Genomic DNA, 230,686 nt, shown 5'->3' on the forward strand with positions numbered 1-230,686 from the left:
ATATGACAGCACAATCCTGGCGATCACTTGCGCACCAAGAAATATCAATTTTCACTCCGCCTGTTTCTGTTTCTTAACGCTGCATCGGCACTGTTTGCATTAGCATTTCCTCTTTTTGAGGTCAGCACACTTCCCGCCCCTGCGATTTTTATCGTTGCCGCAAGCACGCTGTTATTGGTCTGGCATGGAAAATACGCCGATAAAAAAATCAGTCTTCCAGTCGTATCCCTGATATTTGGCATACTGTGGGGCGAGCCATATTGCAATGAAATACAGTATGTTAGGTCATAGTGATGACTCTTTTTTAATGATTTCCCTGCTAAGCGTGTTATTTATTGGCTCCATTGCTTTTGCTAACAACATCATCGCGTTTACGCTTCACTCGTTACCTTCGGTATTTGTCTGCTTATGGCTTAATGGCCATGAGCACGGAATACGGATCCTCTATTTAATGGCCTTGCCGATGGCAGGTATTGCCATCCAGAATGTGATCCAAAAGCGCTATGACCGCTTTGCCCAACAGCTGATGTACAAATTGCTGGAAGAGAGGGAGACACTGAACGGTCTGAGCATGCTGGGAGTCCGTTGACCGGTTTGTACAATCGTCGCGGTCTGCAAAATAAGCTGGAATACCCTGCTAGCCCTGGACACCCACGGGCACTACGTCTTACTTCTCGATATCGACCACTTCAAAGCCTACAACGATCATTACGGGCATATGATGGGCGATCAGGCGCTGATTCGCGTCTCTGCGGCTATTCGTGACGCCGTCCGTTCACGGGATATTGTCACCCGTTTTGGCGGCGAAGAATTCATGGTTCTGCTGACTGCAGCGGATCAACAACAGGCGCGAGTCACCGCCGAACAGATTCGCCAAAAAGTCTACGATCTCGAGATCCCGCATATGTTTAATGAGAGTACCGCGACAAATGTCACCATCAGCATCGGCATTGCGCCATTGGTCGATCAGGACATTGATGGCGCGATCTCCAGAGCCGATAAAGCGCTGTATGAGGCGAAAAACCAGGGGCGAAATAACACGCTGGTCTTCGATGAGCTCCCCCTCCCCTGATGGTTTAATCGTGCTACGCCGCAGAGGATAGCGACAAAGCACTTGCCATCGTTTCGCTCTATCGCTAGGATTGGTAATCATTATCATTTAGATTACTATCCAGATATAGCGCTATGGCCTATCGTTCTGCTCCCATTATTGAAGATGTCATCTGGCAAGCTCATCTCCCGTCAGGGGAGCCAACGCTTGCCGATGCTGTGCGTGAAACCATCGCGCAGACCCGCGAGCATCTACTGGATTTTATTCGTCTTGATGAACCCGCCCCGCAAGGCGTCATGACGCTGGCCCAGTGGTCCAGTCCCAGCGCTCTGAGCTCGTTGCTGGCGATTTATTCGGATCATATCTATCGCAATCAACCCGACACAGCCACGCGAAAATAAACCGCTGATATCTCTGTGGGCGCAATGGTATATCGGACTGATGGTTCCCCCGCTGATGCTGGCCCTGCTCACTCAGGAAAAAGCCATTGATGTTTCTCCTGAATATGTCAGCGTTGAGTTTCATGAAACGGGACGGGCAGCCTGTTTCTGGATTGACGTGCACCAGGATCACCGGGCGACGTTACACTCTCCCCAGCAACGGATGGAAACGCTGATTCTCCGGGCATTAATGCCCATCGTTCAGGCACTGGAAGCCACGGGAGAGATTAATAGCAAACTCATCTGGGGCAACACCGGGTATTTGATCCACTGGTATCTGACAGAAATGAAACCGTTACTGGGAGAAGAGTTGTGGGCGACGCTGCGCCAGACCTGCTTTTTCGAGAAAACTCTGTCTGGCGGCGAAGATAATCCTCTGTGGCGAACTGTCGTTCCCCGCGAAGGGCTTTTGGTACGCAGAACCTGCTGTCAGCGCTATCGCCTTCCTGATGTTCAACAGTGTGGCGACTGTACGTTAAAATAAGCAAGGAGCTATCGCCCCTTGCTTTTTCTCTTTATGCAACCTGCTGGCTTTCCTCTTCCGTACGCTGAGCTTCTTCAGCTTCCTGCGCCAGCAACTGTTTCTCGTACACCTTGAAGAACGGGAAATAAATAATGGCGGACACCAACGCCAGCACCACCACCAACACAGCAGCACGATAATCCCAGCCTAACGCCCATGCGGCCCCTACCGGCGCTGGCGCGGTCCAGGGAACAACGGAAATCACGCGCCCAATCAAGTCGAGTTTCATTGCCGCCCAGGCCAATATCGCGTTAACCATCGGCGCGAGCAGGAACGGAATAAAAAAGACCGGGTTCATGACAATCGGCGTACCGAAAATAACAGGCTCGTTAATATTGAAAATACTGGGAACCACACTCAAACGACCAATGGATCGCAGGTGGACAGAACGGCTACGCAGATAGCAAATCACCAGCCCCATTGTCGCACCGGACCCGCCCACAACAATAAAGAACGTCCAGAACGCTTCCATGAAGATGTGCGGCAGCGGTGCGCCCTGCGCCAACGCGGTCTGGTTCATCCCAAGATTGGTCAGCCAGAACATTTGTAGCATCCCGGAGACAATCGCGGCGCCGTGTATCCCCGCAAACCACAACAGATGGCCAATTAATACCGCGAGCAAAATCGCTGGCAGAGAATCAGCCGCAGAAACCAATGGCTTAAAGATCGCCATGATGGCTTGTGGGATCAGCATATCGAACTGCCCCTGGATCAGCAGACTCAGAGGGTACAGCGTGAGGACAACAACCAATACCGGAATCAGCAGATCAAAAGAGTTTTTGATCATCGGAGGAACCTGATCCGGCAGGCGAATACCAATATTGTGCGCTTTCAGGAAACGCATCATTTCGACGCAGTAAATCGCCACCAGAATCGCGGTAAAAATACCAGTGCCTCCGAGGCTGTCAGTCGGCAGGGGGCCTTTCGTTTTCGGGGCAGCAATCAGTAAAAACGCCATGATCGAAAGCATTGCGCACATAAATGGATCTAACTGATGCGACTTAACGTAGTGTTTCCCCAAGTTATATGCGATGGCCGCGCAAATATAGATGGACATGATCCCCATCGTCATATCAAACGGCGTGAGTATCTGACCTTCAAACTGTTTTGCCATATCCAGCCACGCACGGGCAAAACCCCAGGTGGTATCCGAAGAAAGGGGAGGATAGGCAAACACCAGCAGGAACGATTCCGACAATCATAAACGGCATCGCCGAGATAAACCCATCGCGGATCGCCATCACGTGGCGCTGTGAGGATATACGCCCGGCAACGGGGCTAACGTAGTTTTCAACAAACCGAAAAATCACATTAAACACAGGCATGGTTGGTAGACATATCCGTTCTCCAGTCTGTCAAAACAACGTAGACATGCAGGCAGCAGCAACACCGCCACGTAAGAATCCATTACCACTTTTCGCAACCGGTGCCGGAATAAGGACCCGCGATACAGCGTAGAGAATCAAGTTTCATAGATGGCTCTTATTATGTGATACAGAGGAAGTGACAATTTTAGTATTAATCTCTCCCTCCCGTACCGCAACCGGTTACTGTAACCGGTTTCTGTGATTGTGAAGACGATCTAATATTTGAGCATGTTACTGGTTTGTTACATTAAAATATTTACAGCGATACTTTCCTTATGACAAATTACGCCACGCAGTTTTCCGAAGAACAGGGGCTGCTTACACCGCGTCAGGAGGAATGAATGAGTCTGCAATCTGTACGGCAATTTCTGGCCGAATATGCCCCGGATATTGAAATTATCGAATTAGATCAGAGTACAGCAACGGTTGAACTGGCTGCGAAAGCCCATAATGTGGAACTGGGACAAATTGCAAAAACACTTTCACTCAAAGTGAAAGACAACATTATTTTGGTTGTCGCCAAAGGTGATGTCCGCCTGGACAATAAGAAGCTCAAAGAAACATTTGGGGCGAAAGCGCGTATGCTCAGTTTTGATGAAGTGGTGAGTGCAACAGGTCATCCGCCAGGCGGCGTCTGCCCTTTTGGTCTGGAAACGCCTCTGCCAGTCTATTGTGATGTCTCCCTCAGGCATTACACGGAGGTATTGCCTGCTGCTGGCGCAACGAATAGTGCAATAAGAATCGCACCTGAAAGAATGGCCGAACTGACTTCAGCGACCTGGATTGATGTCTGCCAGTGATCTGCCGTTAGGTCTGAAGAGTGCGCCTTGTTCGCTCTTTCGGGTACGCCGCATTATGCCGTGTGCAGCGTAGAACGGGGGTCCACGGCGCGCAGAGACAGCAAAATATCTGCCGCATCCAGCAACCCGGCATCAGAACTCACGCCCAGCTTGGACATCACATTAAATTTATGCGCCCGGATCGTTTTGATATTACGTTCAAGCTGCACGGCTATCTGAATCATCGAATAGCCGTGCGACATAAACCGTAATATTTCACGCTCAGTAGGGCTTATCATACGACTCTGACTGGTGTACCAAAGATTGCTGCTGTTTTCTGTCACCCGACGTACGCCGTTGAGCGCTAAAAACAGCTGTTCTTGTAAACCACTCAGCGACGATGACTTACTTAATACACCATCCAGTTGCGATGGTGATAGAGAGCCAATAAGGCGGGCTTCATTATCGTCATCGGCAATGACCAGCTGACGCATACGCGGGAAATCGATCGCCAGTTCCGTCAGGCACGCCAACCCTACCCGACGATCTTCTCGTATTGCAGAAAGGGAGAAGATAACCGCAGAAAAGGGAATATTTACCATCGCCGTTTTAAATTCAGACTGATTAGAAAAGAGATGAAGCTGATAGAGACATTCAGGGTCTGAATTAAATAAACTCTTAATACCAATACTGCTCATTACGCACTTTTCTACCAGTGCGACATTTCTCTTGATGATTCTTTTTTCCATTCCGTGGTATCTCCATAAACTGAAGGTAAGTTCAGTTCTCTTGCTCCTTGAGAACTGTTAATCCATGCGTACATTTCGGCATTACTGTGTATGGATAAACGACGCATGGCACTGTTTTTCTGGGCACTGATGGTTTTATTACTCTTCTTCAACAACGTCGCTATTTGATTAATTCCCCACCCTTTTCCGAGAAGCCGTAATACTTTTCGTTCCGATAGCGTAAGAACCATCGACTGTCCGCCATAATCAATCATGTCTTGCAGTGCCGGAGTCATCAGCGCTTTACTGATTCGCTCCGCGCTATAATTACCTGAACGAATAGCATTAACCACGCTTTCGACCGGATCCTCGTCCGAAAGCAACGTCGTGGCAGGCCCCATCAATAGCTCAACGGCCGAAGGGTAGTAAGTGTGTGAAACGAGAAAAATCCAATGAATATCATGATATTGCGTTAATAACGTATAAAACTGCTCACAAACAGCACGAGGTTGATTGCACTCCCCCGTTAAATCGACCAACACCAGTTCAGAACGGCGCAGCTGTAACAACGTGAGCTCTTCGACTGAACGGCAGAATGTTAACTCATGATCGGGAAAGTGACCCAGGATGACGCCTCTTAGGCCAGCCTGGATAACGGGTATTTTACTGATAACAATTCCATTTTTGTAGCGTCCTGGCAACATATGCCCTCCATATTCACATCCTTTCTCATTTTCACCGTTATTAATAAATTACACATATATATAGTGAGGTGAAAAATAAAATTAATTAACAATGTGAATTATTCCATTATTTTATTTTTATACATAGTGACTGCGACCATACCAGAACTCACATAGTATAAGATCCTCTTAACATTATCACATAGTGTTTTATAAAAACAATTACCTCACAATTAAATAAACCAAATTGAATTATCAGGTATTTTAAGATGAATTAATTTCATTTAATAAATTCACAATATGTTTTTGGCAACATCTACTTATCTTCCCTGATGAATGGAGAGGAAGTATAGTCGCATCAAGTAATCCCCGCATAATCATAATGCTACCGATAGACGGTTGCGGAATATCGGCAGTGCGCTTCACTTCACTCGTCCTCGTTGACACAACCTGATTAATGCACTGCAATGATGAGTCTCACTGCAAAACGGAGGGCAACATTGTTCAAATGCTCAAGCCCATCGTGCTGACGTTTTTTTCAACACAAAGATTGATCCTGGCCAGAGCCAATGGACTCATACTTCGTGTTACAAAGAAGACTTTGTCATTTTTACCCGTCTTTTCAATCAGGGCGAGTCATGCAAACAGAGCAGTTGTTACAACGAACGGTTACACGGTTATGCATTCAATGCGGGCTTTTTTTATTGCAGCACGAGCAGAAGCGCACTGGTTGATGATAACTCTCCACGCGTCTTGGTCTGGCGCTAGGGATGGACAGCGTAGAAAGCGCCATCTCTTCTAACGCCATCGTTCTCACCACCATTAAAGACGGTCACTGTCTGACGTCGACGCGGAAGAATCAGGATCGTGGCATTAATATGCACGTTGTCACGGAAGTTCAACACATTGTGATTCTGGCCGAGCACAAACTCCTGGACTGCCGGGGGGTCGAGAAGCGTTTTAGCCAAATCAGACCGTTACGTTATCCGCGATGGCTGGTGGCTTTCATGGTCGGACTTTCCTGCGCCTGTTTCTGCAAACTGAATAAGGGCGGATGGGACGGCGCGGTGATCACCTTTTTCGCCAGCATGGTGGCCATGTATATCCGTCAGTTTCTGGCGCACCGACATCTCCATCCGCAAATCAACTTTTGTATTACCGCCTTTGTTGCCACGACCATCTCCGGTCTGTTACTGCGTCTGGACACGTTCAGCCAAACCCCGACCATCGCGATGGCGGCCAGCGTACTGCTGCTGGTACCGGGATTTCCACTGATTAACTCTGTCGCCGATATGTTTAAGGGCCACATTAATACCGGGCTGGCGCGCTGGGCGATCGCCAGCCTGCTGACGCTGGCGACCTGTGTGGGCGTCGTGATGTCTTTAACGCTGTGGGGGCTTCGCGGATGGGTGTGATCGATTTCGTTCTTGCTCTCGTGCAGGACATGATTTTGTCGGCAATCCCTGCCGTCGGGTTCGCCATGGTCTTTAACGTCCCACACCGGGCGCTGCCCTGGTGCGCCCTGCTGGGTGCACTGGGGACACGGGTCGCGGATGGCGATGATGACCGCCGGGTTTAACATTGAATGGTCGACCTTTATGGCCTCGCTGTTGGTCGGCAGTATCGGAATCCAGTGGTCGCGCTGGTATCTGGCGCACCCGAAGGTCTTCACCGTGGCGGCCGTTATCCCTATGTTTCCCGGGGATCTCCGCCTACACGGCGATGATTTCCGCCGTTAAGATCGGTCATTTTGGCTACAGCGATCCTCTGATGATCACCTTGCTGACCAATTTTCTGAAAGCCTCATCCATTGTCGGCGCGCTCTCCATCGGGCTTTCCGTGCCGGGGCTTTGGCTGTACCGCAAACGCCCACGCGTTTGATTCCCCCTCTTCTGGTATCACCTGGCGAATAAGAGGCGGTCATCCCGCCTCCCTGCCGCTTCTGGTCATCGGTGTGTTACTATAAAAACAGTCTCCCTTCTCGGTTGTTGTTCCGTATTGAGAAACATTATGTCTTGCAGAATTTTAACCCCGGACGTCATCGGTATTGGACGCATTAGTCCACGATCACAACGCTCGTGCTGGCAAAAATCGGCTGACGGCGCGGTCGCGTATTTGCCAATAATGTGCCCGCATTTTATGCCGTCACGCCTGCCCGCCTGGCAGAGTTGCTGGCGCTTGAAGAAAAACTGTCGCGCCCGGGAAGCGACATTACGCTGGACGCGCAGTTTTACGAAGAGCCGCAGGCCACGCCCGTTGCGGTACCGATGGGGAAATTTGCGATGTATCCTGCCTGGCAGCCGGACGCCGACTTCCAGCGTCAGGCGGCATTATGGGGCGTCGCGTTAAGCGAGCCGGCGACAGCGGAAGAGCTGGCGTCATTTGTGGCTTACTGGCAGGCGGAAGGCAAAGTCTTTCAACCATGTTCAGTGGCAGCACAAAAGCTGGCGCGCAGTCTCCAGATTGGCCGCTCCAGTAATGGCGGAATGCCCAAACGTGATGTGAATAGCATTAGCGAACCTGACAACCACATTCCACCGGGATTTAGAGGGTAACGATGAAAAACGTTGGCGATCTGATGAAACGTCTGCAAAAAATGATGCCGGCGAACGTAGTACCTGCGTTTAAAACAGGCGAAGAACTGCTGGCATGGACAAAAGAACAAGGTGAAATTCGCGCTGCCGCGCTGGCCCGTGAAAACCGGGCGATGAAGATGCAGCGCACATTCAACCGTTCCGGGATCCGCCCATTGCATCAAAACTGCTCTTTCGAGAACTATCGGGTTCGAGTGCGACGGTCAAATGAATGCGCTCAGCAAAGCCCGACAGTATGTAGAAGAGTTCGATGGCAACATCGCCAGTTTTATCTTCTCGGGTAAGCCCGGCACCGGGAAAAACCACCTTGCGGCGGCGATCTGCAACGAGTTGCTCCTGCGGGGAAAATCAGTCCCTGATCATTACCGTCGCCGATATTATGTCAGCGATGAAAGAGACCTTCACGAATCGTGAAACCAGTGAAGAACAGTTACTCAACGACCTGAGCAACGTCGATCTGCTGGTGATCGACGAGATTGGCGTGCAAACCGAGTCCCGTTACGAAAAAGTGATCATCAATCAGATCGTCGATCGTCGCTCATTCCTCAAAACGCCCTACCGGCATGCTGACCAACAGCAACATGGAAGAGATGAGCAAATTGCTCGGCGAGCGTGTGATGGATCGTATGCGTTTGGGCAACAGTTTTGTGGGTAAATTTCAACTGGGATAGCTATCGTAGCCGTGTGACCGGAAAAGAGTATTAAGACCATTCTTAATACTAGCAGCGCTATACTTTCGCTGAAAAGGCACATACGAGTTACCATTATGAAAACAACAAAACGCATTCTGCGCTGCGCGATTGCCGCCAGCGCACTCATCTCCACCAGCATTTTCGCATCCTCCTGGCAGGATTCACTCTCCAGCGCGGCCAACGAACTCAGCAAAAGCACCAGTTCAGAGCAGAGCAGCACGTCGCTCTCCTCCCTCACCAGTCTGTTAAATGGCAGCACTGACGCGTTGAGCGCCAGCAACATGAACAACGCGGCGGGGATTTTGCAGTATTGCGCCAAACAAAAACTCGCCGTCGCGACCGATGCGGAAAACGTCAAAAATCAGGTTCTGGATAAACTGGGCTTGAGCGCAAACGAGCAAAAACAGGATACCAACTATATGGACGGTATTCAGGGTTTGCTGAACACCAAAGATGGCCAGCAGTTGAATCTGAGCAACATCGGCAGCACGCCGCTGGCGGAGCAAGTCAAAACCAAAGCCTGCGATTTGGTACTTAAGCAAGGCATGAGTTTCATTTCCTGATCGCTCCACACGCCGCGTTTTAGCGCTTGTGCAAGAAACGCGGCCTTAATCCCTCTCTTTTCTCCCCTCACCCCTTGATATTCGCCGGAATCACGCGAAGTGATGGCGATCAAAAAATACGCTTTCTAAACCAATTCTGAATAACAACGTAATTTAATGTCACTAGAATTGCAGCAGTGTAACATCGCAATTACATTGTATAACCCCGAAAAAGATTAGCCCTCCTGATATTTAGCCGGGAGGAGCAGGCTATAACTGAGGATCGTTAGTTGTCTGAATTACTGTCCATCGCCCTGTTTCTCGCCTCTGTGCTGATTTATGCCTGGAAAGCGGGTCGTAACACCTGGTGGTTTGCAGCCACTCTGACGGTGCTTGGCTTATGTGTTGTCCTGAACATTACACTTTATGCCAGCGACTACTTTACCGGTGACGGCATTAACGATGCGTGTGCTCTACACGTTGACCAACAGCCTGACGGGCGCAGGCGTCAGTAAATACCTTCTTCCGGGCGCGGGGATCGTTCTTGCGCTGACGCTGGTTTTTGGTGCGCTGGGCTGGATTCTTCGCCGCCGTCGGCACCATCCTCACCACGTAGGTTATAGCCTGCTGGCACTGCTGCTGGCGCTGGGTTCGGTAGACGCCAGCCCGGCGTTTCGTCAGATTACCGAACTGGTGAAATCGCAGTCCCGCGATGGCGATCCTGATTTCACGGCTTATTACAAAGAGCCGTCGAAAACGATCCCCAACCCCAAACTGAATCTGGTCTATATCTACGGCGAAAGCCTCGAACGCACCTATTTTGACAATGATGCCTTCCCGGATCTCACCCCAGAACTGGGCGCGCTGAAAAACGAAGGGCTGGATTTCAGTCAAACCATGCAATTGCCGGGCACGGATTACACCATTGCCGGGATGGTGGCCTCTCAGTGCGGAATTCCCCTGTTTGCGCCCTTTGAAGGCAACGCCTCGGCATCGGTTTCGAGCTTCTTCCCACAAAATATCTGCCTTGGCGATATCCTGAAGAACTCCGGCTACCAGAACTACTTTGTTCAGGGCGCGAACCTGCGTTTTGCAGGTAAAGATGTGTTCCTGAAATCCCACGGCTTCGATCATCTCTACGGTGCCGAAGAGTTAAAAACCGTGGTCGCGGACCCAACGTATCGTAATGACTGGGGTTTCTACGACGATACGGTACTCGACGAGGCATGGAAAAAGTTTGAAGAACTCTCTCGCTCCGGCCAGCGTTTCTCGCTGTTTACAGCTGACCGTCGCACACCCATCACCCGGATGGATTTATCTCAGCGCACCTGCAACGTAAACGCTACGACTTCGACGCAAGCCCAAACCCAGGTCATTTAGCGCCGTCAGCTGCAGCCAGGAAAACATCGCCCAGTTTATCAATAGAATCAAAGCATCGCCGTGGTTTAAAGACACCGTCATCGTCGTCTCTTCCGATCATCTGGCGATGAACAACACCGCATGGAAGTACCTGAATAAGCAGGATCGCAGCAACCTGTTTTTCGTTCTGCGCGGCGACCAGCCTCAGCAAGAGACGCTGGCGGTCAAACGCAACACGATGGATAAACGGCGCGACCGTGCTCGATATTCTCGGCGGGGATAACTTTATTGGACTCGGGCGCAGCAGCTTGTCCGGCGAATCCATGTCGCTGGTATTCCTGAAACATTAAAGAGAAAAGTTCTGGCGTGGAAACCCGACATCATCCGCTTGTGGAATTTCCCCAAAGAGATGAAAACGTTCACCATCGATCAGGATAAAAGCATGATCGCCTTCTCGGGCAGCCATTTCCGTTTGCCGCTGCTGCTGCGCGTCTCAAACAATCAGCGTTGAACCGCTGCCAGAAAGCGAATACTCCGCGCCGCTACGCTTTCAGCTGGCGGATTTCGCCCCACGCGACAACTTTGTTTGGGTCGACCGCTGCTACAAAATGGCGCAACTGTGGTCGCCGGAACTGGCGCTCTCCACCGACTGGTGTGTCTCGCAGGGCCAGTTGGGCGGAGAACAAGTCGTACAGCACGTGAACAAAGCACAGTGGAAGGCAAGACGGCGTTTAAGAACACCATCATCGATATGGAACGCTATAAAGGCAACGTAGATACGCTGAAAATCGTCGATAACGATATTCGCTACAAAGCGGACAGTTTCGTCTTTAACGTCGCCGGCGCGCCGGAAGAAGTGAAGCAGTTTAGCGGCATCTCTCGCCCGGAATCCTGGGGGCGCTGGTCCAACGCGCAACTGGGAGAAGAGGTCAAAATCGAGTACAAGACGCCGTTGCCCAAAAAATTCGATCTGGTGATCACCGCCAAAGCCTACGGCGCGAACGCCGATCGCCCCATTCCGGTACGTGTGGGCAAAGAAGAACAGATACTGCGGTTAGGTAACGATGTCACCACGACCACACTGCATTTTGACAATCCGGAAGCGGCCAGCACGCTGGTGATCGCGCCACCCGACCCGCAATCCACCAACGAGGGCAACATTCTGGGGCACTCGCCGCGTAAACTGGGGATAGGTATGGTGGAAATCAAAGTGATCAATGCCGAAGGATAACCCCGTGTGGAGAGCATCGGCCCGATAAGCGTCACGCCACTGGGCCTCTCTTTATCGGTGAAAAAAACAGCGCCCAACACGGCTCCGGGCGCTGCATGGCAACCTTAATCCAGCGCTTTCACCGCCTGACGCATCCCCTGAACAGTATATTTTCCAGGGCGAGACCGTCACCTGGGCGGTAAGCCCTGGCAACAACGTTAAAGTCCTCGCCCCAATGCGCTTTATCGTGCTGAGTACGGGCATCGACCAGTTCCTGGTAACGTCAGATCTGCACCCACTACGCGGCCACAGCTGTTGATAGCGTGTGAGCCACTGGTTCATCGGTCCAGGAGCGGGATACGTCTCTCCCGCCGTTCGCCCCGGTAAAATGCAATCAGCGCCGCAAGCGCAAACGTCAGCCGCACGGGATAGGTATTGCTCTGCTGGCCTGCAGCAACTGAGGGCAAAATACGTGCGTGCGGAATTTCGTCATAGCCGTTGGAGCGCGATAGAGAGTAGCTGATGGCGGATATACGGGATTCTGGGAAACGTCCTTGTCACCGCATCGGCAAATTCACGCAGGTGTCAGCGGCGGGCAGAGTCCAGGGACCGGAATAATCTCCTGGTGAATCGCCTTTTCCACAAAGCGACGCACATCCTCGTCCTGCATCGCCTCGCCGACAGTATCCAACCCGCACAGCCACGCCACCAGAACCAGTGCGGTATGCGCGCCGTTGAGAATGGCGACTTACGCTCTTTATAACGGTTTGATGTCGGCAACAATGCCGAATATTCAGCGAACTTTTCGTTAATTTCAGCGCCTCTGCCAGCCAGGCCGGTCCCTGGATCACAAACAGATAAAATGCTCGGCGGTGTCGAGAAACGCATCGTGATACCCCAGCTGTGCTTCCAGCGCTGGCGCCTCCTCGTGCGGATAGCCGGTCACGATCCTGTCCACCAACGTGGAGCAAAATGTGTTTGCGGTTTCCAGGCCAGTCGAGAAACGCCGGAGACAACTGACCCACTCCTGCGCATTAACGCTGAATTACGCCTTGAGTGGCATCGCGTTATAGTCCGATCAGTTCGCAGGGGGAATCATCACCCAGCTTTGTCTGGCGCGCCGTTGAAGTGATTAAAACGCTCCAGCAACAGACGTGTCAGTTTCGCCGGGAAACTCACCGGCGGGGCATCATCGATACTGTCGCCTGGGTGATAGCCGATCCCCGCCTCAGTGGTGTTAGAAAACACAAAGCGGATGTCAGGGTTATGCGCCAGCGCCAGGTACCCGGCAAAATCCTGATACGGGTTGATCTCGTTATTCACCGAGCGGATCAGACGCGCGTCGCTGACGGCCTCGCCCTGCTCATATCAGGCCACGGATCACCGTGGTGTACAGTCCATCCTGGGTATTGAGCGACGGTGGAAAATCAGTGGTTTATAGGACGGACAAGGGTGATGCCCGCCTGCAGATCCGTTGTCTCATTGAGAACATCCGGCTGCCAGTCTACAAACGCCCGCAGAAAATTGCCTTCGCCAAACTGGATCACTTTCGTCGGGTAGTTGTGGCCAGGAAAATCCTGTCGATTCAATGTTTTCATTGCTATATCCCTATCAGAAAGTAATCACGCCTTTGATAAGCTCGAGGTTGTTAACCACATCATGTTCGTAGATCTCCGCCATGCGTGGTGAAGGGATAGCGGTGCGTCAACATCATGTCTGCGGTCAGCTTACCTTCCTCCATCAGCTGCCCTACTTTGGCGAAATCCTCCGGCGTGGCGTTACGACTGCCCATCATGGTGGTCTCTTTTTTGTGAAACTCAGGGTCGGAAAACTGCAAGTCCCCCTTAAACAGCCCAACGAAAACAATGCTACCGCCATGGCGAATCAGGTTAACGCTGTTATTCATCGCATGCTGATTCCCCGTCGCATCAATAACCTTTTGCGCCAGGGAGCCGCCAAATTGCGCGCGTAGCTGTGCGTCAAAATCATCGGCAGACGGATCAATCACCGGAAGTTCCAGCCGAGAGGTCACATGCTCCCGACGGGCCAGGCTGGTATCAGCGACCACCACCTGCGCGCCGTCGGCTTTAGCGATGGCCGCCGCCCCCAGCCCTAACGGACCTGCGCCCACCACCAGTACCTGCTCGCCAGCCGCAATCGCCGCCCGACGTACCGCATGCGCGCTAATGGCATAGGGCTCAATCAGTGCTGCCGCCTGCGGATCAATACCGTCCGCCGCCAGCAGGTTAGTCGCAGGTACAGACAAATACTCGCTAAAGCCGCCATCCTGATGCACGCCAATTACCGAAATTTTCTCGCAGCAGTTGGTACGCCCGCTGTTACACGCCGGACATTGCTGACACGCCACGTAGGGAATCACTGCGACCTGTTGACCCATTTTCAGATGCGAAATATTTTTACCTAACCCGGCAATTTCGCCACATATTTCATGCCCAACACGCGGGGATAACTGAAAAAGGGTTGATTGCCTCCCCAGGCATGAATATCGGTACCACAAATCCCTACGGATTTAATTTTTATTAATGCTTCCCCTTCACCAGGAATAGGAATTTCACGTTCTTCCCAATTTAATTTCTTAGGTTCCTGGCAAATCAGCACATTCATCGTTGACATGATTCAACTCTCCTGTTTTTCGTTGCATCAGATATCGATGAAAATAAAAATATCGAAGAGACAGGAAACGTAATTTGTGAATGCCGACGCATAAAAATGTTTTAAATCGGGTTTTAATACGCGCAAAAAGGAGAGACCAATGAGCCGCTCGCAAAATTTACGTCACAACGTCATTAACCAGATGATCGATGATATGGCTCGCGGCCATATCCCCTCCCCGCTCCCCTCACAAAGCGCACTGGCGGAGATGTACAACATCAGCCGTACTACGGTGCGCCATATGCTGAGCCATTTAAGCGAATGCGGCGTACTGACACCGGTTGGCAGCGACTATGTGATCGCCCGTAAACCCAATAATGACGACGGTTTCGCCTGCACCACCGCCTCGCTGGCTGAGCAAAACCGCATTTTCGAGCACGCCTTTTTCACCATGATTAACCAACGCCAGCTACGCGCAGGCGAGACATTTTCCGAACTGCAGCTGGCGCGCGCAGCCGGCGTCAGCCCGGTCGTTGTGCGGGAATATCTTTTAGAAATTCGGGCGTTACAATCTGATTATCAGCGAACGACGTGGTCCTGTGCGTTATGCAACAGTTCGAGTCAACGCTATGCCGGAACAGCTTTTCCGAAATACGGGAAATGCTGGAGACCCCCACGCCCCTGCAACACTTTCTCAATCTGCCGGTTACGGGATATCCGCTGGCAGAAAGCGCGGAGATTTACTCGATCGTCCACCGGCGCATTACGCGACAACCATCAGCGACAACTATCGCATGTTTTCCGTGCTGGACGGGACTTTCATAATCTGATTCTCAGCGCCGCCGAAAATGTCTTTTCGATCAATCACTGGAGATTATCTCTGTTATTTTTCACTTTCACTATCAATGGGATGAGAGCGATCTCAAACAAAGGAATATCGTCGCCGTCAATGAACATATGACCATTCTCAGCGCCCTCATCTGTCGCAACGACCTCAGCGCCACAGCCGCATTACGTCAGCATCTGCAACACCGCCCGGCAGACCATGATCCACTCCATCAATACGACGAGCAGCCACTCTGTGAGATTTTAAAAACCGATTAAAAACAGCAAATCATTACCGTAGCCACAATTCCTTAATAAAAATAACTATCCATTAATAAGACACTTTAGGCTCTGATAAACATTTTAAGACAATCAATACGCATAATAATAAATAGTTTAGAAACTCTGTAATACATCCCGGAAAACCCGGGCAAAATAATAACATCCTCAGTACCTACTAAAAAAACGGAGAGTAATAATGAGTCTGATGTCTAAAAAAAGAAATACGTTACTAGCATTCGCTGTTGGCTCTATACTCGCCACTGTCTCATTAGCAATTCTGCGATAGCCGCTGCCGAATATACGTTGAAAGTTGCCTACGAAAATAATCCAGGAGAACCTTTTGATAAGGCGATCCGTGAATGGGCACGCTTATTTAATGAACAAACCGGCGGTAAAGGCGAGCTCATTGCTTATCCCAGTTCACAATTAGGCTCGAAAAAGGATGTCATTGAGCAAATGAACAAACTGGGTAGTCCACTGATGACCCTCGCCGATGGCGCATTCTTCTCTGACTATGTGCCTGATTTCGGCATTATGTTTGGTCCTTACGTCGGCAATAGCTATAAAGATATTTTTAAACTCAACCAGTCAGACTGGTACAAGGATCTGGAAAACAAACTGGATGCTAAAGGTCTGCACATCGTTTCTAAAGACTGGCTCTACGGTACACGCCATATGCTGACCACCAAAATGGTCACCAAACCGGAAGATTTGAAAGGCCTCAAAATTCGCGTACCGAACAATCGCATTCAAATCGAAGGCATGAAAGCGATGGGCGCAACCCCAACGCCACTCCCTCTCGCCGAAGTCTACACCTCGCTGAATCTGAAAGTTATTGATGGCGCGGAAAACCCGATTCCGGTGTTGTACGGACAAAAACATCATGAAGCGGCTAAATACCTGATCCTCACCGGCCATGTCGAAAACGTGACTAACCTGGTGATGGGAAGCAATACCTACAAAAAACTGCCGCCGGAAATTCAGGCCGCACTGGTGAACTCCCGGCGATCAAGCAGGGAAATACTTGACTGAGCTCGTTCAGAAGGAAGAACAAGAACTGATTGAGAAGATGAAGACAGAAGGCGTCACTGTGGTGGAAGTTGACCGTAATCTGTTCCGCGAAGCGTCAAAACCGTTCTACACAAAATTCCCGGAATGGACGCCAGGATTGTATGAAAAAACACAGGAAATCATTGCACAGTAACGGAGAACACGCGCAGCGCACTGCCTGCGCGTTTCCCTTTCCCTGAAAAAAGTATCGCCCGTATAGGAATGACTATGTTTCGGTTTCTCAATAAATTCAGCGATATTCTGGCCTGCCTGCTGGCAGGTGGGATTGTGCTCATTACGGTCGGTGGCCGTCCTGATGCGCCTGGCTGCTTAACGCCCCACTGATCTGGGTGAGGAAGCGCTGATCATCTGTTACATCTGGTTGATTATGATCGGTGCGGCCTCAGCAATGGGCCATCGTATGCACGTCAGTATTGATGCCTTCACCTCCATGCTGCCGGAAAACTGGCGTTTATCCTGCGCCATCATCACCCACATGATTGCCATTGTCTCACTGTCTACATTTGGCTATCTCGGCTATGAGCTGTCACTTATCGCCGTCGATAAAATCACCCCTATTCTTGGGGTCTCCTATCTGTACATCGATTTTGCTGTGCCGACAGGCGCTGGGATCATGGTGATGTTTTGCCTACAACACCTCTGGCAAGACATTCAAAAACTGAAACGCAGGGAGGTCGTATGTCAGTAGCGATCGCGTGTATTGTCTTATTGTTTCTGTTTATTCTGAATACGCCGATATTCATCAGCGTACTGGTCGCAATACTGACTTACTTTTATATGGCAGGCGACATTTCACCGCTGATCGCTGTTCAACGTATTATCGGCGCTGGAGAAAACGTCACTTTACTGGCAATCCCGTTCTTTATTCTGCTTGGTAACCTACTGAATTACACCGGTATTACGCACCGTATGTTGCGATTCACCGGTGTGCTCTCCGGCCACTATCCGGGTGGGCTCGCCCAGTCCAACGTCCTGCTCAGTACTATGATGGGAGGTCTGTCGGCATCTAACCTGGCTGACTGCGCGATGTTGTCAAAAATGCTGGTGCCGGAAATGACTAAACTCGGTTACAGCAGAAGTTTTTCTACCGCCGTCACCGCTGCCGGGTCGCTTATCACGCCGATCATCCCCCCGGGAATCGCCCTGATCATTTACGGTTTTGTTGCCGATGTCTCCATCGGAAAAATGTTTATGGCCGCGATCGTTCCGGGACTCTTGTGCTGCGTCGCACTGATGTTCACGATCTATTTAATCTCGAAAAAACGCGGCTATCTCCCCGCCAGAGCCCATGGCCCGACATGCCGCGAGCTGTGGGAGGCGGGTAAAGGGCGCCACCTCAGCATTAATTTTTGATTCTGGTGATTATCGGTGGGATCCGTTTTGGGATCTTTACCCCAACAGAAGCAGGCGCAATTGCCGTTGTGTTTGTGATTATTATCGGAGCCGTTTTCTATCGTGAAATGACGATGAAAGATATCGCGGCATCGTTACTGGAAACGGCGCGCTCAACCGCAAGTGTAATGCTCATCATCATGACCTGCTCAGCGCTGGCATGGGTGTTAACGAACGAACAGATTGCGCAGGATCTGGCCGTGGTGATGACTGGATTCTCTGATAATCCTTACATCTTCTTGCTGATTGTGAACCTGGTTCTGTTGTTTCTGGGGATGTTTATTGAAGGGAATGCCGCCATCATCGTACTGGTTCCGCTATTAATGCCAACCGTACGCTTGCTGGGCATCGATCCGATTCACTTCGGCGTGATGATGATCCTCAACCTGGCCATCGGTTGCCTGACGCCACCCATGGGAACGGTAATGTTCGTTGCAACCTCCATCACGGGAACAAAAATTGCTGATTTTCTGCGTGAAGTGCTACCGCTGTTAGCGGCACTGATTGTCGTGTTGCTGATGGTGACGTTTATTCCGGCTCTGACAACCTTCCTGCCCGCGCTGTAAAAACGTGTCGCGCCCTGCTCAACAGGGCGCGACAACTCACGATTAAAACGTTTCCCAGTTCTCACCGGCATCGGTAACAGCGGCTTTGCGCGGCGGTACCGGCGCAGAAACGCTTTTCGCGGCGGCAACGTCACGAGAACGCTGTTGTTCCTGCTGAATACGGAATACGGCGACTGCCTGGGTCAGACGACTGGCTTGTTCCTCCAGCGCGGCTGCGGCAGCGGCGGACTCTTCCACCAGCGAGGCGTTCTGCTGCGTCACGCGATCCATCTCTGCGACAGCCAGACCGACCTGGTCGATACCGCGACTCTGCTCATCAGACGCAGAAGCGATTTCGCCCATGATATCGGTGACACGGGTGACCGCGTTGACAATCTCATCCATGGTTTCGCCCGCGCTCTCAACCAGCGTCGAACCGACATCCACACGACTGACCGAGTCTTCAATCAGGCTCTTAATCTCACGCGCGGCCTGAGCACTGCGTTGCGCCAGATTGCGCACTTCCCCGGCAACCACCGCAAAGCCACGGCCCTGTTCGCCCGCACGCGCCGCTTCTACCGCCGCGTTCAACGCCAGAATGTTAGTCTGGAAAGCAATACCGTCGATCACGCTGATAATATCGGCAATTTTCTGCGAACTGGAGGCGATATCACGCATGGTTTGCACCACGTTATCCACCACTTTACCGCCCTTCTGCGCGGTTTCTGAGGCGCTCAGCGCCAGATGGCTGGCCTGACGGCGTTCTCGGCGTTCTGTTTCACGGTGGCCGTCAGTTCTTCCATGCTGGCCGCAGTCTCTTCCAGGGAGGCAGCCTGCTGTTCAGTACGGGAAGAAAGATCGTTGTTGCCCATCGCAATTTCGCTGGCACCGCTGTAAATCGCGTTAGCGCCGTTGCGCACATCGCCGACGGTATGCACCAGCTCGCTCTGCATGTGGCGCAGGCTTTCTGCCAGTTGCCCCATTTCGTTAGAGCCTTCTACATCAATACGCTTCACCAGATCGCCACTGGCGATATGACGAATGCTCTCGATCAGGCGGTTCATCGGTTCGATTAAAGAACTTAATGCCGAACCAGACGGCGACGATCACCAGCAGCACCGCGATTAACACGCTAACCAACACCCACATCGCCTGGCTGTAGGAGCCTATTATTGTCTTCAACCGCAATGTCATACAGGTGATCGTTCTGCTGCATATAGGCCGTATACGGTTTTTCAAAACCGTCCTGATAGCCCTGCGTCGGTTGATCAAAGAACTCGTTGATCTTACCCGAGCCCAACAACTGGATCAGTTCCGCCAACGCATTGTGATAGATATCGTAGCTACCGTTTGATCTCGACAGCCGCAGCCTCGCTCTGACGCGGATCGCGCGCAGTGCTTCGTAATCGGCCCAGTGTTTTTCCGCCTGCTTCAGGGACGTGCTCGCAATCTGCATCAGATCGACAACGGTGGCGCCGCTGCCGATATTGTCTGATCCATCATGTAGCGGATACCCGCCCGGTTGAGGGTATTACGTGTTTGTAGCAGCGCAACCCAGCTGGAGTTCAGCGTGGACTGCTGCTGGCGAATGGTCTGTAGAACGGTGAAGTTTTCTTTGTCATTTTTCAATGAGTTAAAGAACAAACCGCCCGAGGTCAGTTGTAAAAGGCCAAATATTGCCAACACCAGCAGTAAGCTGGTCACAATCTTAATTCGTTTTAACATGTTTTCTCATTCCGCTAGACAGATACTCTGGTTGTCGGCCTGGAATGAGAAAACTTTATGCAATAGCGACGTCTGTCACAGGTATTTTGTGCAAAATGCTGGCAAAAAACGCCATGACAGACTACCGCCTGATGACTCTACCTGAGTGCGCAGATGTCATCATACAACGTACGGGTAATGACCACGCCTTCCTGCTCGGCCTTTGCCCGCGCCACAAAACGTCGCTCGCCAGGCAAACGCGCCCCCTGACTCTGCATCGCATCAAACAGCGTTTCCGCCCGCGCCAGATGAACATGCGCCTCCTGACCCAGAAAACGTGTCGGATCGAACGCCAGGATCAGTTCGCCGCCATAAGGTAGTCCTCCGGCACCGTCATCCCAGGCCAGCGACTCCGCACTGGTCATGTCGCCAATCAACGGTCCAGCCAACAGTTCGACCATCGCCGCAAACGCCGAGCCTTTATGCCCGCCAAAGGTCAGCATCGCGCCATCCAGCACCGCCTGCGGATCGGTTGACGGGCCGCCCGTCGCTGTCTACCCCCCAGCCTTCGGGGATCGGTTTTCCGGCGCGTAAATGAAGCTGGATCTCTCCCCGCGCCGCCGCGCTGGTGGCCATATCAAAGATAAACGGCGGCCTTTCGCCACGCGGCCAGCCAAACGCAATAGGGTTAGTGCCAAACAGCGGGCGCGTGCCCCCGGCAGGTGCCACCCAGGCGTGACTTGGCGTGCAGGCGTACCCCACCAGTCCGGCGTCCGTGAGCGGTTCAATATCGGCAAACAGCGCCGAAAAATGAACGCAGCGATTGATAGCCAGCGCCGCGATACCGCAATGCCGTGTTTTCTCAATCAATAACGGTAACGCCTGTTCAAATGCCAGCAGCGAAAACGCGCCGCCGGCATCCGCCTTCACAATCGCCGGGGCGCTGTCGGTCACCACCGGCACAGCGTCTGGCGACACTTTACCTTTGCGTAAGGTGTCGACAATCCCCAACAACCGCCATAAACCGTGGGAAGCGCAGCCATCGCGCTCCCCGTTGGTCACATTGCGCGCCACAACAGCGGCATGTTCTTCACTGAATCCATTCCCGCGTAGCACCTGATGTGCCAGCGAGTAAGCCTCTGTTAACGAGAGGTTTACCATTGTCATTACCTTCTCCTTTACTCTTCTTCGTCTCCAGTAAAGTTAGCTTGTGGTAGACAAGTCCGCTCGCCCCAGTAGTAAATTCCCAGCGACATCACCGCGACAATCACTGTATCCCACGGATGGCCAATCACCCCTGTACCACCAAAACTGCCTAACCAGGAGAACAGCATAATCAGCGCATAAAACCCTACCAGCCACAGCGAAGACTTCACCTGCTGCGCCAGACTGACGGTATGCACCGGCACTTTGGATTTACACAGCACATAAACCACGAACATGACGATCTGCAGCCCCAACAACCACGACAGCGTTCCCAACCCGGACCAAAAGACAATCAGCGCGGAGATCACAAACGACAATGGACCGATAATATGAAATGCGCGAACACGGAACGGACGCGGTAAATCCGGCGAATTCCGGCGCAGCCCTGCCGCCGTCACCGGCGCAATGGCGTAACTGAGCACCAGCGCGGCGGAGACGACGCTGATCAATTGCTCCCATGACGGGAACGGCAGCGTCCAGAAAATCGATAAACCAAACGTCAGCCACAACGCCGGACGGGGAATGCCGGACTCTTTATCAATGTGGGTAAACGCTTTAAAGAAGGTGCCCGCTTTCGCCCAACCGTAAATCACGCGCGGCGTCGCGTTCATATAAATATTGCCGGTTCCGCTCGGGGAGACAATCGCGTCACTGACCACCATAAACGCCAGCCAGCCCATCCCCAGCGTAATAGCAATATCGCGATACGGCAAAGAGAACTGCTTACTGACTTCCGCCCAGCCGCCGTTCAGCATCTCAGTCGGGATACTGCCCAGAAACGCCACTTGCAGCAGCACATAGATAATGGTCGAAAGCACCACCGACAAAATCAGCGCCACCGGAATGGTTCGCTGCGGGTTTTGCACTTCACTGGCAACGGAGATAATCGGCGTTAGCCCCCAGATAGGCAGAAGATTATCCCGCCTTGCGCTTATCGCCGCCTCTACGCCCGACATGCCAAACGGCGCAATCCCCTGCGCGTGCAGGTTTTCGGGTTTAAAGAAGGCAAACAGGGTGATCACCACCACCAGCGGCACGAGGAATTTCAGTACGCTGATGATGTTGTTCGAGCGGGCGAACGTTTTAACGCTGTAGTAGTTCAGCGCAAAGAAAAAGCAGAGCAACAAAAATTGCACCACCCAACCGAGCAACGTCGGGTCGCTGGAACCAGGCTGCGTCAAGGCCGGGAACCGGGCCGCGGCATACTGACGCGCCGCGACGATTTCGATGGAGATCAGGCTGGAAAACGCGATAAGCGTAATAAAACCCAGCAGATACCCCATCAGCTCGCCGTGAGAAAACACCGGGTAACGAATAATGCCACCGGCACGCGGCAACGCCGCGCCTAACTCACAATAAACAATGCCCAGCAGCAACACGGCGATACCGCCGATCACCCACGATGCGATACCGGCAGGTCCGGCAATCGAGGCGACATGGCTGGCGGCAAACAGCCAGCCAGAGCCAAAAATCGCCCCCAGTCCAATAAACGTCAGATCCGTTAACGTCAGCTGCTTTTTAAATTTCCCCGACTCAACAACCCGGGTCTGAGATTGAGGTGTAGAGTGAATCGTCATGATTGTGCCCTTCAGTTAACAGAGGGGGAAATCGCTTCCCGGGTCCACTGCCCGTTCACCAGGCGCAGCAGGTTTAATGGATTGGCATCCTGCACGGCAGGCGGCAACAGCGCGCCAGGGACGTTTTGCAAACACACCGGGCGCAGGAAACGCTCGATGGCTTTGCTGCCAACCGACGTGCCGCGCGCATCGGTGGTCGCTGGCCACGGACCGCCATGGACCATCGCGTCACACACTTCCACACCGGTGGGATAGCCGTTAAACAGTACGCGCCCGGCTTTCTCACCCAGCATCGGCAACAGTCGCGCCGCCAGTTGTCGGTCATCCGCTTCGGCATGCACCGTGGCGGTGAGCTGTCCCTGGATCACCCGCAGAATGGCGCACAGCTCGGCCTCATCCGCCACGCTCACCAGCACCGCCAGCGGCCCGAAGACCTCCTCCTGCAACAACGGATCTTTCGCCAGCAGCAGCGAAGCAGGGGCTTTGTACAGGCGTGCCCTGCGCGCGTCCAACGACGTTCTCATTACGGCCCGCAATACGTTGAATATTCGGGTGGGCATCCAGCGCGCTAACGACCCTGCTGATAATGCGCAAGCGTCGTGGCATTGAGCATCACCTGCGCCGGAGCACGCTCCACCGCTTCCACTAACACGTCGGAGAAACGGCCTCTCCCCTTCCCCCTGCATCACCAGAATCAGCCGGGCTTGGTACAAAACTGACCGCTGCCCAGCGTGAACGAGGCCACCAGATCGTTGGCAAGCGTTTCGGCATTTTCTGCCAGCGCCTGAGGCAGAACAATCAGCGGATTAATGGCGGACATCTCCGCAAACACCGGAATCGGCTGCGGGCGCTGCTGCGCCAGTTGTTGCAACGCTTTCCCACCGCGCAGAGAACCGGTAAAACCGGACCGCCTGAATCGCCGGATGGCTCACCAGTTCTGCGCCGATATCGGTGCCAAAAATCATATTGAACACGCCTGCCGGCATGCCGCACGCGTTTGCCGCGCGCAACACCGCCAGTGCGGTGTATTCCGCCGTCGCCATATGACCAGGATGCGCTTTCACCACCACCGGACAGCCTGCCGCCAGCGCCGCAGCGGTGTCGCCTCCGGCGGTCGAAAAGGCGAGCGGAAAATTACTGGCGCCAAAGACGGCAACCGGCCCGAGCGCCATCTGATACTGGCGCAAATCCGGACGCGGCAACGGCTGGCGGTCAGGTAACGCCGTATCAATGCGCACGCCATGCGTATCGCCGCGACGCAGTACCCCCGGCGAACATCCGCAACTGGCCGCTGGGTACGCGCCCGCTCGCCCTGCAAACGCGCCAGCGGCAAGGCCGTTTCCTGATGCGCGATGGCAAAGAACGCCTCGCCCAGCGCGTCCAGTTCACCGGCGATAGCCTCCAGAAACCGCGCCCGTGCTTCAGGCGAGGTCTGTGAATACACCGCAAATGCCTGTTCTGCCGCCAGCGCCGCCTGTGCGGCCTCCTCGCGGGTGGCCGACAGGAAACGATAACCGGTGGCTTCGCCATCTTCAGCGCGCAGGCTGAGCAGGGTGGCATCGCCACCCCCAACCCGCTGACCGGCAATAAACTGCAAGCCCTGTTCAGGCTGTCGTAATGTCATGTTCACTCCTGCGTTCAGAGACCGACATCCGGCAGCTGAGGACGGGTTGCCAGCGCCTGTTCAACCACCGCCACCACCTGCGCGCGCGTTTCACCTTCCAGCGCCAGGCGCGGCGGACGCGTCACGGCGCTACCGCGACCCAGCAGCTCTTCGCACAGCTTGATGCACTGCACCAGATCCGGACGCGCATCGAGGTGCAGCACCGGCATAAACCAGCGGTACAGCGCCATCGCCTCTTCATAGCGTTGCTGTTTCGCCAGACGGAACAGCGTCTCGCCCTCACGCGGGAAGGCGTTCGACATCCCGGAGATCCAGCCTTCAGCGCCCACCGCAATGCTCTCCACCACCACATCGTCCAGCCCGGCGAACAGTACAAAGCGGTCGCCCACGGCATTACGCAGATCGATAAAGCGACGGGTATCGCCGGAGGAGTCTTTAAAACAGACGATGTTGTCGCAGTCGGCGAGGGTTGCCAGGATGTCTGGCGTGACATCGTTTTTTGTAAATCGGCGGGTTGTTGTAGACCATAATCGGCAGGTCGGTGGCGGTCGCGACGCTGCGGAAGTGGGCGGCAGTTTCATGCGGTTTTGAAGAGTAGACCAGCGCAGGCATCACCATAATGCCATCGACGCCCACTTTCTCAGCCTCTTTCGCCATCTTCTGGGCAAACGCGGTGGTGAATTCCGCCACCCCCGGCAATCACTGGATTTTGCCGCCAGCGGCGTCTTTCGCCACTTCGATAATTTGTAATTTTTCCTGGGTGGTCAGTGAGGTGTTCTCCCCGACGCTGCCGCAAACCACCAGGCCTGAAACACCATCCTTGACCAGGTTTTTCATCACCGTGTGGGTGGCGTCCAAATCCAGTGAGTAATCGCTGCGAAACTGTGTGCTGACTGCCGGAAATACGCCGCTCCAGTGAATAGCTTTTTTGCTCATGATCGATTCCTTGTCGTCAATTTGTTAAACATTGGTGAATGAATGGTGAATATTCACTGACAGATTGACGGCTAAGGCGTTCGGCGGCTTGTGGGTTTTCCTTTGCAAGGATGACGAAATTAGCACAGTGGCGATTCTCCCCTCTTCCCTGAGGGAGGTCGCAAACCGGGGATCAGCCTGCCAGCGTCAGGCGAAAATCCCGTGGCGTAGAGCCGGTCATCGCTTTGAACTGGCGGCTAAAAGCACTGTGATCGGTATAGCCGCATTGCAATGCGATATCGGTGATGGGCGTCTTGCCAGCCAGTAACTCGGTGGCTTTTTCGAGGCGGACTTTGTGGATCATCTGACGCGGCGTCAGGTGAAAAATGCGTTTGCAGTAGCGTTCGATCTGCGCCACCGACATCCCGCTCAACATGGTCAACTCTTCCATCGCGATCGGACGGTGGTAGTGTTTGCGGATATGATCATCCACGATCGCCAGCCGTTGCCATGCGGGATGCCGCGCCTGCGTCTCCAGCAGATCGTGGGAGATCCCGGCCATACCGATCACCCGCCCATGAACATCGCGCAACGCCAGCTTCTGGGTCAGACACCAGCCCCGCTCGCGACCGTTATACAGATGCATCTCCAGCTGATCGCGCAGCGTCACACCGTCGCGCAGAACCCGCAGATCCTGCTCGGTATAACCCTGTCCCAGCGCAGAAGGAAACACATCCGCCGAGGTTTTCCCCAGCAACGAAACCACATTCTTGAACCCGCAGCGACGGGCCAGCGTCATATTCACCAGCAGGTATCTTGCCTGCACATCTTTGATAAAAAAGACAACGTTAGGAATGGCGTTGAGTAATGGCGCAATCAGCGCCATCGCATTCAGCAAGGTCTGGATGTTTTCCGGGCGCTGGCGGGCCAGCCCTTCGCATATCTGGCTGAGTTCACCCACCTCCATCCCCACCTCTTGCGCCGGGGCTTTCCCCGACACCTCTTCATAAGCACAGGACATAACGCTTCCTCACAATAAGTGACGAGGGATATTTATTAACTTTTTGTTAACTCATCAAGCGCCAGTGATGCGTTTTGCGATCCTGCCTGTGGTTTACGATTTCCCCTGTTTCACGCACTGGCGCAGAGGCGTTCTTTGGTTTACCACAGACATAAGAAAATGATTAATAAGAAATAAATATGAAAATCATGCAAAAACACGCGGATGCACTGTGCTGATTTCGTCATCTCAGGTGGTGAAAGCAGTCAAGCCGGAACGTCAGGGTTGCGCCAGCATTTAGAAACAAACATTTAACGTTTCGGAGAGCTCATGACAACGACACAGCAGGAAAGCGAACTCAGGGTGATTGATTCACATACCGGCGGCGAACCGACGCGCCTGGTGGTTGCGGGTTTTCCGGATCTCGGTAACGGCACGATGGCGCAGCGTCGGGAGCGCTTTGCCAAAGACTACGATGCGTGGCGCAAAGCCATCATTCTGGAGCCTCGCGGAAATGATGTATTGGTTGGCGCGCTGCTGTGCGAACCCGTCGCCCCCGAGGCCACCGCCGGGGTTGTCTTTTTCAACAACGCCGGATTCCTGAATATGTGCGGTCACGGCACGATAGGGCTGATTGCTTCTCTGGCCTGGCTTGGGCGCATCAAACCCGGTCAGCACCGCATTGAAACCCCGGTGGGCGATGTCACCGCCACCCTCCACGACGACGGCAGCGTGTCGGTTGAAAACGTGCCGTCGTATCGCTGGCGTAAACAGGTCAGCGTGGTCACGCAACACGGCACCGTCACTGGCGATATCGCCTGGGGCGGCAACTGGTTTTTCCTCGTTAACGATCATCCCTTCGATATCACGCCAGAGCAGATCCCCGCCCTCACCGATTTTGCGTGGGCCATCCGTGAAGGACTGGAAGCGGCGGGGATCCGCGGCGAAAATGACGGCGTTATCGATCATATTGAGCTGTTTGCCAGTGACGATCTTGCCGACAGTCGCAGCTTTGTCCTCTGTCCAGGAAAAGCGTGGGACCGTTCGCCGTGCGGCACTGGCACCAGCGCCAAACTGGCCTGCCTCGCCGATGACGGCAAACTGCAGCCCGGAGAAATCTGGCGACAGGCGAGCATCATCGGCAGTCAGTTTACGGCAAGTTTTATCCGCAAAGGCGCTCAGGTCATTCCGACGATCCGCGGTGAAGCGTGGGTGTGCGGCGACAACCGTTTGATCCTCAATGCAGACGATCCTTTCCGCTGGGGGATCACCCTGTGACAGGAAAGCGACGTCATTGTCATCGGTGCCGGGATAGTTGGCGCAGCCTGTGCCTGGCAACTGGCGAAACGCGGGCAACGCGTCACCCTTATCGACGACGGGCACGCTGGAGCAACCGCCGCCGGAATGGGGCATCTGGTCTGTATGGATGACGATCCCGCCGAACTGGCGCTGTCGGCCTGGTCGCTGGCACGCTGGCGGGAACTCACGCCACGGATGCCGCACACCTGCGCCTGGCACGGCTGCGGAACCTTATGGCTGGCGGAAAACGAACAGGAACTGGCCCTCGCCGAGGAAAAACAACAGCGCATGGCAGCGCACCAGGTCGCCAGCGAAATGCAGACCCGCGCACAGGTTGCCGCGCGCGAACCGCTGCTGACGCCGGATCTGGCGGGAGGTTTGTGGGTGCCGGGCGACGGCATTGTTTACGCCCCCAACGTGGCGCGCTGGTTTATTGACGATGCGGCGCAGGCCATCACCAGTGTTAACGAAGGGGCCGTTTCAATCGACGCCCCCCAGGTGGTGCTGGAGAGCGGAAAACGTCTGCGGGCGCGCGCGATTGTGGTCGCCTGCGGCCTGGGCGCCAATACGCTATTGCAGGAAAACTGGCTGCGCCCCAAAAAAGGCCAACTGGCCATTACCGACCGTTACGGCACAACGCTGAACCATCAACTGGTGGAGCTGGGCTACGGCGCCAGCGCCCACGCCGGGGGAACCTCGGTGGCGTTTAATGTGCAGCCACGCCCCACCGGACAATGGCTGATTGGTTCCTCGCGCCAGTTTGACACCCTCGACCGTGAGCTGGATCTGCCGCTGCTGGCGATGATGCTCAAGCGCGCGCACCATTTTTTACCGGCCATCGCCAGTCTGAACATCATCCGTTGCTGGAGCGGTTTTCGCGCCGCTTCCGAAGACGGCAATCCGCTTATCGGTCCGCATCCTTCGCGCCCCGGCGTCTGGCTGGCGCTCGGTCATGAGGGGCTGGGCGTGACCACCGCACCGGCAACCGCCGAGCTGCTCTGTGCGCAGATCCTCGGCGAGCGACCCGCGTTCGCGCCGGACGCCTGGCTGCCCGCACGCCTGATACGCCAGGAGGCCAGCGCATGAAAATTATTACTCTGTTTATTGACGGTCTGCCCTGCCAGGTTCCGGTGGGCATCAGCGTCGCCGCCGCGCTGGCGATGAGCGGCAACCCCGTGACGCGCCGCTCGGTTCACGACCGCCCACGCGCCCCATTTTGCGGAATGGGCGTCTGTCAGGAGTGCCGCGTGACGGTGAATGGACGCCGGGTGCTGGCCTGCCAGACGGAATGCCAGCCGGAGATGAAAATAGAAAGGAGCTGCCATGCGCACACTGCATTGTGACATTCTGATCCTGGGCGCCGGGGCCTGCCGGGCTGGCGGCCGCGCTGGCGGCAGCGCAAAGCGGCAAGCAGGTGGTAATCCTGGATGATAACCCCCGACCCGGCGGGCAAATCTGGCGCGACGGGCCACAGGTCGCACTCCCGCCGCTCGCCAGACATTACCGTGACGCCGTGGCACGCGAATCGCGGATCACGCATTTGTCCGCCGCCCGTCTGATTGCCCGCCCTTCCTCACACAGCGTGCTGTTTGAAACCGCCGAAAACTGCGGGATTGTCCACTGGCAGCGATTAATTTTATGCTGCGGCGCGCGCGAGCTATCGCTGCCCTTTCCTGGCTGGACGCTGCCTGGCGTCACCGGCGCTGGCGGTTTACAGGCGCAAATCAAGCATGGGTTGCTGCTTAACGGCGAACGGGTGGTCATTGCCGGTAGCGGCCCGCTGCTGCTGGCGGTTGCCGATACGGTGCGTAAAGCGGGCGGTAATGTGGTCGCGATCGTGGAACAGGCGCCGCGTAGCGCGCTGGTTCGCTTTGCGATGGGGCTTTGGCGCTGGCCAGACAAACTGCGTCAACTTTTCACCGTCGCGCCAACAGGTTACGCCACCGCAAGCCAGGTCACGCAGGCGCTGGGGGATGACAGACTGCGGGCGGTCATCGTGCGTCAACACGGTAAAATTCGGGAAATCGCCTGCGACCGCCTGGCCATTGGCTATGGGCTGGTGCCCAACCTTGAACCGGCGCTGATTTTTGGTTGTGCGACAGCAAACAATGCCATCACCGTGGATGCGCAACAGCGCACCAGTCAGCCCGATATTTTCGCCGCCGGGGAGTGTACGGGATTTGGCGGCAGCGAACTGGCGCTGGCAGAAGGGGAAGTTGCCGGATATATCGCGGCACAGCGTCCGGACAGCGCGATCAACGCGCTCAAAAAACGCGATCGCTGGCAATGCTTTGCCGACGCGCTCAATGCCACGTTCTCCCTGCCCGACACGCTCAAAGAGGTCGTCACGCCGGAAACATTACTCTGCCGCTGTGAAGATGTGCGCTGCGGCGACGTTGCCGAGGCGAAAAACTGGCAAACCGCAAAGCTGGCCTCACGCTGCGGCATGGGTGCCTGTCAGGGAAAAACCTGCGCCACCAGCGCCCGCTGGCTCTATCAGTGGCCGCTTCCCCAGCCGCGTGAACCGCTTTCCCCCGCCAGAACCGAAACGCTGATTCATCTGGCGAACCCGGACCCGTAGTTACTCTTCTTCCCCGCGCTCGGCAATATGGCGATTGCCGAGCGCAATAAACTCACCCAGCAGCGCCGTCAGTTGTTGCATCTTCTCTGGCGTGTATTCCGCTTCAATTTGCCGGTACGCCTCTTCCACCTGTGACTGCGCATGTTCATACAGCGCATTTCCGGCTTTCGTCAGTGACACATACAGTTTTCTCTGGTCATTCACCGGTTTTAAACGCAACACCAGTCCATCGCGTTCCATTCGCGTCAGAATACCGGTCAGGCTCGGGCGCAAAATGCAGGTACGAAACGCCAGATCGTGGAAGTCGATAGACGGATGTTCCGCCAGTACGCGCACGATGCGCCACTGCTGTTCCGTCAGATTATGCTGCTTCACGATGGGCCGAAAGTAAGACATTGCCGCTTCTCGTGCCTGCAACAGTGCAATGGTTAAAGAGTCATGCATGGTCTTCCCCTGGAAAAATCATTAACAGATAAACAATTCAATAATGATGCTTTTATAAACAACCCGTTTTAGGCGAAAAAGTCTAACAGAAACCACGCCATTTTTTTAATTACATGATAATTATAAACATTAAATTGTATATGTAAATTTATTGTTATTATCATCACAATTATTTCACTTCTATTTGCCAAACGCGTAGCAAAAGCATACAACCGAATCATTAATATATTAATTGAAATCACAGTGTGGTATTTCACCCTGAGGAGTTTGTGTATGAAAGGTACTGTTTTTGCCGTCGCGTTAAACCATCGCAGCCAGCTTGATGCCTGGCGCGACGCGTTTACGCAAGCCCCGTATAACGCACCGCCGAAGACGGCTGTCTGGTTTATCAAACCGCACAACACCGTAATTCGTCACGGCGACGCCATCCCGCATCCACAGGGCGAGAAGGTGCAAAGCGGCGCGACGGTCGCGCTGGTGGTCGGCAAAAACAGCCCGCAACGTCCCGGTTGAAGCGGCGGCAAACTATATCGCCGGTTACGCACTGGCCAACGAGGTCAGCCTGCCGGAAGAGAGCTTCTACCGCCCGGCCATCAAAGCAAAATGCCGCGACGGTTTCCTGCCGATGGGCGAAACGGCGGCGCTGAAAAACGTCGATAACCTGACGATCATCACTGAAATCAACGGTCGCGAAGCCGATCGCTGGAACACCGCCGACCTGCAACGCAGCGCTGCCGAACTGCTCAGCGCGCTCAGTGAATTCGCTACCCTGAACCCGGGCGACGCCATCCTGATTGGCACTCCGCAGGCACGCGTGGAAATTCGCCCCGCGCGACCACGGTGCGTACGATTCTAGGCAGACGGTTTCCCCGCCGCTGGAAAACCCCGGTAGTGGACGCACGCGACCATCACGGAAACCAGAACGCGGCCTGCGCTTTCGCACCCAAATGGCACCCTGTTCGCGCTGGGTCTGAACTATGCCGACCACGCCAGCGAACTGGAATTTACGCCGCCGGAAGAGCCGCTGGTGTTTATCAAAGCGCCAAACTCGTTTTATAACGGCGACGGCAGACCTCCGTGCGCCCGAACAATGTCGAGTACATGCACTACGAGGCGGAACTGGTGGTGGTGATCGGCAAAACGGCGCGCAACGTCGTCGAAGCCGACGCGATGGACTATGTCGCGGGCTATACGATCTGTAATGACTACGCCATCCGCGACTATCTGGAAAACTACTACCGCCCCAACCTGCGGGTGAAAAGCCGCGACGGTCTGACCCCGATTGCGCCGTGGATCGTTGATAAAGCGGCCATCCCGGATCCGCACAACTTAACCCTGCGCACTTTCGTCAATGGCGAATTGCGCCAGCAGGGCACCACCGCCGATCTGATCTTCAACATCCCGTTTTTGATCGCTTACCTGAGCGAATTCATGACCCTGCAACCGGGCGACATGATCGCCACCGGCACGCCAAAAGGGCTGTCCGACGTGGTGCCGGGCGATGAAGTCGTCGTGGAAGTGGAAGGCGTGGGCCGCCTGGTCAACCGAATTGTGAGTGAGGAAACCGCAAAATGAAAAAAATAAACCCATTGATCAACGGCAAAAATGTGGCGGGCACCGACTATTTCCACACCACCAACCCGGCCAGCGGAGACGTGCTGGCGGAAGTGGCTTCCGGCGGTGAAGCGGAGATAAGCCAGGCCGTAGCGGCTGCGAAAGAGGGCGTTCCCGAAATGGGGCCAACCTGCCGATGAAAGAGCGCGCGCGCCTGATGCGTCGCCTCGGTGACCTGATCGACCAGAACGTGCCGGAGATCGCGGCGATGGAAACCGCCGACACCGGTCTGCCTATCCATTCAGACCCAAAAACGTGCTGATCCCACGCGCCTACCCACAACTTCGAATTTTTCGCCGAGTCTGCCAGCAGATGAACGGTAAAGACCTACCCGGTCGACGACAAGATGCTCAACTACACGCTGGTGCAGCCGGTAGGCGTTTGCGCGCTGGTGTCGCCGTGGAACGTGCCGTTTATGACTGCCACCTGGAAAGTCGCGCCGTGCCTGGCGCTGGGTAACACGGCGGTGCTGAAGATGTCTGAACTCTCGCCGCTGACTGCCGATCGCCTGGGCGAACTGGCGCTGGAAGCGGGCATTCCGGCGGGCGTGCTGAACGTGGTGCAGGGCTACGGCGCCACTGCGGGCGACGCGCTGGTACGTCATCACGATGTGCGTGCGGTTTCCTTTACCGGCGGCACCGCCACCGGGCGCAACATCATGAAAAACGCCGGGCTGAAGAAATACTCGATGGAGCTGGGCGGCAAATCGCCGGTGCTGATTTTTGAAGACGCCGACATCGAGCGCGCACTGGACGCCGCGCTGTTCACCATCTTCTCCGATCAACGGCGAGCGTTGCACCGCAGGCTCGCGCATCTTTATTCAGCAGAGCATCTACCCGGAATTCGTCAAACGCTTTGCCGAACGCGCTAACCGCCTGCGCGTGGGCGATCCGAACGATCCCAACACCCAGGTCGGCGCGCTGATTAGCCAGCAGCACTGGGAAAAAGTGTCCGGCTATATCCGTCTCGGCATTGAAGAAGGGGCAACTCTGCTGGCGGGCGGTCCGGACAAACCGACCGATCTGCCTGCTCATCTGAGAAACGGCAACTTCCTGCGCCCGACGGTGCTGGCGGACGTCGACAACCGGATGCGCGTGGCCCAGGAAGAGATCTTCGGGCCGGTCGCCTGCCTGATGCCGTTCAAAGACGAGGCGGAAGGTCTGCGTCTGGCCAACGACGTGGAGTACGGCCTTGCGTCTTACATCTGGACCCAGGATGTCAGCAAAGTGCTGCGTCTGGCGCGCAATATCGAAGCGGGCATGGTGTTTGTGAATACCCAGAACGTACGCGACCTGCGCCAGCCGTTTGGCGGCGTCAAAGCCTCTGGCACCGGGCGTGAAGGTGGGGAATACAGCTTTGAGGTGTTCGCCGAAATGAAGAACGTCTGCATTTCCATGGGCGACCATCCGATCCCGAAATGGGGAGTCTGATATGGGCACATTAGCGTTAGCCGCAAAAATCACCCACGTCCCGTCGATGTACCTGTCTGAGCTGCCGGGGAAAAACCACGGCTGCCGCCAGGCAGCGATTGACGGGCACAAAGAGATCAGCCATCGCTGCCGCGAGATGGGCGTCGACACCATTATCGTGTTCGACACCCACTGGCTGGTGAACAGCGCCTACCACATCAACTGTGCGGACCATTTTTCCGGCATTTATACCAGTAACGAACTGCCGCATTTTATCCGCGACATGACCTACGACTACGACGGCAACCCGGAGCTGGGTCAGTTGATTGCCGACGAAGCGGTAAAGCTGGGCGTACGCGCCAAAGCGCACAACATCCCGAGCCTCAAGCTCGAGTACGGGCACGCTGGTGCCGATGCGTTACATGAACAGCGACAAGCATTTCAAAGTGGTGTCGATCTCCGCCTTTTGTACCGTCCATGACTTTGCCGACAGCCGCAAGCTTGGCGAGGCGATCGTCAGCGCGATTGAGCAATACAACGGCACCGTGGCGGTGCTTGCCAGCGGCTCGTTGTCGCACCGTTTCATCGACGACCAGCGCGCGGAAGAAGGGATGAACAGCTACACCCGCGAGTTTGATCGTCAGATGGACGAACGGGTGGTCAAGCTGTGGCGCGAAGGGCAGTTCAAAGAATTTTGCAGCATGCTGCCGGAGTACGCCGACTACTGCTACGGCGAAGGCAACATGCACGACACGGTGATGCTGCTGGGGATGCTCGGCTGGGACAAATACGACGGCAAGGTGGAGTTCCTCACCGAGTTATTTGCCAGTTCCGGCACCGGCCAGGTAAACGCCGTTTTCCCGCTGCCCGCCTGAGGAGAGGACCATGCCGCACTTTATCGCTGAATGTACCGACAACATCCGTGAACAGGCTGATTTGCCGGGGCTGTTCGCTAAGGTCAACGCCGCGCTTGCCGCCACCGGAATCTTCCCGCTCGGCGGCATCCGCAGCCGCGCACACTGGCTGGATACCTGGCAGATGGCCGACGGTCAACACGACTATGCGTTTGTCCATATGACGCTGAAAATTGGCGCGGGGCGCAGTCTGGAGAGCCGTCAGGAGGTGGGCGAAATGCTGTTTGGGCTTATCAAAACCCATTTCGCCGGGCTGATGGCAAACCGCTATCTGGCGCTGTCGTTTGAAATCGACGAACTGCACCCGACGCTGAATTACAAACAAAACAATGTGCACGCGTTATTTAAGTAACGCGCTTTTTGCCCGGTGGCGCTGCGCTTACCGGGCCTACAACAGCACAAAACCGTAGGCTGGATAAGGCGCAGCCGCCATCCGGCAATGCCACAGGATATCGCCATGTTCGATAGTCACACCCATAACCTGATAGCCCAACGGCTGGACCAGGCAGAAAAACAGCGTGAGCAAATCCGTGCGATCTCACTGGATTACCCGGACATCACCATTGAAGACGCCTACGCCGTTCAACGCGAATGGGTACGCCTGAAAATCGCCGAAGGCCGCACGCTAAAAGGCCACAAAATCGGCCTGACCTCGAAAGCGATGCAGGCCAGCTCGCAGATAAGCGAACCGGACTACGGCGCATTACTCGACGATATGTTTTTCCACGACGGCAGCGATATCCCAACCGATCGCTTTATCGTCCCGCGCATTGAAGTCGAACTGGCTTTCCGTGCTGGCAAAACCGCTACGCGGGCCGAACTGCACCTTGTTCGACGTCTACAACGCGACAGATTACGTGATCCCGGCGCTGGAACTGATCGACGCTCGCTGCCACAACATCGACCCGGAAACGCAGCGTCCGCGCAAAGTATTCGACACCATATCGGATAACGCCGCCAATGCGGGGGTGATCCTCGGCGGGCGTCCGATTAAACCCGACGCACTGGATCTGCGCTGGATCTCCGCCCTGCTCTATCGTAACGGCGTGATCGAAGAGACTGGCGTGGCGGCGGGCGTACTGAATCATCCGGCCAACGGCGTGGCATGGCTGGCGAACAAGCTGGCGCCTTACGACGTACAACTGGAGCCAGGGCAGATCATTCTCGGCGGCTCGTTCACCCGCCCGGTCACGGCCAGCAAGGGCGATACCTTCCATGTGGACTACGGCAACATGGGCTCGATCAGCTGCCGCTTTGTGTAAGGAGACGACCATGCAAAATGTATTCAAAGAGGCGCTGAAAGCGGGCCGCCCGCAAATCGGTCTGTGGCTGGGACTGTGCAGCAACTACAGCGCGGAGCTGCTGGCGGGCGCGGGTTTCGACTGGCTGCTTATCGACGGTGAACATGCGCCGAATAACGTGCAAACGGTGCTGACGCAACTGCAGGCGATTGCCCCCTACGCCAGCCAGCCGATCGTTCGCCCGTCGTGGAACGATCCGGTGCAGATCAAACAGTTGCTGGACGTGGGCGCGCAAACGCTGCTCGTTCCGATGGTACAAAACGCCGATGAAGCCCGTCTGGCGGTGAGCGCGACACGCTATCCCCCGGCCGGTATTCGCGGTGTCGGCAGCGCCCTGGCCGCGGGCATCGCGCTGGAATCGCATCCCGGATTACCTGCAAAAGGCGAACGATGAAATGTGCGTGCTGGTGCAGATTGAAACCCGCGAGGCGCTGAAGAATTTGCCACAGATTCTGGACGTTGAAGGGGTCGATGGGGTGTTTATCGGCCCGGCGGATCTGAGCGCCGATATGGGCTTTGCCGGTAATCCACAGCACCCGGAAGTGCAGGCCGCCATTGAGCACGCCATTGCGCAGATTCGCCAGGCAGGTAAAGCGCCGGGCATTCTGATGGCCAATGAACAGCTGGCGAAACGCTATCTTGAACTCGGTGCGCTGTTTGTCGCCGTTGGCGTCGACACCACCCTGCTCGCCCGCGCCGCCGAAGCGCTGGCCGCACGGTTTGGCGCACACGTCGACGCCAAACCGGCAGCGCCCGGCGTGTATTAACGCCGGATGGCGCTGCGCTTATCCGGCCTACAACGCATCCCGCTGGCCGGATAGGGCAAACAGCAGTAGCGAACCGTAGGCCGGATAAGGCATCGCCGCCATCCGGCAAACAGCAGTACCGAACCGTAGGCCGGATAAGGCATCGCCGCCATCCGACAAACAGCAGTAGCGAACCGTAGGCCGGATAAGGCATCGCCGCCATCCGGCAAACAGCAGTACCGAACCGTAGGCCGGATAAGGCATCGCCGCCATCCGGCAAACAGCAGTACCGAACCGTAGGCCGGATAAGGCATCGCCGCCATCCGGCAAACAGCAGTACCGAACCGTAGGCCGGATAAGGCATCGCCGCCATCCGGCAAACAGCAGTACCGAACCGCTGGCCGGATAGGGCATAGCCGCCATCCGGCAAACAGCAGTACCAAAACACAGGCCGGATAAGGCATTAGCCCCCTCCGGCACAACCTATGTCGTACCCTACAAAATTCCCATTAGAGGAAAAACAATGAGCGACACCTCATCTGCAATCCCTGAGAAACAAAACCCTGCCAGTCAGCATAAACAACTGACGGCGCAGCAACAGTCGGTGATCAATAAGCTGTTCCGCCGTCTGATCGTGTTTCTGTTCGTGCTGTTTATTTTTTCATTCCTCGATCGCATCAACATCGGCTTTGCCGGACTCACGATGGGCCGCGATCTGGGGCTAAACGCCACCATGTTCGGTCTGGCGACCACCCTGTTTTACGCCGCGTACGTTATTTTCGGTATTCCCAGCAACATCATGCTCAGCATCGTCGGCGCTCGCCGCTGGATTGCGACCATTATGGTGCTGTGGGGAATTGCCTCCACCGCGACCCTGTTTGCCACCGGGCCGAACAGCCTGTACATACTACGTATTCTGGTCGGCATCACCGAGGCCGGTTTTTTACCGGGCATTCTGCTCTATTTAACCTACTGGTTTCCGGCGTTTTTCCGCGCCCGCGCCAACGCCCTGTTTATGATCGCCATGCCCGTCACGACGGCGCTCGGCTCGATTGTCTCCGGCTATATTCTGGCGATGGACGGCCTGTTTGACCTTCGCGGCTGGCAGTGGTTGTTCCTGCTGGAAGGGTTCCCGTCGGTCCTGCTGGGCGTCCTGGTCTGGTTCTGGCTGGACGACTCCCCGTCGAAGGCCAAATGGCTCACCGCAGAAGACAAAAAATGCCTGCAAGAGATGATGGACAACGACCGACTGACGCTGGTGCAGCCGGAAGGCGCCGTGAGTCATCACGCCATGCAACAGCGCAGCCTGTGGCGCGAAATCTTCACTCCGATTGTGATGATGTACACGCTGGCTTACTTCTGCCTGACCAATACCCTCAGCGCGATTGGCATCTGGACGCCGCAGATCCTGCAAAGTTTTAATCAGGGCAGCAGCAACATTACGATCGGGCTGCTGGCCGCCATTCCGCAGGTGTGTACTATTTTCGGGATGATCTTCTGGAGCCGCCATTCGGACAGCCGTCAGGAGCGCAAGCACCACACCGCCCTGCCGTATCTCTTCGCTGCGGCGGGCTGGCTACTGGCCTCCGCCACCGATAACAATCTGCTCCAGATGCTGGGGATCGTCATGGCCTCTACCGGATCGTTCTGCGCCATGGCCATTTTCTGGACCACGCCGGATCAGTCGATCAGTCTGCGTGCGAGAGCGATCGGGATTGCGGTGATCAACGCCACGGGTAATATTGGATCGGCGCTCAGCCCCTTTATGATCGGCTGGCTGAAAGATGTCACCGGCAGCTTTAACAGCGGATTGTGGTTTGTCGCCTCGCTGCTGGTTGTCGGCGCCGTCATTGTCTGGTTAATTCCCATGCAGTCATCGCGCCCGCGCGCCACCCCGTAAGGAGCGAGTATGTGCCAGAGTTCGATCGCCAATATCGACATCAGCAAAGAGTATGACGAAAGCCTCGGCAGCGACGATGTGCATTACCAGTCATTCGCCCGCATGGCGGCGTTTTTTGGCCGGGATATGCAGGCGCATCGCCACGACCAGTTCTTTCAGATGCACTTTCTTGATACCGGGCAGATCGAACTCCAGCTCGACGATCACCGCTATTCGGTACAAGCGCCGCTGTTTGTCCTGACGCCGCCCTCGGTACCGCATGCGTTTATTACCGAATCAGACAGTGACGGTCACGTGCTAACGGTGCGGGAAGCGCTGATCTGGCCGCTGTTAGAGGTGCTTTACCCCGGCACGCGGGAGACATTCGGCCTGCCGGGGATTTGCCTTTCGCTGGCGGACAAACCGGATGAACTCGCGGCGCTGGCCCATTACTGGCGGCTGATTGAGCGGGAATCGACTGAACAACTGCCCGGGTGCGAACACACGCTGGTACTTTTGGCGCAGGCGGTCTTCACCCTGCTGCTGCGTAACGCCAAACTCGATGACCATGCGGCAAGCGGGATGCGCGGCGAACTGAAGCTGTTCCAGCGTTTCACCCAGTTGATCGACACCCACTTCCACCAGCACTGGAGCGTGCCGGACTATGCCAGCGAGCTGCATCTGACGGAGTCCCGCCTGACCGATATCTGTCGCCGTTTCGCCAACCGCCCCCCTAAACGCCTGATCTTCGACCGGCAATTGCGCGAGGCCAAACGGCTGCTGCTCTTTTCTGACAGCGCGGTCAATGAGATCGCCTGGCAACTGGGGTTTAAAGATCCTGCCTATTTCGCCCGCTTCTTTAATCGGCTGGTGGGATGTTCGCCGAGTGCGTACCGGGCAAGTAAAGTACCCGTATCATGAATTTCCGGCGGGTAAGCGCAGCGCCGCCCGCCAAAAAGCCGCACAGATCACAAAACGCAATCCCGTCTGAAAAGTACCTGCCGTTGTCGCAATCGTCCCTTCACGCCATCGTCTTATCACGCTTCAATTAAACAACAAAAACAAAACATAAATTTAACATTAAAGCCTAAGACGCCCGCTGGCGCAGGCTTTCCATCCGATACGAAAAGAGAGTCTGACTATGAAACCTGAAGATTTCCGCGCTGACGCCAAACGCCCCTTAACCGGTGAAGAGTACTTAAAAAGTCTGCAGGACGGCCGCGAGATCTACATCTACGGTGAACGCGTGAAAGACGTCACCACGCATCCGGCGTTTCGCAACGCGGCGGCTTCCGTTGCCCAACTCTATGACGCACTGCACAAACCTGAGATGCAGGACGCCCTCTGCTGGGGCACCGACACCGGCAGCGGCGGCTACACCCACAAATTCTTTCGCGTGGCGAAAAGCGCCAACGATCTGCGCCAGCAGCGTGACGCCATCGCTGAGTGGTCCCGTCTGAGCTACGGCTGGATGGGACGTACGCCGGATTACAAAGCCGCTTTTGGCTGCGCGCTGGGGGCGAATCCGGCGTTTTACGGTCAGTTTGAGCAGAACGCCCGCAACTGGTACACCCGCATTCAGGAAACCGGACTCTACTTTAACCACGCCATCGTCAACCCGCCGATTGACCGCCACAAACCGGCCGACGAAGTGAAAGACGTCTACATCAAACTGGAAAAAGAGACCGACGCCGGGATCATCGTCAGCGGCGCGAAAGTGGTAGCGACCAACTCGGCGCTGACCCACTACAACATGATCGGCTTTGGCTCTGCGCAGGTGATGGGCGAAAACCCGGACTTCGCACTGATGTTCGTCGCCCCAATGGATGCCGACGGGGTGAAACTGATTTCCCGCGCCTCTTATGAATTGGTGGCAGGCGCGACCGGTTCTCCGTATGACTACCCGCTCTCCAGCCGTTTTGACGAGAACGATGCCATTCTGGTGATGGATAAGGTGCTGATCCCGTGGGAAAACGTGCTGATCTACCGCGATTTTGATCGCTGTCGTCGCTGGACGATGGAAGGCGGTTTCGCCCGCATGTATCCGTTGCAGGCGTGTGTGCGTCTGGCGGTCAAACTCGACTTTATCACCGCGTTACTGAAAAAATCGCTCGAATGTACCGGCACAGCGGAGTTCCGTGGCGTGCAGGCCGATCTGGGGGAAGTCGTGGCCTGGCGTAACATGTTCTGGGCGCTGAGCGACTCCATGTGTTCTGAAGCGACGCCGTGGGTCAACGGTGCCTGGCTGCCGGATCACGCGGCGCTGCAAACCTACCGCGTGATGGCGCCGATGGCCTATGCGAAGATCAAAAACATTATTGAGCGTAACGTCACCAGCGGTCTGATCTATCTGCCTTCCAGCGCGCGTGATCTGAATAATCCACAGATCGATCAGTATCTGGCAAAATACGTGCGCGGCTCCAACGGGATGGATCACGTTGAACGCATTAAGATTTTAAAACTGATGTGGGACGCCATCGGCAGCGAATTTGGTGGACGCCACGAGTTATATGAAATCAACTACTCCGGTAGCCAGGACGAGATCCGCCTGCAGTGTCTGCGTCAGGCGCAGACCTCCGGCAACATGGACAAAATGATGGCGATGGTTGACCGCTGCCTGTCTGAATACGACCAGAACGGCTGGACGGTGCCACACCTGCACAACAACAACGATATCAACCTGCTGGATACGCTGCTGAAATAACGCAGTCGGAGGTCAAAATGCAATTAGATGAACAACGTCTGCGTTTTCGTGATGCGATGGCTAGCCTGTCGGCGGCGGTCAATATTGTGACCACCGAAGGCGACGGCGGACGCTGCGGGATCACCGCGACCGCCGTGTGCTCGGTGACCGATACGCCACCGTCAGTGATGGTCTGCCTTAACGCCAACAGCGCTATGAATCCAGTGTTTCAGGACAACGGTAAGCTGTGCGTCAACGTGCTGAACCACGAGCAGGAACTGATGGCGCGCCACTTCGCCGGCATGACCGGAATGGCGATGGACGAACGTTTCAACCTCTCCTGCTGGCAAAAAGGGCCGCTGGCGCAACCGGTGCTGAAAGGCGCGCTGGCCAGCCTTGAAGGGGAGATCCGCGATGTGCAGGCGATTGGCACGCATCTGGTTTATCTGGTTGAGATCAAAAATATTATCCTGGGCGAGGACGGTCACGGTCTGATCTACTTCAAGCGTCGTTTCCATCCGGTGATGACGGAAATGGAAACCACCGTCTAATCCTGTGATACCCAGCGGGCGGCAGCGCTGTCGCTCGCTTTCATTGTGACCTCAATCACACAATTTCCACCGCTTACGCCCTCTCTTTACCGCTCGCTGACACTCCTGACCGCTTAAGCTGACATATAACCACTCGCCTATTTACCTTACTTTACGCGCGCGTTTCTCTGGCAAGATCGTCCCCAGCATAACAGTCATATACCTCCTCAAACACACACTTGAACCCAAACGGCTTCGGCCAATTATTAATCTAAAGAAACCAGGTTTTACTATGGATACCAAAAAGATATTCAAGCACATACCCTGGGTGATTCTCGGAATCATCGGGGCATTCTGCCTCTCGGTAGTGGCATTACGTCGGGGCGAGCACATCAGCGCCCTGTGGATTGTGGTCGCTTCCGTCTCTGTGTATCTGGTAGCTTACCGCTACTACAGTCTGTACATCGCTCAAAAGGTGATGAAACTCGACCCGACGCGTTCCACGCCGGCGGTCATCAATAACGACGGCCTGAACTATGTGCCGACCAACCGCTACGTGCTGTTCGGTCACCACTTCGCCGCTATCGCCGGTGCCGGTCCGCTGGTGGGTCCGGTTCTGGCCGCACAGATGGGCTACCTGCCGGGTACGCTGTGGCTGCTGGCGGGCGTAGTGCTGGCGGGTGCGGTACAGGACTTCATGGTGCTGTTCATCTCGACCCGCCGCAACGGTGCTTCTCTGGGTGAGATGATCAAAGAAGAGATGGGCCGCGTGCCGGGCACCATTGCCCTGTTCGGTTGCTTCTTAATCATGATCATCATCCTCGCGGTACTGGCGTTGATCGTGGTAAAAGCGCTGGCCGAAAGCCCGTGGGGTGTCTTCACCGTTTGCTCTACTGTACCTATCGCGCTGTTCATGGGGATCTACATGCGATTCCTGCGCCCGGGTCGTGTAGGCGAAGTGTCAGTGATTGGTATCGTGCTGCTGATTGCCTCGATTTACTTCGGTGGCGTGATTGCCCACGACCCGTACTGGGGCCCGGCGCTGACCTTTAAAGACACCACCATCACCTTCGCACTGATCGGCTACGCGTTTATCTCCGCGCTGCTGCCGGTATGGCTGATTCTGGCCCCGCGTGACTACCTGGCAACGTTCCTGAAAATCGGCGTTATCGTCGGTCTGGCGATCGGTATCGTGATCATCAACCCGGAACTGAAAATGCCAGCCGTGACCCAGTACATTGACGGTACCGGTCCACTGTGGAAAGGCGCGCTGTTCCCGTTCCTGTTTATCACCATCGCCTGTGGTGCCGTCTCTGGCTTCCACGCGCTGATTGCTTCCGGCACCACGCCGAAGCTGATGGCCAACGAAACCGACGCCCGCTTTATCGGTTACGGCGCGATGCTGATGGAATCCTTCGTTGCGATTATGGCGCTGGTTGCCGCGTCCATCATCGAACCGGGCCTCTACTTCGCGATGAACACGCCACCTGCGGGCCTTGGCATCACCATGCCGAACCTGCATGAAATGGGTGGTGACAACGCACCGCTGATTATGGCGCAGTTGAAAGACGTGACGGCACACGCCGCCGCAACCGTCAGCTCCTGGGGCTTCGTGATTTCGCCTGAGCAGATCCTGCAAACCGCGAAAGACATCGGCGAACCGTCCGTTCTGAACCGCGCAGGTGGCGCACCGACGCTGGCTGTGGGTATCGCACATGTATTCCACAAAGTGCTGCCGATGGCGGATATGGGCTTCTGGTACCACTTCGGGATCCTGTTCGAAGCGCTGTTCATCCTGACCGCGCTGGACGCCGGTACCCGTGCTGGCCGCTTTATGCTGCAAGATTTGCTCGGTAACTTCGTGCCGTTCCTGAAGAAAACCGACTCTCTGGTCGCCGGTGTGCTGGGTACTGCAGGCTGTGTCGGTCTGTGGGGCTACCTGCTGTATCAGGGCGTGGTTGATCCGCTGGGCGGCGTTAAGAGCCTGTGGCCGCTGTTCGGTATCTCTAACCAGATGCTGGCCGCTGTGGCGCTGGTTCTGGGCACCGTGGTGCTGATTAAAATGCAGCGCACCAAATACATCTGGGTTACCGTTGTTCCGGCATCATGGTTGCTTCTCTGCACCACCTGGGCGCTGGGTCTGAAACTGTTCAGCACCAACCCGCAGATGGAAGGCTTCTTCTTCATGGCTAACCAGTACAAAGAGAAGATTGCGAATGGCGGTGAACTGACTGCACAGCAGATTGCCAACATGAACCATATCGTGGTGAACAACTACACCAACGCGGGTTTGAGTATTCTGTTCCTGGTCGTGGTGTACAGCATCATCTTCTACGGTATCAAAACCTGGATGAACGTGCGTAACGTCGACGGTCGTACCGACAAAGAAACTCCGTACGTTCCGGTACCGGAAGGCGGCGTGAAGACTTCTTCACACCACTAAAAACGAATGCCGGATGAGCGAAGCGTCATCCGGCCTACAGAATGCAGTTAACGTAGGCCGGATAAGGCGAATGCCGCTATCCGGCTTTATTCATTAACGGGACGGTATAATGTTTGGTACTTTAGGTCAGGCAAAAAAATATCTCGGTCAGGCGGCGAAGATGTTGATTGGCATTCCGGACTACGACAACTACGTCGAGCACATGAAGACCAACCATCCAGACCAGCCCTACATGACTTACGAAGAATTCTTCCGCGAGCGCCAGGAAGCCCGCTACGGCAGCGGCGGAAGCAGTTGCTGTTAGAAGGAGAAATGAATGACCCCGATTGCAGTTACCCTACTCACCGGTTTTCTTGGCGCCGGTAAAACCACGCTGCTGCGCCATATTCTCAACGAACAGCACGGCTACAAAATTGCCGTTATCGAAAACGAATTCGGCGAAGTTTCCGTTGACGATCAGCTGATTGGCGATCGCGCCACCCAGATCAAAACCCTCACCAACGGCTGTATCTGCTGCACCCGCTCCAGCGAGCTGGAAGACGCGCTGTTAGACCTGCTCGACAACCTCGACAAGGGCAACATCCAGTTCGACCGTCTGGTGATTGAATGTACCGGCATGGCCGATCCCGGCCCGATTATTCAGACCTTTTTCTCACATGAAGTGCTGTGCGAACGCTACCTGCTGGACGGCGTGATTGCGCTGGTCGATGCAGTCCATGCCGACGAGCAGATGAACCAGTTCACCATCGCCCAGTCGCAGATTGGCTACGCTGACCGCATCCTGCTGACCAAAACCGATGTGGCGGGTGAAAGCGAAAAACTGCGTGAGCGCCTGGCGCGCATCAACGCCCGCGCCCCGGTTTACACCGTTACCCACGGCAATATCGACCTCTCCCTGCTGTTCAACACCAACGGCTTTATGCTGGAAGAGAACGTGGTCAGCGCCACACCGCGTTTCCACTTTATCGCCGACAAGCAGAACGATATTTCATCGATTGTGGTGGACCTGGATTACCCGGTCGACATCAGCGACGTTTCCCGCGTGATGGAAAACCTGCTGCTGGAATCTGCCGACAAGCTGCTGCGCTACAAAGGAATGCTGTGGATCGACGGCGAGCCAAACCGCCTGCTATTCCAGGGCGTGCAACGCCTCTACAGCGCCGACTGGGACCGCCCGTGGGGCGACGAACAGCCGCACAGCACGCTGGTATTTATCGGGATTCAACTCCCCGAAGAAGAGATAAGGGCGGCGTTTGCGGGGCTGAAGAAGTAAACCATCCTGATGCCCGATGGCGCTATGCTTATCGGGCCGGTGCCGATTTGTAAGCCGGATAAGGCGTAGCCGCCATCCGGCAGATACAGGTCAGCACAGACACGCTATTTCTTGTTTTGCTCCCGCAGCATGGCTTCGCGCAAAATCGCATTAAGCCGCGTCTGATACCCTTTCCCCGGACGTTTCAGCCACTCCATGACATCAGCATCAATACGCACAGAGGCTTGCATTTTCAATGGGCGAAAAAATCTCCCCCGCTCCGCGTCAGACCATGCGTCATCACCAGATGAAGGAATGTCGCTGTAATCAATTTCATCATCCGGTTTATTCGCCAGCACCTTAAGTTCAGCCGCATGCTGAGCACTGAGCGCGGATACGCTGCCGCGTTTATGTTTAACCATGCTCATAACGATTCCTCTCTTTACTGTCTGCCTTTCGGGCGCTAATGATCCGAATGACTTCGCTGCCACTTTCAAAACGAACGGTGTGGGCGACAAGAATGACAATAATCCCATGTACCAACCCGAGGGTTTGCCAGCGGCGGTAAAAAAGCCTCGCGTAAAAAAGCGTAATTCTTATTTTTAAGGCGCATCTGAACGGTGCGATTTTTATTATTCCCCGCCAAATATAACCCGCAAAAATATATCCAGTTTATTCCAGAAGGTGTCTATTTCATTCTATTTTCATCTGGACTTTTTGTTTTTTTGCTGATGTTATATCCAGGTTTTTTAGCGCGATGCGGGTGTGCTCGAACACACCCGCATCGCTGATCACAATCCCTATTAAAGGAGAATAGAGACTATGACTACCAACCATTCTATTGCAGAATGCACCGATCCAGAAGTGTCCCCGGCAAATAACCGTCGTCTGACGGTGAGTTATGCGAGTCGCCATCCTGATTATACCCGTATCCCCGCCCTCACCCTGAAAGGCCAGTGGCTGGAGGCGGCCGGTTTTACCACCGGTACGGAAGTGGATGTGAAAGTGATGGACGGCTGTATTGTGCTGACCGCGCTGCCCCCCGCCGCCGAAGAGAGCGAATTAATGCAGTCGCTGCGTAAAGTGAGCAAACTGTCGGCGCGCAAACAGCAGCAAATCCAGGAGTTTATCGCCCTGGTCGAGCGGAATAAAAAGACCTTCCGCTAAGGGGATCGCCCCCGGTAACATCCTGCTTACCGGGGTTTATAAATGCTATCGGTTCAACGCTTTACTAAACGCCATGCCTAATTGCGTATCTTCCGAGATATGGTGTGAAACGACCTCTTTCAACGTGGGTTTGGCATCAGGGATCAGCATCTTGTAATAACCCACGCACCGGTTGTCGACATAAAGTTGCGTCACGTTCTTTTTGTTATGTATCCGCTGCTTCAGGGAGAGTTCCGATTCAGCGGCAAAACGGTTAATCAAATAGTTGCGCTGAAAATCGCTGACAAATAATGGCATGTGCCATTTTTTTCTTTGTGAAGACAGGGATAACTGAACATGCGCATCCTCGCGCACATCAATATTTTCAACAACAAAATCTGTCGCTACAGGTAATTTTGCCTGGTCTGCATTTGTGCAGGAGAGTATGGCAACTTTACCGCGTGGGGTTTTCCGGTGCTGGCCTGAAGGGGCATCGATGGAAAAATGACACTCTGCTCCTCCGGCATGTTCCAGCCAGATAGCCATTTCACCGTTGAGTAAGGCGTCGATACTTTCATTCGCGCGAAGATATTTTCTGGGCACATAAAAGGTAATGTAACTGTCGTCAATTTTACCCAGAACCTTAAACTGCAACGTTTCAACGTCCTCCAGATAAATATCCTCCAGCTTAACCCGTTTATCCGGGTTAACTGACTCTGCGGTCACGTTCTTTTTATCTGTCCTCTTAACCACAAAGTTAATAAATTCTCTGCTACGCGGATTTATCGCATAAAAAATATAATGATTTCCTGACTTATCCTCCCGAAAATAAAGCTTCAGGCGCTCCAGTTTTTGTCGCAGACCATGCCACTGATTACCGCCAATAGGCTGATGATATTTTTCCCCATAGAACAAAAACTCGACAAGAAGCTTATCTTTTTTGATGCTTATCAGGCCGTTTTGCAGCGGCGTTAACGCTTTAAATTTCTTCTCACTAAGCACCGGTACCGCGACAGGCGCTGGCTGTTTCGCACTGCCAGAAGCCGATGAGGGAGACAGTGTTCCTTTTTGCTCCCAGCCAGATTTACCATCGTGGAGCTGGATCAGCACCTCCGTTCCCGTCTGTTGCTTCACCTGCGCCAGCAGATCTTTTATCTGGCTTACCGCAATCTTCCTCGCCCGTAGGGTTGAGGCCGCAATATGAAAATTTAGCACCGCTTTTTCGGTTCGGGCGCGAACGTCAACACGATCCTGTAGCAAATGCGCTTTTTCAATCACAACGGGGAGCCATCCCTTTTCTTTTTTACTCACAGCCTTAACAGAAGGTTTAGCGGATTTATTCTTTATACTCTGTCCGGCGGCAAAACAGGGATGAAGGGGCCACGGCGGGCCAAGCTCATCAAACAAAACACGTGAGCCTGATGGATGCTCATAATAGTAAACAGGCTGGCCACATGTTTTACACTTTACGTTCGGGACGGTAAACGACCGGAAATCATTATAATGATTCTTTTTTAGCTGATACTCGGATTTACCTGCCGTTTTCTTTTTTTTAACTTTTGCAGTCTGTCCACCGACCGCAATGGGTCTGACAATACCATTAATGGTCCTGAAGATAATATTGCTCATCGCGCCATCGCCTTTAGATGATTCTTATCGCAATACTACGCCAGTGGGGGAGATTAATAAATACTCTGTTTCGTCCACCTCGTCAGTGCAGGAAGTTCGCCTGAGAGGTTCATGAAGCGCAAGGCCGGGCACAGGCAAGAGCCTCAGCCGTAACATGCAGTCGCTTTTCAGATGGCTTTTTGTTTTTTTATGCTTATCTCTATGAATACGTGTTCGCGGGTAAGAACAATCTGGAAGAACATATTAAAAACAGGCAATTACACAATTTTAATTACAGCCCCTTAATATTAACTTTCCAGTCTTATGGGACCCGTACATTTTATCTATTTTATAAACAATGAGTTATCGCCCTGTCCATTTATGGACTGATTAGTGAAAGATGCATTCATTCATCAATGTTATTATTCCTGGCGTCGTTAAAACTATAAATTTAAACCATCAGGGTTGATGGGTTTCTTTTGCGCAAAATGTAAGGATGTGACCCTATAAATTAATTTATGAGTTATGCTTCGTTTAATTTTATTTATTGTTTTTGTACTTTCTTCTTCAACCACCTTTGCTTTCGAAAATATCATTCCTGAAGAATGGGGAAGCGATCCTGTTTTTACTTTTAAATCATCGCCTCCGCCAACACATATATTAAAAGAAGGGAATTTAAAGCAACGTATTATGGATGAATATGCCCAATGGAAAGGAACCCGTTATCTCTGGGGCGGAAATAGTCATAATGGTATTGACTGTTCGGCGTTCACCCGAAGAGTGATACACACCGTCGCTCATCTGAATTTACCGAGAACCGCCGCTGAGCAGAGTCATACTGGCTACCCCGTTCAACAGGAACAACTGAAACCTGGAGACCTGGTCTTTTTTATGACAAAGCCCAATGTTCGCCATGTCGGTGTCTTTGTCGGTAACGACCAATTTATCCATGCGTCGAGTTCCCGGGGCGTGATGCTCTCTCATTTGTCAGGCAGTTACTGGCAAGAGCATTATCTGACCGCCAGGAGAATGGCCCCGGTACGGGGATTTTCGTAGCTTACGGACTCCCCTCCTCGCATCCGATGTCGGCGCTGGGTATGTACGAAACGGGGGCAGACACGCTGTGGCTTTGTCATCAACCGTTACGCGTTTCAAAGTACAACGCTCAATAATGCGTTCACGATAATTTTCCGTTCATGATTCATGAACACATTAAAATCGTGAACGGCGTGTCTTACCTCGCTGCCTTTTGCACTTTTCCCCCGCCTCCCTCTATCCTTAACCTTATGAATAAAATCGCTGAACTCAAACGCGCCAAGTTGTTGGCGCTCTCTTTGCTGCTGATGGCTGCGGCAACGTTTGTCATTACACTCTTTTTGCCACCCAATTTTTGGGTGCTGGGCATTAAGGCGATTGCCGAAGCCGCGATGGTCGGCGCGCTGGCCGACTGGTTTGCAGTGGTGGCGCTGTTTCGTCGGGTGCCGATCCCGTTTATTTCTCGCCATACGGCGATTATCCCGCGTAATAAAGACCGGATCGGCGAAAATCTTGGTCAGTTCGTCCAGGAGAAGTTTCTCGATACCCAGTCACTGGTGGCGCTGATTCGCCGCCACGAACCGGCCAGCCTTCTCGGTAACTGGTTCAGCCAGCCGGAAAACGCCCAGCGGATAGGGCAGCATCTGTTGCAGATCATGAGCGGTTTTCTGGAGCTGACCGACGATGCCCGCATTCAACGACTGATCAAGCGCGCGGTGCATAAAGCCATTGATAAGGTGGATCTCTCCGGCGCCAGCGCATTAATGCTGGAGAGTATGACCAAAAACGATCGCCATCAGGAGTTGCTCGACACGCTGATTGCCCAGCTAATCGCCCTGCTGCAGCGTGACAGCTCGCGGGCGTTTATCGCCCACCAGATCGTGCGCTGGCTGGAGACGGAACACCCGCTTAAAGCGAAGATTTTGCCGACCGAATGGCTGGGAGAACACAGCGCCGAACTGGTTTCGGAGGCCGTCAACTCGCTACTTGATGATATCAGCCACGATCGCGCCCATCAGATCCGCCATGCATTCGATCGCGCAACGTTTGCGTTGATCGACAAACTCAAACACGATCCGGAGATGGCGTTGCGGGCAGAGAATATCAAAGCATATCTGAAAGAAGATGAGGCGTTTAACCGTTATCTCGGCGAGCTGTGGGGGGATGTCCGTCAGTGGCTGAAAGCGGATATTAATGCCGAGGATTCCCGGGTGAAGCAGCGGATCGCGCATGCCGGGCAGTGGTTTGGTGAAACGCTGGTCGCCGACGAAGCGCTGCGCGCATCGCTGAATGGTCATCTGGAACAGGCCGCACGTAAGGTTGCGCCAGAGTTCGCCGCGTTCCTGACGCGCCACATCAGCGATACGGTCAAAAGCTGGGATGCGCGGGATATGTCACAGCAAATTGAGCTGAATATCGGCAAAGATTTGCAGTTTATCCGCGTCAACGGCACGCTGGTCGGCGGCTCCATCGGACTGGTGCTGTATCTGCTCTCGCAAATTCCGTCTCTGCTGACGCTGCCGAACCTTTAATGCCGACGGTTTGCCGGATGGCGGCATACATGCCTTATCCGGCCTACAAAACCCTGCGACGAGTCTGTAGGCCGGATAAGGCGAAGCCGTCATCCGGCAAAAACGCTATCGCGTTACTTCAAGCCAGTTACCCTGGTCCATTTCCAGCAACAGCAGCATGGTGAGCGCCTGCGCATAAGGCACCGGCGCTATCGCGATGTCACAGTAATACTGGATATCCCAGCCGAGCATCGTCCCGCGTGAAGCTTCCAGCACCAGACCGCCGTCGTCGATCCGCGCCATCACGGCGTCGAACGCGCGCAGCGCGCTGGCGCTGACTGAATCATCCAGAATCCCCATCCGCACGCCGCGCAGCATACCGTAGGCAATGCCTGCCGTTGCTGATGATTCCTGCGGTGACAGCGGATCGTCGAGCACCGTATGCCACATGCCGTTGTCGGCCTGCAGTTCGCAGAGCGTGCGTACCTGGCGCGCCACCACCTGCGACAGAAAACGCCGCACGCTGGTGTCGAGATGCTCGCCCATCAGTTCGATAAACTCTGGGATCGCCACGGTGATCCACGCGTTGCCCCGCGCCCAGAACGCCCCGGCGTAATGGTGTTTATCGACAAACGTCCAGCCGTGATACCACAGCCCGCTCGCCGGATCGCTGAGATAACGCGTGTGCAGCAGGAACTGGTATCCCGCTTCATCAATCAGATCCTGGCGTTTCAGCGCAATACCCGCGACGCCCAGAAACAGACAGGTCATAAACAGCGTGTCATCCCACAGCTGGCCGGTATTGGCCTGCTCTTTCACCACATGCTGAAAACCGCCCTCTTCCGTTTTCGGCAAATCACGCAGGAGCGCATCCGCCCAGTCGTTGACGACGGCCAACAGATCCTGGCGTTGATGATGTTTCGCCACCAGCGCCAGTGCGATCATCGGCGCCGTGGTGTTGATCTGCATCTCCGGCAAGCCTTTGCCGATCTGTGTTTCATACCAGGTGAGGATCGACTGTTGCAGCGCCGTGTCCTGCTGGAAATCCGCAAAACGCCAGAAACCGTACAGCCCCACGCCGATCTCCCACTCCCACTCTTCGAAGTGGATCGAAAATCCGTCGCTGGTGCCTACTTCATCAAGGTTTTTCAGACGGCAAAATCCGCGAACCACCTGATCCAACGTTCCCATCAGTGCATCACGATTCATGCCTGGACTCCTTTAATCAGTTTACCCGCACGATCGCGCAGGCTCGCATCGTCTGCCATGAGGGCGAGAGCAGACAGCCCTCGATAATCAACGGGATAGCTTACGATTGCATTCAATTCAGCCAGCCCCTGCGCTTCAACCACGCTCAGCCAGTTTTCCAGCCGCGCTTTGGCGATCGCCTGCTGCTCGCGCCCTTTGCGGCACGAAGCGATAAACAACTCGTCAGGGAAGCACTGCCCCGCCAGATACTGCGCCGCATGAAAAGCCAGCGCGTGATTCTCGGTGTCGAAACGCATGGCGTCGCATCCGCGCTCATCCCGCCAGTAGCGGTAGCCCATCAGCGTGGATTTTATGCGGCGGAACAGCACCTCAGAAAAGTATTCGCCCTGGTGGCAACGCCAGATTTGCAGCAGTGGCAGCACGGAGAACACTGAAGCCTCTTCGCGCGCGCTGATGTGCTTGAGGGCGCTGTACAGCAGCGCTTCCGCCTGCGGTCCGTATTCGCGCTGTTGCATCAGCGTCAACAGGTGGCTGGCGCAGACGTTGGTATGGGAAACCACCGGATGCTGGGACGCGCATTGATGTTCAGCCAGCACCTGAGTGTGGGGAAACGCCGCGCTCAGCGCTTCCGCGCCCAGATAGATCATCTGCAGAGAGCAGATCAATTCGCGCTCCGCCAGCTCATCCAGATGGATCAGCAGACTGTTTTTGCCTGCGCGTAACGGGATTTCAACGTCGGTATGCTGCATAAGGTTGCGCGTAAACGGCGTGAAGCAAGCGACCTGAGTCTCCTCACACCAGACTCGCACCCCGCCGCAGGTGCCCAGACGAAACGCGAAGGTCCCGGTGGACGGCGCGTAAAGATCAATCGCCAGCCAGCGCTGAACGTGAAACGGCAGCGGGCGGAAGTTAGGGAAAGAGACCACGCCAAGTTCGTCGGCAATAACGGCTTCATTGCAGGTCAGGGCCACAGCGGGATCGACCGCGCGCTGGGCCAGGTTTTGGCGAAACACGTCGCGACAAAATGATTCACTGGTCGCCGGGTCTGCCCCTTCGCCCGTGTAAAACTCGGCAAAGCGTTCTGTTTTTGCCGCTGAAAACAGGAAACGCGTCAGTGCGTCTCCCTGTACCAATTTCCAGTCACCCTGTGACATATTTGCTCAACTCCAGCAGGATTCATGCGATGGGCGATATTTTCAGCGGGTTTGATTTTTGAGGCGAGCAACCATTTTTGGCAAATATCGGGATATGCCTGACAACTCACAATCCGGAGGATACCAGGGGATGCAGAGTGATTCAGATCACGCTTTATTGAGGATGATGGCAATACAGTGTGATGCAGATCACGCTAAATTTGAAACTCACCCTATTTGCGTGATCTGCATCACATAAAAATTACCCTTTCAGGATTTTAAGTTCTTCGCTCAGGCTGTCTGCCAGCGACCGCACCCGCGAAGCGTCAAACAATATGTGCAGACCCGGCGACGCATCAGCGTGTTTTGCACAGTAATCTTCCAGCTCAGCCGCGCTACGGTACAGCTCCTGAATGTTGATCTGGCAGATCTCGCGCATGCTCCAGCTATTCTCCGCTTCGTGGGCAAAACGCAGGGTGAAAAAGGCTTTCTGAGCATGTAAAAACAGGTGGCAGTAGAGTGCAAACCCTTGCCATTCCTCCAGCCAGCGGCGTTTTAGCGCGTAAGGGAAGGCCGCCGTTTGCGCAAAACTCAGCGCCTGCTCGCGCAGCGCTGTCGCGGCCTCCCGGGCTTCGTCTTTTTCGCTGGCAATACGGGAGAGGCAGGCGGCAGATGTTTCTACATCGCTGCGATCGAAGGTGATGTCCCGCTCCGAGCCAGGTAACCAGTGGTTACGGTTAAGCTGCCCGTACAAACTCCAGACCGCCTGACCGTAGCTTTCCGGCACCTGGCTGTGGCGGTGAAAAACATGGTCACGCACGTAGGTGGCCTTGTACAGCACCTGCCCCGCCTGTTCCATCAGCGAACAGAACGTTTCAAACGTTTTCTCGTCGGGGCGCCAGCCGTAGGTTTCATCCAGCCACCAGGTCATCAGTTGCGCTTCACTATAGTGCGTTCCGCTACTGGCCAGCATCCGGCTACACGCCACCAGATTACAGGCGCTCAGGGTGCCCATAATCCAGTGGTTATCGACGCCTTCCCAGCTGGCTTTACATACCGCGCCACGAATCGCCGGATTGCTGCGACACCACAACAATCTTCCCTGCAACTCATTGATACGCGGGAACGGGAAAACGCCCCAGCCGACTTCCTCGCCGACCAGATCGATGTCGGCCCACACTTCACGTTCGCGGACCTGCAACAGCGCCGGGTTGTTGGGAAAAGAGGGCCAGAACCGCTCTGGCGTGAGTTTGATGGAGACGCTGACGCTCTCCGGCAACGGGCGGATCGCCGCCAGCACATTGCCGAGATCGTGGTTTCCGGCAGGGAATACGCGCAGCACCAGATGCTTGTTTTCTGCCTGCATTACGCGAGATAACGTATTGAAACAGCGGCTATAAATGGCAAAGCTGCGCTCGTCACGCTGGGGCTGCGTCGTGTCGTCTTCCGACGGTAACTCCCAGTTAGGACGCGAAACCGGCAACAGGCCGTCGGTGTTGGAAATCGCAACCAGCAAGCCTGTGAGCGCCGGAATACGCTGGCAAATCAGCGAGACTTTGTCGGCGAGATACCCGCACCAGAAATCGACGTCAAACCGGACGCCGCGCCCAGGTTCAAACAGTTGCGGATGCGCCAGCAGCAGGTCGGTTGGAAAGTTAAATTCTTTGGCTTGCAGATAAAAGCGCAGCCCTTTTTGCTGACAGAGTTTTCCCAGCCGGTTGAGGTAGACGCAACGGGCGCGCTGCTGGCTGGAAAGGCGGTCGTTATACTGATGCGGCGTGTAGCCTTTCGGGGAAACCAGTTTGTCGAACAGATCGACCTGCCCAACAATAAGGGTATTAAAATCATGCGCTACGGCCCATTCGACCAGTTCGCAGGCTTTTTCCCAGTTCCAGTACGCCTGATTGTTAAGTTCCAGCGCTCGCGTTTGCCACATCTTTATTTACCTCTACCGCACGTTTTCGCCCGTATAGATAGCATAGAACAAAGCGTTTGTGCTCTGGCACCGCACGATATCACCCTTCTTTCAGCACCGGCGTTTATCATGGGCGATCCAATCGGTTGTATCGCTTTACGAAAATGCCGCCACGCTGATGTAGCAAGCGTTAATTATTTTACTTTTTATTATCATTTACCTATGTATGATAACAAAATAGTCATGAGAGAAGGAAAGAGAACACGGCATGATTCAGGGGAACACGGATTCGGATCGCTATTCCATCAGGACGTCGCTTTTTGGCATGCTGGTGTTGGCGCTGGGCATGGGGATTGGCCGCTTTCTGTATACCCCGATGTTGGCGCTGCTGCTGACGGAAGGTCATTTCTCTTTCAGCCAACTGTCGTGGATTGCCAGCGCTAACTATGCCGGCTATCTGGCGGGAAGCCTGCTGTTCTCCTTCGGCCTGTTCCATCTTCCCTCTCGTTTACGACCCATGCTATTGACCTCGGCCATTGCGACCGGAGGGCTGATCGTCGCCATGTCAGTGTTCACGCAACCCGCCCTGGTGATGCTGATACGTTTTCTGGCGGGGGTCGCCAGTGCCGGAATGATGATTTTCGGCACCATGACTGTGCTACTCCATACGCGCCATCCGTTTGTTATTGCGTCTCTTTTTTCCGGTGTTGGCGCAGGCATTATTCTGGGTAATGAGTATGTCATCGCCGGGATCCAGATGTCGTTGGCCTCTCACGCTCTCTGGCTTGGTGCAGGCGCGCTCTCCGGCCTGTTACTGCTGTTGCTGGCCTGGCTGATGCCCGGTCGCGCTCACGCGCTGCCCCCTGCGCCACTGGCGACCGCACGAAATCCCGTCATGCGCTGGTGGCAACTGGCGCTCCTGTACGGCCTTGCCGGATTCGGCTATATCATCGTCGCCACCTATTTACCGCTCATGGCGCGTGACGCAGGCTCACCGCAAATCGCCTTACATCTCTGGTCACTGGTGGGTCTGGCGATTATTCCGGGCTGTTTCGGTTGGTTATGGGCGGCAAAACGTTGGGGGGTGTTGCAATGCCTGACGGCGAATCTGATTATTCAGGGCGTCTGCGTTATGCTGACCCTCGCCAGCGACGCGCCGCTACTGCTTATCGTGAGCAGCATCGGCTTTGGTGCCACCTTTATGGGTACGACCTCTCTGGTGATGCCTCTGGCGCGCCAGTTGAGCGTTCCGGGCAACATCAATCTGTTAGGCGTCGTGACGCTGACCTACGGCATCGGCCAGATCGTCGGTCCGATGTTAACCAGCATGCTGGGCAGTGGTTCCGAGGCGCTGACTCACGCCACCCTGTGGGGCGCCGCGGCGTTGTTCCTCGCAGCAACAATCAGCGCAATGCAGCTGTATAAACGGTAGCGCCAGCCCCGACGTAAACGGATCAATACCTTCCCCCTCCCCACCAGCTATGCAAGAAACGCATAGCTCGAAACATACTTGCATTTTCCCCTTTTCCCCATGACTGATAAGGTCATTCAGTTTCGGGCCCGACGTGGCCTGTTGCTACAAACACACATCATCAAAAAAAATAACGGGGTTCACGATGGCGCAACAAGGGGAACAAGCGGCCATACCGCTTGCAACGGAAAGGGTTGGGATTAAAGGGTATCTGGCATTTTTTCTGACCATCATTTTCTTTTCGGGTGTTTTTTCCGGGAGTGATGGATGGTGGCGCGTTTTTGATTTTAGCGTGCTGAACGGCGCGTTTGGTCAACTTCCCGGCAGTGCAGGGCACGCCACCACGTCATTTCGCGGTGCGGGTGGCACAGGGGCAAAAGATGGCTTTCTGTTCGCGCTGGAACTCGCCCCGTCGGTCATTCTCTCTCTGGGCATCATTGCTATTACCGACGGTCTGGGCGGTCTGCGTGCGGCTCAACAACTGATGACCCCGATCCTCAAACCACTGCTCGGTATTCCCGGTATTTGCTCACTGGCGTTGATCGCTAACCTGCAAAACACCGATGCCGCAGCCGGTATGACCAAAGAGCTTGCGCAGGAAGGTGAAATCACCGAACGAGATAAAGTCATTTTTGCGGCATACCAGACCAGCGGCAGCGCCATTATCACTAACTATTTTTCCTCTGGTGCCGCCGTGTTCGCGTTTCTCGGCACCTCCGTTATCGTCCCGCTGGCGGTGATCCTGGTCTTTAAATTTGTCGGCGCTAACCTGCTGCGAATCTGGATTAACGTTGAAGAACGTCGTCACCCTCTGCAAGGAGCGCAATCATGACCACTCAAGTACGCAAAAACGTCATGGACATGTTTATCGATGGCGCCCGTCGCGGTTTTACCATCGCCACCACCAACCTGCTGCCTAACGTTGTCATGGCGTTCGTGATAATTCAGGCCTTAAAAATTACGGGCTTACTCGACCTGGTGGGGCAAATCTGCCAGCCGGTTATGGCGCTGTGGGGACTGCCCGGCGAAGCGGCAACCGTTCTGTTGGCCTCGCTGATGAGCATGGGCGGTGCCGTCGGCGTCTCTGCAAGCCTGCTCACGGCCGGAGCCTTAAGCGGCCACGACGTCACCGTTCTGCTCCCGGCCATCTATCTGATGGGTAACCCGGTACAGAACGTCGGTCGCTGCCTCGGCACTGCCGAAGTGAATGCCAAATACTATCCCCATATCATCGCGGTGTGCGCTATCAACGCATTGCTTTCGATCTGGGTTATGCAGCTTATTGTTTAGTAAGGAGTCATCATGTCTGATTTATCCGCTGCAGATTTTACTCTGCTGCAGGGGGCGCATCTGTTTGCGCCAGAAGACCGGGGAATTTGCGACGTGCTGCTGGCCAACGGCAAGATCATTGCCGTTGATACCGCTATCCCGACAGACATTGTCCCGGACTGTACGGTCATTGATTTACGCGGGCGCATTCTGTGCCCGGGTTTTATCGATCAGCACGTTCATTTGATTGGCGGCGGCGGTGAAGCCGGCCCCACCACCCGGACGCCGGAAGTCACGCTGAGCCGTCTCACCGAAGCGGGGATCACCACGGTGGTAGGCTTGCTGGGCACCGACTCCGTCACCCGTCATCCGGAATCCCTGCTGGCAAAAACCCGGGCGCTGAATGAAGAAGGGATCACCGCCTGGATGCTGACCGGCGCTTATCATGTTCCTTCGCCGACCATCACCGGTTCCGTGGAGAAAGATGTGGCGCTGATCGATCGCGTTATCGGCGTGAAATGCGCGGTCTCCGATCATCGCTCTGCCGCGCCAGGCGATTATCAACTGGCCAATATGGCAGCGGAATCACGCGTTGGCGGACTGCTCGGCGGGAAGCCCGGCGTCAGCGTGTTCCATATGGGCAGCAGCAAAAAAGGGCTGCAACCGCTGTATGACATTCTGGAAAACAGCGATGTGCCGATGGGCAAACTGCTCCCTACCCACGTGAACCGCAGCGAATATCTGTTCGATCAGGCGCTGACCTTCGCGCTCAACGGCGGCACTATCGATATCACCAGCGGCATTCCCGGCCCGGTGACGCCACCAGAGGGGATCGCGCGCGCGGTGAAAGCGGGCGTACCGCTTGCACAGGTCACGCTCAGTTCTGATGGCAACGGCAGCCAACCGCTGTTTGACGCGGCGGGCAATCTGACGGGCATTGGCGTTGCCGGTTTCGACAGTTTGCTGCAAACCTTGCACGCGCTGGTCAACGACTACGGTTTTACGCTGACGGACGCGCTGCGCCCTCTCACCACCAGCGTGGCAACGTTCCTGAGCCTTTCCGGTAAAGGTGAAATCCTCCCCGGTCACGATGCCGACCTGCTGGTGATGACGCCGGAACTGCGCATTGAGCAGGTTTACGCGCATGGGAAACGGATGGTCGTAGACGGTAAAGCCTGCGTAAAAGGGACGTTTGAGTAAGTCGAAAGGTTGTCAGCCGTTCGAATGAACGTAGAATGCGCAAACGAGCGGCTGACAGGTAAACAGGAATGGACGAGAGTGGTGCAGGTTTGCATAACATTGAAACAAAATGGCTTTATGATTTTCTGACTCTGGAAAAGTGCCGAAACTTCTCTCAGGCAGCGATCATCCGTAATGTCTCACAGCCAGCGTTTAGTCGTCGGATTCGCGCGCTGGAAAGTGCCGTGGGCGTCGAACTGTTTAATCGCCAGATCTCTCCGCTACAGCTCTCTGAGCAGGGAAAAATCTTTCATTCTCAAATTCGTCATCTGCTGCAACAACTGGAAAGTAACCTGACGGAGCTGCGGGGCGGCAGCGATTTTACGCTGCGTAAAATCAAAGTTGCCGCGGCGCACTCGCTTTCCCTCGGCCTGTTGCCGGGCGTTGTCAGAGCGATGCCAACGCAGTTTACCTGGTCGGTTGAGGCGATCGATGTCGATCAGGCGGTTGATATGCTGCGGGAAGGACAAAGCGATTTTATCTTTTCTTATCACGACGAAAATCTGCTGCAGGCGCCGTTTGCCAACATTCGTTTGTTCGAGTCGCAACTCTTTCCCGTCTGTGCCTGCAACGAACAGGGGCAACCACGCTATACCCTTGACCAGCCTCACTTCCCCTTGCTGAACTATAGCCGTAACTCCTATATGGGCAGGCTGATAAACCGCACGCTGACCCGCCACGCCGAGCTCAGTTTCAGCACGTTTTTTGTCTCTTCAATGAGTGAGTTGTTAAAGCAGGTCGCGCTAGACGGCTGCGGCATCGCCTGGCTGCCGGAGTATGCCATTCGCCAGGAGCTCAGCAGCGGACAGTTGATCGTGCTGGACAACGACGCGCTGGTGATTCCTATCCAGGCTTACGCGTACCGCATGGACACGCGCATGAACCCCTTAGCGGAACGTTTCTGGCGGGAACTGCACAACCTTCACGCCGTCCCCTGAACGTCATTCAGGCATGAGCAAACTGTTCCGGCACCAGCGCTGTCTGCGTATCCGACCTGGACTCATACCAACGAATGGCGGCACGTACCAGTGACGCAGTCGAGTCGATAAAGCGGCAACCCGCGACGTCCTCATGCCCGGACACGATCAGTGGAATTTCAGTACACCCCATGATTATCCTCTGCGCACCACGGGAAATCAGCCGCTCGATTTGCGGAAGCAGCAGCTTTTCTGCCGCCGGTTTATCGCCGCTTTTCAGGGCATAAATGGCCTGCATCACCTGTTCCTGCCCCGAATCTTCCGGCGGGATCAGAGTGAGTCCCTGCGCCGTCGCTTTCTTCTGATACAGCCCTGTCGCCAGTGTGGCGTTCGTCGCCAACAGACCCACGCGTTTGACCGACGGAGGAATTTCGCCAAGAGTCGCATCCAGAATGCTGATCATCTCAGCCTTTGCCACGGCCCGCAGATCCTCAAACCAGTAATGCGCGGTATTGCAGGGGATCACGATACATTCCGCCCCCGCCTCTTCCAGCATATGCAGATAACGCTCAAGATAGTGATAGGGTGAAGGACCGCCGGATAATAAACAGGCCGTGCGATCGGGAATATCCGGAATGGAGCTCACAATCAGCGGGATATGCTGCTGATCGCAGCTGGCATCGCGTAAGTAAACAAACTTTTCCAGCATATCCGCCGTCGCTGCTGGCCCCATTCCACCTAAGATCCCAATCGTATGTTTCATCGCTTTCTCATTGCTTAGCTTGAGTTCAGAAACACACTATCAGCATGATGTTTAGGTAAAAAATGCCGTTTTATTAGCGGCTATGCGTAAAAATCATAGCCCCCTCATCCCGGCGGCGATCTGTTGCCACTGTGAACAAAAAGCTTTACACCCTCACAAAAGAGAGAACGCCAAGGCTATCTTTTAAGCGTCTCCAGAGCAGCATAAAATAGCGCCGATGTTTCAAATAGAGGATTGTTGTTATGTTGTTCTGGAAAAAGATGGTGAGAAGAATCGACGCGTTCGCAATGCTGCTCCCACCAGGCTACTTCCGGGTGTAAAACCAGGCAGGCCTGTCACCGACAGGCCTGATTCCCTTTCCCTTCTTTGCGTTTACGCAATCCGGATGTTCTTAACACCACCACCCACATCCGTAGCCAGGCATAACGATATACCAGCGGATGCTGCCACCTGAGCAATGTCAGAAACATAGCGACTCCTTTCTTGCCTGAAGACCTAACGGAATGTCGGCAGCAAGCCAAAAACATCCAGAACGACCGTCAGATAGACAATACCTCCACCCACAATCACCAGATTCAGCACCGTATTGTTACAAGGAGAGGTGTATTGCGCCGTAGCAAAACGCTTACGCGCGGCTTTAACCAGAATAGGAGGCAAGATCACGCTCCAGATGGTAAACGCCAGTCCCGCATAACCAATCGCATGCACGAAGCCATTCGGGAAGAAGAAGCACACGGCGGCGGGCGGGAAATAGGTCACCAGCGCGGTTTTCAAACGCCCGATATTGTCATCCGGGAAGTGAAACAGATCGGCAATATAATCAAACAGACCCAACGTGGCCGCCAACAGTGAACTGGCAACGGCGAAATTACCGAAGAAGGTCAGGATCACGTCCATATACCGGCTGGTAAATAACCCGCTAATGGCTTCCACAAACACATCGATATTCCCCCCTTTGGCAATGATGGGAGGAAAGTCTGCGCGACTGATATTCCCCATCGTGACCGCCAGCCAAAAGATATACAGCAGCACGGCAAAGAGCGTACCGATGATAATGGAGCGCGTAATGTGGGGTATACCTTGCGTTCCGTAAAACTTGACCAGACTCGGAACGTTGCCATGAAAACCAAAAGAGATAATACAAAACGGCAGCGTCATCAGAATGTACGGAAGGTATTGCGCATTCGGTAGCGCGATCCCGACGCTATCGACCAGTTTTGCCGTGTCAATATGACCAACCAACCCGGAGAAGGTGGCAAAAAACGCCAAAAACTTACCGATGATCAGAACGGTTGTAATTCTCCCGACCAACAACGAGCTGTACCACGCGATCACGCCGACCAGCATGCTGACAAGGACCACCGAAATATTCGCAGGGAAACGAACACCACTATATTTGAATACGGTTTGCGCCATCACCGCCGAGGAACCGGAGATATAGGCGTAGGTTAAAATATACAACACAAAACCGAAGGCAATCCCAACGACAACATTCCACTTTTGTCCCAGTAAATCCTGGGTAAACGTATTAAAACTGGCTCCAGCGCCATAGTGAAGGTTAACCTCAACCAACATCAGACCGGTTAACAACATCATGATGGCAATAACAATCAGAATGACAGAAGCGCCGGGAAACCATACACCTGCCATCGCAATAGGAAGAGAAAACATCCCCCCTCCCACCACGGTCGCAATGACAAGCATTGTGCCGCTAATTAATCCGGGGGTACTCTGTCGTTCAATGGCATTAATATCCATAGTAAATGTTCCTGTTGACTATTATTTATAATTACGGCTGTCATTTGTACATCTTCGGATAATGAACGTGTTGAAGTCAGGTTTGCATTTTTATTAGTCAGCAAAGTATCGCCGATACGGTAAAGGCTTCCTGTTCTGTGAAAATAAAAACAAAAAGGCCCCAGTTTCCTGGGGCCATGAACAATTAAATATAGTCAAAACGCGCAGTGAAGAAGCGTAACTGCTTAGGCTCATAAATGAACTTAAGCCCACGAATATCTTCTTTATGCTGGTACAGTTTGATAATACCGTCGGCCACCACATCCATATGTGCGTAGGTGTAAACACGGCGTGGGATCGTCAGACGCACCGTTTCCAGTTTTGGACGGTGGTTCTCACCGGTCTCTTTGCTGCGACCGGCAGAGATAATACCGCGCTCCATACTGCGAACGCCGGTTTCCACGAAAATGCTGGCTGCCAGACTTTGCGCCGGGAACTCATCTTGCGTCAGATGCTCACAGAAACGACGCGCGTCCAGGAACACCGCATGACCGCCGATCGGCTCAACAATTGGCACACCCGCCGCCTTCAGCTTATCGCCCAGGTAGCGAACCTGCTTAACACGGTGCTCGATGTATTCGAACTGCATGGATTCACGCAGACCAATAGCCATGGCTTCCATATCACGACCCGCAAGGCCGCCGTAAGATGGCATCCCTTCGTAAACTACCACCAGTTCTTTGGCCTCGGAGAACATTTCATCGTCGTTCATGCACAGGAAACCGCCGATATTCACCAGACAGTCTTTTTTGCCGCTCATGGTGCAACCATCAGCATAACTGAACATTTCATGCACGATATCTTTGATGCTGGTATTCTCGAACCCTTGCTCCTGCTCTTTAATGAAATAGGCGTTCTCTACGCAACGGGTCGCATCGTAGAACACTTTAATACCATGAGCCTGAGTTAATTCTCTGACGGCGCGCATATTCGCCATAGAAACAGGTTGACCGCCCGCGAGGTTAACCGTGACTGCCAGGCAAATATAGGCAATATTTTCTGCGCCTTTTTCATCAATCAATTTTTGCAGTTTATTAAGATCAATATCACCTTTAAATGCGATATTCAGACCTGCATCGTGCGCTTCGTCACGTACGATATCGACAAAGATCGCACCATTTTTTTCCTGGTGATAACGCGTCGTAGTGAAATACATGTTCCCGGCGACATACTGTCCCGGTTTAATTGCCAGTATTGACAGTAGGTTTTCTGCGCCACGCCCCTGGTGAGTAGGCACAATATGTTTAAAACCAAACAGTTCCCGAACTGTTCTTTCCAGATGATAGAAGTTTTCGCTACCCGCATAAGCTTCATCACCGATCATCATACCGGCCCACTGCTTATCGCTCATCGCGTTGGTGCCACTGTCTGTCAGCAGGTCGATATAGATATCTTTCGAGTTTAACAGGAAAGTATTGTAACCCGCTTCCTGCATTTTCTGAATGCGCTCATCACGCGAGATCATAGATACAGTTTCAACGCTTTTAATACGGAAGGGTTCTGCCGGATAATTCATTTTGTTTCTCCAGTAAACAGTGATCATGTTCGTATTAATGTGAAGTAAAGCATCCTTATCTCATCAACAGACGCTGAAGAGATATAACTATTCGCCGCCTTAACCAAGGGGAAAAATAATGTGATGGCACTATGCAAGATTTAATTACTGAAGAAAATAGCCTCAACAGTATTAATCATTTCAAATGATAAAGAGAAGTGTAAATACGTGTGATATAAATCACACGTTCTTTTCTTAGTTTTTCATATTCAACAAGTTATTTACCACACAATGAATTGCAACTTCCCTCCAGACGCTGTAAAAGTGAGAAAGAACTGAAAACATAACTTTCCAGCCCCTTTTCAGCTCACATTCTCTATTTTTGAGAGTGGAGATTGTGGGATTACGATCACCCTCCGCCGCTAATTCTGTGATTAATATCACCAAAAGCGTAAAGTAATTTGTACAAAACAGCGTACTTTCAGAAATCACAATTTACTTCAGAGACCTGAATCACATTTTTCTGCAATGATTTTGCAATACCAAATTTGGCGCGTGAGGTAATTAGCGGGAATGGTTCTTAATGGAGTGCAATGTCTATTTTCCGACACTCTTATTTTCTTAAAATATATTTAAAGGCGTCGATTATAGTTTATATCCTTCCTGAGTTCATTGCTTATTCCTGATGATGCATACAGCTATTTATCATTGTACAAGGGTGTTGTTACTCTTCCACTCCGCAAATCTCTGTACGCTAAATAATCCCACTCTCCGAACAGTTTACTATTTCATAACGATCCCTCTTTATCCGTTCACCTGACTTTAGAAAAACAAAATAATTAACAAAATAACAACAACAAAATCAGCATGCGCGAAACCAAAGATCGTCGTTTTATTTTACATGCCAACGAAATCACCAATAAGACGTATTTCAAATGAGTGCACATCAAATTATTTGCGATAAAGAACACAAAATTTAACCCGCATTGGCGAAAAAACTTGCTGTTTAGCCCAAATACCTTAACGTAGCGAAAAATTGGTTTATACCAGATTGGTGAACATGAAAGACAAAAGCTATGTAGATATCATCCGGGAGCGCCTGGAAAGGTGGTTGTCTGAGACAAATCTGGCGGCGGGTTCACGACTTCCTTCAGAGCGGGAGCTCTGTGAATTGCTGGATACCCGCAGGATGACGCTGAGACAAGTGTTACTGGAGCTGGAGGTGGCATCCATCATCTTCAGGAAAAATCGTAGCGGCTGGTTTATTGCGCCCAAGCGTTTCATCTATAACCCAAAAGCGCAGTCCAGCTTTAATGCCGAAGCCCGCGCCCAAGGGCGACTTCCGTTTTGGGGGTATCTGGAAGAAGAATTATGCGAAGCGCCTCCTCCCAGTGTGGTGAAGGCGTTCTCAGAAAATACCAGCAGCTATCTCATCACCGGCTGGTGTGGTCTTGACGGACATAAGGTTTTTTATCACGAGTCCTACATTGACGCTGACTTTGCCCCTGGTTTCGTTAATAAAATCAACAACCAGTCATTTGCCGAAGTCTGGGAAAGAGAATTCAGTCAGTTCCTGAGTATAAAAAGCATGGTATTTAAACCCGTAAAAATACCGGACCAGGCATGCAAAGAGTTGGGCGTAGCTCCGAACTCTTTCGTCATTCTGGTCGAAAAACACCGGGCAACACGAGAAAAAAGAGTGGTTCAGGTTGACTTTGAGTACTGGAGACTGGAGTCCGTTGAACTCTATATCAAAGATGAATGAGGGTAAAAATGAAAACAACAGAAAGGGTATGTCTCGCTGAGCGAGCCAGCAATATTCCCCTATATTTACATGCCTATGCATTTCATTTAAATATGCGGTACGAACGGATTCTGCCAGGTGATCTACTGGATATTGCGCATCAGCATCAATTACAGGGTGTGAAGATTCATGTAGAGGATGGTGAAACTCAGGCCTTACAAATGTTGAGTGACCATCAGTTATTTGATTTCAGGAAAAAAGCAGAAGACTACGGGCTGGATGTTAACATTGAAACCAGCGCATCAGATAAAAAAACGCTGGACGATGCCATCAGGATTGCCCGGGCAACAGGCGCTTCATCCGTTCGTTTTTACCCTCGCTATGAGGGGCATCTGCAAGACGTCATGGAAAAGATAGCGTTAGATATACAATATTTATCTCAGTTTGATGATTGCGGCTTAACATTCACGATAGAGCAGCATGAAGATCTGAAGGGAGAGGAACTGGTCAGCTTAGTAAAACAGAGCGGGATGAAGAACCTTTCAATACTTTTCGACTTCGGCAATATGATTAATGCCAATGAAAAGCCGCTCGACGCCCTGAACGTCATGGCGCCGTATATAACGCAAGTGCATGTAAAAGATGCCAAAATCATCCAGGATGGTTCCGGCTGGGCACATGAAGCGTGCCGCTCCGGGCATGGGGATTTGCCCATGGAAGAGATGATCAGAGCATTATTACTGCTGGGAGAAGACAAGCCGCAGGTAATATCTTTCGGTCTTGAGGAAGAAGTCGATTACTTTGCTCCCGCCTTCCGCTTCGACGATGAGGGAGATAACCCATGGATCCCCTGGAGAACCGCGAGTTATACACCATTACCTGATGCTGATAAGGTTGATGCGCGCCTTGCTCAGGAATCAGAACACGCAATAGAACAAATTCACTATGTCAGAAACATATGCAATAAGTTTATTAACGAAAATTAATTTAAATATTATAAATTAATCTCACACAACGATAATTACATCAACTTTCTTATCGCTTTGATATTTATCAATAGCGGATATGGAAGGTTATTCCCTCTATGCTTTTAAGTAAGTGAAGGTATAACTATGTTCATGAACAAGTGGGCACGACTGTGCTTTTTAGTCCTCGGTGGTGGAACGATATTTAAACTTTCCAGCATGAAGGATGTATTTTACGTCCCGATGCAAAGTGACTGGGGTTTAACCAACACACAAATTGGTCTTGGCTTTACTGTATATACCATTATCCAGACAACAGGGCTGTTTCTTTCCCTTTATATTGCTGACCGTTATTCCAAGAAAATACTCTTACCCTTTGGGTTGATTGGCGTTGGACTCTGTGGATTGTATTTATCCACACTGCCTTCATTCACCGGTTATCTGCTCTGTTTTGCGGCAATGGCCTTCTTTGGTGATGTCATTTTCTGGCCCGTATTGTTGAAAGCCGTACGCCTGCTGGGGAAACAGGAAGAACAGGGACGAATGTTTGGTTTCCTGGAAGCCGGCCGTGGGGTTGTGGATGTGATTGTCGCCTCCGGTGCCTTGTTTATTTTTGTGCAGTTCGGCGAAGGTAAAGCAGGTATGCAGGCGGGTCTGCTTTTCTACACGGTAATCACGCTCACCGTCGGTGTTATTACCTATTTCATTGTGGGGGATGATGACAAAGTCACCGCTCGCGATAACAGCAGTGCAAATCTGGAAGTTCTCAAGGGCATCAAACATGTTCTGACCTGCGCTAACGTGTGGCTGGCCGCATTTGGCATCTTCTTTGTGTACGCCGCCTACTGTGGATTAACCTACTTCATCCCTTTCTTAAAGGATATCTACATGCTGCCGGTAGCCCTTGTTGGGGCGTACGGTATCATTAACCAGTATGCGTTAAAAATGGTCGGTGGCCCGATTGGCGGATTCCTTGCCGATAAAGTCACGAAATCTCCAACGGTCTATCTGAAATGGACGTTCCTGATCGCGGCGATTGCCATGCTCCTCTTCATTCAGTTGCCTCACGAGTCTATGAATGTGTATGTCGGGATGGCGGTGACGTTAGGCTTTGGCGCCATTATCTTCTCCCAGCGTGCTATTTTCTTTGCGCCAATGGATGAGATCGGCATCTCACGCCAGTACAGTGGTTCTGCGATGGCATTTGGTTGCATCATCGGCTACATGCCAGCGATGTTTGCCTACACCCTGTATGGCTCGCTTCTGGATAACTTCAAAGGCATTACCGGCTATAACTATGTCTTCAGCGTGATGGTGGTATTCAGCCTGCTGGGCTTCGTGTGCTCCACTCTTCTGGCCAGAAGGATTAAGCAACAAAAAATGGCGTTAGAAGCAACGTCAGCATAATTGAGTTATCGATGACTTTTCTTCCCTGAACGTAAAAAAGAAAGTAAGGGTCGTTAGTTTTATGCTTAAAAATGGCAGCCGGGTCATCCTGCTGCCATTTCTCCCCTCAAAAATACGGCATCGTTTTAGGATTTCAGAGCCGTATTGCTTTTCTGATTACGCCAGACGGGTGTCGCTTTTGTCAGCCAATAGTCCACGCTGACATATTTTCCGCCACCGTAGATCAGCAGAACTAACAGCATGATGAAATAAGTGGCAGAGAATTCAATACCGTTGTTCAGGATAATCGGATCGCCCAGTTGCGTAATATAGTTATACCGACCGGGGAAGTTTTCCATCAACCACTGGAGAAACGCTGTCATTCGCTGACTGGATTCCATGCTATTACTGGCGATAGCCAGCCAACCGTGCGACCAGTGAACCATCAGGCTGGCGACGCTCATCACGACGATCATTGGGATGGCGATAATTCGTGTGAAAAGCCCCAGCGTAATGCAAATCAACCCCAGCACTTCAGTAGACGTAGCCAGAAACGCCAGCAGCCAGGGAAATGGTAGTCCCAGCCCGCCTTCTGCTGTCGGTTGCGCAAACCACGCCACCGTTCCGCTAAATCCCATGACCTTTGAGTGTGCGCCAGCAAAAATCACCGGAATTAAAAAAAGGCGGATAAGCAGCAGCGCAATAAAATCTGCTTTCTTTATTTTTGATATAACGAGCTTGTACCACGAAATTACGTTTATCAACATAGCATCACCCTTTGTATTTTAAAGACAAAAGTTCGTCGTTATTGTTGGTTTCCAGCCACGAGCGCAAAGAAAAATCGTCTAAAAAAAGTGAGGCACTATTTAGCAATCGTTCGGCTGAAATGATCTGCTGGTTAATCGCGGATAACAGCTGCACGTCAACCTGGCTGAGCCTCTTCTGGTACAGCGCATTATTATGTTTCCGATAGAGCGCATAATAATTCAGGCACTCTTCATTCTCGTAACAAGGCTCTCCCTCGTGGATCCGAAACGGTAAGGCCACTATTTTCAGCGTGGGATTTCGCGCCACCTCCACGTCGCCAGTCTGTGCCAACGGCCGCGACATTTTCAGAGGAGGTGGAACATTACTGTCATCGATTTCCACGGCGTACATCAGCCATTCATACTCGATCAGCGCCAAATCGTGAGGCGACAGCTGACGTTGCTGACGCATAAAAAGCAGTAACTCTGTCGCCACCTGATGAAATTCCGGTTGGCTGGCCTGATGCTGATGGAGAAAAGCATCCGTCAGATCCTGAATATCCACGTCTTTGATACGCTGGCAAAATAAAGGAAAAACGTGTTGCAACACGCCGCCAATATTTTCTCTGACAATTTTCCGGTACAGCGACATACCGCGTGAACAGGTTTCACTCGCGGTTGCTCTGGCGCGAAGCTGGGCAGAAAACGTTGCCTCCATCTCGACCAACGATGCAGGTGCTAGATAATGTGTTGTCACAGGCACTCGCTTTTATAAAAGGTATTCCCTGATTTGCGTTAATTCCGCACATAACGCCGCCAGTGGTGGAACGTTGTTATCGCGTTCCAGCAGCAAAGGTCTCGCGCCATGAAACCGCACGGTCTGTTTTGCCAGTATTAATACATCCTCCAGTACTGGCATTCCGTGGGTATCGAGGCGGAACTCCTCATACTCCAGATGGCCTGCGATGTGGTAATAGATAATCGACGACGATGGAATGCTGCGAATATACTCAAAGGCATCAAACCCATGATTACAGGCATTCACAAAGACGTTATTAATATCCAGCAGCATCCCACAACCGCTCAGGTTGAGCAGCTCGCCCCAAAATTCCGCCTCCGGCATTTCACCGGCGTAGCGGTGATAAGTGGAGATATTCTCAAGAACCAGTTGCCGCCCCGTCATATTTTGCACCTGGTCAATGCGCGCGACTAAATAAGGCAACACCTCGGTAAAACCGGGTACGGGCAACAAATCGTAGAGATAACCCTGGCGATCGCGGGAAAAACATAAATGATCGCTGTAAATATCAATATGGTATTCGTCAAGAAAACGGCGAACATCATTAATGTACTCTTCATTTAATGGGCAACTATCGCCAATGGATAAACTCAGTCCGTGCGCAATTAACGGATATTTTTTGCTGATGTCTGCTAACTGTTCTTTCTTCGCACCGCCGATATTCATCCAGTTATCTGGGGCCAGTTCGAGAAAGTCGATATCCTGACGGCGGGGTTGTTGCAGCAGTGCCGCAATATGCTCGCCGCGCAGCCCGATCCCGGCTCCCTTTGAAGTTATTTCCCACATACGCCACTGACACATTTTTCAGCGTTCGCCAGTTGGGAAGATTCCGGCTTATTCATCCCTTCACCCGTCAGACCACATTTACCGTCTCTGGCGCGCACCAGTTGATCCTGAGGGTCATGCTTAAGCGTCGCCTGACTATAGATCTTCTCAGTACCGCATTTACCACTGGCACATTTACCGCTGCTGGTTGGCGCTTTATTCTGCACCTGACTGGCGTTGCCGCTCGCCTCTGTCGCACTGGCGGGGTTAACCATTCCTGCGGCCACCATGGAACCCACGACGATTGACAGCACAATATCTTTTTTCATCGGTTATTCCTTCGCCTTGGCTAATGAAATCGGGAAACAGGAGAGATCGCGACTGCTATAGACCGGACCGTGGTAATACTGTTTCACAATGTCGATGGATTGATCTTTGAGACGCAACCCCTTGCCCATAAAGTGATTCAGCACCAGCACTTTGGGATTAATTTCAGCCGCCACCTTGCCCACCACATCCGGGGCAGCATGAATAAATTTCGAGGTTTCGTCAGTATCTTCATCAATGGCTAACGGCATCACCAGCATGTCCGCGCCTTTGGCAAAGCGGGCAAACGCTTTATTACTGCCATTCTGATCGGCTGACACGACAATAGTGCCTTTCGCCGTTTCAATACGGAACGCCAGACAAGGCACATCGCCGTGAGGAATCCCCAGAGCGGTCACTTTCATTTCATCGTCCTGATACACCAATTGCGGGTCAGTGGCGGTGTAATTAATATCCTTAACATGACTCGCAAGTTGTAAGCCATCTGTCGCGTTATACAACCCATTCAGATAGGAATAAGCACCATTTTCTTTTTTAAAGAGCGCGTTAAAATATTGCGTCATTGACGGGAATACGCCGCCGCTTTCTGGCCCTGCAAGGTTTATGGTCTCCTTTTCCTTCAGGAAATAACCGCCTTTTAAAATCGGCGCCAGATCCGAGACATGGTCAGTGTGGAAATGGCTGATGGCAATGAGTTTCAAATCTTCCAGGCGGGCGCCCGATTGACCAAAACGTAAAAAAATACCGCCACCAGCATCAATAAGAATGGCCGACTTCCCATTTAGCCAAATAACCTCTCCCGACGAAGCACGCTGATCGTCTGTAATCGGTCCGCCAGTGCCCAGCGTTTGCAGAGTGAAATCCTTATTTTCGCACTGCAACCCTCCAGCCAACACATTGACAGAAAAAAACAGAGAAAGTGTCAGTAATGTCGCTTTTTTTAAAGACAATGATTTTTTATTTTCTTCCATATGGAGTTAACCCTGTTTATTAGGTGCTGAAGTTTCTATTCCTGCCCGGTGTAAAAAATGTAAAGAAAATGTAATTTAATTTTTAAATATGATGAAACTCATAATTTAACTTATCGATATCTGTTTTCTTGATAAGCAATATCGCACGCAAAAACATTGGTAATAAACTGTGTTAATTCACATTGTTACCACAAATAACATTTATAAAAGTAAGGGCTAATTTCGTAAGCCTTCAGCGAGATAACAGGAAAAATAAGCAAGAATAGCTAAAAAACAATTTAACTATAAAAGTGCTTTACTTAATCTGGTTATCTGGTAAGCAATAATATTCTCACCGATAAAAACACATTTTTATTCTGGGTTATATGCTTAACGAAGCGACACTATTGTACTTCCGGAGAGAAAATGAACGTCATACCCAGATTAGGATTATCCATGAAGAGATTGCTATTACCCATCGCCGCAATAACCACTGCCAGCATGCTCTCTCCCCCCGTGAGTGCGGAGTCACTACAGGAACAACAGCGGCGTTACCAGCAGGCATGGCAGCACGCTAACGGTCCCCTGGTACAAACACCACCCGCCCCGCTGGCAGCATTTCTGGAAAAACAGGCCAGTAATCCTCCCGTGGTTTACGCTACGTTAAGCGCGAGAGAGGGGTTGGCGGTGCTAACCAAAGCGAACGTCACCACGTCCGACCCGATGGCGACCGTGCTCAATGATGAAGTGGATACCGGCGAACGGCGCATCCCTGTTCGTATTTACCGCCCCACTTTGCAGGGAAAACAGGATGTTTTGCTGTTTATTCATGGTGGTGGGCATCTGAGTGGTTCAGTGGAGGTGTACGATCCTGTTGCCCGCCATCTGGCGACAGCAACCGGAAACACGGTCATCTCTGTTGACTACCGCCGGGCACCGGAAAGTCCCTACCCGCAAGGGCTTTCTGATGCGCGGGCAGTAACAGAACAGGTCTGGACGCTACTGGATCGTCTGGATATCCCGTATCAGCGTCAGCTAACGGTGGCCGGAGACAGCGGTGGCGGTGCCTTCAGCGCCACGCTTGCCGAAGCATTCTCACGCACTCATCCGGGGTTGATAAAACGACTGGTGCTTATCTATCCAAGCCTGGATTACACCCTGACCTGGCCGTCAGTAAAAGAAAATGGCACGGGAAAGCTGTTAGATGAAAGTAAGATCCGCTGGTATTTTCACCAATACTTCCAGCATGACGAAGATCGTCAATCGGCATCGCCGCTCTACCTGCCTGTGAGCAAAGATTTCCCGGAAACACTGGTATTCAGCGCGGGCCTTGACCCTCTACGTGATGAAGGGTTTGCTTTTGTCGCCCGGCTGAAAGCCGCGGGAGTACCGGTAAAGCACCGCCATTTCCCCGGCATGGTCCACGCCTGGCTGATGCTGGAAGACAAAGTACCGGAAGAAGCGAGGGCAACCTATCAGGCTATTGGGGAGTTCGTTCGCCATTCGCGTTGAACCTACGAAGTGAAATAGATAGCGCCTGGCAGACGCTGGGCGCGATGACGCAGTACCGTTGGGTCATGGAGTTTCAGTTGCCCGGCACATATCGGATCCGCCACGCTTGATCAGGTGTTACTTTGCGAGCATCATCGCAATTATTTACCTGATAATGAAATCAATGGCTTCCAGTAAAACACTGCAACAGGCAATTGCCAACATCACGATCTGGCGTAAAGGCGAGCAACGCGCCCCCCATAAGCCGCTGTTACTGCTGTATGTGCTGTCAGGCTATCAGCGCGGTCACAGTCGCCTGTTTGATTATGGTTCGGAAGTCCGCGATCAGTTACACAGCTTACTGGCAAGATTTGGGCCGCAGCGCACGCAATATCGGCCGGATATGCCCTTCTGGCGTTTGCAGGGCGATGGATTCTGGGAACTGCAAAATGCTGAGCATTGTTCAACATCCGGAAGCAGCAGGCAGCCACCTGCCGGGGAACTGCTAAAACACAGCGTTGCTGGCGGCTTTGATGAGCAACATTACATCCTGCTGACGAAGAGTAAGACCCTCATCAATTCTCTGGCGCAACAAATCCTCGAAGCGCATTTTCCCGAAAGTATTCAGGAAGAACTCGCCGACGAGATGGGATTTAATATCCAGCAAATTCGCAGACAGCGCGATCCTTTGTTTCGCCAGCAAGTGTTGCGCGCCTACAACTACCAGTGCGCAATCTGCGGCTTCAATATGCGACACGATAACACCTCCGTTGCACTGGAGGCCGCGCATATCAAATGGAAGCAGCATGGCGGTCCGTGCGAGATCCCAAATGGTCTGGCGCTGTGCGCGATTCACCACAAAGCCTTTGATAAGGGTTCGATCGGACTGGATGAGAATATGCGCGTGCAGGTTTCTGCTGCAGTGAATGGAAGCGGGATTGTCGGCAGGTTGTTCTGGGATTTTGACCAGAAGCCAATTGCATTACCGCAGATACGAGAGAATTACCCGCAGGAAGGGTTTGTGGAATGGCACAGGAGAGAGGTGTTTAGAGGATAAGTGCGAAGGCCGGACTCGAATTTCACACCTAATAGACTGATATCAATGTTGTTTAGAAACAGGAATAAATAGTTATACCCGCACTTGTACCCACAAGTTAAAATCCGTATAAAAAATAGACATTGCTAGTGGGTATAAAGCCATACCAGTAGAACACCAATATGGCTATCAAAGCAAGATTCAGAGAGCCAGGGGTTTATCCTCGAAAATCACTGAAGCTTGCTCAATTAAATGAACTGCAAAAAGGTCCTCATCAAACAGGGAGCTTTTGAGCGCCTGTTATGAATTAAACGAGGACAAGTATGTAAATTTCTTTATTACACCATAGAGCCTTACTCGCATTGTGTCATAACCTCATGTTTTCTTTGTCATATACTGTTCATTTTGAGACGTCAAAAGAGTTATAGTGTCAATCGATATACATTCCGACAGAGAGGAAACATGCAACCCATCCATCCCCTTGTCAAAGCGGCAAGAGATAAGAAATTGCCACATCCCACACAGCTGAATGAATTTAATCAAGAGCACTGGATTAAATTCATGAACCAAGTAGGTCCACTAACTGCAGAGGCTTCAGCATACATTTCAGGGGCTACGTGGCTGAATTATAACTTCCAAAGTGTTGAAAATACTCGAAGACAAATTTGTTTTTTAAAAGGTTGCAGACCCGAATATCACGAAATGATTAGGGCACATATCGCCAGCGCTAATTATGCATTTTGGCAGGTATGCGACGAACAGAAAGAGATTTTTGAAGATATAAGCAATACGACTATAGAGCAGTTTATTACCTCAAAAACGTCGAAGGTAGGGAAAAGCGATCCGGTAAGTGTTAACAGTGTAAATATGCATAGGCTTGACAGTCTCAGAGGTCCATTATTCGAGCTATTTAAATATAAAGACCGCATGCATATACTCTTTCCTGATGATCGCCCGATCAAGTTATCAAAACTTGATTTCTATCTCGCAGAAATGAGGATGTCTCAGCACTTCCATAGTTTTTCTTCACTGTGGCAAGACTTGCTCTATGGTCGCGCAGTATTCGCTTTCCAGCAGAAACGGGTCTTTTTCATGCAATGTCATTCTGACTATCACCGCATGAAAACAATTGCAGAATTTCGTCGCGATCATTTTTTAGCCACTTCGATGACTGAAGCTCACACCGTAATGGACAAATTTCAGGATATCAATCTTTGGTCAAATTATCTACATTATGAGCCTGGTAAAGCGTTGAACCCAGCGCCATGGCAATCATTATCTCAACGGTCGCAAATGATCGCCAGATATCAGCCTTTATCAGCTTTCATTCAGCTTGATGACCATCTCAAATCGTTATTAACGCGAAAATCACTCCCTTGTATTGAACGTAAATTACAAAGTGTTTTAGATGTATGGGTTCATCTATCTGTGCTAGCTGTTCAGATTGATGAACATCTGCATACAAACGAGGAAATAAACGACTGGTCAAAGTTAGTTCATCTAGCACCTCGTTTTGAACGTTCTAATCTTATTGCTGCACTGATCGAGTGTTGTGAATATAGTGAAACTGAGATCATCGATGCCCTAGATTTATTGACATGGAGAGGGAAATCGCCACAGGAAGATTTATGGGTGCAGCCTCTGGTGTCTATTGAAGATAATTATATTTTCCCAATCAGTGCATTTCTGACTGCTAGTTTCACCCGCAATATAGATTGTTGGATGGCCAAAATCGATCCCAAAGATACTCGCCGTGGAAAGCTATTTGAGAAAGATTTGATTAGAGTATTAGAAGAGTGCAGAAATGGAAATCCGGTAATGAAGGAGCATTTGCGCTATACTACCGCAATTGAACCGAACTATCATGGGTATAGGGAAGAAATAGACCTGACCTTCGCTTTCGGAAATTTACTAATTGTAGTAGAAGCTCGTAGCCGTAAAACATCCATCACGCCACTCGATTATGACAATGAACTTTTTGACTCTAACGGACTGATGCATAAAACCAAGCAGGCCATTAGAAAAGCAGCCTTTGTTAAGGATCATCTTGAGCGTTTCTGTCGGGACTATTACCCCTATTTATCAGGTACAGAAGAAATAGAGGTAGTCCCACTAGTAATCATCAATGGTCAATTTCATGCTGGTTTTCCACTGAATGATGTGCCCATTATCGATCCGGCGCTTCTGTTGCATTATCTTCGAGATCGTGAGGTACGTTTTATGGCAGCAGCACCTTACGACAAACATCAATACGGTATTCCGCTCTGGCAAAGCCTCGAAGAGGCACAGACACGCTTCAGGGATTATCTTTCATGTCCTACCTTGATAAAGGTTTACGATTCAATGTGCAGAGAGTCAGTAAAACGATCCAACAACCTCGGGCAGGAGTTTGATGAGGTTGTCTCACTTACATTCGAAATTGATTTCAGGGGATGTCATGAGCAATTGGCTCATGTCGAGCGAACTTTTCCAAATCAATTTGTAAAATATTACTGACATGAATAATATTATCGCAGATCCATATCCTCAGAATATAGTTAATACTGATAATAAAATCAGCTCATCACTGCTGGTAAAATCCTCAACTCTTACATTTATGATTATTGACCGTGAAAAATCAAATACACCCGCCGATATCGGCGGGTATATTATGCAATGAATAAACAAGGAAGAAATACTGGAGATTTAAATCAGGAAGGCTGTTTAACATACAACGTTTTTACGGCTTCGCCGCAACAAACCAGTTGCCTGTCGCGCTCGCAGAATGTCGACAGCCCGAAGGTGAGATGATTGTTTCTGCCAACTAAACTCTTTGCGATCAATGCGAACCAGTTCGTACTTTTCCACCAAAAAGTTAACGGCATCAGCCAGTGTGATCCCGGCATCGATATGTTCCTGAATAACGATTTCATCGCTAAACGGGGTGTCGTTCAGAGTCAGACCATAGTGCTGATCCAGCAGTTGGGCCAGCAACGTCTGCCAGACCACCACAGGCGGAGGGCATGGCTTCGCCGCCCGCTGAGTTATTGCAGGTAAGGTTTTCATTTTTTCTCTCACGTGAATTAAAGGGTTAGTGTTGTGTAGGATAAATGACGATATAGACGTAACCGTGTGAACCAAGGGTATCGGCTTCGCAGGTGAAACCGTTGTGATACAGGGTGACTCAGTGTGTATGGCGAGGATTCAGTTCGCCAGTGGTCAGCATCAATTCCATCTGACGGACAAAGTGCGGGAATGCTTCATCCAGCCTTAGACATTCAACGTCACTGAACTTACCGGTGATACTGGCCCGGTCAGATAGATAGTGCAGTCGGTTGCTCTCCTGCACCAGTCGGGCACCGAAGCGTGGTGTGACGTCACGCTGCAGGCCCCAGGTCATTTCATTCACTAATGTTCTCCTTTAAGGTAAATGCATCTCACAACAGGCCGTGTTCAGCGAACGACAGTATCTGGTTACCACCGACAATAAGGTGGTCCGGAACACGTATGTCCACCAGCGCAAGTGCCTGTACCAGACGCTGCGTAATGGCTTTGTCAGCCTGGCTGGGTGTGGTATCGCCGGAAGGATGGTTGTGGGCAAGTATCACTGCTGCTGCATTGAAATACAGGGCGCGTTTGACCACCTCCCGGGGATGTACCTCGGTGCTGCTAATTGAACCGGTGAACAGAGTTTCGTGGGCAATCAACTGGTTCTGCTGGTTCAGGTACATCACCATGAACTCTTCACGCTCCAGCCCCGCCATTTTCAATTTCAGCCAGTCACGGGCAGCCTGGGCGGACGTGAATGCCACGCCAGTTTCACGCAGGTGGTGATCAAGCAGCGTTAAAGCGCGTTTTATCGTGCGTTGTGCAGTCAGCGGAAATGTCGGAGTCTGTGTGGAAAGTAGTTTTTCCATAATGAGTTTCCTTAATCAATAATGCGCAGAATGGCAATGGATTCAGTGTGCTGCAGGGCGTAGTAGCGCAGACGGTAATAGTGTTCTGTCATGGCATCGCATTCGGTGCGACAGGCGTGATGGCTGTACCCAATCAGGCAGACCGCAATGCCTGCAGCTTCTGCACTCATTTCCGCGCTATTACCATTCATATTGTTGAACAGACTCCATGTCTCATTGCTGTCACTATCAGGTGCCATAAAGGCCCCGCCGTTGCTCAGCGTGTAAAACTGCCAGATGCCACCGCGGTACTCGTCACAGAAGCGGTTCATCCAGGCGAAAATACGCGGCTCCAGCGCTATCCACTGCGGAATGGTGCCGAAGTGCTGCGGCCAGAAGCCGATGCGCTGTTCATAGGTAACCGCCGTGGCGGCAATAATTAACTGCGGCTCGTTAGCCGGTGTAAGGATGTGCTGTGTCATGGTGTTCTCCGGGAATGAAAACGCCAGCAACTCAGGCTGGCGTAACAGGAAATAAATGAGGTGGTGTGAAGCGTGCTGCCGGGTTAAGTGCGTTTGAAATTAGTGTGCTGATGGCTCCGTCAGAATGCCGTATTGCCGGATATACGGGGTAAGCCCGGCGCCGGCATCAGGTTCAAAATTCCATGCCCGCCAGACCATCCGGCCTTCGGGGTCACGAACAACCAGGCAAAAATGGCTTCTCTGGTCATCTTCAATAGTGATATTCCGGTACGCTGCCGTGACGACTTCCGCTTGCGTCCGGGTGAAAGTCCCCGGAGGCAGTAATACTGGCAGAGACATTTCAGACTCCTGATAAAAGAAAACCCCGGCAGCCTGGAGGTTGTCGGGGTTAGTTTGCGGAAGAAAATACAGCTATCAGTCGTTACCACACTCTCCGGGAGCGGGCAGGACCTTCGCGGCGTTCGTCGGGTCAGCACTGAAGGTACCCGCTTTGCGGTCATTGACGTAGACTTCGAACTGCCGGGCCTTACGGATATCGCTGATGAAGTCATACCAGGCGTTATCCCCGTTACGCCAGCCCAGGCTGGACGGAATAACGTACTGCTGATGATTCATCACCACGGTGACGGTGGTGCCGTCATCGTGCGAACTGGCCATTCTGTTATCCGCCAGGGTAAGAAAAGCAGAATGCTGGTAGAAACCATTCTGGTCCGGATTTCCTGTACAGTTGATAGTGAATCTCTTCCCGCTGGCATCGGTTACGCTGTATTCCGTATTGCCCTGGCCGTAACCCTGCTGCCATAGCCCGGGAACCGCAGAGACATTAAAGCTCGCGAGCAGTACGCCTGCCAACCCAAACCGGGTAAGTGAACGTGTTTTCATTTCTGTCTCCTTTAACATTTTCTTTATTCCCGATTATCAGGGTTTGATGGTATTAGCAGCCGTCCCATCAGCTTTCCGTCATGGGAATACTCAAGGAATCGCTCCTGGGTGTGTGGATCGGTCTCTTCGTGATATTGCAGCGTGATGTTGTCGGCTATGCACAACGCATTCATCAGTGGCTGAACGGTTTTTTCCTCCATATCCACCAGATAGTAGTAATTACCACCCTCGCAACCATCGGGTGACTGGCGGGTACGTAAGACCTGCAGAGCGGGGCCTGATAGAGCAATCTGCGACCACTCCTCCCTGACATCATCCTTGCGATTAACCACATCGCTGAAGCGCGGCGGGGTGAGGTCCTTAAATTTACTGATAGCCTTCAGGTCATCACTCCTGTCATCGCAGGCGGCCAGAAACAGGCTGGCGGTAAGCACCGTCAGCAAAGCCAGTGTTTTACGTTTCATTTTTTCTTTCCTGAAATCAGACGAACCACTTTGGCGAAAACATAAATCCCCACAAAAATACCCATCGGCACACCGACGAACGGAGTCAGTGCAACACTGGCAGCACCGGCTGCACCGCCGCCCGTCAGCAGGGCGGCAACGGTGGCAAGCGTCAGGGCGATGAGACTGTCGGACACCCCGGTTTTGTTCAGAATGATGACGATGACAACAATGGCGATAATGGCAATAACGGGCATCGGGTTCCTCCCTGCTGCCGGGTTGATAACAACGCCTGTGCTATTCCGGTGGGCTGTCAGCCGGAACAAACGCAAGCAGTGACTGCTGGATAAAACGAAAATGGGGTAAGGCATGAATGAAGACCGGGTCCTCGACCAGGCGGCACAGACTGTCATTGCGCCGGAAACTCTCCTGCAGGGGCTGAACCAGATGGATTTCATCCAGCGTGAATACGACGATATGTCCGTCGTGTTCAGCAACCAGATACCAGGCCTGCAGGTGGATGAGCAGGCGGCAGGGTGCCAGTCGCTCACAGCGCCGACCTTCTGCAATCAGCGTCACCCGCCTGCGCCCGGTAATAGCCTGAATCAGCCGCCAGAAAGATAATGCCCCTGACGGTGAAGGGACCGGATTTGCTGGTGCTATCACGCAGGGAGACTCGTCACACATCAGCAATGCGTTCACTAGGCGTCGGTCAAGGTCAGGAAAAAGACCTGCCAGCCCGCTCCTGTGGGCAAAGATAAGCACGTCGGGCACCATCTGTGTCTCACTGCCAGCAGTGCGTAAGCGGCAGTAACCGGACTGATATTCCAGGTCCAGATACATCAGCCGCTCACGAAAATCCCGCCGCAGTGTGCGCACCGACACGCCAAACTCAATGGCCAGTTTGCGCACGCTCAGTGTTTCCCCCGCCACCAGGCGACTGATGATCAGTGACAGCCTGACAGCCAGCCGGTCATGCCGGCGTTCTGCCTGGGTCATGAGTGGTTCTCCGTCTAAGTTAACTGACTGAAAATAATGTGATTACTTTAAAGAGGTGGGCGGACAGGGTATGGACACTGCAGAAACTATTTTTCATTTCTGCGAAAGTCAGATATAGCAGGGGTTGCAGGCCATACCAGGGAGAGTGAGGCCTACTGGCATGTCGTAACGCGGACAGGTGGTGTCCGATATTAACAACATGGCAACAAAGGTAATGACTACTGCAGTTGTGTAAGCAGTGTTTCCGCCATCACCCACAGCGCCCGGTTGAGCTTCACATCCCCGTCAATGCCGCGCACGGCACGGGTATGCGTCCGTCCGCCTTTAGCATTACGCCCACTGAGTCCACCCTTAATCAGGTTTTCCTGCACACGCTGGTAAGTGGTCCACAGGTCGTTACTCTCATCCTGCCAGCGGCGCGGGGAGAGTATCTGCGATTCACTGACAGGCTGGTGGTCCTCACCAAAGCGATACGTGAGCGCGGCTTTTGCCAGTGCCTGCTGTGCGGGAGGTGGTAATAGCAGCGATTGCATGGCATCCCGCTTCTCCTCCACCCGGCCAAAAATCCCCAGTACCTCATACGCCCCTTCTATTACCTGACTCACCACATCCCCTTTGTGCGGCACCCGCACCTCGCCAAACGATTCACCGCAGACAAGGCCGTTCTGACAAACCGCACGAAATAATCCCGGAAGCATCTGATACGAACTTGTGCCGTCATGTGAGTTGAGCAGAATGATTTCCGGGACCTGTTTACCGGTGATCTGCCCCTCACGCCGCAGACGCAACATGTGCTTTGTGTGTTCCCGACGACCCGGGTCACGGACACGGGTCTGACAGGCAAAGAACGGCTGGAAGCCCTCCCGCTGCAGACTGTCGAGCAGGGAAATGGTCGGAATATAGGTATAACGTTCACTGCGGGATTCGTGTTTTTCCTCGCTGAATACGCTGGGTACCACACGAAACAGCTCTTCACGGGTTAACGGACGATCACGACGAATAAGGTTTGCTGCGCCAAAGCGCGAAGCCAGACGGGTCATAAGCAGACTCCTCATAACGGGAAAAATAATAAATGAAAGCCTCGTCGCACAGGCGACAGGGCTCAGGGAGTAACAGGTAAGAATTAAACGCTCAGAAGAAGAAATCCCAGACGGCGCGGGCCACTGAGACTACTGTACTGCGCACGGCCTGAATGACGGCCCGCACCGGGCCGGGTATCAGGGGAAAAGCACTGACTGTATCAAGTACGGCACCTACGGTTTCACCGAAATCGTCACGGGCCTGCTCCCGGACTACCGTTGTGCGAAAGGGATGCTGCAGTTGCGACACCACCGGACTGCTGGCCTCACGCGGCAGACACTTAATCATCCGCTCTGCCATCACCCGTAATCCCCATTGAAGCCGGACCGACACGGCACACACCGGATGTACGGGCTGGAACAGCTCATGCAGCAGGCAGATTTTGCGGCTGATGTTTTGCTTCTGCTCTGTGGATAATCGCTCTCCACCGCTGGTGGGTTCAGCTTTGTCTGACTGGCTGATAACAAACAGCACCTTATGCCGGTATGCTTCACCAATCACCTGGCGGTAAAAATGCTCATCAGTCGCCAGTGCCCGGTCATCAGCTTTAATCAGCCACAGCACCAGGTCGAGCCGGGGAAGTTGTTTGCGGTACAGCGCAGCATACTCGGTATCACGAACGCCACTTTCGCCCACGCCGGGCAGGTCCACCAGCGTCATATAACGCTCTCCAATCTGCAGACGAAATCGTAAAGGTTCACGGGTGCAGGCCGCGACATCGCTGACCGGCGATACTTCGCCAACAAACAGAGCATTGCAAAGGCTACTCTTTCCCGTCCCGGTTTTACCCATAATGCCGATCACCGGCTCGTAGTGGGTTAACTGATTTATCTGCTGCAATATACGTTCAGACACCCACTGCGGCAGGCCGGAAAGCGAATGGTTTAATGGCTGCAAACCTTGCTGATTATTCATGACAACTCCTGCAATAAATAAAACTAAAAACGGCAGGACCGTGAAGTTCTGCCGTTATGCTGGTATGTTCATGAAAATGATATATATCTGAATATAGTTTGAACGATGATTTTCTATTGAATCACCCTAAATACTTCCAGTACTCGTAAGGGTAGTTTATGGTGACCTTAGGAGGGTATAGCTGATTAGGTAAGGCTTTATCGATGTGCAAAGCTGCAACAAAAATAAACCCATTCCGAAAGGCCGCAACAGGAACCCATGAAAGATACGCTGTATGCAGATACTTCTTATTTCTCTGCATGTATTCACTAATTCCAATATTGCAAAAATCGATAGCGCGAACATAGCAGATTGATTGGATATCAAACAAATACTTGTCAACAATGAAAAATGGAATTGTTATCTGGATTAAGTCGAACTCGAACTTTTCAACAGGATGCTTTTTTATACATAAGTAAACATATTTAGATATACCGTCATCTTCTGGCATATGAACTTCAATATTTTCTTCTATCTTTGCCTTAAATTCTTTTTTGTAAGAATCCCATTCATCAAACATTGGAAGAGAAAAGGACATTATTGGTTCAGAACGAATACGAAAAACAAGTTTCTCAGACAGCAAATGAAGATACTTCAGCGTGGAATCATCTTTATGCTGCTGCGTTTCGAAGTGACGGACCTCATGATAAAACATGCTAAAAAGCCTGCTTTCAACCTCCTGAGTAATTCTATTTTGATATGTCACAAAATCAAGAATAGGTGCAGTGGATCGTAATAACTCACATATTACTTTCGAACGTGACGTGCCATTGGATTCGGCATACCTGTCGATTGAATCAATCGTTAAATTATCATCGGTGTTAAATGTTATTCTCTTTATCATGACTGTTATGCATTTTGTTGATTATGCATAACAACCTATCACGGAGGCCAGTAAAGCTCCAGATTGCACTGCAATACTTCAGATTTCGCGCACACATTTCTTCCTGTGTAAGGCCACCATGTGAACCTACGATAGAATCCTTGAAACCATCAGTTCTTACTGAATTAAGGTTAATTAGTATTATCACCCGGAGTTAACTATCCCCCTCCTGTAATCAATACTCATCCCTGTATTAAAAAATACATCAACCATCTATCTATTGAACCCATTTAGTTTGAGGATAGATCATGAAAGAACCCTACAATGCCAACCCTAATTACCCTATGCATCGTTTTCTTCTTGAAGATATAAACCACCACCTGGATGAAATGTTTGAGCGTTATTCCCGCTTACTGGCTTTTCGTATGGATTTTGGCTGGAAGCAAGGAAGTGAACGCTCGCAGCGTAATCTCATGGATGAGATGGATGGCGAGATACAGCATCTGATGGATGTGGTATTTGGCCGAAAAATGGTTATTGGGTACTGCTGGGTAATTGAATACAGACAACGTAAGGGGTTGCATGCGCATGCCATGCTTTATCTTGATGGACAGAAGCATCGGAAATTTTATCCGACCTCGCGGGCGATAGGTGAAGAATGGCGCAGATTGACTGACGATGAAGGTCTCTTTCATCTGTGTTCCAAGAAAAAGCATTTCGTTGCGAGTTCCGGAACGATAGTGGATCACCGCAATAAGCAGGCAGTTGATGAACTACGTTACGTAATTAGTTACTTAGCCAAATCTGAGCAGAAATCGCGGGGTGTTATTGCAGGTATGAATGCTATACCACCACGAAACCGTAGAGGCAGGCCCAGGAAGGAGTAGCGACAGGTAAACATTGAGCCGAAGTTTTTTTACAACAGAAGCCATTGATGTGGAGGAGCTGGCAGTAACCATCAGTTTACTAACGGCTCCGGTTATTCATCCTTAACCGGAACACATCATCATGTATACAAAACCTGCACTACTTGAAGATCAATTCATTGATATGAAATTCATTACCCAGCTTACTGGCCTGAGCGATAAATGGTTCTATAAGCTGATACAGGATGGGGCATTCCCTAAACCGATTAAATTGGGCAGAGCTTCCCGTTGGTTAAAAAGCGATCTGGAAGAATGGTTATATTACCGTATTTACGAATCCAGAAATTAATCTGTTCTTATTCCAGTCTGCTTTAAAATCGCAATATTAAATGTCAACGCATCAGGTACCGACCCTTCAGATACGGGTTACGCCTGTCTGCAGGAGTCTGATTATGTTTCCCAAATCCTTTATCGCTCTCAATGGTAATGGTCATCTGATCGGTGCTAAAATGGTGCAGACAACCCACTACGACGACCGCCATACCTACCATCTCTACAACAGCGCACTGCAATACCATCCTGAATACGACACTAAACGCCCATGGTTTGGACATACCGAACTGTAGCTACAAGCAGCAACCCCTATGTGAAACCAGACGCCTGCGGCGTTTCCTCTCCAATACCACTCCCAAAGTCAGTAAAGTCGACTGGCACTGTAGACAATGTGCCACTGACTCCTTTGGTGAACGTTATTGCCTCGCAATGATAAACCGGAGACTTAAATCAGCCAACAGGAGGAGTATCATGGGGCCAATGCCAAAAACAACCTGATTTGGATACGACCGAAATAATTTTGCCAATCCAATAGAGTGTTAATAGCTAACTCAGAAAAGCTAGGAAATCGTGCTTCTTATTGTTACTGTATAACAAAAAAATGAGGTCACCATGAAAACTACGCTATACAAAGATTTCACCTTTGAAGCCGCACATCGACTGCCCAACGTGCCTGATGGCCATAAGTGCGGACGCTTACACGGACACTCTTTTGTGGTTCGCCTTGAAATCACAGGCGAAGTAGATAATCACACCGGGTGGATTATCGATTTCGCCGAACTGAAAGCAATTTTTAAACCCACGCTAGATAAGTTGGACCACTATTATCTCAACGACATCTCCGGCTTAGAAAACCCAACCAGTGAAGTACTAGCAGAATGGATTTGGAATCAGGTTAAGCCGCAACTGCCTATCCTTAGCGCAGTGGTAGTGAAAGAAACTTGTACGGCTGGTTGTATTTATCGCGGCGAATAAGCACACGTTTAGATGGCTGGTTGCAACTCCGCCAGCCCTGCTATCTCGTATTGATGTATAAAAGCTGAAAATGAAAAAAGTTTAATTTTTAACAAAATCAACAATATATTCACACCAACTTTGGTAGTTGAAAATACGAATTTAATCCCCCCTGAAGATCCATAATCATTTGACTCACATACATTTTTCACTTGAATGTGGTGCTATCTCATTTTTACCTTTTTTCACTTGAGTATGAATTTTATCTTAGTATCCTATTCATATTCATGTATTTATAGCAACCGCACATAACATCATTCAGATTTGGGTGAATTTCAACCAAAAAAATTAACATACTGTTTTTTTTAGATAAAGAATGCAATCTTCTATTAAGGACTAAGAGGATGAACATACTACCAATCGGGTCACTGGTGGTCTCTGAGCATTTTGAGGGTACTGGCAAAATCGTCAGCGTCAATATCGATTCAAATTTCGCAACAGTTGCTTTTTTTGAGTCTCCTGCGCAACCTTATGCACGTCAAATTGAAGTAAACCGGGATAAATTATCACTAACAATACCGCCCGAAGAGGCTGTAATTTATTGCCTTGAACCTCAAAGTCAGCGCTGGGCACGCGCACGCTTTGGAGGATCTAGACCTAATGGTGATTTCCTGGTCATTTTTCGTGAAGAAGAATATGCAACGCTCCCGATTGATAAAATCTTTGTTCTCAACAAAGCCTATGATACTCCAGTAAACCCTGCTGACTTTCTTGCCTTACAAGCAAATGACGCGCCGTTTTTTTTTCCTCTTCGACAGTCCTTTATTGAAACCTACATCCAGCAACGCGCTGCATGCCGCGCGATGGCGTCCATTTCCAGTAGTGCCGTTGAACTCGAACCCCACCAATTGGCTGTGGTACGCCGTGTGCTTCAGGATAAAAACCCCAAGTATATTCTGGCCGATGAGGTTGGTCTGGGGAAAACCATCGAAGCCGGAATGGTCGTCCGTGAACACGCGTTAGAAGCAACTGGCCACGTCAGCATGCTTATTGCGGTTCCGGCACCGCTCGTTAACCAGTGGCGGGAAGAACTGGGTGAACGCTTTCAACTGAAACAACTTATTATTGATGCCTCGACGGCCCTCGCAGGTTTGCGACAAAATGAGGTCACAGAAGGCATCGTGATTTGCACCCATTGCGATGCCTGTACCCTGATTGAACGGGGATTCACCCCTTCGCTTATCGCGGTCGATGAGGTCCACCAGATTGCATCCTGGCCGTGGTCAGGAGATAAAGATGAACGTTATGACTTCAACCTGATCGCTGAGGGTTGCCGGAAAGCCCACTACGTTCTGTTACTCACGGGGACCCCTCTGCATGGGCATGAAAGGAACTTCTTGTCGATGCTGCACTGTATTAATCCCGAAGCCTACCAAGTGGATGAGACCCATCTGCAAGACTTTACCGAACTGGTCAAAAATCGTGAAAACCTCGGCGGGATCTTCTCGGGGTTAGTACCTTCCGTCTCAAACGTCAGCTTACGCCGTAATCTGGAAACACTGCAGCAGCAGTTCCCAGAAGATACTGTTCTGATGACACTCTGCCAGCAACTCATCCCGCTTATTGGGACGTTCTCCCCCAATACCCCGGAGCGTGAAGAAAGGATCCGGGATATTCGCCGGCACCTAGGGGAAAACTATCGCATTCATCATCGACTGTTGCGTAACCGCCGTCAGGTTTCACTCAGCTTCGATGAAACGAAAAACCTCAACCTAAACCTTCTGTTTCCAGGGCTAAATGGAGCAGCGGAGTGCCGCTGGTATTGCGATGGGTTAGCGTTAGACGAACTGATTGATGAGTATCGTTCATTATCTTTACTGCCGCAGAATACGCAGTGGGCAATGAGTGAAGACACGTACCTCTTCTGGATTGACGATCTCCTATCCAGCCCACTCTGTGTCATGCAACGCGCTAAAGTACATTTGGGTGAAGCGGAACGCACTCAGGAAGAACGAGATCTGTTAGAACACATTGTTTCAACTGCAAAAAATGAACTTCAGGCCATTGATAACAAGCTTGCCATCACCCTGAATGAGTGGCTGCAAAAGAATTCAACAGGAAAAGCCATCGTCTTCTGCGATCGTCCGGATCTTGCCCAGCACTTGGCAATAAAGCTCGAACTGCTGCTGGAGTACCCCCTGGAGCGCTATCAGCCGGGTCAACCCCTGATGTACCTGAAACCCGGCAGCCCCATTCGGATCCTGATCTGCGATAAAAGCGGCGAAGATGGTCTGAATCTCCATGGGGGTCTGCGACTGGCCGTTCACTACGGTTTACCGCGCTCTTGTAGCCGTATTGAACAGCGCCTTGGTCGTCTGAACAGGTACAGTGCAAACCTGAAAGGCGTAAAACCCGTCCAGAGTCTGATCCTGAAAAATCACGCCGACCGCGGATTACGCAACGTGTGGGCCAGCATTCTGAAAGACAGCATTGGCGTATTTAATAACACCATCGCCAGCCTCCAGTTCGTCCTCGACGATTATCTGGAAAATGCGTGGCAAAATGTCTACCAAGAAGGTCCGGTGGCCCTTGAACGTATTGCCAGCGAATTCCCTGGCGAACAGGGCATTCTGGCCAATGAAACGCATAAAATTAACATGCAGGAAAAGCTGCTGGCGATGGATGACGAGATTGCAGAGGCGGCGATTTTTGCGCAACAGATAAGCGCTGACGATCATCTTGCAGTAGCGCAGTGTAATACGCTGACAAGTTGGATCACGCGTGCGCTGCGTTTTCGCGCCACCGGCACCGCAGAAAAAGGTATCAAGTTTCAGTTCGAACTCTCTGACCGCAGCACAGGGACGCTGGTCGATTTTAAAACCTTTCTCACCACCTGCATGCTCAGCTTCGATAAAGAAGGGGGTAACCCACCGTCAACGCATCTGATGAGCGCTGAACGCATTCCGGCGATCGACGGAACAACCGTTTATCCGCTGCGTTATGGGCAGCCATTTGTCGATACGATCTGGCAACTGTTAAACCAGGATGCCCGGGGCAGTTCCATGGCGGTACTGCGGGTGCTCCCAAAGCCATTGAATGAGCCCAATTACTTCTTCCAGTCTACCTGGCTTGTCACCCATCGCCAGACGCAGGACACCTACGCCCAACGCCGTATCGCAGACGAGTTGTACCCGCCGCGTATTGTGCAACACTGGCTGTCCTCTAAGGGTACACCGGTGACGAATCCGCAGTTGCTGGAACTGCTCAATAGCGAGTACGCCAAACATGAAACATCGCAGAAATTCTATGCAGATATGAATCTGCGCCCTAATCTCTGGCAAGAAATTGAAGAGCTTGTCTCACCGGACACCTGGAAAGAGATGGTGGAACGAGTCTATGCCAGTGACCGGGAACAACAACAGGCAACCTTCGGCGAACAAGCCAGACTCCAGTTAATGGCCGTCAAAGCCGTGGTGGTGTGCAGCAGAAATCTACTGGAGGAAATCGTCTGATGGAAGAGGAATGGTCACGCCTGCAGCAGGCGCTAACCACCTGTTTTAGTCAAGGGGTCACCTTTAAGGACGGCATCGAAAATCAGTTTCTGAACAGACTGATTCAGATCATCACCGATGCCTCGGCAGGTCATGGTGACATTTTTGCCGGCTACGCCGATGCGTTACGTGCCGCTCACGCAAGTGGTATTAGCGCGCCGTGGCTACCCCTGCCGCCGGAACTGACCGACGCTCCGGCGCCTGAGTGGGGCATGACAAAGTCGCCTGCCGCGCAACAAATTCAACTGGCTGAAGAGGCGGACCTGGCGCTGACCAGAGCCACCTATCAGCGTAAGATCCGCAGGAACTTGCTGCGCCCCGAGACCGATCCGGCACTGAAGCGCCTGTTACCCGAGGAGCCCTGGCTGACTCACTATCAGGGATTCGGTCAACAGGCCGCCATCCGGACGCTGCTAACGTCTGATAATAACTGTACATTGCTGGTGAATCTGCCCACCAGTTGCGGTAAAAGTCTGCTCACCCAACTCCAGGCGCTCAGCGCACCGACAAACACCCTCACGCTGGTGATCGTCCCCACCGTCGCCCTCGCAATTGAGCAGGCTGACGACATGCAAAAACTGCTTCGCGGCACCGACCAAGATCATGGTGGAAGTTATGCTTGGATCGGAGGACAAGATCAGCCCTCGCGTCAGGCAATTAAGGAAAGAATCAAAGCGGGGACACAGCGTGTGCTCTTCTGTTCCCCGGAATCCGTTCGCTCTTCTTTGGTTCCGGTGCTGTTTGAGCTTTCCAGACTGAATATGATTGGCGCGATCGTCATCGACGAAGCGCATTTGATCGATCAATGGGGCGCAGAGTTCCGCCCTGACTTTCAGCTGATTGCCCCTATGATTCGCTCACTGAAAGCCCTAGGAAAATGCCGTTTTCGTACGCTGCTACTTTCGGCGACTTACAGCAAAAGCACCCGGGACATTCTGGTCGAGCAGTTCCATGATGAAAACAGCGAACTGATTGAAGTGTCAGCTAATTTCCTACGCCCGGAGCCGGAATATTTTGTGCATCATGAGGCAAATGAAAACGCGCATCGTCAGCGGGTCGAACAGCTTCTGATGACCTTACCCCGCCCGCTGATTTTGTATTGCACTACCCGCACAGATGCGGAAATGTGGTCTGCCCGTCTGAACGAACTGGGCTACTGGCGAACCGGCATGTTCCACGGTCAAATTGACACAAACAATCGCAAGAAATTGATTTCAAAATGGAAAAATGACCAGCTCGATATCATGGTCGCTACCTCTGCCTTTGGGGTAGGGATGAATAAAAAGGAAATCCGCAGCATCATTCATGCTGCCATTCCGGAAAATATCGACCGCTATTACCAGGACTGCGGGCGTGCTGGGCGTGACGGCAGATCCTGCCAGGTGCATCTGGTATGGCATAAGGCGCAAATGAAAACGGCAAAATCGCTGGCCGTTGAGACGCTGATTGGCGTAGAAAAAGGTTTTGCCCGCTGGAAAGCAATGTTTGACGATCGTAAGAAAAGCCCGATCGCTGACTACATGATTTCACTGAACACCAAGCCCGTTCATATTGATCACCAAGGCGATAAAAACGAAGCCTGGAACCGTCGGACATTGCTGTTAATGCAAAGAGCCGGACTCATCAAACTGGTCTTTGCTGATCCGAAAATTCCTGACGACCTGCGAGATAATCTGGATGACAACAACACGCAACTGATTGAATGGTTCGAAAGCTACTATAACCACGTTCATATCCGTCACTGTGACGATGCGCATTGTTCAGAAGCGCACTGGAACACCCATGTGGAGAAGATCCGCCAGTCCGAGTTGAATAACCGCCGGGCAGCCTTTACGGTAATGGAAACGTGGTTGGAGGATCCTGGCAAACCACTGTGTAAAATTCTGCAGAAATTCTATGAATATCAGAGCCATCCTCCCGAGTTAACCTGTGGAGGTTGTCCGGGATGTCGCCAGAAAGGGAAAGGAGCGTTTTCGCCCACCGTGGGCACAGATGTACAAATTTTACGTTCCGAGCCGAAGAAAAAAGCACTCTTCGTAGGTGCGGAAAAGAAAGTTTATTACAACGAAAATATGAAGTTACATTCGTTGTTGATGGAACTTCGTGTGACGTTGCGGTCGCTGATCACCTCTGGCGAATACGTGTTTATTCGTGCAGACAGGCCAGTGTTCCTGCAACTAGAGAACAACCTGGATTCGCTTTCGCATTTCTGGAGCGCACAGAAAATGACAGCACCTGCATCGGATGGACCAGAGATCGTGATCATCCCTAACACGGCCAATGCGTTCCCAGACCTACCCATGACGCGCTTTGAGCGAATTATTATTGCACCTGAGCATCTCGCCGATCCTCAGTTCCCACATCGAACATGGTGCGCAAGCGCCGCTAATGCGCTGTCGCTGGACACTTTTATCAGGCAACTACAACATGTCAATAATTAACAACGCAAACCCAGGAAGCGGCCTGATACTGCTTCCTTTGATTGAACGCGTTCTGCAAAGCGCACAGGAACCGTTGTCTCAGGACACGCTGCTCGCCCGCTATCGTCCTGATAACCTGCCCACTAACGATAACGCATGGGGAAAATTAAAAGAGAACCTGAGCTTCTGGTGCAATCTGGGACTCTGGCCGATGCTCGACGGAAAGATGTTACCGCTTGAAGCAGGTGTGCGTCCGTTGGCGCATCGGTTGCTTGCCTGTACGATTGATGCTTGTCGTGAAAACGGCGTTGCCAGTGGGAATGAATGCGAACCGCTGTGGCGGGTACTGAGTTGCCTGTTGAGCCTTCAGCAACACTCGCTCGGGGGCCTGGAACCTCTCTCCCCTACGATCATCACCAACAAAGTGCATAAATGGTTACCCGGCGAAACCATCAATACCAACACCGAAAAACTAGTGAGAGAATTTGGTCGTTTTCTCGGTTTTCTCGAGTTAATGCCGGACGGAAATTATGTCACCGACCCTACCCGGGCCATTCAATATTTTCTCCCGGAGATCTTTGACGATACGCGTACCCTTCCCGCCAAAATCTTTATGGCAAACATGGCGGAGGTCATGCCAATGATGGACGGGGGCCAGTTCAGAAACTCCGTTCATGACGTGATGCAGCAGGAAAAAGACTGGGTCGCGCCGGAAGGTGACAATATCTGCACCAGCACATCCGTTGCGCTGCAACGACTTGAAATCAGTAAGCGCATTATCCTCGCCATCGGCAGTGATGATAAAGACGCCTTATCACTCCACTTACCTGGCGGTAAAATTCGCCGGGTTAGCCAAATCACGCTAAGGGAGGATGCAGAATGAGCATGATGGAGTACTGGCCATCCAGGAAAAATATCGTCCAATGCATTCGCAATGAAGCAGAAGAATTAGAGGATCATGTGCTTCTGGCCGTGCATGAACCGATGCTACTGACCCGACGCGACGTCAATGAAAATCATAAAATATTGCGTGACGAAGACCTGTTCCAGCAGTTACTTCATACGGAGCGCGCCATCCCACTGATTGGCCGCTCGGGGATGGGGAAATCACATCTGGTGCGCTGGTTAGACTGCCGGTTCAACATGTACCTGGCGGAAAACGACCAGAGCGAGCAATGGGAAATTGTCCGGATACCCAAAAACTCCAGTCTACGACAGGTGCTTTTACGCATCCTGAAAAACTTGACGGGGGAATTTTTCGACAACGCACGCATGCGCGTTAATGAAGTAACAGAACAGTATCCGGCGAAAGATCTGGCAGATCTACTGTTGACCATGATGGCCCATCAGTTGCAGGACATGCAAAAAGCGGTCATGGAAGAAGGTCAAACGCTGCTGGCACAAGGTAAAGACATTCCAGCAGACCGACTCGCCTATATGGAAGCCATCATTGAAGAGGTGGAAAACGGTATCTGTGATCTGATCACCGACCCCAACTTCAAACAGAATCTTCTGAAGCCGGGCCACTGTATTTTCAAACTTGCCAGCCGGATGAGTAGTGGTCTGGAAGAAGGAGAAGAAGATCATGATAAATATGAACTTCTTCCGGAAGATCTCTATTTTGTCTTTGAGCCTGACGATCTGTCCGCGCGTGCACGCCGCTATCTTAACCATTCTCAACTGCATGAGTCAGACCAAGTGGAGGCGCGTACCCGTGCAGCGCGCGTGCTCAATGAAGCCATGCATACCTCGCTGAAATCACTCTTCAAGCGCCTGTTCACCTTCAATGGAGGATCTTTTCAGGAGCTTTTTCAGGAAATCCGCAAGGAGTTTCTGCGACTTAATCGCCGTCTGGTGATTCTGGTAGAAGATATGGCGGCGATCTCCGCCATTGAAGATGTCCTGATCGACAGCCTGATCGAAGAAGCGGCACCTGGCGGCGTGCAAATTCTCTGTCCTGTCCACTCAGTGATTGCAGTCACCGACAATTATCCCGGCTATAAACGCCGCCAGGAAACGTTAATCACGCGTGCTGGCTACGAGTGGGTCATCGAGAACGTCGATAAAGACAATAACGAAGATCGTATTGTCTCGCTCTGTGGTCGCTATCTGAACGCCGCACGCTTTGGATCAGAGGAGTTAAAAAACAGTCCTGAGCAAGGTAAGCCCCAGTGGCCACCTGTCTGGCACAGTGATGAGATCCCCAATCCAATAGAAGATTTTGGTTATTCTGCCAATAAGAAATTCCCGCTCTTCCCGTATAACCGCAATGCCATTTTGGCATTGGCGGATAAGCATTGCCGCGACAGCAGCGGCGAGTTGATTTTTAACCCGCGTACAATCATTAACCGCATCCTGTTAGATATTCTGCGCGATTGCAGAATAGAAGCGGAAAAAACACAGTTCCCGCCAGCAAATTTCGCTGGAATTCATGCCGTTCCCGAGATCGAAGACAAGATTTCACAGATAGTTGTCAACCGGGTTGGCAGTTCGGTGACGCTTGCCGCCATCTGGGGATATGGCATTGATTCATTTGATGAACTACGCGAAAAACTGCCGGGCAGCGTTGCGAGTGCCTTTGGCCTCGATGAACTAGCAGCGCAACTGAATGGCAAAGGTCCCACCATGGAGTCGGCGGAACCAGCAACAAAGAACGCACACGAAACGGCGGGCAAAACAGGCAGTACGCCGGCGGGTAAAAAGATTGACAATCCGGAGTTCAAACCGAAAGAAGAGGCAAAATACACTGCCAAATCCGAACTACCCTTTATCAGGGCGGTCCGTGCATGGGTGAATGACAATGTCATTCTGCCGCAGGATGTTGCCCGTGATTTGCGTGCGGCACTGAACGCCTGTTATGAAATTCATGCACAGCCAGAGTTGTTCGGTATGTCTTCTCGGCCACCGCTGAAAGAAGGTCGTTTTACGTTGATTTCACTGCCAAAAGCGGCGTCTGACCCCTCAAGCATTATTACGAACTTTTACTCTGAGCAGGACCTGACCGATCCTTCCCGACGGGTAGATGTGTATAACGCCGCGGTAGCCCTGTTACGTATCCAGTATTACGCCGGTTTAAAGCAAGGCTTTAATTATCCAGAGGCGCAGGAAGACTACACTCGCTATCAAAACTTCATCCAGTGGTGGGTGCCGCAGGCTACGGAAAGCGCCATTAATCACTTCCGGGCGCGTAACCTACAGGATGCGCTTAAAAAGCATCTGCAAAAAGCTCTGCTGCTTGGCCTGGTGACGGGTAAAGAAGAACCGGCGGAGATCGTCAATACCCTATGCCTCACCCAGAAAGGTGTCGGGAGAACCGAAGGGAAAAGTACCGGTCGAACGCTGACGACCTCTCCTTCCGAGATCTGTTTCAGAGGGATTGAGGCGACCCTGCATCCGCACGCCAGCGCCAGAGTCGCCGAAGCCAGGGCGCAGGCGCTCGTCGGATGGGATGATGCCAGAAAAGCGTGGCTTGAACAGGTTGCCATCACTGAGCAAGGCTCAGGCTTGGGCAGCAGTCGTGCGCTGGATGCCGATGTAATATATTCCGCGCTGAAAACAGTGTTAAAACAGCCGCTTGGTGCGGAAATTGAACGTGCGGCGCTCTCCGTCAAACAGGAACTTGCCAGCACGCTAAAAAATGTTCATCTCTTTGCCAACATTAAAGATAGCGACGATTTCCTCAGCCAACTGAACGACTGGCAGACGTTTATTGAGACTGTGCGGACCGAGCACTATCCCACAGGCAGCGCTCAGTACAAACCATCTTCGTGGCTGCTGGGTGAAATTGAAGCCCTCAGAACCGACGCCGAGGAGAGTCTGGCGACTTTAATTGCGTTACTTTCCATTGAAAAACAGAAAGATAGTGCGAAATTGTGGCTGGAGATCTGTCGGCTTGACGGTGACTACGTTTCAAGAATCAGCAGCGTACTTGCGCAATGGCAACTGGTACAACCCAAGATCGCGTTCACACTCCAGCAGATGAACGCCAAAGGGGATATCCAGCAACTGACTCTTGCTCTGAATAAAGTGAATGACCGTCTGAAAACACTTGTGAGCGATATCATCGCCTCTGGAGCCGATCAATGACCACCTTGCGCCAACAACTGGCTGAAATGCAAAAAGAACTCGATCTTAGCGTTCAGGCTGGTAAGGCCTCACAAATCATCGATAAATGTAATCTGGTGTGCAGCAAAACTAACACCATTGCCGATAAGTTTGCATTGCTTAAACAGCAATATCCAGCCCAGCAACAACTCCCGCGGGGCATTGCGGTTACCTGGAATGACGAGCAGCGTAGCGAACTGATCGCTGCCGCGAACAGCGTCAAAAGTCTCAAGTTACAGTGGGGACGCTGGCTGAAAAACCAGTCGGTAAACAATCCCGGCGAGGAAGAAAACCTTGTAGATCAGGAAGAGTCGCCACAGAACTCTCTAGATGAGACGCTGGCCGCTTCAGAGGAACCTACCGCTTACGACATCATCCAGAATGATTCCTTGACCCATTGTGTCAGCCAACTCGGCACCCTACACAAGGACCTGAGCAAAGAACTGAAAGATGCCTGGGATGCATGGTTGGAAGAGTTACATCAGCAGGTTCATGTCGATGACAAGACACTGAATTTCCAAAAAAATGCGAACAAATTTGACGATATCGCCTCCGACTATGAGCGTCGACGTCAGGATTTCGAAAACTTAACGCAGTGCCAACCAGTAAGCGGTGAAAAGATTCACCAAATCAAAGCGCTCGCCGAAAAACTATATTCCCTGCGCGGCATGATGAAAACAGACTGGCCTGACGTGGTGCAAGCATTTTTCAATAGCATTAATGGCCCGCAGAGTCTCCGCCCGACGTTAAGTGCCCTGACGCCCGAGGTGCTTGAGTGGTTAAGGGATGAAGAGATGCTGGATGAGTTCGTGATCACAAGGAAATAGTTTATGTCTACGGCTGATTTGTCCCACTTGCACCAGGCGCTGGACCTGCTCGAAGAGCGGGAAGCGGAACTGCTGGTCTGGGGGGATACGGATGGCGCATTTACCCATGCCGATATCATCTCACTCTTTACCCGGCACCTGCCCTACGAAGATGCCGAGTCGTTACTGGCAGAACTGCAGAATGCTGCCATGCTCTTCAGCGTCCCGACCAGCAAAGGGGGGACGCGCTACCGCACGCGTATGGCGGAATCGGTCTACCTGTTCCGCCACCAGCGTCAATGGTTCCGCGATCAGCCGCTTCAGCGAGCCCGGACGCTTGTCGCCGACTACCGTTTCGTCCGTCGCCCGCGCAACTATCCGAAGCGGGAACTTCCGGCGCAAACGGTGCTGAGCAAATGGGTCGACGTACCGTGGATGAACGAGATTAAACGCCAGGCGCTTTCCCGACTGATCGGCGACTTTTCCATTGCCGGCTTTCAGGAACGCTCAACCGAACGTATTTTGCGCGCCTGGCACTTTCATAGTCATCATGCTCACGCGAAAGAAGCCACCGGGACCATTGTCTGTGCCGGTACGGGGAGTGGTAAAACGCTGGCGTTCTATCTCCCGGCACTCACCTCGCTCCTCAATGATATTCAGCGCGACAACGCACAGCGGGTCAGGACGCTGGCACTGTATCCGCGTAAAGAACTGCTTAAAGATCAGTTCATGGAAACCTGGGGCAAATGTCGTGAACTCGACAGTCAGGCCCTAGCACTGGCAGGACGCAAGATCCGTATTGGTTCTTTTTTCGGTGACACCCCGTTCAACCATCAATACGCAACGAAAGATAAAGACAAGGATATGCCCTTTGATTTACTCCGTTGCACCACGCCGAAATGTCCGGGGCAAATGCACTGGAAAGCAGAAGATATCAAAGCGAAAAGAGAGATTCTTCGTTGTAGCCACTGCGATCACAGCGTAGACAGTGACGAAGTGATCCTGACCCGCGTCTCGCTGATGAAAAACCCGCCTGACATCCTGTTTACTACCACCGAAATGCTCAATCAGCACCTCGGGAATAACCAAACGAATCACCTATTTGGCGTTGGCATCGGCGTAACACCGCCGCCGGTAGTCCTGCTGGATGAAGTACACACCTATGTGGGGAATACCGGTGCGCAGACAGCCTATCTGCTGCGACGCTGGATGCAACTTGCACGCAGCCGCCCCCATTTTGTCGGGCTGTCGGCAACGCTAAGTGACGCCGAACGTTTCTTCGCCGATCTGGTAGGCGCGCATAAAAAACATGTGGCTCTTATCGAACCGAAGCTCCACGAAATGGAAGATGAAGGGGCTGAATATCTGCTGGCATTACGCGGTGATCCGGTCTCGCAAACCGCCCTGCTGTCTACTACTATCCAGACCAGCATGCTCGCCCGGCGTATTCTGGATACGAAAAGGAAAAAATCACGCGGGACATGGGGGCAAAAAACCTTCGTCTTCACCGACGATCTGGATATCAATAACCGACTTTATCATCAACTATGTGACGCCGAAGGCTGGCGGTCGCGTGGTCAAAACTTATACGTTGCGAAACCGCCGCTGGCCGCTCAGCGTCTGGAAACACCGCAAAACAGCCATACGCTGACTCTGGCAGGACAGAACTGGCGTATCGTGCAGGATATTGGTCACCCACTTGACGAAAATGACCGAGCCATCGTTGCCCGAACGTCCAGTCAGGACGTCGGGGTCGATCCTAGAGCGGAAGTGGTAATTGCAACCGCGTCGCTGGAGGTGGGCTTTAACGACCCCTCCGTTGGCATGGTTATTCAGCATAAAGCGCCACGTAACGTTGCCTCCTATTTGCAGCGTAAAGGGCGTGCCGGTCGTTCAAGAACTATGCGTCCGTGGATGGTCGCAGTCCTGTCCGAATTTGGCCGCGACCGCGTCGTTTATCAACGCTATGAAGAGCTCATTAATCCAGAGATAAAAGGACAGTCGTTGCCGATGGGCAACATTCATATCCAGAAAATGCAGGCGGCAATGGCGACACTTGACTGGCTGAGCATAAAGATCCCCGGAAGTAATATCTGGTCATTGCTGAATAAACCGCAGACAAAGCGAGAGTCTCTTGACCATCTTGATCGTATGTTCCACCTGATTACCGCCGTGATCGAACAACATGCGTGGCAGCAGGAGTTAGAGAAGTATCTGTTCTACGCGCTGCGCATCACTGACGAGCAACTTCAGCGTGTCCTGTGGTCGCCGCCCCGTTCGATCATGATGGAGTTGCTGCCGACATTAAAACGACAACTCACCACCCAATGGTCGCGGATGGGCCAACCGGAGGCAGACCGTTCGACGGGACGTTCCCCGCTGCCGGCCTTTATTCCTTCAGCGCTATTCAGTGAACTCAATCTGCCGGAACTGGAGATCCATCTCGAGCGGAAGTTCAAGAAGCGTGAACATTTGCCCTTTATTCAGGGTCTGAAAGAGTTTGCGCCGGGGCGCATTTCCAAGCGCTATGCCGTTTACTCCGACAATGAAGCAGACTGGCTTATCCCGAACAACTTTGTTCCGGCGATGAATTGCGTTTCGGATGTTGATTTTGAAATTGAGCAGGCTTTCGGCGATACCTGGCAGCCCGAGTGTGTCATCGAGTGTGAAGGTCAGCCCCCTATTAGGGTCATTCGCCCGATGCAGGTGCTTACGCGCGCGCTGCGATTCGAGCAAAATCTCACCGAGAAAAGCAACTCGCAACTGTACTGGCATACCCGGTTTAACCCAGACGATCAGGCCGATCCGCTCCCCATTCCTGCCGGCCCGTGGACGGACACCCTCCGCTCCATTACGTTCTTTACCCACCAGAACATGACACCTCTCGACGTCACGCGTTACGCCACCCACGCAACAGCCTCATTACGCAATAAAACCAAGCAACAGGCGCATGTGAACTTCAGGTGGGTCGACAATGGCGAGCCTGTCGGGGTTGGCGTGCGGCAGTGGGTGGATGGCGCCCGGCTCAGATTTACGCTGCCGCCCACTCTGCTGCAACGCCTCCGGCATGACCCGGCCATTCAGCGCGCACTGCGAACGCTCTATTTCCAGCATCGGATCAAACATGAACCACGCTTCGAATATGACACGTTCACCGCTGACTGGATCTACGAGTGCTACCTAGCGGCGGTTACGCGGGAATTGGTCACGCAGTCGTCTCTGGCAGACTCTATCGCGGAATTAAAAACCCCGGACGGCCGACGTCGACTGACTGATATTGCGGACACACTCTTCCAGGCAGAGAATATCTTTGAAAATAGCGAGGATGGTGAAGACGACGCCGAAAGCCAGGAACTGCAGCAACATTTGCGCAGCCTGTTTAAAGAGACCGACATTCTGGACATGGTGGACAGGCACAGCGCGATCCTGACTCAGGATCTCAGTGATGATGTCGATTTTCAGGACTGGCTACAGCATCTGCTGACAACGACCCTTGCCGGAGCGGTCAAACAAACCAGCCACCTGTTGCTGCCGGATGTCGATGAACGCGGTCTGGTGGTGGATACCGAACTCAACGACGAAGTACTGGACGTCTGGCTGACCGAATCAGAACCCGGTGGCTGTGGCATCATTACCCGTCTGGAAGACGTTTTTCATCAGGATCCGGTCTCCGTACTGAATCTGTTTATGCGTAGTTTTGCCGCCAGCGATTACGAGCAGATCGACTACGACCTGTTCGAGATGCTTTCGCGGCTCCCCTCTTCCAGCGAACTCCAGGAGGCCTTGAATGCGATACGTAAGGCCAGTAGCCATCCGCAGCGCCGTGAGGCTAACGCCCACCTCAGAGCGCTGCTGAAGGCGCAGGGATTTGCACTCAGTCACAGTTTTATGTCGGTGCTGCACACGCGGGTACTACGTCCGGGCAGCCAGGCGTCACATGATGCGCAGATGCTTACATATCTCAACGCATGGCGGGAACTGGAAGACAAAGCCGGATACGAAATCGCTCTGAATATTTTTGCCCACACCCAAGCGACGCAAGAACTGCCTGACGCCAGTGTGATTAAAGTTTTTGAGCGCTTTTGCAAAATTCAGGGAATGCTCTGGCAGCGCGGCAATGCCATCCGTCAGTCGGTTCTCAGCTATTACAATCCGTTTAAGTCCGGTAACAACCTGACTGAACGACTGCTGTTAAGCTCACTGTTTCAACAGACGGCGTGCAGCATCAGCATCAGCGAGAGCGACTGGTTAGCGCAGTTACATCACGCCATTACCCAACACGGCTTTGCAGAACTGCATATCCCGCGCGAGGCCCGCCATCGTATTGTGGAAGTGATCTCTCTGGTGCAGGTGACCCCGATTGAGTACTTTGGTTTGCATCTTTATCCCCGCGAATCCGCCGTGGATTATCAGGATGGCAATCTGGTGTTACGTATTGAACTGGCCGAAGCGCTGCTGTAAGGAACGCAGAAATGGAAGAACAACGACAAATTTTCCTGCATGGCCCACTGGGCCAGCGACATTTGCGGGAAATTCTAAGCGCGCAGTTTAGTGGCTTGATCCTCTATCCAGAACCGATCTGGCTGATCTCACCGTGGATGAGCGACTTTGACGTGATTGATAACCGGGGCGGTCAGTGGAGTTTTCTTGATCCTTCATGGGGGGCCCGGATGGTCAGCTTCAAGGAATTGCTCGCCACCGCCGTCAACAATGGTTGTCCGCTCCGCATCGTGACACGTGAAGACACGCGCAGCGTGGTCTTTATCGAGCGGCTGTTGACGCGCTTATCGCCCGATCACGACATGCAATACCTATATCACGAGAACCTGCACGCCAAGGGGTTGCTGACCAAACATTTCTTTCTGAAAGGATCCATGAATTACACCTGGAGCGGCGCAAACCTGAACGATGAGCATCTGTTGTTTTCAACCAATAATACGGTGATTTCAGATGCGTTGATTGAATTTAGCGGCCAGTACACCTTTGGAGACACCCATGACTGATACTCCTCAATGGCTGCGTGACTTCTTTGGCAACGGAAATTTACTGAAGCTGGACAGGTTGCTGGAAAACGTTGAAAACGCCTACCCTGCGGACTTAAAAGCCGTCTTACTGCCGCTCTACGAGAGCGCGACTGACGCTCAGTGGCCGATCATTCTGCCCTGGTGCGATGCTCATCGCTGGGTATTTTTTGCCGCGGCAGAAACGGATCGCACCACGCTGGAGCTCAGCAATGTGTTGAATGCCAGGCTGGGGTCTGCCGATGTTATTGCCGACAGAAAGGTGACTTTCGCCCCGGTGCAGGGAGCGACATTGCTGTCTGAAACGGCTCTGCTGACGCACTGTCCGGCCGGATTTATCCGGATCGAATTACTGCCCACAAAGCAGAAAGATAAACCAGCAAAAGAGCGGGTCTTCGCCGCGCTCAAAGACGTTATCGCCCTGTTTCGTGACAGGCCATCAATCGTACGCACGGTCAAACGCCCCTTTGGGCGGATCTTGAGTGATTTCATTCTGGCGAATAGCCAAAAAGACGAAGCCACAAGCGACGCTTTACTACAGGAACTGAAGAACAACGGCGCGCTTTCGCGACGCAACCTTATGCTGCTCGAACTCCAGCAGGCGGGTAAGTTAGAGAAGTGGGACACGCTGCTGAATCACGATTCGCTTGCTGATTTGGTTCGGGGACGCATTCCCACAACTCTGATGCGGATGCTGCTGAAAGCATACCAGCAGCGCTATTTTACACCCGACAGCCACGGGTATCCGCAGGCCTCCCCGGCGGATCTTCGCCCGCAATGTCTGGCGCTACATCCTCTGTTTACGCAGATGCCTTTTTTATCCCAGGATGAAGCTGACTTTGCGGCGTGGAAAACCTGGGCCACCGGCGTGATGCTTATTGGCGAAGTCGACCTGCTCAACGCGTTGCCAGAACGCCTAAAAACCGACTGGTTGAATGGATTGCACACCTGGGCCAGTCGGCCGTTCAACGTTGTGAGTCCGTCAGCGACGACAGCGACGGCGTCGGTCCCGGATACGCTGCAACAGCTTGCCGCATATCTGCAAACCTCCCTGACCGCAACGCAAGAGGAGATTACCGGCTACGCACAAACGCTCCACACGCTTGATCAGCAGTTGATAGAGCAGGCGATGGCGGTACCGCTGCTGAAAACACTCATCGAGGAGATCCGCCATCTGACCAATCCGCAAATCGTGGGCTGGGATATCTGTTTCTCCCGACTATGTCAGTCAGGAGTCGACAGCAACAGCCTGGTGCAACTGGTCGCGCTGGAAAGTGAAAACTGGCCCGCCGACTCGTTCCATGAAGCGACGATGCTCCAGTTACTATCAAGTCAGGTTCCACCAGACGCGTTCCCGATCCTGCGTAACGTGATGCCTGCCTTTATTGAATGGCTTGAACGTCATCAGTTCAGTCTGAGTAGCACGACGTGGCTAAAGTGGCTGGATGTTCTTGCGATGGAACAAAGCGTCAGTCAGGCGGATATTAAGCTGGCCACGATGGCGACGGACCGCTTCCTACAAGGCTCTGTTAGCCAGGAAGCGTATCAACAGTCCGGTGCCATGCTGGAACTGATCGTCGAACGCGCCAGTTCATTCCGCAACCTGCCAGCGCTGGGCGAGTTGATCGAACTCTTCCTTGATGCTCCGGTGCAGGATCGGGCGACGCTCACCTCGCTGTGGCTCAGTGTTCAGTCTTTTGTGAGCGGAATATGGGCGCGACTGGATCCGACTACTCGTACCGTGATGCGCAACTTGGCGACTGACGTGCTAGGGGAAGGTGCAGAGCGCGTATTTCCGGCTGAGCAGGATAGCTGTACGGCAGATGCAGAAGATGAATTGCCGGACTTATCCGGAGCCAGAGTGGCGATTTATAGCCTGACAGAAGGTGCGGCAAGACGCGCGAAACGGATGCTGGAAACGCTGTTCCCCGGGATCAGAGTGGAGATCAGCCATGCGCACACTGCAACCGACAAGTTGATTAATCAAGCAAAACAGGCTGATTACTTCATCTTTTCGGCAGGCAGCGCCACTCATCAGGCCTTTTACGCGGTCTCAGCGCAGCGCAGAGATTTAATCTACCCGACAGGTAAAGGTGCCGGGTCAATGCTGAACGCGTTTATTGCGCACGTTCAGCAGGTCTCAGCAGTAGTGGCATAAAAAAAGGGGCAAATGCCCCTTTTTTTATATATTGGCGTTCGCTGCTTTGATATAACTTGTGACCAGATAATCCGTCACTAATGAGATATCTTTCGACAGGTTCTGCAGTTCATTCCATTTACGGACGATAGGCTGACCATCAATATCCGTACCGAAGTTCCACGCGCCACTACTCCATGCACAAAGCGACTTGATGCGGTTTAACTCTTCGACAAAACGAGTATAGGAAGGGATCTCAGTCCAGCCAGGTTCACCTTTATAGCCCTGATGTACCTGATCGATTTCATCCATCAGGCTACCCAGTGCAAGAATACCGACGCCGTGTAATAGGCGGGAATAGCGCGGCTTTTTGTCCCAGTCATCGGTAAACACGGTTTCCACCGCCGACCAGAAGTTATTCAGCAGTTTCACCATCTTCCCTTCATCCCCCAACCCTGTCGCAGGGTCACGGAAGCGATACAATGCTCCCTCACGAAGACTAGCATCGATCATTTTGATCATCGAGTTGTCAGCAATAACCCCATCAGGATTGGTTGCCGTTTTGATGCGCCCCGCAAGTGGACCTTCCCCGAAGTTCAGTCGTTGAGTCAGCAGCGAAGGAAACTTACGCATTTGCAGATCGGATGGCAAACGACCGTGGGTATGCGGTGCCAGTTCGTATAACAACGTTTTGGGCAGCGGTTTTGTGGAGTTAACCAGCATAAACTGCTCGCGTTGTTCTTCTGCATCATTAGCGATAAATGCAGAGACCGGCATCATAAACGAGTCAATTTCCGCATCCCGCAAAGCAGCGGTACGTTGTTGGCCATCCACAATAAACCCTGGCTTCTCAAAATCCTTATCTTCGGAGAAAGGTATCACCAGATGCCCCATGTCGCCATTATCTGTAAGTGGTTCAAAACGCACACGCTTATCAAAAGCGATAATCACCGGGTTTGGTATCATCGGATTTGCGCTCTCAATGTAGCGCTGAATTTCGCGAATATGGTTACGTACTTCTGGACGCTGATAACCAACCAAACTCTCTACGCCGCGACGAATACGCGAAATCGCTGCAATTTTGCTGATCTGTTTACCTTCTATCGCAAGGCTATAGAGTTGCCTCTCCTCACCCTGTCGGATTCGCAGGGCGGGAACACGATATTCACTCATGACAGTTCCTCTGAGCGTAATGACAATGTGTGTTGTAAACGGTTGTACAACACCTGAATATTATGGAAACCGCGGCGACGGTTACGTTCTGCTCCGCGGAAAATGATGACGTTGATACCGATGGCTTGGCAAATATTGCACTGGCATTGTTTCCAGGGACGTTCTCCCAACGTACGTTCATAATCCGCACGGATTTTGTCGGCCTCTTTTTCACCCGAATGCAGGCGTTCATAAGCCAGGACTGCATCAAGAGTCTTCTCAAGGGACAAAGCCCCTTTATCGTATTCGAACAGGGCATTCATGGCATCCTTTTCCAGATGCCGTGCAATATCCTGATCAATCACGCCAGATTTAATTTTGCGACTCAAACTTGGATTCGCATCAAACTGAGGGACACGCACAGCGGTATAGGCCGGGCCATCAGGCATATGGTAGTTATTTTTCCGATCTTTGAAAGCCTGCTGCAGCGGTGTAGTTGAGTCAATGCTGGTCACACCAAACTTGATAAAGTCGGCGAAACTCTCTGGACGGGCAATGCCAAGCAAGTGGACACGCGTATCACTTTTCAGCAACGGTTTAATCTCTTCGAGAGTCTCAAGGATCTGCGCCGTTTTCAACGGCACCATCCCCCCCATGGTGATATTTTTATATCCCATGGCCAGCAGAGCCTCTACAGACTGACGATAGGAGATTTTGCTCCATCCATGTGCAACGCCAAAGGCGGTGAAACAAGACCTTTGGGACTTGTTCAAAAACTCTTGAGCCAAGGTCAGCGTGATATCCTGGCGTCGGCGGCATTCAGCCAACACGTCACCACTGAATACTTCACCTGGCTTCTCATAGCCAAAGACGATGTGATCGAGAGAAACGCCATAGTTAAAGCGGGAAGTTTCGTAGAACTCAATTACCTCTTCCACACGGTATGGGGGGACGTCCTGGTTAACATAGGTGAAGGCTCCGCAATCACCCATAGTTTCCATATTTTCCGGCAGGCGGAAAAAGTGCTTCATTCCATTACGGAAGTAACGCAAACGCTGGGCACGAGTATATTTGCTCTCGCCACCGCCAAGACCATCTACTACAGCTTTAGAAACCAGCATACCATCGTAAGGATGAGGAAAAACCTCATGCGGATAATGATCGTCACGTTGACGCACGCGATGTTCGTTACGCGTCTCGCGGAAGAAGTCGAAACTGGGATCGATAAAATCCTGACTATCAGGGAAAAAATACTTTAGCTTCGACAACTTACTCTCCTGTGACGCCACTGCAAAGCCTCAAAAAACGGGGGATTCTACCATGAAACCCAGGCAAGTAGAATTAAGGTTTAGCCTCCATCAGGGCCTTAAACTCAGCCCGGAAACGTTTTTCCTCAAATGAATTTCCCGCGTCGCGAAACTCTCGCAACGCATGTGTTGCACTGATACCAGGTTTTTGTTGCATAAGCTTTAAAATGAAAGACTTAACTTCCTCTGGGCTGCGGCGAATTCCTTTTTTAACCTCACGCTCAGGTAATTCCTTGAGTTCTTCTAATAGATTCAGAGATAACTCATTTAAATCATTGAGTTGTTTTGACGTAAACTCCTTCACAATATATTTTGCCACACTGATATTAAGCATGAGCATATTGCATTTCAACCACTGAGCCATGTTCTGGTTGGTTTTGAAAAAATATGCAGCCAACCTGTCATTTATTTTTTTGGAAGTTATAATAAGCAATTGTTTTTTTGCATCAACCAGATATTCAAGGCCATTAATGATGTCCAACTCAATTGCATTAATATAATCTGGAGAACCGCAGATAATATAATAGTCTTTTTTGTTTTTTTTCATTAACTCTACAATAGATGTAGGATGCTTAGATTTAAAAATAGATCTATTGGTTATTTCTTTCCACCATGTTCTATGAAAACTTTTCCCTACATATTCTTGAGAATACAATGGTATTGATTCGTCATATCCAACAGCAAAGGTCGCTTTATACGGTACTACATTGTCTTTATGGTGAAGGAGGCCCAAGCCAGCAGAAAGCACCCATAAATCAATGGGATAATCATTTAAGATGGCTTTGGCCGTCGCCCAGTGCCCACCTTTATAAAGATCCTCTGAACATACAGTTGCAGATGTAGATATAGCTTCATTCAGAGCATTGCACCAAGAATTCACGAGCACATTTGAAGGGGTTCGGCCTGATGAAAATTGACTCAGACTCAATATATTCCCACTACCGTAGTGTTTACCGTTTGTACATGTTGTTATTAAGTTGATGTTGCTCACAATCGCCCCCCAGAATCGTGTTACACAAGCTACAGGAGAAAAAAGGGGATGACAAGAACGGAGTTATCAGTCCCTGAAAATTTTTTCAGGGACTGATGTTAGTGAGGAATATACTCGAAATACTCATCTTGAGAATGAGAACATTTTTGGCATCGCCTCAGAATACCTTTTTCCTCAAGAGAGAGACAAAAATTTCGACATGACTCAAGAAGGACGTCAGAATTTTCATTTTTATTTTTAGAAATCAAAGCCCTAGCGAGTGTGTCGTAACTAAAACCTCCCGTTGAGTGCGATACAATGCTCATCGCAAGTTGGGTATCGAAAGTTTTCATAGTGCACCTCTGAGTCGCCAGAATAATACAGTTATAAAAAAGAATAGGTTATAGTTCAAGCTGGCTTTTCAAATTTACGCATAGCAAGCGCCAGGAATTATACTATTTACCAAAGTCATAAGGACTAACTTCCTTTTCCCGATTAGCATCCAAAAAATCAGCCCACCACTGCAGCATCAGTCGCCGCTCATCAAGATGCTCAGCCTTATGAATGTAAGCAGCACGTACTGAGTTACGTTCCATATGGCTCATTTGCCGTTCCACTGCATCCCTCGACCACAATCCAGACTCAATCAATGAACTACAGGCCATTGTCCTGAAACCATGCCCACAAACCTCTACCTTCGTGTCATAACCCATAACGCGCAGGGCCTTGTTCACCGTGTTTTCACTCATAGGTTTGCGATGGTCGTGATCGCCAATGAAAACAAAGTCGCGATCGCCACTAAGTTTATGAACGTATTTAAGGATTGCTAACGCTTGTTGAGATAGCGGCACCAGATGAGGCGTACGCATTTTTGAGCCACGCTGGGAGTGTTTTACCCCTTCAATAGCTTCTCGCTCAGCTGGAATCGTCCACATTGATGTTTCAAAATCGATCTCAGACCACCGAGCAAAGCGCAATTCGCTGGAACGAATGAAAACAAGCAGGGTTAGCTCAACGGCAAGACGAGTTAAAGGCCTACCGGTATAGCTATCAATGCGTTGCAGAAGCTCGGGAATACGTTTCAGTTCAAGAGCTGCTCGATGCTGTCTGTTACTTGAAGCAACGGCACCGACCATCTCCTGCGCGGGATTATAGTCAAGCAAACCGCTCTGTACTGCATAACGCATTATTGCCGTAGTACGCTGTAGTAACCGAGAAGCCACTTCAAGTCGCCCAGATAGCTCAACAGCTTTGATGGGTGCTAAAAGATCCCGCGTTTTTAGTTCGGCAATATTACGCTTACCTATGGCTGGAAAGAGGTTGTCCTCCAGGCTTTTGAGCACTCGTCGACTATGTTCTTCCGACCACTTTTTATTTGTGGCATGCCACTCAACTGCCAGTTGCTCGAAAGTTCGGGCTTCTTGCTGCTCAATCTTATCGTTTTTCTTTTTATCTCCCGGATCGATACCGTTTGCCAACAACTTACGAGCCTCATCACGACGAGCTCTGGCATCTGCAAGAGACACATCAGGATAAACGCCTATAGCCAGCATCTTTTGTTTCCCACCAAAGCGGTATTGCAGACGCCAGTATCTTGAACCATTCGGGTGGACGAGCAGGTGCATACCGTTGCCATCAGTGAGCTTGTATTGCTTATCCGTTGGCTTGGCTGTTCTGACTTTGATATCTGTTAGAGCCATGCTTATCCCCTCCCTGTTGGTACAAGCATTATCGAACCGGAAATACCATCATCTGTACCAACATGTGTTGGTAGATGTACGTTGAAGTCGGTTGACCTTGAGAGAGTTAATATAGCGAGAAAGGTAGGTAAATGCTGGATTTTAGACATAAAAAAAGACCTCAGTTGAGGTCCATTTACATACTGTTGGTGCCGAAGGCCGGACTCGAACCGGCACGTATTTCTACGGTTGATTTTGAATCAACTGCGTCTACCGATTTCGCCACTTCGGCACTGAAGAGGTATGCGGAAAACGTTGTGGATTATACCTGTCGCACGCCACCATGCAAGCGGCAGCGTGTGCCTCAGTCGCTAAGTGTTGAAATTTTCAGCATTACGCACTTTAAAAGCAGTATTCATCACATTTCTCCCCCTCCTCTCGCGCCTTAACCCCCCCTTCTTTGAAGCGTCCCATTCCCCCATGCTCTACACTTCCAGTTCAACACCCACCGAGGGAAACACGATGTCCATTATAAAAAGCTATGCCGCAAAAGAAGCGGGCAGCGAACTCGAACTTTATGAATACGATGCTGGTGAACTCAGGCCGGAAGATGTCGAGGTGCAGGTCGACTACTGCGGTATCTGCCATTCCGATCTTTCCATGATCGACAACGAATGGGGATTCTCTCAGTATCCGCTGGTTGCCGGGCATGAAGTGATTGGTCGCGTGGCGGCGCTCGGCAGCGCAGCGCAGGAAAAAGGGTTGAAGGTCGGGCAGCGAGTTGGCGTTGGCTGGACGGCGCGCAGCTGTGGGCATTGCGATGCCTGTATCAGCGGTAATCAGATTAACTGCCTGGAAGGAGCCGTGCCCACCATTCTTAACCGTGGCGGTTTTGCCGAGAAACTGCGGGCAGACTGGCAGTGGGTGATCCCGCTTCCGGAGAGCATCGATATTGAATCCGCAGGTCCTCTGTTATGCGGCGGTATTACTGTTTTTAAACCTCTGCTGATGCACCACATCACCGCGACCAGTCGCGTGGGGGTGATCGGAATCGGCGGTCTTGGGCACATCGCCATTAAGCTACTGCACGCGATGGGCTGTGAAGTGACCGCATTCAGCTCGAATCCGTCGAAAGAGCAGGAAGTTCTGGCAATGGGGGCGGATAAGGTGGTGAACAGTCGCGATCCAGAAGCGTTAAATGCGCTGGCAGGCCAGTTTGATCTCATTATCAACACCGTTAATGTCGACCTCGACTGGCAGCCCTACTTTGAAGCGCTGGCCTATGGCGGCCATTTCCACACCGTCGGCGCAGTGATGAAGCCGCTGCCGGTTCCGGCGTTTACATTGATTGCTGGCGATCGCAGCATCTCCGGTTCGGCGACCGGTACGCCCTATGAGCTGCGCAAGCTGATGAAATTTGCCGGACGCAGCAAGGTCTCGCCGACGACAGAGTTGTTCCCAATGTCGCAAATCAATGAAGCCATCCAGCACGTTCGCGACGGCAAAGCGCGCTACCGCGTGGTGCTGAAAGCCGACTTCTGATGATGTGGCTCAGTCCGGACAGGGGCTGAGCCTATTGTCCATTACGAAACGCAAGCACCGCCTGGCGGCACTGTTCTGTCACATGCTCAATATCATGGTTCACATCGATGCGGGCAATATCGTGTTCATCTTCCTGCGGGCACTCCAGTGCGTCGAACTGGCTTTTCAGCAACCCCATCGGCATAAAATGCCCAGCCCGACGCTGCATGCGCGCCAGAATAGTCTCGTAATCACCGTCCAGCCACAGGAAATGCACATTAGGACTGCCCTGACGCAATATATCGCGATACTGTTTTTTTAATGAAGAACAGACGATAAATCCGGTCTCATTCTTTTTATACAGGCTGTAGCTGGCGTCATTTAATCGTGCTAACCAGGGGAGTCGGTCCTCATCGGTTAACGGAATACCTTCAGACATTTTATCAATGTTTTTGGCCGGATGGAGATCGTCACCATCAATGAATTTAGCCGATAATACCGCGGAAACTTTACTGCCAATTAATGATTTACCGCTACCCGAAACACCCATCAAAATATAACTTTCCCCGGCCATCGAAAAAACTCCAGATTCATATTCCATGGCGCGATACTACGCCCTCTACTTTGGAGAGTTCACGCTTTTTTAGCACCGCTGATGAGAATTACAAGGCGCATCACGTTATGCGTAACATTGTAGCGTAACAATTTTCCAGCGTGACTTTCGTCACAAATGATAACAAACAAAACCGTTTAAATGCTGCCGAGGTTACTACCTGACCAGTGAGGCATTTATGCAAGTCAAAACACAATCCTGCGTTGTCGCGGGCAAGAAAACCGTTGCCATTACAGACCAAAATATTGAATGGGATAATAATAAAGGAACGTTGGTTAAAATTACCCGAGGGGGAATTTGCGGTTCCGATTTACATTATTATCAGGAAGGAAAAGTCGGTAATTTCACCGTCAAAGCACCAATGATTTTAGGCCATGAAGTTATTGGCAAAGTAGTTCATAGCGATTCAAAAGAATTACACGAGGGTCAGTCGGTTGCTATTAATCCGTCTAAGCCTTGCGGTCACTGTAAATACTGTTTACAGCATGAAGAAAACCAGTGTACGGAAATGCGTTTTTTTGGCAGCGCCATGTATTTTCCCCACGTCGACGGCGGCTTTACTCAGTTTAAAATCGTCGATACCGCGCAGTGCATTCCCTACCCGCAGCAGGCCGATGAGAAAGTAATGGCCTTTGCCGAACCGCTGGCCGTGGCGATCCATGCCGCACATGAAGCGGGCGATCTGCAGGGCAAGCGCGTGTTTATCTCCGGCGTAGGCCCAATCGGTTGCCTGATTGTCAGCGCGGTGAAAACGCTCGGCGCGGCAGAAATCGTCTGCGCAGACATCAGCCCACGCTCGCTCACACTGGCTCAGCAGATGGGCGCCGATACACTCATTAACCCGCAACAGGACTCGCTCGACGAGTGGAAAAAAGAGAAAGGCTATTTCGACGTCAGCTTCGAAGTCTCGGGGCACCCTTCTTCGATTGCCTCCTGTCTGGAAGTGACCCGCGCGAAAGGCGTGATGGTGCAGGTCGGCATGGGCGGCGCAGTGCCGGACTTCCCGATGATGATGCTGATCGGCAAAGAAATCTCGCTCAAAGGCTCATTCCGCTTTACCACCGAGTTCAACACTGCGGTGTCGTGGCTGGCAAATAACGTTATCGACCCGCTGCCGTTACTGAGCGCCGAATATCCGTTTACCGACCTCGAACAGGCACTGATCTTCGCCGGAGATAAAACCCAGGCGGCGAAAGTCCAGCTCGTTTTTGAAGAAACAAAATAAGGAATAACACGATGAACGATCTTTTTTCACTGGACGGAAAAAACATTCTTATCACCGGTTCTGCTCAGGGTATTGGTTATTTACTGGCGACCGGGCTGGGTAAATATGGCGCGCAGATTATCGTCAATGATATTACGCCAGAACGCGCGGAAGCCGCTGTCGCCAGGCTGCAGCAGGAAGGTGTTCGCGCCGTTGCCGCGCCTTTCAATGTTACGCATAAACAAGATATTGATGCCGCCATCGAACATATCGAAAAGGATATTGGTCCGATTGATGTGCTGGTAAATAACGCGGGTATTCAACGCCGCCATCCTTTTACCGAGTTCCCGGAACAGGACTGGAACGACGTGATCGCGGTAAACCAAACCGCAGTGTTCCTGGTATCGCAGGCAGTGACCCGCCGGATGGTAGAGCGTCAGACCGGAAAAGTCATCAACATCTGCTCCATGCAGAGCGAGCTGGGACGAGACACCATTACGCCGTATGCCGCTTCGAAAGGCGCGGTGAAAATGCTCACCCGCGGAATGTGCGTTGAGCTGGCACGTCACAATATCCAGGTGAACGGTATCGCACCAGGCTACTTCAAAACCGAAATGACCAAAGCGCTGGTTGAAGATGAAGCCTTCACCTCCTGGCTGTGCAAACGTACGCCAGCCGCACGCTGGGGCGATCCGCAGGAGCTGATTGGCGCCGCGGTATTCCTCTCTTCTAAAGCTTCTGATTTTGTTAACGGGCACCTGTTGTTTGTCGATGGCGGCATGCTGGTCGCCGTCTGACGCAACGCAACACCACGCAGCGCCCTGGCGCTGCTTTTTTGGCAACGATAAGAGATACGATTATGCCATTAATCATAATTGCGGCAGGCGTCGCGCTGCTTCTGGTCCTGATGATTGGCTTTAAAGTTAACGGCTTTATTGCCCTGGTACTGGTTGCAGCCGTCGTCGGTTTTGCCGAAGGGATGGATGCACAGGCCGTTCTGCACTCTATACAAAATGGGATCGGCGGTACGCTCGGCGGGCTGGCGATGATCCTCGGGTTCGGCGCAATGCTCGGTAAGCTGATTTCTGATACCGGCGCCGCCCAGCGCATCGCTACCACGCTGATTGGTACATTCGGTAAGAAACGTGTGCAGTGGGCGCTGGTCATCACCGGTCTGGTTGTCGGTCTGGCAATGTTCTTCGAGGTCGGTTTTGTTCTGCTGTTGCCACTGGTGTTTACGGTAGTGGCCTCCTCCGGTCTGCCGCTGCTGTATGTCGGCGTGCCGATGGTTGCGGCACTATCCGTTACCCACTGTTTTTTGCCGCCGCATCCGGGGCCAACCGCGATTGCCACCATCTTCGAGGCTAATCTCGGCACCACCCTGCTGTACGGCTTTATCATTACTATCCCGACGGTGATTGTCGCCGGGCCGCTGTTTTCCAAGCTATTGACCCGCTTTGAAAAAGCGCCGCCTGAAGGTTTATTCAACCCGCATTTATTCACCGAAGAAGAGATGCCGTCGTTCTGGAACAGTATCTTTGCGGCCGTTATCCCGGTAATACTGATGGCGGTAGCGGCGGTGTGCGAAATTACGCTGCCAAAGACCAACAGCGTGCGGGTGTTCTTTGAGTTTATTGGTAACCCTGCGGTCGCGTTGTTTATCGCCATCGTGCTCGCCATTTTTACTCTCGGTCGACGTAACGGACGTACGATAGAGCAAATTATGGATATCATTGGCAACTCTATCGGCGCGATTGCGATGATTGTGTTTATCATCGCCGGCGGCGGTGCGTTTAAGCAGGTTCTGGTGGACAGCGGCGTGGGTCAATATATCTCGCACTTGATGACCGGCACTTCGCTCTCTCCACTGCTGATGTGCTGGACAGTAGCGGCGTTGCTGCGCATCGCGCTCGGTTCAGCGACCGTCGCAGCCATTACCACCGCAGGCGTGGTATTGCCGATAATTAACGTCACTCATGCCGACCCGGCACTAATGGTGCTAGCTACCGGCGCGGGCAGCGTGATTGCTTCACACGTTAACGATCCTGGCTTCTGGCTGTTTAAAGGTTACTTTAATCTCAGCGTTGGAGAAACGTTGCGTACCTGGACGGTAATGGAAACGCTGATTTCCATTATGGGACTCCTCGGGGTTCTGACGCTGAACGCCGTTCTGCATTAATTCGGCATCACCGGGGAACGAAAGTCTGCGTTCCCCGGCTCAGGAGAAAAGATGAGGAACCACAGAATTTCTTTGCAAGATATCGCCACCCTGGCGGGCGTGACCAAAATGACGGTGAGCCGCTACATCCGCTCGCCGAAAAAGGTCGCAAAGGAAACCGGTGAACGTATCGCGCAGATTATGGAGGAGATCAATTACATCCCCAACCGGGCGCCCGCGATGCTGCTGAATGCGCAAAGCTATACGCTCGGCGTGCTGATCCCCTCTTTTCAAAACCAGTTGTTCGCCGATATTCTCGCCGGTATAGAGTCGGTGACCTCGGACCATAACTATCAGACGCTGATCGCCAACTACAATTACGATCGGGAATCCGAGGAAGAGTCGGTGATCAACCTGCTCTCGTACAATATCGACGGCATTATTCTTTCCGAGAAATACCACACCCTGCGCACTGTTAAATTTATGCGTTCTGCCAACATTCCGGTGGTGGAGCTGATGGATATTCAGGGCGATCGTCTGGACATGGAGGTGGGATTCGATAACCGCCAGGCGGCGTTTGATATGGTCAGCACCATGTTAGATAAACGCCAGCGGCACAAAATTCTCTACCTGGGTTCGAAAGATGATGTCCGTGATGAGCAGCGCTATCGCGGCTACTGCGACGCCATGACGCGCCGTGGTCTGGAGCCACTGCGTGTTAACCCTCGCGCTATCTCATCCATTCATCTGGGCACACAAATGATGCGTGACGCGCTCGCTGCACACCCGGATTTAGACGGCGTGTTCTGCACCAACGACGATATTGCGATGGGCGCACTGCTGCTGTGCCGCGAACGTGAACTTGCCGTCCCGGAACAGATCTCCATTGCCGGGTTCCACGGGCTGGAAATGGGCAGGCAGATGATCCCAAGCCTCGCCAGCGTGATCACCCCACGATTTGACATTGGCCGTATGGCGGCGCAAATGTTGCTGAGTAAAATCAAGAACAACGACCATAACCACAATACCGTGGATTTGGGGTATCAGATTTACCAGGGCAATACGTTATAAGTTTTTTCTCCGCACCGCGCATACTTTCTCTCATCGACATTGCCTATACTCCAGGCAGGATAAATGGAGGAAATCTCATGAGCGCACCCTTGTTAATTGCCCGCACGCCAGAAACCGAGCTGTTCTTACTGCCAGGCATGGCAAACCGTCACGGGCTGATTACTGGCGCGACGGGGACGGGTAAAACTGTCACGTTGCAAAAGCTGGCCGAATCGCTGTCGGAAATCGGCGTTCCGGTGTTTATGGCGGATGTGAAAGGCGATCTGACGGGCGTGGCTGAAGAGGGCGTAGCCTCGGAAAAACTGCTTACCCGGCTAAAAAACATCGGTATCGCCGACTGGCAGCCCCACGCCAATCCAGTGGTGGTGTGGGATATTTTCGGCGAAAAAGGCCATCCGGTGCGGGCGACCATCTCCGATCTCGGACCACTGCTGCTCGCGCGTCTGCTGAACCTGAACGAGGTCCAGTCCGGCGTACTTGATATTATCTTTCGTATTGCCGATGACCAGGGGCTATTGCTGCTGGATTTCAAAGACCTGCGGGCCATTACGCAATACATTGGCGATAACGCCAAATCCTTCCAGAATCAGTACGGCAATATCAGCAGCGCCTCGGTTGGGGCGATACAGCGTGGCCTGCTGACCCTCGAGCAACAGGGCGCGACACACTTCTTTGGCGAGCCCATGCTGGAAATCAAAGACTGGATGCGCGTCGACGCAAACGGCAAAGGGATTATCAATATCCTCAGCGCAGAAAAACTTTACCAGATGCCAAAACTGTATGCCGCCAGCCTGCTGTGGATGCTCTCCGAACTCTACGAGCAACTGCCGGAAGCGGGCGATCTGGAGAAGCCGAAGCTGGTGTTCTTCTTCGACGAGGCGCATCTGTTGTTCAACGACGCGCCACAGGTGCTGTTGGATAAAATCGAACAGGTTATCCGCCTGATCCGCTCAAAAGGCGTCGGCGTCTGGTTCGTCTCGCAGAATCCGTCCGACATACCCGACAACGTGCTCGGACAGTTGGGTAATCGCGTGCAGCATGCCCTGCGCGCCTTCACGCCGAAAGATCAGAAAGCGGTGAAAACCGCAGCGCAGACGATGCGGGCGAATCCAGCATTTGATACCGAAAAAGCCATTCAGGAGCTGGGTACCGGTGAAGCGCTAATCTCGTTTCTTGATGCTAAAGGCAGTCCGTCAGTGGTGGAACGCGCAATGGTCATTGCACCCTGCTCGCGTATGGGGCCACTCACCGACGACGAACGTAACGGGTTACTTAATCACTCTGCACTGTACGGCAAGTATGAGGAAGAGGTGGATAGCGAATCCGCTTACGAGAGGCTGCAAAAGGGTGTGCAGGCCAATACTGAACAGCAGAACAACCCGACAGTGAAAGGCAAAGAGGTCGCGGTTGACGATGGTATTCTCGGCGGGTTGAAAGACATTCTGTTTGGCAGCACCGGACCGCGCGGCGGTAAACGTGATGGCGTCGTACAGAGTGTTGCCAAAAGCGCAGCGCGTCAGGTCACCAATCAAATTATACGCGGGATGTTAGGCAGCTTACTGGGCGGGAGAAAACGCTAAGGTGAGACATGCACCCTCCCGTGTCACGGGAGGGTAACAGGATTACGATCTCCGCAGCATTAACCAGAGGCTGATCAGGAAGAACGATGCGCTTGGCAACAGCGCGCCAATAATCGGCGGAATGCCGTACACCAGCGTCAGTGGACCAAAGATCTGGTCAAGCACGTAGAAGACAAAACCAAAGCTGATACCGGTTACAACACGCGCCCCCATCGGAACGCTACGCAGCGGACCGAAAATGAACGACAGCGCCATCAGCATCATGACGGCCACAGAGAGCGGCTGGAACACTTTACTCCACATATTGAGCTGGTAGCGTCCGGCGTCCTGACCACTCGACTTCAGATACTTCACGTAGCTGTGCAGACCGCTAATGGAAAGCGCATCTGGATCTAACGCCACCACACCGAGTTTGTCCGGCGTCAGGTTGGTTTTCCAGGTACCGCTCACCGTCTGTGAACCGGTGATTTGCTTGGGATTGGTCAGGTTGGACTCATCGACCTGCGACAGACGCCATACTTTGTGCTCAGCATCGAATTTCGCAGAAGCGGCATAACGTACCGACTGCAAACGGCGCTGGTCGTTGAAGCCGTAGATACTGATCCCGCCCAGCTCCGTGTCGCCTTTAACCCGTTCGATATACACAAAGTTGTGGCCGTCTTTCGCCCACAGCCCTTGCTGAGTAGAAAGCAGCGAGCCGCCATACATCTGCTGAGCACGATAGTTACGCGCCATCTGCTCGCCCTGCGGAGCAACCCACTCGCCAATTGCCATCGTCAACAGCACCAGTGGAATGGCCGTTTTCATGACCGACAGCGCCACCTGCATGCGGGTGAAGCCAGAAGCCTGCATCACCACCAGTTCGCTGCGCTGCGCCAGCATCCCCAGCCCCAGTAACGCGCCCAACAGCGCCGCCATCGGAAAGAAGATCTGCACATCTTTTGGCGCGCTGAGCAGGGTATACATCCCTGCGCCCAGCGCATCGTAGCTCCCCTGCCCGGCTTTTTTCAGCTGGTCGACGAACTTGATAATGCCGGAGAGCGACACCAGCATGAACAGCGTCATCATGATGGTGGTGAAAATGGTTTTACCGATATAGCGGTCAAGTACACCAAATGGCTGCATTACACCGCTCCTCTACGCAGAAAACGGGCACGCAGACGGCGTACCGGCACTGTATCCCACAAGTTCAGGCCAATCGCCAACGCCAGATACGCAAGGTTCACCACCCACATCCAGAGAGCCGGGTCCAGTTTGCCTTTACCGCCATTGGATTTCAGGGAGGTCTGCACAAGGAAGAACAACAGATACAGCAACATCGCTGGAAGCATCGACAGGACGCGTCCCTGACGCGGGTTCACCACGCTCAGCGGCACGACCATCAGCGCCATCATAAAGACGGTAAATACCAGCGTCAGGCGCCAGTGCAGTTCCGCCCGGGCACGATCGGTATTGGCCGACAACAGAGCGCTCATATCCATCTGCTCGGAATCATTGGGATCCAGCGCAACCGCCTGATGCCCGATGATCGCCTGATAGTTCTGGAAATCGGTAATGCGGAAATCACGTAACAGTGCGGTCCCTTCGAAGCGTGTCCCCTGATTCAGGGTGACCACCTGAGAGCCGTCGCCAAGCTGCGTCAAATGTCCGGAATCCGCCACTACCACGGAAGGACGGGCGTTGCCTTTCGGGCGGATTTGCGCGAGAAATACATCTTTGAAGTCGCTGCCATCGACACTTTCGATAAACAGGACCGAGCTGCCATTGGTTGCCTGCTGGAATTGCCCCTGCGCAAGCGCAGCCATACCGGGGTTGGCTTTCGCCTCCGCCAGCACTTCATCCTGATGTTTAGATGATAAAGGTCCCGCCCACATGACGTTGACCGCAGCGACAATACCAGTAAACAACGCCAGTACCATGGCGGCTTTTACCAGGACGGCTTTGCTCAACCCGCAGGCGTGCATGACCGTAATTTCACTTTCAGTATAGAGTTTGCCCAGCGTCATCAGCAGCCCGAGGAACAGGCTGAGAGGCAGAATGAGCTGCGCCATTTCAGGCACGCCCAGCCCCAGTAGCGAGAGCACCAGATTTGCCGGAATATCACCGTCAACCGCCGCACCGAGGATCCTCACTAACTTTTGACAAAAGAAAATCAAAAGCAAGATGAAAAGGATCGCAAGTTGGCTTTTGAGCGTCTCCCGTACCAGATATCTTATGATTATCACTTTAAATACGCCCGTAAAAACTCGTCTTTTGCAGGATTTTAGCTTGTTTCATGGCTTAAACGTCATTTATTCTCTTGAGTCGTCGAAATCGTCGCTAAGACTATTATACTCAACGGATTCACCTCTCAGAAAATTGTTCTGACGTGCCAATACCGTAATAACGTTAAGATTAACACGAAGTCACCGCAACAGCGGACATGAGTTACGAAAGCTTGCAATTCTATCCGTAGCCACCGCCGTTGTCTTTAAGAATCAGGAGTGTAGTGCATGGAGTTCAGTGTAAAAAGCGGTAGCCCGGAGAAACAGCGGAGTGCCTGCATCGTCGTGGGCGTCTTTGAACCGCGTCGCCTCTCTCCGATTGCAGAACAGCTCGATAAGATCAGCGACGGGTACATTAGCGCACTGCTGCGCCGTGGCGAACTGGAAGGAAAACCGGGGCAGACGCTATTGTTGCACCATGTGCCGAACGTTTTGTCCGAGCGAATTCTCCTTATTGGTTGTGGCAAAGAGCGCGAACTTGATGAGCGCCAGTACAAGCAGGTCATTCAGAAAACCATCAATACTTTGAATGATACTGGCTCAATGGAAGCCGTCTGCTTCCTGACCGAGCTGCACGTCAAAGGTCGTAATAACTACTGGAAAGTGCGTCAGGCGGTCGAGACAGCCAAAGAGACGCTGTACAGTTTTGATCAACTGAAAACCAACAAAAGCGAACCGCGCCGTCCGCTGCGTAAAATGGTTTTCAACGTGCCGACCCGCCGTGAACTGACCAGCGGCGAACGCGCGATCCAGCACGGTCTGGCGATTGCCGCCGGTATCAAGGCAGCAAAAGATCTTGGCAATATGCCGCCGAACATCTGCAACGCCGGTTATCTGGCTTCGCAGGCGCGTCAGCTGGCCGATTCCTACAGCAAAAACGTCATTACCCGCGTCATCGGCGAACAGCAGATGAAAGAGCTGGGCATGCACTCCTACCTCGCGGTGGGCAACGGTTCGCAAAACGAATCGCTGATGTCGGTGATCGAATACAAAGGTAATCCGTCCGAAGACGTGCGTCCGATCGTGCTGGTCGGTAAAGGGCTGACCTTTGACTCCGGCGGTATCTCCATCAAGCCTGCCGAAGGCATGGACGAGATGAAGTACGACATGTGCGGCGCGGCTGCAGTGTACGGCGTGATGCGCATGGTGGCGGAACTGCAGTTGCCGATTAACGTCATCGGTGTGCTGGCGGGCTGTGAAAACATGCCGGGCGGGCGAGCTTATCGTCCGGGCGACGTGTTGACCACCATGTCCGGTCAGACCGTTGAGGTGCTGAACACCGATGCTGAAGGCCGTCTGGTGCTGTGCGACGTATTAACCTACGTTGAGCGTTTTGAGCCAGAAGCGGTGATTGACGTGGCGACCCTGACCGGCGCCTGCGTGATTGCGCTGGGCCATCACATCACCGGTTTGATGTCGAACCATAATCCGCTGGCGCACGAGCTCATTAGCGCGTCCGAGCAGGCGGGTGACCGCGCATGGCGTCTGCCGCTGGGCGATGAGTTCCAGGAGCAACTGGAGTCCAACTTTGCGGATATGGCTAACATCGGCGGGCGTCCTGGCGGGGCAATCACCGCAGGCTGCTTCCTGTCGCGCTTTACCCGTAAGTATAACTGGGCGCACCTGGACATCGCCGGTACCGCATGGCGTTCCGGCAAAGCGAAAGGCGCAACCGGTCGTCCGGTCGCGTTGCTGTCGCAGTTCCTGCTCAACCGCGCCGGGTTTAACGGCGAAGAGTGATGTTAAATGCCGGGTGGCGGCTTCGCCTTACCCGGCCTACAACGTCACGATACCGTAGACCCGGTAAGCGCAGCGCCACCGGACAATACGTTTAAATCCACAACAAGAAGCCCCATATATGAAGAATGCAACGTTCTACCTTCTGGACAACGACACCCATGTCGATGGCTTAAGCGCTGTCGAACAACTGGTGTGCGACGTTGCCGCAGAACGTTGGCGCAGTGGCAAGCGCGTGCTGATTGCCTGTGAAGATGAGCAGCAGGCCATTCGTCTGGATGAAGCACTGTGGGCAAGACCGGCTGACAGTTTTGTCCCACATAATCTGGCGGGTGAAGGCCCGAGAGGTGGCGCGCCGGTTGAAATTGCCTGGCCGCAAAAACGCAACAGCAGCCCGCGGGATATTTTGATCAGCCTGCGAACAAACTTTGCAGATTTTGCCACCGCTTTCACAGAAGTGATAGACTTCGTTCCTTACGAAGATTCTCTGAAACAACTGGCGCGTGAACGCTACAAAGCCTACCGCGTGGCTGGTTTTAACCTGAATACGGCAACCTGGAAATAATGGAAAAGACATACAACCCACAAGATATCGAACAGCCGCTTTACGAGCACTGGGAACAGCAGGGCTACTTCAAGCCAAACGGTGATGAAAGTAAAGAATCCTTCTGCATCATGATCCCGCCGCCGAACGTCACCGGCAGTTTGCATATGGGTCACGCCTTCCAGCAAACCATCATGGATACCATGATCCGCTACCAGCGCATGCAGGGTAAAAACACCCTCTGGCAGGCGGGGACCGACCATGCCGGTATCGCCACCCAGATGGTCGTTGAGCGCAAGATTGCCGCTGAAGAAGGTAAAACCCGTCACGATTACGGACGCGATGCGTTCATCGACAAAATCTGGCAGTGGAAAGCGGAATCTGGCGGCACCATTACCCGTCAGATGCGCCGTCTCGGTAACTCCGTGGACTGGGAGCGTGAGCGCTTCACCATGGACGAAGGTCTTTCCAATGCCGTGAAAGAAGTCTTCGTACGCCTCTACAAAGAAGACCTGATTTACCGTGGCAAACGCCTGGTCAACTGGGACCCGAAACTGCGCACCGCCATCTCTGACCTGGAAGTGGAAAACCGCGAGTCCAAAGGCTCGATGTGGCACATCCGCTATCCGCTGGCCGACGGCGCGAAAACCGCAGACGGTAAAGATTATCTGGTCGTCGCTACCACGCGTCCGGAAACCCTGCTGGGCGATACCGGCGTGGCCGTAAACCCGGAGGATCCGCGTTATAAAGATCTGATTGGCAAATTCGTGGTACTGCCGCTGGTGAACCGCCGCATTCCGATTGTGGGCGATGAACACGCCGACATGGAAAAGGGCACCGGCTGCGTGAAAATCACCCCGGCGCACGACTTTAACGACTATGAAGTCGGTAAACGTCACGCTCTGCCAATGATCAACATTCTGACCTTTGACGGCGATATCCGTGAAAGCGCTCAGGTATTTGATACGAAAGGCGAAGAATCTGACGTCTACGCCAGCGATATCCCGGCGGAGTTCCAGAAGCTGGAACGCTTTGCCGCCCGTAAAGCGGTGGTTGCTGCCGTTGACGCTCTCGGCCTGCTGGAAGAGATTAAACCCCACGATCTGACCGTGCCGTACGGCGACCGTGGCGGTGTAGTTATCGAACCGATGCTGACCGACCAGTGGTACGTGCGTGCCGATGTGCTGGCAAAACCAGCGGTTGAAGCGGTTGAGAACGGCGACATTCAGTTCGTGCCGAAGCAGTACGAAAACATGTATTTCTCCTGGATGCGTGATATTCAAGACTGGTGTATCTCCCGTCAGCTGTGGTGGGGTCACCGTATCCCGGCATGGTACGACAACGAAGGCAACGTCTACGTGGGTCGCACCGAAGACGAAGTGCGGAAGGAAAACAACCTGAGCGCCGACATTGCGCTTCGTCAGGACGAAGACGTTCTCGATACCTGGTTCTCCTCCGCGCTGTGGACCTTCTCCACTCTCGGCTGGCCGGAAAACACCGACGCCTTGCGTCAGTTCCACCCATCCAGCGTAATGGTCTCCGGCTTCGACATCATCTTCTTCTGGATTGCCCGCATGATCATGATGACCATGCACTTCATCAAAGATGAAAACGGCAAGCCGCAGGTTCCGTTCCATACCGTCTACATGACCGGTCTTATTCGTGACGACGAAGGCCAGAAGATGTCCAAATCCAAGGGCAACGTTATTGATCCGCTGGATATGGTCGACGGTATCTCACTGGCAGACCTGCTGGAGAAACGTACCGGTAACATGATGCAGCCACAGCTGGCGGAGAAAATCCGTAAGCGTACCGAAAAGCAATTCCCGGATGGCATCGAGCCGCACGGCACCGACGCCCTGCGCTTCACCCTGGCGGCACTCGCCTCTACCGGTCGCGATATCAACTGGGATATGAAGCGTCTGGAAGGTTACCGTAACTTCTGTAACAAACTGTGGAACGCCAGCCGCTTTGTGCTGATGAACACCGAAGAGCAGGATTGCGGCTTCAACGGCGGCGAAATGACCCTGTCGCTGGCGGACCGCTGGATTCTGGCGGAGTTTAACCAGACCATCAAAGCGTACCGCGAAGCGCTGGATAACTACCGCTTCGATATCGCTGCAGGCATCCTGTACGAGTTCACCTGGAACCAGTTCTGCGACTGGTATCTGGAGTTGACCAAGCCGGTGATGAACGGGGGTTCTGAGTCTGAACTGCGCGGCACTCGCCATACTCTGGTGACCGTGCTGGAAGGTCTGCTGCGCCTCGCGCACCCGATCATTCCGTTCATCACTGAAACCATCTGGCAGCGCGTGAAAGTGATTTGCGGCATCACCGCCGACACCATCATGCTGCAGCCGTTCCCGCAGTACGATGCGTCTCAGGTTGATGAAGCAGCAGCTTCTGACACCGAGTGGCTGAAACAGGCCATCATTGCGGTACGTAACGTCCGTGCGGAAATGAACATCGCTCCGGGCAAACCGCTGGAGCTGCTGCTGCGCGGTTGCAGCAAGGACGCGGAGCGTCGTGTGAACGACAACCGTGGCTTCCTGCTGAATCTGGCGCGTCTGGAGAGCATCACCGTGCTGCCAGCCGATGACAAAGGTCCGGTGTCGGTAACCAAAATCATCGACGGTGCTGAGCTGCTGATCCCGATGGCTGGCCTCATCAACAAAGAAGATGAGCTGGCGCGTCTGGCGAAAGAAGTGGCGAAAATCGAAGGTGAAATCAGCCGCATCGAAAACAAACTGTCTAACGAAGGCTTTGTGGCGCGCGCACCGGAAGCGGTGATCGCCAAAGAGCGTGAGAAGCTGGACGGTTACGCGGAAGCGAAAGCGAAACTGGTTGAGCAGCAGGCGGTTATCGCCGCGCTGTAATCAAATGCCAGGTGGCGCTACGCTTACCCGGCCTACAGTCCGTTGCAATATCAATGTATTGTGCGCTTTATCAGGCGCACAATACCTTCGTTCCTGAATTATCCTCTCTTGCACTCCCCTGCCCTGCGGTGTTATTAACTGCGTATATCCGTCACTAATTATTTCGAGTTTCGCTATGAGTGTTATATCTCCGGTCGCGGCGACCCTGCGTCTTATCACCGCTGACGATAATCCCGCGGTGGCCAGCGTCATCCGCCAGGTCTCCGCCGAATACGGCCTGACCGCCGACAAAGGCTATACCGTTGCCGATCCGAATCTGGATGAGCTGTACCAGCTCTACAGCCAGCCAGGCCACGCTTATTGGGTGGTGGAGCAAAATGGTCGCGTGGTGGGCGGCGGCGGCATTGCGCCACTCTCCTGTAGCGAGCCGGATATTTGTGAATTGCAGAAGATGTATTTTCTGTCGACGGTGCGTGGCCAGGGTCTGGCGAAGAAACTGGCGCTGATGGCGCTCGATCACGCCCGCGAGCATGGCTTCAAACGCTGCTATCTGGAAACCACCGCGTTTCTGCGTGAAGCGATTGGCCTGTATGAACATTTAGGCTTTGAGCACATCAGCGAACCGCTGGGCTGCACCGGGCATGTGGATTGCGAAGTGCGGATGCTGAAAGGTCTGTAAGTGTGCCCGACGCAGTACGCGTATCGGGCAGACAATCACACCGGCACACCGCTGTGAAAACGAAACTCGTTGTCCGGCGAGGTAATTAACGCCGCCTCCACTTCGCCAAAGAAGCGCACGCGCGGCGTGATATCCACTTTCGACACCTGCTGCGCCAGTGCCAGGTAATCCTGGTAGTGACGCGCTTCTGAACGCAGCAGCGAGAGATAAAACTTCTGCAACGGCTCATCAAGATACGGCGCCAGCGCGGCAAAACGCTCGCAGGAACGCGCTTCGATATAGGCCCCGCAAATCAGCTTATCAATCAGCGTCAACGGCTCGTGAGTTCGCACCTCTTTCAGCATCCCTTTGGCATAGCGGCTGGCAGTGATCTTCACGTACGGGATCTGGCGTGCGGTCATGGCTTCGCGCACCTGCCAGAAGTGATGCAACTCCTCTTTGATCAGCAGCCCCATGCTGTCGATCAACGCCTGCCCCCACGGATCGTCCGTCTGCGGCATCGCGCTTTTGCCGATCTGCTTATGCAGGGCGACGAAATCAGGCTCCGGCCCTTCACGGAAGGCAAACGCTTCGTAGGGCTGTAGCCAGGCAAGCAACGCATCAGCCCCCTGTTTATCCGCAACATATTTACGCACCAGCAGCATCGCCGTTTGCGCGGCTTTCAATTCACACACCAGGTGGTCGGTTAACAGTAGCGGGAGATTCGTCGGATCGCGGGCTTTATCGAGCCACGCCTTTGGCGTTGGGCATTGCAGAAAAGAAAGAACCGGGGAGAGTATTTGCGGGTAATCCATTGGCAACCTGTCATTAAGGTACGGCAGCAGGCGCTGCCGTACCGTATAGCATCTGGAACTTAGTGGCGCACACCGTCGTCGTCTTCGTCGACGAAATCTTCATCGTCGCCGTCTTCGCCGTTAGGGTCTTCAAAGTAAGTTCCCCAGCCGTCGTATTCCACTTCAAACTTCTCCGCCAGATTCATCAGCTGCTCTACCTGAGCGTCGATGAGCTCCGCGTTCAGCGCGCATTCGCTGAGGATGTCGCAGCAGATGACTGTGTCACCCTCTTCCACTTCCAGCTCTTCCGGCTCGGTCACTTCATAGCCGAGTTTGAACGCTTCTACCGCGGCTTTCTCCAGCGTTTCGAAGTCATCTGCGGAAAGGTGATGCTCAATGGTGTACAGCGCGTCGGGATCGCTGCCATCGTCGAGTAATTCTTCAATAATCAAGCGCGTCTCTTCACGCTGCTCTTCCAGTAGTTCCGGGTTTGCCATGGCTGATTCCTCATAATGTCCTGCCGATACTCTTATTGTCACATACCGCTGACATTGCCTCCACCTTTCCAGCAAAGATTTGTTAAACAGGGTTGCAAATGAATAATCATCCATATAAATTGAATTTTAATTCAATAAATGGTCTTGACCATGTGAGGGAACCATGTCTGCGTTTTATCAGAAGCATTTCTTGAAGTTGCTTGATTTCACCTCCGCTGAACTTACCACTCTACTGCAACTCGCCGCGCAGCTGAAAGCCGATAAGAAAAACGGTAAAGAAGCGCCAAAACTGACCGGTAAAAATATCGCGCTCATCTTCGAAAAAGACTCGACCCGTACCCGATGCTCTTTCGAAGTTGCCGCATACGATCAAGGCGCCCGCGTCACGTACCTCGGACCCAGCGGCAGCCAGATTGGCCATAAAGAATCTATCAAAGATACCGCGCGCGTGCTGGGCCGCATATACGACGGCATACAGTATCGCGGCTACGGCCAGGAAATTGTCGAAACGCTGGCGGCGTATGCCGGCGTGCCGGTATGGAACGGCCTGACCAATGAATTTCACCCGACGCAATTGCTGGCAGACCTGCTGACCATGCAGGAGCATCTGCCAGGTAAAGCGTTCAATGAAATGACGTTGGTGTATGCAGGCGATGCGCGTAACAACATGGGTAATTCGATGCTGGAAGCGGCGGCATTAACGGGGCTGAATTTACGCCTGGTTGCACCAACCTCCTGCTGGCCGGACACGTCCCTTGTGGCGGAATGCAAGGCGATGGCGCAGAAAAACGGCGGTAATATCACACTGACCGAAGAGATTGCGACAGGCGTGAAGGGCGCTGACTTTATCTATACCGATGTGTGGGTGTCGATGGGGGAAGCCAAAGAGAAATGGGCGGAACGCATCGTGCTGCTGCGTGATTATCAGGTGAATAGCGCGATGATGGCGCTGACCGGCAATCCACAGGTGAAATTCCTCCACTGCCTGCCCGCCTTCCATGACGATCAGACCACGCTCGGTAAGAAAATGGCAGAAGAGTATGGCTTGCATGGCGGTATGGAAGTCACCGATGAGGTGTTTGAGTCTCCGGCAAGCATTGTCTTTGATCAGGCAGAAAACCGTATGCACACCATCAAAGCGGTGATGGTGGCGACATTGAGCCAGTAAGTTGAGTACCGGATGGCGCTGTACTTATCTGGCCTACGGGCAGTGCGCTCTGTAGGCTGGATAAGGCGTTTACGTCGCCATCCGGTATTACAGTATCCCTTCTGAAAACGGGGCGATGTCGTATTAAGACATCGCCGGATAACTCGTTATTCGTTTTCGTACTTAATGTACAAGGCCGAAAGTATACTTAATAAAGAGTGACAAGATAGTAAAGTCTGGGTCGGCGAAGGTCACCCCATTAACGCCCAGATGGCTAAATAACGGAAGAACCATTGCAGGCAGGAAACATAAAAGCAAGCCGTTGAAGAAACTTGCAATAACCGCGCCTCTGAATCCCCCCGTAGCATTACCAAAAATTGCCGCAGTACCACCACAGGTAAAACTCGCCAGAATACCCGGAATGATAATGGGGAGTCCTATTAGCGGGAAAAGTGCGATACAACACAATTCAGCAAAGAAACTGACAAGGAAACCAATCAATACTGCATTCGGGGATTTTTCAAACAACACCATTGGATCAACCGCAGGAATAGCCCCCGGAGCCACAACTTGCGAAAAGCCTTTGAATGCCGGAACAATTTCTTCCGCAAATAATACCACACCCTTTTTCGCGATAAATAAGCCGCCCGCAAATGTCGCCGAACGTTCCAACAACCAGATTAAATAAGGTTGTTGTTTCAGGATACCATCCATATATTCATTACTGGCGAACAATGATGAGATTCCGAGCAGGAAGAACATGGTCAAAAATGTCGCTACATCAGGGTTTTTCAGAAAGCTGAATTTATCACTCACCGTAACATGCTCGACATCAACGGAGGTGTTGCCGAACCATTTACCAAGATAGGATGCCGCGAGATAAGACGTCGATGCCGCATGCGCGATGCAATAGTCGTTATGCCCAATCACCTTCCTGCTGAAACGGGATAGAAGAGTGGGGAAAACAGCCATGTAAGTACCGATAACGAGTGAACCAAATACAATGCAAAATAACTCGCTGTAACCCAACCCCGTCAGCGCAGCGGTGACGGAAAAAGCCATAAACACCACTAAGTGTAATGAAAGGTAGATTGATTTAAAGCGTGTATATCTTGCCAGAAAAATATTAACAATCATGGCGAAGAACAAAATAATCGCTGCAGGTCGACCTAATTTATCGATCGTAAGGGCCATAATGGCCTCATTACTTGGAACAACACCGCGTAAACCAAATGCATGGGTAAACAAATCACTAAACATGGTCAGCACGCCACCCAAAATGCCGCCACCCGTTTTAATAAGGACGAATCCCACAAAAGCCAAAACCGTCCCTCTGATAATTGCACTCACCTTGCTTCTTTGTAGGCAAAGTCCAAGAAATGCAATAAAGGCGATAATAATAGCAGGAGTGCCAAACAACCTTAGTAAGTATTCCACCGTAATCCCTTCTCTCTGTTAATAACCGTCGAGGCAAACCCTTTACGCAGACGTGATGACGAAACGGAGAAAATACTAACAAACAGGTGGATGTTTTTTGTGACGCACAATACAGAAACGCCATTTCATAAAAATAAAAATAAAGTGTCAAATTGATTTAAGATCAAAATATATAGATATAATAAATACAATAAGGTCATATCATTCAATGCAGGCACATATCCGTAGGCCAGATAAGGCATTTACGTCGCCATCCGGCATTGCTTCCCCCGAAAGCAGTTCGGTCACGTAAAAATAACGGCGGGCTGTCGCCCAGCGATATGGAGCGGCAAGACCTCCGGGATGTGTCCAAAATAACTCGACCACTATAACCCTATCCCTCTCACCTTTGGTGAGTGGGATAGGGTGAGTGGGAAAGCCTATTCAGACGCCTCTACTACACCAGCATCTTCACAACAGCCTTACGCACTGTCGCCGGTGTACCCACCGCGCACAGTGGCTTATGCACTTCACCCGGATAAAACACCACGAAATCACCTTCGTTCAGCACAACGGTTTTTTCCTCAATGCCTTCGGGTAAAAACGCGATGTCTTTGTCCGCCAGCCAGTCCGTCTCCGGCGCACCCGCAGGTTGCGTACTGAACGTCATCCCTTCCTGTCCCTTTAACACGATCTGAATATCGAGGTAGCGGGCGTGGAATTCGGCACGGCGCTTCTCAAACGGTTCCGTCATGTCTTCTGAGATCAGATAGAACAGGCGGTTACCATCGATATCATGCTTACCCTTTTCGGTCACATCCGTCACGTTTGCTTTGATATATTCAATAGCCTGGCGCAGCTCTTCCGGCAGCCAGGATTGCAGATTGTGGATATTGCCTGTGATCATCCTATACCCCTTAATTAAAACGTCGTTTCATTTTAAAGGTTATACGAAAAAAACGGCGGCCATACCATCGCTATTTCATCATGTTTTGCGACAGCGCATGTTTTTCGTGACGTTTGGCAGTCGCTCTAACAGCGAATAAAAATGCAGTAAAAACGCCACTCCACTCACCTCAATCGTTTTCCTTATGGAATTTGTGCATTAATCACTTGATCCCATAACGGAGCTGAGTATAATCGCGGACAATTTGCCGGGAGGAAGTATGGTCCAGTGTGTTCGACATTCTGTCTTACCGCGTCTGAAAACAGACGCCGGACTGCCATTTTTCTTTCCGTTGATCACCAATTCCCAGCCCCTCAATTGAGGGGCTTTTTTTTTGCCCAGGCGTCAGGAGATAAACATGGCTAACCCGCTATATCAAAAACACATCATTTCCATAAACGACCTTAGTCGCGATGACCTCAATCTGGTCCTGGCGACCGCGGCGAAATTAAAAACCAACCCGCAGCCGGAGCTGCTGAAGCACAAAGTGATCGCCAGCTGTTTCTTTGAGGCTTCAACCCGTACCCGCTTATCATTCGAAACCTCAATGCACCGTCTGGGTGCCAGCGTGGTCGGATTCTCCGACAGCAGCAACACCTCTCTGGGTAAAAAGGGCGAGACGCTGGCGGACACCATTTCCGTCATCAGCACCTATGTTGACGCTATCGTCATGCGCCACCCACAGGAAGGCGCGGCGCGTTTGGCCACCGAGTTTTCCGGCACCGTACCGGTCTTGAATGCGGGTGACGGCTCTAACCAGCATCCGACCCAAACGCTGCTGGATTTGTTCACCATTCAGGAGACACAAGGCCGTCTGGATAATCTGAACATCGCGATGGTCGGCGACCTGAAATATGGCCGTACCGTGCACTCTCTGACGCAGGCGCTGGCAAAGTTCGAAGGCAATCGCTTCTACTTCATCGCCCCGGATGCGCTGGCCATGCCGCAGTACATCCTTGATATGCTCGATGAGAAAGGCATTGCCTGGAGTCTGCATGGCAACTTCGAAGAGGTGATGGCTGAGGTGGACATTCTGTATATGACCCGCGTACAGAAAGAGCGCCTGGATCCCTCAGAATACGCCAACGTCAAAGCGCAGTTCGTCCTGCGCGCCAGCGACCTGAACGGCGCGCGTGAAAACATGAAGGTTCTGCACCCGCTGCCGCGTATTGATGAGATCACCACCGACGTCGACAAAACGCCGCACGCCTGGTACTTCCAGCAGGCTGGAAACGGTATTTTCGCTCGCCAGGCGTTACTGGCACTGGTTCTGAATCGCGATCTGGCACTGTAAGGGGAAAAGAGATGACACACGACAACAAACTTCAGGTTGAAGCAATCAAACGCGGCACCGTGATTGACCACATTCCCGCCCAGGTCGGTTTTAAGCTACTGACTCTGTTCAAGCTGACCGAAACTGACCAGCGAATCACCATCGGCCTTAATCTGCCGTCGGGCGAAATGGGCCGCAAAGACCTTATCAAAATCGAAAACACGTTTCTGACCGATGAGCAGGTAAACCAACTCTCTCTGTACGCACCGCAAGCTACCGTGAATCGCATTGATGATTACGACGTTGTGGGTAAATCCCGGCCCAGCCTGCCGGAGCGTATCGAAAGCGTACTGGTCTGCCCGAACAGTAACTGCATCAGCCATGCAGAACCGGTTTCTTCCAGTTTTTCAGTGAAAAAACGCGTAGACGATATTGCACTCAAATGCAAATACTGTGAAAAAGAGTTTTCTCATTATGTGGTGCTCGCCAACTAATTGGGGTTGGTTATGGATTCCCGGCTCCCTATAATGACCGGGAACATGAGGCTGCATCCCTCAAGTGGATTGATGCAGCCTCAATTACCGCTGTAATTCAGGAGATATCATGAGCAAAACTATCGCGACGGAAAATGCACCAGCAGCAATCGGCCCCTATGTTCAGGGCGTAGACCTGGGCAGCATGATCATCACTTCCGGTCAGATCCCGGTTGATCCAAAAACCGGCAGCGTACCGGAAGACGTGTCCGCTCAGGCGCGTCAGTCGCTGGATAACGTAAAAGCTATCGTCGAAGCGGCAGGCCTGAAAGTAGGCGACATCGTTAAAACCACCGTGTTCGTCAAAGATCTGAACGACTTTGCCACTGTGAACGCCACTTACGAAGCGTTCTTCAACGAGCACAATGCCACCTTCCCGGCGCGTTCCTGCGTCGAAGTGGCACGCCTGCCGAAAGACGTGAAGATTGAAATCGAAGCGATCGCCGTTCGTCGCTAAGCGATAAAAATCCGGGCGCTAATGCCCGGATTACGATTGCCGGATGGCGCTAACAATCCGGCAAAACAGATCACTGCCAACCGTAACGCCGACTATAAAACCCCTTCACCCACTGCGTCAGCGTCATATACCCCACCAGAATCGCCACCAGCCATGGGAAATAGCTCAGCGGCAACGCCTGCAATTGCAGATAACTTGCCAGCGGTGAGAACGGCAACGCAATCCCCACGACCATCACCAGCAATGTCATCAGCATTAATGGCCACGCGGCTCGGCTCTGAATAAACGGCACGCGGCGGGTACGGATCATATGCACAATCAATGTTTGCGACAGCAGCCCTACCACAAACCAGCCTGACTGGAACAGGGTTTGCGCTTCCGGCACATTGGCGTGGAATACCCACCACATCAAGCAAAACGTCAGAATGTCAAAGATCGAACTGATCGGCCCAAAGAACAGCATAAAGCGCCCAAGATCGGCGGGATTCCAGCGCTGCGGCTTTTGGATCTGCTCCTCATCAACGTTATCAAACGGGATCGCCACCTGGGATACATCGTACAGCAGGTTTTGAATTAGTAAGTGTAGCGGCAACATCGGCAGGAACGGCAGGAAGGCGCTCGCCACCAGCACGCTGAAGACATTACCGAAGTTAGAGCTGGCGGTCATCTTGATGTACTTCAGCATATTAGAGAAGGTACGCCGCCCCTCTATTACCCCTTCTTCCAGTACCATCAGGCTTTTTTCCAGCAGAATGATATCAGCGGCTTCACGGGCAATGTCCACCGCGCCGTCAACGGAAATACCAATGTCGGCAGCACGCAATGCGGGCGCGTCATTGATACCGTCGCCCATAAACCCGACCACATGCCCTTCGCGTTTCAGTAACGTGACGATGCGCTCTTTGTGCATCGGCGTCAGGCGCGCAAACAGCGTGGTGCGCAGCGCCAAATTCGCCAGTTCATCATCGCTGAGTCGTTCGATGTCGCTACCAACAACCACCTCTCCCACATCCAGCCCGACGTCATGGCAGACTTTTGCCGCCACCAGCTCACTGTCTCCGGTGAGGATTTTTACGCCTATCCCGCTGGCTTTCAGCGCGTTCAGCGCCGGTGCAGTGCTCTCTTTCGGGGGATCGAGAAACGCGATATAACCCTCAAGGATCAGATCAGACTCATCAATACGCTGATAATCCCCTTCACGCGCGGGCAGGTATTTTGTCGCCACCGCCACCACACGCAGTCCCTGTCGGTTCAGGGTGTCAGTCACACGCTTAACCCGCCGCAACATATTGTCATCCAGCGGCACAATGTCGCCGTTGTGCCGCACCTGGGTGCAGACACTGAGGATCTCCTGCAACGCCCCTTTGCACACCAGTTGATGTACACTGGCCTCTTCTGCCACCACCACCGACATCCGGCGGCGTTCAAAATCAAACGGGATTTCGTCAATTTTCTGCCAGCGACCGGAAAGCTGGCGCGCAGCCGCTTCATCCACCCCTTCCAGCACGGCGGTATCGAGTAAATTCTTAAGCCCGGTCTGGTAATGACTGTTCAGCCAGGCGGAATGCAACACGCGTTCGCTGGGTTTTCCCGAGATATCGGTGTGATTCTCCAGCGCAATTTTATCCTGCGTCAGCGTGCCGGTTTTATCGGTACAGAGAATGTCCATCGCACCAAAGTTCTGGATGGCGTCGAGATGTTTGACAATCACCTTCTGTTTTGAAAGCTTCACCGCCCCACGCGCCAGCGTGGAGGTGACAATCATCGGTAGCATCTCCGGCGTTAAGCCAACGGCCACCGACAGCGCAAAGAGCGCCGCCTCCCACCAGTCGCCTTTGGTGTAACCGTTAATGATCAGCACCACTGGCGCCATCACCAACATGAAGCGAATTAGCAGCATACTGACGCGGCTAATGCCTTTTTGAAAAGCGTTCTGCTCGCTTTCCTGTTCGGTGACGCTTCCCGCCAGTTGACCAAACCAGGTATTGGCGCCCGTCGCCATGACCATCGCCTGCGCCGTGCCGCTCACCACATTGGTGCCCATAAAACACAGCGTGTCGCACTCAAGCGGATTGCTTTGCTGCGGGTCACGCGTCGTCGCCACTTTCTCGACAGGCAGCGACTCGCCTGTCAGAGAGGCCTGTGCGACAAACAGATCACGCGCCAGGAAGACGCGCAGGTCGGCCGGGATCATATCGCCCGCCGCCAGTTTGATGATATCGCCAGGCACCAGTTGGTCGATGGGCAGTTCAACCCAGCCGTTCTCTCCGGTGTCGTTTATCACGCGCAGCACCGTCGCCGTATTACTGACCATCGCCTTCAGGGCATCCGCCGCTTTCGTCGAACGCGCTTCCTGCACAAAATTCAACAACGTAGAAATGACGACCATCAGGGCAATTACGCCAGCAGCGAACAGATCTTCGGTGGCATAGGAGATCCCGCCCAGAATGGTGAGCAAAATATTGAACGGGTTGCGATAGCACACCCATAAATGCCGCCACCACGGCGCGGGCTGCTGAGCCGGGAGTTGGTTCTCGCCATATTTTTCACGAGCGCGCTCAACCTCGGCATGATTCAGCCCTTCCGGGTGCGCGTCGAATGTCTGCCAGAGCGCCTCTTCTTCCATCACGGCGACCTTCAGACAGCGCTCGCTTAATGAAGGGGGAACTGGCGTACTGGCCACGGTCTGCGCGTTGGGCAACGGATCGCGATGCACCAGACGATAAGGTAAATGGCGGCTCAGCCGGACAAAAAGTAAACGGGTGATATTTTTAAACATGGGCAGTCCCTCCGCGCCCAATAAAGCAGGCGCAGAAAATCCGTCAGGCGTGGCAATGCCTTACCTGAGGGTAATGTAATGTGCTAACAGGGACGTCAGAGCGTCACTGTCTTACGTCGCCGGTAAGACAGTGAAAAGCAGGCTTACCGGAAAAGACTTTTTCTCCCTTGCGAGAGAGGGGTGGGATCAGGATCCATACAGCCTCCGGTAAGTGAATGATGCGCAATGCGCAGAAAACCATAAGGTTTGTGTCAATTATGGCGGTATGATAACTGAAGGTGACTAAACCAGACGTAAACCAGACTTTGCCCATTGCCTTTCACTTGAGTAAAGTGATTCCTTTTCAAAGACCAGACGTACCACGGGAAAACAGGATGCAAAACCGGCTGACCATTAAAGACATCGCCCGCTTAAGCGGCGTCGGGAAATCGACCGTTTCCCGTGTGCTCAATAACGAAAGCGGCGTCAGCGAACGGACCCGCGAACGTGTCGAAGCAGTGATGAATCAGCACGGATTTTCGCCTTCTCGTTCTGCGCGCGCCATGCGTGGACAGAGCGACAAAGTGGTCGCCATTATCGTCACGCGTCTGGACTCGTTGTCAGAAAACCTCGCGGTACAAACCATGCTCCCCGCCTTTTATGAACAAGGCTATGACCCCATTATGATGGAAAGCCAGTTTTCACCGGCGTTGGTAGAAGAACATCTGGGCATGCTCAGACGGCGGAACATTGATGGCGTCGTGCTCTTTGGTTTTACTGGTATTAATGAAGAAACACTCAATCCCTGGCAGCCTTCGCTGGTCCTGTTGGCCCGTGATGCCAAAGGGTTTGCCTCCGTCTGTTATGACGATGACGGTGCCATCAAAACCCTGATGCAGCGCCTGTACGATCAGGGCCACCGGCATATCAGTTTTCTGGGGGTTCCTCATAGCGACATCACCACCGGTAAACGTCGCCATGACGCCTACCTGGCCTTCTGTAAAAAACATCAACTTCATCCCGTAGCGGCGCTACCGGGTCTTGCCATGAAGCAAGGCTACGATCACGCGGTGGATGTCATTACCCCGGACACCACCGCGCTGGTGTGCGCGACGGATACGCTGGCGTTGGGTGCCAGTAAATATTTGCAGGAACAACGCATTGAGGCGCTGCAACTGGCCAGCGTCGGCAATACGCCGCTGATGAAATTTCTCCACCCGGAGATCGTCACCGTCGATCCAGGCTATGCCGAAGCGGGACGCCAGGCGGCCTTGCAACTGATCGAGCAGATCAACGGACGCAGCGATCCCCGCCAGATCGTGATCCCTTCCGCTCTCTCCTGAAGACAACACGAGCACTTTTTGCACGGTAATTTGTGATCTTCGCTGCGTTTCGGGAACGTTCCCATTTTAGAAAATGTAACGAAGATATACTCTTGCGGCAGGTTACGACACAACACCACTTCATCTGCCACGGGGCTAAATGATGAGCAAAGTTAAACAAGCTGATATCGACCAGCTGATAGCGCTGGTGGGCGGGCGCGATAACATCGCCACGGTGAGCCACTGCATTACTCGCCTGCGCTTCGTTCTCAACCAGCCAGCAAACGCTAAACCGAAAGAAATTGAACAATTACCGATGGTTAAAGGCTGTTTCACCAATGCGGGTCAGTTCCAGGTGGTGATTGGCACCGACGTCGGCGACTACTACAAAGCCCTGCTGGCGACCACCGGACAGGCCAGCGCCGACAAAGAGCAGGCGAAAAAAGCCGCTCGCCAGAACATGAAATGGCACGAGCAGTTGATCTCCCACTTCGCCGAGATCTTCTTCCCGCTGTTGCCTGCATTAATCAGCGGTGGTTTGATCCTCGGTTTCCGTAACGTGATTGGCGATCTGCCGATGAGCAACGGTCAGACGCTGGCGCAGATGCATCCGTCGCTGAAAACACTTTACGACTTCCTGTGGCTTATCGGCGAAGCGATCTTCTTCTATCTGCCGGTGGGGATCTGCTGGTCTGCGGTGAAGAAAATGGGCGGAACGCCAATCCTCGGGATCGTCCTCGGCGTGACGCTGGTTTCTCCCCAACTGATGAATGCCTATCTGCTGGGACAACAGGTTCCGGAGGTGTGGGACTTTGGCATGTTCAGCATTGCGAAAGTGGGCTATCAGGCGCAGGTGATCCCGGCGTTACTGGCAGGTCTGGCGCTCGGATTAATTGAAACACGCCTGAAACGCATCGTGCCGGACTACCTCTATCTGGTGGTGGTGCCTGTGTGTTCACTGATTCTGGCGGTCTTCCTCGCGCACGCGTTGATCGGTCCGTTTGGCCGCATGATTGGCGACGGCGTTGCGTTCGCGGTGCGTCACCTGATGACCGGCAGTTTTGCACCGATTGGTGCGGCGCTATTCGGCTTCCTTTATGCCCCGCTGGTGATAACGGGCGTCCATCAGACCACGCTGGCTATCGATATGCAGATGATTCAGAGCATGGGCGGTACGCCCGTCTGGCCGCTGATTGCGCTGTCGAATATCGCTCAGGCGTCCGCCGTTGTCGGCATCATTATTTCCAGCCGCAAACACAACGAACGTGAGATCTCCGTTCCTGCTGCGATCTCCGCCTATCTTGGGGTGACTGAACCGGCAATGTACGGCATCAACCTGAAATACCGTTTCCCGATGCTGTGCGCGATGATTGGTTCCGGTCTCGCCGGATTGCTGTGTGGCCTGAACGGCGTCATGGCGAACGGTATCGGCGTCGGCGGCCTGCCGGGAATTCTCTCGATTCAACCGAGCTACTGGCAGGTGTTTGGCATGGCGATGGTGGTCGCGATCGTCATTCCGATGGTGCTGACCTCTGTCGTCTATCAGCGCAAGTACCGTCAGGGCACGTTGCAGGTCGTCTAATTTTTTGTGGGGCGCCGTTGCGCCCCATTGCATTTGTTCCAGGAAAAAATAATGAACACCCTTCCCCACTGGTGGCAAAACGGCGTTATTTACCAGATCTATCCCAGGAGTTTTCAGGACACCACCGGCAGCGGCACGGGCGATTTACGCGGCGTCACGCAGCGCCTCGACTATCTGCAAAAATTGGGCGTAGACGCTATCTGGCTGACGCCGTTCTACGTATCTCCGCAGATTGATAACGGCTACGACGTGGCCGACTATATGGCGATTGATCCCGCCTACGGTACGCTGGATGACTTCGATGAGCTGGTCGCGCAGGCAAAAACACGCGGCATCCGTATTATTCTGGATATGGTGTTTAACCATACGTCGACGCAGCACGCCTGGTTTCGCGAAGCGCTCAATAAAGAGAGTCCGTATCGCCAGTTCTATATCTGGCGCGACGGAACGCCGGATGAGCGGCCCAACAACTGGCGCTCAAAGTTTGGCGGTTACGCCTGGGACTGGCACGCCGACAGTGAGCAATATTATCTGCACCTCTTTGCACCAGAGCAGGCCGACCTGAACTGGGAGAATCCTGCGGTCCGCGCCGAATTGAAAAAAGTCTGCGAATTCTGGGCCGATCGCGGCGTCGATGGCCTGCGTCTGGACGTGGTGAACCTGATTTCAAAAAATCAGGATTTCCCGCACGATCCCAACGGCGATGGCCGCCGTTTTTATACCGACGGCCCGCGTGTGCATGAATTCTTACACGAGATGAATCGCGATGTGTTTACCCCGCGTGGATTAATGACCGTTGGCGAAATGTCTTCCACCACCCTGGAACACTGCCAACGCTATGCCGCGCTGGAGGGCAGCGAACTGTCGATGACCTTTAATTTTCACCATTTGAAAGTCGATTACCCCGGCGGCGAAAAATGGACGCTGGCGAAACCCGATTATGTGGCATTAAAAGCGCTGTTCCGCCACTGGCAGCAGGGGATGCACAACATCGCCTGGAATGCGCTGTTCTGGTGTAATCACGACCAGCCGCGCATCGTCTCGCGATTTGGCGATGAAAACGAATACCGGGTTCCGGCAGCGAAAATGCTGGCCATGGTGCTGCACGGCATGCAAGGCACGCCCTACATTTACCAGGGCGAAGAGATCGGGATGACCAATCCGCATTTCACCCGCATCACCGACTACCGTGACGTAGAAAGCCACAACATGTTTGCCGAGCGACTCGCCCAGCATCAGGATGCTGATGAACTGCTGGCCATTCTCGCCAGCAAATCGCGCGACAACAGCCGCACGCCAATGCAGTGGGATAACAGTAAAAATGCCGGTTTCACGCACGGCACGCCGTGGATAAACCTGTGCGACAACTATGCGGAGATTAACGTCACGTCAGCGCTGGCGGATAAAGACTCCGTCTTTTATACCTACCAACAGCTGATTACACTGCGCAAAAAAGAGCCGATTCTGACCTGGGGCGACTACCAGGATCTGTTACCGAACAGCCCACATTTGTGGTGTTATCGTCGTGAATGGCAGGGGCAGCAGCTATTGGTTATCGCCAATCTGAGCCATGAATGTCAGGACTGGCAACCTGCGCAATGCTGCGGAAACTGGCAGGTTTTACTGCATAACTACGATGAGGTCGCCCGCCTTCCCGGCCCCATGACGCTGCGACCTTTTGAAGCGGTCTGGTGGTTGCTGAAATAAAAAGCGGGATGCAGATACGATGATGCTGGTCAGTTCAGAAATCAGGGAGAACCTGTCACTCTGGTGAAGGGTGACGTTCACCTTATGTCCACTGCTTCTCTGCAATCACCCTACCTGTGAACGTGCAAGGGAGGCTCGCCGCCGCCTCCCTTGCAACCCTGGCTCCCGGCGGGAAAATCGTCGCTTCGCGATATATTCGCCTTATTCCGTCTGCCTTTCGGGTCGGGGTCGAGCCTGCATCCTTGCAGGCCGTCCCCTCCGCCCGCGTCCCTGCGGGCGGCCCCGGTCAGCCGTCAACGTCTCATCGATTTTCAGCCGGACCGTGGTGTCGCTTCCGAATTCTGACTTTCAGTGATTTCCGTTTGGCTGTTTAAACAACAACGCAGGTGGTCAGGTGTGGGGAGAGTCCGGCCGAAAATTGCCGACGTGTTTCCGTAAGGCCGGGGGAACCCGCAGGGATGCGGGTTCAGGGCGCGTTTTACAGGGATGTTACCTCGCGCCCGACCCGGTAGCCTAGAGGAATAAACGGAGGGGACCGCGAAGCGGCAATTTTCCTGCCGGGAGCCGGGATTGTTAAGGGTGCGGCGATAGCACCCTTAACCCGTTCACGGGGCATGAAATACCAGAGAAGCGAAGAACATGAAGTGAACGGAACCCTTCGCAAAATCAGCATGTTGTCAGTTCTGGGTAAATGCCACATGGCTTTTCGGTTTGCCAGCGCTTAACTGACCAGCATTAATGCAGATAAGATAATTTTATCTGCATCTCTCAGAGAAAAGTAAACGCACGCTACCGGTGTCTATTCCGCGATGAGGTTTGCCACCCGCGTTATTGAGTTTGCCCGAGCAGCTTACGAATATGATGTTGTAAGACCGCCAGCATGCTGGCACCAGACAGACCAATCATCATCGCCCCATTCACTGCCTCGAGTACGCCAAACAACTTCCACTTTGCACTCATCACGATATCGCCATAACCGAGCGTGGCAAAGTTAACGCCTGAATGGTAAACAGCCTCTTTGAGCGTTGAAAACTCCCCCAGCCACAGGAATAAAATCCCCCATAGCAGGATTTGCAGCAGATTGCCCATCAGCACGATGGTAATGATGCCAAACAACGCCAGCACCCCGGCTATCATCCCTTCTCGATGGTGAAAACGTTTGATGTAAAAACGAATACAGCCAATAGAAACCCACGACTGTAACAACATATTCAGCAGGATGACGGGCATCCCAGTGACTAAAACCAGCAACATATTAATCTCCCGGAGTGGCTTCTGGCGCAGGCCGACCACTCGGGCGCCAGCGTTCAAAAATCACAACACATGCCCAACCATAGAGGGCAACGGCAACATACAAAGAGCAACGCATCGCAGACGCCAACCAGACATCTTTGCCGGCAGCACTATCCTGAATGGCGGGACCAAACAAGATGAGGCAGGTGACCCAGGCGTTGCTCCAAAAGGAGGGGGTGAACCGGTTTGCGACCAGTCGCACCATGCGTCGTGCCACCCAAAGACTGACCAGCGCAAGCCACAGCACCAGCATCAAAAGCGAGGGCCAAAGACTTAAGCCAAACCACAACACCACGGCTAACAGCGCGCCCATCAGGGTCGACAACACCAGCTCACGCCCCACCTGTTTTGCCGCCAGCGTGTTGGTTTGTTGTGCAAGCATCACTGTTTTCATCACCGCCGGAATATAGAAAGCGGGATTACTCAACGCCAACAGCCAGACTGGCAGCACAATAAGCACCGCGCGCAGGGCCAGGTGATGGGGTGACTGCGGCGCAACATAGGCTTTTCCCGCCGAGGCGGGTGTTGCCTGCGGTGGAAAGACGACCAGAGCAATCCGGTTAACCACCGTGCCAATGATGATGCCAAGTCCCATCATCTGGGCGATGCCGACGGCAAGGGATTGCTCAATCAGCCCGGCGATCGGAATGATGGTGACCGCCGTGGTAAGCAACATCGCCTGAGTGCCCTTCCCTGCAAGCCACATCTGCATCAGCAGGTAAAGCAACAGCGCGGTCAGCAGGAGTGCGGGCAACGGATAGTGCGTTAACAAAGGCACTATCAATACCCCACCCATCATGGTTGCCATCAGCCCAAGGCCCGCCACTATCCCTTTCTTGAGGGGTAACGGCTTGCCCTGACAGAGTACAATCCAGGCCATGATGCACCCCAGATGAGGCATAGGCAGTGCGAGGCTATAACAGGCCAGCGCGGCAATCGCGGTTCCGCAGCTGATCCTCAGTACCGCACGATCTCCGTTATGCATAGCGCAGCACCTTAGTAGATATACGAGAACACGCTCATCAACCGTATGTAGACGCTACCTAAAACGCTCATCAAGCCGCTGCCATTCGCGTAGACCAGCACATCTGCTTGTCCGCCCGCCCGTAAACTGTCGACCGGGGGAAAATCATCTTTAGAAAACGCCACCTTGACGGGGAAACGCTGGGCCTGACGTAACCAGTCACGGTTATTGTCGATAGTCGGCAATACCCCCGCTGGCTGGCTTTGCGTTGCACTGACGCCATAGCCAATGCTGCGCACCTGCCCTTTGTAAACGTGCCCCGGTTGGCTATCGAGCAGAATGGCGACTTCATCGCCAGGATTCACATTGCCGAGGTTGTTCTCTGTCATGTCCGCACTGATCCAGACATCGTTGATGGCAACCAGGGTCATTACCGGTGCTCCCGCGCCAAGAAACTGCCCCACATCAGTGCGCAAATCAGTCACCAGGCCACGGTTGGTCGCCACAATCACGGTATTTTTCCGGTCAAGTTCGGCTTTACGAACCGCCGAACGCGCGCTGAGCAGTTGTGAATTATTGTCGCCCTCTTCCCCCGCCATTTCGGTTACACGCCGTACATCAGCCGCCGCAGCCGCCATCTGGCTACGCGCGGTTTCACGCGTGGCTTGCGCCACTTCAAGACGGCGGACTGAAATGGTGCCGGGATCTTCTCGGTACAAACGCTCCTGGCGTTCCGCGTCTTTCGCGGCATTCTGGTAAGCGGCGGTCGCGGCCTGCAGGCCCGCTTTGGCAGCGGCAATGGCTTCATTGTTTGCCTTGACCGAACTTAATACCGTTTCATAGTCTGAACGCGCGCGTGACAAGGCGATGTCGTAAGGCTCGGGATCAAGTTCAAACAACCGATCCCCTGGCGCCACTTGCTGATTGTCGCGCACATAGACTTTTTGAATTTGCCCGGCGACCTCAGAAGAGACAGGAATAACAAACGCCTGAATTCTGGCCTGCGAGGTATAGGGCGTGAGCCGGTCGGCCGCTAAATACCAGCACAGCAGCACCACGATCACGGCGAGGAGACTTATCACGCCACGACGACTCGCTTGTCCCGCCGGGGATGAGGGTTCGGTCATTGCTTTTTACCTTCTTTAAGATCAGTTGCTGCTGGCAGAGGCGCGTCTAACAGAGGGATCCAGTCCTCCCGCTGACGTAAATGCGCATCGGTTTGTGGATCAACCAACGGACGTTGCCGCCCGCTTTCCCAACCGCCGCCCAGCGCTTTGTACAGCGTTATCAGGTCACGCATCAGCGCACCACGGCTGTTCACCAGGCGCTCCTGTTGATTGAACAAGGCGCGTTGCGAATCCAGTACTCGCTGGAAATCGGCCATCCCTTCCCGATATTGCGTATTCGCAATCTCCAGTGAACGGGTCGCCGCCTCTCCCGTTTGGCTCAGGAGCTCAATCTCGTCTTTGCCATTGGCGTAGGCGATCGCGGCATCATCGACTTCACGTGCTGCCTGAAACACGACGTCACGATAGCGTTCATGCAGTTGCAAGAAGCGGGAATCCTGCACCAGAACCTGGTTGCCAAGCCGCCCTTGATCGAGCAAATTCCAGCTAAACGTAGGGCCAGCCACCCAGGACAGCGTGCTGCTCGTCCCACTGCGCGCACTGATTCCCACACTGCCAATCAGTGAAATAGAAGGATAGAGCTCACTTTCTGCCACCCCGATAAGGGCCGACTGGGCAGCCAGTTGCCGTTCGGCAACCCGCACATCGGGTCGACGGCGCAACAGATCGGCAGGCAACTCAGACACCAATGCCAGATTGCCCTGTGGAAGTACCCCGGTATTGCTCGCCATTTCAGGCAATGGGCCGGGTTTACGCGCAAGCAGCACACTGAGCGCGTTTTGACTCTGACGCAGGCTGGTTTCCAGTTGCGGGATACTGGAGAGTGTTGAGAGGTATTGGGTTTTCGCTTGCTGCACGTCAAGCTCAGCACTGTTGCCGCTGAGGAACAGACGCTCGGTGATTTGCAGACTGCGTTGCTGAATTTCGGCGTTGCTGCGGGTAATTTGCAGTCGCGCTTCTAAGGTGCGGATATTCACATACAGTTGCGCCACTTGCGCAGCCATCAGCACCTGAATATCGTCATACTGCGCGAGGGTGGCGAAGTAACTCGCATCGGCAGATTCCACGCCGCGCTGGAACTTACCCCAAAAATCGATCTCCCAGCCCAGATTAAAATCGGCGCTATAGCTGGTGGTGTCATTGTAACGACCATCACGACGCGTGCCGCCCGTGATCACCTCACCCGTACCCACCGTCGCCTGCGGCCCCAGCAGACTTTCGGCAATGCCTAATTGTGCGCGTGACTCAAGCAAGCGCAGACCGGCAATCTTAACATCCGGGTTTTTGCGCAGCGCTTCATTGATAAGTGCGGTTAGCGTGGGGTCATTGAGTTGCGTCCACCACTGGTCATAATTTTGTGTGGAGCCGTTGGCGGCCGTACTTTTGGTCTTCGCCTGCCACTGGTCCAGCTCCGGGACTTGCGGCGATTTATAGTCTGGCCCCAGGGTGGTACACGCGCTCAACAGCAGGCAGGCGCCTCCTGTCAACAGGAGACGCCCAACGCGACGGTCATTGAACATCTTTTCCACTCGCCGCTACACCATCTGGCCCCTGGTTAACCCAGGCCATGAAGATGCGATAGCCGATGGAAAGCAACGTCGCCCCAACGAACATGCCGAGAATACCATTGGCCGCCATACCCCCCAGCGCCCCCAACAACACCACAGGCATAGGCGCATCAACACCACGTCCCAGCAACAAGGGTTTAAGCACGTTATCCGCCATACCCGCAACCAGCAGCAGCACGGTGTAGACAATATTGAGCGCCGTACCGTGATCGCCTGACATCCACATGATGGCAATCGCGGGGGCTGTCACCAGAATAACAGGGACCTGAGCAATCCCCAGAATCAACGCCAGGACGAAGAAAATGCCAACCGCAGGAATGCCTGCAATCGCCATGACAATACCGGCCAACAGCGCCTGAATGAAGGCAACCCCGATAACGCCCATCGCTACGGCACGAATGGTGCTGGTACACAGTTTGGTCAGCGCAAGGCCGCGTTGTGTGTCGGTGATACGGATGGCGATACTCTCGGCGCTGCGCGCACCGGGTGCACCCCAGGCCATCATGATGCCCGCAACGATGAAGGAGAAGACGAAGCCAATTAATCCGCCGCCCATGCTCGCCAGAACTCCCACAACCTGCTTAGCAATATCTCCCAACTGCGGGCGATAACTGCTGATAAGGCTGGGTAAATCCGTCGACGCCTTGAGCCACAAGGCGTGCACTTTTTCACCGACAAGAGGAATAGACGCGATCTTCTCCGACGGTGGTGAAATGACCAGGCTATCGCTGCCCACATTATCCACAAGGCTGCTTACGCTATCACCCAGAGAACTGAGCATGGCAACGGTCGGCGCGACGATCAACAGCACCCCCAGTAACACCATGACAGTTGACGCCCTGCCCTGTTTATTTCCCATTCGGGCAGCAAAACGCTGATGCAATGGATACAGTGTGACCGCCAAAATAAGCGCCCACAGCAGCATATTCATGAAAGGGGACATGACGGTAAAGCAGAAGGAGCCCAGTGCCAGGATCAGCCCAAGCTTGATGAACATATCCAGAAATCTGGCAACAAGTCTTTTTTCAATGACTGTGGATAGTTCGTTATTTTCCATGATGGCGTTATTCCAATTGATTGTAACCACGCAGTTATCCCGACCTTGCAAAATTAATAGCAGGCCAATAAATAGCGGGCATTACATTAAAAGAGATGAAAGATAATTTAATGATATGAATAAATTTATTTTGCGTTTAATTTACCAAACTATTTTCATGATAGAACAAACAGTCATTCTTGCAAATAATGCAATGTTGAGTATTAATAAATAGTTTAACGAACAAAACAAATGGAAAACCAAGATAAAGGTAATTTAATATAATTGTGTTTTGATTTTTCAATAGAATATTAAACAAGTCATGCACTAAAACTTAGAATTAAATTCTGCAACTGCCCGTTTTGTTTTTAGTCGGTATTATGTAAGCAGTTGTAATGATTCAAACCCACTGAAAATATCGCGCAACGTTATCGAAATGGCACTGACTGTCTGACAATAAACGATGTCATCTGCCACACAAAACTTAATTACTTTGGGTTATATCCCTTAGATCCAGGACCATTGTCCCCTTCTCTTAAAATGAATCCGCGGGTGATGGAGTGACAGATGAAACGTATTTCACCGGAACGTAAAACCACCCCACTGACAACATCACGGTCTCCTTACAACATGACCGTAGCGGCAGTGGCGAAAGGGAAGGAATATCCGACGCGACCCTCTATAACTGGCATCATCAGGCTAAAGCAGAGGGAAACCGATCCGGGCAGCGCTGCGTTTTCCCGGATTTACTCTGCTGTTTTTGTTGAATAATTAATCAGAATTTTCTGGAAATAATTTACAAAGGCTGTAGTGCCCGTCATCTGTACGCTCTGATTTTTACTTTGTCCTACGTCAATAAAACCGTAAACATCCTTGATGCAAATCACTACATATAGAACTTAAAATGCACGCCGACCCAATATGTTGTATTTATCGTCTACAATTGCATCAACCACAACTGACCGTATAGCGCAGCTGTTGTGGATAAAATGGGTCAGGATTGCGGGAAGTCGTTGGATAGAGAGATGAATAAACCAAGGAATGCTTCCCCAGCCTCTGTGGATAACCTGTTCTTATTAATATGGAGTGATCATGACACCGCATGTGATGAAACGTGATGGCTGTAAAGTGCCGTTTAAATCAGAGCGCATCAAAGAAGCCATTCTGCGTGCAGCTAAAGCAGCGGGAGTCGATGACGCAGATTACTGCGCCACCGTCGCAGAAGTCGTTAGCAACCAGATGAATGAGCGCAGTCAGGTCGATATCAACGACATCCAGACCGCAGTTGAAAACCAACTGATGTCGGGTCCGTACAAACAACTCGCCCGCGCCTATATCGAGTATCGCCACGATCGCGATATTCAGCGCGAGAAGCGTGGCCGCCTGAACCAGGAAATCCGCGGTCTGGTCGAGCAAACCAACTCCGCCCTGCTCAACGAAAACGCCAACAAAGACAGTAAAGTGATCCCGACCCAGCGCGATCTGCTGGCCGGTATCGTGGCTAAACACTATGCGCGTCAGCATCTGCTGCCACGTGATGTGGTGCAGGCGCATGAGCGTGGTGATATTCACTATCACGATCTCGACTACTCCCCGTTCTTCCCGATGTTCAACTGTATGCTGATCGATCTGAAAGGCATGCTGACCCAGGGCTTTAAGATGGGTAACGCGGAGATCGAACCGCCAAAATCCATCTCCACCGCCACGGCGGTCACCGCGCAGATCATCGCCCAGGTTGCCAGCCATATTTACGGCGGCACCACCATTAACCGTATTGATGAAGTGCTGGCCCCGTTTGTCACCGCCAGCTTCAATAAGCACCGCAAAACCGCTGAAGAGTGGCAAATCCCGGATGCTGACGGCTACGCGCATTCCCGTACCGAGAAAGAGTGCTATGACGCATTCCAGTCTCTGGAATACGAGGTGAACACGCTGCATACCGCCAACGGACAGACCCCATTTGTGACCTTCGGCTTTGGCCTCGGCACCAGCTGGGAATCTCGTCTGATTCAGCAGTCTATTCTGCGTAATCGTATCGCGGGTCTGGGTAAAAACCGTAAAACCGCCGTATTCCCGAAACTGGTGTTCGCGATTCGCGATGGCCTGAACCACAAATTTGGCGATCCTAACTACGACATCAAACAGCTGGCGCTGGAGTGTGCAAGCAAGCGCATGTATCCGGACATCCTGAACTACGATCAGGTGGTAAAAGTCACCGGCTCGTTCAAAACCCCGATGGGTTGCCGCAGTTTCCTCGGCGTCTGGGAAAACGAAAACGGCGAGCAGATCCACGATGGTCGCAACAATCTGGGCGTCATTAGCCTGAACCTGCCGCGCATCGCGCTGGAAGCCCACGGTGATGAAGCGACCTTCTGGAAACTGCTGGAGAGCCGTCTGGCGCTGGCGCGTAAAGCGCTGATGACCCGAATCGCCCGTCTTGAAGGGGTTAAAGCACGTGTTGCGCCAATCCTCTATATGGAAGGTGCCTGCGGCGTGCGCCTGAAAGCGGACGATGACGTTTCTGAAATCTTTAAAAATGGCCGGGCGTCCATCTCACTGGGCTATATCGGTATCCATGAAACCATCAACGCCCTGTTTGGCAACGAGCATCTGTACGACAGCGAAGCGCTTCGTGCCAAAGGTATCGCCATCGTGGAACGCCTGCGTCAGGCTGTCGATCAGTGGAAAGAAGAAACAGGTTACGGCTTCAGTCTGTACAGCACACCGAGTGAAAACCTGTGTGACCGCTTCTGCCGTCTGGATACCGCCGAGTTCGGCGTGATTGCTGGCGTAACGGACAAAGGCTACTACACCAACAGCTTCCACCTCGACGTCGAGAAGAAGGTCAACCCGTACGACAAGATCGATTTTGAAGCGCCGTACCCGCCGCTGGCGAACGGTGGTTTCATTTGCTACGGCGAGTACCCGAACATTCAGCACAACCTGAAAGCACTGGAAGATGTATGGGATTACAGCTATCAGCACGTGCCGTATTACGGAACCAACACGCCGATCGACGAATGCTACGAGTGCGGTTTTACCGGTGAGTTTGAGTGCACCAGCAAGGGCTTTACCTGCCCGAAATGCGGCAACCACGATGCCGCGCGCGTCTCGGTTACCCGTCGCGTATGCGGATATTTAGGGAGCCCGGATGCACGTCCATTTAACGCCGGTAAGCAGGAAGAGGTTAAACGCCGCGTTAAACATTTGGGCAACGGGCAGATCGGTTAATCTTCCGTTTGCAATACGTAGATGCCGGATGGCGGTGCAAGTACCTTATCCGGCCTACGGGTCGCTTTCTTATTGTTATTGTAGGCCGGGTAAGCGTAGCGCCACCCGGCATGGTTATACATTATGCAATACCATCAATATTATCCTGTAGATATCGTTAACGGTCCTGGAACCCGCTGCACCCTGTTTGTTTCAGGGTGCGTCCATGAATGCCCTGGCTGCTACAACAAAAGCACCTGGCGCGTGAACTCAGGGATGCCGTTCACCCAAGAAATGGCCGACCGCATTATCGCCGACCTCAACGATACCCGCGTCAAACGCCAGGGTATTTCGCTCTCCGGCGGTGACCCCCTGCATCCACAAAACGTGCCGGAAATTCTCAAACTGGTGAAACGTATCCACGCGGAGTGCCCGGGCAAAGATATCTGGGTATGGACCGGTTATAAGCTCGATGAGCTGGACGCCGCGCAAAGGGAGGTTGTCGATCTTATCAACGTGCTGGTCGACGGTAAGTTTGTGCAGGATTTAAAAGACCCGGCGCTGATCTGGCGCGGCAGCAGTAATCAGGTTGTGCATCACCTGCGTTGAATCACGCGCGTCCCTGCTGTCGCCATTTCCGACAACGATAAGCAATAACAGCAGTCCCAGACCTTCCTGATAACAGGCAAGGTCTGCATTTTCGGTATGAGCACTAAAAGTTGAGAACATCATGTTCTTCGGATAAAAGGATGTCCTGCTTTCAGACCGTCAGCCAGTGCGTTGCGTCCGCCTTCATTTTTTGTTCGAGTTCACTTCCGCGCGTGGCAAAAACGCGCTGCACCGGGAAACCGGTTTTTTCAAGCAGATACGCCAGCGCTGCGTATTCACGCGGATATTTAACCACCGCTTCCCGATCGACGTCTACCGGGCCGAGCGGGAAGGTAAAGCTCGCCATATCGTAAATACTCTGGCGTCTGAACAGCTTCCATACACCATCGCGTTTTTCCGCCATGTCGTAAAAACGGTTGTGACCGACGCACCCCAGGTTGAGCTTCACGTTTTCACCGATAATCATCGCGTTAGTCTCAACAATGGCCTTTGTCGCATTGCTATTAAACGTAACTACCGGCGTGCCGATCAGGTGTTTAGTCCGGACATCCGACGCGCCCATGCGCATGGAGCCGTCAACAAAATCACTCGCTGCGCCTTCAAACCAGGTGATTTCAATGGTGCCATCGGGATGAAACAGGTTGCGTAATTGCTCCCATTCACCCAGATCGCGATGCATCCAGCCGGTAATCAGATCGGTGATTTGTTGACGATCGTCGAGGTAATTTTGCATGACATACAGGCTCCATCAGTAAAGGGATTTCAGTTTTACTGTTCTTAAAGATAAAATCTATTAGATGAAAATGACCAATCGTTCATTTTGAGTGAACCATGAGGAACACCATATGGAGTTACGTCACCTGCGTTATTTTCTGGCGGTTGCCCAGGAGGGGCATTTTACACGTGCCGCTGAACGGCTGAATATTGTGCCACCAGCTCTGAGTATGCAGATTAAAGCGCTGGAGGAGGAACTTGGCGGCCCGCTGTTTGTACGCACCAGCCGGAAAGTGGAATTGACCGAAGCCGGACGACTGTTCCAGATTGAGGCGCAGCGCACGCTGGATCAGGCCGAAAACGCATGTCAGACCGTAAGGCGCTCTTTGCGGGGTGAGACCGGTCAGGTGCGGATTGGTTTCGCCGGAAATGCGGTATTTAGCGGCAAGTTGACACACGATTTGCGCACTTTTCGTCACCATTATCCTGATGCGGAGATGGTGGTGAGTGAGGTAGCCCCGCTTGCCCAGGCTGACGCCATTCTGACGGGGCAGCTTGATATCGGTTATACCCCCGACCACGACAAGCTCCACTCCCCGGCGCTGCTCGCAGAAAAAGTGGGTCTCTGGAAGCGCATCGTGGCGATGGCGGATGACCACCCGCTGTCCCGTCACCCCCGGCTGACGGTGGAGATGCTGGCTGCCGAGCCACTCATTCTCTACGATGCTCACGGCGCAGATGAGTCGCTATATGCCACCCTGCGTCACCTCCTCGGCCATGATCCGCACGTTTCCCACTGTTCCGCCAGTTCGCTTAGCGTCCTCACGCTGGCGGCTGCGGCTCAGGGGCTGGCATTAGTCCCGGAACCACTGATGAACATTTCCGTTCCGGGGGTGGTGTACCGCCCTCTGGACGAGCCAGAACTCGCCGCCAACCTGATGCTGGTCAGTAGAAAACAAGATAATAATGGCGCGACAACGGCTTTTCTCACCATTGCGCGTGGCATGGAGATACGGGAATAACCGTCAGGTCGTATATCATCAAAACCGGCTCACGTACTCCATCGCCAACACCTTAAACTCATCAAAGTCCTGACAAGTACAAAACCTTGTCATGGCGCGTTCACGCAGAAAAAATTGATAAATTAAAAGTCAATGCAACAGTATTACGGGAACCCGACTGCAAACCTCCTGGCGCGGGTTTATTTGAACTTCGCACAATGGGAGCCGAGATAGCCCGGGGCCTGTATGTCTATCAGAAAGGCAAAACCATCTATCTGTTACGCGTGTTCATTAAGAAAACGCCTAAACAGGAGATGATGTTGGCCTTCGAAAGGTTGGAGGAGATGCTCAATGAAGAAAACTAAAAGTGTCGCCTGGGACGAGGTCAGAGCAGACCTGATGTCCGATCCTGAAGTGCAAGCCGCAATGGAAGCCGAAGAGCGTAAAGCGCGTTTGCAAGCCATGCTCGCGGAATGGCGCAATCACGCCGGATTAACCCGTGCTCAGGTCGCCGAGAGAATGGGAGTAACGCCACCAACCGTATCCAGAATGGAAGCTAACATTATCAAAGCCAGCCTTGATACGATCGCACGTTATGCCAGAGCCTGTGGGATTAAACATCCGCAAATCATCCTATGATATTTCACCTGATGTCCCAGTGAGACATCAGGTGAGTAAGACGATTAACGATACTTCTGGTGGTAAGCGTTACGGGTGATTTTGAGCTCTTCTGCCGCCGCTTTCGCCTCGGTAACTTTGCCTTCATTCGCCAGCTTAAGTGCACCGTCGATCTGGCCGACCAGCGTCTCTAAGCCGTGATGGAAATCTTTCATTTCCGGGCTGTCAGGGGATTTGTTTTCCAGTTTCGGCGGCGTGGCTTTTTGGGCGTCCAGCGCGGCGGCACGCATTTTCGTTAACGCATCTTTCAATTCTGTGGCGTTATCCGCTTTCTCGACCACTTTCAAATTGTCGCTGAGGATCCCCATGTCATCGTCAAGCTCGGCCGCAAACACATTGGCCGAGCTCAGCACGAGAGATGACACAGCCAGCATCGCTAACAGGTTTTTACGCATTGCTCACTTCCTTTTTATTATTGAAGTTTATGGCGCGGCAGGTCGCGCCATTTGAGACTACTGCCCGGCGATTTTCATTTCCGGTAACAGCACTGAACCACACTGTATATTGCTACGCATTTCAATATCATCACCCACGGTCACAATATTGCGCCACATCTCTTTTAAATTACCGGCAATGGTTATCTCGCTCACCGGATACTGGATTTCACCGTTTTCGACCCAGAAGCCCGCCGCACCGCGGGAATAGTCGCCGGTAATGCCGCTCACGCCTTGTCCCATCAGCTCAGTGACCACCAGACCCGTTCCCATCTGTTTCAGCATCTGCTCAAAACTCAGGCCCTGTCCGGCAATACGCCAGTTGTGAATGCCGCCCGCGTGGCCGGTGCTTTTCAGCCCTAATTTACGCGCCGAATAGTTGGTCAGCAGCCACTGGGTCAGTACGCCATCTTTAACGATATCGCGACGTTCCGTACGTACGCCTTCACCGTCGAACGGTGAAGAGGCCAGCCCTTTCAGCAGATGCGGATGCTCTTCAATGGTCAACCACTCTGGCAGGATCTGTTTGCCCAGCGAGTCGAGCAGGAAGGTGGACTTGCGATACACCGACCCACCCGCAATGGCGCCAACCAGATGGCCAAACAGCCCCGTCGCCACTTCATTGGCGAAGATAACCGGCGCTTTCATGGTGGACAGTTTACGCGGCGACAGGCGAGACAGAGTGCGGCGCGCACAGTCTGCACCGACCCATTCCGGCGTTTGCAGATCGCTCATCGCGCGGCCAATGGTGTAGGCATAATCGCGCTCCATGTCGCCGTTCTCTTCCGCGATAACACAGCTTGAAAGCGAATGACGGGTGGAGCAGTACCCCTGCAACATACCGTGGCTGTTGCCGAACACTTTAATGCCGTAGTGGCTGTTAAAGCTGCCGCCTTCGGTATTGGTGATGCGTTTATCCGCCTGCAGGGAAGCTTGTTCCGCACGCGCCGCCAGTTCAATGGCTTCATCCGGGGAGACGTCAGCGGGGTGGAACAGATCGAGATCCGGCGCGTCAAAGGCCAGCAGTTCTTTGTCTGCCACGCCTGCACACGGATCCGGCGACGTATAGCGGGCAATATCCAGCGCCGCCTGCACGGTACGCGCAATTGCCTGCGGGCTTAAATCGGTGGATGACGCGCTGCCTTTACGGTTCTGGTGATACACGGTAATGCCCAGAGCGCCATCACTATTGAATTCTACGTTCTCCACTTCACCATAACGGGTGCTCACGCTGATACCGGTAGTCTTACTGACGGCGACTTCCGCACCATCCGATTTGCCTGACGCTAACTCCAGCGCTGTCGATACCGCTTCTTCCAGAATCTTACGCTGCGCTTCAACTTGTGAGATTACTTTCATCGCAAATGCCATAATGTAGAGAGAGTTTCTCTGAAGTCTAACAGAGAACCGTTTTTCAGTGCGCATCTTAACTGGTAACATTAGCCTCTTTTTTTAAGGAGCCTGACATGACTAAGCAGCCCGAAGACTGGCTCGACGACGTTCCCGGTGATGACATCGAAGACGAAGACGATGAAATTATCTGGGTCAGTAAAAGTGAAATTAAACGTGACGCCGAGGAGTTAAAACGCCTGGGTGTGGAACTGGTGGAATTAGGGAAAAACGCGCTGGATAAAATCCCGCTCGATGCGGACCTGCGTGCAGCCATTGAACTGGCCCAGCGTATTAAAATGGAAGGCCGCCGCCGTCAGTTGCAGTTGATTGGTAAAATGTTGCGTCAGCGCGATGTGGATCCGATCCGCCAGGCACTGGATAAGCTGAAGAATCGCCACAACCAACAGGTCGTGCTGTTTCACAAGCTTGAGCAACTGCGCGATCGTCTGATCGTTGAAGGCGACGATGCGGTAGCGGAAATACTGAACCTGTGGCCAAACGCCGATCGTCAGCAACTTCGCTCTCTGGTTCGCAATGCCCAAAAAGAGAAAGAAGGCAACAAGCCGCCGAAGTCGGCCCGTTTGATCTTCCAGTATCTGCGTGAACTGGCGGAAAACGAAGCGTAATTCCGTCCCGGATGCCTCAGCAAAACTGGGGCATTATTGCTTATAGCGCCATGACGCGGTGGCATAAATCCGCATTGAAGCGTTCATAGTGCAATGCATCTATCGGCTTCGGATAACTCAGCACAATTAACGCATGCCCGGCCACTCCCGGATGATAAGCCGGATGCGTGTGCGGCCATGGATTCGCAAAAAAACCCATCGATTCGTAAAACCGCAGCCGTTTTTCGGCGATGTCCGTCGTCAGCGGATCAATCTCCAGAATCGTCATTGGCGAACGCGCAAGAATGTGCCCAAGTATGATTTTGCCATACCCCTGCGAGCGCAATGCTCCGTCAATCGCCAGATGTTCAACGTAAACGTAGTCGTCAAAGGTCCAGCATCCGCTCAGGCCAACAAACAAATCCTCTTCAAACCACCCTTCCAGGGCGTAATGCGGACTGGCAATCGCCTGTTGCTTCGCGTGCATCTCCCGCTGTTCGTGCCAGGGGAAAGCCGTAGAGTACAGCGCGTCCAGACGCTGAAAGAGCGTCGATTCTGTTGATGTTATTTTTTTACAGGTCAGCATATCAGGTGATAAAAAAGTGAATGACAACCCGCGCACTGACGTGCGCGGGAGAGAGAATTACTCAATCAGATGAGCGATTTCATCATAATCGACTGACGGCGGCGACTGGCGCAAACCCCGCGTCATATACAGCAGCCAGGCAAACCCAACCGCCAGCCACACAAGGCCCACTTTTAACGCATCCGGCGCCAGGTTCGTCCACAGCCACACCGACATCCCTACGCCCAGTAACGGCAGCAGACCATAGTGAAACAGCGCAGGTACGCCACGGCGTTGTTCATTGATCAGGAAGTGCTTGATGACGCTGAGATTCACAAATGTAAACGCGACGAGCGCCCCGAAACTGATCATCGAGACGACAAGATCCAGGCTCAACTCCAGCGCCGTCAGGGAAACCAGCGCCACGAAAATAATCGCCCGATACGGCGTATGGAAACGCGAATGCAGATGGAAAAAGATTTTTCTCGGCAATACGCCTTCACGTCCCATGGCATAGAAGATACGCGATACGCCGGTCTGCGCCGTCATTGCAGAGGCATAAACGCCGGTCAGGTAAGCCGCCATAAAGAAGTTGTACATCCATTTGCCACCCACTTTTTCCGACACCACCAGGCTTGCGGTATCCTGAACCGGAATCAGCGATTGCCAGTCCGGGTAGATCAAATGCGCAGCGTACGACACGGCGATAAAGATAACGCCGGCCAGGAGGACGGTAATGATAATGGCGCGAGGTAACGTCCGTTTCGCATCATCGGCTTCTTCCGCCATTGTCGCAATAGCGTCAAACCCCAAAAATGCCAAACAAAGCACCGCCGCACCGGCCAGTAATCCGCCCAGATGCCCGCTATCCACTAACAGAGGGCGCAGCAGCGCATCCGGACTCAAATCGGCCTGGCTAAAAGAAAGCGCGATAAACAGCACGATAAAAATTAACTGTGCCGCGATTAATGTGAAATTAACGGATGTCATCAGTCGTACGCCAAGAATATTCAGCAGACTGACCGATATAATAGATGCCAGAACAAAGACAGGAGCCGGGATCGCCGGGAATGCTTCGTGCAGGAAGATGCCTAAAACAAGATAATTCAGAATTGGCAGGAATAAATAATCCAGGATCTGCGCCCATCCCACTAAGAATCCCATTCTGCCGCCAAAACTGCGCTGAACATAGGAATAAGCAGAACCTGCCAGCGGCAGCGCGCTGGTCATACGACAGTAACTCAACGCAGTAAACAGAATCGTCGCAATGGTCACGAGATAGGCAACGGGCAAATGCCCTTCACTGAGGACAGTCACCTGTCCGTAGGTGGTAAATACTCCCAGCGGAACCATATACGCCAGACCAAATGCGACCAGGGCCGGTGTTTTAAGCACTCTTCGTAGCTGATGTTTTTGTGGCATTCCCGTATCATCTCCTGGCGCTGTAAAAGGCACCGTTGAAAGGTTTATTTATAATAAAAAAAAGACCGCGAATTTTTACATATGGGTTGAATTTTGAAAAGCATAATAAGCGTTCTATTCATATAAAATTGTTTACATTAATTTTATTAATTTATTTCATATGAAAATCGCCAGAAAGCCGAAAACAATATGGATTCGACGGTATTTATTCTGTTTAAATACAATTTTATAAATAGATAAGCCTGTTTGTGTAACAGAAACAGGCTGTTTATTTCACACTATCAGGCGTCCTGCCAAACCACTTTGCCGCCGACAACCGTACGCAACACGCGCGTTTTGAATAAGGTTTCGGGAGGATTGCTGAAGATATCGTCTTTCAGGACAATCAGATCGGCCAGCTTGCCCGGTTCGAGAGAGCCGACCTCACCGTCACGGGCAATCATGTAGGCCGCATCGATCGTGGCGGAGCGCAACACCTCTGTCAGTGTTAAATTGCGGTCATTATCAAGACGTGGCCCCGCAGGGTTGCCTTCGGCATCCCACGCCCGGCGCGTCATGGCAATTTGCAGGTTATACCACTCATCAAGGCGGTCGATTGGCCAGTCGCTGCCATACGCCAGACGTGCGCCAGCATCAAGGAATCGCCCCTGTGGTTCAAGATGCGGGAAACGCGCTTCACCCAGCATGGCGCGCTCTTCATCAATCAACACCGCCGGTAATCCCGCCCACTGATAGGAGAGTACCGCCGTGACATCCAGTTCAGCAAAACGGGCATACTGATGCGCCGCCGCAAGTTCATTGTGCGCAAGACCCGGACGGACGTCTTTCTGCGGCCAGGCCTGACGCATCTCCTGCAACGCATCAAGCGCCATCTCTATCGCCCCTTCCGCCACCGTATGCATGTGCGGGTGAACGCCGGTGCGTCCGCACTCCTTAACCAGCGCATTAAATACCTCGGGGGTGAAGTAGAGATCGCCGTAGTCTTCTGTCGGCTGCCAGTCAGGTTGTGCGTGCGTCCCTCTGTTTTTACGGTAGGGCTGAAGCAGCGATGCGGTCATGGTAGGCGGTTGCAACACACCATCGACAAAGAACTTCACATGACTGACGCCAAAGCCAGGCGCAGGCTGCCACACAGGATCATTCCAGCGTTGGTTAAAGGCGACCAGTTCATCTAGCGCGCGGGCGGCATCCTGTGGACCGGCAACGCTGTCCGGCGTAATTTCACGCGCGCCGCACATCCGAAGGGTTAACTCGCCGCTATCGCGCAGAACGGCGAACGCCTTCAGCTGCTCTTCGTACACCCGGGTATCCATGACCGTGGTCACGCCCTGCTGATTCAGCACCCGCTGAACGTGACGGGCAATCAGAACGCACTGTTCCGGCGTACCGGTTGGAATGCTGTCGAAAGCGCGCATGGCTGGCGCATCCTCCAGAATTCCGTTTAAACGCCCCTCTTCATCCCGGCCGATTTTGCCATCCGCCGGAACCGGGGTTTCTTCGGTGATGCCCAGCATCTCCAGCGCACGGCTGTTGGCTGCCAGCGTATGGCAGTCATTGGAAAAAAGCACCACCGGGCGGCGCGTGTTCAGCGTATCCAGCGATTGACGACACATGTCGGCACCCGCCGGGATCATCGCCTGACGCTGCCACGCACGCACCGATAGCCAGTCGTCTTCTTCCTTCAGCGGATCCTCATCAAGGTGCTGCTGGAGAAGCGCCAGCGTCTCTTCCACGGTCAGCGCCGCATAGTTCAGGTTACAGCCGCGAAGCTGCTTGCCTCCCCAGAATGGATGCATATGACTGTCGATAAGTCCCGGCAGAACGACCCTTTTTTCAAGGTCAATCACTTCCGTTTGCGTCCCCGCCAGCGCCAGCAGTTCATGACTGCTGCCGACAGCGGTGATATAGCCTTGTTTGATGGCGATAGCTTCACAAAATTGATCGGACTTATCTGCCGTATAAATTTTACCGTTATGGTAAATCACATCGGGATTCAGGGAGTCAGGCATCATGAAGGGTGTTCCGGGATCCGTTATTCGTCGTAAAAAGCGTAAAAAAAGCCTTCGCAGCCAGGGCGAAGGAATAAAAAAGGCCAGCAGGGTTACGCTGGCCATCATGACATTACATTCAGTCGATCACTGCTGCGCTTTCGCCGCGAGTTTGTCTAACAGTTTTTGATGGATCCCACCGAATCCACCGTTACTCATCACCAGAATATGGTCGCCTGGCTGGGCGGTTTTCACCACCATATCCGCTAATGTATCCACATCGGCATGCCAGTGCGCAGGCTGTACACACGCTTCCGCGACTTCTGCGACCTGCCACGGAATGTGTTGCGGTTGCAGCAGGAACACTTCATCCGCACGTCCTAACGACGGCGCCAGATCGTCTTTGCAGACCCCCATCTTCATGGTGTTCGAGCGAGGTTCCAGTACCGCGATGATCCGCGCAGTGCCGCCCACTTTACCGCGCAGGGCGGTAAGGGTCGCAAGAATGGCCGTTGGATGATGCGCAAAATCATCATATACCGTCACGCCATTGGCCTGCCCGCGCAGTTCCAGACGGCGACGCGCATTGACAAACGATCCTAGCGCGTTAGCGGCATCAGCAGGCATCACGCCCACGTGACGTGCGGCGGCAATCGCCATCAGCCCATTATGCATGTTGTGTTCGCCGACCAGCGCCCACTTCACTTCACCCACTTTCTCACCGTCCAGCCACACTTCCCACTCAGACGCCTCAGTGTTAAGTTTTTTCGCCTGCCAGTGGCCCTGCTCGCCAACCAGTTCCTGTTCACTCCAGCATCCCATCGCCATCGTCTGCTTCAGGTTGATGTCGTTTTCAGGCCAGATGATCTTCCCTTGTCCCGGGACGATACGGACCAGATGATGGAACTGTTTCTGGATCGCTTTCAGATCGTCAAAAATATCCGCGTGATCAAACTCAAGGTTATTAAGGATCAGCGTACGCGGGCAGTAGTGAACGAACTTGGAGCGCTTGTCGAAGAACGCGCAGTCGTACTCATCAGCCTCGATAACGAAGAATTCGCTCTCGCCAAGGCGAGCGGAGACGTCAAAGTTGCCCGGCACGCCGCCAATTACGAAACCCGGTTTGTAACCGCAGACTTCCAGAATCCAGGTCGCCATCCCCGCCGTGGTGGTTTTGCCGTGCGTCCCCGCGACCGCCAGTACCCAACGATCGCGCAGAACAAAGTCGTGCAGCCACTGTGGGCCAGACATGAAGGGAATGTTTTTTTCCAGCACCGCCTCAACGCATGGATTACCACGGGTCATCGCATTGCCGATAATGACCAGATCCGGCTGTGGGTCGAGCTGGCTGACATCGTAACCCTGAATCAGGGAGATGCCCTGATTCTCAAGTAAAGTACTCATCGGCGGATACACATTGGCGTCCGAACCCGTTACTTCATGACCGAGCGAGCGCGCCAGCATCGCCAGACCGCCCATGAAAGTGCCACAAACTCCCAAAATATGAATGCGCATACGTCACTGTCCTTTTTTAATCTGGGAGCCATTTTACGCACATGTTATGCGACTGAGAAATGTATTTCAGGCGATTCTGTAGTTTGCTGGCGCGATTCACCTGAGCGCAGCCCATGTAATATTTGTTAAGATTGCGAAGGTCGCTTTACTCCACATAGATTGCAGGGAAAGTGTTATGAAAACGTTAGGTGAATTTATTGTCGAAAAGCAGCACGAGTTTTCTCATGCTACGGGTGAACTCACTGCTTTGCTGTCGGCGATAAAACTGGGCGCCAAGATCATCCACCGCGATATCAACAAGGCCGGACTGGTCGATATCCTGGGTGCCAGCGGTGCTGAGAACGTACAGGGCGAAGTTCAACAAAAACTCGACCTGTTCGCGAACGAAAAACTGAAAGCTGCACTGAAGGCGCGTGATATTGTTGCCGGTATCGCCTCTGAAGAAGAAGATGAGATTGTCGTCTTTGAAGGATGTGAACACGCGAAGTATGTTGTCCTGATGGACCCGCTGGATGGTTCTTCCAACATCGATGTGAACGTCTCTGTCGGCACAATTTTCTCCATTTACCGCCGTGTTACGCCTGTTGGCACACCGGTGACCGAAGAAGATTTCCTGCAACCCGGCAACAAGCAGGTGGCTGCGGGTTACGTCGTTTACGGCTCCTCAACCATGCTGGTCTATACCACCGGCTGCGGCGTACATGCCTTCACCTACGATCCCTCTCTCGGCGTTTTCTGCCTCAGCCAGGAGCGTATGCGTTTTCCGGCAAAAGGAAGCACCTATTCCATTAACGAAGGCAACTACATTCGTTTCCCGATGGGCGTGAAGAAATACATCAAGTTCTGCCAAGAAGAAGACAAGCCAACACAGCGCCCGTACACCTCGCGCTACATTGGTTCCCTGGTGGCGGATTTCCATCGTAACCTGCTCAAAGGCGGGATCTACCTCTACCCAAGCACCGCCAGCCACCCGGACGGGAAGCTGCGCCTGCTGTACGAATGCAACCCAATGGCGTTCCTGGCTGAACAAGCCGGCGGCAAAGCCAGTGACGGCAAAGAGCGCATTCTGGATATCACTCCGGAAAGCCTGCACCAGCGCCGTTCGTTCTTCGTGGGTAACAACCATATGGTGGAAGACGTCGAACGCTTTATCCGCGAGTACCCGGACGCGTAAAAGCATAACGCCGGAGAAATCCGGCGTTTTTTCATGCGTTAATTCACAAAGGTCAGTTTGACGCGCTTAGACACGCGGAAATAGGGGCTCCAGATTGCCAGATATAATGCATTTTTTACCAACTTCCATGCCGCTGAAGCATCGTATGTGAAATCGAGATACCGCACAGCCACCCATATATCAGTAATACTAAATATCGCTATTCCCCAAAGAAGAAAAATAAACCAGTTGGGAAATCGTCGCTTCTTTCTGAAAAACAAAAAAGTGGTGTAGATCGTTATTAATAACAGAACCATCCCAGCAACGGCTTCCATAAAAACTATTGTCCTGTAGGGCTTCTGATCAAATAGCAACCCATTCAATACAGAAGAGATAGTCGTTAATGCCATGGAAAGTATACACAATATCAAAAATAGTGCCGTTATGTAGAGCCAACCGCCAATCCCCGTCAGCTTTTTATCGGCGCAACGTTTGCAGTAGTCGTCCGGCGGTAAGACCGCCACACCACAGGTTTTGCATGTCGTCCTTAATCCCTCATCTTCATTCACATCCATATCTGAACATCCCTTTATTGATAATTCATTCTTCACATAGCCTAATGCGAAAAATAAATTATCCCCCCTTTTTGAACAGCTTCAAGTTGTTTAATAATTCACCTACTCTATGATTGATGCGGTATTAATTCGCGTTACCACCGCATTCTGCCGATTCTCCCACAACACCGTCAGCGCTCGCTGCAATGCAATAAAGATAAACAACAAAATGCCGATGGCGATTTTCGTCCACCAGGAACTGAGCGTACCGTCAAAGTTAATGTAGGTCTGAATCAGCCCCTGGATTGCCACACCAAAGAGTGTGCCTAACACCGTCCCCACGCCGCCGCTCAACAGCGTGCCGCCTATCACCACCGAGGCGATGGCATCCAACTCGACACCAACACCCGCCAGCGCGTAACCGGCCTGGGTATAGAGAGAGAACACAATACCGGCGAGCGTCGCCAGCCCGGTCGAGAGCATATAAATGCGAATGGTCGTGCTGCGCGTTGAAATGCCCATCAGGTTCGCCGACGTCGCACTCCCGCCAATAGCGTAAACCTGATTGCCAAACCGCGTACGATGAGCCAGAAAGATCCCTACCACCACCACTGCCAGCATCAGCAGCCCCATTGCGCTCAAACGACCGCCGCCAGGGATTTTCCACGCCAGGCTAGAGAGCGTGTCATACACGGGATGGTTAATCGGAATCGACTCTTCGGAAACCAGATAGCTGACGCCGCGCAGAAAAAACATCCCCGCGAGGGTAATGATAAACGCCGGGATCTTCAGCGCATCAATCAGCAGTCCCATGAAGGCCCCAAACGCACATCCCATCGCCAACACCAGCGGAAACGCCAACAGCGGCGAGATCCCCCAGTCACCGATCGCTTTCGCCAGGAACACACCGGTAAAGGCGATCACCGACCCGACGGAGAGATCGATCCCGCCGGAGAGGATCACAAAGGTCATCCCAACGGCGATAATCCCTAAGAACGCATTATCGGTCAGGATGTTGCAGATAACCCGCGTAGAGGCGAAACCGGGAAACTGCGTCAGGCACCAGAGGTAACCCAGTACAAAGACCCCGAGGGTGATCATTAACGGCAAATTACGTTTTATCATGACCACGCACTCCTTTTATCACGCTGATAAAGCGCTGAGACTGCACAATCAGCACGCACAATACGACAACGGCTTTAACGACCTGATTCATCTCCGGCGGAAAGCCAGACAGTAAAATTCCGGTATTCATCCCCTGGATAATCAACGCGCCGATCACCGAAAGCAGCAGATTAAACCGCCCTCCCATCAGTGACCCGCCGCCAATCACCACCGCCAGAATGGCGTCCAGCTCCAGCCATAATCCGGCATTATTGGCGTCTGCTCCGCGAATGTCGGCGGTGACAATGATCCCGGCGATGGCGGCGCACACGCCGCTCAGAACATAGGTGAGCATGACGATTACCCGCGTGTTTACCCCGGCATTTTTAGCCGCCCGAATGTTGATCCCCACGGCTTCAATAAACATCCCCAGCGCCGTTTTGCGGGTCAACAACCAGAACAACACCAGCGTACACATGGCGATAATGACCGGCGTCGGCAACAGCAACAGCGATCCGCTGCCAAACCACGAGAGATTCGGCGCGTTGAAGGTCACAATCTGTCCGGAGGTAATCAGTTGCGCCACCCCGCGCCCGGCGACCATCAGGATCAGCGTCGCGACAAACGGCTGGATTTTAAGGATCGCCACCAGAATGCCGTTCCATAATCCCGCCAGAACCCCCGTTCCCAGCGCGGCAAGCAGAACGACAGGTAAACTGTGCCCGGCGACCGTCATGGCGGCAGTAGTCGCCCCGGCTATCGCCATCACCGCCCCGACAGAAAGATCGATGCCCCCGGTGGCAATCACCAGCGTCATACCGATCGCCAGCAGCGCCACAGGCGCGGCGCGGTTAAGAATATCAATCGGGCTACCGAAGAGCCGACCATCCTGCAATATCACCTGCCAGAAGTGCGGCGCCACAACGCTATCCACCAGCAGCACCAACGCTAACGCCACCAGTTGCGGCATCCCCGTCGACCAGCGAAAGCGTTTTTTCGGCGGGGTAGACTGAGGGAGAGATTGAGGCATCACCATAATCTCCTTAGGCCGCAATGGCGTTCATGATCGCCGGTACGGACAGTTCCGCCAGCGGGATCTCCGCCACGTGTTTGCGATCGCGCATGATAATCACGCGATCCGCATACCCCACCAGCTCTTCCAGTTCGGACGAAATCACCAACAACGCCAGACCGTCTGCGCACAGCGTTTCGATCAAGCGGATGATCTCCGCATGGGCGCCAACGTCGATACCGCGCGTGGGTTCATCGAGGATCAGGAACTGCGGTTTGGTCAGTAACCAGCGTGACAACAGCACTTTTTGCTGATTGCCGCCGGAAAGAAATTCAATCGGCTGATCGGCGCTCGGGGTGCGAATACCCAGTTGGCGAATAAAGCGTTCAGCAATGTCATTTTGCTCTTTGCGGGGAATCGGCCGTAACCAGCCACGCTGCGCCTGTAACGCCAGAATAATATTTTCCCGTACGCTGGCGGCGGCAATAATGCCATCCGTTTTCCTGTCTTCCGGGCAAAAGCCGATCCCCAGACACGATGCCTGGTGCGGCGAGCGTAGTGTTTGCAGTTTGCCTTTGAACATCGCGCTGCCGCTGTCTGCGGGTTTAATCCCGAAGATCACCTCTGCGGTTTCCGTACGCCCTGATCCTAAAAGCCCCGCCAGTCCGACGATCTCCCCTGGGCGAACTTCCAGATCAAAGGGTGAGATGGTCCCTTTTTTGCCATAGTTTTTGAATGCCGCCACCGGTTTGTCACTCAACAGGGTTCTTCCTGCACGCTGCAAGGCATGGGTATCTAACTCACGCCCCAGCATCATTTTCACCAGTTCGATCTGCGGGAGTTCGCGCGTTTCACGACAGCCGACAAAGCTGCCATTGCGCAGTACGGTGATCCGATCGCTGACCTGATACACCTGATCGAGAAAATGCGTCACGAAAATCAGGCTGACGCCGCGATCGCGCAGATGGCGCATCAGCCCAAACAGCATGTCGACTTCCTGGGTATCCAGACTGGCGGTCGGTTCGTCGAGGATCAGCACCTTCGCGGAAAGATCGATGGCCCGACAAATCGCCACGATTTGCTGCATCGCCACTGAAAATCGGTTGAGCGGCTCGCGAACATCAAGGGAAAATCCGTAAGAGGCCATCAGCTCGGTGGCGCGCCTTTCCATCTCTTTGCGCCGCAGCAGGCCAAAACGACGAGGCTCACGCCCGATGAACAGGTTATCCGCCACCGACATATTCGGCAGCAGATTCACTTCCTGATAGACCGTACCGATACCCAACTGTTGAGCATGGGCCGTATTTTTAGGCGAGATCGTCTGACCTTCCAGCCAGATAGTGCCGCGTTCTGCATGGTACACACCGGTCAATGCCTTGATCAGCGTCGATTTTCCCGCGCCGTTTTCCCCCAGCAGCGCCATAATTTCGCCACGACGCAGACTAAAATCGACATTATCCAGCGCTTTGACGCCGGGAAAAAATTTGCTTAATCCTTCGGTTCGGAGGATTTCCTGATGTTGGTCGATGGTCATGGTTCCTCCTGCATCACGCCGAATGATGCTACGCTTACCCGGCCTACAGCACGCTCTTTTGTAGGCCGGATAAGCGCAGCGCCACCCGGCATTTTTCCTGGCTGAGAGGCCTTAGTAGCCCATCTTTTTCTTCTTCTCTAACTCTTCTTTGGCTGTATCTGGCAGGTAGAGGACCGATTTGGTCAGGGTCAGCTTCTCAGGCATGGTGCCGTCTTTTTTATATTTCTCCAGCGCGTCAAAAGCGGGCCCCGCCATGTTCGGCGTCAGCTCAACGCTGGCGTTCGCTTCTCCGTCCATCATCGCTTTAAAGATATCCGGAACCCCGTCGATAGACCCGGTAAGAATGTCTTTACCTGGCTTCAGACCCGCTTCTTTAATCGCCTGAATCGCGCCGATCACCATGTCATCGTTGTGGGCGTACACCATGCAGATGTTTTTGCCGTTGTTTTCCGCCTTGATAAAGCTTTCCATCACCTCTTTACCTTTACTGCGGGTAAAGTCGCCAGACTGCGAGCGAATGATTTTGATGTTTGGCGCTTTGGCGATGGCTTCCGCAAACCCTTTCTTACGGTCTATCGCCACGCTGGCGCCGACCGTCCCCTGCAGTTCCACCACATTACACGGCTTACCGTTCACCTCTTTAATCAGCCAGTCGCCAATCAGTTGCCCTTCCAGTACGTTGTTGGCGGTAACGGTGGTCATATAGAGAGATTTGTCTTTGACATCAATGGAACGATCGAGCAAAAACACGGGGATCCCGGCATCTTTGACTTCTTTCAACACCGGTTCCCAACCCGTTGCCACCACCGGCGCGATGAAAATAGCATCCACGCCCTGGGCCACAAATGAACGCACCGCTTTAATTTGGTTTTCCTGTTTTTGCTGACCGTCGGCGATTTTTAACGTAACGCCGCGTTTCTGAGCTTCACTCTTCGCCACGTTTGTTTCAGCGGCGCGCCAGCCCGACTCAGAGCCGACCTGCGAAAATCCTACGGTTAAAGGGGCTGCCATCGCCATAGACGACATAGCTGCCGAAACTGCGGTAACTAAAAGTAAGCGCTTCCACATAAGTGCGTCCTCGTCGGGTGAGTTATCGTTGATTAACAAACAGTCGCGGAAAAACTATAGACAATGGAACATGTAACGAATTGCGTTACATCACACTTCAAAAAAGTAAATAAAACGTTAATCACAAGTTTGTAATCGCTTCCATTTGCTTATGAAAAATGCAGCTGTTGTTATGGATTTTTCTGTCATGTAAACGCGCTGAAAACAGCGAAGGACCATGGAGGAATACGAAAACAAGCGAAGACTTTCGCCACGAGTTGGCTATAATACTTGCCACTTGTTTGCCATACATTTTAAAGGAAACAGACATGAGCTTACTCAACGTCCCAGCGGGTAAAGACCTGCCTGAAGATATCTACGTTGTTATCGAGATCCCGGCAAATGCCGATCCGATCAAATACGAAATTGACAAAGAGAGCGGCGCACTGTTCGTTGACCGTTTCATGTCTACCGCGATGTTCTATCCGTGCAACTACGGTTACATCAACCACACCCTGTCCCTGGACGGTGATCCGGTAGACGTTCTGGTCCCGACGCCGTACCCGCTGCAGCCGGGTTCTGTCATTCGTTGCCGTCCGGTTGGCGTACTGAAAATGACCGACGAAGCCGGTGAAGATGCGAAACTGGTTGCGGTACCGCACACCAAACTGAGCAAAGAATACGATCACATCAAAGATGTGAACGATCTGCCGGAACTGCTGAAAGCCCAAATCACTCACTTCTTCGAGCACTACAAAGACCTCGAAAAAGGCAAGTGGGTTAAAGTTGACGGCTGGGACAACGCAGAAGCAGCGAAAGCTGAAATCGTTGCGTCCTTCGAGCGCGCTGCGAAGAAGTAATTCTTACCGCGAATTAAAAAACACTGCTTCGGCGGTGTTTTTTTTATGCATGCAGAAGCAGTTCGCGTAAAAAACAACGCCACCCGAAGGTGGCGTGTTCATCTTAGTACTGGTCTTTATCTAACCAGTTGCCGCTTTCAATCAACGTTAAACCGTCAACCGAACGTTGGTACACATACATCCATGCACTCCCGTACGGCGTCTGGATCAACTGACGTGCGTATTCACCGCCCCTGGTGCGCAAGGCATCAAGCTCGGCCAGCGTAGCATTATCAATACGATAAACTTCACCGTGTACCGTCCCGCTTCCCGGAACTGCGCCTGGATAGTGGCCCAGGCTATACAACTGGTAATTATCGATACTGTAGTTGCCCAGCAACTGGGCGTTGGTCATCCAGTGGCTGTTGCCCTGTTTGCGTCGTAAACTGCCGTAGACAAATATTCGCATTGCTAAAACTCGAACTGATAGAGCAAATCCAGTGCCTGATCTACGCCAGACACCGCTTCCAGATATAGCTTGGGCATCAGACGATAACGTAGCGTGAGTGTCGCTAAAGAGTCAAATATACCCACACCATATTTCACCTGTAGACCTGGCAGTACATACCCGCTGACCACCACCTGGGATGAGTCGCCTACCCCTTGCGTGTCCAGTGCCAGATTGCTTACGCCAAACGTCTCCCCGATTTTACCCACAACCTGACCACTTTGTGCAACCCCCAGACCAATAAGCATCGATGTCATCGCCGCACTGTCACTTTGATCGCTGTCCAGCCCCTGGCCGCGCAACAGATAAGAGAGCGCTTGCTGTTGGGACATCGCCGGATCAGAGAAGATCTCCGCCTTCGGTTCATCGGCCGTTCCGGTAACACGCACACCGGCGATCACATCGTTTTCAGTGGCTTCCGGATTACGAATGGCTTCGATGTTAAGCAACGGCTGATCCGGAGGACCCGAGAACAACAGCTCGCCTTTACGCACAATTAAATCCTGACCATAGGCATGGAAGCGACCTTCCGGAATGTTGATCTGCCCGTTCAGCCCCAGACCTTGCTTGTCCTGCGCGACTTTCAGATCGCCAGTCAGACGCGCTTTCAGCCCAAACGCACTCATACGAACGTTATTACCGACATGGATAGTCAGGTTGCTGTTGATCGGAATTGCGGTGCTCTGCGGCTTCTCTGGCTGCAGGTTATTGTTGAGCATCACCTCATCGCTGGAGACGCCGACCGCACTTTCCGGCAGATCATGCACGACAATACGCGCCCACGGCACATCCACCCGACCATCGAGGGTGAACAAACTCGGCGTCGCCTCAAATACCACATCCGGCGAGACATCGAGGCGCACCATCGGCGGTACGGTGATCCGCACCCGGCTGCCTTTCGCCGCGACACGCGCACGCCAGTTGTCGATCTGACTCCAGTCCGCATCGCCGCTCAGGTTAATTTGCCCCTGGTGGGTACTCACCACCCCGGCGAGCGTGGAACGCGTGCCGTTGAAGTTCATCGAAAGCTGGCTCGGCTGCATATCAAACGGCATAAAGTTGCCGTCGACATCCAGACCACTGAGCTGCAATCGACCAAACATCTGCGGGCTTTGTACATCACCACCTAACCGTAGGTTGGCATTCAACATTCCCGCCGCTTTCTCACCCCGCGAGAAAATGGGGTTCACCATCGCCAGGTTGAAATTGCGAATATTGACGTTGCCGCCAAGATTGCGTCGGCCCTGCGGATCAGTCACCTGCAGTTGCCCGTCTAACTGACCGTTATTGGTCAGGCGAATCAACCAGCCCAGTTCCGCGCGGTTGTTGTGGAGATCGGCAGTCAGGTTCAGCGTTTCAAACGCGACCGGTAGCGGCGCGTCGTTGACGGTCTGCGTCACCTTCACATTACGGCCACTGAGCGTAATCTGCCCCTGCGGTAACCCTTCTTTGGTGGTGTCCCAGGCCACGTCGGCCTTGCCGCTAAATACGCCGCTGGCCTGCGTGGTCTCCGGCATAAACGGTTTCAGCATCGCGAGGTCAAAACGGTTAAGATTGACCACCGCCCGCCCTTCTGCACCCGCATCAATGGTTTGCGGTACGCACAGTTCGGCATCCGGGTTCGTCCAGCAGTGCGGCCCAATACTGATCTTCTGTTCCTGATTACGATAGTCCAGCGCGATGGCGCGGTTCAGAGACCACGGGCCAACCGGCGTCTGAAAGCGCGTATTACTGAGGGTGCCTTTCCAGCGTTCTTCCTTACGGTCGAAACTTCCCGCCAAATCAAGCTGCCCTGAGACCGGCTCACCCTGAATCCGCAGTTGCAGTTCATGTTGCTTTTCACTGCCTTTGGCATTCAGCGTCACAAGATTGATATTGACGTCAGGCTGCACGATTCGCTCAACGCGAACATTGAGGTTTCCGGCAATCTGGTCGCTGGATTTGACGTCGCCTTCCACACGGACCTGCGCCACCGAAAGTTCCTGCCAGCGCAGACCGCGTGCCGTGATATCCGCCAGCAGTTGCGGCGCGTCAACCGTACCGCGTACTTTTACCAACCCCTTCGCAGTCCCGCCCAATCCCGGCAGCGCATTGTCGAGCCCTGGCGCGTCGATGGCGGCGTCAAGATTGAGATCTTTTACCCCCAGCTCGCCTTTCACATCCGCACTGTTTGGCCCCAGTTCCAGATGCAGCCCCGGAATAATCCACTGCAGGTAGCTGTTCCCCTTCAGTGAACCGTTCACGTTAAGTTTGTTCTGCTTCACGTTGCCGGTCAGTTTGAGCTCTGGCACTTCCATCTGCCAGGTTCCGCCGTACAGGCTCCCCCGGGTTTTAATCAACCCATTGATCTTCGAAGGCCAGTCGGGGATCTCTTTTGCCGTATTGATGCCATCAAATGTCAGTTCACCGCGCCAGCTGATCGCCTTCTGCCAGTCGAGCAGCGCCTTCAGTTCGGTTTTACCGTCCAGCGCCGCAACGGTAAGTTTATCGAGATTGATCTGCTGCTCGTTGCCTTTTGCGTCCAGGGTAATGGTGGCCGGAGGAAGATCCTGCCCCTTCACCGCCGTACGCATCGACAACGTATAGTCGGTCATCTTGCCGGTGAGCTTGAGTTTAAGATCGTCGGCCTGAAACTGTTTGTCGCCGGTAAACGGCCAGGAGAGTTGCTGGCTAACGATCTCCAGATTCAGCGGTAATCCCGCTTCCCCCAGACGCGTCTGGCCACGCAGAACCATATCGACCGGACCAGAAAGATTAACGCCAAGCTCCAGTTGCTCGCGCAGCGCGCCGCCCACTTTCAGCTTCACCTTTTCGCCTTTGAGCGGGTCGATATTCAGCGTGCTGTTAAGGGTGAAGTCTACCGGCCAGGTGTCGCTGAGTTGCGCGCTGCCAGTGGCATTGACGCTCCCCTGGCTGGAGTCTATATCCAGCGCATCCAGCTTCATGTTGCCATCGATACTGCTCACTTTCAGCAGCAGAGTGTGTACCGTCAGATCGGTATCACCGGTAATACGCAACTGCTCGCCGCGAAATTCTTCAATGTTAAGATTGAGCGGCAAATGCACATCGGTCATTTCCGGCAGCACCGGTCTGGAGAACAGATCTTTCAGCGTCTCGCCCAGCGGTTTTTCATTGGGCTGCGGGTTTTGGATCTTCGGCTCAACCACCTCTTCCTTCGCGACTTCCACCACCTTTGGCAAGGCGATGAGCAGCCCCTGAAGCGATGTCGGCTTCAGGGTCAGGGTTTTCTCCTGCCAGTTCAGGCCGGAGGTAAAATCCAGTACCGAGATCGTCGTGTCATCAATTTTGAGATTGATGTTATTGAGCGCCACACGTGAAAGCGTGATCGGGTAAGGCGTGGAAAGGTTCAGCGGGCCGCTGTCCTCTTCTTCTACCGCCGCTTCAGAAGGCGGCATTTTTTTACTGTCGATGGCAACGCGAATGTCTTTCAGCGACAGATCGTTAACGCACAGGCTGCTGTTCCACAGACAGTCGAGTTTGATGGCCAGATGCACCTCGCCCGCATTGACCGCCACGCCGGGCTGATCATAGCGAATGTTCTTCAACGACAGATCACGCCAGCCTCCCGTGACCTGACCGATCTCCAGTCCCGGCACCCAGCGATTCGCCGCATTGAAGATCAGATGCAGCCCCGTCGTGGTGCCCACCAGAAACGCCACCGTCCCCAACAGCAGCAGAATAAAAATCAGTACGCCGAGGCTTATTTTCTTCCATAGACTCATAATTCTGGCCCCAGACCGATGTAAAACTGCATACCACTTTCTTCTTTGTCGCCGACGGGAGCCGCGATATCGAGCTTGATTGGCCCGACGGGGGATTGCCAGCGTACGCCCACCCCAGCGCCCGTTTTGAAGTCGCTCTTGCGAATATCGCTGACCGCTTCGCCGCTATCAACGAACACCGCACCCCACCATTTTCCGGTGACGTTGTACTGGTATTCCAGCGAGCCGGTCGCCAGCTTCGAAGCCCCTTTCAGGTCGCCGTTGCTGTATTCTGGCGAGATAGATTTGTATTTATAGCCGCGAATACTGCGATCGCCCCCGGCGAAGAAACGCAGATCCGGCGGCACTTTGTCAAAATCACCGGTTTCGATCCACCCCAGATTGCCGCGCATCACAAAGCGATGGCGATCGTACAGGGTGCGTATCCAGACGTTTTGCAACTGGAACACCGAGAAATCCACATCGGAACCCCAGGCGGTATTCGAATAATCAATAGAATAGCGCTGCGAATCCCCCCACGTCGGCATCAGACCGCCGCGTGAGCGTGTCCGGCTGATCATCACCCCAGGATAAAGCAGCATGGTGGTGTCAGTGACTTCCCCTTGGGTAAAGTGGTCAAGACTCCAGCGCAGATTGATGGCGCGCTGCCAGCCGCTGGAAAGATCCCAATAGCGGGAGACGGCGAGCGTGGTGGAGTCTGATTCGGTATCGTTGAGATCCGTGCGCTTAAAGCCGCCCTGGACCAGATAATATTGCTCCAGCGGGTTCTTCAGCAACGGCATTTTATAACTGAAATCAAGCACCTGTTCCGGCGCTGAAATACTGGTGCTGGTCGTCAGGCTGTGGCCGTAAGAGTTCATCCACGGTTTTTTCCACGTGGCTTTCACGCGCGGTCCAACGTCGGTCGAATAGCCCACACCGGTTTCAATGGTGTTTTCTACACGCGGTGACACAACGCCTTTCAGCGGCAGGACTTTTGTTTTGCGAGCCTTATCGAACTCAGGAGCGACAACCACGGAGTTAAACCATCCGGTGGCTGAGAGGCGGCGGTTCAGCTCCGCCAGATCTTTCGACTGGTACTCATCGCCCTCTTTGAACGGCACCAGATGTTGCAGGTATTCATCACGAATCTGCGAACCTTCAAACGTGACATGCCCGAAGCGGTAACGTTCACCGCTATCATAGTCGATGTCCCAGAACGCCTGATGGCGATCCAGCGCAATACCCAACTGGCTCTTTTTAAATTCGCTGTCGAAATACCCTTTACGCAGCGCGACGCTGGTTAACGACTTTTTGAAGTTGTCATAGTCACTGTGATCCAGCACGGTTCCCAGCGCTGGCCGCGTTTTCAGCAAGGCCAGATAATCTTTATCGGTCCGTGCGCCGCCGCGTAAAATGACTTCAGTGCCGCCAATCAACACCGGCTGACCCGGCGTGACTTTGGCAATCAATACCTGACGCCCTTTTGCCGGAGGCGGACGTAAATCAAATTCAATGGTCGGCTCGTAATAGCCCAGCGCTTTTAACCCTTCACGGATAGCATCATCAACGCGCGCGCGAAAACGCCGGTCTGGCGTGACTTCATCACCCTGAATCGTCGACAGTTGAGCACGGACGTTTTTTTCCAGCGCTCCCGACAAACCTTCAACCTGTAGACGGACATTCGCGGCGGCGGCAGAGCCACTCAAGCATAGCAAACCGACCCAGCATAACTGACGGATATGTGGCACATTTTCTCCTGAATATCCTTTTTTTCCTGGCCCTGGAAAAAGAACACTACACCATCCAATGGCTTAACAAAAATTCAACAATCAAGGTTGAAAAACAGACGACAACCCAAATATTTCTTATGTTTACTTTAGACACATTCACAATAGTTATTGTGTGCAAAGAAGCGTCTTGTTACAACCTTAAACCAAATGACAGTTTTTGGGAGGACCGCACCATGAGCATATTTGATAAAAAGCATCTGGTTACTCAAGCAGATGCACTGCCCGGACGCAATACCCCGATGCCGGTAGCCACTCTGCATGCGGTAAACGAACACTCCATGACAAATGTGCCCGAAGGGATGGAAATTGCCCTCTTTGCCATGGGCTGCTTTTGGGGCGTTGAACGCTTATTCTGGCAATTGCCGGGGGTTTACAGCACGGCGGCGGGGTATACCGGCGGCTATACGCCAAACCCCACCTACCGGGAAGTCTGCTCCGGGCAGACCGGTCATGCTGAAGCCGTTCGTGTGGTCTACGATCCCCAGGTTATCCGCTATGAGCAGTTGCTACAGGTCTTCTGGGAGAATCACGACCCGGCGCAGGGTATGCGTCAGGGCAACGATCAGGGGACACAGTACCGTTCCGCTATCTATCCGCTCACGCCGGAACAGGACGCCGCCGCCCACGCCAGTCTTGAACGCTTTCAGGCGGCCATGGCCACAGCGAATGACGATCGCCACATCACCACCGAGATTAGCCGCGCCAGCCCGTTCTACTACGCCGAGGATGACCACCAGCAGTATCTGCACAAGAATCCCTACGGCTACTGCAGCATTGGCGGAATTGGGGTATGTCTGCCGCCTGACGCATGATTTTATTCGCAGGCCGGCGTTTTGACAGCCCCCTGCCACGCCTGATGGCGCGACGCGTATCAGACCTCCGGGACTGTCGAAATCTGACCCTCTGGCGGCATTACAGTACCTTACGCTATACTAGCGACTGAAATTACCGGCTCACTTCCTTCGGGCCGGTTTTCAATGTGTATTTCATATGGATTTATACTCTATGGATTTCGAGTTGCAGGAAGGCGGCAAGCTCGTGAATCCCCAGGAGCATAGAAAACTATGTGACTGGGGTGAATGAGTGCAGCCAACGTACCTGTAAATTGAAAGACGACGAGTATCAACTTCTCCCTTCCGAGGATCTGGCGTAACGCTGGATAAGATATGTTAAACAGTATTTTAATCATACTCTGCTTGATCGCTGTGAGTGCGTTCTTCTCGATATCCGAGATCTCGCTTGCCGCCTCACGTAAAATTAAACTTAAGTTGTTAGCGGATGATGGCAATATCAACGCGCAGCGCGTTTTGAAAATGCAGGAAAACCCGGGGATGTTCTTTACCGTGGTGCAAATTGGCCTGAACGCGGTCGCCATTCTCGGCGGTATCGTGGGCGACGCCGCATTTTCTCCGGCATTTTATTCCCTGTTCTCTACCTACTTCTCAGCGGAACTGTCCGAGCAACTGAGCTTTATTCTCTCTTTCTCGCTGGTCACCGGTCTGTTTATTTTGTTCGCGGATTTAACCCCGAAACGCATCGGTATGATTGCGCCAGAAGCTGTTGCTTTGCGTATCATCAACCCGATGCGCTTCTGCCTGTTTGTGTTTCGCCCATTGGTGTGGTTCTTCAACGGTCTGGCGAACATCATCTTTCGCATCTTCAAACTGCCGATGGTGCGTAAAGACGACATTACCTCTGATGATATCTATGCCGTCGTCGAAGCCGGTGCGTTAGCAGGCGTGCTGCGTAAACAGGAACACGAACTGATTGAAAACGTGTTCGAACTGGAATCTCGTACCGTGCCATCTTCCATGACCTCGCGTGAAAACGTGATCTGGTTTGATCTGCATGAAGACGAACAGAGCCTGAAAAACAAAGTCGCAAAGCATCCGCACTCGAAATTCCTGGTCTGTAACGAAGACATCGACCACATCATTGGCTACGTTGACTCAAAAGACCTGCTCAACCGCGTGCTGGCGAACCAGAGCATGGCGTTAAACAGCGGCGTCCAGATCCGCAATACGCTCATCGTTCCGGACACACTAACCCTCTCGGAAGCGCTGGAAAGCTTCAAAGCCGCGGGCGAAGATTTTGCCGTTATCATGAATGAATACGCGTTGGTGGTGGGTATTATCACCCTCAATGATGTGATGACGACATTAATGGGCGACCTGGTGGGCCAGGGTCTGGAAGAGCAGATCGTCGCCCGTGATGAGAATTCATGGCTGATTGATGGCGGTACGCCTATCGACGACGTCATGCGCGTGCTGGATATCGACGAGTTTCCACAGTCGGGTAACTACGAAACCATCGGCGGCTTTATGATGTTTATGCTGCGAAAAATCCCGAAACGTACCGACTCGGTGAAGTTTTCCGGCTACAAGTTTGAAGTAGTGGATATCGATAACTACCGTATCGATCAGTTGCTGGTCACGCGACTCGGCACGAAACCCACGACGCTGGTGCCGAAGCTGCCCGATGCCAAAGAAGAGAACGCGGCATAAGTTACGCGCCTTAGAAACATCAACGGCTCCTGTTTCAGGAGCCGTTTTTTTATACTGCTTTAACTATCGCATAGCACTTCAGTTAAGCCATCTCAGTTTGCAGACGCAAAACCTGACGGTTAACTTCGGACATCACAGAAAAATGCTGTTTGTCCTTCACTTTTGGGACAAGAATCTTACCCTTATCAAACTCAAAAGCGCCTACGTCCTTGATATATAACCGTCCACGAAACAGGATCTTCACGTACTTCGCCACCTGCAGCGGGTTGTACCGTTGGAAAATTTTCATTGTTGTCTCCTGCTGAGCATTACGCCTTTGCGGTGCCACAATCAGCCCAACTGTTCTAAGGCGCAAATTTTAATGCCATATGACTATAGACTATCTCGACGATGTTTCCAGCGTGTATAAGTTTATTTACCTTTTCATTACACTTATTCAGAATTATCTCTTCACTGATGCGCTGGATTCAGTATAAGCCTTCATTTTTCGCAGGATTTGTGCGCCCGTCCGCAAACTGGCATCGCGCTTGCGGGAAAAAGCATTATTCGCACATATGATTAAATCTCAGACCCAAGTGGTCGGATCACCTGCAAATAATAAGGAAACACCATGACTTTACGTAAGCTTCTCGCGCTCTCATGCCTGTTACTGCCGATGATGGCCTCCGCACATAACTTCGAAACGCACCAGCGCGTGTCGCCAGTGGGGATCGCCGACCGCGGTGAATTGATTCTTGATAGTGATAAGTTTAGCTATAAAAGCTGGAATAGCGCGCAGTTGCCAGGGAAAGTACGCATTCTGCAACACATCGCCGGACGCACTTCTGCCAAAGAGAAAAACGCGACGTTGATCGAGGCAATCAAAGCGGCAAAACTGCCGCACGACAAATACCAGACCACCACTATCGTCAACACGGATGACGCCATTCCTGGCTCCGGTATGTTCGTGCGCAGTAGCCTTGAGAGTAATAAGAAGCTCTATCCCTGGTCGCAGTTTATTGTCGACAGCGACGGCATTGCGCGTAAAACCTGGCAACTGGATGAAGAGAGTTCAGCTATCGCCGTACTCGACAAAGATGGCCGTGTTCAGTGGGCAAAAGATGGTGCATTAACGCAGGAAGAGGTGCAGCAGGTGATCGCCCTGCTGCACACATTGCTCAGTAAATAGAGACCCGGAAGCCGGGGTTGAGGAATGATTCGCGCGGGGTGTAATTCAGTGGTTTACCCTGCCAGTCGTAAACATGCGCCCCGGCAGCAGCGGCAACAGCATGGCCCGCGGCGGTATCCCAGACGTTCGTGGGGCCAAAGCGCGGATACAGTTGAGCCTGCCCTTCTGCCACCAGACAGAACTTGAGGGAAGATCCAATCGAGGTTGTCTGGTGCTCGCCCAACTGCTGCAAATATTCTTTCATTTCGCTGTCTGCATGCGAGCGGCTAATCACCACCAGCGGCGGGCGGGCGTCGCGTACCTGAATTTGTTTGCGTATACCGCACTCTTCTTTCCAGGCTTTCCCTTCTGCCGCGCTGTACATCACCTTCATGACGGGTGCATAAACCACGCCCAATACCGGCTTACCTTTGTCGATCAGCGCAATATTAACGGTGAATTCTCCGTTACGTTTAATGAACTCTTTTGTGCCATCCAGTGGGTCTACCAGCCAGTAGCGCTGCCAGTGCTGGCGCACGTCCCAACTCTGCGGGTCTTCCTCCGAGAGCACCGGAATATCCGGCGTCAGTGCCTGTAATCCTTCGAGTATCACGACATGCGCGGCAATATCCGCCGCAGTGACCGGAGAATCATCCTGCTTGCTGGTGATCTCCATCGGTTTGACTCCATCGTAAATTTGCATAATGGCATCACCCGCATTCCGTGCAAGCTGGCATACATGTTCTAACATTCTCCACCTCGTTTGTGGCCGTGGCGTTAACTCGTTGTTTTACTTATACCCGATCGTCAGGGGATCCGCCAACTGTGATAACGACTGCGGTTTTGGCGGGTAAATTCATGGCATGATTCACGATTCTGTAAGCAAGAAGATATAGATACATTTTCTTTTGTGGCTTAGATCTTAAAAGGATGCCCCTGATGATTAAGTTTAGCGCAACGCTCCTGGCCACGCTGATCGCTGCCAGCGTGAATGCGGCGACCGTCGATCTGCGAATCATGGAAACCACTGATTTACATAGCAACATGATGGATTTCGATTATTACAAAGATACCGCGACGGAAAAATTCGGTCTGGTACGCACGGCAAGTTTGATTAATGCCGCCAGAAATGAAGTGAAAAACAGCGTGCTGGTCGATAACGGCGATCTGATTCAGGGGAGTCCGCTGGGCGATTACATGGCAGACAAAGGGCTGCAAAAAGGCGACATTCATCCTGTCTACAAAGCACTGAATACGCTGGATTACGCCGTCGGTAACCTTGGCAACCATGAATTCAATTATGGTCTGGATTATCTCCACGCGGCGCTGTCTGGCGCGAAATTCCCCTACGTTAATGCCAATATCATCGACGTTAAAACCCAGAAGCCGCTGTTTACACCTTATTTGATTAAAGAGACTGACGTCATCGATAAGGACGGTCATAAGCAAACGCTCAGGATTGGCTATATCGGTTTTGTGCCGCCCCAAATCATGACCTGGGATAAAACCAACCTCAGCGGCAAAGTGACGGTGAATGACATCACCGAAACCGCCCGCAAGTATGTACCCGAAATGCGCGCCAACGGCGCCGATGTGGTGGTCGTGATTGCGCACTCCGGTCTTTCAGCCGATCCCTACCAGAGCATGGCGGAAAACTCGGTTTACTACCTCAGCGAAGTCCCGGGTGTGGATGCCATTATGTTTGGTCACGCGCATGCCGTCTTCCCGGGCAAAGATTTCGCCAGCATTAAGGGCGCGGATATCGCCAAAGGCACCCTTAACGGTGTACCGGCCGTCATGCCGGGCATGTGGGGCGATCATCTGGGCGTGGTGGATCTGGTGCTCAACAACGACAGCGGGAAATGGCAGGTGACGCAGGCGAAAGCCGAGGCGCGTCCGATTTATGACGCGGCGGCGAAAAAATCGCTGGCAGCGGAAGACCTTAAGCTGGTTGATATCCTGAAAGCCGATCATGACGCTACGCGCAAATTCGTCGGCAAGCCGATTGGTCAATCCGCAGATAACATGTACAGCTATCTGGCGCTGGTTCAAGATGATCCGACCGTTCAGGTCGTGAATATGGCGCAAAAAGCCTATGTTGAACACTTTATTCAGGGCGATCCGGACCTGGCAAAACTGCCTGTGCTTTCTGCCGCCGCACCGTTTAAAGTCGGTGGTCGTAAAAACGATCCCGCCAGCTTTGTTGAGGTGGAAAAAGGGCAACTCACCTTCCGTAACGCCGCCGATCTCTACCTTTATCCCAATACCCTGGTGGTCGTCAAAGCCAGCGGCAAAGAGGTGAAAGAGTGGCTGGAATGCTCGGCAGGACAGTTCAACCAGATTGATATCCACAGCAGCAAGCCGCAGTCGCTGATTAACTGGGAGGGATTTCGCACCTATAACTTCGATGTGATTGATGGGGTCAATTATCAGGTGGATGTTTCGCAGCCCGCTCGCTATGACGGCGAATGTCAGACCATCAACCCCAACGCAGAACGTATCAAGAATCTGACCTTCAATGGCAAACCGATTGACCCGAACGCAACGTTCCTGGTCGCCACCAATAACTATCGCGCCTACGGTGGTAAGTTTGCGGGCACCGGCGAAAACCATATCGCGTTTGCTGCACCGGATGAGAACCGTTCGGTGCTGGCCGCCTGGATAGGCGCAGAAACGAAGCGTGCAGGCGCAATCCATCCGGCAGCGGACAATAACTGGCGTCTGGCCCCCATCAGCAGTAAGACGACACTGGATATCCGCTTTGAGACATCCCCGACCGATAAGGCCGCCGCGTTTATCAAAGAGAAAGGACAATATCCGCTGAAGAAAGTCGCCACCGATGATATCGGTTTTGCGATTTATCAGGTGGATTTGCGTCAATAACGCTCCCTTCATTGCCGGATAGCGACGCCAGAGCGTCTTATCCGGCCTACGCAATCTCCAGGCCGGATAAGGCGTCAGCCGCCATCCGGCAAATACTCACGCCGCACGCTCATCCCGTCCCGCCAGGACCTGCGGCAAATTCAGTTCTATCCAGTCCGCCAACGCGGCCACTTTATCGCTGACCTGCTCACCCAGCGGCGTCAGACTGTACTCTACGTGCGGTGGAACCACCGGATACGACACCCGATTGACAAAACCGTCCAGCTCCAGCGCCTGTAACGATTGCGCCAGCATCTTTTCGCTCACGCCGCCCATCTTGCGTCGTAAATCGCTGAAGCGATGCGTTCCGTCACGCAGCGCCACCAGAATCAATACCCCCCAGCGGCTGGTCACGTGCTTTAACACATCACGGGACGGACACTGTTCGGCAAACAAATTCCCCTCGCGCAATTGCTGAGAAAGCGTTGAGTTTGTCATTTTTATACTTACCTTTTTGTACGTACTTACTAAAAGTAAGTTTAGGTGTTAGCGTAATTAAACACAAGACAAAGACGAGGAGTCATCCCATGATCGCAATTACCGGCGCCACTGGCCAACTGGGTCAACACGTTATCGAATCCTTACTGAAAGCCGTTCCTGCCAGCCAGATTGTCGCTATCGTCCGTAACGCGGCGAAAGCCACGGCCCTGCGTCAGCAAGGCATTACCGTGCGTGAGGCGGATTACAACAACGAAGCGGCATTCACCACCGCGCTACAGGGTATCGATAAACTGCTGCTGATCTCGTCGAGCGAAGTTGGGCAACGTAGCGCGCAGCATCGCAATGTGATTAATGCTGCGATGGCAGCCGATGTAAAATTCATCGCGTACACCAGCCTTCTTCATGCCGACAGCTCCCCGCTGGGACTGCATGTCGAGCATGTTGAAACCGAAAAAATGCTGGCAGACTCAGGTATTCCCCACGCCTTGCTGCGTAACGGCTGGTATACCGAAAACTACCTGGCCAGTGCGCCCGCAGCCCTTGAACACGGCGTGTTTATCGGTGCCGCAGGTGAAGGCAAAATCGCCTCCGCCACCCGTGCTGATTATGCCGCCGCTGCCGCACGCGTGATTAGCGAAGAGGGCCATGCCGGTCAGGTTTACGAACTGGCGGGCGATGAAGCCTGGACGCTCAGCCAACTGGCCGCCGAACTGGCAAAACAGAGCGGAAAAAACGTGGTGTATCAGAACCTGAGCGAAGCGGATTTTGCCGCGGCGCTGAAAGGTGTAGGTCTGCCTGCGGGACTGGCGGATATGCTGGCGGATTCCGATGTGGGTGCCTCAAACGGCGGCCTGTTTGACGACAGCAAGACATTGAGCAAACTGACTGGACGTTCGACCACCACATTGGCAGAGAGCGTCAAAAGCATCCTGTAGGTGTTAAAAATAAGTTAATTGCAGTGGCATCCCCGGGAGTCATCTCTGATAATGAAACGATGGCCCCTGGGGAGAGACAGCGTGCAAGGCGTACCCGAACAGTTTATTGATGAGAAAGACAGCGCCCGTTTTCGCCATCTGGCACAGGTTCCCGGCGTTGAACTTTATCATGCCCACATTTCGCGCTACGCCTTTGAACCCCACACCCATGAAGCGTTCGGTATCGGTGCGATAGAATCCGGGGCCGAACGTTTTCGCTATCGCGGTACGCAATATGTTGCCCCCGCCCAATCCGTCGTCACGATGAATCCCGATGAGCTGCATACCGGCGAGGCCGACACGGCCGACGGCTGGCGCTACCGTATGATCTATCTCGAACCCGATCTGCTGGAAGAGATGACAGGGATCCGTCACTGGTGGTTTCAGGACGTTACGCGCCACGATCCGTTACGATCGCGTCAGATTTGTACGCTGATCCAGGGACTCTGGCACGCGGACGATCCGCTGGCGCAAAAAGGTCTGCTGCTCTCTCTTATCGACACTTTCCAGCCATTGGCGCGTCATGCGCCGACGCTGCGCGAAGGCGCACACCGTTTTGATCGCATACGCGAGTATCTGCATGATAACTATATGCATCCTGTCACGCTGGAGGAGCTGGCGGGCGTCGCGTCGCTAAGCCCCTGGCACTTTCAGCGCCAGTTCAAAGCCCATTTCCACGTGACGCCGCATCAGATGCTGATGGCGATTCGGCTGTGGCGAGCAAAGACGTTTCTCACCCACGGTATGCCCGCCGCAGAGGTGGCAGCGGCCACCGGGCTGACCGATCAATCCCATCTCACCCGTACCTTTACCCATCGCTACGGCATCACCCCGGTACGCTACCAAAAGCAGGTGTTCTCCGGTTAATCAGCAACCTCATACAATACGGGCGCGGATTCCCTGCCTACACTTCTCACTACGTTCAATAATGTGGATGTAAAAATGATTAGCGGTGTGTTGTATGCCTTGCTGGCGGGGCTGATGTGGGGACTGATTTTTGTTGGGCCGTTGATCGTGCCGGAATACCCGGCGGTATTGCAGGCGATGGGGCGTTACCTGGCACTGGGGTTGATCGCGTTACCCATCGCCTGGCTTGGTCGCGTGCGACTTCGCCAACTGACGCGTAAAGACTGGCTGACCGCGCTGGCGCTGACGATGATGGGCAATCTGATTTATTACTTCTGCCTGGCGAGCGCGATTCAGCGTACCGGCGCCCCCGTGTCAACGATGATCATCGGAACGCTACCGGTGGTGATCCCGGTATTTGCCAACCTGCTTTATAGCCAGCGCGACGGCAAATTATCCTGGCTACGCTTAACGCCCGCACTGGTGCTGATCGGCATTGGACTGCTCTGCGTGAATGTTGCGGAGCTGGATCAGGGAATGCCCGATTTTAACGGCTGGCGTTATGGTTCAGGTATCGCACTGGCGCTGATTTCTGTGGTGTGCTGGGCATGGTATGCACTGCGTAACGCCCGCTGGTTGCGCGAGAATCCGGATAAACACCCGATGATGTGGGCAACGGCGCAGGCGCTGGTCACTCTACCGATTTCTTTGCTTGGGTATATCGCTGCCTGCCTCTGGCTGAAGGGGCAAACACCCCTGTTTGATCTGCCCTTTGGGCCACGCCCGGCGGTGTTTCTCTGCCTGATGGTGGCCATTGCGATCCTCTGTTCATGGGTAGGCGCGTTATGCTGGAACGTGGCCAGCCAGCGTTTGCCAACGGTTATCCTCGGCCCCTTGATTGTCTTCGAGACGTTAGCAGGTCTGCTTTACACCTTTATTCTGCGTGAAGAAATGCCCCCACTGCTGACGTTGAGCGGGATTGCATTGCTGGTGATGGGAGTGGTGATTGCGGTGCGAGCGAAACCGGAGAAGCCAAGCGTCGTCGCAGTTTCAGAGTCGTGATGTTGCAGGAGGTGCGGCGTTTATGCGGCCTACGACATCATCGCGCGTAGGCCGCATAAGATGTTTACGCCGCCGTCCGGCGCGAGACGTTAAACACCGCCACCGTCTGGTTCAGACGCGCAGCCTGCTCTTCCAACGCCGCGGCAGCGGAGGCCGATTCTTCCACCAGCGAGGCGTTCTGCTGCGTCACGCGATCCATTTCTGCAACCGCCTGACCGACTTGATCGATGCCCCGGCTTTGCTCATCGGAAGCAGAAGCGATTTCGCCCATGATGTCGGTAACACGGGTGACCGCACTCACAATCTCCGCCATGGTTTCACCGGCTTCATTCACCAGCGCCGCGCCTGTGCTTACCCGATTGCCCGAGTCATCAATTAACGCCTTAATCTCTTTTGCCGCCTGCGCGCTACGCTGCGCCAGGGTACGCACTTCGCCTGCAACCACGGCAAACCCACGCCCCTGCTCTCCCGCCCGCGCCGCTTCCACCGCCGCATTCAACGCCAGAATATTGGTCTGGAATGCAATGCCGTCAATCACGCTGGTGATCTGGGCAATTTTGCTGGAACTGGTGGCAATTTCGTCCATGGTACGCACCACCCCATCCACCACCTTACCGCCTTTCTGCGCCGTCTCAGAGGCATTTCGCGCCAGATTGGTCGCCTGACGCGCATTGTCCGCATTTTGCTTCACGGTCGCCGTAAGCTGCTCCATACTAGCAGCCGTTTCTTCCAGTGATGCCGCCTGTTGTTCTGTCCGTGAAGAGAGATCGTTGCTGCCCGCTGAAATTTCCCCTGCGCCGGTGTAGATGGTATCGGCCCCGTCACGTACTACACTGACCGTGTTCGCCAGCGCCTGCTGCATCTCGTGAAGATTGCGCGCCAGCAGCGCCATTTCATTGCTACCGTCCGTGTGAATGCTGTGCGTCAAATCACCCGCCGCAATATGGCGAATATGCGCCATCACATCGTGCAGCGGTTTCAGCAACACGCGCTGCATGGCAATCCAGCTGATGACGATCACCGCCACGACCGCCAACATAATGAGGGTCAGGATCCACATGATACGCTGATAGTCATTTTCGTTATCCCGCATCCCCGCATTCGCCAGTTCTGCCTGCGCGGTACGCCACTCATGGTAAACTGCCTGCATAGCCGTCTGTTTTTGCTCGGCATTCTGCCTGAACATCTCTTCCAGCTTGCCTTCAGCCAGCAGTACGTTCATTTTCGCCAGGGTTGCCGAGTAGAGGCCATATTGCTCTTCCAGTTTGTCAGCCAGTTGTTCATCCAGACCCGGCGTTTCCGGCAATGCGTAGTAATTGTCGTAATGGCGCTTTGCGTCTGCCAGCATGCGGTTCGCGGCGTTCACCAGTTCATTCAACTGCCCGCCATTAATCTGGTTTGCCATGTTACCTTGCAGTCGCAGCATACCCCGGTTGAGCGTCACGCGCGCCTGGTTCAGGCTGATCCACGCATCGGTAAATTCAGCCACGTTCTGACTGGAAAGTTGTGACACGGTGAAGTTTTGTTTGTCGTGGTTGAGCGCGCCGATAAAAACGCCTGCGGAAATGATCTGCATCGCGCCCAGGGTGAGTAGCACGATAATCAGTAAGGTGATGACTTTGATCCGTTTGAACATCTGTTGCCTTTTCTTATGCAAGTATTGCCTGAGGTCTAACTATCGGCAGTGCCGCCAGCTTATTTAATCCAGCCCCAGGCAACTCATGCGGATTTTCAGTTCTTTTTAATAAGATTCAGCACCTTAAGAGAATAAGAAAATTTCGTGACAATCATCACATTTCGTTCTGACTCGAAAGAGGTATAGCTTCGACTTAAAGATGCATTTAAAATACACCTTATATTATTGAGAATGAGGTAACAGCTATGTCTTATCGCGATCAACCTTTAGGTGAACTGGCGCTCTCGATCCCTCGCGCTTCAGCACTGTTTCGTAAGTACGATATGGATTACTGCTGCGGCGGTAAGCAGACGCTGGCGCGCGCCGCCGCGCGTAAAGAGCTGGATGTCGACGCTATCGAAGCGCAACTGGCAGCGCTTGCTGAACAGCCGATTGAGAAAGACTGGCGTACCGCAAAACTCACCGAAATCATCGACCATATTATCGTGCGTTATCATGACCGCCACCGTGAGCAACTGCCGGAACTTATTCTGCAGGCGAGCAAAGTCGAACGCGTACACGCAGATAAACCCAGCGTTCCGAAAGGTCTGACGAAATATCTGACCATGCTGCATCAGGAACTTTCCAGCCACATGATGAAAGAAGAGCAGATCCTGTTCCCGATGATCAAACAGGGAATGGGAAGTCAGGCGATGGGCCCGATAAGCGTCATGGAAAGCGAGCACGATGACGCCGGTGAACTGCTGGAAGTGATCAAGCACACCACCAACAACGTGACGCCGCCGCCGGAAGCCTGCACGACATGGAAAGCGATGTACAACGGTATTAACGAACTGATTGACGATCTGATGGAACACATCAGTCTGGAAAACAACGTACTGTTCCCGCGCGCGCTGGCCGGGGAATAGAAAAAGGCGCCCGAGAGCGCCTTCCATGATGTCCAAACTCGGCCACAGATTCTGTGGCCTTTTTTATTAACGCACGCCAGCCATACGTTTCTTGCCAATAAACAGCCAGCCGAGACCCAGCACGATGAACCACAGCGGCGTGACGATCAGCGCCTGACGGGTATCATCTTCCAGCGTCAGCAGTACCAGAACAAACACGAAGAACGCCATGCACACCCAGCACATCATCTTGCCCCACGGCATCTTGTAAATCGATTTCTCATGCAGATGCGGACGCTGTTTGCGGTACACCAGGTACGAGCACAGAATGATGGTCCAGACGAACATAAACAGAATCGCCGACACCGTGGTGATCATAGTGAATGCACCAATCACGCTCGGGTTGACATACAGCATCACCACACCGCCCAGCAGGCAGATACAGGAGAAGGTCAGCCCTTTCGCCGGAACGGCACGTTTAGACAGCTTCGCAAACGCACTCGGTGCAACCCCTTCCTGCGCCAGGCCGAATAACATACGGCTGGTGGAGAACACGCCGCTGTTCGCGGAAGATGCGGCAGACGTCAGCACCACAAAGTTGATCAGACTGGCGGCAGCAGGCAAACCGACCAGCACAAACAGTTCCACAAATGGGCTCTTGGTCGGTACGACCGAGCTCCACGGCGTTACGGACATAATCACGATCAGCGCGAAAACGTAGAACATGATGATACGGATTGGAATCGAGTTAATGGCGCGCGGCAGGGATTTCTCCGGGTCTTTGGTTTCCGCCGCAGTGGTACCCACCAGCTCAATGCCCACGAAGGCAAAGACGGCAATCTGGAAACCGGCAAAGAAACCGCTTATGCCTTTCGGGAACCAGCCGCCGTCATTCCAAAGGTGGGTGAACGAGGCTTCAACGCCCGTCGGCGATTGAAAGTGCATCATAATCATCACCAGTCCGACCACAATCAGGCCGACGATGGCGACGATTTTGATCATCGCAAACCAGAACTCCATCTCACCAAACATTTTCACGGTGGCGAGGTTGAGGCTCAGCAGCAGGACGATCACCGCCAGCGATGCCACCCAGTCAGATAGCCCAGGGAACCAGAATTGCGCATAAGCCGTAATGGCGACGACGTCGGCCATCCCGGTAACCACCCAGCAGAACCAGTAGGTCCAGCCGGTAAAGTACCCGGCCCACGGTCCGAGCAAATCGGAGGCAAAATCACTAAATGATTTGTACTCGAGATTCGAGAGCAGCAATTCTCCCATTGCGCGCATCACGAAAAACAGCATAAAACCGATGATCATATACACGAAAATGATCGACGGCCCAGCAAGGCTGATGGTTTTACCGGAGCCCATAAACAGGCCGGTACCAATAGCACCACCAATTGCAATAAGTTGAATATGACGATTTGTGAGATTGCGCCGTAGCGACTGTTCAGACGGAGCCTGTTCCTCGGCAACGACTTTTACCTGATCTACCATGTTTTTTTCTTCCTGTACCTGTCTGTGTTGTTAGGCTCTACGGCCTTTAATGCGTCTGTCGTACATCTATGCTACGACGAACCCGTTATCGGGACTCATCGATATTAGGTAAGAATCGGCGGGATGAATACTAAGATTTAAATATAATGTTAATTTTATGTTTAAAGTGAGTGTCATATCACTCTGACAACGAGAATCAGTTCACAAAAATACACGCGGCGGGCACATTTGCAAGATAAAATATCGACTTCTCGCTAACTATAGGTTTTTCACTCTTTATTCTGCCCCCCTCAATAAAGAGGGGAACAGAAGTCACTGCTTACAGAATTTCCAGCAGTTCAACATCGAAGACCAGCGTGCTGAACGGAGGGATGGACGCGCCTGCGCCACGCTCGCCGTACGCCAGTTCCTGAGGAATAGTCAGTTCCCATTTGGAGCCAACTGGCATCAACGTCAGCGCTTCGATCCAGCCTGGGATCACGCCATTTACCGGGAATTCAGCCGGTTCGCCACGCGCAACAGAACTGTCAAACACGGTACCGTCAATCAGTTTGCCGGTGTAATGTACGCGTACACGGTCGGTACGCGCCGGGATAGCGCCTTCACCCTGGTTGATCACGCGGAATTGCAGACCGGACTCGGTACTGTTCACGCCGTCTTTCTCACGGTTTTCTTCCAGGTATTTCACACCATCAGCGGCCATGGCCTGGAAACGTTCGCGACGTACCGCATCAGCACGTTCGTGGATCTCACGCAGCGCGCGGTGAACCACATCAACAGGCACTGCCGGGTGTTTGCCTTCCAGCGCGTCAGCAATACCTGCAACCAGCGCTTCAGGCAACAGCCCTTCCAGACCAGATTCGCTCAGTTGCTGGCCTACCTGCAAACCAATGCCGTAGCTTGCTTGCGCTTCGATAGTGTCAAAAGTCGGGGTTGCCATCATATTTCCTTTCATCGGATATAAAGAAGCGGGAAGCATATCAGCCACGCTGCATCGGGTAAAACTTTGTCTCGGGAAGAGATGACAAATCGCAGGGAAACATAAACAATAGGTGTATCCCGCGCTGAGGTCACGAAAGCGGGCATTATGACGAACATCATAGCGTTAGCCATCTATACTCTATGATCGAGGAACGATACGCGGAGCAGGAGGAAAGCCATGCCCGGGCGCTTTGAACTAAAACCAACCCTGGCGAAAATCTGGCATGCACCGGACAATTTTCGCATCATGGATCCACTGCCACCCATGCACCGTCGTGGCATTATCGCCGCGGCCATTGTGCTGGTGATTGGCTTCCTGCTTCCTTCCAATGACACCCGCGAGGCGCCAGTCGTCACGCGAAACGCCCAGTTGGATCTCCAGTCGCAGTCGCAACCGCCCACGGAAGCTCAGCTTCAGGCGCAGCTGGTTGCCCCGCAAAATGATCCTGGGCAAGTCGCACCCGTCGCCCCTGAACCTATTCAGGACGAGCAGCCAGAGGAACAAACGCCGCCGCAGACACAAGCACCGACGCAATCCCAACCCTTCCAGCAGGATAGTGGGATTGACCAACAGTGGCGTTCCTATCGCGTGGATTCGGGTAAAACCCTGGCACAAGTGTTTCGCGACCATGGACTGCCGCCAACGGATGTGTACGCCATGGCGCAGGCAGAGGGCGCAGGTAAACCGCTCAGCAACCTTAAAGATGGTCAGATGGTACAGATCCGCCAGAACGCTAACGGCGTGGTCACAGGCTTAACCATTGATACCGGCAATAACCAGCAGGTCCTGTTTACCCGTCAGCCAAATGGGAGTTTTATTCGCGTGCGGTAACATAGTGCCCGGTGGCGCTAACGCTTACCGGGCCAACGATGTTCAGACCTTGCGAATCTTATTCACCCACCAAATCCCCGAGCACACCAGCACCAGCGCCAGTGCGTATTTCCACTCCAGGATATTTTCGCCGAGGAAAATCGCCGACAAGACCGCGCCGGAGACGGGGATCAGAAAATTAAACGGTGCAATCATCCCCACGCGGTTGTATTTGAGCAAAATGCTCCACAGTGCAAACGCCACCGAGGAGAGCAACGTCAGATAGCCCAGGATCGCCACGGAAGAGAGTCCGTGTACGGTCAGTGAGCCACCGCAGGCATAACCACCAATGACCAGCGCCAGGCCGCCTATCCCTAACTGATAGCCAGTCATGACTGTCGGGTCTACCGTCTGAGAGATACGTTTACCGTAAAGCGTCGCGGCGGAAAGAATAAAGGCCGCCATCACCACCGAGCCATCCCCTAACAAACTAAAGTTAAAGTCCATCAGGCCGTTGTTGAAGTTGACCACCATCACGCCAGCAAAACCCAGGATGCAACCGAGCGTTTTGTTGTAGCTGAGTTTGTCATTCTGATAGATAAAGTGGGCCAGCAGCACGCTAAAAAAGGTGCCTGTCGCATTCATGATCGAGCCTTTTACCCCTGTCGTGAAGGCGAGGCCGATATAGAAAAAAATATATTGCAGCGACGTTTGCGTCAGCCCCAGCAGGGTTAACTGACCAAACTGTCGCGGGCTTAAGCGGGCGATGGGTTTTCGCTGCATCATCGCCAGCAACAGCAGTAACACGCCCGCAAATAAAAATCGGTATCCAGCAAAAACAATTTTTGAGGGGATATCATCCGTTGCGATCTGGAAGATCTCATACCCGCTCTTTATCGCCGGGTAAGCGCTTCCCCATAGCAAACAACAAAAGGCGGCACTCAGGTAAACAACATTTTTCCGGGCAAACAGAGGCTGTTGATGGGTAACGTCCATTCCAGTATCACTTTGAAATTATGTTTTATTTTTTGATTATCCCGAAAAGGATAAAGAATAGCCAGAGAGAAACAGGGGGAGCAGAAAAGCAAAACGCCGGCACAAGGCCGGCGCTTCGTCGTGGTGATGAGTAATTAATTACTCAGCAACAACGTTTACAACCAGTTTAGCGAAGACTTCGCTGTGAACCTGGAAGTCAACTTCGTGCTCACCAGTGGTACGCAGAACGCCGTTCGGCAGACGAACTTCGCTCTTAGCAACGGCAACGCCAGCTGCAGTAACAGCGTCAGCGATGTCGCGAGTACCGATGGAACCGAACAGTTTACCTTCGTCGCCAGCTTTAGACGCGATGGTTACGGTTTCCAGTGCGTTGATTGCTTCAGCACGTGCGTTAGCAGCGGTCAGAACGTCAGCCAGTTTAGCTTCCAGTTCAGCGCGGCGTGCTTCGAAGAATTCAACGTTTTTCTTGGTAGCAGGAACAGCTTTACCCTGTGGTACCAGGAAGTTACGAGCGTAGCCCGCTTTAACGTTAACCTGATCACCCAGGCTACCCAGGTTTGCTACTTTATCAAGCAGAATAACTTGCATTACCTTATCCTCTTAAAGTCGTTAATAGACAGCGGCCGATTACTGATGACGATCGGTATACGGCAGCAGGGACAGGTAGCGAGCGCGCTTGATGCAGCGAGCCAGCTGACGCTGGTATTTTGCACGAGTACCGGTGATACGGCTCGGGACAATTTTACCGCTTTCGGTAATGTAGTTTTTCAACGTTGCGATGTCTTTGTAATCAATCTCAACAACGCCTTCCGCGGTGAAACGGCAGAACTTGCGACGACGGAAATAACGTGCCATATGGCTAGTCTCCAGAATCTATCAATTCAATCTGCTCGGCATGCAGAACCATTTTGCTCAGGCCGTTCTTTGCCTTATGGCAAGAGATGAACCCCTGAACGGTCACTGCGCTACCGACCGTTATACTGTGAGTAATGGCCTGGTTTTCGTGTCCGCTAACAATAACGGGCATTTGACACCACGCCTGCCGGTGAAAACCGGCTTCCTCCTGCACAGAACGATGCTCAAGCACGAACTGGCAATGAGGAATTCCTGATGGGCTGACCTTGCGAAGCGGCGTCCTGCACACTGTGCCGGATAACACCAGACGGTTGGTCATCAGAAATTACTCTTCAGAATCCCCAGCTTCAGCATCATCTGCGGTTTCGTTTGCGAAATCATCGCGACGTTCACGACGCTCGTCTTTCGCTTTAACCATCGGAGATGCTTCGGTAACAGCGTGCTTAGTACGCATTACCATGCTACGGATAACGGCATCGTTGAAGCGGAAGTTTGTTTCCAGCTCATCGATAACTTCCTGCGGCGCTTCAACGTTCAGCAGAACGTAGTGAGCTTTGTGCAGTTTGTTGATCGGGTAAGCCAGCTGACGGCGGCCCCAGTCTTCCAGACGGTGGATCGTGCCTTCTGCTGCAGTGATTGCACCAGTGTAGCGTTCGATCATACCCGGAACCTGTTCGCTCTGGTCAGGATGGACCATAAAAACGATTTCGTAATGACGCATCGAATTGCTCCTTACGGATTATTCAGCCTCCTGTCTGGGTCAGCCGAGGCCCATGGAGGCAAGGAACGTGTTAAAGGTCGGCTGAAAAATGACGCGTCATAATACTGGCGGTAGCCGGTAAACTCAAGGTGATTGTACGATTATTTATCAAACCGTCATTGGTACATATCCAGCAGCATCTTGGCGCTGATGCAGATGGAGACAATCACAATCATCGGCCTGATGACTTTCTTACCGCGTGTCAGCACGACCGTTGCGCCCAGGCGAGCGCCGAGAGACTGCCCGACAAACATCACCAACCCAAGTGACCAAATCATTTTCCCTCCCGCGATGAAGAACATAATGGAGGCAATGTTAGAAGCAAGATTGATGAAATTAGAGTGGATCTGCGCCTTATCAATGCTGTATCCCCACATCAGGATGTAGCACAGCGTATAAAACGAACCGGCCCCCGGCCCGAGAAAGCCATCATAAAATCCGACACCGACACCACAAACCAACGAAAAGAGAAACAGCGAGACCTTCTGCCGCTTTTTCGGCTCACTCAGGTTGGGGGCAAAAATGAAATAAATGGCAACGGCGATAATTAACACCGGCAACAGCTTTTTCAGTAACTCAGGCTCAATAAATTGGATCAGCGTGGTCCCCACTGCTGAACCGGCAAAAGCGGATAGAAACACATATTTATGTTGTTGAACGTTAATATGACCCTGACGCAAAAAATAAATACCAGAGGTCAGTGAACTGCCCAGTGCCTGAAGTTTATTCGTCGCTAATGCATTGGCAGGCGGCAAACCGGAAATCAGTAGCGCACCGATGGAGAGAAAACCACCGCCGCCCGAAACCACATTGATAAAACCTGCTATTAGCGCAACCATAAACATGATCGTGAAATAGCTGAAATCCATGAATGAAGTATCCATTAGTTTTTGCCTTAATATCATAAAGTTATCTTTATGTTAGCGATCACTATAAGGGGCGGATTTCGGCATTAAAATTGATTATTGCGTAAGAGTTCATTCGCAAAAGACAGGTATTTTTTTTAGCGCAACGGCATACGCAAGTGACTTATAAATGAAGATGAAGTGGGTAATGCGGTAATTTTTTGAACAACTGCATCAGAAATGGTCGCTATCCCCTTTTCATCTAGCGATTAGAATTAAATCAGAAGCAATCCATTCACAGGAGATATCGCCGACCAGACACAGCAGTCGAGGAGGTACAGTATGCGAGCCCGTGTTTTGACCTTTCTGGCTGCACTTTTGCTCAGTGCAAATGCGACGGCAGCCATTAAAATCGATAACCAACAAGCCAGGAATATGGATGATGTGCAGAGCTTAGGCGTGATTTACATTAATCATAACTTCGCCACTGAAAGTGAAGCAGATCAAGCTCTGAACGAAGAAACAGATGCGCAAGGTGCAACGTACTACCACGTCATCCTGATCCGGGAGCCGGGTAGCAACGGTAACATGCACGCCAGCGCAGACATTTATCGCTAGCCATTCAGAAACAACCAACGAAAACATTGCCATAGTTTGATTTGCCCCCTCTTCAGGGGGCTTTTTTTGGGCACTGTCACCCCGGAATCCGACCCGAACGGGTCGGCTGCCGTAAAATGGGCGAACACGCGGGGATGTTGTTCAACCGCGCCATTCAACGCGATATGCTGATTACGGGTAAACGACTCCCCCATGATCCTGCAACAACCTGGAGGGCAAGCGGTTAGCGTTCTGCGTGTTTAAAGGTGCTGGCGAAAAAAGGAGACCGTGGCTGCCAGGGCTTCTGGCGTAATACGGTGGCGTACTCCCACCTCCCATAAACAGGTCAGATTCTTATCCAGTCCCCGTTGGCTCAACGCTTGCTGCAAGCGTAATGATTCCGTGGCAGGAACCACATCATCTGCCTGCCCATGCCACAGCAGCAGCGGTCGATTTGCCACATGAGTCAGTTGCTCCGTCACTTCCCACTCGGCCAGCGGGGCAAGTATCTTGTCGAATTCAGCCTGTTGCGAAGGTGTTTCCAGTGAGGACGGGGGAAAGAGCGTCTGTGCCAGTTGGGTGAAATACCCCGATCCCATCAGACTGGCGACGCATTTCACCTCTGGATGACGCGTCATAATGCCCAACGCGGTCATGCCGCCCATCGACGCCCCTCCTACTGCCAGGCGTTCGTTCAGAATCCAGTTTTCCGCCTGCGCTGCCGCACGTAACGCAGCGAATTCCTGCATATTTTGCTGCAGAATTTGCCAGAATTGCCAGGTTCGCCACTGTGCATCACCGGTAAATCGTACGCCGTGCTCCGGCGCATCAGGCATAATAACCCGATACCCGGCCTGTGCCAGTGCAACAGCGAAGTAGCTATACACGAGGCTGGAAGAGGTGAACCCATGATAAAAAATGAGACAAGGCAGCGGTGCCTCACGTTTTCCCTGCGGAAACGCATGAAGGACGGGATTCTCTGCCAGATACCGTGTTTCAATCTCTATCATTTTTACACCTCTTTTATTCTGGTATGCCACGGCAAAATTCATAGCGCAAGTTTATGAGTTCGACAATGATTCACAATGTTGAGAACTGGGTTACGCTTTCGCAACATTTTCATTCGAAAATCGCGTGAGAGATAACAATTCGGGAACATTCCCCCTAAAGGGAAATTAATAAGGCACTACACTATGGCTATCAGGAAACGAGATAGAGTTATGCGCCGGTTTGCCTCTTTGATGCTGGTTTTATTCTTAAGCGGCTGCAGTGTACTTCAGGGTACTCCGCAACCTGCACCACCCGTCACTGACCAACCTCAGGAAATTCGCCGCGACCAGTCACATGGGTTGCAACGACTGGGGACGGTGAGCGCCCTGGTTCGGGGTTCCCCGGATGATGCCGTGGCGGAAATCAGAGCGAAGGCCATCGCCGCTAAAGCAGATTATTACGTTATTTTGTTGGTCGATGAAACCATCGTGACAGGTCAGTGGTATTCGCAGGCCATTTTATATCGTAAATAACAGTAGATTGATTTTTAGTCAGTTTTACATTGCTTTGCGTGCCTATGCGTTTACCTGTGCACAATGAACCGATAGCAGGGTGCTGGAGGTTTATTACCGCGACGGAATGCCCTACCCAGGTGGGGAAACGTAAAATGGAGCTGACGATGAAACAATCTATTGCCTTATCCTCACTGCTGGTTCCAGCCGGACTGGTGAGTACCACGGCACAGTCTGCCGAATTCGCCAGTGCTGACTGCGTCACAGGCCTGAACGAAATTGGCCAGATTTCCGTCAGCAATATTGCAGGAAACCCGCAGGATGTGGAACGTATCGTGGCGTTAAAAGCTGATGAGCAAGGCGCCTCCTGGTACCGCATTATTCAGATGTACGAAGATCAGCAGCCTGATAACTGGCGCGTACAAGCCATCCTGTATGCCTGATTCTTCGCGTAGGCCGGGTGACAGCGTTTGCGCTTAACCCAGCCTACGAGCCTGGCCTCTAGCGTAATCCCCCTGTCGCTCTCAGGAGCAAATCGTTCTGCACCTGAGCGGACAAACGCGCCACGCCGCGCGTGTCCAGCATCATCTGGCACCAGGCCTGCGCCACCGGCGGAGATGCATACCGCAGCATTTGCGCCCCACACCCGAGCAAGAAGAGTTGCTGCGCTACCTCCCGCCCTTGTTCCTCAGAAGGCTTGTGCAATCGCTGCTGTAGTTGACGCACTGCGCGATCGTAATAGCGATCCTGGCCTTTGACTTCGGCAAAGGCGTCGGCCAGCAACGCGTAAACACCGCTTTGTTTGCTCAACACCCGAAGCACGTCCAGGCACATGATGTTGCCAGAGCCCTCCCAGATACTGTTCACCGGCATTTCCCGGTACAAACGTGGCAACTCGCTCTCTTCGCAGTAGCCCATTCCGCCAAGCACTTCCATCGCCTCGGCAACAAACGGAATACCGCTTTTACACACCGCGAACTTCGCTGCAGGGGTGAATAAACGCGCCCAGAGCGCTTCTTTCTCATCGCGGCGACGATCCCACGCACGAGCCAGTCGAAACAACAGCGCCGTCTGGCCTTCAAGTTGTAACGCCATACGGCTCAGCACCTGACGCATCATCGGCTGTTCAACCAGCGGTTTGCCAAATACCTGCCGTTGATGGGCGTGATAGATCGCCACAGAAAATGCCCGGCGCATCATCCCATGACTGCCCAGCGCGCAATCAAAACGTGTCATCCCACCCATCTTCAGGATATGCCTGATCCCCTCGCCTTCTTCGCCTAACAGCCAGCCAATCGCATCCTGAAACTCCACTTCGCAACTGGCATTAGAACGGTTGCCCAGCTTGTCTTTCAGCCGTTCAAAACGGATGGCATTTCGCTGCCCATCAGGTAAAAAGCGCGGTACGAAGAAGCAAGAGAGTCCGCCTTTTGCCTGCGCCAAAACAAGATGCGCATCGCTTTGCGGAACGGAGAAGAACCATTTATGCCCCACCAGCCGGTATGCGCCATCGTCAAGGCGTTCCGCAAAAGTGGTATTGCTCAGAACATCAGATCCGCCCTGCTTTTCCGTCATTCCCATGCCAATCAGTAGGCCACGCTTTTGCCCGCCAGGGAGAAGATGAGAGTCGTAGCGATCGCTACCAAGAGGCGTCTGCCAGTTATGGAAAGGAGTGGGTAACATCTGTCGCAACAGCGGCGTCGCCGCAAAGGTCATCGTGATGGGGCAAAGCGTTCCCGCTTCCACCTGAGCATGCAGCATAAAGCGCGCCGCACGGGCAACAAACGACCCTGTGCGGGCATCGTCTTCCCAGGCCAGATTATGTACGCGGTTCGCGCACAACCCCTGCATCAGCAGGTGCCAGGCAGGATGAAAACGCACATCATCCAGGCGCTGTCCCTGTGGGTCGTAGCGCAATAATTCAGGGGGACACATGTTGGCCAGACGCCCCAATTCCAGCGATTCTGCGGTGCCTAACTGTTGGCCAATACTGGCGAGCAGATCGCTATCCCAGCCAGCGCCTTCCCGGGCGACGGCTTCGTACAGCGCGCCATCAGACAGAAATAAATTGCTGTTATTGAGTGGAACGGGTTGGTTAAAAACGGTATGCGTTTGCCAGTGCATGATGTCTCCCTCCGCCAATGGCAGTAACTGTAAGTATGGTCAGTACTGCGCCACCGGCTGCGGAGGGAGATCACAAAAGCCGGATCAACCCGAAATATAATGCGGGACGTAACGTGAAGTATCTTTCGTAATCAAGGTATTATCTTCTCTGATACCCATGCCTGACGCCTCATCATCAACAATCCAACTGCCGATCAGCGTGTAGCTCTCGCCAAAACGCGGCAACGGCTGAAACGCCTGGTAGATCATCGGCTCGTCGGCATAATCGCCATCAGCGTGTTCAAGCACATTGTTCTTGCCATCAAAGAGGGTGACATTACCGCCTTCACGGGAGTAGATGGGTTTGCGCACATAGCTTTCACCGGGCTGAATACACGGCTTTTCACCGTCAAACCAGGCGGGTAACAGATTGGGATGGTTGGGGAAAAAGCGCCACAGTAGCGGCATCAGCCCTTTATTGCTGAGAACACTCTTCCACAGCGGCTCAATCCACTGTTCACGGCGTTTACGCAGGAGTGGGCCATTATCATCACGCATCATCCACTCCAGTGGATACAGCTTAAATGCGCGACGAATCACGTTGTCGTCAAGATCGGTCAGCACGCCGCCGACGCCAAGGCCAAGATCCTCAATATAGATAAACCGCGTCTCCTGCCCCGCCTGCTGTGCGCAGTCCTGCAAATACAGCACCGTGGAGCGATCTTCATCGCTTTCTTCGCAACAACAGAAGTAGAGCGGCTCCTGGCTGTACAGCTCGCCAAAGCGGGAGATTAGGCGTTCCTGTATCGCATTATATTGATCGGCATCGCGCGGAATCATACCGCTGCGCCGGGCATCTTCCAGCCACAGCCACTGGAAATAGGCAGACTCATATAGCGAGGTGGGCGTATCTGCGTTGTATTCCAGCAGTTTGACCGGCGCATTGTTACCGCACCAGACGAAATCCATCCGTCCGTACAGGGAAGGATCGCGGCTGCGCCAGCTTTCTGCGATAACATCCCAGTACAGCGGCGGGATCGCCAGTTGCTGCATAATATGTTCGTCCTTCACCGCCCGCTCGACCACGTCCAGGCACATCTGATGAAGTTCAGCGGTCGGTTTTTCGATCTGCTCTTCAATCTGTCGCAGCGTAAACCGATATGCCCGGCTCTCGTCCCAGTAAATTTCGTTGTCGATAATATGAAAATCGAAGCCGTGATCGCAGGCGATCTTATCCAGATCTCTGCGCACAGGTACGTCATGTCGCAACATGATTATCCTCCCCAGGAGCCGCGCGCACTGGACGAGCGCCCATATCCGCCGCGAGAAACCGTTGACGCTTTCTTCGTGCTATAGCCATGGCTGGTTGCGGTATCGCTTTTGCCGGAGCCAGAACGCCAGGAGTAGTCTCCTGATGTCGTGCGCCAGACGGGACGCGAGGCGTAAGACGACCCACCGCTGCTGTATGCATATTGATCATCCCGGTCTTTGCGAATAGCTCTGCTGAGCAGAAAGCCAGCAACAACGGGGATCCAACTCTGGCTGGTTGTGTCAAGATAGCAATTGCCAAACTGCGACTGACAACGCTCCTGATTCATCTCCTTGGGTAAATTCGCATAAAAGTCATTCTTCGCGTTGTTCCAGCCTTCTGCGCAAATGGCCGCACCATTACCATCATCAATGCAATCCTGCACCGATGAGTAAAAGACGCCATCGCCGTCGTTATCCGCATTGCTGTCATCACTGCATCCCTTAAGGATAAAAAATGCAGCGCCGCCCATGATCGCCAGCGTCAGGTATTTACCGGTATACCGGCTGCGTTTAGGTTCAAAAGGATTGACCGGGCGATCAATTCGGGTGATTGCAGAATGCCCAACCCCTGTTTTTTGCTGTCTGGAACTTTGTTTTTTTGCCATGATCGTCCATTACCATGTCATACAGGCGGCGTTGAAAATACCCCCTGCCAGCGCGGCAGTGCCCATAAACATTCCCGCTGCTGTGTTGTGATTAATAATTTTTTCGCTCAGTGTCGGCATATACAACCGCACACCACCGTAAATCATCAGTTGGATCACCAGCGCAATTCCGCCCCAGGCAAAATAATCCGGTATGCTGACCGAATTGATTGCCGCGCTGGATAATGGAATAGCGTAGCCCAACAATGTGCCGCTAAAAGCCAGTGATGCTGCCGTATTATTGTTTTTAATCAATTGCCATTCATTGTGAGGCGTAATTTTTGAATAGACAAAAAGGAACAGTATCACCATGGCTGCACCGATAAAAAAATAGGAGCAAAAAGCCACTAATGAATCCAGTATATGCATCTCTTTCTTCCCTGTGTTTAACCAATAATATTCAGTGACGTTAATGGGATATCCACTCCCAGCGCGCGGGAAAATACCCACTCCGGTTCACCTTGATCATTAAACGACTCTTCACCGTTTAACAGCAGATATTCCCAAGTCCCTTCTGCAACCTGACGCTGGTATCCCATCGTAAAATTATGGACATCCCACTTCGCATTCTGCTCATTTTCTACCTTCTCTAACATGTATACCGGTTCAATATTGCCAGGTTCTTCACGATTAAAAAAACGCTGCCAGTGCCGATGCTCCCAGGATAACGTCGGAGTACCGATGGATTCCGGACTGATTACCGAACGCCAGTGTTTTTCCTGATTGATACCATAACTCTCTGCATAAACAAGGAGTTTAATATCCTCAATATCATCAGTATCCATGCCGCCCGTCGTACTGATTTGCAAGAACTCATCACCCGAAGTGTAGTACCGAAAGATCTGACTACCGCCGCCAAGGTCTATATGACTGATGGCAGCCACAGTATATTCTTCTCCTGGCAGCGTCACTAATAGCTCATCGTCTAATAGCCGAAATGCTAACGTATCGAGGGTAAAACCACAGTTCAGATGCAATCCCAGCGGCCCCCGAACAGGCACACACGTATTATCCTTACCAAATAAGCGCTGTAAAAAACTGGTCATAAACTTCCCTCTATATTTTGCCAGTTAACGTCTTCCGCCAAAATGCGGCTATTGCCAATCAGATGCAGCCACATACCTCCCTTTACTTCCGTCGCGACGACTGGATTAAGTTCTATTCCCCGTCCGTTTTTACAGCAACTAATTCCCAGCACGGTGGCATCATGATGAAGTTTCATATAACGCATCAACGCCCCATAACGCACAGGCGTCACCCATTCAGGGATAGGTAAGGCAAATCCGGTATCACCCAGCATCGGATTCATTATGGATACAACAGACTGGGACGAACCAGGATCCTGAATAGAACGAGAAAGCTGCTCAGCAGAAATATTTCTTACTATTTCAATACGCTGGCAGTGCGTCTCCAGTAATCTTGCGTAACGTTCATCTTCCAGATAGGCAACTATATGGCATCTTTCAGGAATAAAATCCGCCAGAGAAAGCGCAGCAGTAAACGTCTGTTCATCGGTACGCGCAAAAATGATAACACTCTGACAATTCGGCAGTCCCATTCGGGTATGTTCATGAGGATCGTTAAAATTACTGACCCGAATAAAATCTACCCAGTTATTACCAGGCATAGGATGTTGAATATCCTCCCGCTCACATAAAAGTACCCGCCCAAACGCTCTTCGGGTATCGTACAGCAATAATGAGATCATTTTTTCGGTCTGATGACCGCGCCACCCGACAACCAACATATGGTTGTGCAAATTATGATAATCGCCCATTCCCGTCATTCCTTTCGCGAGCATTCCTTGCACTAACGCGATGACTTTCCCCATTAACGCACCGAATAATCCGACACTGACTGGAATTTGCCAAAGCGCAGTAAAAACTCGTCCTCCTGCCGTCTGGGGGCTTAGATCGCCAAATCCAGTCGTTGAGCCAACAACTGAGCAGTAATAAATGAAATTGCTCAATCGTCCCACTAGCGTTTCTTCATCCAGTAGTACAAAAACCAGGTAACACAACAGGTATTGCCCTGCAAATAACCCCGCTAACGCAGGCCAGGTCAGTCTGGAGAGATGACGCTGAAAGGTCCTGATAATCCAATAGAAAGGCATCACTCACCTTGCTGACGCTGTAGCCTTGCCAGCACATCCTGTGCACTGCTTTTCGTGTTTGTGCCAATCCCTGCTTCTGCCAGTTTTTCGTCCAGATCGCGGCCATCAGCCACTTTTTCCAGTTGTGCCGCCGCATCCAGACGAGCCTGACGTTCGGCCTGACGGGTTTGTAAGCGTTTGAGAGACTCCGCCGCCGTCGAGACGTTAGAAGACGCGCCGAGGGTGGAAGTCGTAACGGCCTGCTGCGCACGCTGCATCGCCTCCGTCGCTTTAACAACTTCAAGCTGTTGCTCAAACTGCGCGATACGCTGGGCCGTAGCCGTTACAGCTCTTTCCACACCATCACGCGCAATTTCAAGGTTAGCAAGCACTTGCTCTTCCGCCGCGATGAGGTTTTCCAGACGCGCAATCTCACTAGCCACTTCATTAATTAAAGAGGCATCGATATTTTTATTGAGCGCTTCAAGCGCACGCTTCTCAAGATTGGATTGACGCTCATGCAAATCTTTCAATTTGTCATTGCTGAGTTTTACCCGAGCAAGCAGGTCTACGCGTGACTTTCCGGCTTTATCAAGCTCACCTTTCGCATCACGAATATGCTGTTCCAGCATTCGCACTCCCTGAGCCTCTTCAATGGACTCTTCTGCCTGAGAGATCATAGATTTGCCAAGCGTAAATAAACTTTTCAGAATTCCCATTATGCGTTCCTTATTATTCCTGTACGTATTCTTCAGTCACTTCAGCAAGATCTAATGCATTTTCGACCAGTGTTATGATTTCGAGCATGATGTCTTCCAGCGAAGAATTCAGCGACAATGCCCCAAACGCGACGTAATACTCTTCGTTCTGCACCAGCGAAATACCCACGGATGAGAGCGGCAGAATTTTTTGGTTGCGCAATAAGAAAACGTTAAATTCAGCTTGATTATCAATACAATTTAGCGGGCAAATCAGGGTTTCAATAATAATCTGGCGGGAAGTGAATAATATAGCAAGTTGCAGGTCGCCATAATCATTCATATTAACAATTAAAGATTTTTCATTATACTTTATTTCAATATTTAAACCGTCAATCTTTTGTAACGCTTCGGCAAGCGTCAGCGGAGTCCATGACATATATTATTCCATGTGTTATTTATTTAAATATAAACCAAATGAATGTTTATTTTTCTTTATTATATTACTCACTTTGGATAAAAAAAAACCACCCCAAAAAGGATGGTTTTTTTCTGAAAATTAAAACTAACTGCGTTGGCGTACGGCCTCAAACAGGCAGATCCCCGTCGCAACGGAAACGTTAAGCGACGAAACGCTACCCGCCATTGGGATGCTGATCAGCTCATCACAGTGTTCACGGGTCAGGCGACGCATACCTTCGCCTTCCGCGCCCATCACCAGCGCCAGACGGCCGGTCATTTTGCTCTGGTACAACGTATGGTCGGCCTCACCGGCCGTACCCACGATCCAGATGTTCTCTTCCTGTAACATGCGCATGGTGCGCGCCAGGTTGGTCACACGGATCAGCGGCACGTTCTCGGCAGCGCCACAGGCGACTTTTTTGGCCGTCGCATTCAACAGCGCGGAGCGATCCTTCGGCACAATCACCGCATGGACGCCAGCCGCATCGGCGCTACGCAGACACGCACCCAGGTTGTGCGGGTCGGTCACGCCGTCAAGAATTAACAGAAACGGTTGATCGAGTGAGGCAAGCAGATCCGGCAGATCGTTTTCCTGATACTGGCGGCCAGGCTTCACACGCGCAATAATTCCCTGATGTACCGCACCCTCACTTTTCTCATCCAGGAACTGGCGGTTCGCCAACTGGATGACAACACCCTGCGCTTCCAGAGCATGGATCAGCGGCAGCAGGCGCTTGTCTTCACGGCCTTTCAAAATAAAGACATCCTGAAAACGCTCAGGAGCACGCTCCAGCAGGGCCTGCACCGCATGGATGCCGTAAATCATTTCACTCATGAATATACTCGTTAATGGTTAATGTTGCCGTCATCGGCATGTAACGCCGGGCGGCGATGCTCGCGCCCGGCCTACAGTGTCATGTCGTTATTCAGCGACTTTCTTCTTTGCCACGCGTTTTGCCTTTGTAGCAGCCGCGATTTTAAGCGTTTTTGCCGACGGCTTTTTCGCTTTTTTATCGCCTTTTTTCTCAGCTTTAGGTTTAGCCGCTTTGCCTTTCTTCTCACCACGGAAGGCGCTGTCCGGCTCGAAATTCACCTTTTTGCCAGCCTGACGGCGTTTGCCAGCGGGTTTCCCGTTATCGCCTTTTTTCGTTTTCTCACGCGCCGTTTTCCCGACGTTGCGCGGCGCGCGCTCGCTGGAGATCAGGCTAAAGTCGATTTTACGCTCATCCATGTTGACCGCTTCGACCTTAACTTCCACGCGATCGCCCAGACGATACATCTGACCACTGGATTCGCCGGTCAGACGTTGCCCAACCTGATCGAAACGATAATAGTCGTTATCCAGGGAAGAGACGTGGACCAGACCATCAATAAACAGTTCATCAAGACGGACGAAGAACCCAAAGCCTGTCACGCTGGCAATCACGCCCTTAAAGACGTTCCCCACCTGATCCAGCATAAAGTCACACTTCAGCCAGTCAGAAACGTCACGCGTGGCTTCATCAGCACGGCGTTCGGTCATGGAACAGTGCTGGCCCAGTTGCAGCATCTCTTCCATCGAGTAGTGGTAGCCGCCTGTCTCGGTGCTGTTACCTTTATGGCCCTGCTCTTTCGCCAGCAAATATTTGATCGCACGGTGCAATGAGAGATCCGGATAACGGCGGATAGGCGACGTAAAGTGCGCATATTGCTGCAGTGCCAGACCAAAGTGCCCACGGTTTTCTGGATCGTAAATCGCCTGCTTCATTGAGCGCAGCAGCATGGTTTGCAGCATTTCTGCGTCGGGTCTGCCCTGGACCGACTCCAGTAGCTCCGCGTAGTCACGCGGTTCTGGTTTGTTACCGCCCGGCAGTTCCAGCCCCAGTTCTGCCAGTACCGAACGGAAGGAGGTGATCGCTTCCGTCGTCGGCTTGTCGTGGATACGGAACAGCGCAGGCTCTGCAGCTTTCTCAACAAAGCGTGCCGCTGAGATATTTGCCAGAATCATGCACTCTTCAATCAGTTTGTGCGCGTCGTTGCGCTGCGTCTGCTCAATGCGTTCGATACGGCGTTCGGCGTTGAAAATAAACTTCGCTTCTTCGCTCTCAAAAGAGATACCGCCACGTTCTTCACGCGCGGTGTCCAGCACCTTGTAAAGGTTGTGCAGCTCTTCGATGTGTTTCACCAGCGGCGCATACTGCTCACGCAGATCCTGATCGCCCTGCAGCATATGCCAAACCTTGGTATAGGTCAGTCGCGCATGAGAGCTCATCACCGCTTCATAGAATTTATAGCCGGTCAGACGCCCTTTGGTAGACACGGTCATTTCACAGACCATACACAGGCGATCAACCTGCGGGTTCAGTGAACACAAACCGTTTGAGAGCACTTCCGGCAGCATTGGCACAACCTGCGACGGGAAGTAAACCGACGTCCCGCGATTGCGCGCTTCCTGATCCAGCGGTGTCGGCGGACGCACGTAATAGCTAACGTCAGCAATCGCGACCCATAAACGCCAGCCACCGCCGCGTTTTTTCTCGCAATAGACGGCATCGTCAAAGTCACGCGCATCTTCACCATCGATAGTCACCAACGGCAAGTCCCGCAGATCGACGCGGCCTGCTTTCGCCTCTTCCGGCACTTCTTCTTTCAGCCCGGCAACTTGTTTTTCAACCGCTGCTGGCCAAATGTAAGGGATTTCATGGGTACGCAGCGCCATATCGACAGCCATGCCGGTGCCCATATTGTCACCCAGAACTTCGACAATTTTACCCACGGCTTTGGTGCGACGGGTCGGGCGTTGGGTGAGTTCCACCACCACCACAAAGCCCATACGCGCACCCATCACCTCTTCAGGTGGGATCAGAATGTCAAAGCTCAGGCGGCTGTCGTCCGGCACCACGAATCCCACGCCAGCATCGGTGAAGTAACGACCAACAATCTGGCTGGTTTTCGGAACCAGCACGCGCACGATACGCGCTTCACGACGACCTTTACGGTCAGCACCCAACGGCTGCGCCAGCACCTGATCGCCATGAATGCAGGTTTTCATCTGCTCGCTGGAAAGGTACAAATCATCTTTGCGACCTTCGACGCGTAAAAAACCGTAGCCATCACGATGGCCAATAACGGTGCCTTTCAGTAAGTCGAGACGTTCCGGCAGCGCATAACACTGGCGGCGAGTGAAGACCAGTTGCCCGTCACGCTCCATGGCGCGCAGACGACGGCGCAGGGCTTCCAGCTGCTCTTCGCCTTCAATATTCAGTTCAACGGCCAGTTCATCACGGTTGGCCGGTTTTTCGCGTTTCGTTAAATGTTCGAGGATATATTCCCGGCTCGGGATAGGGTTCGCGTATTTTTCAGCTTCGCGTTCCTGGAAAGGATCATGTGACATCTCGGTTCCTCCGTAGTCAGCTCCAGTGGAGTTTTACGTCACTCCACCAGCAATAATTTATAAAGTGGCTGATTCTCTTCAACCAAATCGGCAAGCGTATAGTTGTCCAGTTCCGTGAGAAAACTGTGCACTGCCTTAGAAAGTGCCTGCTTGAGTCGACAGGCTGGGGTTATGTGGCAAAATTCGCTGCTGCAGTTCACCAGCGACAGGGGCTCCAGCTCGCGCACCACATCACCAATACGAATTTTATCAGCGGGTTTGCCCAAGCGTATACCGCCATTTTTTCCTCGAATAGCAGTAACATAGCCCGCCCGGCTAAGTTGATTAATTATTTTGACCATATGATTACGGGACACGCCGTAGACTTCTGTCACCTCAGAAATACTGGTCATACGTCCATCCGGTAGCGACGCCATATAGATTAGCGCGCGTAATCCGTAATCGGTGAAACTCGTTAACTGCACATCAACCTCAGGAAAAGGGGAAAACGGGATATACCTGGTAGTATTAATTATATTGATGATAAACCAGCCAACAGCCAGGTCGCTAATTTATTTCAGTGCGGGAAGGAAAAAAACGAGGATCTTGCGAATGATTAAGCCGGATGGCAGCGCTTTGCGCCTTATCCGGCCTGGAATAACGGACAAACCGTAAGCCCGGTCAGCGCAGCGCTACCGGGCATTACCATAGATTACGCGTCGAACGGGTCGCGCAGAATCATGGTCTCAGTACGATCCGGGCCGGTAGAAATAATATCAATCGGCACACCGGTCAGTTCTTCGATACGCTTGATGTAGTTCAGCGCTGCCTGCGGCAGACCGCTGCGCTCCTTCACGCCAAACGTGGTTTCAGACCAGCCTGGCATGGTTTCGTAGATCGGCTCGATGCCTTTCCAGTCGTCAGCTGCCAGCGGAGTGGTCGTCACTTCACGGCCATCCGGCATACGGTAAGCCACACAGATTTTCACCTCTTTCAAACCGTCCAGTACGTCCAGTTTGGTCAGGCAGAAGCCAGACAGGGAGTTGATCTGTACAGCGCGACGTACGGCAACGGAATCCAGCCAGCCTGTACGACGACGACGACCGGTGGTCGCACCGTATTCGTTACCCTGCTTGCACAGGAACTCGCCCGTTTCATCAAACAGCTCAGTCGGGAACGGACCCGCGCCCACACGCGTGGAGTAAGCTTTGATGATACCCAGAACGTAATCCACAAAACGCGGACCCAGGCCGGAACCAGTCGCTACGCCACCTGCGGTGGTGTTAGAGGAGGTTACGTACGGATAAGTACCGTGGTCGATATCCAGCAGAGTACCCTGCGCACCTTCGAACATGACGAAATCGCCACGTTTGCGCGCCTGGTCCAGCAGGTCGGAAACATCAACAACCATCGCGGTCAGGATGTCGGCGATCGCCATCACATCATCCAGCACTTTCTGGTAGTCAACCGCTTCAACTTTATAGAAATTCACCAACTGGAAGTTGTGATATTCCATCACTTCTTTCAGTTTTTCAGCGAAGGTGGCTTTGTCGAACAGGTCGCCAACGCGCAGACCGCGACGAGCAACTTTATCTTCATACGCCGGCCCAATACCGCGACCTGTAGTACCAATCGCTTTCTCACCACGAGCTTTCTCACGCGCGTTATCCAGCGCAACGTGATAATCCAGGATCAGCGGACAGGCTTCAGACAGCAGCAGGCGCTCACGAACAGGAATACCACGGTCTTCCAGTCCTTTCATCTCTTTCATCAACGCGCTTGGAGACAGCACAACACCGTTACCGATGATGCTGGTAACATTTTCGCGAAGAATACCTGATGGAATAAGATGGAGGACGGTTTTTTCACCGTTGATTACGAGAGTATGGCCTGCGTTGTGACCACCCTGGTAGCGCACAACATATTTAGCCCGTTCAGTCAGAAGATCGACGATCTTTCCTTTACCTTCGTCACCCCATTGGGTGCCCAGTACGACGACGTTGTTACCCATTTTTCAAAATCACCGTTTGCTTAAAAATGGATTCTACCATCGCTTTTTCAGATATACAGCACTTTTTGCGGGCTAAAAACAGGTAATCAGCCCACTTTTTGATCAGCCAATCGTTTTCCTCAACATGTAGTAGACAACAATGCCCGCAACCACAAGACCTCCACCAAAACGGCGTAAAATATTTTCAGGCAATTGCGTCATGGCAGAGATCATTTTCTTCCAGGCCCTGGGATAAAGCATCGGACCCAGGCCTTCAAACACCAAAACCAGGGCGAGCGCCAGCCAAATTGTTGAGTTCATCCGTTGTCCTTATAAAAAAAGAAAACCACCGCATCCCTGGAGATGCCGGTGGTTTTGCTCATCTAAAACCTGACGTTATTTTAACGTGCTGTGGTGCTCGGTGTCTTCATGTAGCGGAAGAAATCGCTGTCCGGACTCATCACCATGACGTCCTGATTTCCTTCAAAGCTCGTCTCGTAAGCACGCAGGCTACGGATGAACGCGTAGAAATCGGGATCCTGGCTAAAGGCATCCGCAAACAGCTTCGCAGCTTCGGCATCGCCTTCACCGCGCATAATGCGGCCCTGGCGCTCGGCTTCCGCCAGCGTTTTCGTCACTTCATAATCCGCTGTCGCGCGCAGTTTTTCCGCTTCTTCCTGGCCCTGTGAACGATGACGACGCGCTACCGCTTCACGCTCGGCGCGCATACGGTTGTAAATCGCCTCAGACACTTCAGCAGGCAGGTTGATCTGCTTGATACGCACATCGACCACTTCGATACCCAACGCCGCCATACTGTTCGGGTTAATGACTGGCACTTTACCGTTGGTTTCAGCGGTTACGCGCTCAGCAGCCTCGGCAATCGCGTTATCCGCGGCTGGCGTCGCTACTTCATCATCGGTGCCTGCTGTACCGGAGTTCAGCGCATCACGCACTTCCAGGGTCAGACGACCACGAGAATCGGTGACGATATCTTTCACGTCCAGACGACCAATCTCAGAACGCAGACGGTCAGAGAATTTACGTTTCAGCAGCACTTCGGCCTGAGAAACGTCACCACCGCCCGTTGCCAGGAAGTAGCGGCTGAAATCACTGATACGCCACTTGATGTAAGAGTCGACGATCAGGTCTTTCTTCTCTTTGGTGACAAAACGGTCGGCCTGGTTGTCCATGGTCTGGATACGCGCGTCGAGCATTTTCACCGACTGAATGAACGGAACCTTGAAGTGCAGGCCCGGCTCATAAATCAGCGGTTTCTTGTCGCTGTCGCGCACAACGCTGCTGAACTGGAACTTGATCCCGCGCTCGCCTTCTTTGACAACAAAGAGAGACGTGTACAGCACTACCAGCACGATGATGATAATCGCAATAACTGACTTACGCATCGTTATTCCCCCTGACGCTGGTAGTCGTTACGCTGCGCGTTAGCGCGGCGTTGGTCCATAATATCGCCCTGGCTGGTGGACGAGGTGTTGCTTGCTCCGCTGTTGCTGGAGGAAGACGCCGGCGGCAGACGCAGCAGGTTATTCGCCCCGCTGTTATCGCTCTTTGCCCCGGAGGTGTTCCCACCTTTCAGCATCTGATCCAATGGCAGAACCATCAGATTACCGCCTTTGTCATTGACCAGAACTTTGCGGGTATGGCTCAACACTTTTTCCATCGTTTCGATATACAGACGCTCGCGAGTAATTTGCGGTGCGGCTTTATATTCCGGCAGAAGCTTGGCAAAGCGAGCCACTTCACCCTGCGCTTCCAGGATGGTTTGGGTCTTGTAAGCACGCGCTTCTTCAAGAATACGCTGCGCCTGACCGTTTGCACGCGGCTGAACTTCGTTGATGTACGCTTCTGCTTCACGGATGTATTGCTGCTCGTTTTCACGTGCTGCGATAGCATCGTCAAACGCGGCCTTCACCTCTTCCGGCGGACGTGCAGCCTGGAAGTTGACGTCCAGCAGAGTGATACCCATGTTGTAAGGACGAATCGTCTCTTCCAGTTCACGTTGGGTATCGCTACGAATCACGGTACGGCCTTCGGTCAGAATGCGGTCCATGGTGTACTTACCGATAACCCCACGCAGGGCGCTGTCGGTTGCCTGACGCAAACTGTCATCGGCGCTGGTCACGCTAAACAGGTAACGCTGCGGATCGGTCACGCGGTACTGCACGTTCATCTCAACGCGTACGACGTTTTCGTCAGACGTCAGCATCACGCCGGACGCAGCAAGTTCACGCACCGCTTCAACGTTCACCGGGGTGACGACATCGACAAATGTCGGTTTCCAGTTCAGACCCGGCTCAACCAAATGGCTGAATTTACCGAAGCGTGTCACCACGCCGCGTTCCGCTTCTTTAATGGTATAGAAACCGCTGGCCGCCCAAATAATGACGATAGCTGCCGCTGCGATGGATACGACACGACCACCCAACTGCGGGCGTGGGCCTTGCGATGAGCTGCCGCCGCCAGAGCCAGTACCTTTACCGCCACCCAGACCACCGAGTTTTTTACTCAGTTTGCGGAAGATATCATCCAGATCAGGAGGCCCCTGATCGCGGCCACCTTTGTTTCCATTTCCCTCAGGGTTGCCGCCAGGTTTGCTGCTTCCCCACGGGTCGCGGTCTTGTCCGTTATTACCGGGCTGATTCCACGCCATGTTTGTGCTCCATATTTGTTATGCGGTGAGATACCCCGTTTTTTGCACTACAGGGGCGTTGCCGCCGTCCTGCACCCCAAAATCCGATAAGTATTGGGCAAAAATCCTCAGGCCTTTCTTCCTGGTCAGACTACGTAATCCACCAGGGTCGGTTCTTGTTTACAGAGGCGACGCCAGTCAACGATCGGCATGCGAACTTGCAGACTTACGCTGCCGTCCTCCTCCATCCACTCTTTTTCTATTGCCTGAAGTTGATAAAACCGGCTTCTCAGGCGCCCTTCCTGTGGCGGCAAACGCAACGTGTGCTGCGCCACCTCACCGGAAAGCCGTTCAGTCAAAGCCTGAAAAAGTTGTGGTATGCCAACACCGGTCTGTGCGGAAAGCCAGACACGGATTGGTTTATTCTCTTCATCTCTGTCGATACGCGGCGCAAAGTCGTCCAGCATGTCGATCTTGTTCATCACCATCAGGGTCGGGATCTCGTGAGCATCGATCTCTTCGAGCACCGTATCCACTGCGTCGATGTTTTCCTGTACGCGTACGTCAGCAGCGTCCACAACATGCAACAACAGCGTGGCCTGACGTGTCTCCTGCAAGGTAGCCTTAAAGGCGGCCACCAGGTCATGCGGTAAATGACGGATAAAACCAACGGTATCCGCCAGCACAGTTTCACCGACATCCGCCACATCAATGCGGCGCAGCGTCGGGTCCAGGGTCGCAAACAGTTGATCTGCTGCGTATACCCGGGCTTCGGTTATCTGGTTGAACAGGGTGGATTTTCCGGCGTTGGTATATCCCACCAGTGATACGGTTGGGACATCCGCTTTCTTGCGCGACTGCCGCCCCTGCTCACGTTGCTTTTCAACTTTTTCCAGGCGCGACTGTATCTGCAAAATGCGGTTACGCAGCAAACGACGGTCGGTTTCGAGCTGGGTTTCACCCGGACCACGCAAACCAATCCCGCCTTTTTGCCTTTCAAGGTGGGTCCAGCCACGGACCAGGCGTGTGGCCATATGACGCAACTGCGCCAGCTCAACCTGCAACTTACCCTCATGGGTACGCGCACGTTGGGCAAAAATATCTAAAATAAGACCGGTCCTGTCGATAACAAGACACTGGCACAACTGTTCCAGGTTACGTTCCTGGGCAGGACTTAAAGCATGATCAAAAATCACCACTGCAGCGCCAGTCGCTTTCACGGCTTCCGCAATTTCGATTGCCTTACCTTCACCAACAAAATACTTCGGGTGCGGTGCTTTACGGCTACCGGTAATCACCTGCATTGCTTCGACACCGGCGGAAGAGACAAGAGATTCAAACTCTTGTAGATCTTCCATATCTTTGTCTTGCGAAAAATAGATGTGTACCAGTACCGCCTGCTCACCGGCATCATAACGGTCAAACAAGCGTAAACCCTCATAAATAACCAGCGGGGGCCGCTATTATGGCGCCCCCGACATGGATAAACAGCGACAAACCTTATTCGGTTTCTTCGCTGTCCTGTTGCGCAGAAGAACCCTGCGCGCTGCTACCGTGATGATAGTTACTGCTGGTGCCGCCGGTGGCATTGTTGCTGTGATGAGAAACCGGGCGAGACGGGACAACAGTAGAAATCGCGTGCTTATAAACCATCTGGCTGACCGTGTTTTTCAACAGGATCACGAACTGATCAAAAGACTCGATTTGACCTTGCAGCTTAATACCATTCACCAAATAAATAGAAACCGGAACACGCTCCCGACGCAATGCGTTCAGGAACGGATCTTGTAAAGATTGCCCCTTAGCCATTCTCTCTTTTCCTTATATGCTTATTTGTACTTTGAACCTTTCGATTCTGAAAATTGCGCACGATACGTCTCAATTGTACACATTCAGTCTGCGATAGCACCAACAACCTGTAATACTTCGTTTCGCGCCTGGTCAGGCTTTTCACTGTCAAGCCAGTGCACGCCTTCCCAGCCTCGTAACCAGGTTATCTGCCGCTTCGCCAACTGCCTCGTGGCGCAAACACCTCTATAAACCATTTCATCGTATGAAATTTCGCCTTCAATGTATGACCACATCTGGCGGTACCCCACGCAACGAATGGAAGGCAAATCCGTATGCAAATCTCCACGGGCAAAAAGCGCCCGCACTTCTGCTTCAAAACCTGAAGCCAACATCTGATGAAAACGCTGCTCAATTCGCTGATGGAGCAGTTCACGGCTCGCCGGGGCGATGGCGAACTGATGCACCTGGTACGGTAGAGCGTCTCCTGACGTTTGCGTCAGTTCCGTTAAAGTTTTACCCGAAATGAAAAAAACTTCCAGTGCCCGGGAAAGTCTTTGCGGATCATTTGGATGAATTCGCGCGGCCGCAACAGGATCAATCTCCTGAAGCTGTCGGTGCAACGCGTCCCATCCCTGCTCTGCCGCCTGTTGCTCAATTCTGGCTCTGACCTCAGGATCCGCCGACGGTAATGGCGACAATCCCTCAAGCAACGCCTTGAAATACAACATCGTACCGCCCACTAGCAGCGGAATACGTCCCGCCGCAGTGATGTCAGCCATCTCCGCCAGGGCATCACGACGAAAATCCGCCGCAGAATACGCCTGCAAAGGATCGCGAATATCCAGCAATCGGTGCGGAGCGACCTTTAACTCTTCAGCGTCTGGCTTGGCCGTACCGATATCCATCCCTTGATAAATAAGGGCGGAATCAACGCTTATCAACTCTACTGGCAAAACTTTACGCAATTCAATTGCTAATGCGGTCTTGCCGGAGGCCGTCGGCCCCATCAAAAAAATCGCCTTTGGCAGGCTCGCCTTACTGATATCACTCATGTTTCAGGGCGTTCATCGCCGAATGTAAATCAACAGGTTGTAACAGACCACCCGGCGGCGCCTTCACAAGTTGCGGACATAACCGCTCGACATCAGCCAACAGGGTAATGGCCTGCGCCATAGTCCACTGCGGATGTTCACTCATCAGATTACGCGCAATCCACTGGGCAATATTGTCGGCCTCATAGCCAGATTGCTGCGCCAGGTAGCCTATCAGTTCAGGAATCAAGATTTGTAAATTTTGTTGGCGTAAGGGTAAAGGCACAGCTCGAATGGTCACATGCTGCGCATCCAACTGGAATTCAATCCCTAAATCCGCCAAACAGGGGAGCGCATTTTGCAGCGCCGTCTTTTCGTCAACCGCCACTTTTAAGCGTAGCGGAATCAGCAACGGCTGGGCACACACCGGCGCTTTTCCGGGCGTCAGTTGCGCCTGTCGCAACCAGCGTTCTGCCACCGGCAGCGACAGTAACTGGATGCGGCCATCGCTTTCGAGTAACGCACAATCGGCGCCAATAATAGTGAGTACGCGACCAAAACTCTGGCTGTGTCCGGCCAGCGCAGGCTCGACAGCATCAGGACGTTGTTTTTTTTGCGCCGGAGCCGGCGTCTGTAGCAACTGACGATAAACGTCTCCCTCCTGCTTTTGATAGCCCGGTTGAGCCTGCGGCCACTGTGCGGTTGCCTGACGACCAGAGTGACTCACCGGAGAAGGAGAAGAATAACGCGGTGTCGCCGGTTCACGTGCGACAGCAGGTTCAGCAAAGTGATTGCGTCCGGCTGCCACACGGTTTTCCGGAATATGTCTTGGCGTCGGCTCATCGTCTTCTGCCAACGGCAGCGATGTCTCAAGCTGCTGTTGCAGCACACTGAGAACGCCCTGATAGATAAAATCATGCACCAGGCGCGACTGGTGAAAGCGCACCTCGTGTTTGGCAGGATGCACATTGACATCAACCTGATGAGGGTCGATTTCCAGATACAACACAAACGCGGGCTGCTGATCGGCGCCGAGTTTGTTTTCACAGGCCTGACGAATGGCATGATTGATCAACCGATCGCGCATCATACGTCCGTTCACATAGCAGTACTGAATTTCCGCCAGCGCCGCCGTCGTATGACGAGGGTCAGCCACCCAACCGTGCAGCAGCAAATCGCCATGCTGCCACTCAATCGCCAGCGCCTGTTCCAGAAACGGAGCGCCGCAAATCGCGCCCAGCCGACGCTCTTTCTGCCCATCCTGCGCCACCGCGCGATACTGACGCACCATTTTGCCGTTGTGCGACAAATTGATCGTGACGTCAAAACGCGCCAGCGCAATGCGCCGGATGATCTCATCAATATGGTTAAATTCGGTTTTCTCGGTACGCATGAACTTGCGCCGCGCCGGGGTATTGTAGAACAGATCCAGCACTTCCAGCGTCGTGCCCACCGGATGCGCGGCGGGTTTAACCGTCACGTCCATGTCACGCCCTTCGGCATACGCTTGCCAGGCTTCGGGCTGTTCTGCAGTGCGGGAGGTGAGCGTTAACCGTGACACCGAACTGATACTTGCCAGCGCTTCACCGCGAAACCCGAGGCTGATAATGGCCTCAAGATCGTCGAGCGTGGCTATTTTACTGGTCGCGTGACGCGCTAACGCCAGCGCCAGTTCGTCCTTTTTAATGCCACAGCCGTTATCGCGAATACGGATAAGCTTTGCGCCGCCGCGTTCAATATCGATATCAATTCGCGTCGCGCCAGCATCAAGGCTGTTTTCTACCAGCTCTTTGACCACCGACGCAGGTCGTTCCACCACTTCACCTGCGGCAATTTGGTTCGCCAGTTGCGGCGGAAGAACCTGAATCGGCATGCATATTCCTTAGTTTGTTAGCATCTCGCCCGGCGCAGTCGCGCTGGCAGTTTGCGCAGGCGTCCCCTGCGGCCCAGATTGCATAGGATGCGCCAGGAAGTAGTTACGTACGCCCTTATAGATGGCATCAGCCAGCCGCTGCTGATAATCATCGCTTGCCAGCAAACGCTCTTCGCTGTGGTTACTGATAAAGCCCGTTTCAACCAACACCGATGGGATATCTGGTGAGCGCAACACGCCGAGGCTGGCGTGTTCAGGACGACGCTTATGCATCGAACCAATACGCTGTAACTGACTGATCATGCTGGTCGCCACATCATACCCTACGCGTTGTGAATGACCGAATTGCAAATCCAGTACCGCCTGACTCAGGTAAGGGTCAGACTGGCTGTTTGCCAGTACATCGCCCGCGCCGCCTAGCAGTTCGGACTGCTTCTCATGCTGCTCCAGCCAGCCCGCCATTTCTGTGTTCGCACGTCGGTTTGACAATACCCACACCGAAGCCCCTGTCGCATCACGATTCGGCGCGGCATCCGCATGGATCGACACCAGGAAATTGGCATTTTGCTTACGAGCGACGTCCGAACGCCCCATCACCGAGATAAAATAGTCTCCGTCACGCGTTAAGACGCCTTTGAACATCGGATCGTCGTTGAGCAGCGTACGCAGCTTACGGGCGACGGCGATAGTGACATTCTTCTCACGGACACCGCCGGGACCAATAGCGCCGGGGTCCTGACCGCCGTGACCAGCATCAATAGCAATAACGACCTTGTCGCTATTACTCACCGGAGTTCGTGCCGCAGGACGCGTCGCCGTGTTGCTGCTAACAACCGCCGTCGTGCGATCGTTACTGGATTTAAATGGATTACGTGCAGGCTCGCTCGGGCGCGGCGCGATCTCCGGCGTCTCAACGCGTTTCACTACCACCGGCGGCGGGGGTGGTGGCGGAGGCGGGGCATCGGCGTTAATCGTAAAGACGACGGTATAATTACCGCCGTTTTGCCGCTTCACAGCTTCGGTTTTCCCGTTCTCGGTTAAATCCACGACCAGCCGCAGCGACTGAGCATCCTTCGGCGTTCCCGAGCGGATCGCCTTCACCAGGTTATTTCCGCTAAACAGCAGTGGCAATCCCTGGATCACACCGCTCTGTTGGATATCCAGCGCAACGGTACGTTTACTGTCCTGCGAAAAGGTATAATCCGGATCGCCGATAAAACTCAGCGTAATCCGCGCCTGTTGTTCGCCATTGGAAACCTGAATATCGGAGAGGCTGGCGGCCCCGACCTGCGCGCACAGCAGGACCAGTGTTGCCACCCACCAATTTCTGATGCGAAAAATCATCCCGTCACCCTTAAGGTTAACCGGCTAAACGCGCCAGCAACAAATTACCTGATGTGGAGACCGCGCTAATGCGCGCCTCACGACCTTGCGCCTGGTAATCTATGTGTATTTCGACATCCGGGTCAGGCAGTACACCTTTACCTTGTTGCGGCCATTCCACCAGGCAGATGGCATCATTGGCAAAATAATCACGGATCCCCATAAATTCCAGCTCCTCAGGGTCCGCAAGACGGTATAAATCAAAGTGATATACCATTAGGTTATCGAGTGAATAAGGTTCGACCAGCGTGTAGGTTGGACTTTTCACGTTGCCTTTATGGCCTAACGCCTGCAGAAACCCACGGCTAAAGGTGGTTTTACCCGCGCCTAAATCACCGTACAAATAGATAACAGTCGCACCCGTACAGGCTTTGGCTACCCGCAGTCCCAGGTCTAATGTTGCCTGCTCATCAGGTAGCGGAATTACTCGATTCATCATGGTTTACGTCAATCACATCAGGGTTAACAATACGCTGTAGCGTGGAAAAGAGATCGGACGCCAGCATGCCGCGAGTGCCGAAACGCGCCGCAAGCACATCCGCCGCCGCGCCGTGGGCAACACATCCCGCACACGCTGCATCATACGGGGTAAGCTTCTGTCCGAGCAATGCACCAATAATCCCGGAGAGCACATCGCCCATACCGCCGCTGGCCATTCCCGCATTACCGGCATCAATAATAGCTGGCACAGCTGACTCTGCGTCGACAACCGTTCCCGCACCTTTCAGCACCACTACACCACCGTACCGTTTTACCAGACGGCGTGCTGAAAGTAAGCGATCACTTTCTATTTCTGCAACAGAACAGCCCAGCAACCGGGCAGCTTCCCCCGGATGCGGGGTGATCACGCGATTGTGACGTTTATCGGGATTGATTGCCAGCAGGTTGAGCGCATCCGCATCCCAGAGCATTGGTTTGCGAAAATTCTCAACTTTCTGCAGCGCCTTTTTACCCCACTCCTGTTGCCCAAGCCCAGGGCCAATCACCACCACATCTGCCCATGCCAGGCTTTCCTCAAGAGATTGTGAGGTCAGCTCATGGACCATAAGCTCTGGCCGGGCCGTCAGCAGCGGCGCGATGTTTTCACCGCGCGTCAACACTCTGACTAACCCGGCGCCGGTTCGTAGCGCCGCCTCGCCCGCCAGACGAATCGCCCCGGCAGTACCATAATCCCCGCCAATAATTACCAGCCGACCGTGATCGCCTTTGTGCGATGTGGGGCGACGCGGCGTCAACCAGCATCTGAGTTGTGAAGCATCAACGCGTTGGATTTGCCTCTCCTGCCTCGCCAACCAGCTGTCCAGGCCCAACGCATCAAAATGCAGATGCCCGGTGACATCCCGCGCTTTTCCCGTCAGCAAACCGGGTTTCAGCGCAACAAACGTGACCGTGTGCGCGGCATTAATCACCGCGCCGGGCGTCGCGCCCGTCTGCGCCAGCAGGCCGGAAGGAATATCCACCGCCACCACGGGAGCGGGATGCGCATTGGCATGTTCAATCAATGCGGCAAGGGACTGCCGCGGTGCTTGCGTAAGGCCGGTACCTGACAGCGCATCAATAATGACGTCAATTCCCGCAGGCCAGACGATATCTGGCGCATGGGTAACGCCTCCCGCATTTAGCCAGGACTCGCGAGCCTGGGCGGCCTCATCAGGGAGCGGTTTATCGCTTTCTTGCGCCAACAGCGTGACATTCATGCCAGCGGCTTTCGCAAGCCTTGCCAGTACATAGCCATCACCGCCGTTATTGCCGTGCCCACAGAGCACCAGCCAGCGGCGAGCCTCTGGGTACGCACTGCGGGTGACCTGAAACGCCGCCTCGCCCGCACGCAACATCAATTCGTACAGAGTCAATCCAAAAGCGTCTGCCGCTTCGCGCTCCACTCTCTTGATGTCATCGGCGGGCCAAATGGAGTGTGGTATACTTGTGGGGTATTTCTTCATTGTATGGTCCGTCATGTCAGAGCCCCTCGATCTCAATCAGTTAGCGCAAAATATCAAACAGTGGGGGCTGGAACTGGGCTTTCAGCAGGTTGGTATTACCGATACCGACCTCAGCGAAGCCGAACCCAAACTGCAGGCATGGCTGGACAAACAATACCACGGCGAGATGGACTGGATGGCCCGTCACGGCATGATGCGCGCCAGGCCACACGAATTATTGCCCGGTACTCTGCGCGTGATCAGCGTACGCATGAATTATCTGCCCGCTAACGCTGCGTTTGCCAGCACGCTGAAAAATCCCCGGTTGGGCTACATCAGTCGTTATGCGTTGGGCCGCGACTACCACAAACTCTTACGTAACCGCCTAAAAAAACTGGGCGAGATGATTCAGCAACATTGTGGCTCGCTGAATTTTAGACCGTTTGTCGACTCTGCGCCCATTCTTGAACGTCCGCTGGCTGAAAAAGCCGGTCTCGGCTGGACAGGTAAGCACTCACTTACCCTTAACCGCGAGGCAGGTTCGTTCTTTTTTCTTGGTGAGCTACTGATCGATTTGCCCCTGCCCATCGACGTCCCTCAAGAAGAGGGGTGTGGAAAATGCGTGGCCTGCATGACAATTTGTCCGACTGGTGCGATTGTGGAACCTTACACTGTCGATGCCCGCCGCTGTATCTCGTATCTCACCATTGAGCTGGAAGGCGCGATCCCTGAAGAACTTCGCCCGCTGATAGGAAACCGAATCTATGGTTGTGATGACTGTCAGCTTATTTGCCCGTGGAATCGCTACTCGCAGCTGACCGTCGAGGATGATTTCAGTCCGCGCAAACCGCTACACGCCCCGGAACTGATTGAACTGTTCAACTGGAGCGAAGCAAGATTCCTGAAAGTCACGGAAGGTTCAGCCATTCGGCGCATTGGTCACTTACGCTGGTTGCGAAATATTGCTGTCGCACTCGGAAATGCGCCGTGGGATGACGCGGTGATTCAGGCGCTGGAAAGTCGCCGAGGTGAGCACCCACTTCTTGATGAGCACATAGAATGGGCGGTTGCCCAGCAAATTGAGAGGCGCAATGCTTGTGTGGTAGAAGTGCAATTACCGAAGAAACAGCGGCTGATCAGAGTGGTTGAAAAGGGTCTGCCGCGAGACGCCTGAATCATCCACAGCTTGTGTATAAAAATAAAAATGCATTGTGATTCAAGAGGGAAAAAATCGTCAAGTGATCGCATTAACATTTCGAAATGATAATTAATCTAATGTTTTCAACAAATTGTAAAGTTACTATTCACCCGGCGAAGTTTTTCGCATTCCAGGAATAATACCCTGACCTGTGGATAAGTCTGTTTACAAGAGTGTGTCAGAAGCAAAAGAAATCGTCCCCAACGTGATAACGCGTTGTGGATAATTTTATTGAGATAAGAATTTGGAGCGGGAAACGAGACTCGAACTCGCGACCCCGACCTTGGCAAGGTCGTGCTCTACCAACTGAGCTATTCCCGCTTGGGTGGTGCGTATCTTGCGATACTTTCAAATTTTGGAGCGGGAAACGAGACTCGAACTCGCGACCCCGACCTTGGCAAGGTCGTGCTCTACCAACTGAGCTATTCCCGCTTGGGTGGTGCATATCTTGCGATACTTTCAAATTTTGGAGCGGGAAACGAGACTCGAACTCGCGACCCCGACCTTGGCAAGGTCGTGCTCTACCAACTGAGCTATTCCCGCAAATTTGTTGCTGTCGTAATTTGCATTTCTGCGTCGTTACGGGAGGCGCATTATACGAGAAATCCTTCCAGCTGCAACCCCCCTAAAAGCGATTTTTTTATTTTTTTGTTCAAGTGCCGAATTATTCGCCAAAGCGCACAATTTAGCGGCAAAACAGCCATGACGCAAGTTCGTTGGCCGGATATCTGCGTTATCCGGCCCACACAATTACAGCTTAATAAAATGCTCGCGGTAGTACGCCAGTTCCGCCACCGACTCACGGATATCATCCATCGCCTGGTGTGTGCCCTGCTTGGTAAAGCCATCCAGAATTTCCGGCTTCCAGCGGCGCGCCAGCTCTTTCAACGTACTCACATCCAGATAACGGTAGTGGAAGTACGCCTCCAGCTCCGGCATGTATTTAAACAGGAAGCGGCGATCCTGTCCGATACTGTTACCGCAAATGGGTGATTTTCCGGCGGGGACCCACTCTTTCAAAAATTCAATCGTCGCCAGTTCCGCTTCACGGTCGCCCAGGTACTTGCCTTCACACGATCTACCAGGACCACTTCCGGTATGGGTACGGCACGTTCCAGTCATCCATCAACGCCCAGTTGTTCATTCGGACTGATGCACTGCAATCGTCGGCCCTTCTGCCAGGATGTTCAGGTTGGCATCGGTCACCAGTGTCGCGATCTCAATGATGCGATCGCGCTCGGGATCGAGCCCCGTCATTTCAAGATCTATCCAAATGAGGTTGTTTTCATTGGCACTCATGCTATTTTCCACCCTTCAGAGGTCACGTTCAGTGTGACTATATTCATCTAAAATAGCGTGTATCATAGATGTTTTGCCCACAATGGGCGACCAGGAGCCAGTACGATTGAGTAAAAATAAACTCTCCAAAGGCCAACAGCGCCGCGTGAACGCCAATCACCAGCGTCGTCTTAAAACGTCCACGGAGAAGGCCGATTACGATGACAATCTGTTTGGCGAAACCGCTGAAGGTATTGTCATCAGCCGTTTTGGTATGCATGCCGACGTCGAATCCGCCAACGGTGAAATTCACCGTTGCAATATTCGTCGAACCATCCGTTCACTGGTTACAGGCGATCGCGTGGTCTGGCGTCCAGGAAAAGCGGCGTCGGAAGGGCGTAAACGTCAAAGGCATTGTCGAAGCGGTGCATGAACGTACCTCGGTGCTGACACGCCCTGACTTTTATGACGGCGTAAAACCCATCGCTGCTAACATCGACCAGATCGTCATTGTCTCCGCCATTTTGCCGGAGCTGTCACTCAATATTATCGACAGGTATCTGGTGGCCTGCGAAACGTTACAGGTTGAACCGATTATCGTGCTCAACAAAATCGATCTGTTAGACGATGACGGCATGGCCTTCGTTAACGAACAGATGGATATCTATCGCAACATTGGCTATAGCGTATTGATGGTATCAAGCCATACAAAAAATGGGCTGAAACCACTTGAAGAGGCATTGACCGATCGTATTAGCATTTTTGCCGGTCAGTCGGGCGTAGGTAAATCCAGTCTGCTCAATAACCTGCTCGGCCTGCAAAAAGAGATCCTGACCAACGATGTCTCCGATAACTCCGGTCTTGGACAGCACACGACCACCGCCTCACGCCTGTACCACTTCCCGCACGGCGGAGATGTCATCGACTCCCCCGGCGTACGAGAGTTTGGGCTGTGGCATCTTGAGCCGGAACAAATCACGCACGGCTTTGTCGAATTCCATGACTATTTAGGGCACTGCAAATACCGCGACTGCAAACATGATGCGGATCCTGGCTGTGCTATCCGTGAAGCCGTAGAGAAAGGGGCAATAGCCGAAACTCGGTTTGAAAATTATCACCGTATCCTCGAAAGCATGGCGCAGGTAAAAACGCGTAAAAACTTTTCTGATACGGACGACTGACAACTAAGCTAAGCGTCGCTAGAATCGTCCCCCTTTTTCAGGATCCGGCATGTATGCCGGATCAGGAACGACAAAACAATGGCCTGGAGGCTACCTTGTTAAACTCATTTAAACTTTCGCTACAGTACATTCTGCCGAAACTATGGCTCACTCGCCTGGCGGGTTGGGGCGCAAGCAAACGAGCAGGCTGGCTGACTAAACTGGTTATCGACCTGTTTGTGAAGTATTACAAGGTCGACATGAATGAAGCACAGAAGCCGGACACCGCCAGCTATCGTACGTTTAACGACTTCTTTGTACGTCCGCTGCGTGACGATGTGCGCCCGGTGGATACCGACCCGAACATTCTGGTGATGCCGGCAGACGGCGTGATCAGCCAGTTAGGTCGCATCGAAGAAGACAAAATTCTGCAGGCCAAAGGACATAACTACAGCCTCGAGGCGCTGCTGGCCGGTAACTATCTGATGGCAGACCTGTTCCGTAACGGTTCGTTTGTCACCACTTACCTCTCCCCGCGCGACTATCACCGCGTACACATGCCGTGTAACGGCATCCTGCGTGAAATGATTTATGTACCGGGCGATCTGTTCTCCGTCAACCATCTGACCGCGCAAAACGTCCCGAACCTGTTTGCCCGTAACGAGCGTGTCATTTGCCTGTTCGATACCGAATTTGGCCCGATGGCGCAGATCCTGGTCGGCGCAACCATCGTCGGTAGCATTGAAACCGTGTGGGCCGGAACCATCACGCCGCCACGTGAAGGTGTGATCAAACGCTGGACCTGGCCTGCGGGTGAAAGCGAAGGTTCTGTTGCGCTGTTGAAAGGCCAGGAAATGGGTCGCTTTAAGCTGGGTTCCACCGTCATCAACTTGTTTGCACCAGGTAAAGTGAATCTGGTAGAGCAACTGCAAAGTCTGTCCGCGACCAAAATTGGTCAGCCGCTGGCAACGTCCACCGAAGTTTTCGCTCAGTCAGACGCGGAAACGGCGCCAGTGGAGATCGCCGCAGAACACGACGCCAACCCACCGGTTGACGACAAGACAGAACAAAGCTAACAACAAAGGTAGACTGACGTGCGCCTGATTATCACTTTTCTGATGGCCTGGTGCCTCAGCATGGGGGCGTACGCCGCGACAGCTCCCGACGCCAAACAAATCACCCAGGAACTGGAGCAGGCAAAAGCGGCGAAACCCGCCCCAGCCAGAGGCCGTCGAGGCGCTCCAGTCTGCGCTGAACGCGCTTGAGGAACGTAAAGGCTCCCTCGAGCGCGCCCAGCAATACCAACAAGTTATCGACAATTTCCCGAAGCTGTCCGCGACATTACGCGCCCAGCTTAATAACCTGCGCGACGAACCACGTAACGTACCGCCGGGGATGTCCACCGAGGCGCTGAACCAGGAGATCCTCCAGGTCAGCAGTCAATTGCTGGATAAAAGCCGCCGGGCCCAGCAGGAACAGGAACGCGCCCGGGAAATTGCCGACTCACTGAGTCAACTTCCGCAGCAGCAAACCGATGCCCGTCGTCAGTTGAATGATATTGAACGGCGACTCGGTACCGTTAGCGGCAATTCCCCGCTGAATCAGGCGCAAAATTTTGGCATGCAGGCCGAATCCGCCAAACTCAAAGCCCAGGTGGATGAACTCGAGCTGGCGCAGCTTTTCAGCAAACAACCGTCAGGAACTGGCGCGTATGCGCTCTGAACTGGCGGAAAAGCAGAGCCAACAGCTTGACGCTTATCTGCAAGCCTTACGCAATCAATTAAACAGCCAGCGCCAACGCGAAGCCGAACGCGCGCTGGAGAGTACCGAACTGCTGGCGGAAAACAGCGATGGTCTGCCAGCGGGCATTGTCGATCAGTTCAAAGTAAACCGGGAATTGTCTCAGGCGCTCAACCAGCAGGCGCAGCGTATGGATCTGGTGGCCTCGCAGCAGCGTCAGGCGACCAGCCAGACACTGCAGGTACGCCAGGCGCTCAATACACTGCGGGAACAGGCACAATGGCTGGGCGTCTCCAATATGCTTGGCGAAGCGCTACGCGCCCAGGTTTCGCGCCTGCCGGAAATGCCCAAACCGCAGCAGTTAGATACGGAAATGGCGCAGCTACGTGTGCACCGTATGCGCTATGAAGACCTGCTCAATAAGCAGCCTCAGCTGCGTCAGATCCATCAGGCTGACGGCAAGCCGCTCACCGCTGAACAAAACCGGATTCTGGACGCGCAGCTGCGCACCCAGCGCGAACTGCTGAATTCCCTGCTACAGGGAGGAGACACGCTGATCCTTGAGTTGACCAAGCTGAAAGTCTCCAATAGCCAGTTGGAAGATGCGCTCAAGAGGTCAACGAAGCGACGCACCGCTATCTGTTCTGGACATCCGATGTGAGTCCGATGTCACTCTCCTGGCCAATTGAGCTTGTTCAGGATCTGCGCCGGCTAATTTCACTGGATACCTTTAACCAACTTGGCAAGGCCAGCATTATGATGCTGACCAGTAAAGAGACGCTGCTGCCGCTGTTTGGCGCGCTGATCCTGGTCGGTTTTAGTCTTTACTCGCGTAAGCACTTCACCCGTTTTCTGGAACGTTCATCCGCCCGGGTTGGAAAAGTCACGCAGGATCACTTTTGGCTAACATTACGCACCGTATTCTGGTCAATATTAGTCGCTTCACCGCTTCCGGTGCTGTGGGCCACATTAGGGTTTGGACTGCGGAAGCGTGGCCTTACCCGCTGGCTGTTGCGATAGGCGATGGCGTCACCGCCACTGTCCCCCTGCTTTGGGTGGTGATGATTTGCGCCGCCTTCGCGCGTCCAAACGGGTTGTTTGTGGCGCACTTTGGCTGGCCACGTCACCGCGTGGCGCGCGCGATGCGCTATTACCTGATGAGCATCGGATTCATCGTTCCGCTCATTATGGCATTGATTATGTTTGATAATCTCAATGACCGGGAGTTCTCCGCCTCGTTGGGACGCCTGTGCTTCATGTTAATTTGCGGGGCGCTGGCGATAGTGACTCTCAGCCTGAAACGTGCCGGTATCCCGCTGTATCTCGACAAAGAGGGCAGCGGCGAAAACATGGTCAACAGAATGCTGTGGAACCTGCTGATGGGCGCGCCGCTCGTCGCGATTTTTGCTGCCGTCGTGGGCTATCTGGCGACCGCGCAGGCGCTGCTGGCGCGACTGGAAACCTCGGTCGCCATCTGGTTCTTGCTGCTGGTGATTTATCACGTCATCCGCCGCTGGATGCTGATCAGCGCCGACGGTTAGCGTTTGATCGCGCCAAACATCGCCGGGCTGAAATGCTGGCGCAGCGTGCGCGGGGTGAAGAAGAACAAGCGCATTCAACCAGCCTTGAGGGGAGCGTTGAGGTCGATGAAAGCGAAGTGGATCTCGACACCATCAGCGCCCAGTCGCTGCGCCTGGTGCGTTCGATTCTGATGCTCATCGCACTGTTGTCGGTCATCGTGCTGTGGTCGGAAATCCATTCCGCCTTTGGGTTCCTTGAGAACATCTCGCTGTGGGATGTCACGTCCACGGTTCAGGGCGTAGAGAGCCTGGAGCCAATCACGCTGGGCGCCGTATTAATTTCGATTCTGGTGTTCATCATCACCACCCAGCTGGTCCGTAATTTGCCTGCGCTGCTGGAACTGGCGCTGCTCCAGCATCTGGATTTAACGCCGGGTACGGGCTACGCCATCACCACCATTACCAAATATCTGCTGATGCTGATTGGCGGGCTGGTCGGTTTCTCAATGATTGGGATTGAGTGGTCAAAATTACAGTGGCTGGTTGCGGCACTCGGTGTTGGTCTGGGCTTTGGTTTGCAGGAAATTTTCGCCAACTTTATCTCAGGCCTGATCATTTTGTTCGAAAAGCCGATTCGTATTGGCGATACGGTGACTATTCGTGACCTGACGGGCAGCGTGACGAAAATCAATACCCGCGCGACTACCATCAGCGACTGGGACCGCAAAGAGATCATCGTGCCCAACAAAGCGTTTATCACCGAACAGTTTATTAACTGGTCACTCTCTGACTCCGTGACGCGTGTGGTGCTGACCATTCCGGCGCCTTCCAGCGCGAATAGCGAAGAGGTCACGCAAATTCTGCTGACGGCGGCGCAACGCTGCTCGTTAGTGATCGACAACCCGGCACCGGAAGTGTTCCTGGTCGATCTCCAGCAAGGTATTCAGATCTTCGAACTGCGTATCTATGCTGCAGAGATGGGACACCGTATGCCGCTGCGCCATGAAATCCATCAGTTGATTCTGGCGGGCTTCCATGAACATGGCATTGATATGCCATTCCCACCGTTCCAGATGCGTCTGGAAAGTTTGAACGGTACGAGGACAGGTAAAACGCTGACGTCTACTGGTAAAAGGGGTCGTCCGGCGGGGAGTTTGTAAGCGTTAACTATGCCGGGCGGCACCAATGCTGGCCCGGCATCCCTATTACTCCGTCACCCACTGCGGCAGTTTTGCCATCCGACGGGTGTAGTTCTGGTAAATCATCATCGCCAGTAACGAGAAGAACACCGGGCCGCCTGTCATCCATAAGGCGCTATTCCAGTCCCCTGCTTCAATCACTGGCTGAATGACGGTGAACACATTGGCAAACGTCACCACCAGCACAACCGTCCCGGTAGCCAGTAGCGTAGAAACCTTCGTTTTGAAGATCACAAACGGACGTTCCAGCCCCTCTCGGAGCTTGAAGAATGGGAATGCCAGCGCGAGGAACAGATAGGGCAGCGTCATCGACACATTGGCCATCAGCGTCAGTTTGTTATAAAACGCCGACGCGGTGTCACCGCCAAAAGAGACCAGCAGAATAAACAGACTGACCAACAGACACTGCATCCACATGGCTGTGGCGGGCATTCCCGTCGAATTCAGTTTCGTGACTGGCGCAGGCCACAGCGCTTTCGGCGTCCCCTGAATAATGGCTTTCAGCGGTGAGTAGCTTAATGTGAAGAAGGCACCGGTATAGGCAAGAAACATCGAGAGTCCGGTAATACGGGCAAACCAGACGCCCAGCGTCATTGCCGCCTCCGGTGAGAGATGCAGCGCATTGCCCAGCGTTCCCCCCAGGCTCTTCATCAGAATATAAGTGATATTGCCGAGGTTCACAGAACCATTACTTAATACCTGCTGCCAGTTCGTGCTGACACCCCACAAGAATTATCGCCAGGGAATAGCCGATTGAAATCACAATGGCCGCAAAGACAATCCCTTTGGCAAAGTTTTTTTCCGGCTTTTCTGTTTTATCGACCAGGCCGCCGACGGCTTCAATACCGCCATAAGCAAAAATAGCGAAAACAACAAACGACAACATCGCCAGGCCGGACTGATATCCAGGGTTCGGTGAGGCGACAAAATGAATATCTTGCGCAAAATGCCCACCATTTAATAACAAAATAGCGAGGCTCACTAACAGAAAGACTAAATTGAGGCACATGACGGCAATACCGCCCACTGCCGTAATACGCGCAATCTTATTAATGCCTCTGGCGGCAATACCCGTCACCAGAATCATCCATCCCACCGCGAGCAGTCCAACCACCTGTGTAGGCTCAAGGCCGGCGAACTGCCAGTGCTTGCGTCATATCTGCGCCAAACAGGAATGTCGAAAAGGGACCCAGATTTTGGCTGCGGTACTTACCATCCAGATAATATAAGAGGAGAACCACATAAAGGTGCCGATAAATGCGTAGCGCGGTCCAACGCTATTATTCATCCACGAGTAAATCCCCCCCTCTTCTTTTCGATAAGCGGAACCCATCTCTGCCATCATTAATGCAAAGGGAATAAAGAATAAGAGTGCAGAAAAAATATACCACGGGATGGCGCTATACCCCATTAAATAAAAAGCGGAGGGGCTATTTGCAAAACCAAAAACTGACGTAAATATCATCAGAATGAGCCCAATCAGGCTCATTTTTTTTATTGTTTGGGGCATTAAAGTCTTCCTTACCTGGGAGAACGTTTTTCAAACGTCGCTCACCCATTTGCGCTGCCCCCTGTAGAGGTCAGCAATACGTAAATCAAAACAGGATTAGGGCCGCAACGATAGCAGATATCCAGGGCAAAATTGTGGCTATTAGAGGTAAAATGAACATAGAGGCTGCAAAGCGGCAATTTAGCCGCCTTGCAGAAAGGTCGTTATGCGCGGTCGACGGTGAAAGCAATCACGTCGGCAAGGCTTTCAGCCCCTAATGCCAGCATCACCAGACGATCCACACCCAACGCCACACCGGAGCAATCCGGCATACCTACTTTTAAGGCTTCGAGTAAGTTAGTGTCGATAGGCTGCTGCGGCAGTCCCCGCGCCGCGCGTTTACGGTTGTCTTGTTCAATAGCGTTGCTGCTGCTCGCGAGCATCCGTCAGCTCATGGAAACCATTCGCCAGCTCAATACCTTTGAAATACACCTCAAAACGTTCAGCCACGCGATGATCTTCAGTGCTGATTTGCGCCAGAGATGCCTGACTTGCCGGGAAATGGTACACAAACGTGGGCTTATCTTTACCAATATGCGGCTCGACCCCCATGGCAAACAGCAGTTGCAGCAGCGTGTCCCTGTCTTCTTCTGTATCCGCGATATTGCTTAAATCCAGTTTAGCCGCGGCTTCACGCAACTGGGTTTTATCTGCTGACAACGGGTCAAGTTCGAGATGGCGTTGAAACGCCTGCTGATAAGAGAGGCTTTCTGCGGGCTGGCAATCAAGTACCTGCTGTAGCAGGTCATCCACTTCATTCATCAGGCGGTACATATCGTAGTGAGGACGATACCACTCAAGCATGGTGAATTCCGGGTTATGGTGGCGCCCCATCTCTTCATTACGAAAACTACGGCATAGCTGAAAGACCGGACCGCATCCCGCCACCAGCAGGCGTTTCATGTGGTATTCCGGGCTGGTCATCAGGTAGAGGTTCATCCCCTGCGAATGACCAGGTCCAACGAAACGCGTCTCAAACGGGAACAAATGAATGTCTGTTACCGTCGCCTGACTCATGCAAGGCGTCTCAACCTCAAGCACTCCGCGATCGGCAAAGAAACGACGAATTTCCGTCATAATTGCCCGCACGTTTCAACAGATTGGGGATGGACGCGCTCGGCTGCCAGGTGGGCCGTTTCGCTCATGGTTCTTTCTCCGATATATGACAAGGGCACGAAGTCTACTCGTAACCCGTCAGGGAGACAAATTTTGTGCGGGAGTGCTTTATGTTGAATCGAGGGTTAAAAAACTGAAGATTGATGGTTTAGTAATTAATTTAATCAGAATCAATGATAATTACCGCCACTGATACGCTAAAAAAATCGAACACGTCAAATTTCCCTTCTATACCTGCGACTATACTACGATACCTATAAAGGAGCAGTGGAATCGCATTCGTCATCCGCATATCTCAGAGACTAAACTGACTGCGTGAGGGCGAAATAACAACAATCTGGAGGAATGTCGTGCAAACCTTTCAAGCCGATCTTGCCATTATAGGCGCCGGTGGCGCGGGATTACGTGCTGCAATTGCTGCCCGCACAAGCAAATCCCAACGCTAAAATCGCACTGATCTCAAAAGTGTACCCAATGCGCAGCCATACCGTTGCTGCCGAAGGTGGCTCTGCTGCTGTCGCGCAGGATCATGACAGCTTCGACTACCATTTTCACGATACGGTAGCGGGCGGAGACTGGCTGTGTGAGCAGGATGTCGTGGATTACTTTGTCCACAACTGCCCAACTGAAATGACGCAACTGGAGCAATGGGGTTGCCCGTGGAGCCGCCGTGAAGACGGTAGCGTCAACGTACGTCGCTTCGGCGGCATGAAAATCGAGCGTACCTGGTTTGCCGCGGATAAGACCGGCTTCCATATGCTCCACACCCTGTTCCAGACTTCCCTGCAGTTCCCACAAATTCAGCGTTTTGACGAACACTTCGTTCTGGACATCCTGGTAGACGACGGCCATGCCCGTGGTCTGGTCGCGATGAACATGATGGAAGGCACGCTGATGCAAATCCGTGCTAACGCGGTGGTGATGGCAACGGGCGGCGCTGGCCGTGTATACCGTTACAACACCAACGGCGGCATCGTAACCGGTGACGGTATGGGCATGGCGCTGAACCACGGCGTTCCGCTGCGCGATATGGAGTTCGTTCAGTATCACCCAACCGGTCTGCCAGGTTCCGGTATCCTGATGACCGAAGGCTGCCGTGGTGAAGGCGGTATTCTGGTCAACAAAAACGGCTACCGTTATCTGCAGGACTACGGCATGGGCCCGGAAACCCCACTGGGTGAGCCGAAGAACAAATACATGGAACTGGGTCCGCGCGACAAAGTTTCTCAGGCGTTCTGGCACGAATGGCGTAAAGGTAACACCATCTCCACTCCGCGTGGCGATGTGGTCCACCTCGACCTGCGTCACCTCGGCGAGAAAAACTGCTCGAACGTTTACCGTTCATCTGCGAACTGGCAAAAGCCTATGTCGGCGTCGATCCGGTTAAAGAGCCAATTCCGGTTCGTCCGACCGCGCACTACACCATGGGTGGTATTGAAACCGATCAAAACTGCGAAAGCCCGCATCAAAGGTCTGTTTGCCGTTGGCGAATGTTCCTCTGTCGGTCTGCATGGCGCCAACCGTCTGGGCTCTAACTCCCTGGCAGAACTGGTGGTCTTTGGCCGTCTTGCTGGTGAGCAAGCGATGGAACGTGCTGCTACGGCAGGTAACGCCAACAGCGCCGCGCTTGATGCGCAGGTTGCAGGCGTTGAACAGCGTCTGAAAGATCTGGTGAACCAGGAAGGTAACGAAAACTGGTCGAAGATCCGTGATGAAATGGGTCTGTCCATGGAAGAGGTTGCGGTATCTACCGTACGCCTGAACTCATGCAGAAAACGGTTGATAAGCTGGCTGAGCTGCAGGAACGCTTCAAGCGCGTGCGTATTACCGACACTTCCAGCGTCTTCAATACCGACCTGCTGTACACCATCGAACTGGGCCACGGTCTGAATGTTGCTGAATGTATGGCGCACTCCGCTCTGGCGCGTAAAGAATCGCGCGGCG

Annotated in this window: 190 protein-coding genes, 4 tRNA genes and 31 pseudogenes (1 of these 225 only partly in view); 103 read left to right on the plus strand and 122 right to left on the minus strand. The window is 52.8% G+C overall.

Features of this window, described 5'->3' with window-relative positions; genetic code table 11:
• Positions 1-2 precede the first annotated feature (2 nt).
• Together P2W74_RS19680 and fhuF are read left to right on the plus strand one after the other, a co-directional pair.
• Positions 3-1,072, plus strand: a pseudogene (locus tag P2W74_RS19680) (GGDEF domain-containing protein).
• A gap of 113 nt (positions 1,073-1,185) precedes the next feature.
• A pseudogene (gene fhuF / locus P2W74_RS19685) lies at positions 1,186-1,975 on the plus strand (siderophore-iron reductase FhuF).
• A gap of 31 nt (positions 1,976-2,006) precedes the next feature.
• On the opposite strand, the pseudogene P2W74_RS19690 reads toward fhuF, so the two are convergent.
• Positions 2,007-3,352: pseudogene (locus P2W74_RS19690) on the minus strand (PTS sugar transporter subunit IIC).
• Positions 3,353-3,722: 370 nt separating this feature from the next.
• Between P2W74_RS19690 and P2W74_RS19695 the strand changes: the two are divergent.
• Positions 3,723-4,181, plus strand: a complete 459-nt coding sequence (locus P2W74_RS19695) for a YbaK/EbsC family protein (protein WP_276292906.1) — start codon at positions 3,723-3,725, stop codon at positions 4,179-4,181.
• 53 nt (positions 4,182-4,234) lie between these two features.
• Here P2W74_RS19695 and bglJ read toward each other — a convergent pair whose 3' ends face one another.
• Both bglJ and P2W74_RS19705 read right to left on the minus strand, forming a co-directional pair.
• Complete coding sequence (bglJ, locus tag P2W74_RS19700; protein WP_276292907.1) at positions 4,235-4,909, minus strand: DNA-binding transcriptional activator BglJ; 675 nt, start codon at positions 4,907-4,909, stop codon at positions 4,235-4,237.
• Positions 4,870-5,592, minus strand: a complete 723-nt coding sequence (locus P2W74_RS19705) for a helix-turn-helix domain-containing protein (RefSeq protein ID WP_276292908.1) — start codon at positions 5,590-5,592, stop codon at positions 4,870-4,872. The genes bglJ and P2W74_RS19705 overlap by 40 nt, the downstream gene beginning before the upstream one ends.
• Before the next feature lie 617 nt (positions 5,593-6,209).
• On the opposite strand from P2W74_RS19705, the pseudogene P2W74_RS19710 reads away from it, so the two are divergent.
• The 6 genes and pseudogenes from P2W74_RS19710 to opgB all read left to right on the plus strand — a co-directional run bounded on the left by P2W74_RS19710 (position 6,210) and on the right by opgB (position 11,989).
• A pseudogene (locus P2W74_RS19710) lies at positions 6,210-6,986 on the plus strand (threonine/serine exporter family protein).
• Positions 6,977-7,452: pseudogene (locus tag P2W74_RS19715) on the plus strand (threonine/serine exporter). Before P2W74_RS19710 ends, P2W74_RS19715 begins: the two co-directional pseudogenes overlap by 10 nt.
• Positions 7,453-7,697: 245 nt before the next feature.
• Positions 7,698-8,126 carry a primosomal protein DnaT gene (gene dnaT, locus P2W74_RS19720; protein WP_412767200.1) on the plus strand — a complete coding sequence of 143 codons (429 nt, stop codon included), beginning with the start codon at positions 7,698-7,700 and terminating at the stop codon, positions 8,124-8,126.
• A 2-nt stretch (positions 8,127-8,128) separates the two neighbouring features.
• A pseudogene (dnaC, locus tag P2W74_RS19725) lies at positions 8,129-8,870 on the plus strand (DNA replication protein DnaC).
• Between the two features lie 58 nt (positions 8,871-8,928).
• A complete protein-coding gene (locus tag P2W74_RS19730; protein WP_276295232.1) occupies positions 8,929-9,420 on the plus strand; it encodes a YjjA family protein in 492 nt (163 codons plus the stop codon).
• A 269-nt stretch (positions 9,421-9,689) separates the two neighbouring features.
• Positions 9,690-11,989, plus strand: a pseudogene (gene opgB / locus P2W74_RS19735) (phosphatidylglycerol--membrane-oligosaccharide glycerophosphotransferase).
• 51 nt (positions 11,990-12,040) lie between these two features.
• Here opgB and P2W74_RS23670 read toward each other — a convergent pair.
• From P2W74_RS23670 to P2W74_RS23680, 3 genes and pseudogenes are all read right to left on the minus strand, one after another.
• A pseudogene (locus P2W74_RS23670) lies at positions 12,041-13,566 on the minus strand (tagaturonate reductase).
• Between the two features lie 59 nt (positions 13,567-13,625).
• Positions 13,626-14,264 carry a zinc-binding dehydrogenase gene (locus tag P2W74_RS23675; RefSeq protein WP_412767246.1) on the minus strand — a complete coding sequence of 213 codons (639 nt, stop codon included), beginning with the start codon at positions 14,262-14,264 and terminating at the stop codon, positions 13,626-13,628.
• Positions 14,265-14,602: pseudogene (locus P2W74_RS23680) on the minus strand (alcohol dehydrogenase catalytic domain-containing protein); the annotation flags it as partial.
• A 139-nt stretch (positions 14,603-14,741) separates the two neighbouring features.
• On the opposite strand from P2W74_RS23680, the pseudogene P2W74_RS19760 reads away from it, so the two are divergent.
• The 6 genes and pseudogenes from P2W74_RS19760 to P2W74_RS19785 all read left to right on the plus strand — a co-directional run bounded on the left by P2W74_RS19760 (position 14,742) and on the right by P2W74_RS19785 (position 18,717).
• Positions 14,742-15,674: pseudogene (locus tag P2W74_RS19760) on the plus strand (GntR family transcriptional regulator).
• A gap of 317 nt (positions 15,675-15,991) precedes the next feature.
• Positions 15,992-16,720, plus strand: a complete 729-nt coding sequence (locus P2W74_RS19765) for a C4-dicarboxylate TRAP transporter substrate-binding protein (RefSeq protein ID WP_276292911.1) — start codon at positions 15,992-15,994, stop codon at positions 16,718-16,720.
• Complete coding sequence (locus P2W74_RS19770) at positions 16,713-16,892, plus strand: hypothetical protein (protein ID WP_276292912.1); 180 nt, start codon at positions 16,713-16,715, stop codon at positions 16,890-16,892. Before P2W74_RS19765 ends, P2W74_RS19770 begins: the two co-directional genes overlap by 8 nt.
• A gap of 234 nt (positions 16,893-17,126) precedes the next feature.
• Positions 17,127-17,447 carry a TRAP transporter small permease gene (locus P2W74_RS19775; protein WP_328517916.1) on the plus strand — a complete coding sequence of 107 codons (321 nt, stop codon included), beginning with the start codon at positions 17,127-17,129 and terminating at the stop codon, positions 17,445-17,447.
• Positions 17,438-18,112, plus strand: a complete 675-nt coding sequence (locus P2W74_RS19780) for a TRAP transporter large permease subunit (RefSeq protein WP_276292914.1) — start codon at positions 17,438-17,440, stop codon at positions 18,110-18,112. The genes P2W74_RS19775 and P2W74_RS19780 overlap by 10 nt, the downstream gene beginning before the upstream one ends.
• Before the next feature lie 5 nt (positions 18,113-18,117).
• On the plus strand, positions 18,118-18,717 hold the full coding sequence (locus tag P2W74_RS19785) for a TRAP transporter large permease subunit (protein ID WP_276295233.1): 600 nt from the start codon (positions 18,118-18,120) through the stop codon (positions 18,715-18,717).
• A gap of 42 nt (positions 18,718-18,759) precedes the next feature.
• Here P2W74_RS19785 and P2W74_RS19790 read toward each other — a convergent pair whose 3' ends face one another.
• The 9 genes and pseudogenes from P2W74_RS19790 to P2W74_RS19830 all read right to left on the minus strand — a co-directional run bounded on the left by P2W74_RS19790 (position 18,760) and on the right by P2W74_RS19830 (position 26,743).
• On the minus strand, positions 18,760-19,398 hold the full coding sequence (locus P2W74_RS19790; protein WP_276292915.1) for a methyl-accepting chemotaxis protein: 639 nt from the start codon (positions 19,396-19,398) through the stop codon (positions 18,760-18,762).
• 32 nt (positions 19,399-19,430) lie between these two features.
• Entirely contained in the window at positions 19,431-19,760 is a 330-nt protein-coding gene (locus P2W74_RS19795) for a HAMP domain-containing protein (protein ID WP_276292916.1), read from the minus strand.
• A 68-nt stretch (positions 19,761-19,828) separates the two neighbouring features.
• Complete coding sequence (locus P2W74_RS19800) at positions 19,829-20,152, minus strand: Tar ligand binding domain-containing protein (protein WP_276292917.1); 324 nt, start codon at positions 20,150-20,152, stop codon at positions 19,829-19,831.
• The gene (locus tag P2W74_RS19805) at positions 20,152-20,421 is read right to left on the minus strand and encodes a Tar ligand binding domain-containing protein (protein WP_276292918.1); all 270 of its coding nucleotides are present in this window, start codon (positions 20,419-20,421) and stop codon (positions 20,152-20,154) included. The genes P2W74_RS19800 and P2W74_RS19805 overlap by 1 nt, the downstream gene beginning before the upstream one ends.
• A gap of 137 nt (positions 20,422-20,558) precedes the next feature.
• Positions 20,559-21,567 (minus strand): annotated as a pseudogene (locus tag P2W74_RS19810) (Ldh family oxidoreductase).
• An 11-nt stretch (positions 21,568-21,578) separates the two neighbouring features.
• A complete protein-coding gene (locus P2W74_RS19815) occupies positions 21,579-23,183 on the minus strand; it encodes an APC family permease (protein WP_276292919.1) in 1,605 nt (534 codons plus the stop codon).
• Between the two features lie 11 nt (positions 23,184-23,194).
• A pseudogene (locus P2W74_RS19820) lies at positions 23,195-24,807 on the minus strand (aldehyde dehydrogenase (NADP(+))).
• Positions 24,808-24,821: 14 nt separating this feature from the next.
• Positions 24,822-25,743 (minus strand): annotated as a pseudogene (locus P2W74_RS19825) (dihydrodipicolinate synthase family protein).
• 172 nt (positions 25,744-25,915) lie between these two features.
• Complete coding sequence (locus P2W74_RS19830; RefSeq protein WP_412767201.1) at positions 25,916-26,743, minus strand: helix-turn-helix domain-containing protein; 828 nt, start codon at positions 26,741-26,743, stop codon at positions 25,916-25,918.
• A gap of 309 nt (positions 26,744-27,052) precedes the next feature.
• Between P2W74_RS19830 and P2W74_RS19835 the strand changes: the two genes are divergently transcribed.
• From P2W74_RS19835 to P2W74_RS19850, 4 genes and pseudogenes are all read left to right on the plus strand, one after another.
• Complete coding sequence (locus tag P2W74_RS19835; RefSeq protein WP_276292920.1) at positions 27,053-28,000, plus strand: 4-hydroxyproline epimerase; 948 nt, start codon at positions 27,053-27,055, stop codon at positions 27,998-28,000.
• A 15-nt stretch (positions 28,001-28,015) separates the two neighbouring features.
• Complete coding sequence (locus P2W74_RS19840; RefSeq protein WP_276295236.1) at positions 28,016-29,107, plus strand: NAD(P)/FAD-dependent oxidoreductase; 1,092 nt, start codon at positions 28,016-28,018, stop codon at positions 29,105-29,107.
• Positions 29,104-29,364 carry a (2Fe-2S)-binding protein gene (locus tag P2W74_RS19845; protein WP_276292921.1) on the plus strand — a complete coding sequence of 87 codons (261 nt, stop codon included), beginning with the start codon at positions 29,104-29,106 and terminating at the stop codon, positions 29,362-29,364. Before P2W74_RS19840 ends, P2W74_RS19845 begins: the two co-directional genes overlap by 4 nt.
• Positions 29,345-30,602, plus strand: a pseudogene (locus tag P2W74_RS19850) (FAD-dependent oxidoreductase). Before P2W74_RS19845 ends, P2W74_RS19850 begins: the two are co-directional and overlap by 20 nt.
• On the opposite strand, the gene hpaR reads toward P2W74_RS19850, so the two are convergent.
• Positions 30,603-31,046, minus strand: coding sequence for a homoprotocatechuate degradation operon regulator HpaR (gene hpaR, locus P2W74_RS19855; RefSeq protein ID WP_192610952.1), 444 nt, complete (start codon positions 31,044-31,046; stop codon positions 30,603-30,605). It abuts the pseudogene before it with no gap.
• Between the two features lie 273 nt (positions 31,047-31,319).
• Between hpaR and hpaG the strand changes: the two are divergent.
• From hpaG to hpaI, 6 genes and pseudogenes are all read left to right on the plus strand, one after another.
• A pseudogene (gene hpaG / locus P2W74_RS19860) lies at positions 31,320-32,621 on the plus strand (4-hydroxyphenylacetate degradation bifunctional isomerase/decarboxylase).
• Positions 32,618-34,090 (plus strand): annotated as a pseudogene (gene hpaE, locus P2W74_RS19865) (5-carboxymethyl-2-hydroxymuconate semialdehyde dehydrogenase). The pseudogenes hpaG and hpaE overlap by 4 nt, the downstream one beginning before the upstream one ends.
• A 1-nt stretch (position 34,091) precedes the next feature.
• Positions 34,092-34,944: pseudogene (gene hpaD, locus P2W74_RS19870) on the plus strand (3,4-dihydroxyphenylacetate 2,3-dioxygenase).
• Positions 34,945-34,954: 10 nt separating this feature from the next.
• Entirely contained in the window at positions 34,955-35,335 is a 381-nt protein-coding gene (locus P2W74_RS19875) for a 5-carboxymethyl-2-hydroxymuconate Delta-isomerase (RefSeq protein WP_276292922.1), read from the plus strand.
• Between the two features lie 105 nt (positions 35,336-35,440).
• Positions 35,441-36,245, plus strand: a pseudogene (gene hpaH, locus P2W74_RS19880) (2-oxo-hept-4-ene-1,7-dioate hydratase).
• A 10-nt stretch (positions 36,246-36,255) separates the two neighbouring features.
• A pseudogene (gene hpaI, locus P2W74_RS19885) lies at positions 36,256-37,051 on the plus strand (4-hydroxy-2-oxoheptanedioate aldolase).
• 27 nt (positions 37,052-37,078) lie between these two features.
• Here the strand turns inward: hpaI and P2W74_RS19890 are convergent.
• The gene (locus P2W74_RS19890; RefSeq protein ID WP_276292923.1) at positions 37,079-37,444 is read right to left on the minus strand and encodes a hypothetical protein; all 366 of its coding nucleotides are present in this window, start codon (positions 37,442-37,444) and stop codon (positions 37,079-37,081) included.
• A 109-nt stretch (positions 37,445-37,553) separates the two neighbouring features.
• Here P2W74_RS19890 and hpaX point away from each other — a divergent pair, with 109 nt between their 5' ends.
• The 7 genes from hpaX (at position 37,554) to yjiA (ending at position 45,838) form a co-directional block, all read left to right on the plus strand.
• Positions 37,554-38,930 carry a 4-hydroxyphenylacetate permease gene (hpaX, locus tag P2W74_RS19895; protein WP_276292924.1) on the plus strand — a complete coding sequence of 459 codons (1,377 nt, stop codon included), beginning with the start codon at positions 37,554-37,556 and terminating at the stop codon, positions 38,928-38,930.
• Positions 38,931-38,939: 9 nt separating this feature from the next.
• Positions 38,940-39,830, plus strand: a complete 891-nt coding sequence (hpaA, locus tag P2W74_RS19900) for a 4-hydroxyphenylacetate catabolism regulatory protein HpaA (RefSeq protein WP_192610944.1) — start codon at positions 38,940-38,942, stop codon at positions 39,828-39,830.
• A 220-nt stretch (positions 39,831-40,050) separates the two neighbouring features.
• On the plus strand, positions 40,051-41,613 hold the full coding sequence (gene hpaB / locus P2W74_RS19905) for a 4-hydroxyphenylacetate 3-monooxygenase, oxygenase component (RefSeq protein ID WP_276292925.1): 1,563 nt from the start codon (positions 40,051-40,053) through the stop codon (positions 41,611-41,613).
• 17 nt (positions 41,614-41,630) lie between these two features.
• Complete coding sequence (locus P2W74_RS19910; RefSeq protein WP_276292926.1) at positions 41,631-42,143, plus strand: 4-hydroxyphenylacetate 3-monooxygenase reductase subunit; 513 nt, start codon at positions 41,631-41,633, stop codon at positions 42,141-42,143.
• Between the two features lie 271 nt (positions 42,144-42,414).
• Positions 42,415-44,565 (plus strand): pyruvate/proton symporter BtsT, encoded by a 2,151-nt coding sequence (btsT, locus tag P2W74_RS19915; RefSeq protein WP_276292927.1) that lies wholly within the window; start codon positions 42,415-42,417, stop codon positions 44,563-44,565.
• 109 nt (positions 44,566-44,674) lie between these two features.
• On the plus strand, positions 44,675-44,869 hold the full coding sequence (locus P2W74_RS19920) for a YbdD/YjiX family protein (RefSeq protein WP_192610940.1): 195 nt from the start codon (positions 44,675-44,677) through the stop codon (positions 44,867-44,869).
• Between the two features lie 12 nt (positions 44,870-44,881).
• Positions 44,882-45,838, plus strand: a complete 957-nt coding sequence (gene yjiA, locus P2W74_RS19925; RefSeq protein WP_276292928.1) for a GTPase — start codon at positions 44,882-44,884, stop codon at positions 45,836-45,838.
• 104 nt (positions 45,839-45,942) lie between these two features.
• On the opposite strand, the gene P2W74_RS19930 is transcribed toward yjiA, so the two are convergent.
• Both P2W74_RS19930 and P2W74_RS19935 read right to left on the minus strand, forming a co-directional pair.
• Complete coding sequence (locus tag P2W74_RS19930; protein WP_276292929.1) at positions 45,943-46,245, minus strand: BrnA antitoxin family protein; 303 nt, start codon at positions 46,243-46,245, stop codon at positions 45,943-45,945.
• A pseudogene (locus tag P2W74_RS19935) lies at positions 46,232-46,378 on the minus strand (BrnT family toxin); the annotation flags it as partial. The gene P2W74_RS19930 and the pseudogene P2W74_RS19935, both read right to left, overlap by 14 nt.
• Before the next feature lie 261 nt (positions 46,379-46,639).
• On the opposite strand from P2W74_RS19935, the gene symE reads away from it, so the two are divergent.
• A complete protein-coding gene (gene symE, locus P2W74_RS19940) occupies positions 46,640-46,984 on the plus strand; it encodes an endoribonuclease SymE (protein WP_276292930.1) in 345 nt (114 codons plus the stop codon).
• Between the two features lie 45 nt (positions 46,985-47,029).
• Here the strand turns inward: symE and P2W74_RS19945 are convergent, their stop codons facing one another.
• Positions 47,030-48,592, minus strand: a complete 1,563-nt coding sequence (locus P2W74_RS19945; protein WP_276292931.1) for a hypothetical protein — start codon at positions 48,590-48,592, stop codon at positions 47,030-47,032.
• A 504-nt stretch (positions 48,593-49,096) separates the two neighbouring features.
• Between P2W74_RS19945 and P2W74_RS19950 the strand changes: the two genes are divergently transcribed.
• Together P2W74_RS19950 and P2W74_RS19955 are read left to right on the plus strand one after the other, a co-directional pair.
• Positions 49,097-49,627, plus strand: coding sequence for an NlpC/P60 family protein (locus tag P2W74_RS19950; protein WP_276292932.1), 531 nt, complete (start codon positions 49,097-49,099; stop codon positions 49,625-49,627).
• 230 nt (positions 49,628-49,857) lie between these two features.
• A complete protein-coding gene (locus tag P2W74_RS19955; protein WP_276292933.1) occupies positions 49,858-51,138 on the plus strand; it encodes a DUF445 domain-containing protein in 1,281 nt (426 codons plus the stop codon).
• A 105-nt stretch (positions 51,139-51,243) separates the two neighbouring features.
• Here the strand turns inward: P2W74_RS19955 and bglB are convergent, their stop codons facing one another.
• The 3 genes from bglB to P2W74_RS19970 all read right to left on the minus strand — a co-directional run bounded on the left by bglB (position 51,244) and on the right by P2W74_RS19970 (position 55,395).
• Positions 51,244-52,326 carry a beta-galactosidase BglB gene (bglB, locus tag P2W74_RS19960; protein ID WP_276292934.1) on the minus strand — a complete coding sequence of 361 codons (1,083 nt, stop codon included), beginning with the start codon at positions 52,324-52,326 and terminating at the stop codon, positions 51,244-51,246.
• Positions 52,323-53,480, minus strand: coding sequence for a hypothetical protein (locus tag P2W74_RS19965; protein ID WP_276292935.1), 1,158 nt, complete (start codon positions 53,478-53,480; stop codon positions 52,323-52,325). Before P2W74_RS19965 ends, bglB begins: the two co-directional genes overlap by 4 nt.
• 241 nt (positions 53,481-53,721) lie before the next feature.
• Positions 53,722-55,395, minus strand: coding sequence for a hypothetical protein (locus P2W74_RS19970; protein ID WP_276292936.1), 1,674 nt, complete (start codon positions 55,393-55,395; stop codon positions 53,722-53,724).
• 247 nt (positions 55,396-55,642) lie between these two features.
• Between P2W74_RS19970 and P2W74_RS19975 the strand changes: the two genes are divergently transcribed.
• From P2W74_RS19975 to hypT, 5 genes are all read left to right on the plus strand, one after another.
• Positions 55,643-56,806, plus strand: a complete 1,164-nt coding sequence (locus P2W74_RS19975; protein ID WP_276292937.1) for an MFS transporter — start codon at positions 55,643-55,645, stop codon at positions 56,804-56,806.
• A 184-nt stretch (positions 56,807-56,990) separates the two neighbouring features.
• Positions 56,991-57,677: a nucleoside recognition domain-containing protein gene (locus P2W74_RS19980; RefSeq protein ID WP_276292938.1), complete on the plus strand. Its 687-nt coding sequence runs from the start codon at positions 56,991-56,993 to the stop codon at positions 57,675-57,677.
• Complete coding sequence (locus P2W74_RS19985; RefSeq protein ID WP_276292939.1) at positions 57,674-58,135, plus strand: YjiG family protein; 462 nt, start codon at positions 57,674-57,676, stop codon at positions 58,133-58,135. Before P2W74_RS19980 ends, P2W74_RS19985 begins: the two co-directional genes overlap by 4 nt.
• Before the next feature lie 12 nt (positions 58,136-58,147).
• Positions 58,148-59,314, plus strand: coding sequence for a beta-aspartyl-peptidase (gene iadA / locus P2W74_RS19990; RefSeq protein WP_276292940.1), 1,167 nt, complete (start codon positions 58,148-58,150; stop codon positions 59,312-59,314).
• Positions 59,315-59,382: 68 nt separating this feature from the next.
• Entirely contained in the window at positions 59,383-60,291 is a 909-nt protein-coding gene (gene hypT, locus P2W74_RS19995; protein ID WP_276292941.1) for a hypochlorite stress DNA-binding transcriptional regulator HypT, read from the plus strand.
• A gap of 7 nt (positions 60,292-60,298) precedes the next feature.
• Here the strand turns inward: hypT and cuyB are convergent, their stop codons facing one another.
• The 4 genes from cuyB to P2W74_RS20015 form a co-directional block, all read right to left on the minus strand.
• The gene (gene cuyB / locus P2W74_RS20000; RefSeq protein WP_276292942.1) at positions 60,299-61,033 is read right to left on the minus strand and encodes a cysteate racemase; all 735 of its coding nucleotides are present in this window, start codon (positions 61,031-61,033) and stop codon (positions 60,299-60,301) included.
• Positions 61,034-61,368: 335 nt separating this feature from the next.
• On the minus strand, positions 61,369-61,503 hold the full coding sequence (locus tag P2W74_RS20005; RefSeq protein ID WP_276292943.1) for a hypothetical protein: 135 nt from the start codon (positions 61,501-61,503) through the stop codon (positions 61,369-61,371).
• Positions 61,504-61,528: 25 nt separating this feature from the next.
• Positions 61,529-62,791: an aromatic amino acid transporter gene (locus P2W74_RS20010; RefSeq protein WP_276292944.1), complete on the minus strand. Its 1,263-nt coding sequence runs from the start codon at positions 62,789-62,791 to the stop codon at positions 61,529-61,531.
• 184 nt (positions 62,792-62,975) lie between these two features.
• Positions 62,976-64,346, minus strand: a complete 1,371-nt coding sequence (locus tag P2W74_RS20015) for a tyrosine phenol-lyase (protein ID WP_203359064.1) — start codon at positions 64,344-64,346, stop codon at positions 62,976-62,978.
• A gap of 1,090 nt (positions 64,347-65,436) precedes the next feature.
• Here P2W74_RS20015 and P2W74_RS20020 point away from each other — a divergent pair.
• The 3 genes from P2W74_RS20020 to P2W74_RS20030 all read left to right on the plus strand — a co-directional run bounded on the left by P2W74_RS20020 (position 65,437) and on the right by P2W74_RS20030 (position 68,441).
• Positions 65,437-66,090, plus strand: coding sequence for a UTRA domain-containing protein (locus tag P2W74_RS20020; protein ID WP_276292945.1), 654 nt, complete (start codon positions 65,437-65,439; stop codon positions 66,088-66,090).
• An 8-nt stretch (positions 66,091-66,098) separates the two neighbouring features.
• Positions 66,099-67,055 (plus strand): sugar phosphate isomerase/epimerase family protein, encoded by a 957-nt coding sequence (locus P2W74_RS20025; protein WP_276292946.1) that lies wholly within the window; start codon positions 66,099-66,101, stop codon positions 67,053-67,055.
• 132 nt (positions 67,056-67,187) lie between these two features.
• A complete protein-coding gene (locus tag P2W74_RS20030) occupies positions 67,188-68,441 on the plus strand; it encodes an MFS transporter (RefSeq protein WP_276292947.1) in 1,254 nt (417 codons plus the stop codon).
• A 125-nt stretch (positions 68,442-68,566) separates the two neighbouring features.
• On the opposite strand, the gene P2W74_RS20035 is transcribed toward P2W74_RS20030, so the two are convergent.
• Genes P2W74_RS20035 through P2W74_RS20055 form a run of 5 tightly spaced genes read right to left on the minus strand, consistent with a single transcriptional unit; the run spans position 68,567 to position 72,028 of the window.
• Positions 68,567-69,187 (minus strand): HvfX family Cu-binding RiPP maturation protein, encoded by a 621-nt coding sequence (locus P2W74_RS20035; RefSeq protein ID WP_276292948.1) that lies wholly within the window; start codon positions 69,185-69,187, stop codon positions 68,567-68,569.
• A 4-nt stretch (positions 69,188-69,191) separates the two neighbouring features.
• Positions 69,192-69,923 carry an HvfC/BufC family peptide modification chaperone gene (locus P2W74_RS20040; RefSeq protein WP_276292949.1) on the minus strand — a complete coding sequence of 244 codons (732 nt, stop codon included), beginning with the start codon at positions 69,921-69,923 and terminating at the stop codon, positions 69,192-69,194.
• A 12-nt stretch (positions 69,924-69,935) separates the two neighbouring features.
• Positions 69,936-70,751, minus strand: a complete 816-nt coding sequence (locus tag P2W74_RS20045; protein WP_276292950.1) for an MbnB/TglH/ChrH family RiPP precursor modification enzyme — start codon at positions 70,749-70,751, stop codon at positions 69,936-69,938.
• The gene (locus P2W74_RS20050) at positions 70,739-71,059 is read right to left on the minus strand and encodes a hypothetical protein (protein WP_276292951.1); all 321 of its coding nucleotides are present in this window, start codon (positions 71,057-71,059) and stop codon (positions 70,739-70,741) included. The genes P2W74_RS20045 and P2W74_RS20050 overlap by 13 nt, the downstream gene beginning before the upstream one ends.
• Positions 71,060-71,062: 3 nt before the next feature.
• Positions 71,063-72,028 carry an MBL fold metallo-hydrolase gene (locus P2W74_RS20055; protein WP_276292952.1) on the minus strand — a complete coding sequence of 322 codons (966 nt, stop codon included), beginning with the start codon at positions 72,026-72,028 and terminating at the stop codon, positions 71,063-71,065.
• A 435-nt stretch (positions 72,029-72,463) separates the two neighbouring features.
• On the opposite strand from P2W74_RS20055, the gene P2W74_RS20060 reads away from it, so the two are divergent.
• The 3 genes from P2W74_RS20060 to P2W74_RS20070 all read left to right on the plus strand — a co-directional run bounded on the left by P2W74_RS20060 (position 72,464) and on the right by P2W74_RS20070 (position 77,030).
• A complete protein-coding gene (locus P2W74_RS20060; protein WP_276292953.1) occupies positions 72,464-73,519 on the plus strand; it encodes an alpha/beta hydrolase in 1,056 nt (351 codons plus the stop codon).
• 163 nt (positions 73,520-73,682) lie between these two features.
• The gene (locus P2W74_RS20065) at positions 73,683-74,555 is read left to right on the plus strand and encodes a phosphorothioated DNA-binding restriction endonuclease (RefSeq protein ID WP_276292954.1); all 873 of its coding nucleotides are present in this window, start codon (positions 73,683-73,685) and stop codon (positions 74,553-74,555) included.
• Between the two features lie 441 nt (positions 74,556-74,996).
• Entirely contained in the window at positions 74,997-77,030 is a 2,034-nt protein-coding gene (locus P2W74_RS20070) for a hypothetical protein (RefSeq protein WP_276292955.1), read from the plus strand.
• 207 nt (positions 77,031-77,237) lie between these two features.
• Here the strand turns inward: P2W74_RS20070 and P2W74_RS20075 are convergent, their stop codons facing one another.
• From P2W74_RS20075 to P2W74_RS20130, 12 genes and pseudogenes are all read right to left on the minus strand, one after another.
• A complete protein-coding gene (locus P2W74_RS20075) occupies positions 77,238-77,579 on the minus strand; it encodes a TA system toxin CbtA family protein (protein WP_276292956.1) in 342 nt (113 codons plus the stop codon).
• A 25-nt stretch (positions 77,580-77,604) separates the two neighbouring features.
• Positions 77,605-77,922, minus strand: a pseudogene (locus P2W74_RS20080) (type IV toxin-antitoxin system YeeU family antitoxin).
• Between the two features lie 28 nt (positions 77,923-77,950).
• The gene (gene radC / locus P2W74_RS20085; RefSeq protein ID WP_276295237.1) at positions 77,951-78,433 is read right to left on the minus strand and encodes a RadC family protein; all 483 of its coding nucleotides are present in this window, start codon (positions 78,431-78,433) and stop codon (positions 77,951-77,953) included.
• Between the two features lie 8 nt (positions 78,434-78,441).
• Entirely contained in the window at positions 78,442-78,891 is a 450-nt protein-coding gene (locus P2W74_RS20090) for an antirestriction protein (protein WP_276292957.1), read from the minus strand.
• A 99-nt stretch (positions 78,892-78,990) separates the two neighbouring features.
• Positions 78,991-79,230 (minus strand): DUF905 domain-containing protein, encoded by a 240-nt coding sequence (locus tag P2W74_RS20095; protein ID WP_276292958.1) that lies wholly within the window; start codon positions 79,228-79,230, stop codon positions 78,991-78,993.
• A gap of 75 nt (positions 79,231-79,305) precedes the next feature.
• A complete protein-coding gene (locus P2W74_RS20100) occupies positions 79,306-79,773 on the minus strand; it encodes a hypothetical protein (RefSeq protein ID WP_276292959.1) in 468 nt (155 codons plus the stop codon).
• A 23-nt stretch (positions 79,774-79,796) separates the two neighbouring features.
• Positions 79,797-80,237 (minus strand): YfjS/YafY family lipoprotein, encoded by a 441-nt coding sequence (locus P2W74_RS20105; protein WP_276292960.1) that lies wholly within the window; start codon positions 80,235-80,237, stop codon positions 79,797-79,799.
• The gene (gene ypjK / locus P2W74_RS20110) at positions 80,234-80,473 is read right to left on the minus strand and encodes a protein YpjK (protein WP_276292961.1); all 240 of its coding nucleotides are present in this window, start codon (positions 80,471-80,473) and stop codon (positions 80,234-80,236) included. The genes P2W74_RS20105 and ypjK overlap by 4 nt, the downstream gene beginning before the upstream one ends.
• A 40-nt stretch (positions 80,474-80,513) precedes the next feature.
• Positions 80,514-81,215 (minus strand): DeoR family transcriptional regulator, encoded by a 702-nt coding sequence (locus P2W74_RS20115; RefSeq protein ID WP_276292962.1) that lies wholly within the window; start codon positions 81,213-81,215, stop codon positions 80,514-80,516.
• Positions 81,216-81,433: 218 nt separating this feature from the next.
• The gene (locus P2W74_RS20120) at positions 81,434-82,255 is read right to left on the minus strand and encodes a DUF932 domain-containing protein (RefSeq protein WP_276292963.1); all 822 of its coding nucleotides are present in this window, start codon (positions 82,253-82,255) and stop codon (positions 81,434-81,436) included.
• Positions 82,256-82,346: 91 nt separating this feature from the next.
• Entirely contained in the window at positions 82,347-83,210 is an 864-nt protein-coding gene (locus tag P2W74_RS20125; RefSeq protein ID WP_276292964.1) for a GTPase family protein, read from the minus strand.
• A gap of 121 nt (positions 83,211-83,331) precedes the next feature.
• On the minus strand, positions 83,332-84,093 hold the full coding sequence (locus P2W74_RS20130) for a hypothetical protein (RefSeq protein WP_276292965.1): 762 nt from the start codon (positions 84,091-84,093) through the stop codon (positions 83,332-83,334).
• Between the two features lie 287 nt (positions 84,094-84,380).
• On the opposite strand from P2W74_RS20130, the gene P2W74_RS20135 reads away from it, so the two are divergent.
• The 12 genes and pseudogenes from P2W74_RS20135 (at position 84,381) to dpdD (ending at position 104,285) form a co-directional block, all read left to right on the plus strand.
• On the plus strand, positions 84,381-84,959 hold the full coding sequence (locus tag P2W74_RS20135; protein WP_276292966.1) for a YagK/YfjJ domain-containing protein: 579 nt from the start codon (positions 84,381-84,383) through the stop codon (positions 84,957-84,959).
• A 121-nt stretch (positions 84,960-85,080) separates the two neighbouring features.
• Entirely contained in the window at positions 85,081-85,287 is a 207-nt protein-coding gene (locus tag P2W74_RS20140; protein WP_053266270.1) for a helix-turn-helix transcriptional regulator, read from the plus strand.
• 103 nt (positions 85,288-85,390) lie between these two features.
• Positions 85,391-85,769 (plus strand): annotated as a pseudogene (locus P2W74_RS20145) (DUF7828 domain-containing protein).
• A 114-nt stretch (positions 85,770-85,883) separates the two neighbouring features.
• Entirely contained in the window at positions 85,884-86,246 is a 363-nt protein-coding gene (gene queD, locus P2W74_RS20150) for a 6-carboxytetrahydropterin synthase QueD (RefSeq protein ID WP_047053975.1), read from the plus strand.
• Positions 86,247-86,629: 383 nt separating this feature from the next.
• Positions 86,630-89,737, plus strand: a complete 3,108-nt coding sequence (dpdE, locus tag P2W74_RS20155; protein WP_276292967.1) for a protein DpdE — start codon at positions 86,630-86,632, stop codon at positions 89,735-89,737.
• The gene (gene dpdF, locus P2W74_RS20160) at positions 89,737-92,217 is read left to right on the plus strand and encodes a protein DpdF (protein ID WP_276292968.1); all 2,481 of its coding nucleotides are present in this window, start codon (positions 89,737-89,739) and stop codon (positions 92,215-92,217) included. Before dpdE ends, dpdF begins: the two co-directional genes overlap by 1 nt.
• Positions 92,204-93,079: a protein DpdG gene (dpdG, locus tag P2W74_RS20165; RefSeq protein ID WP_047053969.1), complete on the plus strand. Its 876-nt coding sequence runs from the start codon at positions 92,204-92,206 to the stop codon at positions 93,077-93,079. The genes dpdF and dpdG overlap by 14 nt, the downstream gene beginning before the upstream one ends.
• The gene (gene dpdH, locus P2W74_RS20170) at positions 93,076-96,282 is read left to right on the plus strand and encodes a protein DpdH (protein WP_276292969.1); all 3,207 of its coding nucleotides are present in this window, start codon (positions 93,076-93,078) and stop codon (positions 96,280-96,282) included. The genes dpdG and dpdH overlap by 4 nt, the downstream gene beginning before the upstream one ends.
• Complete coding sequence (locus P2W74_RS20175; protein WP_047053965.1) at positions 96,279-97,127, plus strand: hypothetical protein; 849 nt, start codon at positions 96,279-96,281, stop codon at positions 97,125-97,127. Before dpdH ends, P2W74_RS20175 begins: the two co-directional genes overlap by 4 nt.
• Before the next feature lie 3 nt (positions 97,128-97,130).
• Positions 97,131-101,567, plus strand: coding sequence for a protein DpdJ (dpdJ, locus tag P2W74_RS20180; RefSeq protein WP_276292970.1), 4,437 nt, complete (start codon positions 97,131-97,133; stop codon positions 101,565-101,567).
• A gap of 11 nt (positions 101,568-101,578) precedes the next feature.
• Positions 101,579-102,109 carry a phospholipase D-like domain-containing protein DpdK gene (gene dpdK, locus P2W74_RS20185; RefSeq protein ID WP_276292971.1) on the plus strand — a complete coding sequence of 177 codons (531 nt, stop codon included), beginning with the start codon at positions 101,579-101,581 and terminating at the stop codon, positions 102,107-102,109.
• Positions 102,102-104,285, plus strand: coding sequence for a protein DpdD (gene dpdD, locus P2W74_RS20190; protein WP_276292972.1), 2,184 nt, complete (start codon positions 102,102-102,104; stop codon positions 104,283-104,285). Before dpdK ends, dpdD begins: the two co-directional genes overlap by 8 nt.
• Before the next feature lie 24 nt (positions 104,286-104,309).
• On the opposite strand, the gene dbpB is transcribed toward dpdD, so the two are convergent.
• The 5 genes from dbpB to P2W74_RS20215 form a co-directional block, all read right to left on the minus strand.
• Entirely contained in the window at positions 104,310-105,437 is a 1,128-nt protein-coding gene (gene dbpB / locus P2W74_RS20195) for a DGQHR domain-containing protein DpdB (protein WP_276292973.1), read from the minus strand.
• On the minus strand, positions 105,434-106,684 hold the full coding sequence (gene dpdA, locus P2W74_RS20200) for a tRNA-guanine transglycosylase DpdA (protein WP_276292974.1): 1,251 nt from the start codon (positions 106,682-106,684) through the stop codon (positions 105,434-105,436). The genes dbpB and dpdA overlap by 4 nt, the downstream gene beginning before the upstream one ends.
• Positions 106,685-106,757: 73 nt before the next feature.
• Positions 106,758-107,609 carry a hypothetical protein gene (locus P2W74_RS20205; protein WP_328517925.1) on the minus strand — a complete coding sequence of 284 codons (852 nt, stop codon included), beginning with the start codon at positions 107,607-107,609 and terminating at the stop codon, positions 106,758-106,760.
• A 539-nt stretch (positions 107,610-108,148) separates the two neighbouring features.
• The gene (locus P2W74_RS20210) at positions 108,149-109,393 is read right to left on the minus strand and encodes a tyrosine-type recombinase/integrase (RefSeq protein ID WP_276292976.1); all 1,245 of its coding nucleotides are present in this window, start codon (positions 109,391-109,393) and stop codon (positions 108,149-108,151) included.
• Between the two features lie 186 nt (positions 109,394-109,579).
• A tRNA-Leu gene (locus P2W74_RS20215) sits at positions 109,580-109,664 on the minus strand.
• A gap of 230 nt (positions 109,665-109,894) precedes the next feature.
• On the opposite strand from P2W74_RS20215, the gene ahr reads away from it, so the two are divergent.
• A complete protein-coding gene (ahr, locus tag P2W74_RS20220) occupies positions 109,895-110,914 on the plus strand; it encodes an NADPH-dependent aldehyde reductase Ahr (protein WP_276292977.1) in 1,020 nt (339 codons plus the stop codon).
• 31 nt (positions 110,915-110,945) lie between these two features.
• Here the strand turns inward: ahr and idnK are convergent, their stop codons facing one another.
• Positions 110,946-111,467: a gluconokinase gene (idnK, locus tag P2W74_RS20225; RefSeq protein WP_407649618.1), complete on the minus strand. Its 522-nt coding sequence runs from the start codon at positions 111,465-111,467 to the stop codon at positions 110,946-110,948.
• Positions 111,468-111,684: 217 nt separating this feature from the next.
• Here idnK and idnD point away from each other — a divergent pair, with 217 nt between their 5' ends.
• The 5 genes from idnD (at position 111,685) to P2W74_RS20250 (ending at position 117,519) form a co-directional block, all read left to right on the plus strand.
• Entirely contained in the window at positions 111,685-112,731 is a 1,047-nt protein-coding gene (gene idnD / locus P2W74_RS20230) for an L-idonate 5-dehydrogenase (protein WP_276292978.1), read from the plus strand.
• An 11-nt stretch (positions 112,732-112,742) separates the two neighbouring features.
• Positions 112,743-113,507 (plus strand): gluconate 5-dehydrogenase, encoded by a 765-nt coding sequence (gene idnO, locus P2W74_RS20235; RefSeq protein WP_276292979.1) that lies wholly within the window; start codon positions 112,743-112,745, stop codon positions 113,505-113,507.
• A 62-nt stretch (positions 113,508-113,569) separates the two neighbouring features.
• Entirely contained in the window at positions 113,570-114,889 is a 1,320-nt protein-coding gene (idnT, locus tag P2W74_RS20240) for a gnt-II system L-idonate transporter (protein ID WP_276292980.1), read from the plus strand.
• Positions 114,890-114,940: 51 nt separating this feature from the next.
• On the plus strand, positions 114,941-115,939 hold the full coding sequence (gene idnR / locus P2W74_RS20245; protein ID WP_276292981.1) for a DNA-binding transcriptional regulator IdnR: 999 nt from the start codon (positions 114,941-114,943) through the stop codon (positions 115,937-115,939).
• A 77-nt stretch (positions 115,940-116,016) separates the two neighbouring features.
• On the plus strand, positions 116,017-117,519 hold the full coding sequence (locus P2W74_RS20250) for a helicase HerA-like C-terminal domain-containing protein (protein ID WP_276292982.1): 1,503 nt from the start codon (positions 116,017-116,019) through the stop codon (positions 117,517-117,519).
• 42 nt (positions 117,520-117,561) lie between these two features.
• On the opposite strand, the gene lptG is transcribed toward P2W74_RS20250, so the two are convergent.
• From lptG to P2W74_RS20265, 3 genes are all read right to left on the minus strand, one after another.
• Positions 117,562-118,644, minus strand: a complete 1,083-nt coding sequence (gene lptG / locus P2W74_RS20255; protein WP_276292983.1) for an LPS export ABC transporter permease LptG — start codon at positions 118,642-118,644, stop codon at positions 117,562-117,564.
• Positions 118,644-119,744 carry an LPS export ABC transporter permease LptF gene (gene lptF / locus P2W74_RS20260; RefSeq protein ID WP_276292984.1) on the minus strand — a complete coding sequence of 367 codons (1,101 nt, stop codon included), beginning with the start codon at positions 119,742-119,744 and terminating at the stop codon, positions 118,644-118,646. The genes lptG and lptF overlap by 1 nt, the downstream gene beginning before the upstream one ends.
• A 62-nt stretch (positions 119,745-119,806) precedes the next feature.
• The gene (locus P2W74_RS20265; RefSeq protein WP_223307023.1) at positions 119,807-119,857 is read right to left on the minus strand and encodes a hypothetical protein; all 51 of its coding nucleotides are present in this window, start codon (positions 119,855-119,857) and stop codon (positions 119,807-119,809) included.
• A gap of 154 nt (positions 119,858-120,011) precedes the next feature.
• On the opposite strand from P2W74_RS20265, the gene pepA reads away from it, so the two are divergent.
• The 4 genes from pepA to P2W74_RS20285 all read left to right on the plus strand — a co-directional run bounded on the left by pepA (position 120,012) and on the right by P2W74_RS20285 (position 125,619).
• Positions 120,012-121,523: a leucyl aminopeptidase gene (gene pepA, locus P2W74_RS20270; protein WP_192610898.1), complete on the plus strand. Its 1,512-nt coding sequence runs from the start codon at positions 120,012-120,014 to the stop codon at positions 121,521-121,523.
• Positions 121,524-121,641: 118 nt separating this feature from the next.
• Positions 121,642-122,085 carry a DNA polymerase III subunit chi gene (gene holC / locus P2W74_RS20275; RefSeq protein ID WP_276292986.1) on the plus strand — a complete coding sequence of 148 codons (444 nt, stop codon included), beginning with the start codon at positions 121,642-121,644 and terminating at the stop codon, positions 122,083-122,085.
• Positions 122,085-124,940 carry a valine--tRNA ligase gene (gene valS / locus P2W74_RS20280; RefSeq protein ID WP_276292987.1) on the plus strand — a complete coding sequence of 952 codons (2,856 nt, stop codon included), beginning with the start codon at positions 122,085-122,087 and terminating at the stop codon, positions 124,938-124,940. The genes holC and valS overlap by 1 nt, the downstream gene beginning before the upstream one ends.
• Before the next feature lie 175 nt (positions 124,941-125,115).
• Positions 125,116-125,619 (plus strand): GNAT family N-acetyltransferase, encoded by a 504-nt coding sequence (locus P2W74_RS20285; RefSeq protein ID WP_276292988.1) that lies wholly within the window; start codon positions 125,116-125,118, stop codon positions 125,617-125,619.
• 35 nt (positions 125,620-125,654) lie between these two features.
• Here the strand turns inward: P2W74_RS20285 and miaE are convergent, their stop codons facing one another.
• Together miaE and rraB are read right to left on the minus strand one after the other, a co-directional pair.
• Positions 125,655-126,413 carry a tRNA isopentenyl-2-thiomethyl-A-37 hydroxylase MiaE gene (gene miaE, locus P2W74_RS20290; protein ID WP_276292989.1) on the minus strand — a complete coding sequence of 253 codons (759 nt, stop codon included), beginning with the start codon at positions 126,411-126,413 and terminating at the stop codon, positions 125,655-125,657.
• A gap of 59 nt (positions 126,414-126,472) precedes the next feature.
• Entirely contained in the window at positions 126,473-126,889 is a 417-nt protein-coding gene (gene rraB, locus P2W74_RS20295; protein WP_276292990.1) for a ribonuclease E inhibitor RraB, read from the minus strand.
• Positions 126,890-126,987: 98 nt separating this feature from the next.
• On the opposite strand from rraB, the gene argL reads away from it, so the two are divergent.
• Both argL and argF read left to right on the plus strand, forming a co-directional pair.
• A complete protein-coding gene (gene argL / locus P2W74_RS23685; protein ID WP_412767202.1) occupies positions 126,988-127,083 on the plus strand; it encodes a putative translational regulatory protein ArgL in 96 nt (31 codons plus the stop codon).
• Positions 127,053-128,057, plus strand: a complete 1,005-nt coding sequence (argF, locus tag P2W74_RS20300; RefSeq protein ID WP_276292991.1) for an ornithine carbamoyltransferase — start codon at positions 127,053-127,055, stop codon at positions 128,055-128,057. The genes argL and argF overlap by 31 nt, the downstream gene beginning before the upstream one ends.
• Positions 128,058-128,219: 162 nt before the next feature.
• On the opposite strand, the gene P2W74_RS20305 is transcribed toward argF, so the two are convergent.
• The 3 genes and pseudogenes from P2W74_RS20305 to P2W74_RS20315 form a co-directional block, all read right to left on the minus strand.
• A complete protein-coding gene (locus P2W74_RS20305; protein WP_276292992.1) occupies positions 128,220-129,473 on the minus strand; it encodes a PTS ascorbate transporter subunit IIC in 1,254 nt (417 codons plus the stop codon).
• Positions 129,474-129,909: 436 nt separating this feature from the next.
• Positions 129,910-130,359, minus strand: a complete 450-nt coding sequence (locus tag P2W74_RS20310; RefSeq protein WP_276292994.1) for a YhcH/YjgK/YiaL family protein — start codon at positions 130,357-130,359, stop codon at positions 129,910-129,912.
• Positions 130,360-130,564: 205 nt separating this feature from the next.
• Positions 130,565-130,639 (minus strand): annotated as a pseudogene (locus P2W74_RS20315) (hypothetical protein); the annotation flags it as partial.
• Here P2W74_RS20315 and pyrL point away from each other — a divergent pair.
• The 4 genes from pyrL (at position 130,619) to ridA (ending at position 132,661) form a co-directional block, all read left to right on the plus strand.
• A complete protein-coding gene (pyrL, locus tag P2W74_RS20320) occupies positions 130,619-130,720 on the plus strand; it encodes a pyr operon leader peptide (RefSeq protein WP_276292995.1) in 102 nt (33 codons plus the stop codon). The pseudogene P2W74_RS20315 and the gene pyrL overlap by 21 nt on opposite strands.
• Before the next feature lie 36 nt (positions 130,721-130,756).
• A complete protein-coding gene (gene pyrB / locus P2W74_RS20325; RefSeq protein WP_192610889.1) occupies positions 130,757-131,692 on the plus strand; it encodes an aspartate carbamoyltransferase in 936 nt (311 codons plus the stop codon).
• A gap of 11 nt (positions 131,693-131,703) precedes the next feature.
• Complete coding sequence (gene pyrI, locus P2W74_RS20330) at positions 131,704-132,165, plus strand: aspartate carbamoyltransferase regulatory subunit (RefSeq protein WP_192610888.1); 462 nt, start codon at positions 131,704-131,706, stop codon at positions 132,163-132,165.
• Between the two features lie 109 nt (positions 132,166-132,274).
• Entirely contained in the window at positions 132,275-132,661 is a 387-nt protein-coding gene (gene ridA / locus P2W74_RS20335; RefSeq protein ID WP_276292996.1) for a 2-iminobutanoate/2-iminopropanoate deaminase, read from the plus strand.
• 70 nt (positions 132,662-132,731) lie between these two features.
• Here the strand turns inward: ridA and mgtA are convergent, their stop codons facing one another.
• Positions 132,732-135,440, minus strand: a complete 2,709-nt coding sequence (gene mgtA / locus P2W74_RS20340) for a magnesium-translocating P-type ATPase (protein ID WP_276292997.1) — start codon at positions 135,438-135,440, stop codon at positions 132,732-132,734.
• Between the two features lie 374 nt (positions 135,441-135,814).
• On the opposite strand from mgtA, the gene treR reads away from it, so the two are divergent.
• The 3 genes from treR (at position 135,815) to treC (ending at position 140,030) form a co-directional block, all read left to right on the plus strand.
• The gene (gene treR / locus P2W74_RS20345) at positions 135,815-136,762 is read left to right on the plus strand and encodes a trehalose operon repressor TreR (protein WP_276292998.1); all 948 of its coding nucleotides are present in this window, start codon (positions 135,815-135,817) and stop codon (positions 136,760-136,762) included.
• 142 nt (positions 136,763-136,904) lie between these two features.
• On the plus strand, positions 136,905-138,323 hold the full coding sequence (treB, locus tag P2W74_RS20350; RefSeq protein WP_276295238.1) for a PTS trehalose transporter subunit IIBC: 1,419 nt from the start codon (positions 136,905-136,907) through the stop codon (positions 138,321-138,323).
• Positions 138,324-138,374: 51 nt separating this feature from the next.
• A complete protein-coding gene (gene treC, locus P2W74_RS20355; RefSeq protein WP_276292999.1) occupies positions 138,375-140,030 on the plus strand; it encodes an alpha,alpha-phosphotrehalase in 1,656 nt (551 codons plus the stop codon).
• 828 nt (positions 140,031-140,858) lie between these two features.
• On the opposite strand, the gene P2W74_RS20360 is transcribed toward treC, so the two are convergent.
• The 5 genes from P2W74_RS20360 to P2W74_RS20380 are packed head-to-tail and all read right to left on the minus strand — an operon-like array spanning position 140,859 to position 146,039.
• Positions 140,859-141,284: an ion channel gene (locus P2W74_RS20360; protein ID WP_276293000.1), complete on the minus strand. Its 426-nt coding sequence runs from the start codon at positions 141,282-141,284 to the stop codon at positions 140,859-140,861.
• Between the two features lies 1 nt (position 141,285).
• Positions 141,286-142,308 carry a DUF2955 domain-containing protein gene (locus tag P2W74_RS20365; RefSeq protein ID WP_276293001.1) on the minus strand — a complete coding sequence of 341 codons (1,023 nt, stop codon included), beginning with the start codon at positions 142,306-142,308 and terminating at the stop codon, positions 141,286-141,288.
• An 11-nt stretch (positions 142,309-142,319) separates the two neighbouring features.
• Complete coding sequence (locus tag P2W74_RS20370) at positions 142,320-143,414, minus strand: HlyD family secretion protein (RefSeq protein WP_276293002.1); 1,095 nt, start codon at positions 143,412-143,414, stop codon at positions 142,320-142,322.
• Complete coding sequence (locus P2W74_RS20375) at positions 143,411-144,934, minus strand: efflux transporter outer membrane subunit (RefSeq protein WP_276295239.1); 1,524 nt, start codon at positions 144,932-144,934, stop codon at positions 143,411-143,413. Before P2W74_RS20375 ends, P2W74_RS20370 begins: the two co-directional genes overlap by 4 nt.
• Complete coding sequence (locus P2W74_RS20380) at positions 144,924-146,039, minus strand: AI-2E family transporter (RefSeq protein WP_328517926.1); 1,116 nt, start codon at positions 146,037-146,039, stop codon at positions 144,924-144,926. Before P2W74_RS20380 ends, P2W74_RS20375 begins: the two co-directional genes overlap by 11 nt.
• Before the next feature lie 546 nt (positions 146,040-146,585).
• Between P2W74_RS20380 and P2W74_RS20385 the strand changes: the two genes are divergently transcribed.
• From P2W74_RS20385 to nrdG, 3 genes are all read left to right on the plus strand, one after another.
• Positions 146,586-146,789: a hypothetical protein gene (locus P2W74_RS20385; protein ID WP_276293004.1), complete on the plus strand. Its 204-nt coding sequence runs from the start codon at positions 146,586-146,588 to the stop codon at positions 146,787-146,789.
• A 321-nt stretch (positions 146,790-147,110) separates the two neighbouring features.
• A complete protein-coding gene (gene nrdD, locus P2W74_RS20390; protein WP_276293005.1) occupies positions 147,111-149,249 on the plus strand; it encodes an anaerobic ribonucleoside-triphosphate reductase in 2,139 nt (712 codons plus the stop codon).
• Between the two features lie 123 nt (positions 149,250-149,372).
• Positions 149,373-149,837, plus strand: coding sequence for an anaerobic ribonucleoside-triphosphate reductase-activating protein (gene nrdG, locus P2W74_RS20395; protein ID WP_276293006.1), 465 nt, complete (start codon positions 149,373-149,375; stop codon positions 149,835-149,837).
• A 151-nt stretch (positions 149,838-149,988) separates the two neighbouring features.
• Here nrdG and P2W74_RS20400 read toward each other — a convergent pair whose 3' ends face one another.
• Positions 149,989-150,570: a nuclear transport factor 2 family protein gene (locus tag P2W74_RS20400; RefSeq protein ID WP_276293007.1), complete on the minus strand. Its 582-nt coding sequence runs from the start codon at positions 150,568-150,570 to the stop codon at positions 149,989-149,991.
• A gap of 112 nt (positions 150,571-150,682) precedes the next feature.
• Here P2W74_RS20400 and P2W74_RS20405 point away from each other — a divergent pair, with 112 nt between their 5' ends.
• Entirely contained in the window at positions 150,683-151,573 is an 891-nt protein-coding gene (locus P2W74_RS20405) for a LysR substrate-binding domain-containing protein (RefSeq protein WP_276293008.1), read from the plus strand.
• An 18-nt stretch (positions 151,574-151,591) separates the two neighbouring features.
• Here the strand turns inward: P2W74_RS20405 and P2W74_RS20410 are convergent.
• Positions 151,592-151,696, minus strand: a pseudogene (locus tag P2W74_RS20410) (hypothetical protein); the annotation flags it as partial.
• On the opposite strand from P2W74_RS20410, the pseudogene P2W74_RS20415 reads away from it, so the two are divergent.
• Both P2W74_RS20415 and P2W74_RS20420 read left to right on the plus strand, forming a co-directional pair.
• A pseudogene (locus P2W74_RS20415) lies at positions 151,687-151,917 on the plus strand (type II toxin-antitoxin system RelE/ParE family toxin); the annotation flags it as partial. The pseudogenes P2W74_RS20410 and P2W74_RS20415 overlap by 10 nt on opposite strands.
• On the plus strand, positions 151,904-152,191 hold the full coding sequence (locus P2W74_RS20420; RefSeq protein ID WP_276293010.1) for a helix-turn-helix domain-containing protein: 288 nt from the start codon (positions 151,904-151,906) through the stop codon (positions 152,189-152,191). The pseudogene P2W74_RS20415 and the gene P2W74_RS20420, both read left to right, overlap by 14 nt.
• Positions 152,192-152,235: 44 nt before the next feature.
• Here P2W74_RS20420 and cybC read toward each other — a convergent pair whose 3' ends face one another.
• Together cybC and pmbA are read right to left on the minus strand one after the other, a co-directional pair.
• Entirely contained in the window at positions 152,236-152,625 is a 390-nt protein-coding gene (cybC, locus tag P2W74_RS20425) for a cytochrome b562 (RefSeq protein WP_276293011.1), read from the minus strand.
• Between the two features lie 57 nt (positions 152,626-152,682).
• Positions 152,683-154,035, minus strand: a complete 1,353-nt coding sequence (pmbA, locus tag P2W74_RS20430; RefSeq protein WP_276293012.1) for a metalloprotease PmbA — start codon at positions 154,033-154,035, stop codon at positions 152,683-152,685.
• A 95-nt stretch (positions 154,036-154,130) separates the two neighbouring features.
• Here pmbA and yjgA point away from each other — a divergent pair, with 95 nt between their 5' ends.
• Positions 154,131-154,682 (plus strand): ribosome biogenesis factor YjgA, encoded by a 552-nt coding sequence (gene yjgA, locus P2W74_RS20435; RefSeq protein ID WP_276293013.1) that lies wholly within the window; start codon positions 154,131-154,133, stop codon positions 154,680-154,682.
• Between the two features lie 40 nt (positions 154,683-154,722).
• Here yjgA and P2W74_RS20440 read toward each other — a convergent pair whose 3' ends face one another.
• The 4 genes from P2W74_RS20440 to mpl all read right to left on the minus strand — a co-directional run bounded on the left by P2W74_RS20440 (position 154,723) and on the right by mpl (position 160,151).
• Positions 154,723-155,247: a GNAT family N-acetyltransferase gene (locus P2W74_RS20440; RefSeq protein ID WP_276293014.1), complete on the minus strand. Its 525-nt coding sequence runs from the start codon at positions 155,245-155,247 to the stop codon at positions 154,723-154,725.
• A gap of 57 nt (positions 155,248-155,304) precedes the next feature.
• Entirely contained in the window at positions 155,305-156,648 is a 1,344-nt protein-coding gene (locus P2W74_RS20445) for an APC family permease (RefSeq protein WP_276293015.1), read from the minus strand.
• A gap of 281 nt (positions 156,649-156,929) precedes the next feature.
• Entirely contained in the window at positions 156,930-158,660 is a 1,731-nt protein-coding gene (locus P2W74_RS20450) for an amidohydrolase (RefSeq protein ID WP_276293016.1), read from the minus strand.
• Positions 158,661-158,783: 123 nt separating this feature from the next.
• Positions 158,784-160,151 carry a UDP-N-acetylmuramate:L-alanyl-gamma-D-glutamyl-meso-diaminopimelate ligase gene (gene mpl, locus P2W74_RS20455; RefSeq protein WP_276293017.1) on the minus strand — a complete coding sequence of 456 codons (1,368 nt, stop codon included), beginning with the start codon at positions 160,149-160,151 and terminating at the stop codon, positions 158,784-158,786.
• 175 nt (positions 160,152-160,326) lie between these two features.
• Here mpl and fbp point away from each other — a divergent pair, with 175 nt between their 5' ends.
• Entirely contained in the window at positions 160,327-161,325 is a 999-nt protein-coding gene (fbp, locus tag P2W74_RS20460; RefSeq protein WP_192610863.1) for a class 1 fructose-bisphosphatase, read from the plus strand.
• A 38-nt stretch (positions 161,326-161,363) separates the two neighbouring features.
• On the opposite strand, the gene P2W74_RS20465 is transcribed toward fbp, so the two are convergent.
• The 5 genes from P2W74_RS20465 to ytfQ all read right to left on the minus strand — a co-directional run bounded on the left by P2W74_RS20465 (position 161,364) and on the right by ytfQ (position 166,576).
• Positions 161,364-161,879 carry a DUF2569 domain-containing protein gene (locus P2W74_RS20465; RefSeq protein ID WP_276293018.1) on the minus strand — a complete coding sequence of 172 codons (516 nt, stop codon included), beginning with the start codon at positions 161,877-161,879 and terminating at the stop codon, positions 161,364-161,366.
• A gap of 102 nt (positions 161,880-161,981) precedes the next feature.
• Positions 161,982-162,983, minus strand: coding sequence for a galactofuranose ABC transporter, permease protein YjfF (gene yjfF / locus P2W74_RS20470; protein WP_276293019.1), 1,002 nt, complete (start codon positions 162,981-162,983; stop codon positions 161,982-161,984).
• Positions 162,970-163,992: a galactofuranose ABC transporter, ATP-binding protein YtfT gene (gene ytfT / locus P2W74_RS20475; protein WP_276293020.1), complete on the minus strand. Its 1,023-nt coding sequence runs from the start codon at positions 163,990-163,992 to the stop codon at positions 162,970-162,972. Before ytfT ends, yjfF begins: the two co-directional genes overlap by 14 nt.
• Positions 163,993-164,005: 13 nt before the next feature.
• Positions 164,006-165,508, minus strand: a complete 1,503-nt coding sequence (gene ytfR / locus P2W74_RS20480; protein WP_276293021.1) for a galactofuranose ABC transporter, ATP-binding protein YtfR — start codon at positions 165,506-165,508, stop codon at positions 164,006-164,008.
• Between the two features lie 111 nt (positions 165,509-165,619).
• On the minus strand, positions 165,620-166,576 hold the full coding sequence (gene ytfQ, locus P2W74_RS20485; RefSeq protein WP_276293022.1) for a galactofuranose ABC transporter substrate-binding protein YtfQ: 957 nt from the start codon (positions 166,574-166,576) through the stop codon (positions 165,620-165,622).
• 308 nt (positions 166,577-166,884) lie between these two features.
• Between ytfQ and ppa the strand changes: the two genes are divergently transcribed.
• Positions 166,885-167,415 (plus strand): inorganic diphosphatase, encoded by a 531-nt coding sequence (ppa, locus tag P2W74_RS20490; protein WP_203359148.1) that lies wholly within the window; start codon positions 166,885-166,887, stop codon positions 167,413-167,415.
• Positions 167,416-167,518: 103 nt separating this feature from the next.
• Here ppa and P2W74_RS20495 read toward each other — a convergent pair whose 3' ends face one another.
• The 3 genes from P2W74_RS20495 to tamA are packed head-to-tail and all read right to left on the minus strand — an operon-like array spanning position 167,519 to position 173,375.
• Positions 167,519-167,863: a gamma-glutamylcyclotransferase family protein gene (locus P2W74_RS20495; protein ID WP_276293023.1), complete on the minus strand. Its 345-nt coding sequence runs from the start codon at positions 167,861-167,863 to the stop codon at positions 167,519-167,521.
• 2 nt (positions 167,864-167,865) lie between these two features.
• Positions 167,866-171,645, minus strand: coding sequence for an autotransporter assembly complex protein TamB (tamB, locus tag P2W74_RS20500; RefSeq protein ID WP_276293024.1), 3,780 nt, complete (start codon positions 171,643-171,645; stop codon positions 167,866-167,868).
• Positions 171,642-173,375 (minus strand): autotransporter assembly complex protein TamA, encoded by a 1,734-nt coding sequence (gene tamA, locus P2W74_RS20505; protein WP_276293025.1) that lies wholly within the window; start codon positions 173,373-173,375, stop codon positions 171,642-171,644. Before tamA ends, tamB begins: the two co-directional genes overlap by 4 nt.
• Before the next feature lie 215 nt (positions 173,376-173,590).
• Between tamA and msrA the strand changes: the two genes are divergently transcribed.
• Together msrA and paeA are read left to right on the plus strand one after the other, a co-directional pair.
• Positions 173,591-174,229 carry a peptide-methionine (S)-S-oxide reductase MsrA gene (msrA, locus tag P2W74_RS20510; RefSeq protein ID WP_276293026.1) on the plus strand — a complete coding sequence of 213 codons (639 nt, stop codon included), beginning with the start codon at positions 173,591-173,593 and terminating at the stop codon, positions 174,227-174,229.
• 354 nt (positions 174,230-174,583) lie between these two features.
• A complete protein-coding gene (gene paeA / locus P2W74_RS20515; RefSeq protein WP_276293027.1) occupies positions 174,584-175,921 on the plus strand; it encodes a polyamine export protein PaeA in 1,338 nt (445 codons plus the stop codon).
• 82 nt (positions 175,922-176,003) lie between these two features.
• Here paeA and P2W74_RS20520 read toward each other — a convergent pair whose 3' ends face one another.
• A complete protein-coding gene (locus P2W74_RS20520) occupies positions 176,004-176,210 on the minus strand; it encodes a DUF1107 domain-containing protein (protein ID WP_192610851.1) in 207 nt (68 codons plus the stop codon).
• 321 nt (positions 176,211-176,531) lie between these two features.
• On the opposite strand from P2W74_RS20520, the gene P2W74_RS20525 reads away from it, so the two are divergent.
• On the plus strand, positions 176,532-177,089 hold the full coding sequence (locus P2W74_RS20525; protein ID WP_276293028.1) for a YtfJ family protein: 558 nt from the start codon (positions 176,532-176,534) through the stop codon (positions 177,087-177,089).
• On the opposite strand, the gene cysQ is transcribed toward P2W74_RS20525, so the two are convergent.
• Entirely contained in the window at positions 177,079-177,819 is a 741-nt protein-coding gene (gene cysQ, locus P2W74_RS20530; RefSeq protein ID WP_276293029.1) for a 3'(2'),5'-bisphosphate nucleotidase CysQ, read from the minus strand. The two genes, P2W74_RS20525 and cysQ, sit on opposite strands and share 11 nt — an antisense overlap.
• A gap of 188 nt (positions 177,820-178,007) precedes the next feature.
• Between cysQ and P2W74_RS20535 the strand changes: the two genes are divergently transcribed.
• Complete coding sequence (locus tag P2W74_RS20535) at positions 178,008-179,951, plus strand: bifunctional 2',3'-cyclic-nucleotide 2'-phosphodiesterase/3'-nucleotidase (RefSeq protein WP_276293030.1); 1,944 nt, start codon at positions 178,008-178,010, stop codon at positions 179,949-179,951.
• A gap of 96 nt (positions 179,952-180,047) precedes the next feature.
• On the opposite strand, the gene P2W74_RS20540 is transcribed toward P2W74_RS20535, so the two are convergent.
• Positions 180,048-180,428, minus strand: a complete 381-nt coding sequence (locus P2W74_RS20540) for a winged helix-turn-helix transcriptional regulator (protein ID WP_276293031.1) — start codon at positions 180,426-180,428, stop codon at positions 180,048-180,050.
• An 89-nt stretch (positions 180,429-180,517) separates the two neighbouring features.
• Between P2W74_RS20540 and P2W74_RS20545 the strand changes: the two genes are divergently transcribed.
• The 3 genes from P2W74_RS20545 to P2W74_RS20555 all read left to right on the plus strand — a co-directional run bounded on the left by P2W74_RS20545 (position 180,518) and on the right by P2W74_RS20555 (position 183,313).
• Entirely contained in the window at positions 180,518-181,366 is an 849-nt protein-coding gene (locus tag P2W74_RS20545) for an SDR family oxidoreductase (protein ID WP_276293032.1), read from the plus strand.
• A gap of 81 nt (positions 181,367-181,447) precedes the next feature.
• Entirely contained in the window at positions 181,448-182,272 is an 825-nt protein-coding gene (locus P2W74_RS20550) for an AraC family transcriptional regulator (protein ID WP_276295240.1), read from the plus strand.
• A gap of 75 nt (positions 182,273-182,347) precedes the next feature.
• The gene (locus P2W74_RS20555; protein WP_276293033.1) at positions 182,348-183,313 is read left to right on the plus strand and encodes a DMT family transporter; all 966 of its coding nucleotides are present in this window, start codon (positions 182,348-182,350) and stop codon (positions 183,311-183,313) included.
• A gap of 64 nt (positions 183,314-183,377) precedes the next feature.
• On the opposite strand, the gene P2W74_RS20560 is transcribed toward P2W74_RS20555, so the two are convergent.
• A complete protein-coding gene (locus P2W74_RS20560; protein ID WP_276293034.1) occupies positions 183,378-184,949 on the minus strand; it encodes a methyl-accepting chemotaxis protein in 1,572 nt (523 codons plus the stop codon).
• A gap of 245 nt (positions 184,950-185,194) precedes the next feature.
• Between P2W74_RS20560 and ytfE the strand changes: the two genes are divergently transcribed.
• On the plus strand, positions 185,195-185,857 hold the full coding sequence (gene ytfE, locus P2W74_RS20565) for an iron-sulfur cluster repair protein YtfE (protein ID WP_276293035.1): 663 nt from the start codon (positions 185,195-185,197) through the stop codon (positions 185,855-185,857).
• Between the two features lie 66 nt (positions 185,858-185,923).
• Here the strand turns inward: ytfE and cycA are convergent, their stop codons facing one another.
• On the minus strand, positions 185,924-187,333 hold the full coding sequence (gene cycA, locus P2W74_RS20570; protein WP_276293036.1) for a D-serine/D-alanine/glycine transporter: 1,410 nt from the start codon (positions 187,331-187,333) through the stop codon (positions 185,924-185,926).
• 319 nt (positions 187,334-187,652) lie between these two features.
• The gene (fklB, locus tag P2W74_RS20575) at positions 187,653-188,273 is read right to left on the minus strand and encodes an FKBP-type peptidyl-prolyl cis-trans isomerase (RefSeq protein WP_276295241.1); all 621 of its coding nucleotides are present in this window, start codon (positions 188,271-188,273) and stop codon (positions 187,653-187,655) included.
• Positions 188,274-188,492: 219 nt separating this feature from the next.
• On the opposite strand from fklB, the gene P2W74_RS20580 reads away from it, so the two are divergent.
• Positions 188,493-189,146, plus strand: a complete 654-nt coding sequence (locus P2W74_RS20580) for an OapA family protein (RefSeq protein ID WP_276293037.1) — start codon at positions 188,493-188,495, stop codon at positions 189,144-189,146.
• A gap of 42 nt (positions 189,147-189,188) precedes the next feature.
• Here P2W74_RS20580 and P2W74_RS20585 read toward each other — a convergent pair whose 3' ends face one another.
• The 6 genes from P2W74_RS20585 to P2W74_RS20615 form a co-directional block, all read right to left on the minus strand.
• On the minus strand, positions 189,189-190,121 hold the full coding sequence (locus P2W74_RS20585; protein ID WP_276293038.1) for a DMT family transporter: 933 nt from the start codon (positions 190,119-190,121) through the stop codon (positions 189,189-189,191).
• A 138-nt stretch (positions 190,122-190,259) separates the two neighbouring features.
• Entirely contained in the window at positions 190,260-190,709 is a 450-nt protein-coding gene (rplI, locus tag P2W74_RS20590) for a 50S ribosomal protein L9 (protein WP_192610838.1), read from the minus strand.
• Between the two features lie 39 nt (positions 190,710-190,748).
• Positions 190,749-190,976 (minus strand): 30S ribosomal protein S18, encoded by a 228-nt coding sequence (gene rpsR, locus P2W74_RS20595; protein ID WP_002210155.1) that lies wholly within the window; start codon positions 190,974-190,976, stop codon positions 190,749-190,751.
• 4 nt (positions 190,977-190,980) lie between these two features.
• Entirely contained in the window at positions 190,981-191,295 is a 315-nt protein-coding gene (gene priB, locus P2W74_RS20600; protein ID WP_042321531.1) for a primosomal replication protein N, read from the minus strand.
• A 6-nt stretch (positions 191,296-191,301) separates the two neighbouring features.
• Complete coding sequence (gene rpsF / locus P2W74_RS20605; RefSeq protein ID WP_096758559.1) at positions 191,302-191,697, minus strand: 30S ribosomal protein S6; 396 nt, start codon at positions 191,695-191,697, stop codon at positions 191,302-191,304.
• A gap of 155 nt (positions 191,698-191,852) precedes the next feature.
• Positions 191,853-192,620 carry a TSUP family transporter gene (locus tag P2W74_RS20615; RefSeq protein WP_276293039.1) on the minus strand — a complete coding sequence of 256 codons (768 nt, stop codon included), beginning with the start codon at positions 192,618-192,620 and terminating at the stop codon, positions 191,853-191,855.
• Between the two features lie 303 nt (positions 192,621-192,923).
• Here P2W74_RS20615 and yjfY point away from each other — a divergent pair, with 303 nt between their 5' ends.
• Positions 192,924-193,199 (plus strand): DUF1471 family protein YjfY, encoded by a 276-nt coding sequence (gene yjfY, locus P2W74_RS20620; protein ID WP_192610836.1) that lies wholly within the window; start codon positions 192,924-192,926, stop codon positions 193,197-193,199.
• 239 nt (positions 193,200-193,438) lie between these two features.
• Here yjfY and yjfP read toward each other — a convergent pair whose 3' ends face one another.
• Positions 193,439-194,188 carry an esterase gene (yjfP, locus tag P2W74_RS20625; RefSeq protein WP_276293040.1) on the minus strand — a complete coding sequence of 250 codons (750 nt, stop codon included), beginning with the start codon at positions 194,186-194,188 and terminating at the stop codon, positions 193,439-193,441.
• Positions 194,189-194,371: 183 nt separating this feature from the next.
• Here yjfP and bsmA point away from each other — a divergent pair, with 183 nt between their 5' ends.
• Both bsmA and yjfN read left to right on the plus strand, forming a co-directional pair.
• Positions 194,372-194,701 (plus strand): biofilm peroxide resistance protein BsmA, encoded by a 330-nt coding sequence (gene bsmA / locus P2W74_RS20630; RefSeq protein ID WP_276293041.1) that lies wholly within the window; start codon positions 194,372-194,374, stop codon positions 194,699-194,701.
• A 146-nt stretch (positions 194,702-194,847) separates the two neighbouring features.
• Positions 194,848-195,123 (plus strand): DUF1471 family protease activator YjfN, encoded by a 276-nt coding sequence (gene yjfN / locus P2W74_RS20635; RefSeq protein ID WP_203359165.1) that lies wholly within the window; start codon positions 194,848-194,850, stop codon positions 195,121-195,123.
• A gap of 58 nt (positions 195,124-195,181) precedes the next feature.
• Here the strand turns inward: yjfN and P2W74_RS20640 are convergent, their stop codons facing one another.
• The 22 genes from P2W74_RS20640 to nnr all read right to left on the minus strand — a co-directional run bounded on the left by P2W74_RS20640 (position 195,182) and on the right by nnr (position 218,018).
• Entirely contained in the window at positions 195,182-196,804 is a 1,623-nt protein-coding gene (locus tag P2W74_RS20640) for an isovaleryl-CoA dehydrogenase (RefSeq protein WP_276293042.1), read from the minus strand.
• Positions 196,805-196,888: 84 nt separating this feature from the next.
• A complete protein-coding gene (locus tag P2W74_RS20645; RefSeq protein WP_276293043.1) occupies positions 196,889-198,055 on the minus strand; it encodes a glutathionylspermidine synthase family protein in 1,167 nt (388 codons plus the stop codon).
• Between the two features lie 2 nt (positions 198,056-198,057).
• On the minus strand, positions 198,058-198,699 hold the full coding sequence (locus P2W74_RS20650; protein WP_276293044.1) for a DUF1190 domain-containing protein: 642 nt from the start codon (positions 198,697-198,699) through the stop codon (positions 198,058-198,060).
• A 9-nt stretch (positions 198,700-198,708) separates the two neighbouring features.
• On the minus strand, positions 198,709-199,107 hold the full coding sequence (locus P2W74_RS20655) for a DUF350 domain-containing protein (RefSeq protein WP_276295242.1): 399 nt from the start codon (positions 199,105-199,107) through the stop codon (positions 198,709-198,711).
• Positions 199,108-199,124: 17 nt separating this feature from the next.
• Entirely contained in the window at positions 199,125-199,784 is a 660-nt protein-coding gene (locus tag P2W74_RS20660; RefSeq protein ID WP_276293045.1) for a YjfK family protein, read from the minus strand.
• Positions 199,781-200,851: a potassium channel family protein gene (locus P2W74_RS20665; protein ID WP_276293046.1), complete on the minus strand. Its 1,071-nt coding sequence runs from the start codon at positions 200,849-200,851 to the stop codon at positions 199,781-199,783. The genes P2W74_RS20660 and P2W74_RS20665 overlap by 4 nt, the downstream gene beginning before the upstream one ends.
• The gene (locus P2W74_RS20670; protein WP_276293047.1) at positions 200,851-201,549 is read right to left on the minus strand and encodes a PspA/IM30 family protein; all 699 of its coding nucleotides are present in this window, start codon (positions 201,547-201,549) and stop codon (positions 200,851-200,853) included. Before P2W74_RS20670 ends, P2W74_RS20665 begins: the two co-directional genes overlap by 1 nt.
• A gap of 13 nt (positions 201,550-201,562) precedes the next feature.
• A complete protein-coding gene (locus P2W74_RS20675) occupies positions 201,563-201,967 on the minus strand; it encodes a YjfI family protein (protein ID WP_276293048.1) in 405 nt (134 codons plus the stop codon).
• 126 nt (positions 201,968-202,093) lie between these two features.
• Entirely contained in the window at positions 202,094-202,825 is a 732-nt protein-coding gene (rlmB, locus tag P2W74_RS20680) for a 23S rRNA (guanosine(2251)-2'-O)-methyltransferase RlmB (protein ID WP_276293049.1), read from the minus strand.
• 87 nt (positions 202,826-202,912) lie between these two features.
• Positions 202,913-205,363 carry a ribonuclease R gene (gene rnr / locus P2W74_RS20685; RefSeq protein ID WP_276293050.1) on the minus strand — a complete coding sequence of 817 codons (2,451 nt, stop codon included), beginning with the start codon at positions 205,361-205,363 and terminating at the stop codon, positions 202,913-202,915.
• 38 nt (positions 205,364-205,401) lie between these two features.
• Positions 205,402-205,827 carry a nitric oxide-sensing transcriptional repressor NsrR gene (nsrR, locus tag P2W74_RS20690; protein WP_192610827.1) on the minus strand — a complete coding sequence of 142 codons (426 nt, stop codon included), beginning with the start codon at positions 205,825-205,827 and terminating at the stop codon, positions 205,402-205,404.
• 227 nt (positions 205,828-206,054) lie between these two features.
• Positions 206,055-207,353, minus strand: coding sequence for an adenylosuccinate synthase (gene purA / locus P2W74_RS20695; protein ID WP_276293051.1), 1,299 nt, complete (start codon positions 207,351-207,353; stop codon positions 206,055-206,057).
• A gap of 102 nt (positions 207,354-207,455) precedes the next feature.
• Complete coding sequence (locus P2W74_RS20700; RefSeq protein ID WP_192610825.1) at positions 207,456-207,653, minus strand: DUF2065 domain-containing protein; 198 nt, start codon at positions 207,651-207,653, stop codon at positions 207,456-207,458.
• Between the two features lie 80 nt (positions 207,654-207,733).
• Positions 207,734-208,738 carry a protease modulator HflC gene (gene hflC / locus P2W74_RS20705; protein ID WP_192610824.1) on the minus strand — a complete coding sequence of 335 codons (1,005 nt, stop codon included), beginning with the start codon at positions 208,736-208,738 and terminating at the stop codon, positions 207,734-207,736.
• A 2-nt stretch (positions 208,739-208,740) separates the two neighbouring features.
• A complete protein-coding gene (hflK, locus tag P2W74_RS20710) occupies positions 208,741-210,003 on the minus strand; it encodes an FtsH protease activity modulator HflK (RefSeq protein WP_276293052.1) in 1,263 nt (420 codons plus the stop codon).
• A gap of 125 nt (positions 210,004-210,128) precedes the next feature.
• Positions 210,129-211,409, minus strand: coding sequence for a ribosome rescue GTPase HflX (gene hflX / locus P2W74_RS20715; RefSeq protein WP_276293053.1), 1,281 nt, complete (start codon positions 211,407-211,409; stop codon positions 210,129-210,131).
• 73 nt (positions 211,410-211,482) lie between these two features.
• On the minus strand, positions 211,483-211,791 hold the full coding sequence (gene hfq / locus P2W74_RS20720) for an RNA chaperone Hfq (protein WP_162383027.1): 309 nt from the start codon (positions 211,789-211,791) through the stop codon (positions 211,483-211,485).
• Positions 211,792-211,874: 83 nt separating this feature from the next.
• Complete coding sequence (miaA, locus tag P2W74_RS20725) at positions 211,875-212,825, minus strand: tRNA (adenosine(37)-N6)-dimethylallyltransferase MiaA (RefSeq protein ID WP_276293054.1); 951 nt, start codon at positions 212,823-212,825, stop codon at positions 211,875-211,877.
• Entirely contained in the window at positions 212,818-214,677 is a 1,860-nt protein-coding gene (gene mutL / locus P2W74_RS20730) for a DNA mismatch repair endonuclease MutL (RefSeq protein ID WP_276293055.1), read from the minus strand. Before mutL ends, miaA begins: the two co-directional genes overlap by 8 nt.
• 9 nt (positions 214,678-214,686) lie before the next feature.
• Entirely contained in the window at positions 214,687-216,021 is a 1,335-nt protein-coding gene (gene amiB, locus P2W74_RS20735) for an N-acetylmuramoyl-L-alanine amidase AmiB (RefSeq protein WP_276293056.1), read from the minus strand.
• A gap of 16 nt (positions 216,022-216,037) precedes the next feature.
• A complete protein-coding gene (gene tsaE, locus P2W74_RS20740; RefSeq protein WP_276293057.1) occupies positions 216,038-216,499 on the minus strand; it encodes a tRNA (adenosine(37)-N6)-threonylcarbamoyltransferase complex ATPase subunit type 1 TsaE in 462 nt (153 codons plus the stop codon).
• Entirely contained in the window at positions 216,471-218,018 is a 1,548-nt protein-coding gene (gene nnr, locus P2W74_RS20745) for a bifunctional ADP-dependent NAD(P)H-hydrate dehydratase/NAD(P)H-hydrate epimerase (RefSeq protein ID WP_276293058.1), read from the minus strand. Before nnr ends, tsaE begins: the two co-directional genes overlap by 29 nt.
• On the opposite strand from nnr, the gene queG reads away from it, so the two are divergent.
• On the plus strand, positions 218,017-219,156 hold the full coding sequence (gene queG / locus P2W74_RS20750) for a tRNA epoxyqueuosine(34) reductase QueG (protein WP_276293059.1): 1,140 nt from the start codon (positions 218,017-218,019) through the stop codon (positions 219,154-219,156). The two genes, nnr and queG, sit on opposite strands and share 2 nt — an antisense overlap.
• Before the next feature lie 269 nt (positions 219,157-219,425).
• Here the strand turns inward: queG and P2W74_RS20755 are convergent.
• The 4 genes and pseudogenes from P2W74_RS20755 to orn all read right to left on the minus strand — a co-directional run bounded on the left by P2W74_RS20755 (position 219,426) and on the right by orn (position 220,479).
• Positions 219,426-219,501 (minus strand) — tRNA-Gly (locus P2W74_RS20755).
• Between the two features lie 35 nt (positions 219,502-219,536).
• A tRNA-Gly gene (locus tag P2W74_RS20760) sits at positions 219,537-219,612 on the minus strand.
• Positions 219,613-219,647: 35 nt separating this feature from the next.
• Positions 219,648-219,723: transfer RNA gene (locus P2W74_RS20765), tRNA-Gly, on the minus strand.
• Positions 219,724-219,930: 207 nt separating this feature from the next.
• Positions 219,931-220,479: pseudogene (orn, locus tag P2W74_RS20770) on the minus strand (oligoribonuclease).
• 106 nt (positions 220,480-220,585) lie between these two features.
• Between orn and rsgA the strand changes: the two are divergent.
• The 3 genes and pseudogenes from rsgA (at position 220,586) to mscM (ending at position 226,038) form a co-directional block, all read left to right on the plus strand.
• Positions 220,586-221,639, plus strand: a pseudogene (gene rsgA, locus P2W74_RS20775) (small ribosomal subunit biogenesis GTPase RsgA).
• Between the two features lie 95 nt (positions 221,640-221,734).
• Entirely contained in the window at positions 221,735-222,694 is a 960-nt protein-coding gene (asd, locus tag P2W74_RS20780; RefSeq protein ID WP_276293060.1) for an archaetidylserine decarboxylase, read from the plus strand.
• Positions 222,695-222,712: 18 nt separating this feature from the next.
• Positions 222,713-226,038, plus strand: a pseudogene (gene mscM / locus P2W74_RS20785) (miniconductance mechanosensitive channel MscM).
• A 45-nt stretch (positions 226,039-226,083) separates the two neighbouring features.
• Here the strand turns inward: mscM and P2W74_RS23690 are convergent.
• The 3 genes and pseudogenes from P2W74_RS23690 to epmA all read right to left on the minus strand — a co-directional run bounded on the left by P2W74_RS23690 (position 226,084) and on the right by epmA (position 228,771).
• Positions 226,084-226,806 (minus strand): APC family permease, encoded by a 723-nt coding sequence (locus P2W74_RS23690; RefSeq protein WP_412767203.1) that lies wholly within the window; start codon positions 226,804-226,806, stop codon positions 226,084-226,086.
• Positions 226,766-227,587: pseudogene (gene yjeM / locus P2W74_RS23695) on the minus strand (glutamate/gamma-aminobutyrate family transporter YjeM). The gene P2W74_RS23690 and the pseudogene yjeM overlap by 41 nt, the downstream one beginning before the upstream one ends.
• Positions 227,588-227,790: 203 nt before the next feature.
• Positions 227,791-228,771: pseudogene (gene epmA / locus P2W74_RS20795) on the minus strand (elongation factor P--(R)-beta-lysine ligase).
• Between the two features lie 321 nt (positions 228,772-229,092).
• Here epmA and frdA point away from each other — a divergent pair.
• Positions 229,093-230,686, plus strand: a pseudogene (frdA, locus tag P2W74_RS20800) (fumarate reductase (quinol) flavoprotein subunit); it runs 198 nt beyond the window's last position.

This window comes from Citrobacter enshiensis (genome assembly GCF_029338175.1).
Classification (GTDB): Bacteria; Pseudomonadota; Gammaproteobacteria; order Enterobacterales; family Enterobacteriaceae; genus Citrobacter_D; species Citrobacter_D enshiensis.

Bases quoted from the DNA above. Each gene is read 5' to 3' on its own strand.
- rpsF (WP_096758559.1), bottom strand. From the start codon at position 191,697: ATGCGTCATTACGAAATCGTTTTTATGGTCCATCCTGACCAGAGCGAA.
- P2W74_RS20125 (WP_276292964.1), bottom strand. From the start codon at position 83,210: ATGAATAATCAGCAAGGTTTGCAGCCATTAAACCATTCGCTTTCCGGC.
- fbp (WP_192610863.1), top strand. From the start codon at position 160,327: ATGAAAACGTTAGGTGAATTTATTGTCGAAAAGCAGCACGAGTTTTCT.
- P2W74_RS19795 (WP_276292916.1), bottom strand. From the start codon at position 19,760: ATGAACCGCCTGATCGAGAGCATTCGTCATATCGCCAGTGGCGATCTG.
- hpaA (WP_192610944.1), top strand. From the start codon at position 38,940: ATGTGCCAGAGTTCGATCGCCAATATCGACATCAGCAAAGAGTATGAC.
- P2W74_RS20585 (WP_276293038.1), bottom strand. From the start codon at position 190,121: ATGGACGTTACCCATCAACAGCCTCTGTTTGCCCGGAAAAATGTTGTT.
- P2W74_RS20380 (WP_328517926.1), bottom strand. From the start codon at position 146,039: ATGGAAAATAACGAACTATCCACAGTCATTGAAAAAAGACTTGTTGCC.
- P2W74_RS20465 (WP_276293018.1), bottom strand. From the start codon at position 161,879: ATGGATGTGAATGAAGATGAGGGATTAAGGACGACATGCAAAACCTGT.
- paeA (WP_276293027.1), top strand. From the start codon at position 174,584: ATGTTAAACAGTATTTTAATCATACTCTGCTTGATCGCTGTGAGTGCG.
- P2W74_RS20675 (WP_276293048.1), bottom strand. From the start codon at position 201,967: ATGTCATGGACTCCGCTGACGCTTGCCGAAGCGTTACAAAAGATTGAC.
- pyrI (WP_192610888.1), top strand. From the start codon at position 131,704: ATGACACACGACAACAAACTTCAGGTTGAAGCAATCAAACGCGGCACC.
- bglJ (WP_276292907.1), bottom strand. From the start codon at position 4,909: ATGGAAAAAAGAATCATCAAGAGAAATGTCGCACTGGTAGAAAAGTGC.
- P2W74_RS20065 (WP_276292954.1), top strand. From the start codon at position 73,683: ATGGCTTCCAGTAAAACACTGCAACAGGCAATTGCCAACATCACGATC.
- ytfQ (WP_276293022.1), bottom strand. From the start codon at position 166,576: ATGTGGAAGCGCTTACTTTTAGTTACCGCAGTTTCGGCAGCTATGTCG.
- idnD (WP_276292978.1), top strand. From the start codon at position 111,685: ATGCAAGTCAAAACACAATCCTGCGTTGTCGCGGGCAAGAAAACCGTT.
- P2W74_RS20310 (WP_276292994.1), bottom strand. From the start codon at position 130,359: ATGATCACAGGCAATATCCACAATCTGCAATCCTGGCTGCCGGAAGAG.
- P2W74_RS20075 (WP_276292956.1), bottom strand. From the start codon at position 77,579: ATGAAAACCTTACCTGCAATAACTCAGCGGGCGGCGAAGCCATGCCCT.
- ridA (WP_276292996.1), top strand. From the start codon at position 132,275: ATGAGCAAAACTATCGCGACGGAAAATGCACCAGCAGCAATCGGCCCC.
- P2W74_RS20370 (WP_276293002.1), bottom strand. From the start codon at position 143,414: ATGACCGAACCCTCATCCCCGGCGGGACAAGCGAGTCGTCGTGGCGTG.
- P2W74_RS20555 (WP_276293033.1), top strand. From the start codon at position 182,348: ATGATTAGCGGTGTGTTGTATGCCTTGCTGGCGGGGCTGATGTGGGGA.
- P2W74_RS20525 (WP_276293028.1), top strand. From the start codon at position 176,532: ATGACTTTACGTAAGCTTCTCGCGCTCTCATGCCTGTTACTGCCGATG.
- purA (WP_276293051.1), bottom strand. From the start codon at position 207,353: ATGGGTAACAACGTCGTCGTACTGGGCACCCAATGGGGTGACGAAGGT.
- P2W74_RS20520 (WP_192610851.1), bottom strand. From the start codon at position 176,210: ATGAAAATTTTCCAACGGTACAACCCGCTGCAGGTGGCGAAGTACGTG.
- P2W74_RS20090 (WP_276292957.1), bottom strand. From the start codon at position 78,891: ATGACACAGCACATCCTTACACCGGCTAACGAGCCGCAGTTAATTATT.
- argL (WP_412767202.1), top strand. From the start codon at position 126,988: ATGAATAATCATCCATATAAATTGAATTTTAATTCAATAAATGGTCTT.
- dpdF (WP_276292968.1), top strand. From the start codon at position 89,737: ATGGAAGAGGAATGGTCACGCCTGCAGCAGGCGCTAACCACCTGTTTT.
- P2W74_RS19890 (WP_276292923.1), bottom strand. From the start codon at position 37,444: ATGCCCTATCCGGCCAGCGGTTCGGTACTGCTGTTTGCCGGATGGCGG.
- treC (WP_276292999.1), top strand. From the start codon at position 138,375: ATGAACACCCTTCCCCACTGGTGGCAAAACGGCGTTATTTACCAGATC.
- P2W74_RS19875 (WP_276292922.1), top strand. From the start codon at position 34,955: ATGCCGCACTTTATCGCTGAATGTACCGACAACATCCGTGAACAGGCT.
- P2W74_RS19815 (WP_276292919.1), bottom strand. From the start codon at position 23,183: ATGACGATTCACTCTACACCTCAATCTCAGACCCGGGTTGTTGAGTCG.
- P2W74_RS19930 (WP_276292929.1), bottom strand. From the start codon at position 46,245: ATGAGCATGGTTAAACATAAACGCGGCAGCGTATCCGCGCTCAGTGCT.
- nnr (WP_276293058.1), bottom strand. From the start codon at position 218,018: ATGACGGACCATACAATGAAGAAATACCCCACAAGTATACCACACTCC.
- P2W74_RS20095 (WP_276292958.1), bottom strand. From the start codon at position 79,230: ATGTCTCTGCCAGTATTACTGCCTCCGGGGACTTTCACCCGGACGCAA.
- P2W74_RS20445 (WP_276293015.1), bottom strand. From the start codon at position 156,648: ATGCCACAAAAACATCAGCTACGAAGAGTGCTTAAAACACCGGCCCTG.
- P2W74_RS20640 (WP_276293042.1), bottom strand. From the start codon at position 196,804: ATGCACTGGCAAACGCATACCGTTTTTAACCAACCCGTTCCACTCAAT.
- P2W74_RS19800 (WP_276292917.1), bottom strand. From the start codon at position 20,152: ATGCAGATTGCGAGCACGTCCCTGAAGCAGGCGGAAAAACACTGGGCC.
- hpaR (WP_192610952.1), bottom strand. From the start codon at position 31,046: ATGCATGACTCTTTAACCATTGCACTGTTGCAGGCACGAGAAGCGGCA.
- yjgA (WP_276293013.1), top strand. From the start codon at position 154,131: ATGACTAAGCAGCCCGAAGACTGGCTCGACGACGTTCCCGGTGATGAC.
- P2W74_RS20615 (WP_276293039.1), bottom strand. From the start codon at position 192,620: ATGGATACTTCATTCATGGATTTCAGCTATTTCACGATCATGTTTATG.
- P2W74_RS19835 (WP_276292920.1), top strand. From the start codon at position 27,053: ATGACAACGACACAGCAGGAAAGCGAACTCAGGGTGATTGATTCACAT.
- yjfP (WP_276293040.1), bottom strand. From the start codon at position 194,188: ATGATAGAGATTGAAACACGGTATCTGGCAGAGAATCCCGTCCTTCAT.
- P2W74_RS20015 (WP_203359064.1), bottom strand. From the start codon at position 64,346: ATGAATTATCCGGCAGAACCCTTCCGTATTAAAAGCGTTGAAACTGTA.
- P2W74_RS19955 (WP_276292933.1), top strand. From the start codon at position 49,858: ATGAATAAAATCGCTGAACTCAAACGCGCCAAGTTGTTGGCGCTCTCT.
- treR (WP_276292998.1), top strand. From the start codon at position 135,815: ATGCAAAACCGGCTGACCATTAAAGACATCGCCCGCTTAAGCGGCGTC.
- pyrB (WP_192610889.1), top strand. From the start codon at position 130,757: ATGGCTAACCCGCTATATCAAAAACACATCATTTCCATAAACGACCTT.
- nrdG (WP_276293006.1), top strand. From the start codon at position 149,373: ATGCAATACCATCAATATTATCCTGTAGATATCGTTAACGGTCCTGGA.
- P2W74_RS20655 (WP_276295242.1), bottom strand. From the start codon at position 199,107: ATGCATATACTGGATTCATTAGTGGCTTTTTGCTCCTATTTTTTTATC.
- ypjK (WP_276292961.1), bottom strand. From the start codon at position 80,473: ATGCCCGTTATTGCCATTATCGCCATTGTTGTCATCGTCATCATTCTG.
- P2W74_RS20045 (WP_276292950.1), bottom strand. From the start codon at position 70,751: ATGTGGGAAATAACTTCAAAGGGAGCCGGGATCGGGCTGCGCGGCGAG.
- yjiA (WP_276292928.1), top strand. From the start codon at position 44,882: ATGACCCCGATTGCAGTTACCCTACTCACCGGTTTTCTTGGCGCCGGT.
- P2W74_RS19975 (WP_276292937.1), top strand. From the start codon at position 55,643: ATGATTCAGGGGAACACGGATTCGGATCGCTATTCCATCAGGACGTCG.
- idnT (WP_276292980.1), top strand. From the start codon at position 113,570: ATGCCATTAATCATAATTGCGGCAGGCGTCGCGCTGCTTCTGGTCCTG.
- P2W74_RS20385 (WP_276293004.1), top strand. From the start codon at position 146,586: ATGAAACGTATTTCACCGGAACGTAAAACCACCCCACTGACAACATCA.
- dpdJ (WP_276292970.1), top strand. From the start codon at position 97,131: ATGTCTACGGCTGATTTGTCCCACTTGCACCAGGCGCTGGACCTGCTC.
- cysQ (WP_276293029.1), bottom strand. From the start codon at position 177,819: ATGTTAGAACATGTATGCCAGCTTGCACGGAATGCGGGTGATGCCATT.
- P2W74_RS19805 (WP_276292918.1), bottom strand. From the start codon at position 20,421: ATGTTAAAACGAATTAAGATTGTGACCAGCTTACTGCTGGTGTTGGCA.
- P2W74_RS20405 (WP_276293008.1), top strand. From the start codon at position 150,683: ATGGAGTTACGTCACCTGCGTTATTTTCTGGCGGTTGCCCAGGAGGGG.
- idnR (WP_276292981.1), top strand. From the start codon at position 114,941: ATGAGGAACCACAGAATTTCTTTGCAAGATATCGCCACCCTGGCGGGC.
- tamB (WP_276293024.1), bottom strand. From the start codon at position 171,645: ATGAGTCTATGGAAGAAAATAAGCCTCGGCGTACTGATTTTTATTCTG.
- ytfT (WP_276293020.1), bottom strand. From the start codon at position 163,992: ATGCCTCAATCTCTCCCTCAGTCTACCCCGCCGAAAAAACGCTTTCGC.
- rnr (WP_276293050.1), bottom strand. From the start codon at position 205,363: ATGTCACATGATCCTTTCCAGGAACGCGAAGCTGAAAAATACGCGAAC.
- mutL (WP_276293055.1), bottom strand. From the start codon at position 214,677: ATGCCGATTCAGGTTCTTCCGCCGCAACTGGCGAACCAAATTGCCGCA.
- P2W74_RS20140 (WP_053266270.1), top strand. From the start codon at position 85,081: ATGTATACAAAACCTGCACTACTTGAAGATCAATTCATTGATATGAAA.
- dbpB (WP_276292973.1), bottom strand. From the start codon at position 105,437: ATGAGTGAATATCGTGTTCCCGCCCTGCGAATCCGACAGGGTGAGGAG.
- hpaB (WP_276292925.1), top strand. From the start codon at position 40,051: ATGAAACCTGAAGATTTCCGCGCTGACGCCAAACGCCCCTTAACCGGT.
- P2W74_RS19845 (WP_276292921.1), top strand. From the start codon at position 29,104: ATGAAAATTATTACTCTGTTTATTGACGGTCTGCCCTGCCAGGTTCCG.
- pyrL (WP_276292995.1), top strand. From the start codon at position 130,619: ATGGTCCAGTGTGTTCGACATTCTGTCTTACCGCGTCTGAAAACAGAC.
- fklB (WP_276295241.1), bottom strand. From the start codon at position 188,273: ATGGCAACCCCGACTTTTGACACTATCGAAGCGCAAGCAAGCTACGGC.
- P2W74_RS19920 (WP_192610940.1), top strand. From the start codon at position 44,675: ATGTTTGGTACTTTAGGTCAGGCAAAAAAATATCTCGGTCAGGCGGCG.
- idnO (WP_276292979.1), top strand. From the start codon at position 112,743: ATGAACGATCTTTTTTCACTGGACGGAAAAAACATTCTTATCACCGGT.
- P2W74_RS20420 (WP_276293010.1), top strand. From the start codon at position 151,904: ATGAAGAAAACTAAAAGTGTCGCCTGGGACGAGGTCAGAGCAGACCTG.
- dpdG (WP_047053969.1), top strand. From the start codon at position 92,204: ATGTCAATAATTAACAACGCAAACCCAGGAAGCGGCCTGATACTGCTT.
- msrA (WP_276293026.1), top strand. From the start codon at position 173,591: ATGAGCATATTTGATAAAAAGCATCTGGTTACTCAAGCAGATGCACTG.
- P2W74_RS20135 (WP_276292966.1), top strand. From the start codon at position 84,381: ATGAAAGAACCCTACAATGCCAACCCTAATTACCCTATGCATCGTTTT.
- P2W74_RS19830 (WP_412767201.1), bottom strand. From the start codon at position 26,743: ATGTCCTGTGCTTATGAAGAGGTGTCGGGGAAAGCCCCGGCGCAAGAG.
- pmbA (WP_276293012.1), bottom strand. From the start codon at position 154,035: ATGGCATTTGCGATGAAAGTAATCTCACAAGTTGAAGCGCAGCGTAAG.
- P2W74_RS20050 (WP_276292951.1), bottom strand. From the start codon at position 71,059: ATGAAAAAAGATATTGTGCTGTCAATCGTCGTGGGTTCCATGGTGGCC.
- P2W74_RS20210 (WP_276292976.1), bottom strand. From the start codon at position 109,393: ATGGCTCTAACAGATATCAAAGTCAGAACAGCCAAGCCAACGGATAAG.
- cybC (WP_276293011.1), bottom strand. From the start codon at position 152,625: ATGCGTAAAAACCTGTTAGCGATGCTGGCTGTGTCATCTCTCGTGCTG.
- P2W74_RS20650 (WP_276293044.1), bottom strand. From the start codon at position 198,699: ATGGCAAAAAAACAAAGTTCCAGACAGCAAAAAACAGGGGTTGGGCAT.
- holC (WP_276292986.1), top strand. From the start codon at position 121,642: ATGAAGAATGCAACGTTCTACCTTCTGGACAACGACACCCATGTCGAT.
- hypT (WP_276292941.1), top strand. From the start codon at position 59,383: ATGGACGAGAGTGGTGCAGGTTTGCATAACATTGAAACAAAATGGCTT.
- P2W74_RS20120 (WP_276292963.1), bottom strand. From the start codon at position 82,255: ATGACCCGTCTGGCTTCGCGCTTTGGCGCAGCAAACCTTATTCGTCGT.
- P2W74_RS20250 (WP_276292982.1), top strand. From the start codon at position 116,017: ATGAGCGCACCCTTGTTAATTGCCCGCACGCCAGAAACCGAGCTGTTC.
- P2W74_RS20285 (WP_276292988.1), top strand. From the start codon at position 125,116: ATGAGTGTTATATCTCCGGTCGCGGCGACCCTGCGTCTTATCACCGCT.
- P2W74_RS20055 (WP_276292952.1), bottom strand. From the start codon at position 72,028: ATGGAAGAAAATAAAAAATCATTGTCTTTAAAAAAAGCGACATTACTG.
- P2W74_RS19985 (WP_276292939.1), top strand. From the start codon at position 57,674: ATGACCACTCAAGTACGCAAAAACGTCATGGACATGTTTATCGATGGC.
- tsaE (WP_276293057.1), bottom strand. From the start codon at position 216,499: ATGATGAATCGAGTAATTCCGCTACCTGATGAGCAGGCAACATTAGAC.
- mgtA (WP_276292997.1), bottom strand. From the start codon at position 135,440: ATGTTTAAAAATATCACCCGTTTACTTTTTGTCCGGCTGAGCCGCCAT.
- P2W74_RS19780 (WP_276292914.1), top strand. From the start codon at position 17,438: ATGTCAGTAGCGATCGCGTGTATTGTCTTATTGTTTCTGTTTATTCTG.
- yjfY (WP_192610836.1), top strand. From the start codon at position 192,924: ATGCGAGCCCGTGTTTTGACCTTTCTGGCTGCACTTTTGCTCAGTGCA.
- mpl (WP_276293017.1), bottom strand. From the start codon at position 160,151: ATGCGCATTCATATTTTGGGAGTTTGTGGCACTTTCATGGGCGGTCTG.
- lptG (WP_276292983.1), bottom strand. From the start codon at position 118,644: ATGCAGCCATTTGGTGTACTTGACCGCTATATCGGTAAAACCATTTTC.
- valS (WP_276292987.1), top strand. From the start codon at position 122,085: ATGGAAAAGACATACAACCCACAAGATATCGAACAGCCGCTTTACGAG.
- ppa (WP_203359148.1), top strand. From the start codon at position 166,885: ATGAGCTTACTCAACGTCCCAGCGGGTAAAGACCTGCCTGAAGATATC.
- dpdK (WP_276292971.1), top strand. From the start codon at position 101,579: ATGGAAGAACAACGACAAATTTTCCTGCATGGCCCACTGGGCCAGCGA.
- P2W74_RS19910 (WP_276292926.1), top strand. From the start codon at position 41,631: ATGCAATTAGATGAACAACGTCTGCGTTTTCGTGATGCGATGGCTAGC.
- P2W74_RS19695 (WP_276292906.1), top strand. From the start codon at position 3,723: ATGAGTCTGCAATCTGTACGGCAATTTCTGGCCGAATATGCCCCGGAT.
- P2W74_RS19705 (WP_276292908.1), bottom strand. From the start codon at position 5,592: ATGTTGCCAGGACGCTACAAAAATGGAATTGTTATCAGTAAAATACCC.
- P2W74_RS20070 (WP_276292955.1), top strand. From the start codon at position 74,997: ATGCAACCCATCCATCCCCTTGTCAAAGCGGCAAGAGATAAGAAATTG.
- P2W74_RS20545 (WP_276293032.1), top strand. From the start codon at position 180,518: ATGATCGCAATTACCGGCGCCACTGGCCAACTGGGTCAACACGTTATC.
- hflK (WP_276293052.1), bottom strand. From the start codon at position 210,003: ATGGCGTGGAATCAGCCCGGTAATAACGGACAAGACCGCGACCCGTGG.
- P2W74_RS19965 (WP_276292935.1), bottom strand. From the start codon at position 53,480: ATGTCACAGGGTGACTGGAAATTGGTACAGGGAGACGCACTGACGCGT.
- P2W74_RS19950 (WP_276292932.1), top strand. From the start codon at position 49,097: ATGCTTCGTTTAATTTTATTTATTGTTTTTGTACTTTCTTCTTCAACC.
- P2W74_RS20360 (WP_276293000.1), bottom strand. From the start codon at position 141,284: ATGTTGCTGGTTTTAGTCACTGGGATGCCCGTCATCCTGCTGAATATG.
- dpdD (WP_276292972.1), top strand. From the start codon at position 102,102: ATGACTGATACTCCTCAATGGCTGCGTGACTTCTTTGGCAACGGAAAT.
- P2W74_RS20100 (WP_276292959.1), bottom strand. From the start codon at position 79,773: ATGAAAACACGTTCACTTACCCGGTTTGGGTTGGCAGGCGTACTGCTC.
- P2W74_RS20450 (WP_276293016.1), bottom strand. From the start codon at position 158,660: ATGATGCCTGACTCCCTGAATCCCGATGTGATTTACCATAACGGTAAA.
- cycA (WP_276293036.1), bottom strand. From the start codon at position 187,333: ATGGTAGATCAGGTAAAAGTCGTTGCCGAGGAACAGGCTCCGTCTGAA.
- queD (WP_047053975.1), top strand. From the start codon at position 85,884: ATGAAAACTACGCTATACAAAGATTTCACCTTTGAAGCCGCACATCGA.
- rpsR (WP_002210155.1), bottom strand. From the start codon at position 190,976: ATGGCACGTTATTTCCGTCGTCGCAAGTTCTGCCGTTTCACCGCGGAA.
- hflC (WP_192610824.1), bottom strand. From the start codon at position 208,738: ATGCGTAAGTCAGTTATTGCGATTATCATCATCGTGCTGGTAGTGCTG.
- yjfF (WP_276293019.1), bottom strand. From the start codon at position 162,983: ATGATAAAACGTAATTTGCCGTTAATGATCACCCTCGGGGTCTTTGTA.
- bsmA (WP_276293041.1), top strand. From the start codon at position 194,372: ATGGCTATCAGGAAACGAGATAGAGTTATGCGCCGGTTTGCCTCTTTG.
- hfq (WP_162383027.1), bottom strand. From the start codon at position 211,791: ATGGCTAAGGGGCAATCTTTACAAGATCCGTTCCTGAACGCATTGCGT.
- P2W74_RS20660 (WP_276293045.1), bottom strand. From the start codon at position 199,784: ATGACCAGTTTTTTACAGCGCTTATTTGGTAAGGATAATACGTGTGTG.
- P2W74_RS20005 (WP_276292943.1), bottom strand. From the start codon at position 61,503: ATGTTTCTGACATTGCTCAGGTGGCAGCATCCGCTGGTATATCGTTAT.
- rlmB (WP_276293049.1), bottom strand. From the start codon at position 202,825: ATGAGTGAAATGATTTACGGCATCCATGCGGTGCAGGCCCTGCTGGAG.
- argF (WP_276292991.1), top strand. From the start codon at position 127,053: ATGTCTGCGTTTTATCAGAAGCATTTCTTGAAGTTGCTTGATTTCACC.
- hpaX (WP_276292924.1), top strand. From the start codon at position 37,554: ATGAGCGACACCTCATCTGCAATCCCTGAGAAACAAAACCCTGCCAGT.
- miaA (WP_276293054.1), bottom strand. From the start codon at position 212,825: ATGAGTGATATCAGTAAGGCGAGCCTGCCAAAGGCGATTTTTTTGATG.
- P2W74_RS20375 (WP_276295239.1), bottom strand. From the start codon at position 144,934: ATGTTCAATGACCGTCGCGTTGGGCGTCTCCTGTTGACAGGAGGCGCC.
- nrdD (WP_276293005.1), top strand. From the start codon at position 147,111: ATGACACCGCATGTGATGAAACGTGATGGCTGTAAAGTGCCGTTTAAA.
- ytfE (WP_276293035.1), top strand. From the start codon at position 185,195: ATGTCTTATCGCGATCAACCTTTAGGTGAACTGGCGCTCTCGATCCCT.
- bglB (WP_276292934.1), bottom strand. From the start codon at position 52,326: ATGAATCGTGATGCACTGATGGGAACGTTGGATCAGGTGGTTCGCGGA.
- P2W74_RS20400 (WP_276293007.1), bottom strand. From the start codon at position 150,570: ATGCAAAATTACCTCGACGATCGTCAACAAATCACCGATCTGATTACC.
- priB (WP_042321531.1), bottom strand. From the start codon at position 191,295: ATGACCAACCGTCTGGTGTTATCCGGCACAGTGTGCAGGACGCCGCTT.
- amiB (WP_276293056.1), bottom strand. From the start codon at position 216,021: ATGATTTTTCGCATCAGAAATTGGTGGGTGGCAACACTGGTCCTGCTG.
- P2W74_RS20535 (WP_276293030.1), top strand. From the start codon at position 178,008: ATGATTAAGTTTAGCGCAACGCTCCTGGCCACGCTGATCGCTGCCAGC.
- P2W74_RS19945 (WP_276292931.1), bottom strand. From the start codon at position 48,592: ATGAGCAATATTATCTTCAGGACCATTAATGGTATTGTCAGACCCATT.
- queG (WP_276293059.1), top strand. From the start codon at position 218,017: ATGTCAGAGCCCCTCGATCTCAATCAGTTAGCGCAAAATATCAAACAG.
- ahr (WP_276292977.1), top strand. From the start codon at position 109,895: ATGTCCATTATAAAAAGCTATGCCGCAAAAGAAGCGGGCAGCGAACTC.
- P2W74_RS19970 (WP_276292936.1), bottom strand. From the start codon at position 55,395: ATGTGGCAAACGCGAGCGCTGGAACTTAACAATCAGGCGTACTGGAAC.
- P2W74_RS20115 (WP_276292962.1), bottom strand. From the start codon at position 81,215: ATGACCCAGGCAGAACGCCGGCATGACCGGCTGGCTGTCAGGCTGTCA.
- rraB (WP_276292990.1), bottom strand. From the start codon at position 126,889: ATGGCAAACCCGGAACTACTGGAAGAGCAGCGTGAAGAGACGCGCTTG.
- P2W74_RS20495 (WP_276293023.1), bottom strand. From the start codon at position 167,863: ATGCGAATATTTGTCTACGGCAGTTTACGACGCAAACAGGGCAACAGC.
- P2W74_RS19775 (WP_328517916.1), top strand. From the start codon at position 17,127: ATGATCGGTGCGGCCTCAGCAATGGGCCATCGTATGCACGTCAGTATT.
- P2W74_RS20665 (WP_276293046.1), bottom strand. From the start codon at position 200,851: ATGCCTTTCTATTGGATTATCAGGACCTTTCAGCGTCATCTCTCCAGA.
- miaE (WP_276292989.1), bottom strand. From the start codon at position 126,413: ATGGATTACCCGCAAATACTCTCCCCGGTTCTTTCTTTTCTGCAATGC.
- P2W74_RS20035 (WP_276292948.1), bottom strand. From the start codon at position 69,187: ATGTTGATAAACGTAATTTCGTGGTACAAGCTCGTTATATCAAAAATA.
- cuyB (WP_276292942.1), bottom strand. From the start codon at position 61,033: ATGAAACATACGATTGGGATCTTAGGTGGAATGGGGCCAGCAGCGACG.
- P2W74_RS20700 (WP_192610825.1), bottom strand. From the start codon at position 207,653: ATGAACTCAACAATTTGGCTGGCGCTCGCCCTGGTTTTGGTGTTTGAA.
- P2W74_RS20010 (WP_276292944.1), bottom strand. From the start codon at position 62,791: ATGGATATTAATGCCATTGAACGACAGAGTACCCCCGGATTAATTAGC.
- pepA (WP_192610898.1), top strand. From the start codon at position 120,012: ATGGAGTTCAGTGTAAAAAGCGGTAGCCCGGAGAAACAGCGGAGTGCC.
- yjfN (WP_203359165.1), top strand. From the start codon at position 194,848: ATGAAACAATCTATTGCCTTATCCTCACTGCTGGTTCCAGCCGGACTG.
- symE (WP_276292930.1), top strand. From the start codon at position 46,640: ATGACTACCAACCATTCTATTGCAGAATGCACCGATCCAGAAGTGTCC.
- P2W74_RS20645 (WP_276293043.1), bottom strand. From the start codon at position 198,055: ATGTTGCGACATGACGTACCTGTGCGCAGAGATCTGGATAAGATCGCC.
- treB (WP_276295238.1), top strand. From the start codon at position 136,905: ATGAGCAAAGTTAAACAAGCTGATATCGACCAGCTGATAGCGCTGGTG.
- dpdE (WP_276292967.1), top strand. From the start codon at position 86,630: ATGAACATACTACCAATCGGGTCACTGGTGGTCTCTGAGCATTTTGAG.
- P2W74_RS20670 (WP_276293047.1), bottom strand. From the start codon at position 201,549: ATGGGAATTCTGAAAAGTTTATTTACGCTTGGCAAATCTATGATCTCT.
- P2W74_RS20440 (WP_276293014.1), bottom strand. From the start codon at position 155,247: ATGCTGACCTGTAAAAAAATAACATCAACAGAATCGACGCTCTTTCAG.
- P2W74_RS19980 (WP_276292938.1), top strand. From the start codon at position 56,991: ATGGCGCAACAAGGGGAACAAGCGGCCATACCGCTTGCAACGGAAAGG.
- P2W74_RS20060 (WP_276292953.1), top strand. From the start codon at position 72,464: ATGAAGAGATTGCTATTACCCATCGCCGCAATAACCACTGCCAGCATG.
- btsT (WP_276292927.1), top strand. From the start codon at position 42,415: ATGGATACCAAAAAGATATTCAAGCACATACCCTGGGTGATTCTCGGA.
- rplI (WP_192610838.1), bottom strand. From the start codon at position 190,709: ATGCAAGTTATTCTGCTTGATAAAGTAGCAAACCTGGGTAGCCTGGGT.
- dpdH (WP_276292969.1), top strand. From the start codon at position 93,076: ATGAGCATGATGGAGTACTGGCCATCCAGGAAAAATATCGTCCAATGC.
- P2W74_RS20025 (WP_276292946.1), top strand. From the start codon at position 66,099: ATGAAAACAACAGAAAGGGTATGTCTCGCTGAGCGAGCCAGCAATATT.
- P2W74_RS20365 (WP_276293001.1), bottom strand. From the start codon at position 142,308: ATGCATAACGGAGATCGTGCGGTACTGAGGATCAGCTGCGGAACCGCG.
- idnK (WP_407649618.1), bottom strand. From the start codon at position 111,467: ATGGCCGGGGAAAGTTATATTTTGATGGGTGTTTCGGGTAGCGGTAAA.
- P2W74_RS20540 (WP_276293031.1), bottom strand. From the start codon at position 180,428: ATGACAAACTCAACGCTTTCTCAGCAATTGCGCGAGGGGAATTTGTTT.
- P2W74_RS20105 (WP_276292960.1), bottom strand. From the start codon at position 80,237: ATGAAACGTAAAACACTGGCTTTGCTGACGGTGCTTACCGCCAGCCTG.
- P2W74_RS20580 (WP_276293037.1), top strand. From the start codon at position 188,493: ATGCCCGGGCGCTTTGAACTAAAACCAACCCTGGCGAAAATCTGGCAT.
- ytfR (WP_276293021.1), bottom strand. From the start codon at position 165,508: ATGACCATCGACCAACATCAGGAAATCCTCCGAACCGAAGGATTAAGC.
- iadA (WP_276292940.1), top strand. From the start codon at position 58,148: ATGTCTGATTTATCCGCTGCAGATTTTACTCTGCTGCAGGGGGCGCAT.
- P2W74_RS20130 (WP_276292965.1), bottom strand. From the start codon at position 84,093: ATGATAAAGAGAATAACATTTAACACCGATGATAATTTAACGATTGAT.
- P2W74_RS20175 (WP_047053965.1), top strand. From the start codon at position 96,279: ATGACCACCTTGCGCCAACAACTGGCTGAAATGCAAAAAGAACTCGAT.
- P2W74_RS20560 (WP_276293034.1), bottom strand. From the start codon at position 184,949: ATGTTCAAACGGATCAAAGTCATCACCTTACTGATTATCGTGCTACTC.
- P2W74_RS20030 (WP_276292947.1), top strand. From the start codon at position 67,188: ATGAACAAGTGGGCACGACTGTGCTTTTTAGTCCTCGGTGGTGGAACG.